Source organism: Brevibacillus nitrificans (genome assembly GCF_003710965.1).
Classification (GTDB): domain Bacteria; phylum Bacillota; class Bacilli; order Brevibacillales; family Brevibacillaceae; genus Brevibacillus; species Brevibacillus centrosporus.
Window position 1 is genome coordinate 1 of record NZ_RHHU01000018.1, and the last position, 230,686, is coordinate 230,686.

The following is a 230,686-nucleotide window of genomic DNA, read 5'->3' on the forward strand; positions in this document are numbered from 1 at the left end:
GCTGACCTGATAATACGAAAAAGCCCCTTGTTCATAAGGGGCTTTGCTGTGAGTAAGTCTCGTCTATTCGCCTTCGACCAGCAGCTTTTCCAATGCAACGATCGCTTCCTTCTCGTCCATGCCATCTGCGATCAACGTAATTTCTTCGCCTTTTCCAATAGCCGCCGCCATGATACCCATGATGCTTTTGCCATTGACGGTCTTCTCTTTTTTTACGAGCTTAATCTCGCTTGAAAAGGATGTCGCGGCTTTCACAAAAGTAGCAGCGGGTCTAGCATGCAAGCCTTGGGATAGCTGCACAACAACATTCTTCTGTTCCATCTGGTTGCACCTCCTTAGTTGTCCAATTGATGAAAAGTACGTCGGACAAACTCCTCCACCTGCTGGGACGAGCTCATCGAAAGAATGGTAGTAGTATGTTTTGCCGCTTCTTCCTTACTCATGCGGCCAAGCTGCCCACGTGCAGGCAAAATACTGACGGCACTCATGCTGAATTCGTCTAATCCCATTCCCAGCAAGATCGGAATCGCGATTGGATCCCCGGCCATTTCCCCGCACATGCCTACCCATTTTCCTTTTTCATGAGCAGCCTTGATCACTAGGTGAATCAATCGCAGAACCGCTGGATGATACGGCTGGTACAGATAAGCCACTCGCTCATTCATACGGTCTGCTGCCATCGTATACTGAATCAGATCATTGGTTCCAATACTAAAGAAGTCCACTTCGTTCGCGAACTGATCCGCCATCATGGCTGCTGCAGGGATTTCGATCATGATTCCCACTTCGATCTGTTCGGAGACAGCGATGCCCTTCTCCAGCAGTCCGCGCTTTTCTTCCTCCAGAATGCTCTTCGCCTCACGGAACTCCTCGAGGGTCGCAATCATCGGAAACATGATTTTCAAATTGCCCGATACGCTGGCCCGCAGCAAAGCACGCAGCTGGGTCCTGAACAGCTCCTGATTGTCCAGGCAGAGCCGGATCGCTCGAAACCCTAGGAAAGGATTCAATTCCTCAGGCATATCGAGATAGGAGAGCTGCTTATCTCCACCGATATCAAGCGTACGGATGACCACCGGTTTGCCTTCCATCTGCGCAAGCACCTGCTGGTACGCGAGATACTGCTCCTCTTCTGTAGGGAAATTCTCTCGTCCCATATAGAGGAACTCGGTGCGGAACAGCCCCACTCCTTCTGCCCCATTCGCGAGCACACCTGCCAGATCCTGCGGGCTGCCGATGTTCGCGGCAAGCTCCACATGCTGTTGGTCGGTCGTGACTGTTTTTTGGTGGACCAGCTTGAGCAGTTCCGTCTTTTCCTCGTCGTATTCCTTTTGCTTACGCTGATAAAAGGCAATCTCCTCGTCCGTTGGATCGAGAATGACAATACCCTCGTGACCATCTACAATGGCTGTGGAAGAAGCAGCGGTGAGTCGGGTGATCTCTCTCGTACCAACGACTGCGGGAATTTCCAGAGAACGCGCCATAATCGCCGAATGAGACGTACGTCCACCGATGTCGGTCACAAATCCCTTCACATAACGGCGGTCTAGCTGCGCTGTATCCGAGGGCGTTAAATCCTCTGCCACCACGATGACCTCTTCTGTCAAATGTGCAGGAGTCGCAAACTCGACACCCAACAGGTAGGAGAGGACGCGTTTGGTCACATCCCGAATATCAGCAGCCCGCTCTCGCATGTATTCGTTGTCCATTTGCTCAAACAACTGGATGAATCCTTGGGAAACTTCATCCAAGGCGCTCTCAGCATTGACGCGATCCGAAACGATTTTCCCCTGGATCGTATCCACCAGCTCCGGGTCCTCCAGCACGAGGAGATGCGCCTTGAAAATGTCTGCCTTGTCCGCCCCCATCTCTTTTTCCACATGCGAGGCGATCCCTTCCAAATCCGCTTTGGCCTTTGCCAGCGCATCGTGAAAACGTTGGACTTCTGCCTGTGGATCTTCGATGGACATCGTTGTAATCGCGAGCTTTGGATTGGCAAGCAAAAACACCTTTCCGATCGCAATCCCTGCGGAAGCCTTGACACCTACGATTTTTTGAGACATCCCTACTCCTCCTTTCCTAGTTTGAGATGATTCGGTCTTGGAGCGTGCGTGCGTGCTTCGTTACGATGGCCCCTAGTGGACTTTCCTCGGAAATGCCTGTATAGCTTTGCATCGCGTGCGCAAAGCCGTTCTGCTTACGATCCGATTGAATCTGCATCGCTTCTGGGTCCTCTAGGTAGTCAAACAACAAAGCTGCCGCAATCGCCAATCCCAGGTACTCTGCGGAAATGCCGCGCTCTACACATTGCGTCGCTGGCCCTACCAGGCGATCATTGGGCGACAGCTTGCGAATGGGTGATCGGGCTACCCGTGTGACATGGTCAGCAAGCATTCGATTGGAATACCTTCCCAAAATCTTTTCTACATACGCTTCGTGTGTTTCCTTCTCGAAGTGATATTTTTTCTGAAGCAGCTCCCCGGTCTCCTGGAGCGCTCCCCGGATTGCCTGCTGGATTTCTTGATCCTGCAAGGCCTCGTCAATGGTTCCATATCCGTACAGATAGCCTAAATACGCGATAACAGCATGCCCGGTATTTACAGTAAACAGCTTGCGTTCGATATACGGAGCCAGATCCGATACATAGGTAACCCCTTCAATAGCAGGCACCTCTCCCTTGATCTGCGACTGATCCACAACCCATTCGAAAAATGGCTCAACCGTCACTCGCAGTTTGTCCGCATGCTTTTGCAAGGGAACAATCCGGTCTACAGCTGCATTTGGAAAGGCGACCCATTCATCTGCCTTGCTTTGATCTTCTGGACTCATAAAGCCGTAGACGTAGCCTTTCAGCTGCTGGCTGCCGCCGATCATGTTTTCGCAGGCGATCACATTTAATGCACGCGCCTCTCCCGCAAGCCTTTTGGAGATGCCTTCTGCGATCGCACCTGCGATATGCGGCAAAATAGATGGACCCACAGCAGTCGTAACCAAATCTGCCTGGGCAATCGTTTGGGCGACGGTCTCGATGTCTTTGCCCAAAATAGCACGCACGCCTGTTACTTGTGAAAGTGGCGCTCCTTCCGTTGCAAGCTGCACCTCATACGACTGACGGAGGTTCAGCTCATCAACCAGCTCTTGATTGACGTCGACAAACACTACTTCATAGCCGGCCTGATTCAACAGTTGGCCAATAAACCCACGCCCGATATTCCCCGCTCCAAAATGTACCGCGATCATCTCTCTTCACTCCCCTTCTGCAAACAGGGCAATGATTTCTTCCGGCGTTTTTGCCTGAACCGCGCGAGTGACATTTTCCTCCTCCGAGCAAATCACCGCAATATTGGAGAGAACCTCCAGATGCTCGTCGCCGATGGCTGCAATCCCGATCAGCAAATAGGCTGTATTGCCTTCCCCAAAATCGACGCCATCTGGAACCTGCACGATGGAAATGCCCGTAGACAGGATCTCTTGCTTCGCTTCATTCGTGCCATGAGGAATGGCTACCCCACTACCGATATAAGTCGTCGCAAGTGCTTCTCTTTCCTGCATTTTATCGATGTAAGCCGCGCTGACATGTCCTCCCTTTACCAACAATTCTCCTGCCAGACGGATGCCTTCTTCTTTGCTCGCTACCTTTGCGTTCATCATGATTTTTTCTGCTGTCAGTACGTTGCTCATTTTACTCTCTCCAATCCTGTCTTTTTCAGGCAATAGCTATAAAGCCTGCCTGCTATCTCTTCCATGATGCGCTGTCCTTCTCCTGATTCCATCAACTTCTGCACTTCTTCCTCAATCAGCATCGAGCTGATCTCACTCAGTACTTCCAGCCCTTCTCGCGGCGTGCCATTGGGGCTTAGCAGCAAGAGCAGGATGCGAGCCGACATGACTTCCTCGTCCATCGACCTCAAGGAGACAGGCTCCTCAAGCAGATGTACGGTGAACGACACCTTTGCGACGGCATCGCTTTTGGCGTGAAACAAAGCCATAGAGGTACCGGGTATCCCCAGACCACCCAGCTTTTCTCGGGCCAGCAAGTGGGCAACGACCGTATGCACCTCGTGAATGCTGCTGCTTTTCTCCAGTTCGCCCACGATCGCGCTCAGCGTCTGTTCCATCGTTTTTGCGCGGTTATTCCAGGTCCGCACCAACATCCCCTCCACCAATTCGTGGGCATACCGGGTATATTGACTCAACACCTTCAATTGCTGACTAGCCTGATCCACCTCAAGCAGCCGCTCTGTCCCTGTCCCTTCCCCGTTTGCTTTTCGCGATTGTCCCGCATTCAGCAAGTAATACTTGATCTTTTGAATGTCCTCTTGCGGCAGCAGCGGACTGACTACCACATATTCCATTGGACTTGCTGGCAGCGGGATGGTGGAAATGATCAGGTCATATTCACTCTCGGGAACACGACCGAGCTCAAACAAGGACAGATTTTGCAGGCTGACGATCTCTGGGATTTCCCGGCGAATCCGCGTCGCCAAAATCTTGGACGACCCGATGCCGCTGGAGCATACGACAAGCGCCCGATATCGCTGCTGCTCCTGCTTTGTCCTCTCCAAGGCAGCTCCCAAATGCATCACCAGATAGCCGACTTCCTCTTCCGGCACGTGCAGGTCAGGGAATATTTTCTCCGCCGCCTCCTTGGCGACCGCGAACAACTCAGGATAATTCTGCTTGATCTGCTCCAGGATAGGGTTTCTGATTTCCATCTTTCGTTTTAACCGATAATGGGCCGGCTCCAGATGGGTCAAAAGCCCATGGAACAAAGAAGTATCCCCCCGAAGAGGGATTCCCAACCGCTCCTCGCAGAGCTGAATCAGCTGCTGGGTGGCCACGAACAGCTCTGCATTTTCCGGCCACAGCGACTCATCCTGGGAATTTCTCAGCTTGGCTCCGCGCAGATGCATCGTGATGTAGCCGACCTCGGCGGCGGGAATCTCCATATCGAACGTCTGCTTCAGCCTTTCCATGATGGTTTGGGCAGCCTCGTATTCGGAGGTTCCCATCAGCTCGTTTAGCGTTAGCTCGTCGAAATGAATGTTTTCACCTTTTTCGACCCTCTCTACAGCCAAAGCCAGATGGGTAACCAGACCAATGTACGCACTATCTGCAAGCGAGTACGGCAGCTCTTCTTCCAAATGACTCAGCGCATTTTCCACTTTGATCAGCTTTTCCCGGTCAATCAGGCCCAAAAGACGTTCTGAAATCGAATCGACATCCCGCAGGTTCTTGTTCTGAATGTTATCCCGAATAATCTCGATGACTTGATGGTCGTCCAGATGATCCGATAGCAGCCGGCTAATGGCACGACGCTTGGAGGATTCGGAACCGTTCAGTTCAACGCCATAGCCCCTTTTTCGCAACAGGCTAAGCTCGTACTGAGACAGCATCAGCTCCAGATCGTCCAAATCGTGACTGATGGTTGCCGTCGTCACCTTCAAGTCCAAGGCCAGCGAAATCAGCTTCACTGGCTCCGTCGCCTCCAGAAGTGCACACAAAATCAGGACTTTTCTTTCCTGCGGCGTGTACTCGGTCGTAGTCTGGTGAAGGATGTTGATGCGCAGCGACTGCTTCTCCTCCTGCGTCCCCACTACCTCTACGCCTGCGCCCGCCTTTCGTACCAGTTTCAATCCATGCTGTTCAAAAAAGGCTGCAAGCACATCCAATTCCCGATGAATGGTGCGTGCGCTGACTCCTATCTGCTCGGCGACAGCCCCTACAGTCAGGCTGTCCTTTTGTACTTGCAGCAAAATCTCGATGATGGCTCGTTGACGTGAAGATACCCGCAAGGTTCCACCTTCCCTTCGCAGAAAAGAGGGAAAACGCTAGCTCGCACTAGCGTTGGTTCCCTTTAGCTCAGACGTTTGACCAAATTGTCGTATTCCGGGCTATTCAAAAAGTTATCAATCGAAATATGTTCCGCTTCAGGTGCCTTTGCAATCGCGCGCTCCGTCAGCGATTTATGGGTAATAACAATGTCTGCATCCGTCGGAATGTCGTTGATCGCGGTATTGATTACCGTAATTTCCTCCAGCCCGGCAGCTTTAAATTTCTTCCGCAGAGCCGCAGCTCCCATCGCGCTCGACCCCATACCGGCATCGCACGAGAAGACTACTTTTTTCACATCGGAAGCAGCGATTTGAGCTGTAGTTGCAGTTGCCGCTACTTCTCCAGTTTCTACTGCTTGCTGTTTTTTACCTTTCAGCTCTTGCATTTTCTCTGTCGCTTTCTCCAATTCCTCGTCCTCATTTTTGCTGCTCATTTTCAGCAAAGCCGAGGCGATCACGAAAGATACGACGGTCGCCACAATCACACCTGCCCAAACAGGGAGCAATCCTCCACGTGGGGCCATCGCAGAGAGAGCGAAGATACTACCAGGAGATGGTGGCGCTACCAATCCTGCACCCAGCAGAGTAAAGGTGAACACACCAGCCATACCGCCGCCAATTACCGCCAAAATCAAGCGTGGGTTCATCAAAATGTACGGGAAGTAAATCTCATGAATCCCACCAAAGAAGTGAATGATCACAGCGCCCGGAGCAGATTGCTTCGCATTGCCCCGACCCACCAGCCAGTACGCGAGCAGGATACCCAGTCCTGGACCAGGGTTGGTTTCCAGCAAGAAGAAGATGGACTTACCGACTTTTGACGCTTCATCCAGCCCGATTGGACTTAAGATACCGTGGTTAATGGCGTTATTTAAGAACAATATTTTCGCAGGTTCAATGAAAATGCTTGCAAGCGGTAACAATCCTGCATTGACGATGACTTGTACGCCAGCAGCGAGCGCTTTGCTCAGACCTTCTACGACAGGACCAATCGCGAGGAAAGCCAGCAGCGTCAGCAGCGCCCCAAGAATCCCTGCAGAGAAGTTGTTGACCAGCATTTCAAATCCGGACTTAATCTTTCCTTCCAGCGACTGGTCCACTTTTTTCATGACCCAACCGCCGATCGGACCCATAATCATGGCTCCCATAAACATCGGGATGTCTGTACCGACGATGACACCCATTGTTGCAATGGCCCCGACGACACCGCCTCGGACATCGTGGATCATTTTACCACCTGTATACCCGATCAACAGCGGCAGGAGATACTTGATCGTCGGATCGACCAATTTTGCCAGACTTTCATTTGGTAACCAGCCCGTCGGAATAAAGAGCGCAGTAATCAGACCCCACGCGATGAAAGCTCCAATGTTCGGCATGACCATCGCACTCAAAAAGCGGCCAAATTTTTGTACCGAGACTCGCAATCCACCCGAACCTTGATTGTTTGTGGCTACTTTCCCCATACAGGACCCTCCTTTGCCTGAATCTATTTGTTCATGACAGAATTAAAAAGTATGTTTGCTTGCTTCAAATATAAAGCGTTTACATCTGCGCCACAACAAAATCAAAAGGCTATGTTGTCTCGATTAATGTTGACAAAAGTTAATTGAAAAAATCAAAGGATGTATCATTCAAGTGAAGAAACGAATAAGAAAAACGCGGGAAGTTGAAGTGCGCCCGCGTCCTTAGGTTAAGTGGTCGGTGAAGTTGTGGTGGAGAAGGAGGAAAAGGGGGGGATGGCTCACGTCGTTTATCCTTTCTGATTCAATAAAAAAGACCCCCGCTTTAGCGGAGGCCTTGCCTGTCATCATCTTTTCAATTAGCGCTGTCTGTCACCACGAGGACGGGAATCTCCTGTACGTGGACGGGATTCACCGGAACGAGGGCGGAACTCACCGCTGCGTGGGCGGGATTCTCCCGTACGTGGACGTTGTGGTCTCTTCGCACCATAGCCACCGGAAGTACCTTTTCCTTTTGGAGGGAACTTCTTCTTGCTGACACGAAGCGGTGCTTCTTCTGTGAGGCGAACTGGCGTCAGATCCGGTTCCTTCGTCAAGAGCTTCAGAGCTGCGGACACGAGTGTTACGGAATCAACGTCCTCCAGCAGCTGTTCAGCCAATGTTTTGTAGGCTTGCAGATTTTCTCTGCCTGCTGCCTCCAGCATTTTCTCCACAGCCATACGTTGTTGACCTTCCATTGCCTCAGACATCGATGGCACAGAACGGCGCTCCATGCGACGGTTTGTTGCACGCTCGATCAGACGCAGATGGTCGATTTCACGAGGAGATACGAAGGTGATCGCAAGACCTGTTTTCCCTGCACGACCCGTTCTGCCGATACGGTGAACGTAGCTTTCGGAGTCTTGCGGAATATCGAAGTTGAATACGTGGGTAACCCCGCTGATATCCAAACCGCGAGCAGCAACGTCTGTTGCTACCAGCACTTCGATGGTGCCTTCTTTAAATTTGCGCAGCACGCTGTCGCGCTTTGCCTGGTTCAAGTCGCCGTGAATTCCTTCTGCTCCGTAGCCACGCTTGGTCAAAGCCTCGGAGAGCTCATCCACTCTGCGCTTGGTGCGACCAAAGATGATCGCCAGCTCAGGGGAATGGATATCGAGCAGACGGCAGAGCACATCAAACTTTTGCTTCTCCGCTACTTCCATATATTGCTGCTCAATGTTTGGAACAGTTACTTCTTTCGGCTTTACGGAAATGAGAGTAGGATCCGTCATGAATTGCTGCGCGATTTCTTGAATCGCACGTGGCATTGTCGCCGAGAACAACAGCGTTTGACGGTTTTCTGGCACTTCCTTCAGAATTTCCTTGATGTCATCGATGAAGCCCATGTTCAGCATTTCATCTGCTTCGTCCAATACAACGATTTCGATCGCATCCAGGCGGATCGTTCTTCTTCTCATGTGATCCATGAAACGGCCAGGTGTAGCTACGATGATTTGCGGACGCTTTTTCAACGCCTTGATCTGACGAGTGATGTCTTGACCACCGTAGATCGGCAAAGCTGTGATTTTCTTGAATTGAGCGATCTTGTTAATTTCCTCCGCTACTTGCACAGCCAGCTCACGAGTTGGTGTCAGAACCACACCTTGGATATTGCCGTTTTCTTCATCCAATCTTTCGACCAACGGAATACCAAACGCTGCTGTTTTCCCCGTACCAGTCTGGGCTTGCCCGATCAAATCCCGTCCTTGCAGTGCAACCGGAACGGTTTGATCCTGAATGGCTGTAGCTTCTTCAAATCCCATATTGCTCAACGCTCTAACGATAGAGTGATGTAAACCAAAATCAAAAAAAGTACTCAATGCTTTTCAGTCTCCTTTTTCAAAAACCTTCTTCTATAAATATCTCACTAAAAAAGGGCACTATTCCTTACGATCCGGAACATGCCCTCTTATCCCCGATTGTACAAAAGCACCCCACAAAGAACATAGCTGTAATCGTAACACGGATCTTATGAAATTGCAAATAGCAGACTGTCTTATAAGGGCCAGCCAAATTCACCCATCTCCATCACTTCAGCACATAATCAGCTAGGACACTTTGCACCTCAAATATGTTTAGGTTTTTGTTAAACTGGCGTTGAAGCGGCATTTGGCTACCCGAGATGTATATCGTAAGTTCAGCATCGAGGTCAAAGCTGCCCGCTGTCTCCACACTGAAATGCGTAATGCTTTTGTAGGGAACGGAATGATACTCCACCTTTTTCCCTGTAAGTCCCTGTTTGTCGATCAGGATCAATCGTTTGTCCGTAAACAGAAAAAGATCCCTGATCAGCTTGTAGGCTTTTTCGATTCGTTCATTTCTCCCAAGCAGATGCCCAAACTCGTTCTGTGCCTCTGCGACGCTGACCTCCGACGCATTTCCCATCAAACCATCAAACAAGCCCATTATCCTCGCCCCCCGTCCCTGACACATTCGCCATATGTATATGGATTAAATTACCACTGTTTGCATGAAAAAGAAAAGAGACTAGCCGCCTAGATTTCAGACGGCTGCGCAAAAACTTACCAATATTGCTGGGGGTATCCCTGGGCAGAAGGATACATTCCCTGCGGTTGTCCGTAGGGAGGCTGCATCATCTGATGCTGCGGTTGCTGATAAGGTAGCTGGTAGCCGTATACTTGCGGCTGTTGCTGCATCTGACCTTGGATGTGCCCCTGATGGCAATTCACGGGTGGCCCAATGAAAGTCGATGCCTGGATCGGCGCCACCGTCTCCCTCCATTGCCCTTCGTTCAGACAGTACGTATGAGCCATGACGTCGCTTGGCGTTAAACGCAAAATATCCGAGCCTAGGATAACCTCAGGGATCGGAGCATTAAAGATGGCGATGAGATGCGTATTGTCTACTGTCGCGATCTCCCAGTGCCACCAGCCTTGCGGGATGTTCGTCACTTGACCAGGCATGATGTGGTACGTAGATACTTCATTCGTAAACGGATTGATGAACGAGACATTCGCCGCGCCTGACACACAATACACGAGCTCCGCGGCATTCTGATGGTAGTGCGGCTCTACCACGTTTCCCTGACTCAGAAAGATATCTAGAAGGGAGACATTGTCCAAGGAATTGAGCGTTTGTGTAGATAACACATTAATGTAGTTTTGCCCATCCTTCGTAAAGAGCCTGTTGCGATTGATATCATCGAAGTATTGGATAGAAGGCGATTTATAATCAAGATAAAGCGTCATTCTTGCTTCAGCCCCACTTTACTGCAAATTTCCCTACTCCCTATCCGTATGATATGGGCTGGCAGGACGTTCGCCCATTTGCCCAGTTGGCTCTCACCCGCTTCCCTCCCCAGTCAAAAAAGCTGGAGGCCATGATGCGCCCCCAGCTTCTCTACCATCTTCATTTTACTTAGCTCAGTCCTACTATGTTGCCATCCTCGTCGACGTAGAGCGATTCCGCTGCAGGCTTTTTCGGCAAACCAGGCATCGTAACCAGACTTCCCGTGAGTGCCACAATGAAACCAGCCCCTGCTGAAATGCGGATTTCACTGACGGAGATGGTGAAATCCGTTGGAGCACCCAATACATCCGCCCGATCCGTAAAAGAGTACGGTGTCTTTGCCATGCAGACAGGGAAATGCGTGAGACCCATTTCCTCGATTTTTTGCAAGGTTTTCAGTGCTGACGGCGAAAAAACAACGTCCGAGCCTCGATAGATTTCTTTTACGACCGTTTCCATCTTTTGCTTGGTCGTTTGGTTTTCCTCATAAAGAAAACGGAAGGTCGATGGCTGTTCAGCTGCACGAGCCACTTTTTCAGCCAGCTCGATTCCACCTTTGCTGCCCTCTGCCCATACATCTGAGAGTGCCGCTTCCACGCCCAGCTGTTGGCAGAAGGCCACCACTGCATCTATTTCTTCTTGCGTGTCTGTCGTGAAATGATTGATAGCCACCACGGTAGGCACCCCGAATTTTTTCAGGTTCTCGATATGACGGCGAACGTTGGCAAACCCACGCTCCAGCGCTTCCAAATTGGCTACAGACAGGTCAGACACTTTCACTCCGCCGTTGTATTTCAAGGCCCTCACGGTGATCACGACGACCGCCGCTGCAGGAGTCAGTCCGGCCTTTCTGCACTTGATATCAAAAAACTTCTCTGCTCCCAGGTCTGCACCGAAGCCCGCCTCTGTCACCACGTAATCCGCCAGCTTGAGTGCCGTTTTCGTAGCGATGACACTGCTGCAGCCATGCGCAATATTGGCAAAAGGCCCCCCATGAACCAAAACGGGTGTTCCTTCGATGGTTTGCACGAGATTGGGTTTGATAGCTTCTTTCAAAAGCACACACATTGCTTCTACGGCATGAATTTCTTCGGCACGCACCGGCTCATCATCAAAGTCGTAGCCAATGATGATCTGGTTCAGACGCTCACGCAAATCTGCCAGATTTTCGCTCAAGCACAAAATGGCCATGATTTCGGAGGCTGTGGTGATCATAAATCCATCTTCCCGTACCATACCGTTTCCATCGCCAACACCGACCACGATATTTCGCAATGCGCGGTCGTTCATGTCCATCGCCCGTTTCCACACGATTTTCTTTGGATTTAGGCGACGCGGATTTCCATGGAATATATGATTATCGATCATGGCAGCCAACAGATTGTGGGCGGAAGTGATCGCGTGGATATCCCCCGTAAAGTGAAGATTGATTTCGTCGGCTGGGAGAATCTGCGCCTGACCGCCTCCGGTGGCTCCCCCCTTGATTCCCATACACGGACCGAGAGAAGGCTCACGCAGTGCCGCGATGGTTTTCTTCCCCAAAGCGTTTAGCGATTGGGACAACCCGATCGTCGTGAGCGTTTTTCCTGCTCCCGCCGGGTTGGGATTCATAGCTGTCACGAGAATCAGTTTACCGTCTGGACGATCCTTTACCTTTTCCCAAAGTTCATCCGATAATTTGGCCTTAAATTTTCCGTACAGTTCCAGATCCTGCTCTTCGATACCTGCTGCTTTGGCAATCTCGACAATCGGCTTCATTCCGTGCCTCCCTGCAATCGGTAAATTCGTTGTTTCATGACCAACTTCTACATTCCACATTCTAGTCGCTTCTCCTGTCCCCCGAACTGCTTTTGTCGTGGAAAAAAGGAAAAACCCGCACTCTGTAGGTTACACAGAATACAGGCTTAGTAGATCAACGAAATTACGCTCCGAAGATTTTCCCAGGATTGAGGATTCCCTTTGGATCAAGCGCTTGCTTCAGCGACTGCATGACATCGAGTGCTTCGCCATGCTCAATGCGCTGGTACTTCGCTTTTCCGACCCCGACGCCATGCTCACCCGTGCACGTTCCCCCTCGACTCAGGGCGTATTCTACGAGATGGGCGTTCAAGGCTTCGGCTCGGGCAATTTCGTCTGGGTTGTCCAAATCGATCATCAGGATGACATGGTAGTTGCCGTCCCCTACATGGCCTAAGATGGCACCGTCCAAACCCGAACGGTCTATCGCCTCTCTGGCATCGACGACCGCTCCCGCCAGCTCGGAAAAGGGCAGGCAAACATCTGTCACCATCATTTTCTTGCCAGGCGACTTGTGAATAAACGCATACGCCATGTTGTGCCGCACATCCCACAGCTGGGCACGGGCCTTGGAGTCCGTCTCAAACAAAAACTCCGTGCAGCCATGCTCACCAGCAATGCTTTGAGCGAAATCGATATCATGTGCAAGCCCTTGCTCACTGCCGTGAAATTCGATGAACAGCGTAGGGTATTCTGGATAGCTTGTCTCTTTGTATGCATTGACCTGACGGATCGAGCGTTCATCAACCAGCTCAATCCTCGCCACCGGCACACCCGCGGAAAGAATATCAACCACAGTATCTACTGCATCCTGGACGGTAGGGAAGCAAGCTCGTGACGCCATCGTCGCCTCCGGAATCCCGTACACGCGCAAGGTCAATTCCGTGAAGGCACCGAGCGTTCCCTCCGAGCCGACAAACAGCCCGGTCAGATGGTAGCCCGATGAGGACTTTGCGGTCATGCTGCCTGTGTGGATGATTCGCCCATCTGCCAGCACGACTTCCAGATCGCGCACTTGATCGCGCATGACGCCATAGCGAACCGAAGTCGTACCACTCGCATTGGTGGCAGCCATCCCCCCTACAGTCGCATCAGCTCCAGGATCGACAGAGAAGAACAGCCCGTGCTTCTTCAATTCCTTGTTGAGCTGTGTCCTCGTCACTCCCGGCTGTACGCGAACCAGGAAATCCTGCGGCCGCACCTCCAGAATTTGATTCATCAACGAGAAATCCAGGCTGATTCCCCCCTGATACGGGATAGCGTGACCCTCCAGACTGCTCCCCAACCCAAATGGTGTGACTGCGATATGCTGTTCGTTTGCCAGCTTCATGATCTCACTTACCTCTTGGGCGCTTTGCGGAAACACCACGACATCCGGCAGGTGAGGGGTATGGTACGATTCATCATGACTGTGGTGCTCGAGTACCGTCGGGTTCGTCGTGACTCGCTCGCTGCCCAGCCACTCTTTTAATTGTTGGATGTAATCCACAGTAATGCCGCCTCCCTTTACTTACTCAAGTTCACCAGCCACAAGCTGATTTCTGGAATATAGGTGATGAGCATCAGATCGACGCACAAGAGAACCAGGAACGGGATAGCTGCCCGCTCAATCGCCGAGTTGGACAGCTTCGCGATATTTCCGGCTACCAAAAGGTTCAGTCCCACCGGTGGCGTCAGCATCCCGATCGCGGAGTTGACGACCATGATGACCCCGAACAAAACCGGATCAATCCCCAAAGCATTCGTAATCGGCAACAGAATCGGCGTCATCAGGATGATGGTCACCGCTGTTTCCATAAACGTACCCAAAATGAGCAACAAAACGTTGATGATCAACAGCGTAATAAAGGCGCTATCAGTAATCCCCAGCATGAATTGGGCAATTTCCTGAGGAATATTTTCCCTGGTCATGATAAATCCGAATGCATTGGCCGTCGCGATAATCAGCATGATGACCGCTGTCATAGTAGCGGAACTCGAAAAAATTTCACCCAAGTCTTTCCATTTGATTTCCCGGTAGACGAACAAGCCTACCACCAGACCGTATACAACGGCTACGACTGCCGCTTCTGTGGAGGTGAAAATTCCACCGTAAATACCGCCCAAAATAATGACCGGCATCAGAATAGCCAAAATTGCTTCTTTAAAGGCCTTCCAAACATCGGAGAGCGTATGCTTTTCCCCACCGCCCCAGCCGTTTTTCTTACTGATCCAAAATGAATACGCGATCAAAGAAAGCGCTACGAGAATCCCCGGTCCAATACCGGCAATAAACAAATCGTTAATGGAAGTGCTTGCTGCAACTCCGTACAATACCATCGGAACGCTAGGCGGAATCATAACACCGATCGTACCGCCCGCTGCGTGCAGGGCAGCCGAGAAACGGACATCATACCCTTTTTTGACCATGTGCGGGATGAGAATGCCCCCTACTGCAGCCGTAGTCGCTGCCGAGGAACCGGATATCGCTGCAAAAAAGGTACAACCCATAACCGCTACAATCGCTAATCCACCCGGCAAAGTACCGACGAGCGTGTTCGCAAACTTGATCAGGCGCGCAGAAATCCCGCCTGTCTCCATCAGCTTACCTGCCAGCAGGAAGAACGGAACAGCCATCAACGGGAAAGAGTCGGTCCCGTTGAACATTTTTTGAATGACGACCAGCAAAGGGATATTTCCCTCAACCATAAAGGCAACAACTACCGAGAGCCCTAACGCGACGGCAATCGGCACATTAATGATCAGGAGAACCAATAGTGTTAAAAAGAGAACAGTCCCCACAATCGATTCACTCCTTCCCCGTGATGTCTTTCCAAGTGACATGGAGTACGTTCATGATGAGCAGTACACCGCTGATCGGAATCACCATGTAGACGTAGCCCATGGGAACGAGCAGAGTGGGAGATGTCTGTGTCATGCTTCGCGCGGCCAGAGCATACCCCTGTTGAACCATGACCACAAAAAAGAAAATGCTGAGCAGCGCCGCGATACTCAAAACGATCTTATTCATCAACGGCGACAAAAACTTCTGAATATACTCGGTACCGATATGGGCTTTAAGGGCCATTGCATAGGCAGAGCCGAGGAAAGTAATCCAGATCAGCAAATAGCGCGCCAGCTCCTCTGTCCACGCGAGCGGCTGATCAAGGAAGAACCGAAAGAGTACCTGGAGAAAAACAGCCACGATCAGAACAGACAGCATGAAAATAACGACGAGGCGAGTCAATTGATTGATTTTGGTAATAACAGTGCCCACAACGGTTTCTCCTTTCGCAGGGAAAACGGAGGAGAAGAGCAGCCTCAGCTGCCCATCTCCCTTCTGCCTTTACTTCGTATTCATGATCTCATCAACCAGCTCTTTGCCGAACTGACCGGAAAACTTGTCATAGACTGGCTTCATCGCATCGCGGAACGCTTGCTTGTCTACATCCTCCGTGATGGTCACGCCTTTCGATTTGATATCCTTGATCGCTTCCTCTTCCATCTTGATCATCAGCTCGCGCTCGTATTGACCCGCTTTTGTTGCCTCTTCGGAAATCAGCTGCTGCACATCTGCAGGGAGCTTATCCCATACTGGCTTACTGAAAAGGATTAAAGCAGCGGAGTACACATGACCAGTCAAAGACATATGCGTTTGCTTGGAATCGTACAACTTGTACGTTTGTGCGACGATCGCCGGGTTTTCCTGGGCATCTACGACACCTTGCTGCAGAGCAGTCAGTGCTTCCGTCCATGCCATTGGCGTCGGTTTCGCTCCCAAAGCTTCAAAGGCTGCCAGGTGAATCGGGTTTTCCTGCGTGCGAATCTTCATCCCTTGGATATCGGCAGGAGTCTTGATGTCTTTTGTTCCATTTGTGATATGGCGGAAACCGTTTTCAGCCCATGCCAGACCAACCAGGTTTGCACTGCTCAAGTCCTTCAGGATGTCCTGCCCCACTTTTCCGTCCAGAACCTTGTAAGCTTGGTCCCGGCTTTCAAACAGGAAAGGCAGGTCAAGCACGCCCAGCTTCGAATAGAAGTTGGTTACTGGTGCCGTAGAAGTAATCGACATGTCAGCAGTACCCAGCGTAAGCGCTTCCGTCAATTCGCGTTCCGCACCCAGCTGGCTCAGCGGGTACACTTCGATTTTCACTTTTCCGTTGGAGCGCTTCTCCACATCTTCCGCCATCTTTTTCAGAGCCAGGTTATACGGATGATCTTCTGTCAAAGAGTGACCTGCTTTAAAGACAAACGTTTGTCCATCACTTTTCGGCGCTTCCGTCGTTGCTGCTTGACCGCCATTGTTTTGTCCGGAAGGCTGGGCAGCTTGTCCGCCTCCACCCCCACCGCATGCTGTCAGCAGCATCGAAGCTGAAAGCAGCCCCGATAATAAAAAACCCCATTTTTTTCGCAACATCTCTCTAATTCCCCCTGATTGTCTATTCTATTTTTATTACATTGAATTCATTTAATAATATGAAAATTTTATCGATTTGGCTAGATGCCTCTTCCACCGTCTACATTCATTACTTCCCCTGTCACGATCTTGGACAGATCAGAAGCCAGATACAGAGCGGCTTGCGCAATATCCTCCGGTTGAATCAACGTACCGAGCGGCACACTGCTGATAAAAATATCCTTTTTGCCCGCTTCGACTTCGGCTTCGTCCCCGTTGATGAATTTGCCAAGCATCGGCGTCTCTGCCGGACCTGGGTTGATGACATTTACTCGAATCTTGAACGGAGCCAGCTCGATAGCCAGCGCTTTGCTCAGCATGATCGCCGCACCTTTGGAAGCGCAGTACGCATTCAGCCCCGGACGCGCGCGGATGCCTGCAATCGAGGCGATGTTGATGATACTTCCTTTGTTGCCCGCTTTCATATGGGGAACAGCGTGTCTAGCAGTCAGGAAGATGGATTTTGTGTTCACGTTCAAGGTCCGATCCCACTGCTCCAGACTCAGCTCCTCGATCGGGGTAAACGCTTGTGGTACTCCCGCGCAGTTGACCAGTACATCCACAGAGCCAAATGTCGAAACGGTCTGCTGAATCATCGCTGCCACACTCTGATCATCGGATACATCTGTTTGAACAGGCAGAGCCTTTCCTTCTGGCAGCTCCTGTGCGACCTTCTCTGCTGCTTCTTTGTTCAAATCCGCCAGTACGACGCTCGCTCCCTGTTCGGCAAACAGCTTAGCAATCGCCTTTCCCATGCCTGATGCTGCACCTGTTACCACTGCGGTTTTTCCTGCCAATAGTTGTCCGTTCATAGATTGATCACCACCATCCTCTCTTCTGTCATTTCCTCGACTGCGTAGCGAGGACCCTCCTTGCCCAAACCGCTGTTTTTCACACCGCCATACGGCATGACATCGTTGCGATAGGTAGAAACGTCATTGATCACGACTCCGCCATACTCCAGGACGCGGGCAGCTTTCATCGCAATGTTCAGGTCGCGGGTGAAAATGCCTGCCTGCAGGCCGTATTCGGAGTTGTTGGCTTGGGCAAATGCGTCATCGAGATCATTGTACGGAATGATCGTTACAACAGGAGCAAACACTTCTCGGCAGACGACTTTCATTTCCGGCTTGGTGTCCACCAAAACCGCTGGATAGAACAAGGCGCCTTCCCGCTTCACTGGCAAGAGCGCTGTCGCCCCCTCGCTGATGGCTTCGTTTACCCATTCCTCTGTGCGGATTGCCTCTTTTTCACTGATCATTGGACCTACATCCGTGTCCGGGTCTTCCGGATTTCCGACTTTCAGCTGCTTTACCTCAGCGATGTACAGCTCGGAAAACTCCTGGAAGACAGACTCGTGCACGTAAATGCGCTGAACGGCGATGCAAGCCTGCCCTGCATTGTGGAAGCTTCTCGCCGCTGTTTGACGGGCAGCAAGCCCCAGATCGGCATCCAGATGAACGATATTCGGAGAGTTGTTCCCCAGCTCCAGCGCTACTGGACGCATACCGCTGCGCTCTTTAATATGGCGGCCAACCTCGCCTGATCCGGTAAAGGTGTACATCGCGATCCGCTCTTCGTCAAGCAGCCACTCTCCTACCTGACTGCCCGCTCCGGTCACGATGTTGATGTAGCCTTTAGGCAATCCCGCCTCTTCCAAGACCTCGAGCAGCAGGAATGTGGCAATCGGCGTCACGGTAGCCGGTTTGACGACCAAAGTGTTTCCTGCAGCGATAGCAGGAGCGATCTTGTGCGTGCTAAGCAAGAGCGGGTAGTTGAACGGGGTAATCGCACCGATTACGCCCTTTGGTACGCGGATCGTAAAGCCCAGACGGTTTTCTGAGCCTTCTGTCGCCTGCAAAGGAATCATTTCGCCGTGAATCTTTTTCGCTTCCTCCGCAGACAAGCGCAAGGTATTGATGGTGCGGTCCAGCTCGTTCATGGCGTCCTTGCGCGTTTTGCCGACCTCCCGGATCAGGGAGAGCTCCATCTCGTCGCGGCGAGCTTCCATCAGCTCAGAGGCCTTCAGCAAAATCTTGTAGCGCTGGAAGGGAGTCAGGCTGTCCTGCTTGAAGGTTTTCGATGCCTTCTCGACAGCGTCCGACACGTGATGCTGTTCTGCTTTCGCGATCTGCGCGATGCACTCGCCTGTATATTTGTGATAGACAGGAATGTAGCTGTCTGTTTTTACCCATTCGCCACCAATGTAGAGATCATATGATTTCGTTTCCATTCTCCCGTTGCCTCCCTCTATTTCTATTTGGTTGCCTGGTAGATTTGACGAACGATTTCGTCGCCCAGCTCTCTGGTTGTCGCATTGCCGCCCAGATCGGGAGTCAGCACTTTTCCATCCACGAGAACTTGCTCGATCGCGTTCATGATGACCGAGCTGATCTCTGGCAGATCGAGATGATCCATCATCATGCTGAGGCTCCAGATTTGCGCGATCGGATTGGCTATCCCTTTTCCTGCAATATCAGGTGCAGAGCCATGAATCGGTTCAAACATGGACGGGAATTTGCGCTCCGGATTGATATTGGCAGATGGGGCAAGTCCCAGACCACCGACGATGGCAGCTCCGAGGTCAGTCAGGATATCTCCAAACAAATTGCTCGCCACGACGACATCGAACTCTTCCGGACGTGTGATAAAGTAAGCGGCCAGCGCGTCGATATGGTAGAGATTCGTAGTAATGCCAGGGTGCTCCTGATTCACTTCTTTGACGATCTCATCCCAGAACGGCATGGAGTGGTTGATACCATTCGACTTAGTCGCGGCAGTCAGTCTCTTCTTCGGACGCTTTTCTGCCAGCGAATAGGCGTATTTCAAAATTCGCTCTGTGCCGTAGCGGGTAAACACATTGTTTTGCACAGCCAGCTCATAAGGTGTGCCCTGATGCATCCGCCCTCCCATGTTGGAGTACTCGCCCTCGGTATTTTCCCGGACCACCACGAAATCCAGGTCGGCATGGTTCTTGTAGCGAAGCGGGCTCTCCAGACCTTTCAGCAGCTTTACGGGACGCAGATTGACATATTGCTGAAAGGCGCGGCGGATTGGCAGGATCAGTTCCCACACGGAAATATGGTCAGGAACCCCAGGTGCTCCAACTGCACCAAGCAAAATCAGATCATAGTCTTTTAATGTATCCAGTCCATTGTCAGGCATCATCTTGCCATGCTTAAGGTAATAGTTGCAGTTCCAATCCATCACATCATTGGCAAAACGAACGCCACCATGGCTTTCTTCAATAGCCTTCAAAACCTTTAATCCTTCGTCCATCACTTCGGGACCGATCCCGTCTCCCGGTATCACCGCGATTGAATAATGAAGCAATCGACTCCCCCCTTGAAAAAGATCTAATTTTTTGACGATACAGACAATGACTATTGCATGTTTAATGCCAACTGCTTTTACAGCGATCTCTTTTCGTAAAACGCTTTCATGACAGGGATAGAAAATTGTCGAAGAATAGGGGATCGGTATAAAGCAACAAAGTGCTGCAACATAACGTTGCAACACTTTGCTCATTGGATATTGTACTGCTTCATCTTTCGCCATAGTGTCGTTCGGTCCATCCCCAATACTTTAGCCGCCAGCGTTTTATTGTGTCTCGACTGCTGCAAGACGGCGATGATCTTGGCCGCCTCCGGGTCGATGTGACCGCTTCGCGATGTTCCTGAGCTGCTTGCAGGTCTTGCCACTTTTCTCGCGTACAAAAACCCGACACTCTCCGCAGTGATTCGTCCGTCCTTGGCCATGAGCACGCTTCTCTCTACCACGTTGCGCAGCTCACGCACATTCCCCGGCCATGTGTGGCCTTGGAGGATTCGATAGACCTCGTCATCAATTCGCTCTATTTTTTGCTCATGCTGTTCATTGACCTCTTGCACCATGCTTTTTACCAGCTCCGGTATATCCGTCAAGCGGTCGCGCAAAGGCGGGACATCGAGCTTGAGCATATTGATGCGGTAGTACAGGTCTGCGCGGAAATGCTCCCTCTCAATCTCTTCTGCCAGGTCGCGGTTCGTCGCAGCTACAATACGCACATCGACGGGAATAATCCTTTCCCCACCTACGCGTCTCACGCGACGCTCCTGCAACACTCTGAGCAGCAGCACTTGGATGCGCAACGGCATCTCTCCGATTTCATCCAAAAAAAGCGTCCCGCCGTGGGCCAGCTCAAAGAGACCCGGCTTTCCTCCCTTTTTCGCTCCTGTAAAAGCACCCTCCTCATAACCAAACAGCTCGCTCTCCAGCAGGCTCTCCGGCAGTGCCGCACAGTTAACCGCTAAAAACGGTCCCATCGCCCGTGTGCTTTCCAGATGAATTCCTTGGGCGAACAGCTCCTTGCCCGTTCCTGATTCCCCTGTGATCAGCACGGTAGCATTTGTCCGGGCAAACATCGCCGCCTGTTCTTTTGTATAGAGAATCTCTGGCGAGGAGCCGATGATGCTCTCCAGACGATAGCGGGCTTCCAGTCCATTCTCATGCAGCTTTTTGCGCAGCGACATCTCCATTTTCTGTATGTCGATGATTTCCTTGAAATTGGAGACCGCTCCGACGATCTGGTCCTTTACGATGACGGGAATCCGATTGATGACAATGGAGCGGTCGAGAACCGTTGCTACATCGCCCAGCTCCTGTCGTCCTGTCTTTAGGACACGCAGCATGTCAGAGTGCGGAATGTAATCCGTGATCGGCTTGCCCACGACGTCGCCACTTAAGCCCAGCAGCAGCTTGGCATGCTCGTTCACCAGCGTGATGTGACTGTGCCGATCAACGGCGATGACGGCATCATGTGCAGAATTGACGACAGCCTCCATCAGATGCTTTTCTCGCAGTCGAACTCGTGCATAGGTGATTAACGATTCCGCCTGCTGCACGGCACGGCGCAATGTGGCAATCGATGGCTCTACCAGATGCCATTCCCCGGTTGGCGGCTTCTGTGGCAGCATATTTTTGTTCCACTTGGGGCTAAGGTAAAGCGTCGGCTCCTCGTCCTCCTGCCATTCCTCTTGCAGCTGAAATGAAAGCTTTGCCTCCCCTGATAGCTTCTGCTCAAGGTCGTACTCTTTCTCCAGCCAGAACTTCTCTTTCCGGGAGCCGCAAACGACAACGGCTGGCAGTCGCGCTTCCCTTTCGCACAGCCGCTCCCATACGTTTCTGATGTCATTCAAATCGATCGAGAGGCAGACGACCGGCAACGAGTAGGATTCCAGCTCTTCTCGATACGGCTCGGTTGTGATGACGACGAAAGGATTCATCATTTGGTCGATGATCGACTTGATCGAATAAAAGTACCCAATCGGATGATTACTGTTGTCTAGCAAGGCAGCTATTTTTCTCTCCAGCTCTTTGTCCAGCCTGTACAAGGCAATCATAGTTCCTCCTGATTCATCTGCGCCAAGATACGGTAATCCGCCATTTTGCGATACAGGGTATTTCTCCCGATCTGGAGCAGTTTCGCTGCCTGGCTGACATTTCCTCCGCACTTTTTCAACGCTGTTTTGATCGCCTCGCACTCCATATCTCGCAGTGACAGCGCAGTCCCTTGGGCGGCAGGAACACTCTCTTCCTCCACTCCCTCTAGTTGGATATGCTCGCAGTCGATTTCGTCGTCCTCTGTCAGGAATACCGCTTGAATCAGTACGCCTTGCAGCTCGCGCACATTCCCAGGCCAGGAATAGGACTTGAGCATGGCCTGCGCCTGCTTTGTTAGCGTGATCTGACGGTCTGGAGCGATTTGACTGATCTGATGCGCAGCCAGCTGCAGGATGTCGCTGCGTTTTCTCAGTGGCGGCAAAGAGACGACTACCCCTTTGAGTCGGTAATACAAGTCGGCACGAAAGCGGCCAGCCTTGACTTCATCCGGCAGATGCCTGTGCGTCGCTGCAACCACCCTCGCATGAACGGGCCGAGCCTGGTTGCTTCCAACCGGAGTCACTACCTTTTCCTGCAAAACACGGAGCAAGGCAGCCTGTGCCCGCAGCGACATGTCGCCGATCTCATCCAGAAAAATCGTTCCTTTTCTGGCGGCTTCAAACTTGCCGATCCGCCCCTCCCGTTGAGCTCCCGTAAAAGAGCCGCCTTCATAACCAAATAATTCACTCTCGATTAAATTTTCCGATATTGCACTGCAGTTCACCGCTACGAAAGGTTCCTGCGCACGTGGTCCTGTTTGATGGATCATCTGGGCAAACAGTTCTTTTCCTGTCCCGCTCTCCCCTAAAATCATCACAGGGAAGTCGACCTGCGCAGCTTTTTGTGCGAGAGCCTTTGCTTGAAGAAAAAGCGGGCAGGAGCCAACCAGCCGCGGAAAAGGCTTAAGCTGGGGAGTCGGAGCCGCCGAAGGCCAGGTGCGGCGCCGTTTGTCTTGAACGGTCCGTGCGCCTCGCTCCAGGTCGGGGTCCAGTTGTTTACCGAGCATATCTGATCCGAGCAGCTGCTTTGCCCTCCTGTTTATACCCACGACGCGCTCATCGCGATCAAGCCCGATAAGCGGCAGCCATGGCTCCCAATTGTTGTGCTCAGGTGTATCCGGCAGCGACATGACTCGCTCCGCCTCCGCAAACAAAAGGCGGTTTTGCAAGGCTTCGGCAATCATGCAGACAATGGTTAAAGCAAAGGTATGCGTGTATTCCTTTCTTGTGCTGATATCGATTACACCCAACAGCTCGCCCGAAGGTGAAAAAATCGGGGACGAGGAGCACGTCAGGAAGTGGTTCTCACGAAAATAATGCTGTTCTCCAAAAATCTGTATCGGCTGCTGGGCAATCAGGGCTGTGCCAATCGCATTGGTCCCTTTGTTGCTCTCCTGCCAGTTCGCGCCGATCTGCAGCTGCACCTTTTGCGCATGATCGGCAAAGACAGGGTCTCCCACCGTATGAATAATGTTTCCGTTGCGATCGGACAGAAGCGCAATGTGCTCCGTCGAATGCAGGAAGGGAGACAATTTGTTAAAAAGAGGCAGGCTCTCTCGAATCAGAGGGTGATTTTCCTGAATGATTTCTTTGATTCGATTGGTGGAAATGATTTGATCATTCGCCTTCTGCGTGGATACGAGGTTCGATTCCTGACAGCGCTTCCATGACTGCTGGACAATCGTTGACAACACTCTTCCCTCCCTCAAAATCATTCCCCCTCATTATACCATGACTTGGCAATCTGTTAGCTGTTCCGTTATGGAACACTCCCTGTTCCAATCCGGTCCACTTGCTGCTCGAAAAAACACTGAAAACGCTGTCAAATCAAGGCCCCAGCAGTTGGTACGGGTATTGCTATTAAGTAAGCGTGTAAAGACCTTACAAGAGATATGAGGAGGCGTTCGCATGATCTATGCTCAGCCCGGCCAAGCCGGTTCAAAGGTGACGTTCAAAAAACGCTACGAGAACTACATTGGAGGCAATTGGGTACCGCCAGTGAAAGGAGAGTACTTTGAAAACGTAACGCCTGTCACTGGCAAAGCGTTTTGCGAGGTAGCTCGTTCCACGGCTGAAGATATCGAACTGGCACTGGATGCCGCACATGAGGCGAAAGCAGCATGGGGACGCACTTCTGTTGCACAACGCTCGAACATTCTGTTGAAGATCGCAGATCGGATGGAAGCAAACCTGGAGCTTCTGGCGACAGCCGAGACATGGGAAAACGGAAAGCCTGTGCGTGAAACACTCGCTGCCGACATCCCGCTCGCAATCGACCACTTCCGCTACTTTGCCGGTGCCATTCGCGCTCAGGAAAGCACCCTTGGCGAAATCGACAACGATACGGTCGCTTACCACTTCCATGAGCCACTGGGCGTCGTCGGACAGATCATTCCGTGGAACTTCCCGCTGCTGATGGCTACGTGGAAGCTCGCTCCAGCTCTGGCAGCAGGAAACTGCGTCGTGTTGAAGCCAGCCGAACAAACACCTGCATCGATCATGGTACTGATGGAGCTGATCGGTGACCTGCTGCCTCCTGGTGTGGTCAACGTCGTGAACGGCTTTGGTCTCGAGGCCGGCAAACCATTAGCTTCCAGCAACCGCATTGCAAAAATCGCGTTTACAGGTGAGACGACAACGGGTCGTTTGATCATGCAATACGCTTCTCAAAATATTATTCCAGTTACACTCGAGCTGGGCGGAAAATCGCCAAACATCTTCTTCCCGGATGTATTTGCGAAAGACGATGCGTTCTTTAACAAAGCAATCGAAGGCTTTGTGCTGTTTGCGCTCAACCAAGGCGAAGTGTGCACATGCCCATCTCGCGCTTTGATTCACGAGAGCATTTACGAGCCGTTCATGGAGCGAGCCTTGCAGCGTGTAGCGAGCATCAAGCAAGGCAACCCGCTCGATACCGATACCATGATCGGCGCTCAGGCTTCTCTGGAGCAGGTAGAGAAGATCCTCTCCTATCTGGACATCGGTAAACAGGAAGGCGCAGATTGCCTCATTGGCGGCAGCCGCGCTCAGCTGGAAGGCGACCTGGCAGACGGCTATTACATTCAGCCGACTGTCTTTAAAGGACACAACAAAATGCGCATCTTCCAGGAAGAGATCTTTGGCCCAGTCGTTTCCGTGACGACCTTCAAAGATACCGAGGAAGCCCTCGCGATTGCCAACGACACCCTGTACGGCTTGGGCTCTGGCGTTTGGACCCGCGACGTAAACACGGCTTACCGCATGGGTCGTGAAATTCAGGCAGGCCGCGTATGGACCAACTGCTACCACGCCTACCCGGCTCACGCTGCATTTGGCGGCTACAAAATGTCCGGTATCGGCCGCGAGAATCACAAAATGATGCTCAGCCATTACCAACAAACCAAAAACCTGCTCGTCAGCTACAGCGATCAGGCTCTCGGCTTCTTTTAATCCATGAGCCAACCGGAAAAAGTACTCGCTACCGACGCGGCCCTAGAGCTAATCGAACGGCTTCGCGCCAAACACGGCGATCTGATGTTTCACCAGTCAGGGGGCTGCTGCGATGGCAGCTCACCCATGTGCTACCCACTGGGCGAGTTCCTCATCGGTGAGCAGGATGTGTTGCTGGGTGAGATCGGCGGCTGCCCGTTCTATATGGGAAAAGCTCAGTACGAGTATTGGAAGCATACGCAACTCATCATCGACGTGGTGAGCGGACGTGGAGGCATGTTCTCCCTCGAAGGACCGGAGGGTGTGCGATTCTTGACACGTTCTCGCGTATTTCCCGACTCGGAATCATAAGAAAACCTCTATCGATGCCTTTTCAAGGAGGAGCGGACGCTGAGGCACTTCGTCATGCGCTCCAGAATTCTTAAGCATTACGCTTATAAATTCTTACTGTATAAAAAACAAGACCGTACCCGCCTGAAAAAAGGCTGGCACGGTCTTTTTCTGTTACCGCTGTCTTGTAGGCTTTTTAGCACCTGCTGGCTTGCGGCCAAGTGCTTTTGGACCTGCAGCTGGTCTCGCTCGCTTGCTGTCAGATCGGCGTCCTGCTTGGTTGGAGCTGCTTTTCGAATGCGCGCGGTCTGGGCGGGCGCCAGGACTTCTGTGGTCTTGGCGGACGCCAGGACTTCTATGGTCTTGGCGAACGCCAGGACTTTTGTGGTCTTGGCGAACGCCAGGACTTTTGTGGTCTTGGCGAACGCCAGGACCCCTTTGGTCTTGGCGAGCCCCTGAACGACCCGGTTTGCCACCAGCCCCAATTCGATCCACTCTCTCGCCGCTCTTTGGTTTTCTATCGAAGCGGTCATCCTGGCGTTCGTTGCGCTGCTGCTTCTGATCGAAACTGCCCTGCCTGCGTTCACCGCTTTTCGGCTTGTGATCGAAGCTTCCTCGCTTCTGTTCTCCACTCTTTGGCTTGCGTTCAAAGCGCTCCTGGTTTCGTTCGCGACCACTTTCCCGTGTCGCTCGAGCAGACGAGCTTTTCTGACTGGCAGAACCCTGTCCTCGTGCCTGTCCTTGTTTGGGCCCGCGCTTTTGTCCTTCACTACGCTGTTCAAAAGCCTCCGATTTTTCTCGGCCTTGCCTCTCCAGCTTCAAGCCAATCCCTTTTTCAATCATCTCCAAATACGGGCGATCCTTCGGTGTCACCAAAGTAAAGGCGATTCCCCGTTCCCCCGCTCGACCCGTACGGCCAATCCGATGGATATAGCTGTCCACGTCTTCCGGGATATCGTAGTTAAATACATGGGTCACGCCTTCCACGTCCAGACCGCGGGCAGCCACATCTGTCGCGACGAGAAACTGTATACGAGACTCCCGAAACCGCTTCATGACCGCTTCCCGCTTCGCTTGTGACAAATCTCCATGCAATTCGTCTGACATATAGTCAAAACCTTGCAAGGCCGCATTCAACGTGCTGGCTCGACGCTTTGTCCGGCAGAAGATCACGGCGAGAAATGGCCGGTGTTCATCAATCAAGCTGCGCAGCGTGGATTGCTTAGCACGATCTGTCGTTTCCACTACGATTTGCTTGATATCATCCAGCGTGATACGTTTTCCTTGTACGCGAATATCCTCTGGCTGACGCATAAAACGATTGGCCAGTGAGCGCACTTGGTCAGGCATCGTAGCAGAGAACAGCATGGTTTGACGATCCCATGGTGTCTTTCCGATGATCTCTTCTACTTCCGGCAAGAAGCCCATGTGCAGCATCTGATCCGCTTCATCGAGGACGAGTGTCGACACCGTCGATAAATCAATCGTTCCTCTGCGCATATGATCCAGCAGACGCCCAGGTGTCGCTATGACGATCTGCTTTTTACCCGCAAGCTTTCTCATCTGGCGTTCGACGTCTTGTCCTCCGTAAACAGCTAGCACATGGATGTCATCGAGCTTCGCCGTCAGCTTCTGCACTTCTGCTGTAATCTGCAGAGCCAGCTCCCGCGTAGGCGTGAGGATCAACGACTGTACGTGCGTTGCCTCCGGATCAGCCTGCTCCAGTATCGGCAGGACAAATGCCAGCGTTTTCCCAGTCCCAGTCTGTGCCTGCGAGATCACATCTCTGCCAGTCAGGGCGACAGGAATGGTTTTTTCCTGTATCGGGGTCGGTTCGGTAATGCCATTTTCCTTTAATGCCTCAAGGAGTTCCTTGCGTATTCCTACTGCCGTAAAATCAGCCAGTGTAGCCATCTCCATTCTTGATTCCGATCGACTGTCTGCCTTATTTCGTGCACACAGCCATTCCGATAAAATAACGAACACCTTCTCGAGGCTTCTCAAACGTCACGCCTCGCTGGTAGTAAATCTCGACGTGGGAAAAACGGACAAACAGCTCTTCAAACTCCTCGGGGGTCAGCTGATGAACGTGAAACGGCTCGCTCGTCTTTTGGCCTCTTCCCCTGCCAAAAGGACTGGATAGCACCAGTATTCCGCCAGGCTTTAGCATGCGATACAAGTTGTCCATAAACAATAGGTCGTCCGCGACATGCTCGATCGTTTCAAAGCTGAGTATCGTATCAAATTGTCCCAATTGCTCAGGTAGGCTAGGATCTAGGGCATCGCCCTTCTGGTACGTGATCTTTTGGTGGTTGTACTCGCGATTGGCGTAGAGAAGCGTCTCTTCATCGTTGTCTACCGCGACCAGCTCCACCAGCTCGCGTTTCCTGTCCTTGGCGACCATATGCGCTCCATACCCTGTACCGCACGCGATATCCAGCACGCGACCTTTGATATACGGCGTGGCAAAGTAGTACCGGGCGATGTGCTCCAGCAGCATACCGTTCGTAGGCTTCATCAATTTGGGGATGATGCGCTCCCCTGTCCATTCTAGCAAAGCGATCACCGTTTTCCTGGTATTCTTCCCCCCCATCTTACCTTATTTCAAGGGAGAGAGGAAACTTGCGTGAAAATACACCCCGAAAATCCACTTCCTACATGCTTAAGAAAAATGTAAGAGTTTTCTATGCTGTTTTGTTCGAACTGCCCGGTAAGATAGAACTAGAAAGAGATACGAGGTGGGACTTATCATGACGAATTACAATGTCCTTGTCGTTGATGACGAACGGGAAATCAGGGACGCGATCGAGATTTACCTCCAGAGCGAATCCATCACGGTCTACAAGGCGAATGACGGTTTGGAAGCTCTGGATGTCCTGACAGAACAGGATATTCACCTCATCATTCTGGACATCATGATGCCCAGGATGGACGGCATTACCGCCACCTTTAAAATCCGACAAGAGAAAAACATTCCCATCATCATGCTTTCCGCAAAGTCAGAGGATACCGACAAAATACTGGGATTGAACGTCGGAGCGGATGATTACGTCACGAAGCCGTTTCATCCTCTTGAGCTGGTGGCGCGTGTGAAATCGCAGCTTCGTCGCTACACCAATCTGGGCAACTACAAATCGACAGAAGATGAGATTCAAGTGCGGGGGCTGACCCTGAACAAAACCACGAAAACCGTCACGGTAGACGACAATGACGTTCGGCTGACCGCAACGGAGTACAAAATTCTTGAGCTGCTGATGGAAAACAAAGGACGGGTGTTCTCCATCGAGGAAATCTACGAGCGCGTCTGGAGGGAACCGTATCTGAACGCCGAAAACACGGTAGCCGTCCACGTCCGACGTATTCGGGAGAAAATCGAAATCAACCCGAAGGAACCGAAATATTTAAAGGTGGTATGGGGAATTGGATACAAAATCGAAAAATAAGAGTTATTCGCTGCTGGCCACTCTCGCCTTGTTGGTGACAACGACGCTGTCCTTTCTGACGGTCGCCGATCTCTATGACAAACGCGAGTACCTGCAAGAGGGTTACTATTTTGACAGCTACAACTTCTTCGATCAGCTGAACACCGAGGTGGACCTGATTCGGAGCGTTCATGTCGAGTACGCCGGTTATGAGCAGAAAAAGCCGATGGAGAAAATCGATGCGGATACACTAGAGCAATTCACTCATGAGCGTGACCAGTCCTTACAAGATGAAAAACAAGCCATTGTCGATCAATACCATGATGTCATTCAGGAGGCACAGCAAGCAGGCAAACCAGAGGAGGTCGCCAAGCTTACGACTGAAAGAGACAGTAAAATCTCTGAAAAAAACAGAGAGGTTCAAAAAGATTGGGATAAAAGAGTCAGCCAGTTCATAAAAGACAAGGATCAAGAATACGAAGAGCGCAAAAATAGCCTCGCCTTTCGCGACAGCTCTTTTAAATATTACGTAGTGGATGGAAAAAGAAGCAAGGTCTACACCAATCTTGGATACGAGCCTTCTGATGCTGCCCTGCAGAGAGACGCTCTCTACTCCTTCCAGTTCCCGAAAAACTCGCACTCGAGAACAAACATGTTCGCTGATCTCAATCGCTCATTTCAGTTGAATCAGTGGAAAGGCGTCATCTACGTTCCCAAATCACCTGAAGGGTACAGCCAAATTCACGCAGATGCTACCTATTACAATTCAGTCCGAGAGCGTCTCATGCTCGAATACGCCCTTCTGACGGCTACTCTCCTGATCAGTGGAGTATTGCTCTGGTACACCTACACCCGAAAAGCCACGCAGCTGCCGGTTATCCAAAAGAGCTTGGCTTTCATGCGCCGGATCCCACTGGACATCCGAATCGTCCTGTTGTTTCCACTCATCCTGATTTACTTGGCTGTGGCATTTGGTTCTACTTTCTTTTCGTTTCCGATCGGCTTCGACCAATTCTTTACCCTGACCGTTATGCTCCCTCTCACAGCCATCTTCCTGCTGTATATTGTGGAAGCCTGGTTCATGTACAATGACGGCGAGCAATTGCGTCAGCAATGGAGCAGAAGCTTGCTTTCCCGCCAGCGCTCCCTGCTGAAAGAAAGCTATTCGAACCGCAGTGTGTTCTTCAAGGTAGCATTGATCTTCACGCTGACAGTCGGTCTGGGAATGAGCATAGCTCTAGGCCTGTTCGCCATCGCAGACCGAGCGGAAGAACTGCTGATTCTCGTATTCCTGTACGACATGTTCTATGTACTTTGCGTCCTGCCTTACATTTTCCGCCGCATCGGGCTTATGAACAGACTCCTGCTCGGCGCTTCGCAAATGGCTGCCGGTGATCTGCAGGCAACGATCGTAGAAAAGCCGCGTGGAAAACTGGCAGACCTGGCCCATTCCCTTAACAACATCAGGCAGGGTCTACAGCACTCGGTAGAAAGCCAGATGAAAAGCGAAAGACTCAAATCAGAGCTGATCACCAATGTTTCTCATGATTTGAAAACACCACTCACGTCGATCATCAACTATGTCGATTTGCTCAAGCGGGATAACCTGACCCAGGAAGACATCAAAAGCTATGTGGATGTCCTCGAGCGTAAAACCAACCGCTTGAAGGTGCTGATCGATGACCTGTTCGAAGCAGCAAAAACAGCGAGCGGTTCTGTAGAGCTGAACATCGAGCAAGTCAACGTCTCCGCTCTGCTCAATCAAGCCATCGCCGAGTTCAGCGACAAGATCGACGAGTCTACACTCACTTTCCGCGTCAATATCGAGCAGCCCAAAATCATGGCACCCCTCGATGGCAAAAAGACTTGGCGGGTCTTTGAGAACCTGATCGGAAATGCCTTGAAATACTCCATGCCGAATACACGTGTGCATGTCCACTTGACGGAGACACAGAATGAAGTCGTTCTGACGATCAAAAACGTCTCCGCCTACGAAATTGATTTTGCCGCTGACGAATTGTTCGAACGCTTCAAACGGGCAGACCAATCACGCAATACGGAAGGCTCTGGTCTCGGTCTGGCTATCGCCAAAAGCATCGTCGAGCTGCAAGGGGGCAAGCTCGCCATTGATATTGACGGCGATTATTTCAAAGTGATCGTTCTCTTTCGTCGCTAAATGATCAAACTGCAAAAGGCCAATCACCCATCCTCAGTGATTGGCCTTTTTTTCGTTTCCCAGCTTTACAGCTAGACGGCAAAATCCCTTTCAAACAACTGCTGAATTTTCGCGGCAACTTCCTGTTCGTCGGCACCGTCCACTTCAAACGTAATCTCATCTCCCGTCTTCACAGCAAGCGCCATGACGCTGAGGATGCTCTTCCCGTTTGCCTCTTTTCCGTTATACAGGATTTTGACCGTCGCTTGGTGCTGATTGAGCAGATGGACCAGAACGGATGCTGGGCGTGCATGGAGCCCTCCACTCACGGTTACTTCTACGGTAATCCGAATCATTGGCTCCCTCCCTTCGCCTTTCGACCTCAAAACATTTGCGAACGACGCTCACGACTCCATCCTTATCGTTTTACTGGCAGCAAAGCCTCATGCCACTGCTTTATGACACCGGCTTGAAAAACTGAGGCAGGTAATCCTTGTGTGCCTCCAGCATTTCATCTAAAATCTGCTTGGCGATTGCATCAGAAGGTACCAACGGGTTGATGGTCATCGCGAGCAGAGCCTGGTGGTAGTCTCCTGTTACGGCCGCTTCAGCCGCGACTCTTTCGAACGATTTGATCTGCTGCACCAAACCGCGTACCGGCACAGGCAAATCCCCAACTGCCAGTGGAATCGGTCCTTCTTTTGTGATCACGCAGTTGACTTCCACCGCAGAATCGTCCGGAATACTCGCGATGGCACCGTTGTTTCGCACATTGACCGGCTGAATATCTCGCTTGTCGTTGTAAATCGAGTGAATCAGATTGCATGCGGCCTCGCTGTAATAGGCTCCTCCCCGCTTTTCCAGCTGGGGCGGCTTGATGGACAAGTCCGGGTCTTTGTACAGCTCAAACAGCTCTTCCTCTACCTTTTTCACGACTTCCGCTCGCGTTCCTGACTTTTGCGACTCCTCCAGCTCATGCTCGAGCATCGTGCGGGTCTGGTAGTAATAGCGATGGTAGGGGCAAGGCAAGATCCCTAGTGCCTTGATAAAATCTTTGTCCCAGCCCAGATCCAGTATATTTTTCATCGTGATGCCCGATTGATCGCCGGAAAGCTTTTCGATGAGCTTTGCCGTCACATTTTCACCGTCCAGGAATACGCCCAGACCAAAGACCATGTGATTGAGCCCCGCAAAATCAATGTGCACGCGTGACTGATCGACGTCCAGGACAGAAGCCACGCCCATTTTCATCCCAATGGGAACATTGCACAGCCCGATGACCTTTTTCCGATGGGTATAGCGCAGCACCGCTTCGGTCACCATGCCCGCCGGATTGGTAAAGTTGATCAGCCAGGCATCGGGGCATAGCTCCTCCATATCCCGGCAAATGTCCATGATGACGGGAATCGTGCGCAGACCTTTGAACAATCCGCCCGGACCATTGGTTTCTTGTCCGATAACACCGTATTTCAGCGGAATTTTTTCGTCCTTTACCCGTGCATCCAGCAAACCGACGCGAATCTGCGTGGTGACGAAATCAGCGCCCTCCAAGGCTTTTCTCCGATCCAATGTCAGATGGATCTGGATCGGCACGCCTGCCTTTTCCACCATGCGCTTCGCCAAGGCACCCACGATTTGCAGCTTCTTTTCCCCGGCTGGAACGTCTACCAGCCACAATTCCCTCACAGGCAGCTCCTCGTATCGTTTAATAAAGCCCTCCACCAGTTCCGGGGTATAGCTCGATCCCCCGCCGATGGTTACGATCTTGATTCCACTCACACTCCCGCCCCCTTGCTCTCGTGAATATGGCCGTACATCTCTACGAATTCACTGGCCAGATCCTTGATCGTCATGGCATTCATCACATGGTCCTGCGCGTGAATCAACAGCATGCTAAGCTCTGTCTTTTCACCCGAGACTTCTTTCTGGATAAAGGCGGTTTGGTTTTGGTGGGCTTTGCTGAGCTCCTCTCCTGCCTCGGCCAGGGCATTTTTTGCCCCAGCCATATCCTTGTTCTTTGCAAGCGCGATTGCTTCCATGGCGAGACTCCTCGCGTTGCCACCATGCAAAATCAATTGGAATATCATTTCTGTATGATCCACAGTCCATCTCCACCTATCCGATTTCGTTAAAGGTCACGAGCTGTACCCTCTTTTGCTTGATGGATTCCTTTACCTCTGGCGCGGTCAGGATCTGCAGTTCCCGGGTGCGCTGCCTTGCGTAGGAGCTGCCCGTAAACAGCTCCTCATCCACATAGGCGGGGTGACTCATGATTTCTGCACTCGAGCTGCCTGATAAATCATCTATAATGCCAATCAACGACTCGACGCTCACATCATCTCCGTAAAAACGCGCCGAGAAGCTTTCTGTCGTACGTACCTTTGGAGTGTGCTCTCCTCTCTCTGTCTCAAAAGCCCACGGGTATCGCACGGGAAGGCTGTGGCGCTCAGCCAGACGCAGAACGATTGGCAAAATAGCTTCGCGAGCATGAACATGGTGATGACTGTCAATGTGAGTAGGTCTTCGTCCCATGCGGAAAAACCGCTCCAGCTGCGCCGTAAACTCTCGCTCTACCTCTTCGGGCGACACATCTTCCAAATGAGCCTGGCCCCTGCGGAACTTGCCGCTGCTATCCGTAAGTGTCGGTACATGGGACTCCAGAGGCGCCCCGCACGTGAGCACCAGGTGAATACCCATGCCGAGCTTCGGATTTTCTGCTGCCAGTCGAAAGGCATGCTCTACACCAGGCATGTTCATCATCGTCGTGGCAGAAGTAACGATTCCTTCGACATGTGCCTCTACAATGCCCAGATTGACGCCTTTGGAATACCCGAAATCGTCTGCATTCACAATCAGCTTCATAGCAGATCCTTTCTCCTTGCAAATTTACAGAGCAACTGTTTTATTTTCGGATTGCGACGCTTGCTCTTCTGCCAGCTTTTGTTTATCCCACAGCCGGAAGAACGGATAGTAGATTAATAAAGATACGACGAAGTTAACAAGCTGTAGTACTGCGCCGGATATTTTTCCGCCCGTCGCCAAGTAACCACTGATGATCGGCGGTGTTGTCCACGGAACAGCGACCCCACTCGGCCTGGCCACCCACCCAAGCTCCATCGCTAAATAAGTGACGATAACCAGAGCAATCGGTGCCAAAATAAACGGGATAATCAGCAGCGGGTTCATGACGATCGGCATTCCGAAGGTCACAGGCTCGTTAATGTTGAAAAGTCCCGGACCGATGGACAGTCTGCCGATGTTCTTCATCTGCTCGCTTCGGGCTCGAAGGATCATGAGAACGACCAAAGCAAGGGTCGCTCCTGAGCCTCCTGCGTAAATCCAGAGATCAAAAAATTGCTTCGTGATGACGTTTGGCAATTCGCCAGTCGGGTCTGCCTGGAACACAGCGCGGTTTTGGTCCATCAGCGAGAGCCAGATCGGGTCCATGACACCACCGACGATAGCCGCTCCGTGCAAGCCAAGCGACCATAGCACCTGCACCAGCAATACAGCAATGATTGCACCGAACATGCTGCTTCCCAGTGCGTTCAGCGGACCGACCAAAAGATCCGAAACGATGTTGTGGATGCTTTGGAACGATGTATTTTCAATGAGGATGCGCAGCAGCCATACGACCAGAATGACGATAGAGGCGGGAATCAGCGCGACGAACGAGCGGGCTACTGCTGGCGGCACACCGTCCGGCATCGTGATGACGATTTTCTTTTGGATGATCTTGCGGTAAATTTCAGTGGACAGCAGAGCGAGAATCATGGCGACGAACAAGCCTTTACTTCCCATCAGTGCCACAGGAATGACACCGCCTACTTCTACTGCGGTACTCGCTCCTTCTGGGGTAAACATCGTGTTGTACGGCGTGGCAAGCAAGAAGGCCGCCACTGAGATCGCCCCTGCTGACAACGGGTCGACCTTATACTTTTCAGCCAGCCGGTAGGCGACGCCAAAGCCGACAATCAACGCCATGATGTCAAAGGTAGCGTTCACGGGGTACAGCAGCTTGGTCAGCCATTTTTCACCGAAAATACCTGCCATAAAATCGCCGTAGCCTGGGATCGGAATGAAGCCGATGATGAGGAAAAGAGACCCGATAATGAGCAAAGGCATAGTTAAAATGATGCCGTCACGAATCGCCTGCAAATGCTTTTGTTCCGCAATCCGACCAGCTACCGGCATGACGCGGTTCTCCAAAAACGAAATAAATCCCGCCATACGCACCCTCCTCTATTTTTTAAGACGAAGCGCAAACTCCAGCACATTCTTCCCATTCAACGTGCCATAGTCAACCGTGCTGATGACATCCACAGGAATCCCTCTAGCCTCTCCCTCTTTTTTCATTTCCGTAAGCTTGTAGCGAACCTGAGGTCCCAAAAGGAGTACGTCGGCCTGATCAATGTGTCTACTGACTTCGTCTGCAGATACCGCCCAGATTTTGGCTTCGAGCCCTTTGTCATTGGCAGCCTGCTCCATCTTCTTCACCAACAAACTGGTAGACATCCCTGCGTTGCAACACAGCAAAATATTCAAATCCCATTCCTCCCTTCACCTTGATGCCCCTATATAAAAGCAAGCATCGTGCCAAAACACCAAATATTGTATGCGCTTTCATTTCAAGCCTTGTCGTTAGCTGAATCTTACGCCGGGCTACTGGATCGCTGCAAAAAGTGTTTTCGTGAGAACCCCTTTGTGTTTCGATTTTTCCTGCGTTACAAACAAAAAATAAAACACTAATCACACTAGTGTTTTATTGTGTAAAAAGAAATTCATGATAAAACACACGTCGTCTTCACGGATGTTGATTTCATATTGATCCTCTATCAGCTGCAGCTCGTGACGAACGATGCTGTACAATCTCCTGTTTTCTGCGAGAAAGCTCTCTTTTTCAGCGTAGTCCACAGTGGGAAGCCCTGCCTTCAGTCGATCGATCAGGCAGCAGACATGCAAATAGGCGCCAATCCGGGTATCAAATACGAGTACGTTGTGCAATCGCTCCTCCATCCGCCCCATGCACGCCCTCACATCTCCAAGTACACGCCGACTCTCTACCATCGTTAAATGCTCGCCAAGTGTCTCCACCATTTTCATAAACGCTTCCTCGAGGTCGATCATCTGCTGGATATCCTGCAAAGCCTCCCCGTTCAGCACATCGTCCATTCCGTAGCAGCGCAGGTCTTTGTCCAACATGTAGTTACTCACGATGCAGATTACCTTTCGCTCCTTCTTGATCTGCTTTAGCTGGTTGCGTGCCTGCGCTTTGTCGATCAGCTGAAGTGGAATGATTTCCACCAGCTGGCTGTCGTAGCGCAAACGGTTCTCCAGCATCCTTTTCAAAAACAGCGCACTTCCTTCACCAGACAGGCATGCCGCTACAATCGCTAGAGCCGGAGCAAGCTCTCGGACAGGTCCCTGTTTGGGCTGCTCCTCGTTCTGCAATACCGTGAGGCTGCTCAAACTGCTGACATCGCGGTATACGTCCTCCAGCGTGTGCCCCAGCATCGCTTTGCGCGTGGCTTCGATAACGTGGGGTGTGCTGACCATGGGAATGACCTTTACCGGGATGCCGACTTCTTTTTCAATGATTTCTCCAAAGCCGAGCAGAGAGCCCATATCCACCAGCAGCAAAAGGCCAGCTGCACTCCCGACCTCCCTGGCGAGCTTGATCGCTTGCTCCAGCACTTTCATGTACTCTTCTTCTAGCGGCAGGTCAATCGCCTTGGCGTAATCCGTGACCAGCAGTCGATTGGTGACATCGACCATCGCAGTCGCACCACCGCTGCCGTGAGTGATCACCAGCACACCGACCGTTTCCCGCTCCTGCTGCAGGCTCTCGTCATCCAGCACAAAGAACATCGTGAGGTAGCCCGCCTCGTCAATTGGCAGGTCCATCAGGATCGCTTCCTCAATCATGCGTACACATTCCAGCGCCACAGCAAACTCCTTTTTGTATTTGATCCGGACGCTGTTGATATGCGGGTTGGTGATTTGCTTGCCGTGAGCGAGACGTTCCTTGGAGGTCTGAATATGGAGTGCCAGACCGAAAATGACCTTTTGGCTCAAAATCTTGCCAAGCCTGGCTTCTGCATAGCGGACGATCTCCTCCACGAGATTCACGATGATCGGATCAATAATGCGCGACATGTCCTCTTTATTGATGCGTTTGTTGACCCCTTTGATAAACCGGGTGAAGTAGTTCTCAATGTCAAATTCCAGTTCTTCCTCGCTGACTCCCTGATTGCGAAGCTCCTGAATTTTTTGCTCGATCTTTTCATAGACGCTGTTTGCCGTATCCTCCGTCTCCCGCTCGATCGAAATGCTGTCTTGTGTCGGCTGCACAACGAAGCTCTTGTGATCCTTTCCTACCAGCTCCTCCAGCGCGGCTTTTCGCTCTTTTGCGAGCAGCAGGCCTTGCTTTACATGATGCGGCAGATCCTGGACTGACACCTCGAGCTGCTTTTTCTTCAACGAAATAAAGTCGGCATAAGCGCTCGCACACGTAAGCTGAACATCCGTTTTCAGCTGTCCGATGTTGTTCGGACAGTGATACGACAAAAAGGCGTGAATGGCGCTGGCTGATATTTGGATTTCGCGCCCGAGTCGAAAGGCTTCTTCTCGAAAAATGTTGATCAAAATACCAAACCGCTCCTCCATTCCCCGCTCGACGAGGGAAGGCAGCTTGATTACCATCGGGATGCGTCGAATAAACGTTTTGAGCAGGCTCGACTCCGGATTTTCCGTCGTGGCCGAAATGATCTGCACCTGTGCGGTTCGCTCAACCTCCGTCTCTCCTACCCGGCGAAAGGTTCCTTTGTCCATAAAGGTGAAAAAGATCTCTTGTCCTTCAGCGGGCAGCCGATGAACCTCATCGAGAAACAGGATGCCGCCATCGGCTTTCTCCACCAGTCCTCTCCGGTCGTTTTCCGCGCCGGTATACGCCCCCTTCTTCACCCCAAACAGCTGGCTGTACAAGAGCTGCGGGTTGTTTGCGTAATCGGCACAGTTGAAAACAACGAATGGCGCGTCTTTGTCCAATCGTCCAATGTCGATGGAAAACTCGTGGATCAGACCGGCAAATCCTGACTTGCCGACCCCGGTCTCGCCCAGAATCAGGCAATGCATTCCTCGCGGCGGATACAACACTGCTGCCTTTGCCTGCTCGATAGGTGTCAGCAGGCTTTTATTTCCCTTTGCCAGCCTGTCCAGCGCGGTTTCTGTATTGTACAGAGTTTCACTCGTTTGCTTGGCAAAAAACAGCGTAGGCCTGCCGTCTGCTTTTTCGATCTTGCCTGCCTTCCACAGCTTGTTCAAATCGCTGCTCACGTTGGCACGACTAAGCCCGAGCATCTCAGCCAATTCACTAGCACTGATTTTCTTACCTGGGTCAAAATCCAAAAATTTCTGATAAATCAAATCCAAACGCTTCATGCTATCACCTGCCGTTGCGTAGATGGCACGATCGCCTCATTTCGAATTCATTTCAACACGAAAGAAAGAAAACCTCCCTTACCTGACAATATGAAGATGGAGCATAGGCAATTCCAGTGAAAAAACCAGCTGGCCTCACAAGCAGGCAGCTGGTTTGAAGAGAATCCTTATACATTTACTTGTTGAATAGCTTGTCTCATTCCCAAGGTATTTGCCGTCAGTACCGCTGTAGCTTCGTGCACATGCTGCATCATGCCCAGCTGTTTGTTTGACAGAGACTGAATTTGCTGCGTCTGACCGGACACTTCGCTCGCGATATGGGCGATACTGCTAAATTGGGCGACGACTTCCTCAGAGCCTGCCGATAGCTGCTCTGTCGTAGCCGAGACCTCCATGATCTGCTCGCTAACCAGGCCAAATGCTTTTACGGCATGCAAAATCGACTGTTCTGCATCCTGTGACAGCTGGACTCCTGCCGCAACTTCCTGTGCGACCACTTCCATCTCTTCGCTGATCGAGGCCGATTGTATCCCAATATGACTGAGCAGATCCGTAATTTGCAGGACCGTCTTTGCGGAGGCATCGGCCAGCTTGCTGACTTCTTTGGCTACTACCGAAAAGCCTTGTCCATGCTCCCCAGCACGAGCCGCTTCGATCGTCGCATTGAGCGCAAGAATCTTCGTTTGATCCGTAAAGCTCCGAATCGATTGCAGCGCCTTCTCGATCTCATCTGTATTGCCCTTCATTTCCCTGGCCAGCTGCAATGTTTGCTCGGCCGAGGTAGCGATCCCACGGATTTGGTGGTTCATGCGTTTCATAGCACCGTCACCCGAACGCGCCATTTCGAGTGCTTCGACGGAAGCCGAGGATACCGTCGCAGAGGATTCAGCGATCCGCGTAATGCCCAAGGCGATTTCCTCCATTGCCATGACGCTGTCCTCGGCACTCTTTTTCTGGGTGTTTGCCCCTTCGTAAATCGTCCTCACCGTTTCACTCATGCTTTTGCCCATTTCCAGCATCCGGTTGGCACTGGTAGCAAACTCTCCAGAGGATGTCACTAGTTGATCGGACGTTTGTTCCATATTCATGACCAATCCACGTACCCGCGCATGCACATTTTCAGACATGATCAGCATGGCCTTGTAAACGCTTCCGATCTCGTCCACCGAACGAACCGGATTCTCACGCAAAATATCATGCGCTGCTGCCAAATCGCCTGCTGCCATTTTTTCTGCGCTCAGCTTCACGATGTGGAGGGGTCGCAGTGCCTTTTGGATAAACCAGACAATGACTCCGATCGCTGCCACCATAATCGCCAGGATGAGGGCATAAAAGGGCAAGCTCTTCTTCATGACATTGGCCGCCAGCTGCTCAAACACAGCCGCATCTGTATCGATGCCCAGAGCGCCGATCACCGTTCCGTTCGCATCCTTTACGGGTACATACGCGGATAAATAGGAGCCGTACTCCGGATTATCGATCACCGGAGAGCTCGCCTGTCTGCCCGCCATGACTTCCTTGACTGCATCTGGAGGCATATCCGTTATTTCGTCGATGGGAGACGCATCCGGATCGTTTGGCGGTCTTCCATCGATCATAATATGCGGAACCTGATTCTCAGCAAAGCGTACAAAATAGACATAGCGCGCGCCAATCTGTGTACGGAAAACGTCAAGCTCGTGGCGCAGCGACCAATACAGATCCGTTTCTTGTGGCTGCTTCAGAAACTCGGCATATTGCTCCGGCTTCATCCCGGTCGCGTAGCTTTCTGCGATGCGAATGTTGTAGTTATTGATCCCCTCTTCGACCGCAGATTTGGTCTGCACCATCTGGATCGCCAAATTGCCCGCCGCAATAAGAAGAAGAACCAGTATAATTACGAACAAAATGCGGACAATCAGATGCTTTTTCATGAACATGGCCATGGATGAGCTTCTCCTCCGTGAAATATTGTTGCAACGACTCGATTTTACACGATTTCTGTCGACAGCGATATTCCGAATATTACTTACACCTGTGACAATTCTGAAAATAAAGCTTGATTGAGCTTTATTCGGAAACAAATGCAGGTAGGGCTTCCCCCTCAATGGTACGGTATAATAGATCTATCCAAATGACAGGAGAACAACCTACATGATGGTTTTCATCTTGTTTACCCTATGGGCTCTCGGCCTTCTCGTCCTGTTTACAGACCCACGGCGCACTTCGATCCGCTGGGCAAGCGCTACGGCATTTGTCGGGGCAGGGGGATTTTTCTCGGCAGTCATCGATGAGATGATTCTGCCTCATTGGGTAGACGTTTTCGCTCTCCACCCCCAGTGGCAGAGTGCCCTGGTATGGCTGAGCAGAAGCTCTTCCTTTCTCACACAGACCGGACTTCCTTTTACTTTTTTGCTGTTTGCCATCCATTCTTTTGAGGCATTCTCTGTCAAAATCAAACGAATCCTTCAATACGCGGCTCTGCTTCCGCCTCTGATCATGCTGGCGATTACACCGATTTATCCAGTGCTGACGTTCAACTACTGGATCATGGTGGCATGGGTGATTCCGTACTATTTGCTTGCCTGTATCTTGCTCGTGCTGCAATACCGTCAGGAAAAAGACCCGTCGGTAAAGAAAAACAGCTTTTTCACCAACATTCTGATCATCATCCCGCTCTTTTTCGTCTTTCTTTTCATTTACGTCATGCGGATTCAGAATGATTATGAGGCGTGGCGCTACAACACGCTCGTGGTCATCGTTCAGTTCGTTCTGATTGTTGCCATCAGTTTGAAATACGGCTTCCTCGGTGTCCGTCTTCGCGTAGAAAAAAGACGTCTGGACAGCACCCTGCGAGCACTGACCTCCGGAGCGCAGATCATCAACCATACGATCAAAAACGAGGTAGGCAAGATTTCGCTGTACGCCGACCGCATCGAATCGTACGCAGATGACACCAACCAGCCTGGCTTGAAGGAAGATGCGGCTGTCCTGATTCAGTCATCCCAGCACATCCTGGATATGATGAACCGCATTCAAGGTCAGCTCTCCGACATCGTCCTGCAAGAGAAAACCGTACAGCCGAGCCAAATCATCCTGCAGGTGGTCCAAACACTCGAACCCTATGTAATCAAACAGCAGGTAGAAGTCGTGACCGAGCTGGATGAGACTCTGCGAGTGAGCTGCGATCCGGTGCAGCTGCGAGAAATCGTGACCAATCTGTGCATGAATGCCTTCGAGGCGATGAAATCAGGGGGCACTTTGCACTTGCAGCTGTTCCTGTCCAAAAAACACCTCGTCGCTGCCATTACGGATACAGGCACAGGCATTTCCAAAGAAAATCTACCGCATGTGCTGGATCCTTTCTTCTCTACGAAAAAAACCAGCCAAAACTTTGGTCTGGGTCTGTCCTATTGCTACAACGTCATGCAAAAGCACCAAGGAACGCTGGAAATAACCAGTGAACCTGGGAAGGGAACAACCGTGTTTCTCTTATTTCCGAAAAAACGTGTAGAAGGGGGGAACTGGTAACTCATGGAGACGATTCGCGTATTTCTCGTAGAAGACGATCCGATCTGGCGCAAAGGACTAGTCGACTTTTTGAACAGAAATCAGGAGCTGCAGGTCATCGGCGAAGCTGGCACCAAAGAAGAAGCGCTCCAGCAGTTTTCGGCTGTAGACACTGACGTCGTCCTGATGGATATCAATCTCACAGAAAACAACCTGGACGGCATCGAGACGGCCCTCGCTCTGCTCCAGCTCGCACCTGACTGTAAAATCATCATGCTGACTTCGCTAACCGCCGAGGATGTGATCGTCGAGTCCTTTTCCGCAGGAGCCGTCAACTACATCAGCAAGTCCAGCTTCAAGGAAATTCCGGACGCGATCCGCGCTGCTCATCTGCGGCAATCGGCTATTCATCCAACGGCGGCGGCAGCTTTGCGCAACGAATTTTTACGGATGAAAAATGAGGAGAACCAAAAGCTGCTCTCCCCCGCTGAAAAGGAGATTCTGCAGCTCATCCATCAGGGACATACCCAAACCCAAATCGAGCAAGCGCTGCACATCACCAAACGGACCATCAAGAACCACATCAACCGCATCCTCAAAAAAATGGGCGTGAAAACCAGCAAGGAAGCCGCCGCCAAAGCCAACCAGAAAAAGCTGTTCTAGCAAGCTTTGGCGCGATCTCCCCTCTCTTTGGCCGCCCGTCCCACTAGGCACTAAGACCAGGTACCAATGAAAGTTGGTACTTTTTTTACACCCCCCGCTCTTTACAATGAAAGCTAACAGATACGCAATTATTTATTGTAAAGGTGTGGTCTACATGTTTCTCATTCATGCCTTCCTGAAAGCTGTTCTGCTGCTTTGGTTCCGACCTCGCGTCCAGGGCATGCACAAAATCGATCTTTCCCAGCCATCGATCATCATACCCAATCATGTCTCTCTCATGGATGCTGTGCTCCTGTCGTTCTGTCTGCCTAAAGGAGCGACCTTCGTCGTCAATACGGATATCGCTAAAAAGTTTGCCTTCTTCTTGCGTTTTCGCAAGCACATCGCGGTCGATCCGCTCAATCCGTATTCGATTCGCCACATGCTGCGCGTCATTCGCAGCGGCGAAACGCTGGTCATTTTCCCGGAAGGCCGCATCACCACCACGGGCGGTTTGATGAAAATTTACAGCGGCGTCGGCTATCTCGCTCTGCGGACTGGCGCTACCGTCTATCCTGTCGCCATCAACGGCCTGGAGCGCTCCATTTTCTCCTACTTGAAAGGAAAGCTGCGCCTCCTCTGGTTCCCGGATGTCTCGATCACTGTCGGCACACCGTTCACCATCGAGCGCAAGGAAACACTCTCCATGCGGGAGCAAAAAGCTTCTGCGAGTGATCTCATTTTACGCACCCTGCAAAACGAGCTGTTCCAAAGCCGCATGAAGCAAAACGTCAATCTGTTTGATGAAGTGCTGGAGGCAGCCCGCGTCAATGGCTCCAAGCTGGAAATCGCCAAGGACTTGGGAGCTGCGATCAACTACCGCACCCTTTTGATCGGCAGTTATCTGCTGGGTGACAAACTGAAGACGAAGTTATTTGGGAAACCAGTCGTAGGCGTATTTCTACCGAACTCTGTTGGTCATCTGATTACTTTGCTGTCGCTGTTTCGCATCGGCAAAACACCCGCGATCCTGAACTTTTCTCTGGGTGCCCGCTCCTTGCTGGAATGCTGCGAGACTGCACATATCGATACCATCCTGACATCGCGTGTCTTCATCGAAAAAGGAAAGCTGGAGCACGTGATTGCCGGGCTGGAAGAAAAGATGACCATCGTCTATCTGGAAGACCTGAAAGCCTCGGCTACTGCTTTTGACAAAATGTCTGCCCTGATTCGCTTTGTGACCAAGCAAAAAGCACAGGCGCTCGAAAACGAACTGATTCTCTTTACCTCAGGCAGTGAAAGCAAGCCAAAAGGCGTGGTCCTGACCCATACCAACCTGTACGCCAACATCCAGCAGGTAACCAGCGTCATCGACATCACGTCACGCGACAAGTTTTTCAATGCCCTGCCGATGTTTCACAGCTTTGGGCTGACAGCTGGCACGCTCTTGCCCGTCGTGAAAGGCATCCCGGTCTTTTTGTATCCCAGTCCGCTGCACTACAAAGCGATTTCGGAGCTGGTGTACGATCAGAATGCGACGATCCTGTTTGGGACCTCGACCTTCATGGCTGGCTACGGAAGGATGGCTCACCCGTACAACTTCTACTCGCTGCGCTACGTATTTGCAGGCGCTGAAAAGCTGAAGGACGACGTGCGGAAGCTGTGGATGGAAAAGTTTGGGGTACGCATCTTTGAGGGCTACGGCGCGACTGAGACGGCGCCCATCCTGTCTCTGAACACACCGCTTGCAAACAAACCGGGAAGTGTTGGGCGTCTGATGCCGGGAATGTCGTATCGCCTGGACCCGGTCGAAGGGATCGAGGCAGGCGGACAGCTTTTGGTCAAAGGACCGAACGTCATGAAAGGCTACATGATCCACGGAAAAGGCTTTCTGCCCGCTGAGGAATGGTATCAAACGGGAGATTTGGTCGAAGCCGATCGGGATGGCTATTTGACCATCAAATCTCGCCTGAAGCGCTTTGCCAAAATCGGAGGCGAAATGGTGTCGCTCAATCTCGTTGAAGAGCTGGCGATGGAATGCTTCGGTCACTCCGGGTTTGCTGCTATCACGATCAATGACCAGCGCAAAGGGGAGCGCATCCTGCTGTACACCACGGATGAAACGGTACAGCTAAACCAATTGCGCACCTATCTGACCGAAAAGCAATACTCGCCGCTGCTCATACCCGGCGCCGTCAAAGGGATTTCTGCACTCCCGCTCTTGGGCAGTGGAAAAACAGATTACGTCAGTCTGAAACAGCTGGCGGAAAGCGAGAGGGAAAAAGGATGAAGCTGCGATTACAACCTTTGCAAGCCTTGTATTTTACTCAATTCCTATCTGCCTTTGCTGACAACATGATTTTGTTTGTGATCGCCAACCTGCTGCGGGAGAACGGCTTTTCTCCCGCCATGCTCGCACTCGTATCCATTTCCTTTTTTCTTCCCTACATCCTTCTCGCTCCACTCGTTGGTCCTTTCGCCGACAAGCATCCCAAAGCGTTCGTGCTCGTCATCGGCAACCTGATCAAAGCGCTCGGTGTCATTCTGCTCTTTGTCATCGATCACTCGAGCATTCTGCTGCTGATGCTGAGCTATTTCACCGTAGGGGTCGGCGCTGTCGTGTACTCTCCTGCCAAATACGGGATTTTGCCGGAGCTGACGAGCAACGAGCAAGAGCTGTTCCGGGCCAATGCCCGCATCGAAGGCTACACGATCATCGCCATTTTGCTTGGGATCGGAGGAGGTGGAGCTATCGCTTCCATGACCGCTCCCCTCATTTCTTCGGCCATTTGCCTGTTGCTCTATCTGCTTTCGCTCGCTATGACCTTCTTTATCCCGCATATGGCGGGTAACGCATCGATTCGCTACGGTACCGAAGCGCGACGCTTCTTTGCAGATTTTGCCGTGCTGATGAAGCGCCCTGATACGCGGTTTTCCCTAGCAGGAACCGGCTCGTTCTGGATGAGCTCCGCCGTGCTGCGAGTCGCGCTGATTGCCTGGATTCCTGTCGCACTGGGGATCGACCCGCAAAGCTTTTCCGTATCGCTGATTCTCGCAACCACGTCGATTGGGATTATCGTCGGAGCGTTTTTGGCTCCTAAGCTGATCCCGTTGAAGAAATTCACGCGATCACTGAACTACGGCTTCGGGATGCTCCTGATCATCGTCCTGTTCCCTTGGATTCATATCACCGCTGTCGCCATCTGCTTCCTGCTGCTCGTCGGCTTCATGGGGGGTGCCTTCATCATCCCGATGAACACTATCCTGCAGGAGGAAGGAAAGTCTCTGGTCGGCTCCGGCAAGACGATCGCGATTCAAAATCTGGTGGAAAATATGCTGATGGCGATGGGCTCCGGCATTTACTACCTGATCGTCTATCTGGGTGTTTCCATCTCAGGTGCCATTGTTGGGCAGGGCTTGCTGCTGCTGGCGTTTCTCCTCTATCTCGCAAACCAGCGAAAGAAAATTCTCGGTTAGACCGATGTCTTCCACAGAAAAAAACCGCGTCCTTCCAGTGAGGGCGCGGTTTTCCTGTTTTCCGTTTATTTTTGAGGTGCTGCAGCAGGTGCCGGTGCAGCTGCTTTCACGGCCTCGTTCAGCAGGTGATAGAACTCGCCTTTCGTTTTTACGTTGGCAAATTTGCTTGCATCTACCTTTGCCTTCGCTGAAAGCTCGGCGATTTCTTCCTTGGTCACCGCATCTTTGATGTTGATCGATGCGATGTTGGTGTACTTGCCATCTTCGGTTTTCGGTACGCTCAGGATGCCTGCGTTGATCAGCGCTACAACATCGGCACGCTCAGGTGCGGTCGTATCGACTCCGATGATCTTCCAATTGTTTTGGACGGTCGGCTCGTACACGCCTTTTTTCACTTCTTTCAGGTAGGCGATGGCACGGTTGCGGATGGTACCTTGTGTTTCTCCAAAGGCACTTTCTGCCTTGGAAGTCCAGAGCTGCTCAAACTTGCGGCCTTCCAGCGCTCCGCCTTTTGCCTGCAGAGCTTCCATGCGGTACGCATTCATACCCAGCTTCAGAACATCCTCTGGCTTGATCGGTGTCTCGTCCATTTTGCGCAGGTTGGTGATTCGGCTGCCGTACGGCTTGGACAGATCGATTTCGTATTTTACGTTGCCGAAGAAGTCGTTTGTGCTGTATTTGGAGGCGCGACGTTTGCTGTCAAAGCTTACGGTCACATCGCCTGGACGAGTCGTATTGAAGTAGCCGACTGCCCACTCCATATAGTCCTTCAGGTCTTTACCTGTTATTTTGTATACCGTGATCTCACCGCCAGCGTACTGGTAGTTGTAGGCGATGTCCTTTTTCTTGATCGGACCGATGTCGAGCTTGGCTTTGTCGTTGTCGATCTGGTGCGCAACCACGTCCGCCTTGCTGTAGTAGAGCATGACTTCGTGGAAGAAATCGGACAGCGGCGTCTCTTGGATCTGAACGGTTGGGATGCCTTCGATCTCGTTTTTCTCTATCATGTTCATGCCTTTGAGCTCTGCTACGACGATGTTTGCATCGGCACGTGCAAATTCGTGGAACGGCTGCAGTTTGGCTTCGAGTCCCGGATCAGAAACGGCAGGAGTTCCGTCTGCCCCTTTTACAGGTACTGCAGTCGCTTCCTTGCTTTTCAGCACGACCTTGCCGTCTTTCTTTTCAAAGGTCAAGTCGATGCGGGAGAGATGGGTGCCGTATTTGTCTGGTTCGGTGATGAGCACGCCGTTGATCTCTTCTTTTTTCACCAGCTTGTGCATGTGACCCGCGAAGATGGCGGTCAGCTCCGGTACTGCGTTGGCGATATCTGCTACACCGGTTCCCGGAATGCCGTTTTCATTTTCGATCCCCATGTGCATGAGACCGATCATGACGTCGACTTTGCCTTCCAGCTCTTTGACTGCCTTCTTGGTTTCCTCGACCGGATTTTTCACGACGAGTCCGTCCAGGTGATCGGTTCCCTTTTCAAAGTCGGAAATCATCGGCGTATCCATGCCGATCACACCGATTTTGATTCCGTCACGCTCGACGATGGTGTACGCTGGCAGGAAGCGCTCGCCGTTTTCCTTGTAGATGTTTCCTGCCAGCACAGGACCCTTGTATTGGCTGCTGATCTTGTCCAAAATGTCGAGTCCGAAGTTGAACTCGTGGTTTCCGAACGCCCATGCGTCGTAGCCCATTTCGTTCATTGCTACCATCATCGGAGACTCTGGCTGGTCGTTGAACAGCTCAGCGGAGTTGTCCTGGATGGAGTCACCCGCGTCCAGCAGTACCGTGTGTGGATTCTCTTTGCGAATCTCTTTGATCATCGTAAAGAGCTGTGTCAGACTGCCGTTTGGATTTGGACCATCCAGCGCATAATCCCACGGCATGAATCGGCCATGGATGTCAGATGTGCCGAGCAGCGTGATTTTGGTTTCCGCTGCTGCTGGTGCTGGCGCTGGCGTTGTTTCAGCCTGTGCTGGTACTGACGCGCCTACGAACGCGCTGCCCATCAGCACAGTCGACATCGCCAAACCCAGCAACGTCTTCCCTACTTTGGTTCCCCTTTTGTACATGTCGTCCCCTCAGTTTCTTTTTTATATTTATTTGGTTTATTTTAACTATAGCAGTCTATTTACCCAGACACGAACCATTTATTTCCTAATCCCATGAAAAACAACAAAAAAACCATGACTTTTGAAGGTCACGGTTTTTCAGCTGCGTACGTTTGCAAGCAATCGAGAAAGAGATGCCCATACTTATCGAATTTCGACTCCCCTACTCCTTTTACTTTCAGCATGGCAGCCTTGTCCGTTGGGCAAAGACTGCTCATTTCCTTGAGCGTGCTGTCGTGGAAAATGACGTATGGCGGCACGCCCTCACGCTGGGAAATTTCTTTGCGTATTTGGCGCAGACGCTCGAACAAGTCGTCATCCTCTTCCTGCTGCACAGGTCGAATCGCGATCTTTTGCCAGACTCGTTCTTCGCCTTTTAGCACGGGCAGCGCTTTCTCGCCCAGCTTGACGATCGGGTACTGGCTTTCTGTGACCTGCAAATATCCTTCCGCGATCAGGATTTGAATCAAATCCATAATCTCTTTTTCCTTGTATTCTTTCATCAGGCCATAGGTCGGCAGCTGGTCAAAGCCTAGCTGTGTGACCTTCTTGTTTTTCGAAGCCTTGAGCACTTGCGCTACCAAGGCAGCACCGAAGCGTTCCCGCATTCTTTTCACGCAGGAAAAGATCTTCTGCGCCTCCAGCGTGATGTCGGCAAGCTCTGTATCATCCGTGCAGTTCGCGCATTGACCGCAGGCTGGCGCTTCATTTTCGCCAAAGTATTGAACGATGTACTGCTGCAGGCATCGCGGTGTCCGGCAATAGTCGATCATGGCGTACAGCTTTTTATATTCATGCTCTTTGCGCTCGTCTGTCAGCTGATTCTGTTCGATGAAAAAGGTCTGGGTCTGAATGTCCTGCGGCTGGAACAATAGGATACACTCACTCTTCTCCCCGTCGCGTCCAGCGCGGCCAGCCTCCTGGTAGTACGCCTCGAGATTTTTCGGCATGTTGTAGTGAATCACATACCGCACGTTGGATTTGTCGATCCCCATCCCAAACGCATTCGTGGCGACCATCGTCCGCACATCGTCAAAGAGGAACGCCTCCTGGTTTTGTGCCCGCTCTTCCTCTGACAGTCCCGCATGGTATTTCGTAACCGCGAAGCCGCGCTTGCTCAAATCGGCATGGAGCGCGTCTACGTCTTTTCTAGTTGCCGCATAGATGATGCCCGCTTGCTGACTGTTTGCCCGCAGGTATTCGGTAATGAAGGTGCGGCGGTTCTCCCCCTTGCGCACGGACATGATCAGATTGTCTCTGCCAAAGCCCGTGATAAAGGTGCGCTCGTCCACCAAAGTAAGCTGGCGGCGAATGTCCTCCGTGACTTCAGGTGTGGCCGTAGCCGTCAGGGCAGCGACGACAGGGCGCTCGGGAAGCGTGCGCAGGAACCGGGCGATCTCCAGATAGCTCGGGCGGAAATCATGACCCCACTGGGATACACAGTGAGCCTCGTCTACCGCTACAAAGGAGATCGGCACATCGCGGATCAGCGCCTGGAACGATTCGGACTCCAGACGCTCCGGGGCGATATAGAGCAGCTTGTACCCCCCGCGTGCTGCCAGTCGCAGCCTTTCCCGCACTTCACTCGCTTCTAGTGAGCTATTGATCTGCGTAGCAGGGATGCCCATGCTGACCAGTACATCCACCTGATCCTTCATCAAAGAAATCAACGGGGAAACGACGATCGTCACCCCGTCAAACAGCATCGCCGGAACCTGGTAGCAGATCGATTTCCCGCCGCCGGTCGGCATGATTCCCAAGGTGTCGTGGCCACTCAACAAACTCTCAATCATTTTCTTTTGCCCTTCCCGAAACGAGGGATAGCCAAAGTATTTTTGCAAGACTTCTAGCGCTTTATCCAACAAAGAGAATTCACCTTCTCTTCCGAAGTGTTTATCCAAAGGATTCTTTTAGTGTACTTGCAGCCTTTGAGACAAAACAAGGGGAAGAGTTGGATTTGATGAAAAACGGAGTCAGCGAATCTTTATAATGACTCCTCTTGTGTGACTCTTTTCGGGTAATGGTGTTGAAAAACAGACCGAAATCCTTGGAAGATCCCGTAGCCGATCATGCCTCCTGCTGTATTCAGCAAAAGATCATCGACATCAAAGGTCCCGATGCTGGCGAGCAATTGTGTCCCCTCCATGCATAGGCTGAAGAGAAAGGATAGGATCGTTACGGTCACGAGAGAGCGATTCTTCTCCTTTTGCAGAAAAGGAAGCAGGAACCCAAAAGGAAGAAATGCGATAACGTTGCCGATGAAATTTACGTTGCTGTGCATATCGCCCCCTGCCAGCAAATTATCCATATACTTCATGATTTCATGAAAAGGGATGAGGTTCCCTCTGTTCTCCAGCCTCTCCCAGATGAGCTGCGGCTGCGAGACGCTATGAACAATCGAGGGGAATACCTTTCCCGCATTCATCCAGCTAAATTTAAAAAGGAGTACTTTTATCACCAGTAATAAATACAGGGCAAAGGCGACAGAAAAGGCAGCTCGCAGCAAGAGATTGATCCCTTTTTTCATCTGTAGGAAAACCCCTTTTCCAGCAGCTTCTTTGTTTCCGTAAACCGTCCTACCTCCGTGTCCGTTCCCATCACAACCGAGATCAATCTGCGGCCTTCCCGTTTAGCCGTACCTGTAAAGCAGTAACCCGCTTCGTCTGTAAAGCCTGTTTTCAGTCCATCCATCCCTGGCACCCGCAAGGACTCGTTCTGGGAGAGCAGCATCAGGTTGGTGTTCGTTACCTTTTCTCCGGTAGAGATTAGCTGCACCTGCGGATCCGAGGTCAATTCCACGATTTCGGGGAAATCATTGACCAGTCGATACGCCAGGAGCCCGACGTCTTTTGCTGACATCTGGTTTTGTCCGTAGCTGTAAACCAGTCCTGTCGCATTCACGAACTGGGACGATTTCAATCCGAGCTCCTGCGCTTTCTGGTTCATGAGCGCGGCAAAGTTCGTTGTGCTGCCTGCCAGGTACTCACCGATGGCGACCGCCGCATTATTGGCAGAGCCTACAGCCATCGCCTCGTATAAATCTCGCAGCGGGTATACTTCTCCTGCCCGTAGACTCACTCTGGCTCCTTCTGCTGTTGCCGCATTTTCCGATACCTCCACGCTGTCTTCCCATGTGACCCGTTTATCCCGGATGGCCTCCAGCAGGATGTATTCTGTCATCATTTTCGACATGCTCGCTACCGGATAAGGCGTTTCCCCATCCTGCTCGTACAGGACATCTCCGGTCTCGGCATCTACCAAGACGGCAGCCCTCGCATCGAGTTTGAAGAAAGCTCGATCCAAGCCGCTTAGAAAGCTCTCCTTTTCTTCTCCAGCTTGTATCCACGTCCACATGCCTGCAATACCTGCTATCAGCATGAGCAGCAGCAACCGTCTGCCCTTTTTCCGTTTCATGCAAAAAAGCCTCCCTTTCCAGTGTACGAGCAACGTTTCTTCTACACCGCAAGGATAGGCTTTTCGATTTAAAAAACTCAAAATCGTTTCTAAAGAAAGGGTAAAGAGATTATGAAGCTTGCATACTGGAGAGCGGAAGACACACCGTAAACGTCGTCCATTCTGCCGTACTCGTCACTGAAATCTGACCGTGATGCAGATCGATAATGCTCTTGGCAATCGCCAGTCCCAGACCAGAGCCGCCAGTTTCTTTGGAACGCGAGGCTTCGACCCGATAGAATCGCTCAAATAGATTGGGCAGGGCTTCAGCAGGAATCGGCGTGCCGTTGTTTCCAACCGAAAAGGATATGCCATCCGGTACACGAAACAGGCGAACGACGATCATCGTACCGTCTCGACCGTATTTGATGGCGTTGGAAATCAGGTTCTCCAGCACACGCACCAGCTTGTCCGTATCTCCCCACATTTCTACCTTTTCATCCGGCGTTTCCACTTGCAGCTGCAGGCCCGCTTCATGCGCTGCGATTCGAAAGCCTACGGCAACCTGTTCGACTAGCTCTACCAGGTCAAACTGCGTCCGGTTCAAATAGGCGCCGCGGTTGCGCACTTTCGTATACTCAAATAAATCGTTCACCAGTACGTTCATCTGCTTGGCTTTTTCATAGGCGATATGGGTGTACTGTCTGATCTGATTTTCATCCTGGTACTTTCCTTGCTCAATCAAACCTAGATAGCCCATGATCGAGGTCAGAGGCGTACGCAGATCATGAGAGACGTTCGTGACGAGCTCGTCCTTTGACTGCTCGAGCCTGCGTTCCTCCTCCATCGCATCGGTCGTGCTTTTGACGAGGGCGTGAATACTGTCCACGACATTCCCCAGGCTCCCCGCTGGCCTGATCGAGATCTGATGATCGTAATTGCCCTTTGCAATGTAGTGAAGCTCCTCGATGATCTGGTTCATTTGCTTTTGTTCCTTGTATTTCCGGATGCGAACCAGCGTCCATGCCGCAAACAGTCCTGTCGACAACAGGAGAATCGGGATTTTAAACGTGTCAAAGCCATAGGTATTGCGGAACTTCCACACAAAGTTTTTGATCTCCGGTATCCGATACAGATAGTTGTTGGCGAAAAAGGACAGCGCCTGAAATACCGCAAACAGGATGAGCAAGCCAAGCATGATTTCGAGCAAAATCCGCAGGAAGTCTCGGACGTTAAGCTTCAATTTTATAGCCTACCCCCCATACGGTCTGGATCACCTTTTCTCCGTTTGTCGCCTTCTCCAGTTTTTCTCGCAGGTTGCTGATATGGACCATCACGGTCTTGTAGGACACGTAGTTATCCATTTTCCAGCAGCGGTCGAAGATTTCTTCAGAGCTGAATACACGGTTGGGGTGACTCGCCAGCAAAAAGAGGATGGAGAATTCCAGCGCTGTCAGCTTGATGGGTACGCCATCCTTGGTCTGCGCCACATGGCTCTGCTTGTCGATGATCAACGGGCCTGCCTCGATCACGTTGTCTTGCTTTTGATTGGCATGGCTGTAGTTGGCGCGGCGCAGCAGCGATTTGACCCTGGCGATTACCTCCAGCGGATTGAACGGCTTGGCTACGTAATCGTCCGCGCCCGTCATGAGGCCCATGATTTTGTCCATGTCGTTCGTCTTCGCACTGGCCATCAGGATGGGGATCTGCGAGTTTTTCCGCACGCGTTTGGTGACTTCCAAGCCATCGAGCTGCGGCATCATGACGTCCAGAATGACCAGGTGAAACTCCTTTTGGGCGAGCTTGTCCAGTGCCTCCATCCCGTCAAACGCCTTTTCGATCTCATAGCCCTCGTTGCCTAGATATATAGCAAGCAGGTCCACGATTTCTTTGTCATCATCCACGATCAAGATTCTCATAGCCTACCCTCCTGTTTTTCCGATAAATGTAAGTTCACTATAGCAGAGAAAGGTAAAGAAATCCTAAAGAGGGGGGAGAAAGCATGTGATTTTGGGGCTGCGGTGGAGAAACGGCGGAAAAAGGAGAAACCGCTCCGTTAGTAGGGCCACTTCTTATGGGGTCATCCCTGGACGGCTCCATTGCAAAAGCGGAACCCCGCGTCCAAAGTGGTACTTCTGGGATGCTGATTCAGAGGTGGACGCTAAAGACAGGTTCCGCCTTTTCCATTACGCCTTGGCTGTGTCCCTAATGCCTTCGCTTATTCCTCCTTTTTCCTGGAGCTTCCTGCAAAATCAAATGATTTCTTTTTGAGAGATCATCCCAAAATACATTTTTTCAATTTGCGACCCACACCACAGAAATTCATCATTACAGCATCTATAATGAAAGACAAAGACGTGAGAGGATGAAGTAAAATGAGTAAGAAGAAAAAAGCAATATCTGTCGGCGGCATCTTTTTGATGGGAGTGCTTGCCGGATCCGCTCTTATGTATAACAATTCTGTCTATCATTCGGTTAGTGCTGCCTTCGGACAGGGAGCAGCCAAAAATAGTGTCGCTCAAGCTAGCGGAGACTTAAGTGGATCAGATTTAGAAGCGGCATTGCAGGCTGTGCAAAATTCGCGCGCCCATGCACTAGAAGATCAATTGAGAGAACAATTGAAAGCAGTCCAAGACAGAAATGCGAAGATCGCTGAATTAAATAAGCTGCTAACGAAGCTTCATAACGCTTTGAATAATGCGGAAAAGAACGGTGCTTCTCCCGATCAGCCTATTGAAATAAGCGACGAAGTTCTGGACTCGTTAAAAGGAAATGAGATAGAAGTACGTGGTGATTTGACCGTAAGTGAGCTGCAAAGGCTGATCGAGAGTGTCAAGGCTTCCATTGATGAACAATCCAATGAGCAACAGATGGATATGATTAAGCTGCAAGAGCTGACCAATAAGCGCAATGAAGCTTTTGATACCATGACTGATTTGATTAAGAAAATGCAAGATTCGAGAGGCACTATTATTGGCAATATGAGATAAAGGACGAAACGTAAATGCCAGTGACGGATGTATTTGATTTCCTTCGCGCACACCCCTTGCTGCGAGGAGTACCCGATTCCGAATTGCAAATTGTGGCTCGGCTCATTGAACCCGTCAGCATCAGTGATGGAGAGCCGCTTCTTGTAGAAGGAGATGCGAGCACAGATTGCTACTTTATCCATACAGGCAGTGTGCAGGTATCCTCACGAAATCTGGTAGGCAATACACTTCTGCTGGCAGAGCTTGGACCGGGTAGCTTAGTTGGGGAGATGGGATTGCTTCAGAATGAACGCAGATCCGCCTCCGTAACCGCCATCCATGATGTGATTGCCCTGCGCTTGGAGCGGCAATCTTTTGCGCTTCTTGCAAAAGTAAGCCCCCTGTTCCATGAAAGCTTGCTGTACACCGTTCGTATCCGGATGCTTCATAGAAAGCTTCGTAAAGCTACAATATGGTCGGTAATCCCTGATGCGGAGCTGCGTGGTCTTGCCGAGGTAATCACGACGCGCAAGGTTGCAAAGGGTGAGACTATTCTCGAAATGGGAACGCGCGCGGATCAATTCTTTATGGTGAGTAGTGGACGATTCGAAGCGCGCAGAAAGGGCCGAAAGAAAAGCCTTCTTCTCGAAGGGGATTTTTTTGGAGAAGAGCTGCTGCTGGCAGAGGTTCCCTCGGAGTACACCCTAACGGCTTTAGAAGATAGTGAGCTAATGGTGCTGGGCAAAGAAGAATTTCTCTCTATTCTTGGGTGCTATGCCCCCATTCAGAAGCAGTTTTTCGAAATCATTCGTATCCGTCACCCCCACGCTCTTCCAAAGCTAGCCAACGAGCTTCGCACAGAGCAGCAACTGGCTGTAGATACTGCTGCCTCTTTCGTGCCGAAAGCTAGAGAGCGCTGGATGGATAGTCTTCTCTGGCTGGGCGGGGGCTTTCTTTTGCTGTCCCTATTGGCATTATTTTTAAATAATCATGTTCTGCACGTCGTAACACTGTTGGCAGGAGGACTTGTTGGTCCTGTTACCTTTGTTGCGTATATGAGGGATCATCAGCTTTTGGGAATTAAACAGACGCAAGTAAGCCTATTATTTGCAGCCTCTGGCATATTCGCTGTTCCAGTAGCTTTTTTATTGGAGCGCGTATGGTTCATGAATAACGCTGTAAGCACGATAGATTATTCGCAGCTTGGTGCTCCTTTGGCTATCTCTCTTATTGAGGAAGGGGCCAAGCTCGTCATTTGCTTTCTGTTTGCTCGACCGAAGCGCATGCCATTTTTAATGGACGCGCTTGTATTTGGAGCAGCAGCAGGCATGGGGTTTGCAGCGATCGAAAGCATGCTGTACGGCTGGTCACACTTGGAGCAAGCCTCTTCACTGGGGATGCTCTCCATGCTTTGGATTCGGGCGCTGCTATCCCCCTTTGGTCACGGGGCATGGACCGCTATAGCAGCAGCTGGGGTATGGCTGATCGTATCTGCCTTGCGTCCGAGGGCGCAAAGAAGTGACAAGCCAGCCTGGAAGGTCTTTGGGGCGGCCTTGCTCGTTTTAATTGTCATCACCCTCCATGCACTTTGGGACTTTCAATTTGGGAGCAGCATAGTCACTGTCGGGGTGATGGCCGCCATTGGCTGTATGGATGTCGTTTTGTTATTTATCCTCATTCGCGCTGGTCGCAAGGAAGAGCTACATAGCTTTACGACCATGAATCCATATGTGCAGGAGCAATTGCGGCATCATGTCCCGGAGGATACCGCAGCAGGTGAGCTTTACTGTGGAAGCTGCGGTAGTGCCTCTCCTCGAAGCGCGAGATACTGTGCGCGTTGCGGGCATGCTTTGAGAGTCTGATACCGTTCTGCGTGGAGTATGCAAAAGCCGCCAGCATTTTCGCTGACGGCTTTCTTTTTCTATGCATTAGTCTGTTTTTCCGCGTCTACTCTTTTGGATGAATCATTTGCTCGGGACGCACGACTTGATCGAACTGTTCTTCCGTCAGCAGCTTGCTCTGGATGGCCGCCTCTTTTAGGGTGAGGCCTTCTTTATGGGCGAGCTTTGCGACAGCCGCGGCATTTTCGTAGCCGATATGCGGATTAAGAGCTGTGACGAGCATCAGGGAGTTGCTCAGGTTTTTCTCGATGACGGGCTGATTCGGCTCGATCCCGACAGCGCAATGGTCGTTAAAGGAATGCAGAGCATCTGCTAAAAGCTTGGCAGATTGCAGGAAGTTGTAGATGATGACCGGCTTGAAGACGTTTAGCTCAAAATTGCCTTGGCTTGCTGCAAAGCCAATCGCTGCATCATTGCCCATAACCTGGCAGACGACCATCGTCATTGCCTCACTTTGGGTCGGGTTCACTTTCCCAGGCATGATCGAGCTTCCCGGTTCGTTGGCAGGAATCGTGATCTCTCCGATACCGCACCTGGGTCCACTCGCCAGCCATCTGACGTCGTTTGCGATCTTCATCAGGTCGGCAGCCAGCGCCTTCAACGCCCCATGCGCATGCACGATCTCATCGTGGCTGGTCAAAGCGTGAAACTTGTTTTCGGCGGTGACAAACCGCTTGTTTGTCACGCGGCTGATTTCCTCGGCGACCATCTCCCCAAAGCGCGGGTGCGCGTTGATCCCCGTTCCGACTGCAGTTCCTCCAATCGCCAGCTCTCGCATGTATTCGTTGCTCTCTTTGATCATTTTTTCGCTTTTCGCCAGCATCCGCACCCATCCGCTGATCTCTTGCCCCAGAGTCAGTGGAGTCGCATCCTGCAGGTGAGTCCGACCAATTTTGATGATGTCCATGTACGCTTCGCTCTTTTTTTGGAGCGTTTCCTTAAGCACCGCTATCGCTGGCAAAACGAGATCCTCGATTGCGGCTACGCCCGCCATATGCATCGCGGTAGGGAAGGTGTCGTTGGAGCTTTGGGACTTGTTGACATCGTCATTAGCGTGGATGCGTGCTGCGCTTCCCTTTTGCTCCAACAGCTGGTTGGCCCGATGCGCAATCACTTCGTTCACGTTCATATTCGACTGTGTTCCGCTGCCGGTTTGCCAAACCACGAGGGGAAAATGCTCGTCCCAGCTTCCTCCGATGACTTCATCTGCTGCCTTGATGATGGCTTCTGCCTTTTCCGGTTCCAGCTTGCCCAGCTTCTGGTTTACTGCAGCCGCACTCTTCTTCAAAATGGCAAACATTCGGATGAGCTCGATCGGCATTTTTTCTCCACCGATCTTGAAGTTCTGAAAACTGCGCTGTGTCTGCGCACCCCACAATTTATCTGCTGGAACCTGTATTTCGCCGATGGTGTCCTTCTCGATTCTGTATTCCATCTCTCATCCTCCTTTTATCATCCATTACCCAGCTTTATGATGCCCAGCTTTTGGCTATGCAATAGTGACAGACGAATGCGAAATTACCTGACGCTTCCTGAAGAACGAAAGCTATTTCTGAAAAACTCCCAAAAAAGAAGCCACTCATCGCGGCTCTGTGCTCGTCCGCTCTGACATGGCTTCTTGGCTGTTCTTTTCTCTGGTCCCCTAATTGCCTACCGACTTTCTACTTCTACAGAAATCACATGATCTACCGTTTTCAACGAACTATAAATATCGGTCGTGTAGGTGTCCTCGGATGAGATAATCATCATCTCCAGCTTTTGCTGGCCATTGTCCACATCCTTCACTTTGACCCGTTTGACCTGTAAATTCAGATGCTTGATCTGCTTGAATACATCATCTAGGTTCCCAATGCCATCAACGACGATCTTGATCGACAAATCTCGTTGGCGCAGGGAGCGTGGCCCCACCCATCTAAGCAGCAGCGGAAACAAATTAATGGCCAAAATGATCAGGATCGCGGCAGTCGTCGCTTCGAAATAAAATCCGGCTCCCACCGCAATGCCGAGTCCAGATGCAGCCCAAACCATGGAAGCCGTGGTCAAGCCAGAAATGACGTCATTGCTTCTACGCAAGATCACGCCGGCACCGAGAAAACCGACCCCACTGACAATTTGCGCAGCCAAGCGCAGCGGATCCATGTTGGTGTGACCAGGCAAGGAAAATCGATGCACCGATTCAATGGAAACAATCGTGATCAGACAACTGGCTACGGAGATAACCATGCTCGTTTTTACACCAAGCGGTTTGTGCTTCAGCTGCCTGTCCATCCCGATAATCAGTCCTAGTAAAAGCGCAATCCCCAGCTTCATTAAAAAATCGTATGTCATCCATTTCTCCCCCGTTCCGTTCACGTCATGTCAGCTTTCCTACCATAGACGAATATAGAAAGTATATACGCTCCCCCTAGAAAATAGGAGTAAAATTTTTTTGATGTTCACACCTATTGTAAACGCGAGCTTTCTTCTCCATGCAAAAAGCGGAAAATCCTTGGAGCAAGGACCTTCCGCTATCTTTTAGCCTGTATGAGCCTGCTGCGAATCATGCTGTCTGATCAGTCGTCTTTGCAAGCCCAGCAAACGGCCAAACAGGAAAACGGCACCTGCCGCCAGACCCGTAATCAGCCCGATCCAGTATCCAAAAGCTTGGAGCGATGTGTACTGTGCAAGAGCAAAGCCCAGCGGCAATCCAATCACCCAATACGATACGAGCGCTACGATAAAGGTGATCGTCACGTCCTTGTAGCCACGCAGAATTCCTTGAATCGGAGCCGCGATCGCATCCGAAATCAAAAACAAAATCGAGTACATCAGGAAATGCTGGGTCAAGCGGAGCACTTCCTCGTCCGTAGTGTAAAAGCCTGCTACTTGTTCATTAAACGCTAACAGCCCTACTCCAAACAGCAGTGCCAGCACAACGGCGACACTAATTCCCAAATAGCTGTACTGCCGCGCATCGCGATAGCGGCGTGCCCCCACTTCGAAGCCGACCAGAATCGTCATCGCCATCGAAATGCTCATGGGTACCATGTAAATGAAGGATGCAAAGTTCAATGCTGCCTGGTGAGCTGCAATCGTAATAGTGCTGTACTCACTCATGAACAGGGTCACTGCAGCGAAAATGCTCACTTCAAAGAAGATCGAGAAGCCAATCGGCAGGCCCAGCTTCAACAGCTCTTTCCAGGCTTGCAGGGAAACCGCGTAAAATTTCCCAAGCAGTCCGTATTCCACAAATGGATGGACACGTTTTACAACAAACAGGCTAATCAGCAAAATGCACCAGTACGTGATAGCCGAAGCATAGCCTGCCCCGACTCCGCCCAGCCGAGGAAAACCCAAATTCCCGAAGATGAGAACATAGTTCAGAAAGATGTTGATCGGCAAGGAGAACAGCGTGATAAACATCGTGACCCGCGTTTCCCCAAGTGCGTCAATGAAGCAGCGAATGACTGTATAGAGAAACAACGGGATGATCCCGATCGCAATGGCATGCAGAAAATCGATTGCGATCCCGCGTACACTCGGCTCCAGATCCATCAGATCCAGTATCGGATTGAGCACCAAGGCACCTACGATAATAACCGCGATACCAATCGCGATCGCCACGTAAAACGCTTGAACCACAGTAAAAGGAACACGGTCCCTGCGATTTGCCCCGACCATTTGAGCCACCATCGGAGTGACAGCGAGCAGAATCCCTGTCAATCCGGACTGCACAGGAGCCCATAAGCTAGCCCCGATCGCCACACCCGCCAAATCGATTGGACTGGCGTGCCCGGACATAATTGTATCGAAAAACGTCATAGAAAAAAGAGCTAGCTGCGAAATTAAGATCGGCAGCAGCACGACAAGAAATTGTCGCCATTTTTCTTTGATCGAGAAGGTTTCGTTCATTTTCAATTGTTCCTCGCTCTGTATGTTTTGTAAATACATAAAATAATATTATAGCAAAAGGGGCGAGAGAAAGTAATGAAAAAAAGAGGTGCCCAGCTGGTGAAAAAATCCACCCTTTGGACACCTCTTATTCGCTACATCAAAAGCAGTGGCACGACTTTACCCGCATTTACATCAATCAAGCCGATATCCGTGATCTTCAATGCTGGACTGACTGGCAAAGAATGCGTGCTGATCGACATAATCGGGTTGTAGTGCTGATAGCCGAGCGACTCCATAGCACGGCGAAGCTGCTCGACTTCCTTCGCCGTTTTTTCCAGCGGCTCCTCGGTCAGGATTCCCCCTACTGGCAAGTGAAGACTGGCTATGACCTCCCCATTCTCGACCACGTAAAAACCGCCCTGGTTGCGAATGACTTCGTTCGCCGCCACCATCATGTCATGGGGATTGTGACCGACTACCAACAGGTTGTGGTTATCGTGGGAATAACTCGTCGCTACCGCTCCCCGTTTGATCGTATCGCCGCTGATCAAGCCGTAGCCGCGGTTGCCGTTTTTCCCATACCGTTCAAATACTGCAATCAGCCCATAAGGACTCTCCTGCCAGCATAGCTCGCCGTCTTTGACTTCGACAATCCCGCGATGGTCTTCGGTAAAGGTAGAACCGTTTTGCACGAGCATCACGCGGCAAGGATAACGGTTGTCTGGCGCATCCGCCTGCACTGTAAAATCGGCTTCCGTCAATGGCGCCAGCTGAATGCTCTCGTAAAAATGAGCGGGGAACTGACGGGGCTGTTCCGCTTGTACGTACGCTTCCTTTGCGTCATACGCCTTCTTCCCGTTTTTGTAGACCTGATCAATCACAAACTCACGCAGGTCGGACACCAGCAGGAAATCCGCAATCTTTCCTGGTGCGATCGCACCGCGGTCATGCATGTTCATTCTTTTGGCAGGAGTATAGGTGCTCGCATAAATCGCGCGCTCTGGCTCCATGCCCATTGCCATTGCCTTTTTCACGATGTGGTTGAGATGGCCGCGCTTGTACAAGGAATCGGTCATGACATCATCCGTCACAAAGCAAAAATGCTCGGAAACATCCTGCTTGATCAAATACTCCATGACTTCCTCGGTCATTGATTTCTCCTGAATCTCGAGGAACATTCCGGCTGCGATCCGCGCCTCCATTCCTTCCGGCGTTTGATGCGTATGGTCGGAATCGACTCCCGCGAAGAGAATCTGGTGCAAATCCAGATCGAGCAGCTTGGGAACATGACCCTCGATCACGAGATGCGGATACTCTTTGCGAATGTGCCGCAGAATTTGGTTCGTCTTGCAATCCGGGTCAGAAATGACATCGACGTAGTTCATAATCTCGCCCAGGCAAATGATCTCCTCGGAGCGAAGCAATTCATCGATATCTGCGATCTCAACAGAGCCGCCAGTCGTCTCCATCGAGGTAGCTGGAACCGAGCTTGGGATCGCGTACTTCATGTCCACGACACAGTCACGGCTCACGCGAATCATTTCCTTGATCCCTTCGATGCCAAATACGTTTGCCATCTCATGCGGCTCGGGTACAATCGTCGTCACGCCGTTTTGAATCAAAGCGAAGGAGAACGTCTCAGGCGTCACCATCGTGCTCTCGATATGCAGATGAATATCGACCAGGCCCGGAATCAGATAACGCCCATCACCGGCGAGCACTTCGCCCGGTTCAAACGTCTCTGTACCTTGTTTTCCGATATACAAAAACCTTCCGTCCAGAACGGCTACGTTTCCTTCGATAAATGTTTTGAAATAGCTATTGTAGACGCGAACGTCCTGAATCAGCAAATCAACTTTCATGAAAAACGCCTCCTGTTGTTAATCCACCAGCACCATTTTGTCTTTGGGGAACAGCAGATTGACCTTTTGGCCGCTCCTGTACGGGGTCTCCATTTCTTGATTCACCGTGAAATCGCCCAGATCCGTCTCCACGACATATTGGTAGCTGCGTCCCAGGAACGTACTGACTTTGACGCTTCCCCTCAAACGGTTCATCGCTTGATCCTGCGTCTCTTCCGTCGTCACCATCAGGTCATCAGGGCGAAGTGCGCATTTTTTGCCCGACGGATTTGCGGTGCCCGGATGGTTGGCCGCAAGAAACGAGTGATCGCCTACACGCAGGCTGATTTCTCCGTTTTGAGTCGTGCGTTCGGCAAACGTAATGAAGTTGGTGAAGCCGATAAAGCGTGCAATAAATTCGGTTTTGGGGTATTTAAAAATCGTTGCCGGATCGTCCAGCTGCTCGATGATTCCTTTGTTCATGATCGCCACCTGATCGGAAATGGAGAAGCACTCCTCCTGATCGTGGGATACGTAAACCGTCGTGATGCCCAGCTCCTGCTGGATACGGCGGATTTCGACCCGCATGTTGATGCGCAGGTTTGCATCCAGGTTGGAGAGCGGCTCGTCAAACAGCAGCAGGTCCGGCTGGATAACCAGCGCACGGGCAATCGCTACCCGCTGTCTTTGCCCACCGGAAAGCTCTTTCGGATGACGCTTTTCAAAGCCGTTCAGGCTGACGACATCCAGAATGTCCATGACGCGCTTTTTCACTTCGGTTTCGTTTACTTTTCGCAGGCGCAGACCGAAAGCTACGTTGTCAAAAACAGACAGGTGCGGGAACAGCGCATAGCTTTGAAATACGAACCCGAAATTGCGCTTGTTGACCGGAACGCGCGTGTAGTCTTTTCCATCAAACAGAAACTTGCCGTCCTTGGCTTCGAGGAATCCCGCGATCAGACGCAGCGTCGTTGTCTTCCCACAGCCGCTCGGTCCCAGCAAGGAAATGAGCTGTCCCTTTTCGATATTCAGATTGAAATTTTGCAAAATGTACTGATTGTCGTAGGCAACCGATACGTTTTCCAGCGTGAGCAATGCCATGATTTGATGCCTCCGTTATCGTTTAGTAAAGGCAGAAAGCCCCATGAGACGTTCGATGATGAACATGAGAATGGCCGTCACGATCATGAGCAGCACGGAAATAGCGGCAATCGTCGGGTCAAAGTTGTTTTCCACGTACGTCAGCATCTGAATCGGCAGCGTGCTTACCCCAGGACCTGTCATAAAGACGGAAATATCTACGTTATTGAACGACTCCAGAAAAGCGATCAGGATCGCAGCAATAATCCCGGAGCGAATGTTCGGCAGCACAACTTTAAAGAACGTTCCCAGGCGTCCTGCTCCCAGACTCAGCGCCGCTTCCTCGACGGCAAAATCAAAGTTGGACAAGCTCGAAGCCACGACTCGGATAATAAACGGCAGCATGACGACGGTGTGTCCCACCAAGAGCCCTGCGTAAATCGGCAGATCGTACACGACGATGACGTATTTGAGCATGGCAAAGCCCATGACAATGCCCGGAATGAGTACGGGCGAAATGAAGACCGCATTGAGCGCTGCTTTGCCCTTGAACTGAAAGCGACTCAGCGCATAGGCTGCGGGAATCCCCAAGATCAGTGCCAGCAGATTGCCGATCAACGAGACAAACATGGACGTCTTGAACGTCGTCATGAACATCTCTACCTTGAAAATGTTTTCGTACCAGCGCCAGGAAAAGCCCTCTGGCGGAAATTTCAAAACCGTCCCCGGTTCAAATGACGTAAAGGAAATGATGATGAGCGGCCCCAGCAAAAACAGAAACACCAGAAGCGTAAACAGGGCCAACCCGCGATTTTTCTCCTGCATAGCTTCTACCCCTTCGGATTTAATTTCGTCGCCAGTTTGTTCATCACGAAGATCACCACAAAGGTAATGACAATCATGATCGTGGCAATAACGGATGCCATGTACCAGTCATTTAAGGTAATGGCATTTTGATAGAGGAACGTGGAGATGACCCGCTGCTTCCCGCCCAGCAAAGCCGGTGTCGTATAAGCGGTCAAGCTGCCGACGAATACGAGAATGCTCCCGATGATGAGTCCCGGTACGCTAAGCGGCACGATGACCTTGCGAAACGCCGTAAACTTGGACGCTCCCAGGCTTTCGGCAGCCTTGATCAGGTCCGGATCGATGTTTTCCATGACACCGACCAGCGTGATAATGATCAAAGGCAGGAACAGATGGATCAAGCCGATCATCATCGCAGTAGGCGTGTACAATATTTCCAACGGCTTTTCGATCAGCCCGATCGAAATCAGGGAGCTGTTCAAAAGCCCTTTTTTTCCGAGAATAATCATCCAGCTAAACGAGCGTACAACCGAGCTCGTCAGCAAAGGAAAAATAGCTAAGGCCAAGAGAATGCCTTTCTTGCGAGCACCCAGCTTGGAGATGTAATAGGCAGCCGGGAAGCCTAACAGTATGCACACAATCGTGGTTACGAGACTTACCTGCAAGGTAGTCAGCAGGATCTTGATGAAATACGGATCGGTCAGAAACTTGAGATAGCCTTCAATGGTAAAGCTTCCTTCATGAAAGAAGGTGGACGCAATCGTCATCACGATCGGAATGATCATGAACAGCGTCAAAAACAGAACGCCTGGCAGCAATAACAGATAAAGACCCTTTTTCTTCATGCATTAACTCCTGTTCCCGGAATCGTCAGGCTTTCAGGGCGCGGATAAAGCGTTCAAAAAACGCTTCGGCATCCACGGCCAGGCAGACGTTCACGTTGGGTTCTTTCCCCCAGCGATTCTGGAAATCGCACACGGTTTGTCCATCACACAGCTCACTTCTCGTTTCCACATCTACGTAAAGCTTCTGGGTCGTCACGAGATTGCGGTATAGTGCCACTCCTACAGCAAGCGGATCATGCATGGCGCAGGCTCTCACGCCATTGCGCTCAAAATAGCGTTCCAGGTAATCGGATGTGCTCTGTTTTACGTAACGGGCAATCGATGTATCTCCCAGCTCGCGAATATGGTCTTCGTTCAGCAAAACTTTTCTCGTCACATCGAGACCGACCATCGTCAGCTCTGGGAAGCCTGCGTGCAGAACGACCTTTGCTGCTTCCGGATCGACGTACATGTTGTACTCCGCTGTTGGTGTGACATTCCCGTGTTCGCGAACGACACCGCCCATAAAAATGACTTCTTTCACATGGTGCACGAGCTCCGGACATTTTCGTACGGCCAGTGCGAGGTTGGTCAAAGGACCTGTCATGACCAAGGTCACATCTCCCGAATGCGCAAGTACATTTTCGATGATAAAATCAGGCGCAAAGCCCTTCGTCGGCTGCGTCACGATTGTTGCCTCGCGCAAAGCTCCTCCAAGACCGTCTTCCCCGTGTACCCGATGCTCGAAAAACACCGTCCGTAATAATGGCTGGGAAGCTCCTGGCACGAGGGGAATCTGCTCTCCCACTTGAAGCAGATCGAGAATCTTGCACGTATTTTCCGTTGCCTTTCCAAGCGACACGTTACCGTTCACTGTTGTGATTCCGATCAGATCCACTTCCCCGCTTTTGACAGCGAGAATAATCCCCAATGCATCATCAATGCCGGTATCCACATCCAGAATGATCTTGTGCTTCATGAGCGAGCCTCCTGCTTCTTCTCGAAAGAAAGATCAAGGGTATAAACGAGCTTGCTTCGCCTATACCCTTGTCATTCCTCAAACATTTACTGGGTGATTTCGCGGTTCCAACGATCAATCCATGCTTTGGTATGCTCGTTTACGAATTTCATGTCCAGCTTGTGCAGTTTGTTGATGGTTTCTTCCCCGTACGTTACGCCTTTTGCTTCCTCGTCAGTCAGCTTCACGCCTGTGTTTACAGGAGAATCCACTTTTGCTTTTGCTGTTTTTTCTTGAACGTCCTTGCTCAGCTGCCAGTTGATGAAGTCTTCAGCGAGCTCTTTGTTTTTGCTGCCTTTGACGATGTTCACCGTATTCATGACTGCGTAGCCGCCTTCTTCCGGGGTCACGAATTTCGCTTCAGGAACAGCAGCCTGGATGTCTTTGAAGTACATTTCCATGATTGGACCTGCTGCGATCTCCTCTTGGCTGAACATGTTTACATACTCAGAGGTCTTGTCGTAGTATTTCACGACGCCCTTGTTTGCTTCTTTCATTTTCGCGAAAGCTTGGTCTTCATTGAACTCTTTGCTGCCTGCCACTTGGGAAGCAGCATCCAGAATCATTGGGCCCGTAGTGGAAGTGATGTTTGGCAGCGTCAGCTTGCCTGCTACCTCAGGACTCCACAGGTCTTTCCAGCTTTTGATTTCCGTTTTGATTACGTTTGGATTGTAAGCAATCCCAAATTGTCCAATGGTGTAAGCCGGGCCGTAGTCTTCACCCAGCGGCGCTTTGGCGATGTCGTAGATCTCATTTAAGTTTGGAATACGGCTGCGGTCGATCTTTTCAAACGCACCGCTTTCGATTCCTTGCTGCGCATAGTAGTCAGAGAGATAGATCAGATCCACATCAGAGCTGCCTTGGCGAATTTTGTTCAGACGCTCGGCGTTGTTCCCGATTTCCAGCACGATTTTGACGTTGTGTTCTTTTTCAAATGGCTCATACACTTCTTTGCGGAAAAAGTCTTCAGAAAAGCCCCAGGTAGAAATGACCAGCTTTTGCGGTTCTCCTTTTGCCGCTCCGCCAGCTGCATTGTCTTTTGGCTGCTCGCTGCTGCCGCAGCCTGCCAGCGCCATGGAAATCATCGAAAAGGAAAGAACCCCCGTTAACCACTTTTTCATCGTTATATTCCTCCATATTTTCGTCTTCTATTGAATTGATTGTTTCCATCGGCCTTATTGGTCTATGCGTCATCACACCTTTAAAAGGAATTATCTGGTAGAAAAAGAAAAGAAAAGTGCCCTTGATTAGAACGTAGCATTCTAAACAAGAGCACTTTTCTTCGTAAACAAAGAGTAGCGACACCCGTTTTCCGTTGTCATCGGTCTTCCCTTCAGATAGATCCAAAGGGAAAATCCGAACGACTTCGTTAGGTATTCGATTGTGGTTCTGCCAAAATCACATTGGTGATCGCGATCTGCGTAGCCGCGTCGTAATCCCTCAAAACTGCTTCCATGTCGAGATTCATTTCTTCTTCCAAACGCTCTCGCAGCTTCTTTTTATAAAGCAGCGACATTCGGAAATCGACCTCGAGCTTCAGAGCAGGCGCCTCCCCTTCCAATGCAGCGGAACGCGGTGAGCGCCGATGCTTCGCATAGAAGGTGACGATATTATTTTCGATAGTTACTCTCAGTAAAGTTGTCCCAAATCCGAACAACTCCTTGGCTATCTCGTTGTAGATGGCAGACAGCCTTTTTCTGCTTTCGTTTGTGTCCTGTAAAGTCATGACATCACCTACGAGAGTAAGTATCAGGGTTATTGATTTTTTCTCATTATACATATGATAAACGTCATTATCAAGTAATCATTCGTATTTTGATCGATTTACCAAAATTCAGAATGGTAGAAAGTTGTCGAATAACATTTGACATGTATAAAAATGCGAGATATAATCCTACTATCCAAATAAGGATTACACCTTATTGAACTTCATATTTCAATCTCTTATAAAGAGAGGCGGAGGGACTGGCCCTATGAAGCCTCGGCAACCTATCTCTTACAGATATGGTGCCAAATCCAGCGGGAGAATTTCCGGAAGATAAGAGAGGCATGAGTAACTGACGAACTCTGACAGTTTACGACAACCTCTTCTTTCGGGAAGAGGTTTTTCTTTTACCCTCATGGTTTTCATTTTTCAAAACATACACACTCATTAGACAAAAGGGGAGAAATTCATCATGAAAAAGACGGGAATTTTGCTTAGCACACTACTGCTCGCAGCATCCTTGCTGACTGCTTGCGGCGCAAAACAAGAAGCTGCACCTGCAACAAATGGCGCGGCTGCCGAACAGACAAAAGTGAAAGTCGGAGTAACTGCCGGACCTCACGAAGAAATCTTGAACAAAGTAAAAGAGGTCGCAAAAGCTCAAGGCCTGGAAGTTGAAGTCGTCGTATTCAATGACTACGTACAGCCAAACCAAGCTCTCGATAAAGGTAATCTGGATGCAAACAGCTTCCAAACCATTCCGTTCCTGGACAAATTCAACGAGGACCACAAAACAAAAATTGTCGAAATTGGCAAAACAGTAACTTTCCCAATGGGTCTCTACTCCACCAAGCACAAGAAAGTGGAAGAAGTCGCTGAAGGCGGTGTAGTGGGCATCCAAAACGATCCAACAAACCGTGCTCGTGCACTGTTGCTGTACCAAGCAGCCGGTCTGATCAAACTAAAAGATGGCGTAGGCAATAACGCAACTCCATTGGATATCATCGAGAACCCGAAAAAATTGGAATTTAAAGAACTTGAAGCTGCTTTCCTGGCACGCTCCCTCAACAACGTAGAATTGGCGAGCATCAACACCAACTTTGCTATGGAAGCTGGCTACAGTCCAAAAAAGGATTCCATCTTCTCTGAAACTTCCGATTCTCCATACGTAAACATCTTGGCTGCAAACGAAGCAAACAAAGACAACCCTGCACTGAAAAAACTGGTTGAGATTTATCGTTCGGAAGAAGTGAAAAAGTTCATCGACGAACATTTTGAAGGAGCTGTGCTCCCATCCTGGTAAGCACTAAATATCGAACAACAAGGAGACTGGAGAGATGATACAGCTAACCGACATCCATAAGTCGTATACAGTGGGAAACAAGCAGGTTCAAGCCTTGAAGGGCGTCACCTTGAACGTGGAAAAAGGACAGATTTTCGGCGTGATCGGCTTCAGCGGAGCAGGGAAAAGCACCCTGCTTCGTACGATCAACCTGCTCGAGAAGCCGACCAGCGGCTCCGTCGTCGTCAACGGTCAAGATATGCTCTCGCTGAAAGAAAAGGATTTGCGCAATGCCCGCAAAAAAATCGGGATCATCTTTCAGCACTTTAACCTCTTGTCCTCTTATAACGTCTATGACAACGTAGCCGAGATTTTGCGAATGAACCGGGTACCGAAAGATGTGATCAAGAAGAAGGTAGAAGATCTGTTGCGATTGGTTGGGCTTGAAGACAAAGCAAACTCCTATCCTTCCCAGCTGTCGGGTGGTCAAAAGCAGCGTGTTGGGATTGCTCGTGCCCTGGCGACGGATCCGGAGATTCTTTTGTGCGACGAAGCTACCTCAGCCCTCGACCCGCAGACGACCGAATCGATTCTCGAGCTTCTTCTGGACATTAACCGGAAATTCAATCTGACCATCGTGCTGATCACGCACGAAATGCAGGTCATCAAAAAAATCTGCGACAACGTAGCGATCATGGAAAACGGTGTGGTCATCGAACAAGGCTCTGTTCTCGATATTTTCAGCAATCCACAGCAGCAAACCACCAAGAATTTCATCAAGACCATTTTCGATGACAATGTACCGAGCGAGATTGTAGACAACATCAAGCAGAGTGGACCTGCAGCCAAAATCCTTCGCGTCGCTTTCCGCGGCGATGCTGCACTCGATCCCGTCCTCGGTACTTTGTCGGCTCGTTTTCCGGTCAGCACCAACCTGCTGTACGGATCGATCACGTCGATAAAAGGAACGGCACTGGGCATCCTGCTCCTGCACATTTCCGGTGAGGAAAAAGACGTAGAAGCAGGCATCCAGTTTCTACGCGATTCCGTCTATAACGTAGATATCGTGTCTCGAGAGGGGGGAAGCAACTAATGGAACGTTTGGCAGAAATGATCCCGGTTTTTGGACAGTCTTTGCAGGAGACGATCATCATGGTCGGCTTCTCTCTGGTCATCGCGACATTGGTGGGGATTCCTTTGGGGATTCTGCTCGTGATCACGCAAGGCAATCATTTGTTTCCGAACAAATGGATTTACCACACCTTAAATACCATTATTAACGTCGTACGCTCCCTCCCCTTCATCATCCTGATGGTCGCGATCATTCCGTTCACGGAGCTGATCGTCGGCACTTCCATCGGAATCGAGGGGGCCATCGTTCCCCTGATCGTGTACACAGCGCCGTATATCTCCCGTTTGATGGAGACAGCCCTGCACGATGTAGATCGCGGCGTAATCGAAGCTTACCAGGCGATGGGCGCATCTCGCACGCAGATTATTTTCCGCATCATGCTTCGTGAAGCACGTCCGGGTATCGTCCTTTGCTTGACGATCGCCACGATTGGTTTGATCGGAGCAACTGCGATGGCAGGTGCTGTCGGTGCAGGCGGCTTGGGTGACCTGGCTCTTCGCTACGGCTACCAATCCTGGGACATCGAAGTGATGGTCATTACCGTGGTCATCCTCGTCGTTCTGGTTCAGCTGATTCAATCCCTGGGCAACTGGGCGGCAAGAAAACTGAAAAAGAGTTCCTAATCCATTTGAACCTCTAACTGTCATACGGTTAGAGGTTCTTGTATGATCGTAATAGAGATGAACATTGAAACGGAGGCATTCAAAAATGAGCGGCATCCCCCATACGCTTTTAGAGGATCTGAAGAAAATCACGGCAGACGACCGTGCTACGACTAATGAAACCATGCTGCAGCAGCATAGCAAGGACGAGTCTCATCATACACCGGTACTCCCTGACGTCGTTGTTTTTCCGACTACGAAAGAAGAGGTATCGGCCATTTTGACATACGCCAATGAACACCGTATCCCCGTTGTTCCTTTTGGGGTGGGCTCCAGTCTGGAAGGACATTGCATCCCGCTTAAAGGCGGTATCTCCATCGATTTTCAGCAGATGAACCAAATCATTGAGGTACGTCCCGATGACTTTCTCGTGCGCGTACAGCCAGGTGTGACACGCACACAGCTCAATGCCGCTTTAAAAAAGCACGGGCTCTTTTTCCCCGTAGATCCAGGTGCAGATGCGACTATCGGCGGCATGACTGCTACGAATGCAAGCGGCACGACCAGCGTACGATACGGCATCATGCGCAGCCAAGTCCGTGACCTCGAAGTCGTAATGGCTGACGGCTCCATCATTCATACAGGCGGTCTTTCCGCCAAATCCTCCTCCGGCTACCATCTCACCGGTTTGTTTGTCGGTTCGGAGGGTACGCTGGGCGCATTCACGGAAATCACCCTCAAGGTATACGGCATTCCCGAAACGGTCATCGCTGGCCGTGCGACGTTCCCTACGATGAAACAGGCAGTTGACGGGGCGATGTCCTTGCTGGCAGCCGGAATTGCCATAGCCCGTGTCGAGCTGGTGGACAGCACCTCGATCCGCCAAGTGAATCTGCATAGTGAAACGGATTATTTGGAGCAGCCTACCCTGTTCCTCGAGTTTCACGGCAATGAAGCTGGACTGACGCACGACGTCTCCTTTGCCCAAGAGCTGCTCGAAGAAAATGGCTCCGTTGACTTTTTAGTTGAAACAGATTCCAAAAAAAGGGCAAAACTATGGGAAGCGCGCCATAATCTCGCCTACGCCTTCAAGCACGGCTTCCCCGGTAAAGAAATGATGCTCACGGATGTATGCACCCCCCTATCCGAACTGACAGGAGCGGTGGTCTATGCTCGCGAGGTCATCGATCAAAGCGGACTGGCTGGCGGTGTTTTAGGTCACGTGGGCGATGGAAACTTCCACACCACGCTGATGTTCAACAAGCAGGATCCAGCAGAAGTACAGCTGGCCGAGGAGGTCAATGCCAAAATCGTCGAATACGCCCTGCAAAAAGGCGGTACCTGCACAGGCGAGCATGGCATTGGCATCGGGAAGAAAAAGTACCTGCAAAAAGAGCATGCGGACACGCTCCCCTGGATGAAGCTGATCAAGCAGCAGTTCGATCCCCACAACATCTTAAATCCGGGCAAAATCCTGGATTAACTGCGTCTGGCGCGTCCGTTTACCAGATTGTTCACGGAATGTTTGGTGGTAATCCGGGACATATTCGTGTACACTTATGTCTATAGGGTCATATCTAAGAGAGGGGCTACTACAAACACATGAAAAAACTGCTCATGCTTTTGGTTGCCGCAACACTCGTTTTCGCATCTGGCGGATTCATTGATCATGCCGACGCAAAAGGCTACAAATCCGGGAAAAAATCCTTTAATTCCAATACGGCTCCAACGAACACGCAAACACCTACAAAAGGTGATTCCAACTTAAACAGCACGACGACGAATAAAGGCACGACAACTCCTGCAAGCACGCCTTCTACTGCAGCTCCTAGCAAAAGCGGCGGCTTCATGAAAGGTCTTCTGGTTGGTGGACTGGCCGGTATGCTGTTCGGAGGACTGTTTGGCAATATGGGTGCACTGGGTGCCATCTTCGGCTTCCTGATCAACATGCTGGCGATCGTTGCCTTGATCGTCCTGATCCGCAAAGTATTCGTTTACTTTAAGACGCAACGCCAGAAGAAGCAGGAAATGAACGCATGGAAAAGATAAAGTTTGACGAGCAAGTCCTGATCAACGCCATCTGCCTGCATGTGGCGAGCAAGAAGCAGATTCAGCCGCAAGAGGTCGAGGTTGAACTGATGTGGGACGAGGAGTACGGCTTTTCCGCCGAGGTCTATACCATGGGTAGGAAGCAGGTTTTCATCGAGATCAACCTGATCGAAGCTATCCGCTACTATCTGGAGACACAGCTTCAGCGCAATCCGTTTTCTGCCGGGATCGAGCTGGTGCTGGACGACGAAGAAGGCATTCTCGCCTACGTAACCTATCAGGGCTAAGAGGCTCCTACAAGTTACAAGCAAAGCCAATCCGTTAACGGGTTGGCTTTTTCTCATGTCCAAGACCAAGAAGAAAGGCCACATTGGGTTTTGCCGTCACAGTGGATGACCTCTTCCCGCAGCAGGTGTATGTACACCACGTACAGGCAGTGCAGTGTGAGTTTTAAAATAAAGAAGACCACCCTCAAGCTGTGACTGAGAGTGGTCTTGGATCTTCGGTTCTGCTGATTATTTCAGATCGGCCAAAATTTCATCCGCCATGTTCGCGGTAGACACCAATCCGCCGCCGGAGAGGTACCAGTAGTTCGCATCAAGGTAAATGATTTGACCGTTTTTGAATGCTTTTGTGTTTTTGATCAAGTCATTTTCAATCGTTTTTTGTGCTGGAGTCGCTGCATCTTTGTTTGTAGCAACTGCCGTAGTGCGGTCAACAACAAACAAATAGTCCGGGTCTTTCTCTACAACGTATTCGAATGAAACACTTTGTCCATGAGTGGATACTTCGATGTTTTTATCGACAGCTGCAAAGCCAAACACGTCATGCAAAATACCGAAACGGGAGCCTGGGCCGTATGCGCTGAGTTTTCCTTCGTTTGCAAGTACGATCAGTGCATTTTTGCCGCTGGCAGTTGCTTTTTCATTCAGTTTTTTGATGGACTCGTTGATTTTCGCCAATTCTTCATCTACTTGTGCTTCTTTTCCAAAGATCGTACCCAATGTTTTCATGTTCTCCGTAAAGGAATCCATGTATTTGGATGTATCTACACCCAGGAAGATCGTTGGTGCGATTTTGTTCAATTCTTCGTAAGCTTCTTGCTGACGTCCGGAGATGAAGATCACATCGGGTTTCATGGCGTTGATTTTTTCGAAGTCTGGCTCTTTCAGGCTACCTACGTTGGTATACTTCGCGTCTTTGAACTTTTCCAGGTACGGAGGAATGTTAGCTTGTGCAACCCCTGCTACTTCAATGCCCAATTTATCCAATGAGTCCAGTACACCATAGTCAAATGCAACAACGGTTTTCGGATTTTTCTTCAGCTTTGCTTCGCCCAGTTTATGCTTGATTGTCACTTCTTCATTCGCTGCCTCAGGCGCTTTTTCATTCTGAGCTGGTGCTGGTGCTGGTGCTGCGCTATTTGATCCGCATGCTGCTGTAAATACTGCCAGCAGAACTGCCATAAACATCATGATCCATTTCTTGTTCACTTCTATCACCTCTACGTAAGATTGGGTTTATATAAAATTACTGATGGACAAACCATCATAATAATTTTAACGAAAGAAAAAGATTCTCATTCTCAAGTACAGGAAGAACAAAATCAGGCATAGTACACGCAGATTTTGTTTTCGTCGATGTCTTGGATCTGGATATCCATGTCATAGACATCTTTCAAGGTCTGGGAGCTGATGATTTCCTCTGTCGTCCCTTCCTTTACGACCTTGCCGTCTTTTAGTGCAACGATGTAGTCGGAATAGCATGAAGCGAAATTGATATCGTGGATGACAATAACGACGGTTTTCCCCATCTCGTTTACGAGACGTCGCAGCACTTTCATGATCTGCACGGAATGCTTCATATCCAGATTGTTCAAAGGCTCATCGAGGAGAATGTACTCTGTATTCTGCGCGACGACCATCGCGATGTACGCACGCTGTCTTTGTCCACCACTCAGCTGATCCAAATACTTGTGCTGAATGTCCTCGAGCTCCATATAGCGGATCGCTTCATCTACATACTGCCAATCTTCCTTGGTCAGGTTGCCCTGCGAATACGGAAAGCGGCCAAAGCTGACCAGCTCGCGAATCGTCAAGCGGATGGTTATGTGATTGGTCTGCTTCAGGATCGAAATCTTCTTGGCCAGATCGTTGCTCTTGCATTGACTGATTTCGGTTCCCTCCAAAAGTATCTCTCCCTGATCTTTCGACAGCAGACGACTGATCATGGACAGCAGGGTGCTTTTCCCCGCGCCATTTGGCCCGATGAATGACGTGATTTTCCCTTTGGCGATCTTCAGCGAAACGTTTTCCACGACATTTTTGCTTCCATACTGTTTCGAGACATTCCGGACTTCTACCATGATTTATTCTCCTTTAACAGAAGATAGATGAAGTAAACCCCACCGATGAAGTTGATGATGACGCTCAAGGTTGTGGAGAACGTAAACACGCGCTCTACAATTAACAAGCCGCCTACCAGCGCAATGATGCTGATCAGCACCGAGCCAGCTATCAAGTACTTGTGCTGGTACGTTTTCATTACCTGATGCCCCAGATTGGCTACCAATAGCCCTAAAAAGGTGATAGGACCCACGAGCGCAGTCGCGATCGATACCAGAATCGCAATGATGATCAAAAACCGCTTAATCACAAAATCGTAGGGGACACCCAGATTGATGGCCTGGTCTCTTCCCAGCGACAGTACGTCCAAATACTTTATGTACTTCTTGAAGTACAGCGTCACGCCAATCAAGAGAACTACGCTTATGATCAGCAAATCACTGTTCACATTATTAAAGCTGGCGAACATTTTATCCTGAACCACTTGGAATTCATTCGGGTCAATCAGCACCTGCATAAACGTGGACAGGCTGTTGAACAACGTCCCGAAGATGAGCCCAATCAGCAGCAGAAAGTAAATGTTTTGCCCTTCTCTTTTAAAGAGCCATTTGTATAGCAGCCCTGCAAAGAGTACCATCAGCCCCGCTGAAAGCAAAAAGTTGATATTTTTGTTCATCAACGTCATATGGGTCGATCCAAAGACAAAGATGACAAAGGTCTGGATGAACAAATACAGCGAATCCAATCCGATAATGCTCGGGGTAAGGATACGGTTGTTCGTGATGGTCTGGAATACCATCGTGGAAAAGGCAATGATGCCGCCCGTCAATACGATGGCCAAAATCTTTTTAAACCTGCGTGGAAGAACGTAATCCCAGTTTCCTCCTGCATCGATGCACATAAAAATGGCTATTAGCGCGATGGCGATGATCGCCAAAACCCATATCTTCGCTTTCATCGGTCATACGCCTTTCTTCTCATAAGTAGGAAAATGAAGATCCCGCTACCGATTACTCCCACCATCAATCCGATGGATATTTCGTAAGGGAAGATGATCAGGCGTCCCAATATGTCGCAGACCAGTACGAATACGGCACCTAAGAGAGCAGTGTGAGCCAAGCTTTTTTTCAGGTTATCCCCCAGGTACAGCGTCACAATGTTAGGGATAATCAAGCCTAAAAACGGAATCGTCCCGACCGTCAGAATCACGACGGAGGTCACCATAGCTACGATACAAAGCCCGATATTGACCACCTGCTTGTAGTTCAGTCCCAAGTTGATGGCGAATTCCTCACCCATCCCGGCAATCGTGAACTTGTTGGCAAACAGGTACGCAATGATGACGAGCGGAATGCTGACGTACAGCAGTTCGTAGCTGCCTTTCAAAACAGAGGAGAAATCCCCATGCAGCCACGCAGACATATTTTGAATAAGGTCGTACTTGTAGGCAAAGAACGTCGTGATGGAACCGATGATATTCCCAAACATCAAACCAACGAGTGGAATGAAAATTGAATCCTTGTACTTGACCTTATCGAGAATCTTCATAAAAACAAACGTACCCAGCAAAGCAAACACGAAAGCTACCAGCATCTTCAGCAGTGGGCTCGCATTGGTGAACAGCATCATCGAGACCAAAATACCAAAACGGACAGAATCCTCTGTACCGGCCGTGGTAGGCGATACGAACTTGTTCCTCGTCAGCTGCTGCATGATCAAACCTACGATACTCATGCTGACACCCGCGATGATGATACTGATCAAACGTGGGACTCTACTGATCCACATTACCTGCGTCTTTTCTTCCGTGAGATCGAACAGCTCCAGTGGAGAAATGTCCTTCACACCAATAAACAAGGAAGCTATCGACAGCAGGATGAGGGCTATAACTAAATATCTCTTTTTCATCGCGTTCCCTACTTTTCCCCAGTAAAGATATTCATTCTCAGTAATAAAGAGATTCATTCTCAATTACATCTCATTTGCTATATTAGCACTTCTTTATTGCTGATTAAAGAACTTTTTTGTTAGTCGGCTAATATATTTTTCGAATTGTCGCTGAAAAGTCACGATTGACAGAATACGATATATCGTTTATTTTTTAAGCGATATATCGTATTGAAAGGATGAGGTTTATTGCGTAACTATTTTGACTCGGATTTTGGTACCTATCCTGTCTGGGGCAGGCACGATCACAGCTGCTTCCGCTATCGTGGCGACGGTGACCGCGGCCACAGGGGGCATGGCGGTCCCGGAAAACGTTTTTTCGGACGCGGTGATGTGAAGTACGCTTTACTCGAGCTGCTGACCGTCCAGCCGATGCACGGCTATCAGATGATGAAAGGTCTGGAGGAAATGTCCGGCGGCTTGTACAGACCAAGTCCAGGCTCTATCTACCCTACGCTGCAGATGCTCGAAGACCGCGATCTGGTCCGGGTGAGTGAAGTGGACGGCAAAAAGGTGTATGCCATCACGGAAACAGGGACTGCTTTTCTGCAGGATCGACCCGTTGAAAGACCTTTGGAATCGTCCGTGCACGGTGCCTCCCGCGAGAGATTTGTCCAACCAGAAGAAGTGGAAAAGGAAATGAACGATCTCATCGAGCTGCTGAAACAGATTCAGCAGGAAGCATTGCACGATCCTGCACGACGGACGAAGCTGCACTTTTTCCTGAGAAAAGTGCGTGGGAAACTGGCAGGACACCTGGATCTGAGGGGCGACAAATGAAGATGGCCCCCTCTCCTCCCGTTCCATGACACGCTATGCGGCAGATGTACAGCCAGCTCGGCGCTCCATCTGGAATATGTACAAAAGGCTATGGACACATGCAGGCAGCCAATGGAAAACCATGCTGGCTGCTGCAGCTGCCATGATCGCTATCTCCTTGCTGGAATTCGCGATTCCGCAGCTGACAGCCTATACGATCGACCATGCCATTCCAGATAAACGGTACGATCAGCTTCTCTGGATTGCAGCAGGTATTCTGGGCGCTGCCCTTCTCCTGGGGTTGTTTTCCTATGTGAGCAGCCACTTACTGTCGCTTGTCGGACTACGCACCGTAAACAGCCTGCGCAATGAGCTATACCGGCATATCCAGTCACAGGACATGGCCTTTTTTGACAAGACGCGCACGGGTGACCTGATGTCCCGGATTACAGGCGATGTCAGCATTTTGCAGCAGCTGGTATCCTCAGGTATGCTGCAAATCGTAACGGAAATGGTGACCTTTCTCGCCATTGCACTCTACATGCTCTACATCGATCCGCTCTTGACGCTGCTCATGCTGGCTACCTTTCCGCTTTTGTTCTTGTTCACCCGAAAGGTGGGGCGAAGGATGCGCACCTCTTTCCGAGCAGTCCAAGAAACTTCAGCAGAGGTAAACAGTCATTTGCAGGAGAACCTCTCTGGCATTCGCTTGATGAAGGCTTACGCCAGCGAGCCGTATGAGGCAGAACGCTTCACGGCACGCACGTCTCGCAACATGCAGGCCAGCATCAAGGCGAACCGCTTCAGCTCCATGTTCAGCCCTACGATCGATCTGCTGAACTACCTCGGCATGACGGTCGTGCTCTTGTTTGGCGCCTGGCAAGCGATGTCTGGCCGACTGTCCATTGGTGCGATTGTGGCCTTTCTTGCCTATTTGCGCTTGCTGCAAAACCCTGTTCGCCAGCTCAGTCGGCTGATGAACACGATCCAGCAATCCGCTGCCGCCTATGAGCGTATCGAGGAAGTTTTAGATACGAAGCCAACCATTATCGAAAAAGAAAATGCCCGCGCTCTTCCCGAGATACAAGGTCTGGTGGAATACCGGCACGTTGATTTTGCCTACCAGACAGATGTACCCGTCTTGCGTGATTTTCATTTGACGATCGCTCCTGGCACAATGACCGCCCTGGTCGGTTCTTCCGGCGCAGGCAAATCTACTGTTGCGCATCTGCTTTCTCGTTTCTACGATCCCACACAAGGCTCCGTGCTGATTGATGGGATCGACGTGAAAGAGGTACAGGTCGCTTCTTTACGCAAACAGCTCGGGATCGTCTCCCAGGATATTGTGCTGCTAAATGGCACGATCCGCGAAAACATCGCTTACGGCAAGCCAGATGCGACTGATCAGGAGGTAGAGGAAGCCGCCAAAGCTGCCCATGCCCATGCGTTCATTCAGTCCTTTCCCGATGGCTACCAATCAGCAGTCGGCGAGCGCGGGGTCAAGCTCTCCGGCGGTCAAAAGCAGCGCCTCTCCATCGCCCGCGCGATTTTAAAGAATCCTCGCCTCATTATTTTGGATGAAGCCACAGCCGCCCTAGATACAGAGTCGGAGCAATTGATTCAGCAGGCCCTCTCCACCCTTTTGGCTGGACGGACTTGCCTCGTCATCGCCCATCGCCTGTCCACGATTCAACAAGCGGACCAGATCGTTGTCCTGGAGCAAGGCGAAATTATCGAAAGCGGCACCCATGATGAACTGCTCATCCGGCATGGTCGCTATCGCCAGCTTTACGATCTCCAATTCCCCAAAGGGCCTAACCATTCTCCCGCACACAACAAAGAGCCGCTACCTTCAACGAGGTAACGGCACTTGTTCCTTCTCTATCAGACTTTTTTGCTCCCATATCCGACTGCGCCAGCGGAAAAACATCACGACTCCTCGTATCCATTCGTCCACCGCTACAGCCAGCCACACACCTGCCAAACCGAGATTGGCCTGAAACGCCAGGACATACCCGAGCGGCAGACTCACGCCCACCATCGAGATTAATCCCATATAGACAGGAAATTTGGCATCTCCAGCTGCACGCAAGGAGCTGATCAAAATAATGTTGAATACCCGTCCGCTCTCCAGGAAAATGCTCAGCAAAATCACCTGTGTACTGATTCTGATCACGTCCGGGTCTTTTGTGAACAGTCCCATGATCGGCTCCCGAAACAGGATGACGAGCAGATTGATGATCAGCGTACAGATTAATCCCCATCGCAGGCTTTTCCAGACCCGCCCGTACGCCTCATCATTCCTGCCTGCGCCCACTAATCTACCCGTGATGATCGCTGTCCCCATCCCAATCGCGACACTAAACAAGTAAATCAGCATCGAAATGTTCGATACGTACTGTCTGGATGCAAGAGCCGCAGCCCCGAGAAAAGTCACATAGTACAAAAAGATGGACTGACAGCCGTTGTACGTAATTTGTTCAAATGCCGCGGGAATTCCGACTCGGCAAATTTTACGGACGTAGGATTTGTTGATCTGGATGTAATCCTGAAAAGTGACTTTGTAATCGACCAGCCGGTAGTACGCCCAGAAAAAGACGAGCAGCCCTACACCTCGGCTCAAGACGGTAGAAATCGCCGCCCCCTCTACCCCAAGCTCTGGAAAACCCAGGTTTCCAAAAATCAGGAGATAGTTCCCTGCGACGTGCACGATGTTGATTCCCAAAGATATCAGCATGCTTTCTCGCGTAAACCCGTACGTGCGAATCAAACTCGCCAGCGTATTGATCAAGGCCTGTAGAAACAAACCTCCCCCAACGATCGCTATGTACGACTTTGCCAATGACAGGATCTCACCTTGCAGATTCATCGCCACGAGCAGCGTGCTTCCGAACAGCAAAAAACAAACGCTGATCAGAATCCCTATCGCCAAATTCAAGGTGACGGCGATCGCGCCAATTTTTGCTGCCTCCTGAAGCTTCCGTGACCCAATGTACTGCGAAACGACTATGGAAGCGCCATGTCCAATGACCTCTAATACGAGAATGGCAATGAAGACGAACTGGTTGGCTGCACCTACGGCGGATACAGCCTCATCGGAAACGCCACTAAGCATGAAGGTATCCGTAATCCCGATCAAGGTAAACAGTAGCAGCTCCAAAAAAATAGGCCAGGTTAAAGAGAAGAGTCGCAGGCCCTTTGCTTCACTGGCCTTCAACGAAACGGGTTCAGTCTGGGTCTCCATGGTGTCACCTTTCTTTGGCTTTGGTAGCGCCATTTTACACCGATTGCTGTGCCGATTGTCGCGTTTTGCCCTTTCTTTACATGAAATTTATCTATCCTTGACGTACATTCCCTATATTCTGGGTAGATTATCCTATAATTGTCTTGCGACGTTTTTCCTACCAATGGTATTGTTAAGGGGATATCCCCCCACTACTTGGCTGGACGCACTTCAGGAGGATTTATGGCACGGATACTTATTGCTGATGACTCCATCGTTGTTCGAGAATACCTGAAAGTTACGCTGGAACGAGCGGGTCATCAGATCGTCGCAGAAGCAACCAGAGGAACCGAAGCGTTTCAAAAGTACATTGCCTACAAGCCAGACCTAGTGACCATGGACATCAACATGCCAGAAATGAATGGAATCGAAACCGTCAAAATGATCATCAATCGATTCCCCGATGCAAAAATTATCATGGTGAGCTCCCACGGCCTAAAGCCGCTTGTTTTTGAAGCAGTCTCAGCCGGCGCCACACACTACATTATCAAGCCCATCAACGAGGAGAAGCTGCTGGTCACCATCGAAAATGCCTTAATCTAAACGATCAACGTAAAACGTTCCACCCTCCAAGAACGCGATGCTTTGGAGGGCTTTTTTACGTGGGCTGCAGTGTGCTTTCTGCCTCTGTGAGCGGAATGCGGAAGTGAAAGCGCGTCCCATTCCCTTTTCGGGTATTCACTTCCACGGTACCTCCAAGCCGCTCGACCTCCCGCTTTACGATCGATAGACCAACGCCTCTCCCGGACCATTCCGTGACATGATCTTTGCTCGTGCTAACATCCTCGATAAACAGCGTATTCAGCCAGTCCTGATCGCTCCGTAAATCCACCCACCCTTTTTCCTGGCCCAATAATTTGAGTCGGTCCATGTCGACACCTTTGCCATCATCCGAAATGATCATGTGCATGAAGTCATTCTCGCGCTTGACCTGGCAGCGGATCGTTCCCCACCGCTCCTTGTCTTGCTTCAAACGTTCTTCCTCTTGTTCGATGCCATGATCCAGGGCATTGCTGAATACATGGATCAAGCTGCTGATAAAGCGCCCAAATCGTTTCGGATCCACCCAAATATCATCAGCCTCGATCTGCAACGGGTAAACTCGCTTCTCCAGCCTCTCGGATGCCTTCGCTACGTATTCACCATATCGGGACATCAGCTCTGTAATCGGACGATTGTGGAGCTGGGCAAACTCCTGACGCAAGTGGCCATGCCCCTCCTCCTGCAAAAGCGACGACAGCTGGTCAGAGAATGCGCTCCATCTCTCCGCAGAAAAGGAGACCGTTTGCTCATTTGCCTGCAAAATGTCCTTCCCCAGCTGCTGCTTCATAAGATCCATATCTTGCCCGATCGCTGCACAAATGGAGTCGATCCCGCTTTGAATCTCGCTTTCCATGACTTTATCTTCTTCTGCCTGCTTGGACATTTCGGACAATCTGGATTCCATGTCATGTATCTTTCTCGGTGTATGAATCAAATAAAATTGGCTAAAATCACCTTTGAACTGATGGAGGCGGCTGATGATCTGGTACATTTTTTCCGCAGGCGCTCCCGCTTCCCCCCAAATTGCTTTCCACTCCGCCGCAACGAAGGAGGTGAAGCCTTTCAAAACGGATTGAAAGAGTTCAAGACTAGTTGCAACGGTGACAGACATCTTCATCCGCTGCCACTCTTGCTCCATTTTATTCTCCAACGCCCGCTGTTCGCTTCGATCCGTCAATATGAGCATCAAGCCACCGGAAAACTCCCCCCGGCCCTCGTCAATCTGCTTGCATTCCAGCTTCAAGGGCAGCTGATTGACAGTGATCTCTGTTGGAAACAGGCTGAGATACAGCTCCCTTTGTCCCTGATTTTCCAGCTGAAAATACTTGCTCAGTAAGGATTGGATAAAGCCCTGGTCCTCCTTGCTTTGCGGGTACAACAGCTCGGCTACGGAAAACCCTGCCAGCTCCTTGCCAAAAATCCGCACGCACTCCCGGCTGTACTCGGAGTGAACCCGCAGGTCTTTGCCGAATGAAAGGAAACCCTGTCCCGCATTGTTTAGCAGGTTTTTGTTGGCACGCAGCAACGCCTCGATCTCATCTGTTCGCTCGGCCACCATTTTCTCCAGCGAATGATTCCACTGCTCCAGCTGATGGTACAGGCGGGCGTTTTCAATGAAGGTTGCAATTTGCGAGAACAGCAAACGCAAAAGCTCGGTGCGTCCCTCGTTGAATACATGGGTCGACTCGTTGTTTTCGAGATAGACCACCCCAACCATTTTTCCCTGCTGCCATAAAGGCGCACAGAGAATGGACTTGGGCATGTTTTTGGAGATGTACGGATCCTTGAAAAAGATCGCCTCGACATACGCCTCATGCAAGACGAGCATTTCCTCCGTTCGCATCACGTAGTTGACGGTCGCGACGGACAGCAGGGTGCCCTGCTCATAGGGAATCGACTGCAAAATCTCCATGTCCTCGTCGATACTGCCTGCCGCCTCGATGAACCACTCACTGTCCTTTTTCAGGATAATGAACCCTCGCTGGGCACCAGCATTGCTCATCACCGTTCGCAGCATCGTGGTCAGCAGCCTGTCCAGCTTGATTTCACTCGCGATGGTCTGCGACGCCTTGATGACGGTCATGAAATCCACCATATCCGGCGTATTGCCTGCCACAGCCATATTCGTCATCGCCTGATGACTGCCCGAGCTCTCCAGATAATATGGGTACTTCACTTCCAGATCTCTGGCTTTGGCTACAGCTCCCCATTGCATATAGGCAAAATGCGCTTCCGTCATGTAAATCCTCGCAACCGTGTTCATGCCCATTTGTAAAAAGTGCTTCGCAGCCAGCTCGTAGGCCAGTGCTTCGTTTTGCAGGAATCCACTCTTCTTCGCTGCCTGAATGGACTGCTCGTAGAAAGGCGTAGCTGCCTCGGGCTTGCCATTTACACGGACCCACTCCGCATACATCAACAAGTATTTGTGCTGGAAGTTATCTGCACAGTTGGCGGCCCACTTCTTCATTTTTTTCAAATTGGCTTTGATCTTTTTGCCATATTTCCGCTTGTCCGACCAGCTAGCCTGCGGATAAAGGCCAGTCAGTGCCAAAGCCTGCATAAAGACGTGCTCGCTGACCAGCAGCTGACCGCTGACCGTCTCGATCCACTGCTCAGCCTCGGTAGACATCCGCGCAGCTTCCTGGTAGTTGCCGTAGAGCAGATGCACCATCGATTTGTAGTAGTGGTACATGTAGCGCTTGTAGTTGGTACCATCCGTCCGCAGGGCTTGGACGTACACCTCTTCATCAAAGTCTCCTGCGCAAAAAGTCGTCTGGTCAACGTCCTCCCAGTGGGTCAAGCTGTGGAGCGCCTGCTTGAGCAGCAAGAGTCGGTCATCGTGATCGACTACCTTGAGCTGACGGATCAAATCTTCATATTGATCGATCTGTTGATGCAATTCTTCGATCGGCGAACCGCAGAAAAGCATCGCCTCCAGCAAACCGTGCGCACTGTAGGCGACGTAGATATTCCCGCCGCTTTCCAGCCCATGCTGGATCGCCTTTTTCAAGAGAGGGATGTTCGTCTTGGCATGATCCCGCCAATGGTTGATCATGATGGCGAACGCCCCGTACGCTTTGGACATGGCGATCGGGTCATGGAAGCTGTCGGCTACACTGCACGCGAGCAGCCCGTAGTCATATCCTTCCTGGTACTTCCCGAACTGAGTGGCTTGCACGATCCCATATCCGGTATACCCGTTGGCCGAGGCTACGTCATTTCCGTGTACGAGGGAAAGATGCAGCACCCGCAAAATAGTCAGGGCAAACCAGTTCAAGTCGACAAAGTAAGAAGAGGGACCCGCATAGCTGATCATGGTCATTGCCATCCGATAGTTTTCGTCCGGTACGTCAGGCATGTAGAGCAGCTCATCTGCTTTGCGGCCTTTGAGATTTTTCTTGATATGCCACATCTCTTTTAAAATGTCCAGCTTGCCTGGCTTTGCCGGAATGTGGACTCCCAACAGCTTCAGCGCCTGACTGGCAAGCTCGACAACCAGGGGGAACTTCGCCAGGGCAGTATACATGTGCACCTGGATTTGCAGGATCCGCACCTGCTCAGCATTGGTCTTCGCATACTCTTTCACCAGCGCAAACAAAGACTCTGCTGTCTCAAAGTTGTTGCACAAATACTCGGCTTCCGCCCGCATGGTGTACAGCTCGACCATGAGCTGGCGATTGGCTTCCCAGCCCTCCTCGCGAAGCACTTCTGTTCCATGTCGAAAAAAACGCAGCGCAGCATCAAAGGCAGTGGATAGCTTGGCTCGCTGACCCGCCAGCAGATGACAGCGCGCGACTTGCACGCGCTCGGCCTGTTCGTCGATGAGTTCTGCTCCCTCGTACATATGATTGCAGATCTCAAACAAAAGGGACGATTCGTAGGAGTTGCTCAGCTCTCTCATCATTCTTCCCAGCTTGAGATGGACCATCTTACGCTCTACCTCGGACAAAAGCGAGTACGCTGCTTGCTGAATGCGGTCATGCAAAAAGGTAAAATGAATCTTGTTGTGAGCAGCCGCATCCTCTTCTTCTAGCGCTGTATAAGCTAAATAGCCGTCTCCCTCCAGCGGGTACAGCAGCCCTTCCTCGACAGCTGGCCATATATGGCGAATCGTTTCAGACTCCTTTAGATTTCGTGCCTTGGCTACCATGTGCAGATAAAAGTGATTGCCGAGGCAGGCCGCGTGCGCGAGAAGCTTTTGGGTCAGCATCGGCAGCAATCTCATCCGCTCGACCAGGAAATCAGCGACGTTTTCTGCCGTTTCCAGCTTTTCGATCTCCTCTAGATTCCACGCCCATTTGCCCGTATCCGGGACGTATGTCATTAAGCCCTTGTCATACAACGATTTGATGAACTGACGGGTAAAAAACGGATTCCCTGCTGTCTTCTTGTGAACGATTTGCGCCAGCTCTTGTGTTGCCTGCGGCTCCACTTGAATGGAATCGGCCAGCAGATGCGATACTTCTCCGACCTCGAGTGGATGCAAGGAGAATTCGCGCAGGATACGACTTTGACTTCCCATCTCGATCAGCGCACTCAGCAGCGGATTTAGCTGACCCTGTTCGTGTTCGCGATAGGAGCATAGCAATAAAAAGTGACTGACCTGCAGATCACTGATCATTTCCTGAATCAAAAACAGCGAGGAAGGATCCGCCCATTGCAGATCGTCCAAAAACAAGACCAGCGGATGCTCAGGCTTTGCCCAGATTCGTACAAAGCGCTGCATCACCATTTGAAAACGATTCTTTGCCTCTGCAGCGGGAAGCTCCGGCACGGCCAGCTGCTTGCCAATGATCATCTCCAGCTGCGGGATGACATCGACGATTACCTGCCCCATCCCCTGCAATGCCTCCGCAATCGTCTCCCTCCACATGTGCAGTTCTCGTTCGTTGCCTGCCAGGATCTGGCGTATCAGGTCTTGAAAGGCGAGCAAAATCCCCGAATACGGAGCGCTTTGCTTGAATTGATCGAATTTCCCTGAGATAAAGCGGCCTTTTCCTTGGAGAAAGGTTTTCTGCGCCTCACGCACCAGCGCGGACTTTCCTACCCCTGCACTGCCATTTAACATGACCAGACGTGTAGCCCCGTTGCTGATCTGTTCAAAGGACTCGGTCAACAGGGCAAGTTCCGGCTCCCGACCGTAGAGCTTCTCCGAAATATGCAGTTTGTCTGCCCGATCCTGCATACCCAGCGGAAAATCAGAAATATACCCAGCCGTCTGCAGCTGTGATAAACATTGCTGCAAATCGGCGATGAGTCCCGCGCTGCTCAAATAGCGATCTTCTACATTTTTGGAAAGGCATTTCAATACGAGATCAGATAAAACCGGGGAAATCGATGGATGTGTCTGGTTAGGGGGAACGGGCTTTCGAGCCATATGCGCATGCACCAGCTCCAGTGCATCCGTCGCAAGAAACGGCGGCTTGCCCGTCAGCATCTCATAGAGTGTGATCCCAAACGAATAGTAATCCGAACGATAATCGACCGTCCGATTCATTCGCCCCGTCTGTTCTGGAGATACGTATCGCAAATTTCCCTGCCATTCTTTTGGGTTCATGGCACTTTGATACTCTTGATAGAGCCTTGTAGACAAGCCGAAATTGATCAGCTTCACTTCCAGCGTATCCGGGTAAACCAATATGTTCATCGGGTTGATATCTTTATGAAGGACCCGTTTCTCATGAATGGTCTTCATGCATTGGGCAATCCCCAAAGCGATGGTCAGAATCTCCATCGTCGAAAATTGTCGTGTTTTCAGCAAGCTCGAGAGCGGCAAGCCACCGTGATCCTCCGTAATCAGCAAGGTCTCTCTATCATTGTGTACGAGCTCTACGAGGGTTTCGACCGCATCGGATTGAATGGACTCTAGCACTCGATATTCATGCTTTAGCTTCCATATCGAATCATTGCGAGGGATCCCCTTTTGTTGCGTCTTTATGATCACTGGCAAATTGTCCACGATCCTGAATGCGCGGTAGATACCCATATTTACATGATTTGAGATGAATTCTTTAATCCTGTATCCAGGAATCGATAACTTGCCGCTCATTCTTTTTTCACTCCATTTTGATAGGCCTTTTGTCTTACCGTATTGTTCGTTGCTTTGGAATCATCTATATTTAAACTATATTCTGACACAAAACACCATCTATCGAAATAATATTCGGGAGGATTGTCATGTCAAATTTAAGTCGTACGGTAGGAAATCCCCATAATGGGGAAAGCGTTACTTTTTTAAAGACTACGGAAGAAACAAATGGAGAGTATCTTTTATTCCGCACAGACCTTCCACCCAATGTTGGAATCTTCTTACACTATCATACCGAACTTGTAGAAACCTTTGAAGGTGTTACGGGGAAATTAGACCTAACAGTCGACGGAAAAACGATCACTTTGCAAAAAGGAGAGAAAGCTGTCGCTCCCCTGCACAAGAATCACTGCTTTAATAATAACACGAATGAATTGGTCAGCTTTAACGTAGAAATTCGCCCTGCTGGCAACTTTGAGGCTTTTGTACGCTGCGGATACGGTCTGGATACAGACGGAAAAAGCTTCTACATGCCATTTTTGAAGCAATACCTCCCCAAGAACATCCTGCTATTGGGCACTCTCTTTGAAATGGGCGCATTCTATGTCCCCTACCTGCCTCTCTTTCTGCAAAAAGGAATCTTTGGTTTGTTATCTAAGCTCTCTACGTGGACGGGTGCGGCAAAAACGTTGGAAAAGTACTATATTCCGACAAAGGAACAGCAGCGTATCTCGTAATACCCGGACTTTTCTTCTCATGAAAAGGGCACCCTGCCCATTTATTCGCAGCAGGATGCCACACGAAAGCTCCTATTTTCCTTCCCTTTACATCAGCGCAACTTCACCATTATAGGTTAACGGTCTTTTTCTTTCCTATCATGCATCTGAAGCCATAGTCATCCCGACCTGCCTCGTATTTTGCAAGCGCAGGTCGGTAAGCTGACTACTCTGCGGCTGCTCCATCCTCGCCCGCCGGCTTTTCATCCGAAGCAGTAGTCTCGGATTGATTCTGCTGCCATTCCAGCATGAGCTTGAAAGCAGGAACGAATTCTACCTGCTGGACCGGCTCAGGACGAGGCTGTTTGGCAACCTCTCCATCGCCCTGCGTTTCCGGAGCAGCAGGCATCCACAGAAAGAAGCCGCTCGCGGCCCCTGCTGCGATGACAATGGCCACGCTCAAGAGCGCCGTCGATTTGCGTTGAAACAGCTTCATGAAGGGACTGGATGTTTCCCTTCGCACCTCCTCGACGAGCTTGCGGAAATCTGCATGCCGTACCGTTTGCCAACGCTTCTTCCATTCCTTGTCCCGCAATCTCCTGCCCTTGTTTTCGAGCAGTAGACCTTTGAGAGCATGTCGATAGCCAGGTGAAATGTATTTGCCTGTGAAAAACATTCGCTGCGTCATGCTCCATTGCACAAAGGAATACAGGAGCTCTTCCTCTCCGTTTTCTCCGACAAACCGCAGCATATCAGCAAAGGCGAAAGCATCCTGTCCATGGGAATCCGCCTGATAAAAAACCAGTGCTACCAATGGGAAGCTATCTTGCTTTATCGGACGCTCCAGCAAATGGACGATCAACTGCTGCAAAACAGCGATTTCCCTTTCATCCCACTGCCGAAAGAAATCCTCTGGCGCAGGAATATCCCGATTTCCCGCTAAGGACGCCATATGCTGAATGTGTGCGAGCTTTTGCCTGCTTTCCAGATCCAGTTCCCCTATAAACGTCTGCGGCTTTTCCTCCAGCAAAGTGATGATCTTGCCAAAATCGCCCCACGCCAATTCCCCTAGCAAAAGTTGTTTGAGCAGAGCTTTATCCAGCTCGTCCAACAGCTCATCCGCATAGCCGCTCATTGCGTCCTGACGCTCAAAGTAATCGTGAATCGCCAGCGCTGCTTGCAGCTTCTCACTTTCACGGGCAAACAGTTCAAGCACTTTTTCTCGGGTAGCCGTCATAAAAAACGGATTTCGCAGGGCCAGTGGCGCCACTTGCGCCCACAGGTTGATTTCCTGCAAAACCTGGGCAAGCGTAGAGAAGGAAGCTAGCCGCTCCTTCAGATAGTCTTCAAACAATGGCTTTACGACCTGCTTGTAGCCAAGAACCGATCGCATCAGAAAGCCAAAGAGCTCGGGATAGCCTGACAGCTCCTGATAAACCTTTGCTACAAAAGCGTTTTGTCGTGTCGCCTTTCCCTTTAGCAGCACGTTCATCAAATACGTGACAAGCTCTGCGGAAATGCGCTCGTTTGGAATGGTGCAAAAAGCCTTGAGCATCTGGCGGATGGTCTCGGTAGCAGGAAGCCCCTGGTCCTTTCGCGCAGCGTTTTCCAGCCGGAAAAGCACCTCGCGCAGCTCGCCTAAACGAGCTCTGTTCTCCAAGGCAGGCTGACCCAAGTACTGCTGAAGTACCTGCCAAACGCCCGCCGGATTTTGCTCGTAGCGCTCCAGACGCCCTTTTTCCACTTCATACAAAGCGCAAAGCTCATAGTAGGTAGCCAGTCTCAGCAGGAATGACGTATCTGCCCCCTCCAGCACTTCCTCGCAAAAGGTATGAAAGTCGGCAAGTACACGTGGTTCGTCCAGATGCTCCCAAGCAAAGTCTAGGTAGGCGTGCGCTCCCTCCTGCCAATCCAGCTGCAAAATTCGCTGCTGAGCCAGATCAAAGATGTAGTCCTTTTCCGTGATGCCGGTCCCTGCCCGGATGCTCCCTTTTTCCACGAACATGACGTGAATATGCTTCTTGCTCTGCGGTTCATGGCTGTACGTGAGAAAACCAAAATGCCTGCGCATCTCATAAGGCAGGCAGCTATAAAAAATACCCAGCAGCTGACGAGCGTCTGCAGCTGCTGCCCCGATTTCTCCATCTAGGCTGATATAGACCTTTCTTTTGGTGGAGAGCGACGTCATCACCGCATACAGGAGCTGCTTGAAAATCCGTTCATCGATGCCTATGCGGCTGAGCCATTGCTTGCGATCGCGGGTTGTCTCTGCCTGAAAGGGAAGCTCGCTGATCACCGGCAGTTCTTTGCCTGTGGAGTGTTCATGCTCCTGGACAAAGGCTCGCAGGCCGAACAGCCTTGCTGGTTCTTTGATAAATTCGTCCCGGCGATCTGCAGGGATGACGTAATTGTGGCTGAAGAAGGTGTTTCGTTGACCGGTAAAATCCGCGCCCACGAAGACGCTTCTTCCAATTACCAGCTCGCCTGACTCCGCTCGAAAGGAGACGAGCGCCTCCGGATAGAGCGTCAAATCGCTTTCTCCACGCTCTTGCAAGGCACGAGGCGCATCGTAGGCGCAAAACGGATGAAGCGTTTTTTTAATGAATGCGTTGTCTAGCGCAGTCGATTTGGCAATGGTATCGTAGCCTTCGTTTGAACGGAATATCCCCTGTCGCCCGCGGGTGTAGTATTGCTGCAAAATGGGCTGACGGCTCACTACCGCTCCCTCCCTTCGATGTAATCCAGCTGATGCATGAGCCAGATAAACGGCTCATCGACCCGGATCGGAGTCACGACTCCGCTCACCTTTTGATGAACCGGGTTGCTTCCCAGCGCAGATACAGCGAAATAGGCCGTATTGGTAAAGTAGACTTCCAGTGCATCCTTGAACGGTCGATCCACCTTTTCGATAAAGCGGCTGATCTCCCCGTTGATGTTTTCGAATTCCGTCAAGTTCAAGTACTCTTCATGGACAAAATTGCGGAATACGTTGCTGTTGGACTTGATGTACTCGCCATCGTCCTCCTTGATCAGGTGCAGCATATCGCTCTTGGTCAGGACGACCGCTGTCGGGATATTCGTTTGGCTCTGCTCCTGATAGCCGATGAAGTTCTCAAACAGCGTAATGACGACCTCGCGCGGCTCATCATAGCGGGCTGTAAATTCTCCTGGCTCATCTCCAGCACGCAGCATGACTCTGTCGCGAATCGTCCTGATCTGCAGCGGATCGACGAGGAACAGAATACCGGAGGAGTTTTTGACGTGAGCGGCGTACAGCTCCAAATACTCGCGATCGACCATGCCCTCGCCTGCGACATCGAAAAAGACGAGGATGAGCGGCGCCTTTTCCTTGTCCTTAAAAATGAATTGGAAGATAAACGGCTCCTGCCGCTTCTCCTTTTGGGTCGAATCGAGAAGCTGTCCTCTTTCAAACAGAGGCGCTTCGTAATTTTCCCGGAACTTGCGGCTGATTTGCGCGTTCAGTGGCATGCAAGCCGCCTCGAAGTGATTCGCTGTCGTATTTTGCAGCGTGTGGATCAGCGAGGTCATGTACACTGACTTGCCGACCTGCGACGCTCCCACGATCGAAATGATGTTGCTCGGTGCCTTCCCCGCCGTAATCGGCAGCTCGTTGTGGCATTTCGGGCACAGCCTGCGCTTGGAAACGACCCCATAGCGATCGGTTACGCCGACAAGGATGTTATCGACATACAGGTGTCCCTCTTCCGGAATGGTATCCGGATCGATGATCGCCTCCAGCTCGTCGATGGCATCCAGTCCGAATTTGTCCCGATAGCGGTTTAATAGCTCGTCCTCCTGCAGCGCGTAATCCTCGTCGTCTAGGCGGTGATGGGCTGCGCGAAACACGACCTGATCAGGCGCGTATTTGGCAAAGCAGTATGGGCAAACGATATCGTAAAAAGGCAAGCGCTCCGGTGCCGGCTGTTTCTTTTCAAACATGCTTTTCAAAAAGGTCAGCATGACGGTCCCCTCCTATTCGGGAATCAGCTCGTACAATTCCCCGTATTTTTTTCCGTCCGTAAAAAAGAGGCGGATGACATCCTTTTTTCTGACTTCAATTTCAGGCAGCAAATTCTCACCGGGCTGTATATCCCGGATAAAGGCATACTGCGTACCATCATCCTTGTTCGTAGGAGCCGAGCCTTCCTTTTTGACGTAGCAAAGCACGTCCTTTGAGACAGGAATCTCTGAAAAAATGCGGATCTGCAAGGACTGATAGGCGCTAAACCAGCTTCGCCCCCGCTTGAACGAGTACCATATCTTTGCCTTTCCCGTACGAACGTGGACGATGTGCGCCTCTCCTGGTGGGATGAGCATGACGGGCTTGCCCTGCTCCAAGCGGCACGGGAAAATGCGGTACGTATACCGCCCGATTCCCTCGCTTTTTCCCCGAAGGCCTTTATGGGCCTTGTACTCCTCTCGCGTGTACAGCTTAAGCTCGGTATCGCTGATCTGGCTTACGTCAAACGGTTCCCCATAGGCAGAACGATGAACGTAAACACAGGGAACCTCTTCCGCCCAATGCCAGTTGATCACATATTCATTGCCTTGCAGCTGACAGACGACATCTTTGATGGAGAGCTCTGTAGTCTCTTCCCATTTGATCATCACTCATCATGCTCCTACTCTACAGATCAAAGCGCTTGCTGGTACGATTTCCCGACTCCAGCAGCCTTGCCGACGAACGTTTTCCCTGACCGATGCGACTTTTGAACGATGTCTGCCCTCCGCTCGCCGAAGCCGGAATAAAAGCGGTGAACAACGTCATCACGACAGCCAGCAAAGCGCAGGCGAGCATACGCACGGTTGTATCCAGCCACTGTGTCGATGTAAGTGTCGACTCCAGCAGCAAACCTGCGAGAATTCCCGCTACCACTCCGCCAATCGCGAAGCTTTTTGCGAGATGACGGTTGTCAAAAATCAGGCCCAGCGCCAATCCGAGCAGGCCCCCGATGATCAGCATGCCAATAACGCGAATGATTGCAAAAAACGTGCTGTCCGCTGTTGCGCCTGTGCGTTCCGAGACCAGATTCCGGTCCTGGCGGCTCATGTCGTAGATTTGTCCAAAAATACCTGTTAGCTCTTCCGCATGGTCCACGTTAAAATACGTACCGCCCGTCTCCTCGGAAATACGTTTCAGCAGGTAGGTTCCATCAGCATCCACCTGACTCATGCCCACTGTGTGAATATGCATGCCGGCTTGCTTGTAAGGCTCCATCACCTTTTGCAGATCGACGTTGCTGTAGCCGTCCGACATAAGCACGACTGTGCTGTTCGGATTCAGCTGCCCCGCCGACTGGAGCTGATCCAGAGCGGCTTGCAGGGCCTCATCGATTTGTGTCCCTCCGCTAGGTCCGGGATAATTTTGCAGCTTGGCGATTACGGTGTCCTTGATGCTCTGATCCTTTAGCTGAACGAGAGGCTGCAGTACTTCTGCCCGGCTATTAAACGTGATCACACCGACTTGCATGTCGCTGTCCATTTTCCCGACAACATCAGCCGCTGCTTGAAACAGCTGATTGTTCGGATCGGTCTGCTTCATGCTATCGGACGTATCCAGCAGCATAACGATATTGTCCGTGCTGCTCGAGCGCTGATAGGAAAAGCCGTAAAGCAGCTGCAAAAGCATGGCAGCAACCCCTACCATGATCAAGGTGCTTGGCACCAGCATCTTCCATGAAGCGCCTACATAACGCTGCTTCCAGCCATGTCCGTTCAGACGAGGGGAGATCATTTCCGCCACCAGGCACATCAGCCCTACGAACAAAGCGAACTGTCCAAAATACAAACCCATCAAAAGCCATGGCGGAAGCTCTGCGGACAGCTGAGACAGGATCACTTCTCCCACGACAAAGCCAATCGCACCCCCGATCAGGCTGCACACGATCATCAGCAGGCTCAGCTTTCTTTGACTCATGACAATTCCTCCTTTCCTTGGCGGTGAAAGACGTATCCGTTATCCATGTAGGAAGAATGGTATTTCTTGTTGTTTCGGTAATACATCAAGTCTTCCAGGCCAAATCCACCCATCAGATTCATTTTTTCTATACCGCTCTTCCCGGCTTCGTGAATACAGCCTTGCTTGTAGGTTCTCGTGCCTTCCGTCTCCCGCAGCACGTACTGTACGAAATCGTTTTGAAGATCGGCAAACCAGTATTTCTCTTCGTACCGATGCTTTTGCAGGAAATGAAAGACCTCTACATGCACGGCTGCCCGCTCTTCGAGGACGAGAGATAAGTCTTGGAACAAGTCCTCTCTCGTCAGGACTGTCCGGTTGTCGTAGGCTGCCGCTACATTCGCTCTCGCCAGCAGCTCGGCCTCAAAAGACAGAGAAAACGGCGAGCGAGTCAAAATCTCCGTTCGGCAAAATGCGCAAAGGCGTTCAAGCAATCCCGATATTCCGTGCGTAAAGAGCAGCGCGCCGCTGCCGATATAGCGGTTGTCCAGATAAAACCCTTGGCCGCGCTGGGATTCCTGCGATCGGATCGTCTCTGTGACGACGGACTCGTAGTACTCGTCCATGTTCTTGCCCAAGTAGTCTGCTGCTTCCTTGACGCTTTTTTGGGCAATCGCTCTCAGCTGCTTTTGCAGCTCCTCCAGCTGCGCTACCTGCTCGCCGATTCGTTTATGGAGCTGCTTGGCTTGCTGCTCGTAGCCCAACAGGACCTGCAGCACAAGCTCCCGCTCCAGGATCTCCGCCTTTTTGTTATACACCTTGGCGAACAGATGGCGGACAAAGGTGCGTACGCGCTCTTTGTCCCTCGTGAAGAATCCCCCTACACGCAGCTCCTGCTGATCCACCCGCTCTTGGCAGATGTCGTCCAGCTCGGCTTTTGTCTGCTCCAGCTGTCTTTGCGTTTCCTTGATTCCTGTTCGCAGCTCATCGAGCAGATTGGCCCCACTCGCTGTTTCCAAAGTGAGCTGATACGCGGCATACAGTCCGTACCGCTCATCCTCGATGATTTCCTGCGATATCAGCTGTGCGAGTGACGACTTTTCCAGCAAGCTGTCCAGGTTTCGGCGAGCCAGCTGTGCGTAATGATGCTCAAAAAAGGACGGACTATTGCCATCAAATAAGGCCAGCTCTGCCTCCCGCAGGTTCATGCCAGACAGCTCACTGTAGCTGACTCCCGAGGTCATGAGTCCGTTCATTTCCGCCAAAATGTCATGGTCAGGAAAGGCTGCGCTTACGATCCGCTGCACATCATGCGCGGTCAACCCCAGCTTTTCACGGGCTTTTGTCTTCGGTAGACTGTCACCCTGCTGCAGACGCTCCCAGTAGCGGTCGAATACAGCAGCCAGTACAGTCAGCGCGATCGCGTGGGTAGGGCGCTTTACTTTGGAGAGTCCTGCTGACGCAAAGGTGGCTTGTCCGCTATCGACGGTAATACTGCGAATAAACTGCAGCTTGTTGTACCCTTCGCTGTTCTCATCTACGGCCGTCTCTGCCTCTTTGTTGTTCAGCAGTACCAGATTGCTGATCAGCTCATCGTTCTCAGAAAGCCCACCGTCCAAAAACAGACCATGCTCAGTCTTGTCACTGAGCAGGTAGGTGAGGGAAAAAAGCGGTGCTTGTGCATGCAGGGCAGGCAGCTTGATTCCATCCTCGGTGACCATCAGATTGGCCCCGTAGCGATAGTCGCTTCGCTGGAATCGATCGACCTCTTCCAAAAACTGAACGCCAAGTGCGGAGGAAAAGCCAAAGCCGTCGCCGCCGCTCTTTTCCTGCAGCAGCACGTACAGATCCGCCGAAACGTTTTTGAACATTTCCTGCAAATAGCTTTTGAGCAGCATCGTCAATTCCGGCAGCAGGATGTTGGCCGGATCATCCGAGCGAGTCACGACCGCAATGTTCACCTGTTGAAACGAAGCAAACAGCTTGCCCATCTCTGCGACGCGGATGCTGACCTGCTTCATGAACTTGTTGACGTCCATGATGAGCGACTCATCCTTCATGAACCGCTCAAACATGGAGGCACGCATCGTCTGTCTGTTTGCATCCAGCTTTGGCAGCTGGCAGCCGAAAACCTGTGGATGCTCCCACGTCTCCTCGCTGTACGCGTGGACGTAGAGAACTCCTTGGCTGTTTTGCCACTTTTGCTCATTGATTTCACAGACAGACTGCAGAGCCTGCCTGCTTTTGTCCCCGATGAAGAGGAACAGCACGGGATTTTGAATGCTTCGCTGTCCGTGTCCGCGATCCAGTTGTCCTTCCAAATCCGTAACGTATTCGGTTGCGAATTGCTCCATCAAATCCTTCATGCTTATCCCCCGCCAATCCGTCATTCTTCTTTATTGCAGCGTTTTGCGCATATCGTTTACTTTTGCCCACACTTTTTTGTAAAAGCGGTACAGCTCTTCGCCGTTTACGAACTCATCGCGATCGTACTCCAGATCGTTTTTGGTACCCTGGAAGGCGGCTGCGATCTCGTCGAGGCTGCTAATCAGAGCTGCTGTATCCTCAGAGGCTGTCATCGCATCGCTGCGTCTCGTCGCTTTCCGATTGAGCAAGGCCATCTTTTTCGCATCGAGGGCACGGAATTGCTCGTAGAGAGCGTACTCCACATGCTTGTTCACCTTCATGAGATTGAGGAACGGGTCCCATGCCTCTTCTTCCTCATCCTTGTCGTAGACGTAGAGCGCACCTTTTTTGCAGATCGTACCCGTGTACAGCGCCTCGATGAAGCGTGTCACCAGCTCTTCTTCTCCTTGGATCGCGCCCATCAATTGGTCCAGCTCCGCGATCTTCTGCTCGATCTCTTCGTATTTGCGCACTTCCTCTTGCATCAGACGGATCAGCTCTGGATAGCGAATCAGATTTTCCTTTGCCATATCCTCGTTGATGCTGCCGAAAATATCGCGCGTGAGTTCGCGCTCCAGACCTTCCTTCATGAAGCCTTTCAGCTCGAGGAGAAGGCGCTTCATTTCACCTGGATTGAGCTTTGCGCTGTCTTTTGGCAGCTGCTGTGCCTCCAGATAAGACGCGATGCTGAAAGGTTTGGTGATGATGCACTCGTAGCGGCTGCTCGTTTTGCTGTCGCTGCCTTTTTCCCGGATGCTGCCGAAGCCTTGCGCCCGATCGAACAGACGGCGGACACCTGCATTGTACGCTTTGATCCGATTGTTTTCGTACGTATCTCCCCACGATTTCTCAGGAATGGGGGACGGCAGGTACGCCCAGTTGTTCTTCTCGGTCTGCACGAGGTGACGACCAATCCCTTCGCGTTCCAGAATGGTGCGCTCGTAGCTTTCTTCGTACACCTTCAGCGGCGTATAGACAAACAGGGGAATCCCGTTCTTGGTGTTGAGCCAGAAGATGCGGTTTTTGACTTCGCTCTCTTTCACCGTAAAGCGGGAGCCGCTGATCGCTGTATCCTGATAGTTTTTGATCCCTTTGAGAATCGCCGGTGCTTTCAACGGCACCGAGACGAAGCCCCAGGAAGGGAAGTGCATGTTGCCGAGGTTGTTGCTCAGGTGAAAGACAGGAATCGCCTCGTCATCCAGCTTGCTCGCAATCTTGCGCTCTACGATACGGTCCAGCGTCTCGTCCTGACCGTACTTGATCACCAGGAAATCCTCCATGGACTTGGTGATCAGCTCTCCGAATTTCTCCGAAAGGAAGTCTGAGATCGAGCTGACGATATCCAGCTCCTGCTCCTTGACCCATTGGTCGGAGCGCTCCAGCAGCTCGCTCGTGAAATCGCGGATCAGGTCGTCGGCGTCCTTTTGCTCCAGGATGTTTCCGATGACCTTGGCGATGTCCGGCACGTTTACGATGTTCCAGTAATACGTTTTGTTGCCGGTGCGATCGCTCTCTTCTCCGCCATTGATCAGAATGTCACCGTTCTTTTCAAAGATTTGATTGAGCGTATTCAGCACTTCCGTAAACACGCTGTAGATCCGGTTATTTTCCGCATTGAGCAATCGGTGCAGCTCTTCGTAGAACTCGATCATCTGCTCCAGCTTCTCCTGATCAGCCAGGAGCTGGTATTCGCCTATTTTCGCATCGATGTAGATGTTTTTCTTTTTCTCTTTGGAGATGAAGGCGCTGCGGGCATCCCCCAGCTTTTCCTGGGCTGTCTCGCGCGCTCCCTCGATCTCACGCGGGAAGCTTTCCAGATTCGCTTTCAGGCTCTCTACGTAAGACAAAATCATCTTCATCAGGCAGAAGCCTTTGTCCGATTGAATCAGACGAGATGCGTAGAAAGGGCCTTGCTCGGGATGCAGGAACACCCGCTTGATCATATCGCCGAATACCGCGATCAGCTCACCCGGCAGCTGCTTTTTGGACTTGATGTACTGCTCTCTCGCTTTTGCCAGATAGCCTTGCTCCAGCTCGTGGTCGACGCTCACGACCTGCTGGCTGATGACGTTGCTGTAGCTCATGCGCTCGCTGTTTTCATAGCCTGGCAACGGCTCTGGCACGCGCTCCTCAAACTTGCGGGAGATCGAGTCGATATCGATGCCGAGCTTGCGGGCGAATTTCTCCGCGTCCTCCTGCGTAGGCGCCACGGTGAACATCTTCTCCATCTTTTTAAACAGGCGATAAGCCAGATAGGTCGTCATTTCCTCGATCGGCAGCACCGCAGAGGAGGCCCCGATCACGTTGTACTGGTAGTTGGCCGCGTACGCCTTTGGCATCTGGTTGATGTTCGTACGGATGTTGCTGATATAGTCATGGATCGCAAATTCTTCGCCGGAGCGCTTTTCCTCACTCGCCATGAAGTTCGTGATATTCTCTGCCGTCACGTTCATGCAGTAATCGTAGGCGTTTTCCAGCGCTTTGCCTTCCAGATTGGTGGCGGAGATCAGATGGCACAGGTTGAACGGCGGCATCGGCGATTGCACATTCAGCACGCTGCCGTACTGCTGACGGAAGCGCTCATTACGCTCGTCTGCGTTCATCCAGTAATCCAGTTCTTTCAGCGCCGCATAGCCGTTTTTCATGATGTAGTCGCGCGTATGGGAGCTGAGGCTCTTGTTGGACAGATTCACGTCTGGCGTGAACAGATAGCCCAGTGTATTCACCTTGTCAACACCTGCGCTGCCAAAGTCGCGTTCCAAAATCCCGCGAACAATGTAGGCGATGTCGAGGAAGCAGCCGCTGCCCGTCCCACCGGATAGTCCGCTCAACAGAAAGACGGTCAGCTTCTTGTTGGTGCCTTCGCACAGCATTTTGATCTTTTTCTCAATGGTTTGAACGACCTGGGTGATCTTCGTAAACAGGAGCAAACGGCCTGCCTGTCTCACACCGGATGCCCCGCTGATCCCATCCGTGATCGTCAGCTCTGGAGAAAGCCACTCCGTGATGTACGGCTCGAGAATACTCCGGTTTTGCAGCACGCCCCCGATCTCGGGATTGGAAAGCAGGACAAACTCGGTTACCGGGTCGAGCCCGATGCCCTTGTACTTTTTGTTGCGGTCGTGCTCGTTGGTCTCAAACGCGATGAACTCGATGTTGTCCGGCTTTTCCTTGCGCTTTTTGGAAAGATGGTCCACTGGGAGTTTGAAGCGTCGGTTTACTTGATATTTCAGGCGCAACAGCGCGTCGATGCCTGTCCCACCCAAGCCGATCACGAGCATCGGATTGTCGATAGTGTCTACCCGAATCTTGTCGCTGACGATTCCTCCGCCAAGCGATACGTCCAACTGCTGAATATGCTCTCTTACTACTGCTTTCATATTGGATCCACTCCTAGACGATGTAGTCTACAAAAACGGACTTATTGACACTGGTCAGTGAAATCTTGATGCGATCATTTTTCTTCAGTTCTTTACCTTGGCTCATATCGAGGACGCGTCCAGCCTTCTCAATTCGGCAGCTCGAACGGTTCTCGATGATCAGCGTATCGTTTTTGCCTGGCAAAAGGATGACTTTGTCCGTCTCCTGAAACTCTGGTGCCAGCTGCAGCAACTGATGGAGACGGACCTTGCCTTTGAAGCTGCTGAGCTTTTTGTACTGCGGGTTGGATTTGTCACCCGTGTCCTCATCCACGATCTCGATCGCTACTTGCCCCGCAAAGCCTTTGTTCGCTTTGCGATAGAGGGAGAGGGCGTACAGGGCTCCTGCTGCCACGATCAGGAGAAGGACTGCTCCACCTGCAACCATCAGCCACGGGAACGGCTTTTCAGCGGCATCTGCTCCCGTCGTCGGCTGCCCGGAAGTAGTACCTGCTCCTGCCGCCGAAGAGGCATCGACGAGAAGAGGCGGTGTCTCCCGATAAAAACTAGCGTCCTCCGCTTTGATTTTCAATTCGTACGCATGATCGGCAGGAATCTTGAAGCTTCCTTCAAAGCCGCTGCCCGTATTGGTCAAAGGCGCTTCGCTTGTTTTCTGATCGGTTTTGTCCGTGATGATCAAAGTCCCTTTCATCTGCTTGTACAAATCGGGACTGTTTACTTTTTGTCCATTGCTTACCAAAGCTGCTTTTACAGGTACCACGTCGCCCGCTTGGAAAGACTGGTTCTTGAGCGGCTCCATCTCCAGCTGCAGGTCGTAGTTGTAGATCATGTTGATGTCGATCTTTTCTTTGGGCACTCCTTTTACCTGGAGCGACCAATCGCCCTGTTGGGGTTTTATCAGCTTGAGCATCGTATACGCGCTCGAACGGGAGAGGCGAACATCGTTAGACGGGATCGCCACCTCTTTGCCCGCCGGATCGAACAATTTCAACTCAACTGATTTTTGCGACATGATGGAGATGTTTGCCTCCAGCACGTTCGCATTCGGGATGTTGATCGGCACCTCCTGGATTTGACCGTTGGACGTGAAGCTTTTGATCGGCACGACCTTTAGCTTGAGATGGTTGGCAAAAATCTCGCTTAAGATCGCAGGCAGCTTGTCCGCTGTACTCGTTTCGAAAAACTTTCCTTTCGTCTGTGTCGCGATCTGCTGCAGGGTCGTCCGGTTCAGCTGCCCATCCGCGTTCAGACCAATCGTATAGATCGGATAGCCTTTGCTCTGTGCGGCTTTTACTGCATCCTGCAGCCGCTTGTCTGATTGGGCCTGTGAACCTCCTGCCGCTTCATTCAAATAGTTGTTGCCGTCTGCGAGAAGCACGATGATCGGCGCGTTTGCCGGATCATGACCCGCATCGAGAATTTTCACGGCTTCGGTGACACCGACAGAAATATCCGTGTAGGCTCCCTTTTGCAGGCTGTCGATGAATGATTTGATGTCGTTCTTGTCTTGCTCGGAATTCACCTCGATCAGTGCCTTTTCACGCTCGATTTTGTCGGTATAGGAGATGATTCCAATTTTGTTCTTCCGGGTCGACGTCATGTCCACGAACATTTTCATCGCTTCGTTGCTTACCTTGTTTTTATCGCTTTGGGTCATGGAGTTGCTGACGTCCACGACTAGCACGGCATCCATGTTGCTTGCGCTGGTTTGTGCAAAGCTCATTTGTGTCCCCGTCAGGACGAAGACCAGCAGCAGTGCTGTACAAACGACGTATCGACACAACACGCTGAAACGTATCATTCTTTAGAACCTCCGCTGTACACAGTATTTGCGAACTATTGCAAAGAAAGGTAGACTATGACACTATTACCACTATTTTCAGAGGTAGCAGTAGCCAAAAAGACATGTATGATTGCCTCTATCACGTAATACGATACAACCCGTTTCTTTGTTACAGATTTCGACACTATCCATTTTTAGGAGAGAAATTATGGTATCCTACTTCCTTCTCGCTGCAGCTTTTGTCCTACTCGCGGTTCGTTTTGCCAAGCTGCTTCGGTTGAAGCGGCGTAATCTCTCAGCAAGGGAAATCGATCAGCATTTGCACGCCTTGCTGAATGAAAAGAGGGAACGCCCATGAGGAAAAAAATCGGGGTCCTGTTCCGGAAAACCCAGAAAACAGCCTACACCTTTGAACTCCTGAAAGCGTGCAAGCACTGCCATACGTATCACGTTTTGTGGGACACGCACTGTGAGGAATGCGGGCGTGAATACCAGCCCATTCGCAAGCTGTCTGCCTCAGTTACTCGCCGCTATGTGCAGACGCGCTTTTTACTCTTGGTCCTGTTCGTCTGTCTGGCGATCCTCTGTGCCAAAACCCTCTCGCAGATTTTGATTGCTGGCGGTGTAGGGATCTTGCTGTTTGCCCTTTTTTACTGGATGCAAAAAAAATACGGCTCCTATGAAAGAGACGCTCAGTTTCTTCCTTTCCTTTCGCAAGAGCAGGACGCGATCAAGAAATCGCTCGTGCATCATCTCGAGGAGATCGGTGCGGATGTGAAAGCCGAGCGCTATAAGGAAGCGTACGAAAAGATACGTGAGATCGGGCATTTCATCCACTCGGATACGATCAAAATCCGCAAGATCATGTTTCTCAACCACTTTATCCTGCGCAAGGACATGGAGCTGGAGTTGGAGACGGTCACCCCCTCCACCTATGACAAAGATTTCGTCGAGTATTTGCGCGAAGTGATCAAGGTCCAGCCGTCGCTCGTCAAAAAGTCGGTGCTCGACTACGCCAGACGATACAAGGCTTACATCCTTTTGCAGGAAAACGGCGAGCAGCTGATGGGACAAATCGCAGGGGCAGCTCTTCGCATGAGGCCGTACATCGATCAGTATCAGGACCTGATCATCGAGTTCATCGACTTCATCCCTCGCGATCGTTTTCTGCGTCTCGCCAAATTGGTGCACACCCATCGCCACGAAGGCTGGGAGCTGCTGTATGCGGCAACGAAAAAGCGCGTAGATGCACAGTACGCTTTTGACCCCGACTTTGCCGGTATCTCGTAAAGGAGCGCGAAGCCATATGATTTCCTCCTATCAAAAATCGCTTTGGTCTCGCAATCTGATGCTGGTGCTCGTCGTGGCTGCCGTCATCGGCGTCGCGCTGAAAATCGGGTGGAGCCTGCAAAAAATCAAGCTGTATGATCAGGCATTCGCTTACTACGAAGCCAAGGACCTGGTTAAAGCAGAAGAAACCTTCGCAAAAGCAAATGATCATGCTGGCATCGAGTACGGGGATGAGGCGTGGACTACACAGATGTCGGGTCTGACGGACATTCGAGAAGAGCTGGAATCCCTCTCCAGGCAGGCTCAGACCGCGATCAAGGACAACCGGGAAGAAGAGGTTCTCCAAGCCTATCGCAGCTATCAATCCTTCAAACGGGAGGTAGAAGGGCGACAGGAAGCGCAGACCGCCACCTTTTTTCAGACGATCTCTACTCGGCTTGGCCTGGAAAAGGGCTGGAGTGCGTACTACCAGCAAGCAATCCAGCATGCGAAAGCTCAAATGCAGTCCTTGCAGGTCAGCGATCAGCAAGCCTTGATCCATACGCTCGTCCTCGTTCCTGATGAATTTTTCGGAGGCACGGAAAAGAAGGCGCAAGAGCTCGAAGCACTCTTCCGCCGCTATGAAACAGCCAAGCTTCAAGAACGGGCGGATTCGCTCTCGTTTCTGGATGTCATCACGCAAACCGCCAAGAGCATCGAGCTGTACAGACAGGAGGGAATATCCTCCGATTGGCTCCAAAAGCAGCTCGAACGCTATGCCAAAGGGGAAATTGGGCGAGTCATCAGGCAAAACGACCTGCCAGGCTTTGTCGCCATGGCAAAGGCGTACCGGCAAATCCAAAATGTACTGCCGGATAAATCGGAGGTTTTGGCGACGATCGAGACTCATTTGCAGAGCCTGATCGAGCAAGCGGAGAAATACGCCAAGCAGCATAAATTCACGAAAGCCACAGACCTGTACCAGGAGCTCAGCGGTTTATTGGACACCTCTTCACTGCTGGCTGGAGTGGACGAGCTTTGGACGCAGTTTGACCCCTCTCGTCTCCTGCAGCAAAAATACCCGGATCAAGCGTTCGATCCGGTTCTCACAGGCAGCGACCACTGGGGCGCGAAGACCTATGCGATCGGCGTCGATCAGAAGGAGCACCGCATCTATTTTGCAGCAAAGCTCTCGGAGAACGAGGCTCCCGTATCCTTCGATCTGGCCTTGGACATCGATACAGACTTTACCCTTACGCTCTCCAAGCTGGAGGATGATCGGGAAAGCCCCGTCCTCCTCGTTCAATCAGTAGGGAAGGAGCGCGCTTACGTATATACAGGTCTCGTTCCGCAGCTATCCAAAAACAGTTTCGATACGCGATTCGTCATCGAAGCGGATGACTTGACCGTAGAAGATGCCGCGCAGGTCATTGTGAAGAATGCTGTAGGAGCGGGCGAGAACGAGTTGGCTTCGTTTGAATTAGGCAGAAAAGGCTTGGAGTATGTGGAAAAGCTGGAGGATCTTCAGCCGGAATCCGAAGAGGCAGCAGATCCCGCCTTGCCCTCTGCGTCTGAGGAAGAAGGGGACTCTCAAAACGGGCGAGGCAACTCCATTATAGAGGTGCCTGGCAACTCCACTATAGAGGAGCCTGACAACACATCTGTAGACGTTCATGCGGGTCCTGGAAAGGAATATGCCGTCATTGGTCAAGTCTCTTTGGACGGTTCCATTCAGGTAATCACCGATTTGGATGGCTGGTATCAAATTCAGTTTGACGGCAAGGAAGGATGGATACAGACTCCAAAGCCGGATCCCTCATAGTTAAAAAGCTTCCGCTGCCTTTGCAAGCTTGCGGAAGCTTTTTTGTTTTTCATTATTGTTGAAGTTGTTCAATAAAAGGGCTATACTCGTTTCTTTGTTAAACAAGAGCAGAAGAGGGTGAAATCATGTTTGCCTGACCAATCCCAAGGTAGCGTTATTCTTCCTTGCCTTCCTTCCACAGTTTGTGAGCACTACCCATAGTGGACCTTTGCCCTTTATTATCTTGGGACTGACCTTTACATTAACGGGTGGAGTTTGGTGTATGCTCTTGGCTATCAGTTCGTCCTTGGCAACAGACAAGCTGCGCAAAAACCCTAAGGTCTCTTCCCTGCTGAATAAACTAACCGGAATTATTTTCATTGGAATGGGGCTCAATTTGATTCGTGCGAAAGCAACCCCTTAAAAAAACCAAAAGCTTCAGTAGAAAGAAGGGCCCCCCTTTCATCCTACTGAAGCTTGTATTTTATAATGGCCTCACTCTTCGTCAGGATATCGAGATGGTTGGCCTCTACCACGTATTTCTCCCCGTGCAGGGCAAAGACGCTATCCATCATCACGTTCCCGTCTCCCATATCGCTGTGGATCGCCCCCACGACACGTCCGTCGACCCATTTTACCGGGGAGAGGGACGGCACCGTTTTGAGGTAATGAACGGTATTTTGGCCAATTCCGGCAACGAGCGTGACAGGAATGCCTCTGGCGGGAATGATGTGCATCTGTTCATTTAATTCATCCAGCACTCTGTTTTTGACGAGCAAGGAGTCGTACGGGACGAACATTTCGATTCCGTCCCTTCTCTCCAGCAAATAGTCCCCGTACGCGCGGGCAGGCACGAGATCGAGCAGACTGGGGAAATTGCGATGGATCGCCTCGATCTTGTTGCGGGGCAGACCACGCTCCAAATACGCCAGATACACCGTCATGTACAGCTCCACCACGTTCTTTGTCGGGGCAACGGATTGGGGCAGCTTTCCACCAGCCCAGTAGCAATAGCTGACCGGAGACCCCGCATTCGGCGTAGCTAAAATAATCATCTGCGCGACATCGTTTTGATACGCATCGCTTTGCACGTAGGCACGCCCCACAAGTCCGCCCATGCTATGACAAATCAAATGGACCATGCCAAATCCCGTTTCCTGCTTTGCCCAAGCGATCGTCTGCATGAGGTACTCGGCCGTATAGGCGATAGGCTGTCTCCAGTCGTAAAAAGCGATGAACAGTTCTTTCCCCATACGATAGCCCATGCTCTCCAAGAGCTGCATCATCGGCTCGTAGGCTGTTTTCGCCAAACCAAAATTCCAATCCCCTGTTCCGGGCACAATCTGATCACTCATGGAACCAAACAAGCCAGGAACAAAAACAATCGGCATCTTTTGCGTGTGGAGGTAGACCACGTTTCCCTTCCTCTCTTTGCCTGCGTGGAAAAATCGCTATGTCTTTGCCTATTCCGGTTTGGCTTGGATGGTTCCGAGCTGTTGTCAGCCCTAGCAGAAATCTATGAAAATGATCCAAATGTCCCCTCACTCTATCGAAACAAAGCGCTATAATTAACGTCTAACGTTACAGAATCTCGAAACGGTTTGAAACGTTTCCTTTTGGATAAGCAAACCTCTATCGAGGCCTGTTCAAGGAGGAGCGACCGCGTTTTAGCGGAAAGTTTCCATGCGCTCCGGAATTCATAATCGTAAACGCTTATAAATTCCTACACGTTGAAAAACATTACTTGTCGGAGGATTGGCAAAATGAAGTTGCGCAAGTGGTTTACGCTTTTGCTCATGTTCGTCCTGTGCATACCCGCGATGGGCCTATCCGTGCAGGCACAATCAACACCCGAGATCAGCATTTACTTAGACGGACAGCAGGTCAAAAGTGACGTCGCTCCCTACATACTTCCCAACGTAAACGTCACGATGGTGCCCCTGCGGGTAATCAGCGAAAGTCTGGGCGCCGAAGTCTACTGGGATCAAAACAAGCAAACCGCGACGATCTTAAAAGCTGACACCGTTCTGTCCATGACGGTCAACCAAGCATACGCACTCGTCAACGATGGAAGCGTACCGCTGGATGCTTCCGCACAAAACAAACAAGGCCGCGTCATGGTCCCCCTCCGCTTTGTTTCCGAGCAGCTTGGTCTCAAAGTCAGCTGGGAGCAGTCGACGCGAACCATTACCTTGCGCACGGACACAATCGACATCGATGCACCTGCCAACGAGGAGATCGACATCCCCATAACTGATCAAGAACCTGAACCTGAACCTGTTCCGGTTCCTGTTCCGACTACACCTGTCGATACGGGAGGCTCCATGCGCGGTGTTTGGATCTCTACGGTTTTCAATCTCGACTGGCCGTCCACCGGCTCTTACAACAATCAGACCAAACAGCAGCAGGAGTACGTTCAGCTGCTCGATGAACTGCAAGGCATGGGCATGAACACCGTATTTGTGCAGGTACGCCCTTCGGCAGATGCGCTGTATCCGTCCTCCCTCGTTCCTTGGTCAAAAGTTTTGACGGGTACACAAGGCAAAAATCCGGGATACGATCCGCTCGCGTTCATGATTGAAGAAACACATAGACGCGGCATGGAGTTCCACGCCTGGTTCAACCCGTTCCGCGCCAATACAGACGCCAAGACGGATCAGCTCGCCGCCAATCATGTCGTGAAGCAGCATCCAGACTGGATCGTCAATTCCAGCAGCAAGCTGTACATCAATCCAGGGATTCCGCAGGCGCGCCAGCAGATCATCAAGGAAATCATGGAAGTGGTCTCACGCTACGACATCGATGGTGTCCACCTGGATGACTACTTCTATCCATCCAGCGGCACCTTTAACGACGATGCTACCTATAAAACCTACAACAGTAAAAAAATCGCGAACAAAGCCGACTGGCGCCGCGACAACATCAACCAGTTTGTCCAGCAGCTGAACGCATCGATCAAAAGCGCGAAGCCAGGTGTACAGTTCGGTATCAGTCCGTTTGGTGTGTGGCGGAACATAGCCGTCGATCCAACCGGTTCCGATACAAAAGCGGGTGTCACCGCGTACGACAACATGTATGCAGACGTGCGGACTTGGATCAAACAAGGCTGGCTGGACTACGTGACTCCGCAAATTTACTGGAGTATGTCCTTTGCACCAGCTCAATACGACAAGCTCGTCACCTGGTGGTCCGACGAGGTACGCGGTACGAACGTGAAGCTCTACATCGGCCACTCTCCTTACAAGCTGGGAACCGCTGAGGCTGGCTGGCAAAATGCACAGGAGATCATCAACCAGCTCGATTACAACGCTCTTCATCCAGAAGTGCAGGGCAGCATCTTCTTCAGTGCCAAAGACTTGCGGAAAAACCCGCTCGGTCTGATACAGGCGCTCAGCAGCTACTACAGCCGCTAGGTTAGATCACAGCAAAAACCCCCGAGCAGGAGCAGCGTACAATCGCTGTCAGGCCCGGGGGTTTCCTGTTGTTTAGTTTTGCGTCAGTTTTTCTACAATAAAGTCGAGCTGCGCCTCTAGCGAGATCGGGTCGTTAAAGTAAGAGCCGTCGCGGTCGAGCTGGTATACTTGATTGTTTTTCACAGCGGAAAGCGACTTCCAAATATTGGAGCCATATACGCTTTCCGGATCGGCTTCATCTCCGGACCAGGCGCTCGTGAAAATGTAATCGCCAGCGAAGTCCGGCAATGTTTCCAGCGATACTTCCGCCCACCCCGTACCGCTGTCAATGGCAGCCTTTTGCGTTGAGGCAGGAGCCTTCAACTGGAACTCGCCGTAAATAATTTCCCCGCCTCTGCCGTAGTTGTGTCCGAAGGCATAGATTCCTTTGGCGTAAGGCTGCAGGATGGCGACCGTTTTCTCTCCTACCGCTGCCTGTACTTTCGGCTTCAGAGCAGCAATCTTTTTGTCCCATTCAGCAATCCACTCTTTGGCTTTATCTTCTCTGCCCGTCATTTTGCCAAACTCAAGCAGTTGATCGCGGAACGATTTGGTGCCGTAAGGAATAGCAACTGTCGGCGCGATTTTGGAGAACTCCGAAAGATTTTTGTCAGCTTCAAACACGACGATCAAGTCTGGATTCATGCTGAGAACTTTCTCTACAGAGGAGCCGTCGCCAACGCTTTCGATGCCGTCCAGCTTCCCTTTCATGTACGGGTTTTTCATGACATGGTCCGTAATCCCAATCGGCTTGATGCCCAAAGCGAGAAAATCTCCGACGTAGCTGTCTGCGAGCACGACCACCCGTTTCAGGTCTTTCGGGATTTTCACCTCTCCGTTTTGCGCCTGGTAGGTGATAAACTCGCTGCTGCCCTCGGTTTGGGCTGGAGCAGCCTGTTGCTCTTGCGCCGGTTGGGTAGCCTGATTGGCCGGGGCTTGTCCGCAGCCCGACAAAATCCCTGCAAGAACCAGCATCAATGCCAGTAAGATGACTTGGTACGATCTTAATTTGTGCAAAATATATCTCCTCCAAATTAAACAATAATGATAATCATTATCAATAAATGTTATCACAAATTGCCGTTTATGCCAACCATTCTGCACCCTGCTTCGCCCAAAAAATGAGCTTCCCTGTCCAAAAAAAGATGCCGCGAACCATCGTCCGCGGCATCTTCCATGCTGTATTCAGCTATATTTGGGGCAAATCCGGCTTTGCCTGGTAGTGGAAATTCGGCGACTCCATCCGGTTATCGTAGGAGCTGTGAAAAATATGCGTAGCTGCAGGTGATATCGGTGGAATCAGCCACGTCCAATCCCCTGTAACAGCACGATCCTTTTTCTTTTCCCGCTCTTCAAACCGCTGAAATTGCTGGCTCGCCGTGTGATGATCGACGATGGACACACCTTGCTCCTTAAAAGAATGCAGCACCGCTACGTTCAGCTCGATCAGCGCTTTGTCCTTCCAGAGCGTCGATTCGCGGCTAGTGTCCAGATTCAGGAGATCGGCTACTTTCGGCAGCAGGTTGTAGCGTTGCTCGTCCGCGAAGTTTCTCGCTCCGATTTCCGTTCCCATGTACCAGCCATTGAACGGCGCCGACAGATAATCAATGCCTCCGATTTCCATGCGCATGTCCGCGACAATCGGTACCCCGTACCACTTCAACTGCAAATCAGCAATCGATGCGTGCTCGGGATGCACGATCGGGACCTCGATCACGAGCTCTCGCGGAATTTCAAAAAACTGTGGACGGTTGTTCCCGAGTTGAAGGACGAGCGGCAGGATGTCGAAGTGAGTGCCTTCTCCCTGCCAGCCCAGACTCTCGCATAATCGGGTCAGTGCAAGCGACGCCGAATCGCCCAGCACGCCGTATTCCGTCTCATAGCCAGCATAGCGGATCAACTGGTGATTCCAGATTCGCAGCTGCGGCTGACCCTCCCGATGAGGCGCAAATACGGTAATGGTCGGACGTATCTTCCCGCCATTTGTCGCGTACTCGATATGATGAAACAAGGCTTTGGCCATCTGCTCCTCGGTTTTGACCTCGCGTGCATCAAATACATGCAGCGTTTCCCAAAAAAATCGTCCGATGCAGCGATTGCTGTTTCGCCATGCCATTTTTGCTCCATGGCGCAGCTCCTCGGCTGTATGCTCATACGTACCATGTGCCGCGATCGATTCGCGCACTTCCTGCAGGCGTTTTTCCAGCTCTTGCGGTGTTTTCTCCAGCTCGCCGTAGCACGTGTGGATGAAGCGCTCAGCGGCCTCTAACAGTTCTCGATGTTCCATAGTGCCCTCTTTTCACGCTCGTGTTGTCCCCATTATAGTTTTTTACCGAGCTCATTACCAATCTCCTAGCACATACGTCACAGATCTGTTAGAAACCCGTTACGGAGCATTATTTGAGTCCTTCCGTCCGCCGCAGCTCTCGCACCGATGGGACAAAATACATCCAGATCGCCACCAGCACGATCAAAGAACCCGAGATAACAAACCACATCGCTACTCCCAATACCTCTGCCAACGGACCGGCTACAAACAAGCCTACTGGGGTCGCAATCAACATCATGCTGTTGATAAGTGCCATGACCCTGCCCAGAGCAGCCGGATCGATCATTGTCTGGATCATGACGCCGAACGGCCCTCCAAAAATGGGTCCAGATACGCCCATCAGGCAAGCGATCCCGACGAAAGCGATATAGCCAAAGGTCGGCAAAAGTCCTGAAAAGACCAGTCCCAGGCCGAGCACCCCAATGCCTCCTGCCATCAAGTGCACACGGTTCTGCTTCGCACCCCAGCTACCCAGCAGGATAGACCCTAGCATCATGCCGATCCCAAAGGAAAACTCCACGACTCCCGCATGCCAGGCACCGCCCCCAAAGTGACTCAGCACCATGAGATTGAACAGCGCTCCAACAGGAACATACACAAAGGTCGTAAGTCCAATCGCCACTGTAATCATGACCAAGGCTTTCGACTTGCCCAGCTCCTGCAAGCCGTACTTCATTTCGCGCCACATGTTTGGCTTCGCCACTTCATCGGCTTTTCGCTCAGGCTGCGGGATGCGCACCAGCAGCAGGGAGATGCTCGCCAAAACAGCACCGACGATATCGATCAGCAGCACATGCTCCATCGAAAACATAGCCAGCATAAAGGCACCCAGCATCGGGCCGATCACAATCGTCGCGGAGGACAGCAGCTGGGTCCAGCCTTGCACGCGCATCAATTGATCCTCAGGGGCTATCAGCGGAATCGACGCCTGCATGGAAGGCATGTGAAACGCTGTGCCAATCGAGCGCAAGCCCAACACCAAATAAATCACCCAGAGCGGCGGCTCCCCCATCAGAAAGATGATGGCAAGCCCCAGACTAGTCGCTGCTACAAACAGGTCGGACAGGATCATGATCTGCTTGCGATTCAGGCGATCCACCATTGCCCCGGCAAAAGGCCCGATCAACGCCTGCGGCAAAAAGCCCGCCATAGATGCCATCGTCAACACGACAGCCGACCCTGTCGTCTGTGTCAGCCACCACACGATGCTAAACTGTACAACAGAGCTTCCAATCAAGGAAAAAGCCTGACCTGCAAATATCGTAAAAAATGTTCGTTTCCAATCAAGACGCAACGGATTCATATAGATATGCTCCTCTTCGTGGACATTCGTGGCTTTGATTTGCTTTCGAAAGCACAAAAAAAGCACGGATAACGTCCCTTCCGAGGGTTGGTCATCCATGCTTAGCCGTTGCACGATAGAAGCACGCCAAAATGAAGCCTAGTTCTTTCTAGGCTGCAGCATAAAGAAGCAGTGCTCTTTTCACGTTTTCAAAACGCAAGCGCAATTTGCAAGCATGGCAAATAACCCATCGAAATCATGGGAAATGTATCCGTGCCTCCTTAGCGCATGCGTACGATAAACATGAAAAGACCTCCTTGGCTGTGCAAAATGTATTTTCATCCTACCGCGTATAAGGAAGGGGTGTCAATTGGAAGCTATGTCCTTTTTTGGACATAGTAATGACATATTTCCTGGTTATCCTACGTATTGAGGTGTTTTCTATGAAGCTGTTAATTATTGAAGATGACCATCATCTGTCGGATACGATCAAGGAAACGGCACAATCCCTGTTTGAAACGACGCAAGCTTTTGACGGCGAGGAAGGCTTGTTTTTAGCTGCACAAAATATATTTGATGTCATCATTCTGGACATCATGCTGCCCCATTTGAACGGCTATGAGGTGCTCGAACAGCTCCGCGCGCAGCACGTAACGACTCCTGTCATCATGCTTACCGCCAAGGACGGGATTGATGACAAAATCCACGGCTTCAAAAAAGGAGCCGACGATTATTTGGTGAAGCCGTTTCACCGGGAGGAGCTCCTCCTGCGTCTCGAAGCTCTCGTACGTCGCAGTGTTGGGGATTTCAACGACCAGACGCTGCGCTTTTTGAACCTGCAAATCAATACCAAAAACAATCAGGTCAGCATCGGCGATGAGGTTCTGAAATTGAGCGGGAAGCAATACGACCTGCTGGAATACCTGCTCAACAACCGCAATACCATCCTGACCAAGGAGCAGATTTTTGATCGTATCTGGGGCTTTGACTCTGAGACATCCACGACGGTCGTCGAGGTATACGCCAGCAATCTCCGCAAAAATTTGAAGAAGTACGGCTACGACAAGTACATCAAGACATTCCGTGGACTCGGGTACATGCTGACGGAATCCGGTGATGGCGATGAGTGAGAATAAAATCATCACCCGGCAAAAAATGACCTTCGTGATCTACAATTTCATCGCTTTCACCCTGATCTTTTCCATATTCGGTCTGATCATTTTCAGCCAGATGAAGCTGACGCTGTACTCCAAGACGGATGTGGATCTGTTTTCGTTTAAAAGAAACATCGAACAGAACGGCTTACCTCCACTGCAAAAACGTACCTACGGGCTGCCCGACGAAAGACAGCGCGTTCCCCTGCCGTTCATGCCCAATCCGCGCATCACGATTCTCACCTGGAATCAACACGGTGAATTAATCAACACGGAAGGCAACATCGGCTATTACGGAGATATTTTCTCAGATCTGGCTTTGGTGCCGAGTGATCCCCCAACGACCATTGTCATCGATGGACAATACCACTTTCGATCACTGACGCTGCCTGATCCCAATCCACAGGACGAGATTGCCACCGTTCAGCTTTTAGTCAACGTCGACGGGGAGCAAAACGTCATTCACAATTTTCAAACCATCCTGATCATCTGTTCCGTACTTTTCATTCTGTTGTCATTGGCAGCGAGCTTTATTTTGTCCCGTCAGACGATGAAACCCATCATACGCTCGTGGAACAAGCAGGTCGAATTTGTGGAGAACGCTTCGCACGAGCTGCGTACACCCCTGACTATTATCCAGAACAAGGTCGAGCTATTGCTCACGACGCCTTTTGAAAAGATCATGGACAAATTCGAGTCGATCGCACTCATCCTCTCCGAGACGCGCCGCTTATCCAAGCTCACGACTGATCTTCTTACATTGGCGAGAGCCGACTCCAGTGAAACTCAGCTGGTCATGCAATCCGTTGAGCTTGATCCTTTTGTGCGCGAGGTATGCGAGCCGTACATAGAACTCGCACAGTCACAGTCCAAGCATTTGTGGGTCGAGGCACAGTCAGGCACGACCATTCAAGCAGATAAAAGCAGACTGCATCAGCTGCTGGTGATACTTTTGGACAATGCGATCAAATATACAGGTAAGAACGACAGCATCCTGGTCAAAGTCAGTTCGGACGACCACTTTGTGTGCTGTGAAATCAGCGATACGGGGATTGGCATCAGCGAGGAAGGACTGCAGCAAATTTTTGACCGGTTTTATCGCGAGGACAAAGCGCGCTCTCGGGAAAAAGGAGGCGCCGGACTCGGGCTCTCCATCGCTCAGTGGATCGTGAACAGTCATCACGGGACGATCAAGGCGCTTCACAACCAGCCAAAAGGAACGATCATTCGAATCAAGCTGCCAAAATAGCGCTATACAAAACGACCGGTCTAAACCGTCATGACGAGACGGAAGGCGGGTCGTTTTTTTCTTGCTCGAGAGCTTTAAGCTTTCTTTAAGTTTTTGTAAATATACTGTGAATCAAGCAAGAGACAGCCAGACATAAAGGAGTGTGAACATCGATGCAAAAGACGGAACAGCCTGCCTTCAAAGGTCGCGTAGAGCTCAAGCACGAGATAAGCAAGATGGATTGCTTCCTTCTTCGACATAATCTTCAGCACATCATGAAGCCTGATCCTCATGCGAATAAAAATGGAAAGTATGTAATCCGCAGTGTTTACTTTGACAATCTCGATGACAAGATCGTGACGCAAAAGAAAGAGGGCTTCTACCGCCGCGATAAATATCGGGTGCGCCTGTATGACTACAACACCGAGCTGTTGCATCTGGAGAAAAAATCCAAGGTCGACAATCTGTGCCAGAAAACGAAATGCAGAATCACCGCCGAGGAATACGAGCGCATGCGTCACGGGGATATCGAATGGATGCACGCCGACCCCCGCGACCTGATTCGCGAGCTGTACGTGCAGATGACACTGTATCAGCTGAAGCCGATCACTATCGTCGATTACGAACGCGAGGTCTTCATCTATGAGCACGGAAATGTGCGCGTGACCTTTGACAGCTCAATCAAAACGAGCTTCCGCAACAATGATCTGCTGAATCCAGATGTGATCATGATCGATACGCTCGAGCCTAACATGGTCGTGCTGGAAGTGAAATACGACGAATACCTGCCCGATATTATCCGGAAAATGCTGCAGGTGACGGACCGCCGTAAAAGCGCTTTTTCCAAATACCAGATCAGCAGAATGTTTGGATAAAAACCATTTAGGAGGAAAAGAAAGATGAACACCAATACCATCAACTTTAGCGACATTTTCAAGTCGAGCTTTCTTGAGAATACGACCAGCTTTTCCGTCGTCGACTCCCTGATTTCGCTCGCAGCGGCTTTTGCCGTCGGACTCTTTATCTACGTTGTGTACAAAAAGACATTTGCGGGTGTGATGTATTCGCATACGTTCAGCATCTCCCTCATCGTCATGACGATGGCTACCGCCCTGATTATTATGGGTGTCTCGTCCAACGTCCTGTTATCTCTCGGGATGGTCGGTGCACTGTCGATTGTTCGTTTCCGTACGCCGATTAAAGACCCGATGGACATTGTCTACATTTTCTGGGCCGTTGCTTCCGGTATCCTGTGCGGCGCTGGCTTCATTCCGCTGGTCATCATCGGTGCCATTCTGATCGGCTTGGTTCTCCTGTTCTTCATCAACCGTCTGACCGTTGAAAATCCGTTTCTGTTGATCGTCCGCTACAACGATCCTGCTATCGAGACTTCGCTAGCGCACATCGTATCTGCCCAAGCCATCAAGCATTCTGTCAAATCGAAATCCGTAACGCCTGGCAACGACCTGGAGATGATTTACGAGATTCGCGTAAAGAAAAACGACACGGGGTTTGTGAATAAAATCTCGAGCATGGAAGGTGTGCAGTCTGCCATGATGCTCAGCTACGACGGCAACTTTACCGCGTAAATAAATCTTCCCCCGATGCGAGCATAGATGTTCCTCTATGCTCGCTTTTTTCTAGGGAAACAGCTTAATGAAAGGAGCCCGCCGATTATGAAAAACAAATATATTGTGGCATCTATCGCGATTATGCTGGCCATTTTCATCGTCGTCCTCTACGTGCTTCCCCAATGGGGCGTCACGAACCGAGCGCAGGGCCAGTCCTATGTGACCGACGTATTTGACCAGAGCCGAGTGACTACCGTTGACATTACCATCGATGAAAACGACTTTGCCAAGATGCTGGCAAATCCGCTCGACGAAGAAAAAATGTACTCTGCTGATATCGTCGTGAATGGAGAAAAGGTGGAGAATGTAGGGATCCGTACAAAAGGAAACATGACGCTTAGTTCCGTAGCGCAGATGGAAGATTCCGAGCGCTACAGCTGGAAGATCGATTTCGATAATTATGTAGATGAACAAAATTTGCATGGATTGAAAAAGCTCAATCTGAACAACAACTATACCGACCCATCGCTAATGAGGGAGTATTTGTCCTACACGTTGATGCAGAAGATGGGGATACCGACTCCCGCTTTCTCTTACATGTACGTCACGATCAACGGGAAGGAATGGGGACTGTATCTCGGGGTGGAAGCCATCGAGGAAACATTCCTGGATCGCAGCTTTGACAATAGCCGCGGAGATTTGTACAAACCGGATGGCGTCGGCAGCGATCTGAAGTGGATCAGCGATAATATCAAAGATTATACTGGCATCAACCTGAAAACAAACAAGGATACCAAAGATCAGTCTGAGTTGATCGAAATGCTTGATGCCATCAATCACGGCGGCGACATTGGGAAGTACCTGGATGTAGACGAGATGCTCCGCTACTTCGCTGTCAATACCGCCGTGGTCAATCTGGACCATTATCAGGGCAGTCTGAAGCATAACTACTACCTGTATGAAGAAAACGGCGTCTTCTCCATCCTGCCGTGGGATTACAACATGTCGTTCGGCGGGTTCGGGGTCGGCGGTATGGGTGGCGGTGGCGGCAAACCCGGTGAAGCTGGGCAGCAAAACGACGCAGGCAAGCAGGCAGCAAATAAAGCAAATCCTCAGCAAGCTGCCGGTGGTGCAGCGCAAGGAGAGCAAGCTGCCAAGCCAAATGCCAACCAAGCCGCCGCTACCAAAGCGGGGAACGCGCAAAACAACATGCAGAGAGGAAAATTTCCCGGCGGTGGCGGCGGAATGGCAGATATGGCTGCCAATTTTATGAGTGAGGATAACATCAATTTCAGCATCACGACGCCTGTATCCGGTACCACTCTGGAAGACCGTCCACTGCTGAATGCCCTCTTGTCTAACGATGAATATCGGGCGAAATACAACGAGTATTTGCAAGAGATCGCTACCAACTACTTTACGGAAGAATACATGGGGACGATGACCGCAGACATCGCCAACCTGATTACACCGTACGTTGAAAAGGATCCGACCAAATTTTATACGACCGAGCAATTGAAAGAGAGTGTGTCGGGTGAAAAAAGCCTGGTACAATTCGCGGTGAAGCGTTCAGCCTCCATTTTGGCACAGCTGTCCGGAGAGCTGGTAGTAGAAGCCAATACCACGGGCGGTATGGGCGGCCCCGGAGAGATGCCTCAAATGGGCGATGGGCAGAACCAGGGAAATTGGCAGCCACCTCAAATGGGCGATGGGCAGAACCAAGGCAACATGCAGCCGCCACAGATGGGGAACGGACAAAACCGTGGCGAACGCCCACCAATGGGTGCTGGCGGGCCGGGTAGCAGAACTGCTGCGGCCAACCAAGGTTATTCGATGACTACCATCATGGAAATATCCACCTTCATCGTCATCCTCATCGTAGGGATCGTCTACGCATTCTTTTACAAACGCAGGAGATCGTAGACATCGAAAAGCCCGAGCGCATCCGCCTCGGGCTCTTTCTTTATACCTGCTCCTCTATGCTTCCTTTTACAGCTATTTCCTCTTTCTGCCAAAAAACAAGGCCCCGACAATCCCCACCAGCAAGACTACCAAAATGACAGGCACGAACGGAAAGCCTGCGCCCTCCTCCTGTCCTGCAGGATCTGCCTGCCCGTGATTCGCGTGATTGGCAGGATCGTTACCCGCTGGCTGACTCGCTGCTTGCTGTGCCTGCTCCGCCGATTTTGTGAATTGAATGAGCTGAAGCTGCTTTTCCTGACTGCCGTCGCTGCTCACCATCCACGATTCCTCTATGGTTCTCCCTTCCCATTCGGTGGGGTCCACAGGAGCCTGTACGATTTTCGGGTGAGCCGTGATCTTGTATGGCTGATCGGCGATTTTCACGATATACGACTTCGTGCTATTCCCAGCCGCATCCTTTTCCTCCAGTGACGTTACCTTGTCCACTTTTCCCGCTGGTCCCTGGGAGAAGCCTGCCTGCTCGTAGAGTGTTTTTCCTCGATGCTCATAGACAAACTGGGCAAATGCCTCTCGAGTCAGTTCGTCCTTTGCCTTCTCTACTTGGACCTTCCCTTGGAAATAGGCTTGGTTTACGTCCTCGTAGGTCGCATTCCCCTCCAGAGAGGGAACGAGTCCTTTTGCAACAGCTGCCTGCGCGATTTCCTCGTGCTTTGCTTCTTTACCTGCCAATTTGAAAAAGGAGCCTGCCCAATAAGCGAGATCGGCGCGCGTCAGTTTTTCCTTTGGCGAGAACAAGGCTGTCCCGTGATCAGCCGCGATGACTCCCAGGCCGCTCAGGTAGACGATCTGTGCTTTCGCCTCCGAATATTGCAGGTCCTCGTATAGATTTTGCTCGTTGGTGATATGCGCCAGCGCGTTCGTAGGCATGATCAGCGCGAGCAGCATGCACAGTAACAGCAGACTTCTTTTCATGCGTTCTTTTGTCCCCTTCCTGCTAAAGTTCGTTACGGTTTTTGTAAAAGCAGTGCTCCGCTGGACTGCTGCACATGGATGTCTTTCTGGACTCCCGGCAAAAGCTGCAGCTGTTCGGTCGGGATCCGGAATCCTTTTAGCTCCTCAATGAGCGTACTCGGCATGAGAAAGCCGTTGAAAAACCCCGCTTCGTACGTCAACGTGGCGACTCCGTCCTGCGCTTTCAACACCTGACCTATCAAAATGACGTGCAGGTCGGGCTTTTGAAAGACGGTGTACACATGATCGGATCGGAAAAAGTATTTCAGCTGGCTTCGTTCATTCAGCCATGTTTCCGGCAGCTTGTGGCCATAGCCCTCCTGTGCAGACATCGCCCATTCCCTCATATGCTGCTCGGTCAACGAGCGGTCCTCCTCCAGGAAAGCCAAAAGCTTGGGCTCAACCTCTGACATCCAGTCGATATCCAGATAGTTGGCGAGCTGATCGAGCGGCAGCTCTGGGTTGTCAGCCAAAAATGCTCCTCTCGCCGCCAAATTCTCCTCGATGACAGCGAGCAGCCTTTCGTGGCCAGCAAGCGTTTCTTTCGTGGTCACGAGCTGCTTGTACTCCAGGTAAAGCTGATCCAAATCACGCATGTACGCGTCGAGGTTGCGTTCGATCAGCCACTGACTTCCCATGACATCGGCTGGCGAGCTCTCCTGCAGCAGCAGCGAAAGCCATGTATCGAGCCCCATTTCGCTGTAGAATTGCAGCTTGTCCACTGCGACCTGCCGATTGCCTTCGTACTGCGATTTCATCTTCTCGATCCGAGGAGTCAGCTCGCTGATTTGCTGTTTGGTATTGGCTACTTCCTGCTTGAGCTTTGCCGTGGTGCTCTCATCGTTCACCGTAACCAAAAAATCAGCGAAGGCTCCTGTCAAATGCGCGTAAACCGTCGATGCCACTGACAAGGCCAACACAGCGGATAGGACGAGAGTGGCTTTTTTACGCATGATCGATCAGCTTCCTCGTCGAAACGTAGCTGGCAGCCAGACCGACCAGCGAACCTGCCACCACGACGGCCAGCATGGTGAAATAGACCCCATTCATCGAGAACTGAAGGGCAAACGGGAACTGCTGCTGCAAAGGAGCCAGCAAGCCCGTGAAAAACAAATAGACGACAATCGCAGCCAAAAGACTCCCGATCAGTCCAATCAGCCAGCCCTCAAACAAGAATTGTCCTCTCACCTGTGCCGGCTTCGCGCCAATCAAAAGCCGGACGCGTATTTCCTGCCTCCGCTGGTAGAGAGCGAGACTCATGGCGATGAAGACCATGCCAAACGCCAAAAGGACGAACAACACGAGCAGCAGTAGCCCATATTGATTGATTTGCTCCGACCATTTCAGGATCGTCTCTGCAAATTGCTGCGGGTAAACGACCTTGATGATCTCCTTCATGCCGCCCAGCTGCTCTGCAAACAGCCCCATCTGCGACTTGTCCGCAAGCTCCAGCCGAATAGCATCCGGTATGTCGCTTTCCTGAAAGGAAAGCAGCAAATGTTCTCGGCCCGTAAAGAAAAAGGAGAGGCGTTCGAGCATCTGCTCCTTGGTCTCGACCTCTGCCGTTTTCACATAGCTGTTGTTCTGCAGGATCTTCGCGACTGCCTCCGTATCCACGGACGGATCGAGGTAGACCTTCATCGTTACCTGCGATTCCAGATAGTGCATGAGGTCGCCGACACCCAAACGCACGAGCAGCAAGATGCCGCAAAATGCCATCGCCACAAAAATCAAGAGCGCCGCTGACGTGGCCGCCCCCAGATTTCGCATAATCCCTTCCCTTGCATCCCTGAGCATGTACATGGCTCTTTGATTACTCATGTTCCCGTACCTGTCCATTTTCCATCACCCATGTCTTCGCGGGAAATTGTTCAATGAGCGTGTCCGAATGCGTCACGATCAGCATCGCCGTCTGTTCCTCTTCATGCAGTTCTTTCAGCAGTCTCATAACATCCAGCGCTGTCTCGTTATCCAGATTTCCTGTAGGCTCATCTGCCAAAAGCAGGCTGGGCCGATTCAGCAGAGCACGGACGATCGCGACCCGCTGTTGTTCTCCACCTGAAAGCTGCTTGGGGAAGCAATCCTTTAGTCCCTTCAAGCCCACTCTCTCCAGGAGACGACTTGCCTCAGGCTCGATCTGCTCCCACGTCTTGCCCATGACTTCGCCTGCCAAAGCCACGTTTTCCATAACGGTCTTACGCTCCAACAGCTCGAAGGATTGAAAAATGATGCCCATCTGCCTGCGCAGCTCGTATTTGGGGATTTGTCTGATCGGAGCCCCGTTGATCTCGATCTGACCGGAGAAATCCTCGATATCCCGATAGAGCAGCTTTAGCAGCGTACTTTTCCCTGACCCCGATCTTCCCTGTAAAAATGCAAATTCTCCAGCCCCCAGATGAAACTGGAGGTTCTGGAGAATGGCTCGTTGCCCGTAGAGCTTGGAGACGCCCTGCAAACGAATCATCAGACTTTGCCTTCCGCAAGCCATGGCAGAAATCCGTCCAAAAAGCGCTCTGTCGCAGGCATGAAGTAAGAGCCGAAATGAAAATCAGGGTCAAGCGTTGTCACGATCCACGTACCTTTGGAGCTCACTTTGTCTACGTAGAGCACAGCGCCGTCATCTTCCGTAGAAACGAGAATGTCTGCACCTTCTGGCGGCCAGTATACCCCGTGCTGATGCCAGGTTGCGTCCTCCAGCGTGATGTAGTTTTTGAACAGATCGTATTCAGGGTTTTTCAGCACAAGGCCGCTGTGCGCGTCCTTCTCCAGCCACCACCAAAAATTCGTGGGACGCAGCTCCCAGTTTTGTCCCGGGATCCACTCTTTTGGCTGCGGGCCGAAAGCCACGACGATTCCGCCATTGTCAGCGAATGCCTGAATCTTCTCTTTGTTTTTCATGATCAAGCCCATATGCAGCTGGGAAGGAACCAACAGTGCGTCAAATTCGTCCAGCGGCGTCTTCTCCAAATCTGGCAGGTAGATCACTTTGTCAAAGTAACGATGGTATTTCGGCTCGTGCAAGCTCCGGTAATGCTGGGAGCTTCCTCCGTATAAGACCGCTATTTTCCTCATACCTGCACACCTCTTTCTTGAAGCTGGCTGTACTCGTCACGTACCCACTGAGTCAGCTGGAAAGCGATACGTCCTGTAGATTTGACAGGAGAATTGTAGCCAAACAAATCCCCGCCTGCGTGCACCAGGATCGTTCCATTTGTGCTGTGACGGTCAATATAAGTGATCGGCTCACCGCCCGGCAGGTTCAGCAATACCTCGGCACCTTCTGGAAGCGGGTGATGGCCTCTGGCAAAAAATCCGGCAACCCCTTTGTTGTAGGTCATATCTTCCGTTTTGACCCCTTCAAAAATAGGATGTGGCTTAGTAATGGAAACATCGTAATCGTTGTGGTTGCGAATCGTTTTGGGCACGAAGCTGGAGCCGCCCGGCAGCCAATCCAGGAACAGATTGCCCCCGAAGACCAGCACCTTTCTCATGTCGAGAAACTCGCGAATCTTTTCCTTGTGGCGATACAGGAACTCCTGGTCGATGAGTCCGGTAATCACCAGGCATTTGTAAGGGGACAGGTCATGATCCGGCAAATCGTAAATATCAATAAAGTCCATCAAGTCTTGAAAATTCGGGTCGCTCAGGCGCGCTTCTCCAAAACAGCAGCCGGAATCGAGCATCAGAAAGTCATTCGTCTTCTGCTTCACAATAGGGCCTCCTCTGTCATCTCTTTTCTATGGTTTCTCTTATCGTAGCCACTCGGGCTTTCTCTTCTAAATCAAAAGGAATCCAGCTCTAGCAGTGCCGAGATAAAGCCTTGCGTGAATGGATGCTGCGGCTGTTCGGTAATTTCTTCGGGAGTTCCCGTCTCGACGACTTTTCCCTGATCCAAGACGAGCAGCCGATCGCAAAATCCACGGGTCAAGGCGAGATCGTGGGTAACAAACAAATAGGCGATGCCGTGACGCTCGCTCAGTTCCTTCATGAGCTGCAACAGATCAAGGCGCAGCGATGTATCGAGCATGGAGGTTGGCTCGTCAGCTACAATCAGCTTGGGCCTTGTAATGAAGGCTCTTGCCAGTCCGACCCTTTGGCGCTCGCCGCCTGACAGCTCATGCGGATAGCGCTGCAGGTAACGATCCGGCGAGAGGGATACCTCTGCCAAAGCTTCCCGGACGGCATGCCGTCTTTGCTCGGGCTCTTTCGCATACAGCTTTTGAATCACGAGCGGTTCGGCCACCAGCTGTTCGATGGTCATGCGCGGCGACAGCGATTCGTATGGATCCTGAAAGATCATTTGGATCGAAGAAGTCGCCTCCTTGCGCTCCTTTGCGCTCATACGCTGCAAATCTTTGCCCTGATAGATCAGCTGACCGCTGTCCGACGACTCCAGACCTGCGATGATTCGCCCGATCGTGCTTTTGCCTGCTCCGCTCGCGCCTACCAGCCCTACGGTTTCGTTCGGCTTGATCGAGAGGCTGACGCCGTCCAGGACCGTCATTTTGTATTTGTTCGATCCTTTGATTGCATAGGTTTTTCGCAAGCCTTGCACCTGCAGCAGGTCTTCCTGCCACAGATGCTCCGCTGCTTTCGCGTTTGCGCTCATCTGTCCATGCCCTCCGTCCGGTTATCGTTGTTCTTGCAGGGGACGAGCTGTCCGCAGCCTTGGAATCGAATCGATCAGGCGTCTCGTATACGGGTGCGTCGAATGATGTGCCACCGTAAGCGTCTGTCCCTGATCGACAATCTTGCCCTGATTCATAATCACGACTCGATCTGCCAGGCTGAGAACAACAGGAAGGTCATGTGAAATGAAGATCATGGACAAATTCAGGCGCTGCTGCAGATCTTTCAGCAGCTTAATGATTTCCACCTGCACTTTTACATCCAAGCCGGTCGTCGGCTCATCCGCGATGACCAGATCCGGTTCGTTGATCAAGGCCATGGCGATGACGACGCGTTGGCGCATCCCTCCGCTCAATTCATGGGGAAAAGCAGCGCCCCAGCGCGGAGTCAGACCGACCTGCATCAGCACTTGATCGATTTTCTCCTGGATCTCTTGCTTGCCAGCCTTGTGATGGGAAAGGATGGCTTCAGCCAGCTGCTCGCGGACTCTCATGACCGGATTGAGCGCATTCATCGCCGCTTGGGGAATGAGCGCAATTCGATTCCCGCGAATTTGCCTCATCTCGACCGGAGACAGACGGGACAGATCGCGACCTGCGAAATGTATCCCCCTCTGCTCTACCATGGCAGGAGGCTTCAATAGCTGCATAACTGCCGCAGCGACGGTCGATTTTCCACTTCCCGACTCCCCGACCAGCCCCAGCACCTCTCCTTTTTTGATCACAAAGCTGACGTCATCGACAGCAGTCATGGTGCTGTTCTCTTTCGGATAACGGACGAACAGGCTCTCTACCGCAAGCAATACGTCTGAATCTGCAGTAGACGTGCCCGGTACGGCAGCTTTCACGGCAGATTTGGCACCCTTCAGGGAAGCCGCCTGGTAGGCACGCAAGCGAGGATTTACCCGCTCTTCCAAGTAATAGCCGATGAAGGAGAAGGCCAGTACCGTAATCACGATGCACAGCCCCGGCGGAATGACCCACCACATCCAGGCTTCCGTCAAAAATGCACTGCGTGAGTTGGCGTAGAACAGCATGCTCCCCCAGCTCTTGGACAAGGGATCCCCCATACCGAGAAAGCTGAGTGACGATTCCATCATGATGGAGACGTTCACAGCCTGCACGAATTGCGGAATGACGAGAGGCAGCATGCTCGGGAATATGTGCTTCCACAAAATGTAGAAGTGTCCGGCACCCATCGACTGTGCAGCCAGGACAGCGCCCCTACTGCGCAAGGACAGCGTCTGCGCCCGAATCTTACGCGCCTTTCCTGCCCACATGACGAGGGTAATGACCATTACCTGGGTAACCAGGCTTGGTCCCATGTAAACCCCGATCACAATCATCAAAGGTAAAAACGGCAGCGTGAGGCAAATATCTACGATCCGCATCAGGAGAGAATCGACCCAGCCGCCTGAGTAGCCGGAAACAAGGCCAATCGCCGTTCCGACCAGAGTCGCGAGCAACGCGGCGGCTATCCCGATCGTAAGCGATGTACGCGCCCCGACGACCAGCTCTGCCATGATGTCCTGCCCCATGTCGTTCGTTCCCAGCCAATGCTCTGCTCCAGGCGGTTGGAAAGGCATCCCTGTCTGTTTATCTGCGTCGTGCGTCACTACATGCGGTCCGATCAAAGCGAGCAGGAAAACGATGACCAGCATGAGGACACCTGTCCAGCCAATCCATTTGGCACCCTTGCTTATCATGCTGTCTCCTCCTCTATTTGATTGCGGGAGCTTTCCTCCCGCGACCACGCGCGTGAACGAGAGCGTGGGTCAAACAACGGGTACGTCACATCTGCGAGCAAATTGGCCGCAATCACACCTAACGTTATGATGAGAAAGACGCCCTGCATCATCGGATAGTCCCGCGCGATCACACTCTCGTACAGCAGCCGACCGATCCCGGGGTACGAGAAAACCGACTCTACTACCACAGCACCACTCACGAGAATGCCGAGGCTCATCGTGATATGGGTGTAAACCGGAAGCAAAGCATTGCGCAGAGCGTGGTTAAAAATCAAACTGCGCTTGCTGGCACCCTTGGACTCCGCCATGTATACGTAATCCTGGCCCAATGTTTCCAGCATGGATGAGCGCGTGAGCAAAAAGTTCCCGCCCACTGTCGCAAGCGTAATCGTAATCACCGGAAGGATCATATGGGTGATGATCTCGCCCACATATTCCGCAGTACCGCCGGTAAAAGCGAGGGGCACCGCACCAAAGGACGGCAGCCACCCCAGATTGACCGAGAAGATCGCGATGAGCAGCATGCCAATCCAAAAGCCCGGAATCGATTCTACTGTCAGCATCGCAGATAAAAAGAACAAGTCACGTCGCTTCCCGCGATTCCAGGCAGCGTAGGCGCCGATCACGATGCCGATCACTGCACTGATCATCAGCGAGGGGGCGACCAACAGAACGGTCCACGGCAATCGATCCGCCAACACCTCTGTCACTGGTTTTCCGTATTTGATCGAGCTACCCAGATCGAAGTGGAAAACTCCTGTCATGAAATCTGCATATTGCTCCCACACGGATCGGTCGAGACCCAGCTCATGAAGGGCCCGCTGACGCTGCTCCGGGGTCAATTCGTTAATCGTGGTCTCCCCGAAAAAGAATTCTAGTGGGTCCCCCGGCGCCAGTCTAGGGAGCGCAAAATTGATCGACAGGGCAACTGCCAAAACGAGCACGTATTGAATCAGCTTTTTCCCGAAGGTGGAGGAGAACCATGAACCGTTCATTTTCAGACTCCCCTTTGTTTTACTGTTCGGCTTTCGCCTTTTTCGCACCATCCGGCAGCAGCGAGTATTTATTGATAATGCCGTAGCCTTTCGATTCTACCCACTGATCGAAGCGGTCGGAGCGGTACGCGAATTTTTCTTCTGGATAGAACAGCGCGACGCTGGTCGGCTGCTTATTGAACAATTCCTGCATGGCAAAGCCGATTTCCTTGCGTTTGTCCAAGCTCGTTTCAGCCATCCATTGCTTTTGCAGCGCATCCATTTCAGGATACGGAATGGTTTTGTTCCACAGATACGAAGAACGGTGCGACATCACGAACTGATCCGGGTCGGCTACGCCGTGGGCGCCGATGTTGCTGATTACGAGATCAAAGTCACGCGTTTGACCTACGGTTGCCATCGTACCGGAATCCAGCACTTCTACTGTTACTTTGACACCAACTTTGGCATATTGGTCTTTCAGCATTTCTGCTGCGCGAATCCAGGAAGGCTCAGTAGAAGGAACCTTCAGCGAGAAGGCAAGCGGTTTGCCATCTGGCATTTCTCTCACACCGTCATTATTGGTGTCTACGAATTTCAGGCCGTCCATGACGGATTTTGCTTTTTCTGCATCATAGGGCGTGCTCAGGTTTGGATTGGTCCATGGCGAGTCAGGATGCGGATATCCTTTCAAACCGGCTCTGCCTTTTCCGAGCATGACCGTGTCCACGATCGCTTGACGGTCTACGGCAAGCGACATAGCGTTGCGGAACTCCGCTGTGTTGAATGGTGCCTTGTCATAATTTTGCTTCAGCTCGATGATGGAAAGTGGAGAAGTTTCTGCTACTTTCATGTTTGGTGCGTTGGTAAAAGAAGCTTCCAGCTCTGGCGGCAGCGGTCTGGCAGAAATATCGATCTCGCCGGAGCGCAGCGCGTTAAAGATCGCGGTAGGGTCCTTGATCACAGGCATGACCAGGGTGTCTACCAGAGGAGCACCTTTAAAATAGTCTTTGTTCGCTTCAAACTTGTAGTATTGATCTGCTTTGTACTCCACGAGCTTGTATGGTCCAGTACCTACTGGCAGGTCCGTAAATTTGCGTGGGTTTTCTACCTTTTCCCAAATGTGCTTCGGCAGGATTGGCAGGTCAGCAAACGTGATTCTTTCCAAAGACGGGCAAGCGTACGCGCATGTAAAACGAACGGTAGATGGGTCATCCAGCTCGATTTTCTCAATGTGCGGCACTTCGCTTACGTGGTGGGTGTGGCGGTTAGCCGGACCATCGCGGTAGTATTCGTACGTGAACTTCACATCTTCCGCAGTGAAAGGGGTACCATCATGCCATTTGACTCCATCGCGGATTTTAACCACCCAGGTCACATCATCCAGCTGCTTGGCGGATTCAGCGAGCCATGGCTCTGGTTTATCGACATAAGGAGATGGCGAGAACAATTTATCGAAAACGAGTTCAGTCAAATAATCGATGTTGCCTGTGTAGATGTTGATTGGGCCTGCATCACTTGGCAGACCGATTTTCAATTCGGAAACGGTTTTGGCGGCAGGCTCTGCTGCTGTGCCTTGAGCGCCTTGTGCCTGATCCTGGCTTGGCGCCGGTTGGCTCTGGTTGGATTGGCAGCCCAGCACAAACATCGATAGCAGTAAAAGATAAGTAAGCATAAGTCCGAAAGACTTGCGAGTAAACAAACCGATAACCTCCCTAATGATTTGTAATGTTCTTTCTAGGAACCTAAGAAATGCGCTTTACAATCAACAGCTCATCTACAGATAACGCCATAGCTCGTTCAGACAGCTCCAGCTTCAGTCGATCAAAATCTTCTTCGTCCTGCTCTGTCATCGCGTTTTCTCTGCCCTTTTTCAAATATTCGTAGAAAGCGGGCGGCAGGAAATCTTGGCGCAAAGCAACTTCTACGGCTTTGCCATCCGCTGTGGAGATGACATACGCATAGGATTGCGGACGATAGGGATCGTGCTGGGCAACCGGATACTCAACGTTCACGGTATAAACGCCGCGGGTCAATGCACGAGTCACAAACTCGAAGACGTCACGAAACCCTGGGCCAGCATGACCAGACATGATCGAGATGTCCTTGCGATTCGGTACTTCCTCCCCATACAGCTCAGCAAAGGCTGCCTGCAGCGTGCGATACCCGACAGCAACCGCCATCAGCGCTACGCTCCCGTGATATTTTTTTACATCGGAATAGCTGATTTCCAGTACTTCCTTCCGATCCCTCATGCAGATGACAGACATAAATGGAACCCCCTTAGAAGTTGACACGCAACGGTGCTTTCAAAAACTAGATTCATCTTAATTTAATTGATAATGAATATCAATCCCACACAAAATAAGCGAAAGCTAATAAACCCTTTTTACACGGGCGTTTGCATGCTCGAATAATATTTTTGAATCTATCTATTCAATTTTTAAATAGCATAAATACTTCCAGAACCTTCGTGTATCAAGGGTTTTGGCCACCTAATATCTTACAAAAAGCAAAAGACCCTCCAGATCGAAGAGTCTTGAATGGGGCGTTAGACGTCCTATACAGAGCGCAAATAATGTTCTACATTTTGGCAAAAAACACGATCCTCCTGTGTGAGCTTGGCATTTTTGCGGAACACGAAGCCGTTCTGTCTCTTGATTTGAATAGAAGAGATCGGTTTGTATACCAGCTCTCCCCGCCTGATTTCCTCTTTGACCGCTCCATGCGGAAGAAAAGCGATCCCATGGTGTGATTTCACTGCCTGCTTGATCATTTCAAAGTTGCTCATCTGCAGGAAACGCGCCTTTACCTGCCTGCTTTCCAGATGCTCCATCACGTACTGCTGCAAATACTCGCTCTTTGGCAGGAGCACCGTTTCGTTTTGCAGATCCCGGGCGTACAGCAGTCTGCGGTTTGCGCAGGAATGATCAGCGGGAAGCACGAGCAGCAGCTCTTCTTCAAAGAGGACGGAGGTCTCAAAATTTTTGCGGATGTAGTCATCCTCCGGGTAGATCGGCATCAGCGCATACTGCGTCCGGCCCTCTTGAAAGCAACGAATCAAATCACTGTAGCAATACGAGTTAATCTCCAGCGGTCTTTGCGGTGAAATGGTATGAAATTGATTGAGAATATCGGAGAAGTAATACCCTGCAATGTAGTTGCTCACATAGACAGACAAAACCTGCTCCTGCTGCGAGACCCTCTTCAGCTGAATAGAAGCTTCATCGACCAGATGGGTAATTTGCTTGGCGTACTGCAGCAAGACCTCTCCCTGCTTCGTCAGCTCGACCTGCTTTCCCGAACGGAAAAAAAGCTGCGAAGAAAACTGCTGCTCCAGCTGCTGGATATGGTGACTGATAGTCGGTTGTGAGCAGTACAATCGCTTTGCTGCCTCCGTAAAGGAGCTGCACTCCGCAAGAACGATGAAGGTCTCCATTTTTTCCAATGTGTTCATCCCAAAATTCCACCTCACTAAAGGACCGCAAGAAGTAAATATTTTACTGAAAATGATAATTGTTATCAACTATAATTTTACTTGATAAAGACTTCGGTGTCCATGCTCAAATGTTCTACCCTTTCGCATACAAAAAGTGGCCCCTGCTTTCGGGACCACTCTTTTCTACTTGCTTTTCTTCTATTTCCACGGGATCAGCTTGCGCTCCAGCCATTGCAGAACACGATTAAACGTTAGGCCGAGCAAGGATAAAATCAATACCCCTACCATCAGCTTGGTCGTAATCATGAGGTTACCATAGTGCAAAACCATCGCACCGATCCCTTCCTGCGCCGCTACCATCTCGGCAGACACCAGGAGCAGCAGGGACGTACCCGCAGACAGCTTCAGACCGGCAAAAATCATCGGCAGAGAGGCTGGCAGGATGACCTTGCGAATGACATTCAGATGATTGGAGCCAAACGTCACAGCTGCCTTGATCAGCATCGGATCTACGTTCTTTACGCCGGAAAAGGTGTTGATGACTACTGGGAAAAAGACCCCCAGCGCGATAATCGCGACCTTTGGCATTTCACCGATCCCCATCCACAGGATGATCAACGGCAGCAAAGCGATTTTTGGAATCGGGTAGATCGAATAAACGATCGGCGACACAATCGCATCGGTCCAGCGGGAGAACCCGAGAATGAGCCCCACGAGGACACCCAGAGCCGCACCGATCGCATAGCCAACCCCGATCCGGTAAAGACTCGCGATCAAGTCTTTGTACAGCTCACCACTTGCGATCATATCCCAGCCTGCCAGCAAAATGGCAGTAGGTGCCGGCAAAAACAGGGGGGGTACGATTTCCAGTCGACAAATAATCTCCCAGACTACGAGCAGGCAGACAATCCCCAGGACGGCTGCGTAGCTTGGGATTTTTGTCTCCAAAAAGGCGACACGGTTGGTTATGACTTGTCGTTGTTCAGACATCTTTCTACCCCTCCCTCGATGCTTCTTGAGCATCGTGGCGAATGAGCTGCCAGATCTGATCGGCATACTGCTCGAATTGCGCACGGTATTGCTCTTGATCCCGCCCGATCTTCGGCATGTCAATCTGAATGATGCTCTTGATCTGACCCGGATGTCTCGACAGGACAATGACCCGATCCGCCAAATAAACGGCTTCCTGAATGTTGTGCGTCACGTAGAGCGTGCTCAGCTTGGTGCGATTCCAGATGGTCAGGAGCTCTTCCTGCATGATCGTACGTGTTTGGGCATCCAGCGCGGAAAAGGGCTCGTCCATCAGCAAGAGGTCAGGCTCAATCGCCAACGCACGGGCAATCCCGGCACGCTGTCTCATCCCACCGGACAGCTGCTTCGGATAGGCATTTTCAAAACCGCTGAGGCCGACCATCTCGATGTATTGCTTCCCTTTTTCCTGCTGCTCCTGCTTGCTGGCCCCCGCTTCCTCCAGCCCGAAGATTACATTTTCATAAACGCTTCGCCAAGGAAACAACGCGATTTCCTGAAATACGATCCCCAGGCTCGGCTTTTTGCCATTGGTACCTTCGAAGTATACCGTTCCGCTCGTCGGCGACATCAGGCCGCCTACGATGTTCAGCAGCGTGGACTTCCCACAGCCGCTCGGTCCGACCAGAACAACGAACTCTTCTTTTTCAATAGAAAAATTGATATTCGTAAGGGCAGTGACTTCTCTTTTTTTCGAGTCTACAAACGTTTTATCGACGTTTTCAACAACGATCCTCATTGCATTCACTTCCCTAGCTTCTGCACAGCTTCTTCAAGCAATTGGGTGTTCACGATCTCGGTCGTGTCGATTGCTTTGTCGATCAGCTTTTCTTTTGCATACCAATCTACCTGTGTCTTGATGTCGGATTCCAGCAGTTTTCCATCACGGTCGATGTACGGCAGACCTTTTTTGATCATGTCCGGCTCTTGATCGGTGTACTTCGCGATAATGCTGACTACCTCATCGTAGTTCGCCCCTGGTACGATTTTGCCGTCCTTTTGAGTCAAAACAGCGTCGTAGTAGTAACGAGTTGCTTTTGCGTAGGCTTTCAGGAAGCGCTCAGCTGCATCCTTGTTTTCAGCCAGCTTCGGGGAGAAGAAAATACCGGAAGTCTGGTAGTCCATCTCGTCGCCTACTTGTGCGATGACTTTTCCGTAGCCTTCTTCTACTACCGTAGAGATATTTGGTTCGTTCAGCAAAATCGCGTCGACTTGTTTGCTTTTCAGCGCTTCCATCAGACCCTTGATGCTGTTCAATGGTACGAGCTGTACATCGTTCAAGGTCAAGCCGTGATTTTCCAGCAGTCTTCCTGCCATGTAGTGGTAGGTAGAGCCTGTTTGCGTGATCCCGATCTTTTTGCCCTTTAGCTCTTCAATGCTTTTAAGAGGTGAATCGCTAGGGAACAACAAAGCCGAGGACGAGTAGCCCTTCTGTTCTCTTCCTTTATCTGCAACGATGAGCAGCTTCTGTCCGCCTGCAACCATGTTGTAAAGGCTGGCTGTAATTCCTGTTGCCCCTACATCCACGCTGCCTGCAGCCGTAGCCACTGCGATCGGCTGAGCGGCCTCAAACCATTTCGCTTGCGCATCGATGTTCTCTTCTTTAAAGAAGCCTTTTTCAATCCCGATAAAAAGCGGCGCCGAGCTGGTCAGCTTCAACATCCCAATATCAACCTTTACAGCTTCTGCTGCTTGCCCTGCTTGCCCTGCCTGCTGCCCAGTTCCCTGATCCCCTTCCGACTTCCCACAGCCCACGAGTGTCAAGGACAGTGCCAATGCTGCACCTAGCAATATTCTTGCTGACTTTTTCACAGTACATTACCCTCCATTTTGTTTGTAGTTGTTCCTATCTAATTTCAATTATATTTCGACAAAGTAACATAAAAAAGTGTATAGATCAATGTTTCCATCGCAATAAATGCTCGTCTCCTTCCTGTAATATCCTCGTCATATATACAATCTGACCTGTGTGATAGGAATAGTGGGAAGTTGTATGGTAAAGAAGTTCCATAATTGTCTTCTGATAGGAGGCGATCCCTGCCCCTGGCGGATAAGCAATCGTGACTTCTCTATGGAAGTCCTCCTCCGTTAATTTCTCGATCACCTGGCGCGACTGTGCACGTACGTCAAAAAGGCGCTCGCGCAGCTGTGCCGATGTATAGCTCCCCATAGCCAAAAATTCCGCAGAGCGCTCACGAACAAAGGGCTTGCTCCCGATGGCGCTCACTACGTTCTGATATTCGTTTCCCGCCAAATGCAGACACAAATTTCCGATGCTGTTGGTGCTCTCCCTTCCCTTTTTCCAGATCTGCTCATGAGAAAGCCGATCCAGTGCTATATGGATCCGATCCAGCTCCGTATCGAGCAGCTGCAAGGTTTGCTTGTAAAACAGATGCATGTTCGTTCCCCTTCTCTCTATTTTATTCATGTGAAATTTCTATTCATCTTACCATTACTTTCTAGCAATCACGAATGCTTCAGAAAACCCTCTCAGCGTTGACATTGATAATGATTATCAATAATATGGTTTTAAGAATAAGGAACCCGGTAAGAAAGGAAATCCATTATGGCACAACAGCAACAGATTCATCCATTCTTGCAGAACACGATCGTGGAAATCAAAGAATCGGGCAACCGCACGTACTCACCCGAAGGCCCACGCTGCGATAACATCGCCCAGAGCCATACTCTCCTGTACTGTACAAAAGGAAAGGGAGAGGTGGTCATCGACGGCTCCTCCTCCAAATTTGCCCGCAAAACGTTGCTGTTGCTTCCTCCACAGATCAGCTTTGAAATCACGCATTCCTCTTCTCACGGGATCGAAATGCACGCTCTTTCCTTTGACCTCTATCGGCTCTCTGTTTCCGAGGATCATCGCAGAGTTTACGAGCGAGAGCTTTCCTTTCCTCTACATGGAGTGATTGAAAAGACCGGTCCCCGGGTACAGTACCTGCTCCGTCAATTTTCCGGCCAATCGGCTCCCCCGAAAAGAAGCCAGTCGTTGTATCAGCTGGATGAATTGTACGAGCTGCTGGAATTGATTTTGCTAGAGAATCCGGATGAGGACCTGCCAGCTACGCCGCTGTCCGATGCGCCAGAGCAATGGCTGCCACTCACCGTACAATACATGCAGGAGCATTTCGACCGCGACATCACCGTAGAAAAGCTGGGAGAGCTGGCAGGGATGCATCCTGCTTATTATTCGCATTTGTTCAAGCAAAAAATGAACAAGACTCCCTATGAATTCCTCACGAATCTACGAATGAACAAAGCAAAGGAAATGCTGCTCGTCTCAGATAAGAAGATCAAGGAGGTCGCCCGAGAAGTCGGCTATATCGATGAATTCTACTTCAGTCGCCGTTTTAAAACCTCCAGTGGCTATGCGCCCACTACCTACTCCAAGCAGCCTCATGCCAAAATGATTTCGCTTTCGTTCCCCTACACGGAGCATCTGCTGACCCTGGGAGTCGTTCCCTGTGCCGCTCAAACGCACAAATACTTTCCCGCCGCCGTCAAAAGCTTGATGCTTCCCTTTCATGCGTCAGACCCTTGGGAGATCAGCAGGCAAGCGTTTTTAAAGCTGGACCCGGATCTGATTTTGTGCAAGGATAACGTCTCTGTGAAAGCGCGCGAAAATCTGGGTGACATCGCTCCCATTGTCACCATACCGTGGACCACCATGGATTTTTTTGGTCACTTGCAGATGATCGCCGGCATCGTGAACAAGCAGGAGGCTGCTCAGGAATGGATCGATCAGTACGAGAAAAAGGCCGAGAAAGCGCATCAGATCGTGGCAGACCACATCGGCGACAAGCGTACCGTAGCCATTTGCGTCCTGCGGGAAACGGGCTGGCGAATGTACGGGGCACGCAATATCGGGCACGTGTTTTACCGTTCCCTGCAAATGCTGCCCCCTGCACGGATGCAGGCAGAGATGCAGAAGCATAACAACGGAAAGATGCTCACATGGGTTGCCATCTCGATCGATGAGCTGGATCAGTACGAATCGGACTATTTGTTCATGGTCGTACCATCGCGTGAGGAAGCGGGAAAGCAGTGGAAGCTTTTGCAATCGAATGCAGCCTGGCAGCGTCACCCTGCTGTCATCGCCAATCGCTATTGCTTTCTCGAATGGGATCAATGGAAGGTGTATGCTCCCTACTCACTGGAGCGCCAATTGGACATGGCCGTCGATCTCCTCACGTCCCCGACTAACCATGTCAGTCTATAAGCAGGTCATCCTGTCAAAACGTTTAGAAAAGTCCAAGGAGAAAAATCTTCATTTATGACATGTACGACCGCCGTCTTGGTTTTTACAATAGTTCCAAGAGATAATGATTCTCATTCTAATTCACAAGGACCACGCCTATGAAAGGAACCGTCTTTTCCACCGTATTCCTACTCGCCGTCGCTGCTCTGCTGATGTCCATGTTCCTGGCCATCTCTTACGGCGCGAAAGAGATTACGCTCTCAACCGTATGGACCACGCTGATCAACTACGATCCGTCTGACACCAGCCACCAAATCATTCACGAGCTGCGTCTGCCTCGTGTGCTTGGTGCTGCCCTGATCGGTGCCGCTTTCGCAGTGGCTGGAGCTCTGATGCAAGGTGTGACCCGAAATCCTCTCGCAGACGCAGGCATTTTGGGCGTCAATGCAGGAGCGACTTTTGTCGTGGCACTCAGCTTTGCCTTTTTTCCCAATTTGCCCTACTCCTGGCTGATGGTTGTCTCGTTTCTTGGCGCGGTGATGAGCACGGTGTTTATCTTTTTGCTCGGGTCGTCTACACCGGGCGGACTGACCCCCTTGCGCCTGACCGTCGCTGGTTCCGTCGTAGCCGCCCTGCTCCACTCGCTCAGCTCGGGGATCGCGATCTATTTTGAGCTGAGTCAGGATCTGGCCTTCTGGTATGCAGGTGGTCTGGCAGGGATCAAGTGGATGCATCTGCAGTGGTTAACTCCCGTGATCCTCTTGACGTTTCTGTGGACTCCGCTTCTTGGGCGCTCGATTTCTGCCATGGCCCTGGGAAACGATGTTGCGAGCAATCTGGGCATCAAGACCAAGCGGGTACAAGTCATCGCCATCCTCGTGTCAGTGATTCTGGCCGGTGTCTCCGTATCCGCAGTCGGCTCCATCGGCTTTGTCGGACTCGTCATTCCTCATATGGCACGCAAGCTGGTGGGTGTGGATTACCGTTTGATCGTTCCACTCTCCGCAGTCATGGGGGCCGTCCTGCTCGTACTCGCTGATCTGGGTGCACGGATGGTCAATCCACCGAAGGAGCTTGCCATCAGTGTCATGGTAGCGATGGTCGGTGTTCCCTTTTTCCTCTATCTCGCGCGTCGGGAAAGGGGGAGCTACTAAATGAACCAGCAAGAAATCGCTAGGAAAAAACGAGTCCTGCACGTAGGGATCTGGCTGATTCTGATCTGCGTTTGCGTCATTTTGTACAGCCTGCATACAGGTTCGATCCGTCTCTCCCCTTATGAGGTGCTTCGGACGCTGGCAGGTTTAGGCAGTGAGGACGATTCCCTGGTATTGTTCGAGTATCGTCTGCCGCGAATCGTGATCACGATTTTGGCTGGGATGGGACTCGGTATTTCAGGTGCCATCCTCCAGGGGCTCTATCGGAATTCGCTTGCCGATCCCGGCGTGCTGGGACTTCATGCGGGTGCCGCTTTTGGATTGGTCGTGTTCGTCAGCTTCTTCCGTTCCCTGGAAGGGATGATTTCGCTCGTCCTGCCCTTGTTCACGTTCGCGGGTGCCGTCTTGGTCGCTGTGCTGATCGTGCTGCTCGCGTACGACCGCCATAAAGGGGTGCTTCCCATCCGTCTGATTCTCGTCGGGATTGCGCTCGCTGCCGGTTTCAGCGCCATTACTTTGTTCCTCTCCCTGCGGCTGGACGAAGGAACGTACGCTTTTGCCGCCAGATGGCTTGCCGGTAATGTCTGGGGAAGAGAGTGGGCAAACGTCCTCGCCCTGTTGCCGTGGATTGTCCTTCTCGTCCCTTATGCATGGCTCCAATCCAAGGTTTTGGACGCTTTGCTGCTCGGCGATGAAGTGGCAACCAGCATCGGGGCACCTGTACAGCGTAAACGTTTTTTGTTGATGGGTACTGCCGTAGCGCTCGCGAGCGTAAGCGTCTCGATGGCAGGCGGCGTTGGCTTTATCGGACTTGCCGCCCCTCATCTCGCGCGTAGACTGGTTGGCCCCCTGCACCAGTACATGCTCCCGATTGCCGGACTAATCGGTGTGGTTATTCTCGTGGCGGCGGACACGATCGGACGCTCGATCTTCCAGCCCAATGCGATTCCTGCCGGCGTCGTCGTCGCAGCTGTCGGCGCCCCGTATTTTCTATATTTGTTGGCAAAAACAAAATAATTTTGGATAGGTAGAGGATAAACGATGAAAAAATTAATGATTACCGCCATGAGCATTCTTTCTCTGCTCACCGTAGCCGCTTGCGGCCAATCTGCTCCCCAGCAAAGCGCACCTGCACAAAATGCTCCCGCTGCCAGTGCACCTGCTGCAACGGAAGCCCCAAAATCAGGAGCTGACCAAAAAATCGCTTCTATGTCCATTCACTTGACCAACAACCTGCTGGCATTGGGCATTACGCCTGTTGGTTCTGTCATCGGCGGAGACGTCAAAGCCTTTTTGCCTCACGTAGCAGACCGCCTCAAGGATACAAAGCCGCTGGGAGTCGTGACCGATCCTGACATGGAAGCCGTGCTCGCCCTAAAACCTGACGTCATTTACCTGGACGAGGCTTACTCGGGAAAAGACGTAGCCAAATTTGAAAAGATCGCTCCTACCCATGTTTTCAACCTGGATGAGGGGACATGGAGAGATACGCTGAAGAAGACCGGGGCGCTCGTAAAACGCGAAGCAGAGGCGGAGACGTTCATTGCCGACTACGAAGAGCAGACCAAGCACGTAAAAGAACTCATTCACGACAAGCTCGGCGATGGAGCAAAGGTCATGGCCATCCGTGTAACCGCCAAGGAGCTGCGCGTTTTTGGCATGAAGCGCCCGATGGGGCCGATCCTGTTTGAAGATCTCGGCTTGCAGCCAGCCAATGGCGTAGAAAAAATTGACAAAGCCTACGAGGTCATTTCTCAGGAAGTCTTGCCTGACTTTGATGCAGATGCGATTTTCGTGGTAGTCAACGCGGGTGACGAAGCCAAAAAGGTGTACGATCAGCTGCAGGCCAATCCACTCTGGCAAGGCCTGAAAGCCGTGAAAAAGAATCAGATCTACACCATTGGCGCACAGCCTTGGCTGGATTACTCAGCGATCGGAAACAAGATGGCGATGGATGAAGCGGAAGCTTTCTTTAAAAAATAATCCTCTATAGGAAAAGCCTTGCCTCTCGCGTGCTTTGTGAGGGCAAGGCTTTTTTCGATTCGAGACTAGCACCAGCTTTTAAAATGCAACACCGTGTCTATCCCTTACACCGTATCCTTCGAGTAAGACCCGGAAAATCATCTCGCTCCATTCGGCATTCTCAATGGTCTTGTTCTTCGGAATCTGGATCGACTGAAAAAGCAGGCTTGCCACCAGACTGCTCGGAATATCTTGGCGGATCGATCCCGCTTCTTTGCAAGCGTCGATCACCTCTGTCAGCACACGGGTCAACGTATGGTGCTGCTGACGCAAGGTGACAAGGTCTTTTTTGACGCTCGGGGAAGACTCGCCGTTCACGAATGGTGCAAACAGCAAGATCTGATGAAGATGTGCGTATTTCATAAACGAGTCGAAGATCCTTCTCAGCTTTTCCAGAGGCTCAGAAATGCGGTCAAGTCCCTCGTATTCCGCCATGATCGTATCCATAAGATGAACCATCAAGGAAGCGATCAGCTCGTCCTTGTTGGAAAAATATTCGTAAATGGTGCTTCGACTCACATTGAGTTGATCGGATACCAGTTTAAAATGAAAGCCTGCATAGCCCTTTTCGACCAGAATTTTCCCTGTCACCGCATACAGCTCATTGATGTTCATTTTTTGTTTGGCCATCATCAACGCCCTCTTTACCCACTTTTCCGATGCACGGTTCTGACATTCGAATATGACCAGTGTACACTAGAAAACTTGGCTTAGCCAAGCTTTTGGGCTGAGCCTTAGTTGCACTTGTACTGGTTAAGAACCTCTCGTTCTTACTGTACTAGAAAACTTGGCTTAGCCAAGCTTTTGGGCTGAGCCTTAGTTGCACTTGTACTGGCTAAGATCCCTTGGTTCTTACTGTACTAGAAAACTTGGCTTAGCCATGCCTATCCCTCCTCCCCATTATCTGACTATTCATTCTCCAACATGTATGATAAGCTGATAAGTATAAAAATACCAATCGAGAAGGTGGATCCGTGAAAGTCTCCCTCTTTATCACCTGTTTGAGCGATGCCCTCTATCCACGCGTAGGGGAAGCCATGGTTCGCATTTTAGCTCGCTACGGCGTACAGGTCCATTTTCCGGAAGCGCAAACCTGTTGTGGTCAGCCTGCTTTCAACAGCGGCTATTGGGAAGAAGCGAGGACATCTGCCCTGACCTTGATCCACGCATTTGCCGACAGTGATTACGTCATTTCTCCCTCCGGCTCCTGTACAGGCATGATTCACCATTACTACCCCAAGCTGTTTGAAAATGACCCCCAGCTGCTCGCGAAAGCCAATGCGCTTCGGGAAAAGACGTACGAATTTACCCAATTTCTCGTCAACGTCCTGGGGGTTACCGATCTTGGCGCTGTCTTCCCGCACAAGGTCACTTACCATCCTTCCTGCCATGGAAGCCGACTGCTCGGAATCAAGCAAGAGCCTTTGCAACTGATGGAACAGGTACAGGGTCTGGATCTGGTTCCGCTGCCTTTCGCTGAGGATTGCTGCGGCTTCGGCGGTACCTTCGCAGTGAAAATGAGTGACATCAGCGGGGCGATGGTCACGGAAAAAGCGGACCATGTACTCGAGACGGAAGCAGAAGTATTGGTCGGACTGGATCTCGGCTGTCTGATGAACATCTCCGGCAATCTGCGCTTCCGCGGAAAGCCTGTGCGGGTGATGCATCTGGCAGAGCTGCTGTACGAAGGGATGATGGCAAATGAGCACCAGTAAAGGGGTATCTGTCACGGAACGGGCCAAAGTGGCGCTAAACGATGAATTTTTGCGAAATGCCGTCAAGTACACCACTGAGAAGCTGCGAGATGGCAAAAGACAAGCATCGAGCGAGCAGGGAAACTGGGAGGAATGGCGTGAGCGTGGGCGGCAAATCCGGCTGCACACCATCGCCCATCTGGACTACTACCTGAACCAGTTCATCGAGAACGCGAAAGCCAATGGCGTGCAGGTCCATTTCGCTGCAACCGCCGCCGAGGCCGCCAGCATCACGCTCGGGATCGCACAAAAACGGCAGGCACGTACCGTCGTCAAATCCAAATCCATGGTTTCCGAGGAAGTTCATATCAACGAAACGCTGGAAAAAGAGGGCATGGAATCGATTGAAACCGATTTGGGTGAATACATCATCCAGCTGGCACACGAAATGCCTTCTCATATCATCATTCCCGCCATCCATAAAAACCGGGAGCAAATCGCAGAGCTTTTGTCCAAGGAGGCAGGGGAGACTCTACCGCCCGACACCACCATCCTCGCCGGATTTGTCCGCAAAAAGCTGCGCGAGAAGTTCCTCGAGGCAGACATCGGTATGACCGGCTGCAACTTTGCGATCGCAGAGAGCGGCTCCATCGTCCTGTTTGAAAACGAAGGAAATGCGCGCATGGTCAGTACGGTCCCGAAGACTCAAATCACTTTGATGGGGATGGAGCGCATTATCCCGACGTGGGACGATCTCGAGGTCATGGCGACTTTGCTCCCTCGCTCGGCAACCGGCCAGAAGCTGACGGTCTATATGTCCGGCATCAGCGGACCCAGGCGGGAAGCAGATAGCGACGGCCCCGAAGAAATGCACATCATCATCGTCGACAACGGACGCTCCTTGCAGCTGGGCGACCCCGATTTTCAGGAGCTGCTGAACTGCATCCGCTGCGGTGCCTGCCTCAACGCTTGCCCGGTATACCGGCAGATCGGCGGACACTCCTACGGCGGGCCATACAGCGGGCCGATCGGAGCGGTACTCAAGCCGGCGCTGCAAAAAAACGTCGCGGAGTGGGATGACATCGCAAATGCCTCCAGCCTGTGCGGCGCCTGCTATGAGGCGTGTCCTGTGAAAATTCCCCTCCACGATATGCTCGTGTACCTGCGCAATCGCAAAGTAAAAGAGGGACATAAAGCAGCCGAGGAAAGCATCGGCATGAAGGGCTATGCTTATATCATGGCCAATCCGAAGCGTCTGCGCCGTGTACTTAGGCTCGGCCGAGTAGGGCAAAAGCTGCTGCTGACAGACAATGTGATCAAAGCAAAAATCGGTCCGTTGAAGGGCTGGAATCAATACCGTCATACACCCGGACTGCCTGCCCAGTCGTTCCGCGAGCAATGGCGTACGCTCGATCTGGAGCTGCAACAGACTCGCAGGGAAATGGACGAGACGATCAAGGCACGGCTGGAAAAGGAACGAACCCAACGTGGAAAAGGGGGCTCACACTCATGAGTGAACAACAGCAGGCTTTCATCCAAATGATCTCCAACCGCTTGGGACGTCCGATGCCCACAGAAAAGCCGCCGCATCCTTTCAAAGGTGCACCTGCCTTCTGGAAAACGTACGAGCTGGATCTCGAGCAGCGCATCGAGCTATTCCGTGACAACTGGGCAAAGGCAGGGGGGCACTCCCACCGCTTCAGCACGATGGCAGAAGTCAAGCCGTTCATCGTCGATCATGCACAGTCACTGAAAGCCCGTCAAATCCTGCAGCAAAACCAGCCGGAGCTTTTGGCCCTGCGCCTCAAGGAGCAGCTTCCCACCTGCCAAGTGACGACGTGGAGTCCGGGCAATCGGGACGAGCTGATCTCGCAGGCAGCCAGTGCCGATATCGGAATCGCGCTGGTGGATCAAGCAGTCGCACATACGGGCAGCATCGTCGTCACGTCCTCTGGCAACACGGGTCGATCCGTTAGCCTCCTCCCTACTGTTTTTATCGCGATCATCCCCCTGGAGCGATTGAAGACACGACTGGGTGAGGCCTTAGCCTCCTTTGACGGACGGCCACGCAAGCAATTTCCCGCAGGCATTCACTTCATCTCCGGTCCCAGCCGTTCTGCGGATATCGAGAACGATCTGACTATCGGCGTTCACGGACCTGGTATCGTCTTTGCCCTGCTGGTCGGATAAAGGCCACTTTGCCCCCACCTCCCTGCCTGGCTTTGTATGCTACAATGTTGCTATTCAAAAGGAATGTACAGGAGTGTCGAGATGGACCTTTCAAAGCTGGCCAAGAAAAATCATTATGAGCATATCATCGAGCAAATCAAAGAGCTCATTCTCAGCGGAGGGCTTGCACCCGGGGATAAGCTTCCCTCCACCAAGGAGCTCTCGGAACAGTTCGGTGTAGGACGTTCTACAACGCGCGAAGCCTTGAGTGCCTTGAAAGCCATGGGGCTCATCGATATTCGCCAGGGTGGCAACTGCACGGTCAAAAGCACTTCCCTCCCGTCCCCGACACTGCTTCCTGACCTTCAGCCCTTGCTCGCCAACAGACAAACCATTCTGGAGCTTCTGGAAGTGCGAAAATCTCTGGAGGTTTCCCATGTAGCCATCGCCGCCGTCAAACGCGATGAACAGGACTTGCTCCTGCTCGAGCAGATTTTGACAGAAATGTCCCAGCATATGGGCAACGAAGAGGTTGGCGAAAGCACGGATCTGCGCTTTCACTCTACGCTCGCACGCTCTACCCACAACTCGATTATGGTTCAGCTGTTTGAAACGATCGCATCGCAGCTGGAGCTGGTGATCCGCGAGACACGCAGGGTAGAAATTTATGCGAACCAGGCTGTCTCCCAGCAGTTTTACGAGGAGCACCGGGCTATTTTTCAAGCTCTGAAAGATCAGGATGCCCATTTGGCGCAGGCTCGCATGAAGGATCATCTGCAGCATGTCGAAGGAATATTACTTCGCTATCTCCAAGCGTAATCACAGCGTTATACCGGGCTGTCCGCTCCTGCGGATGGCCTTTTTGCATTTCTACGTGCTTGTTTTTCGTTCAACAACACTTTATCCTTTTCAACAATAAGAATCGTGAACGGCGGTGCATGAGATGCTTCACCTAAAAAAAGCAGGGATCGGCGTACTGGCAGGACTTTTGCTGCTGCTCCTCATGGGCATGACGGTCCCCAGCGAAGTCCAGCAGGATAAAGTCATCCGTATCGCAGGTGACAACAACTTCCCCCCTTTTGAATACTTCGGCTCGTCCGGCGTCTTCAGCGGATTTAACGTCGACATCATGAACGCCATCTCCATCGAGACCGGCATGCGGATTGAATTTGTTCCTCTGCCCTGGAACGAAGCTCTCGAAGCGCTGCGCGACGGACAGGTCGATGCCATACAAGGCATGAAATACAGTCCGGCTCGTGACAAAGTATACGATTTCTCCACCCCTTACTTTTTAAGCTCGCAGGGAATCTTTGTCCGCAAAGAAAACATGCACATCTTTGAGCTCGGCGATCTGAACGGTCGAAAGGTGTCCATCCAAAAAGGGGACATCGCCATCGACCAGCTGCGGGATCATCGCCTCATCCAGTTTATCGAGACAGACAGCCAGGAAGAAGCCGTACAGCTGCTCCTGGACGGACAGGTAGATGCATTCGTAGGAAATCGCATCACGGGTCAGTACTTTCTGCAGAAAAACAACCAGCAAGGCCAAATCAAAATCGTAGGCGATCCGATTAATCCCACCGACTATGGTGTGGCTGTCCTCCCGAAGAACGCGCCGCTTTTGACTGAGATCAACAAGGCGATATCCAAAATCAAGCAAAATGGCACCTACGACAAAATCGAGCGCAAATGGTTTGGCGAATACATCATGCCCAGCACGCTGAATATGGAGCGTCTGCGCCTTTATCTCGAGTGGGGCTCTGGCATCGGCCTTTTAATCGTCATGGGAATCCTATGGTGGAACCGCATGCTCAAAAGGGAAGTCAAAAGGCGTACGGCTCAAATTCATACCATCAACCGCCAATTGGAAGAAAAGATGACGCTTCTCGAGGAAAACGTACAGTTTCAGCAGCAGCTGCTCAATAGCACGTACAGCTTTTACGTGACGTTGAACCAGTCGGGCAAAATCTTTTTGATGAACAGCAAAGCAGTGCATTTCCTGCAAGTGAAGCACCCTCTTATCGGCATGCCGATGAACGGAACGATTCTTGCAGAGTTTATTCCTGAGAGCCAGGTCGACGATGTGCTGCGGGAGGGCAGCACGTATCTGGAGCAGGAGATCATCTGGGAGCAGCACGTGGACGGGCAGGCCAAACAGCTGGTGATCCGGTATAATATTTTCCCTATTTTCAACAAAGCAAAGGAAATCACAGGCGTCATCATCAACTTCCAGGATGTGACCAAGCAAAAGGATATGGATAAAAAGCTGGAGAGCGAGCACAGACTTCGTTCATTGGGACAGCTCATTTTGGGCATCGCCCACGAGATTCGCAATCCGCTGACGTCCATTCTCACGTATACGCAGCTTTTGCCAACCAAGTTTGACAACCCGAAATTCCGTGATTTCTTCGCCCAGCAAGTGCCCAACGAGATTTTGCGGCTCAACGATCTGGTGAACGACCTGCTGGAGTATGCACGTCCCAAGCCGCCAAACCCGTCTCGCTTCCGTGCGGATGAACTGATGGAGGCAGTGCTTGCTTTGTGCAGCCAAAAAATCAAAGAAAAAAACATTCGCGTAACCACGAGCTTACCGTCTAAGCTGTGCATCGTAGCTGACGTCAATCAGACCAAGCAGATCTGGATCAACATTGTGCTCAACGCCATTGAATCCATGGACGAGCAAGGAAAGCTGGACATTCGCGGTTATTTTGAAGGGCAAATGGGTGTCATCGAAGTAGCCGATAACGGCCATGGCATGTCTCCTGAGGACAAATACCGCATTTTCGAGCCGTTTTTCAGTACCAAAGCCAACGGGGTAGGACTCGGGCTGTCGATCACCTACCAATTGCTCAAAGAGAACGGCGGCACCATCGACCTGACCAGTCAGCTTGGTCACGGGACTACCATGATCATTCGCTTGCCTATGCCACAGGATGAAAGAGAAGGGGGTGGCTCCTTTGCACCATCTATTCGTTATTGATGATGAACCAGCGATCTGTCAGTCACTTGAGTTTGCCCTGGAGGAAAAGTATCACGTCAACACGTTTACCGATCCAGAAGCAGCTCTCGCGCATCTGCAGCAAGTCGAAGTAGCGCTCGTCCTGTTAGACTTAAAAATCGGCGCGCATGACGGGACCGAAGTGCTCAAGGAAATCAAGCGCCTCTCCCCAGACACTGTCGTGATTATGATGACCGCCTTTGGAAGCATCTCTTCCTCCGTAGAAGCCATGCGGCACGGTGCGTTTTACTATTTGACCAAGCCCTTGATGATGGACGAGCTGGACATTCTGCTCTCCAAAGCGGAAGAGTTCTACCAGCTGCAAACGCGCGTCAAATGGCTGAGTGAAGAGCTCGACAAGCTATCCGACAACTCCGGTCTGATCGGAAGCAGCAAAGCCATGCAGCAGACGCTGGATTTGATCGACAAGGTCAAAGATATCGATTCCAGCGTCTTGATCAACGGCGAAAGCGGCACGGGCAAAGAAATTGTCGCCCGCGCGATTCACTACCAGGGGCGACGCAGAAACAAGCGGTTTCAGGCGGTCAACTGCGCTGCCATCCCCGATAATTTGCTGGAATCAGAGCTGTTCGGCTATGAAAAGGGAGCCTTTACGGGAGCTATGCAAAGCAAACCGGGACAATTCGTGCTGGCAGACGGCGGAACGATCTTTCTCGATGAGATTGGCGAAATGGACATGTCCCTGCAAAGCAAGCTGCTGCGTGTCATCCAGGAGCGAACCGTAACACCTCTGGGGGGACTGGAAGAGAAAGCCATCCATGTGCGGATCATCGCCGCGACCAATCGGGACCTGTGGAAGGAAGTAAAGGCGAACCGGTTTCGCGAGGATTTGTACTACCGGCTCAACGTCATCCCGATCCAGCTCGCACCGCTGCGTGATCGAGAAGGGGACGTCCCGTTGCTCGTGCACTATTTCATCAAGAAAATCAGCGAGCGCATGGGCAAACCGATCGACGGCATCTCGCAGGAGGCGCTCCAGGTGCTGGAGAGCTACGATTTTCCCGGCAACATCCGAGAGCTGCAAAACATCGTGGAACGGGCGATTGCCCTCACCAGCTCGCCATTGATCGAAAAGCGGGATTTGCCAAAGGATCTGCACAGCACGCAGCCCAAGCAAGTCACGGGCAAGCAAAAGCTGATCCCCATCTACGTAGGAGAAACCCTTGAGCAGATCGAGAAAAAAGCGATCCGGCACACCTTGGCCCACCTGGAGGGAAATCGCCGGAAAACCGCACAAATGCTGGACATGGGCGAGCGGACGCTGCGGGATAAACTCAAAAAATATCAAGAAGAGCAAGACGACGAATAGGCAAAGCGGCAGAAATCGCCGGCGGCAAAATCCGCAGGGCGGCAATTTCTGCCGCTTTTTTTGTGTTTTCTGAATTTGGCAGGTTCGACTCATTTGGTTCAGCAAATGGCTTCACACAGCCTTCTTTCTTCGTTCGTTGTACCTTTTTGTCGAGTTTTGTATCTTTGGCATGATTTTTGAATATAGGTAGTATTCGAAATTACTAAAAAGAATTCATAGGGGGTACACATCGATGAAAGGATTTCGTAAAGGATTGTTTTCTCTCTGTGCGCTATTGATTTCCGGTGCGCTCATCGCTGGCTGCGGTTCCAAACCTGCCGAACAACCAGCAGCATCAGGTAATGGCGGTACAGCCGCAGCAGCGCCTACGGATGAAGTGCTGCAAAAAATCAAGGACACCAAAACCTTGTTGGTGGGAACCGACGCTACTTTCCAGCCATTTGAATACAAAAATGCGCAAAACGAATACGAGGGCTTCGACATCGAGCTGGTGAAGGCTGTTGCCGCTGAGCTCGGAGCTGAGAAAGTAGAATTCGTAGACACCGACTTCAAAGGTCTGATCCCAGGACTGCAAGGCAAGAAGTTCGACATGATCGTATCCGCCATGTACATCACGGATGAGCGCAAGCAGACGATCGACTTCTCCCAGCCTTATTACCCAGGCGGTTTGACGATCATGGTGAAAAACGACAATGACACCATCAAAGGTGCGGAGGACTTGAAAGGCAAAAAAGTAGCCGTCCAGATCGGTACCAAGTCTGCCAAGTTCCTGAAAGAGAAATACCCAGAAGCGAAGCTCGTCGAAGTAGAGAAAAACGTAGAGATGTTCCTCGAGCTGGAAAGCAACCGCGTAGACGCAGTCGTAACGGGAATGCCTGCAGCCAAGGTTTACGCGAAGCAAAGCCAAAAGGTCAAAGTCCTCGATGTAGAGCTGACGCAAGAATACTACGGCTACGGCGTTCGCAAGGAAAACAAGGAGTTTGTCGTTGCTCTCGATAAAGCTCTGAAAACGTTGAAAGAAAACGGCAAGCAAGACGAAATCGTAAAAAAATGGTTTGGTGAATAACGACAACATCAGGAGGTGCACCAATGGCGCTTGATTTCATGGTGATTTTTGAAGACAACAACTTAATTGCGCTTCTGGAAGGGCTATGGGTTACGGTTTCGATGACTTTCATGGCACTGATTCTAAGTGCGGTTCTGGGACTGATCATTGGTCTTGGAAGGATGTCCAAGCAAAAATGGATATCTGTACTCTGCTCCTGGTATCTGGCATGGTTTCGCGGAACACCGCTGTTGGTGCAGCTCATGATTCTCTACTACGGCTTGGCGATTGGCATGCAAGTGGATTTGAGTGCATCGGTAGCAGGGGTACTCGGATTGGGGATGTACAGCGCAGCCTACGTATCGGAAATCGTGCGCGGAGCGATTCAATCCATCGACAAAGGACAGATGGAGGCAGGGCGTTCCCTCGGGATGAGCCATGGCAAGACGATGCTGAAGGTTATTTTGCCGCAAGCCGTGCGCCGCATGCTGCCACCGCTGTGTAACGAGTTTATCGCGTTGACCAAGAACTCTTCCCTTTTGTCCGTCATTACGGTATCTGAATTGATGCGCGCAGGCAATCTGATCGTATCGAACAATTTCCGTTACTTTGAGATTTACATCGGCATTGCCGTTCTGTATTTCCTCGTCAACTACTCCATCTCCGTCATCATCGGTCGACTGGAGCGCAAATTGAGTGTAGAGGGGGCGCGTGCCTAATGATCTCGGTGAAACGAATCCATAAATCTTACGGTAAGCTGCATGTTCTAAAGGATGTCAGCCTCAACGTGGAGCAGGGCGAGGTCGTCGTAATGATTGGACCTAGCGGCTCCGGCAAAAGCACCTTGCTCCGCTGCATGAACTATCTGGAACAAATTCAAGAGGGCTCCATCGAAATTGAAGGAAAGCCGATCGGATTGATTCAAAAGAACGGAAAGCTCGTAGAAATGCCGCAGAAGGAGCTGGACAAAGTCCGCTCCGAAGTGGGGATGGTGTTTCAAAACTTTAATCTGTTCCCCCACGTGAGCGTATTGGAAAACGTCATGATGGCGCCGATGACCGTGAAAAAAACCAAGCGCGAGGAAGCAGAAAAGCTGGCTCGCGAGCTGCTGCGCAAGGTTGGACTAGCCGAAAAGGCAGACATGTATCCCGACCAACTCTCTGGCGGACAAAAGCAGCGTGTAGCCATCGCCCGCGCTTTGGCGATGGAGCCAAAGGTCATGCTGTTTGACGAGCCTACCTCTGCGCTCGACCCCGAATTGGTGGGAGAAGTGCTGACCGTCATGAAGCAGCTGGCTGCCGAAGGAATGACGATGGTGGTCGTTACGCACGAGATGGGCTTTGCCCGTGAAGTGGCAGACCGCGTCGTCGTCATGGATGGCGGGACACTGATTGAGGACGGGACACCGGAAAAAATCTTCACAGCGCCCGATCAGCCTCGCACCCAAGCGTTCCTGAGCAAAGTGTTATCTCATTAATAAAAGGAGGACATCCCATGTTTTCATATCTGACGCAGCCTCCCTTTCGATTTACCCAAGGAAAAGGCGATCCGTACGTAACTCGTCTGTCCGAGTGGGTCGAGCCGTCCTATCAGCCCGGCGAAGCCTATGATTTTGCCATTATCGGCGTGCCGCTCTCGAAAAGCTCGATCAGCTTTTCCGGCGCGCATGCCCATCCGCTGCAATTTCGTCAGCTGTTAAGCTCCTTTACGACCTATAATTTCGACGAGGATGTAGACCTTGCTACCTTGCGTGCCGTCGATTTGGGCGATGTGGCCATGCATGTGACGGATATCGCCTGCTGCCAGCAAAACATCGAGTCAGCCTTGCAGGAAGTTACGTCCAATGTCTCCGCGCTCCCAATCATCGTAGGCGGTGACCACTCGATTACCTATCGGGCAATCACAGGAATCAAACGAGCCAAGCCGCAGCGAATCGGCCTCATCCAGTTTGACGCTCATCTGGATGTGCGGGACACCCACTACGGCGGCACCTCCAATGGAACTCCGATGCGCAGCTTGATGGAGTCTGAGGTGATCCGCGGAGAAGATATCGTCACGATCGGTCTGCGCAGCTTCGCGAACTCCCGTGAGTACCGCCAGTATGCGGAAGACAAAGGGATGACACTGATTACAGCCAATCAAGTCAGACAGCGCGGCATCGAAGCCGTCGTCACAGAAGCCCTTCGCTACCTGGAGGCAAAATGTGATGCCATCTATATTACCTTCGATGTCGACGTCATGGATCAGTCGACAGTACCTGGTGTTCCTGCCATCGGACCAGCTGGCCTGTCCTCTGTCGATTTGCTTTATGCCGCCCATACAGTCGGCAAATCGTCCAAGGTCATTGCCATGGACATGGTGTGCGTCGATCCTACCAAGGATGTCCGGGACATGACTTCCCGAGTAGCACTGCACCTATTCTTGCATTTTGCAACCGGGTATCACCAACGAAAATAGTTTGCTAGCTCTGCCTTTGGCCATCGTTTATGCGATGGCTTTTCTATTGGACTCTTCTTGGTTTTTCCAGCCAGCAAGACCCATATCAAATTTTTCACAAAAACTATTGCAAACTTCGAAAGAAAGGAGTAAGTTTTTTGTAATTGATAATGATTTTTATTCTCGGTATATAAGCAATCATTTATATGCTACGTTAAGGGGATGTTTTTCAGATGAGTAGTAAGAAATGGGTTTATCCTTTGAGTGCAGTTGTGTTGGGCTCTTCTTTGATGCTGTCCGCGTGCGGAAACGCCGAAACAGCAAAAACAGAGATAAAACCGGAAGCCGCTCAACCAGCACAGCCAGCTGCTAGCAATGCGACGGCTCCAGCTGCTACGAATGCACCCGATTTGAAAGCTTCTATCGACCAGTATCAAAAATGGGTGATCGATCAAACCGATCTGCTGGTGAAATCGACAGAGGAATTCACCAACGCCGTGAAAGCAGGCGATATGGAAAAGGCAAAACAACTGTATGCTCCAGCGCGTGCTTACTATGAAAAAATCGAACCGATCGCAGAATCGCTCGGCGACTTTGACCCTTGGATCGATGCTCGCGAAGGCGATGTACCCGATAACGAATGGCGCGGTTATCACAAGCTGGAAAAAGCACTGTGGGAAACCAAATCCGTTGCCGATCAAGGCCCAGTCGCGGATCAGCTGCTTCAGGACGTCAAACAGCTGCGCGTGAAAGTAGAGAGCGTAGAGATCGACGTGAAAATGCTCGTGACCGGTGCTGTTGAGCTGCTCAACGAAGTATCGACCAGCAAAGTAACCGGAGAAGAAGAACGTTACTCCCGTACGGATATGTACGATTTCGCCGCAAACGTAGAGGGCGCAAACGAAATCTTCAAAGTGCTGAAATCCTCCGTAGAAGCGAAGGACGCTGCTCTGGCAACCGAAATCGAGACTCGCTTTAAAGCGCTTGACGATGAAATTGCTCCTCATCGCAAAGGCGACGGCTTCGTCCTCTATAACGAAATCAAAGAAGAACAGGTGAAAAAACTCAGTCAAGCATTGGATGCCCTGGCAGAACCTCTTTCCAAAATGGGAACTATCGTAGGAGGCTAACCGGATGGATACCAAACGTCTCGAAGACATTGCGAACAAGAAGATGACACGACGGGACGCTCTGAAGCTTGCAGGAGTTGGAGGAATGGGACTCTTGGTAGGTGCTGGCGGCGTGGGGGCTATCATGCAGCCAAAATCCCCCGCTACGAATACAGCTACTTCCACTGGTACGGGTGCTGTAAACGGGATCGTTCCCTTTTACGGAAAGCATCAATCCGGAATCATTACACCTATGCAGGACTTTATCTGCATGGGTGCTTTTGATTTAACGGCTACCGATATAGCTGACGTACGCAAGCTGTTCCAGAGCTGGACCGCAGCATCCGCACGCATGACGGAAGGGAAAGGCGTAGATGACGAAAGCGACAATCCTCACCTTCCCCCTGTAGATACGGGTGAAAGCATCGGACTTGACCCGATGCGCATGACCATTACCTTTGGACTCGGTGCTTCTTTCTTTGATGACCGATTTGGCTTGTCGAGCAAACGACCGGCTCCTTTGGTCGATATGCCCCATTTTAACAGCGATGATATTCGCAAAGAATGGGAAGGCGGAGACATCGTCGTCCAGGTCTGTGCCAATGATCCGCAGGTCGCCTTTCACGCCATCCGTAATCTGGCGCGGATCGCCCGTGGAAAAGCAGTGCTTCGCTGGGTGCAGGATGGCTTCCAGCGGACGAGCGCATCAGACCCGGCAGGCTCTACTCCTCGCAATCTGATGGGCTTCAAGGACGGCTCGAACAACCCGAAGGTAAGCGACCCCGCAGCCGCAGACGAAATCGTATGGGCACAGTCCTCTGACGATCCGTCCTGGATGGCTGGCGGCTCCTACATGGTGATGAGAAGAATCCGCATGCGCATTGAGATCTGGGACCGCTCCTCCCTCGACGATCAGGAGAGCACCTTTGGCCGCCACCGCCAATCTGGCGCACCGCTGGGCAAAACCGGGGAATTCGACGATTTGGAGCTGCACCGCAAAGACAGCAACGGAAATCTCATCGTCCCTTCTACCTCTCATGTCGCGCTGGCCAACATGGAAGGCAAAGTGAAAATTTTGCGTCGCGGCTATTCGTACTCGAGCGGAATGGATCCAAAGACGGGCCAGCTCGATGCTGGACTGTTGTTCGTATGCTTCAACCGCGATCCTCGCAAGCAATTCATTCCGATGCAGCAGAAGCTGGCAGCCGCAGACCAGCTCAATGAATACATCACACACGTCGGCAGCGGACTGTTTGCCTGTCTTCCCGGTGCGAGCGAAGGCGGATACATCGGAGACACGTTATTTTAATTTCCCATCAAGGATGGAGTGAACACCTTGAAACGCTACCTGTTGATTATCTGTATGTCCTTGCTGCTCTTCGCGTCGGGTCTCTCCGGCGTTCAGGCAGCACCGCTGCAGGCTGACCAGTTGAAGCAGATGATTGCCTTCTCCAGCGATGCCCTGATCAGCAGCGGGGACCAGAACTGGGACGAAGCCAAAAAGGCCGTTGCCAGCATGAAGACTCTCTGGGCTGCCAATGACGAAAGCTCCGCTGAAGCCGAGTCGCTCACGGCTGCCTTGACCGAAGCCGATCAGGCTCTTACGAAGGTCGAGGCTGACCCGCAAGCAGCAAAAGCCGCGATCTCCCAGCTCGCGAAGGCGGCAGACCGCTACGTCACATCCAAGGAAGATTCGGGTAAGCCCAAGGAAAAGGCCCACAAGCAGATCGGCGCCCTTCTCCCGCTTTTGCAGGACAGTATGAAGGCTGTAGCTGCTGGTGACGGTGCCGCTGCCAAGAAAGCCTACAACAGCTTCGTTAATGGCTGGTACAAAGCGGAAAACCTGGTACGGGCGGAAAACCCTCAGGTGTACGGCGACATGGAAGTCAAAATCAGCGGTGCACGGATTGCGCTGAATACCGAGCCACCTGATCCAGTCAAAAGCAAGGTAAAGCTGCAGGAGCTGGTCACAGCCGTCGAGAACTACCTCGCCGGGAAAACAGTTGTAAGTGCCGCACCGGCTTCTGGAGATCAGCCGTCCATCTCCTCCCTATTGGAGCTCTTGGACTCCGTTTCTGCCGATATCCAGAATCAGCAGGCCGATAACGCAGCCGCCAAGATGGATACCTTTATCTCGACTTGGCCGTCTGTGGAAGGCGTCGTCATGACGAAATCACCTGCAACCTATAGCAGTATCGAGACGAAGATGGTATCCGTTCCGACGCTGATTCTGTCCAGCCCTCCCAACTGGGAAAAGGCCGCTGCGTACATCGCGGAGATGAAGACCGAGCTGCAGCCATTTGCTGTCTCCTCTTCCTACACCGCTTGGGATGCAGGACTGATTTTGTTCCGCGAAGGTCTGGAAGCCATTTTGATCATCGTGTCTCTGCTGACATTCCTGAACCGCTCCGGCAATGAAGACAAGCGCAAATGGATCTGGTCCGGAGCCGCAGTAGGGGTCATTGGATCGGCTCTCCTCGCCATTGTGCTCAGCATCGTCTTTTCCAACCTGTCTACCGGCAGCTCTCGGGAGACAATCGAAGGCATTACCGGCATCATCGCTGTGCTGTTCATGCTGACCATCGGTGCTTGGCTGCATAAGAAGTCCAATCTGCAAGCGTGGAGCCGTTTTGTGGAAAAAACGATTGGCGAGTCGCTCGCAAAAGGCACGCTGTGGTCGCTCAGCTTTACGGCTTTTCTCGCGGTCATTCGCGAAGGGGCAGAGACCATTATCTTTTACATGGGGATGGCGGCTACGATCCGCATGACCGACCTTTTTATCGGAATTGGCGGAGCTCTGGTCGTGCTTGCGATTATCGGTTTTGCCATTATCAAGCTGAGCGCTCGCATTCCGATTCGTCCGTTTTTCCTGATCGCGAGCCTTTTGCTCTACTACATGGCATTCAAATTTATCGGTGCGAGCATTCATGCCCTGCAGGTGACAGGCAGTCTGGCTGCTCACAGCTCCGACCACCTGCTCGACGCTCCATCGCTCGGCATCTATGCAAACTGGGAAACGACGATCCCGCAGCTGATCGTTTTGGTTGTCGTCCTGATCAACTTCCTGCGCCACACACGAAAACGGACAGTCAAGCCACTGCCGCAAATCAACTGATCGAAAAGATCGTACTCGTACAAAAAAACCGCAGCCTGGGAGGATATGATACGCTTCCCCATGCTGCGGTTTTTCCTTTGTCGTTATGAAGTCCTTCGTGGGAATGAAGCTTCTTGATCCGTCTATTTATGAGGAAACAGCGGAAGCTCTTGCAGGAACAGAATATCCGTACGCGCCGCCGCATCGCCTTCAGCCAGGATAGCTGCTCGCGCCACGACCTCGCCGCCTGCTTGTACCACCAAGTCTTCGATGGCTTTCAGCGATTTGCCCGTGCTGATCACATCATCGATGATGGCGACTCGCTTTCCTTTGATCTCGCGGGCATCCGCCCCATCCAGACACAGAACCTGTTTTTTCTGCGTGGTAATGGAGAACACTTCGTTGACCAACGGCTGATCCATGTACGGCTTGATGCTTTTCCGTGCAACATAGTACTTCTTCAGGTTGAGCAAGCGCGCTATTTCATAGACGAGCGGAATCCCTTTTGCCTCTGCCGTAATCAGTACATCAACCTCGGGGAGCTTTTCAACTAACAGAGGAGCCGCCGCCGCTACGATCTGGGCATCTCCGAGAATGACAAAGCTCGCGATGCTCAAATCTTCCGCTACCGGCAGAATCGGCAGCTCACGGGTGACTCCCGCTACTTCCAGCTTATAGGTTTTCTCCATGTTACACCCTCCTACATTCCAAATAGACTAATCAACGCTCTCATCAGCAGGCCAGCCAGCATGCCGAAGAACGGGTCTGAAATCGCGGTAACGACCATCGTCATCCCGCCTACCAGACCGGAGGAAGCGTCTGCGCCAGTCAAAGCAGCAGTCGCGTTCCCTGGAACCGTGACGATCGCACCCAGAACGAACAAGAAGCCGGAAATCGATTCACTTGGGATATAACGGCCGATTTTGGGCAGCAAGCCTGCAAACAGAATCGCAGCCATCAGTACCATCATCAAAACACCGGAAGCAACTGGATGCGGCGCACCTGAGGTAGCGGAAATAATCGCCTCTACCGGGGCACCGCCAAACAACGCAGATACCATGTCCGCCACGCTGCTGATGACGCTGAGCGTATCGATGTTTACATCCGTCTTGGCAATTTCTCCATTAATTTGTCCAAAGGCAATATTCGCCCCGATGTTGAGACAGACCATCGCCATCGCTCCACGCAGGATGGCAGGAGAGAACGTCAACTTCTGCAGCTTCAGACGATCATTGGCTACCGGTTGGATCGCACTGCCTTGTTTCAGAATCAAAGAGACCACGCTGGACAAAATGACGGAAACCGTAACGGTGTAAACCAGATCCTTCGTCAAAAAATACGTCAAAAGTCCGGTTGCCATCGACGTGGCACCGACTGCCATATTATTCCGAGCCATGTCCCAGGATACTCGAGCCAGCATGATTCCTACACCTGCCATCATGCCGTTCGTAATGACCGGACCGATAAAGTCGACAATTCTCTCTAAAAAGCCGAACAGACCAATAATCGTCATGATGATACCGCCCACAAAAATCATGGAGAGCCGTTCCTTCATACTCTTACCGATTGTTCCCGCAAGCGTAATCGTTTCAGCCTGATAGGAAACGACAGCTACTGATCCTGTGACAGCGTTCCCTGCGGCACCGACCAAGAAAGCCAATGCAGTAGGAACGGATGCAAAGCCGAGGGACAGAGCCAGCAGCCCTTGCGGCAAACCGTTCAGTACCACGCTAAGCGCCGCGATAATATCCTTCCATTCCATTTTCTTTTCCCCTTTTCCAATCGAGCGATTATACAAAAAAATTCTCACGGGTTAAGTTATCATAATATCCGATCTATTTCAATTGAAATTTCTATTATTTTTCGTGTTTTGACTATATCGCAGCATGGTAAGTTGGCTAACTTTCGTTTATAAATGCCAATTGCGAACATTTCCCCTTCATGGGCAAAGCATTATACGTGCCAATATACTCGTTCTTTATAAAAAATTCTCACGCACGATCGTAAGAATCCTTTCCATTCCAACTTGTTCACGCAAAAAAGCATGTGCAGGATCATACGATCTCACACATGCTTTCGCTTTGGTTACGCTTCTTTTGGCAGTACAATTCCGCGGTAGAGCTGAACAGTAATCCCATAATAGACAGCGTAGATGAGTGCGAAAATCAGCGTCGGTATCCATAACTGGACGTAAGGCTCAAGCAGAATAACCGAGAACATTTTCATACCTACCCATACATGCAAAAGTCCCATCAAGGCCGGGAAAATAAATACGAGGAACAGCTCCTTGTAAATCGAGCCGACCAGCCAGGACTTGCGTACTCCGATCTTGCGCAGCATCTGATACCGCCCGCGATCCCGAGTCGCTCCGGAAAGAATTTTGAACATCAGGCAGCTCGCCATCATGGCGAGGAACGCAATTCCCAGGAAGAAGCCCATGAACATCGTTCCGCTCGTAAATGCGTACAGACTCTCGTACATCCCGTATTTGGTCATGAGCGTGCCCTCTTCCTCGGAGGACATCTGCCCGATCTGACGCTGCTGCATGGCTTTTAACTGTGGCTTGTACTTTAGAAAATCATCGACCTTTGCGAGCAGCAGTGTGTGCTCATCGCCTTTCATCGCAGCGAAGGTCGCCTGATCTACGATTTGTATCTGTTTATCTCCAAGCATCGAGTAACTGGAGATGAACTCATTTCGGATGGCCTGCTCCCACTGTTCTGGAAGCGGCTCGCTATCCTTTCCGCTGGTAGAGGAAAGGGAGGCAGGCAGCTGTGCAGAGACGCGGATCGGTTGGCTATCCCGACGGTACTCCTTCATACTGTTGCTTGAGATGAGCGGCGGATGTGCGAGCAAATCCTCTTTGACATAGGAAATGGCGTTGTCGTCTATTTTATAGCGGTACGTGAGCTGCTCCTCGACCGCCATCGATTTCAGAGCCTCCGCATCTTCTAGAGAGGGATCCTGCAGCGTGACATCGTAGACGCGAGCGACGTTTGCGATCAGGGCGACATTGTTTTGGAATGCCAGTCCACCTGCCATGGCGCCTACCCCGAGGGCGATCAGCATGGCGACAGTTGCCAGCACCTTTGTCAGGTTGTTGACGCGAAAATGCAGCTGAGCGAGCGTAAACGCATTGAGCTTTTGATCGTTCAGCTTTTGATTTTGCTTGAGCAGCTTCATGAAAGCAGGCAACAAGGCAATGAACAACAGGTACGTCCCTACTGTAGTCGCTACAGCACCGACAAGCAGTCCGAGTGCCAGCAGCTCCTTCATGTGAATCAGCGCGTAATAGCCCACTGCCACGAGAGCGAGCCCAAACACGGCTGCCAGTACCGTACCGACTCCGATCGCTTTCACACGGTCGTGCTGCTGCTCGGAACGAATGAGGTCCAGCTCGGTAGCTCGCGCCAGGCGAACCGCATTTACTGTAGAGGTGATCAAAAACAGCACTGTGAAAAATCCGCCTGTCATCAGCAAAGCTGGTGTGTAGAATGGCTGGTAGCCCGCAGCTGAGATATCCAGCTGATCCATCAGCAGCGATCCGATCCCACCGGCAAGCCCGATACCTGCCAAGCTTCCCACGATCAGCGAAAGGATCCCCACAGCCAGCGTTTCCAAAAACAGAATTTGGCTGATCTTCCCCCGTTTCGCTCCCAAAACCCGATACATCCCCAGCTCTTTTCGTCTGAGCGAAAGCAAAAAGGAATTGGCGTAAAAAATGTAAAAGATCGTGATGAACGCCAGTAAAAATGCACCCACATTAAAAACCAGCTGAATCGAGCTGATTACGGAGTTTTCCTTAGTAAACTCGCTGTTGAGCGCAAGGGTCTGAAACATGTAAAAAACCGAGATGGAGATGACCAGCCCGATAAGCAGAACCAGGTAGTCCTTCAACATTTTGCGCATACTCGATAGCGATAGCTTCAGTAACATCGTTCGTACCTCCTAGTCCGTTTCCTGAGATGCACCAAGCTCGGCGAGTACATCCAGAATTTGTTTGAAAAAGGAGGAGCGGTCTTCTGTGCGATGGATTTCTTTGTACAGGCTTCCATCCTGAATAAATAAAATGCGCTGGCAATAGCTCGCACTAAAGGCATCGTGTGTCACCATCAGGATCGAGACGTGGTGGTTTTCGTTCAAATCGCTCATCGTCTCCAGCAAGCTTTTCGCGTTTTTGGAATCGAGTGCCCCTGTCGGCTCATCTGCCAGCAAAATCGCCGGTTCATGCACGAGTGCGCGAGCTGCCGCTGCTCTTTGCTTTTGTCCTCCAGATACCTGCACAGGATACTTCGTCAGAAGCTCCTCTATCCCCAGCGTTTTCGCGACCTTTTTCACCTGCTCCCGAATTTGCGTGGAAGGAATACCCTGCAGGGAAAGTGGCAGCGCAATATTTTCGTACATCGTCAAATTCTCCAGCAAATTAAAATCCTGAAAGATAAAGCCAAGTCGCTGCGACCGGAAATCTGCCAGCTGATTCTGGTTCATTTTCGTGATGTCGGTTCCGGCGATCTCAATGACGCCTTGGCTCGGGCGATCCAGTGTCGAAATGACATTCAGCAGCGTAGTCTTTCCGGATCCAGATGGACCCATGATGCCAACGAACTCGCCCTCCCGAATGTTCAGCGTGACTCCCTTAAGTGCATGGGATTGGCTTTCTCCCTTTGCTCCGTATATTTTTTGGACCTGTTTGACTTCTAGGACAGATGTGTTCATCAATCATGCTCCCCTCTTCTCTGTTTCGTACCTACCGTTCTGGTGTGTGGCAACGGTTCTAACTGTACCGATTTTCCAGAGAGGGAGCCATTGATCTATCTAACAGTTACCTTACTCTTTTGTAAGAAACCTACAGAAAAAAAAGGCACGGAATGGAACATTCCCCGCCTGAAGACCATGCTATTCAGATAATTGATCAGGATATTGCTTGATCACTCCGTCCGAGATAACGTCCGCCACCCGCCAAATGTGGTCGATTCCTTTATCAAACGCGGTAAAATCTGCATCCCAATCTTTATTGAGTCTGGCATCCAGGACATCCGTAACCAGCTGCAGGTGCGTATGTAGCATGTCTCGCAAAACATTCAGAGACCAATTCGCATTGAGGCCGCTGAGAAGATTGGCGATGTCATCGGCATTTTGGTACCACTCCGTATTGTGCGATTTCAGCTCCACCTGATTATTGCTTTTGGCTGCATCCAGAATCTTTCCGATGAGAAGGACATGTTCACTCAACAGCTGCGCGAGCTTATTCCCGGAGTCCTCGCCATAAAAGGGCTTGATTGCATTGCCAATATCCACCTGATTTTGCATTAGCCTTTCCAGCAGCTTGTTTTGATCTGGGAGTCCATCGATGGAGCTGGTGATGTAGTTCCTTGTCCAAGTCACCTGATCCGTCCATAGCTTCCGCATCTCATCATGCAGCACTGCACTGTCTGCTTTTTGGAAATCCTCCTGCTGGCTGTGACCACTATTCTCCTCGGCTTCCACAACAACCGGAGAACTGAGCAATCCCTGACAGAGAAGCAGGAGTATCGCCTTTTGGAAATTTCTTTTCAACAGTCATCCTCCTCTTTTCATGAATGAAGGTACTTCAACTATTCTTAACCGAAACTCGCCTTCCATTCTTAGCCGGAAAAATCCCTTCCAGAAACCGCTTTTGATTTTCCATCTCATTTCGGCATCGATTTAGCTCCAAATTTGAATTGTTACGATAAATTTTCGATTATACAATACTTCAAAGCAAACCTTCGCACGAGCAGTAAGTATATAAAGAGAGAGAATAAAAACAAGAGGAAGAAGATGAGAGGAATGGCAGCTCTGCAAGAAGAAATTCACTTGGATTCCATGAAGGTCGCACAGGAATACGTCAATGAAGTCTACGAGACCATTCAGACGCGTAATCCAGGCGAGCAAGAGTTTCACCAAGCTGTGAAAGAAATTTTCGATTCTCTGGTACCTGTATTCGCCAAGCATCCCAAGTACATGAACAATGGCATTCTGGAGAGAATCAGCGAGCCTGAGCGTATTATCACCTTCCGTGTTCCCTGGGTAGATGACTTTGGCAAAGTGCGGGTAAATCGCGGGTTCCGTGTACAGTTCAGCAGTGCGATTGGTCCGTACAAAGGGGGCATTCGCTTCCACCCCTCCGTCAATGCCAGTATCATCAAATTTCTAGGCTTTGAGCAAATCTTTAAAAACGCCTTGACTGGCCAGCCCATCGGTGGCGGAAAGGGCGGGTCGGACTTCGATCCAAAAGGGAAGTCGGACGGGGAAGTCATGCGCTTTACTCAAAGCTTCATGACAGAGCTGTGTAAATATATCGGTCCAGATACCGATGTACCTGCAGGAGATATTGGCGTAGGCGCACGCGAAATTGGCTACATGTTCGGACAGTACAAACGCATTCGCGGCGGCTTTGAAGCAGGCGTCCTGACGGGAAAAGGTCTGGGCTATGGGGGAAGTCTGGCCCGTACCGAAGCAACCGGTTACGGTGTCGTGTACTTTGTTGAGGAAATGCTGAAAGATCAGGGAGAGAGCATGAAAGGCCGCACGGTTGTCGTATCTGGGTCTGGCAACGTCTCGATCTACGCGATGGAGAAAGCCATGCAGCTGGGCGCAAGTGTGGTGGCATGCAGCGACTCCAATGGTTACATCTACGACAAAAACGGAGTGAATCTGGAGACGGTGAAACGTCTAAAAGAAGTAGAGCGAAAACGAATCTCCGACTATGTCAAGGAGCACCCGCAAGCAGAGTATCGAGAAGGCTGCTCCGGCATTTGGGAGATTCCTTGCGATGTCGCACTGCCGTGTGCTACCCAAAACGAGATCGACGCGAATTCTGCTCGCATTCTCGTGAAAAATGGGGTGCGTGCAATTGGCGAGGGGGCCAACATGCCTTCCACCCTCGAAGCCATCGAAGTGTTCCTGCAAAGCGGTGTTCTTTTTGGCCCTGCGAAAGCAGCCAATGCCGGCGGGGTTTCCGTATCAGCACTGGAAATGGCTCAAAACAGCATGCGACTGGCGTGGACATTTGAAGAAGTGGATGCCAAGCTGCACGAAATCATGATCAATATTTATCGAACCAGCATGAAAGCAGCCGCGGAGTACGGTCACCCTGGCAATCTCGTCGTCGGTGCCAATATCGCCGGCTTCATCAAAGTGGCGGACGCCATGATGGTCCAGGGCCTGGTGTAACCCCATACGATCGGCATTAGAAAATTTGGCTCCGCTAATCTTTGTGGCGGATCCAAGTTGCCCTTATACTGGCTAAGAATCTTTTACATTCTTTTTGTATAAAGCAAGCAAGGACAGCTCGAAGCGGCTGTCCTTGCTCTTTTTTCAGGCAATAATTTTCGTCTTCTTTGCGTTCTCCGTAGATTTTTTGATCAGACCACTGAGCGGACGCTTCAGCACGAGAGCGACAAACAGGCTGAGTCCGATGAAGCCGAGCAGAAAGAGAATATCCCGTATCGCCGTCTGCCAGAGGATTCCCCCCACACCTTCACGCAGCAGGCTGATCGCATACGTAAACGGCATAAACGGATTCAAAGCCTGGAAGAAAGCCGGTGTCATGCTGATGGGAAACGTCCCGCCTGAACTGGAGAACTGGAACACCATGAAAATGATGGCGAGACCCTTCCCCACGTTGCCAAAGACGGACAAAAGCGTGTACGTAATGGTGACAAATACCGCACTGACCAGCATGGCGAACAAAACGAACGGCAGCTTATCCGCGACATAGGCTTCTAGCAAGTAGATATCCCCTAGCGTAATGAATAGCGCCTGAAACATCCCGATCGTCAAAAATGTCGCCAGCCTCCCCAAATACAGCTGATACGCCTTGTATCGCTCACCCGGATTGTCTGCCTCCGCCTTCAGCAAGGAAATCAGCAAGGTCGCCCCCACCCATAAGGATAGGACTCCGTAAAAGGGAGACATGGCAGAGCCGTAGTTGGGAATCGGGTATTTGCGATTCTCCTGGATTTGCACAGGGCTTGCCAAAAAGTCGCTTTCCGCCTGGATATCCCCGCGCAACAGCTTGGCGAGAGCAGCAAACTGATTGTTCCCTTCAAACTCCCGAAGCTTATCGGCAGCCTCGGAAACCGCTCGCTCTAGCGCAGGAAGATCTTCGCGCACCAGAGCGGCGACTCGATGTACGCCTGATTCGAGCTGCGGCAGCTGGTTTCGTACAAAATCAGACAGTCTTCTAAGCTCATTTTCTGCGTTAGGCAGGTCATTTTGGATGAAACTGGCTGCTGCATCCAGCCTCTTCCCGATTTCCGGCAGACTGTTTTTCAGCAGGGGTCCAACGGTCGTTACCATTCTGTCCAGTTCATCCACTTTGGCTGCGAGACCCTGCGACAGCTCGTGGACCTTTGCTCGAATCTGCGGCATTTGCTCCTGTATCCGTTTCAGCTCTGCCTGACCAAATTCCAGACCAGCGCGTGCATCCTTTAAAATCGCGGCAAGATCCGGCAATCGCTCCTTTGCTGCCTGCAAACGGTTAGCTGCCGTACCTGTTACTTCTCTCAGCTTTTCTATAGCGGCAGATATTTGGGGGACAATCTGTGAATCGTACTTGGCGAGTATGGAGCCCAAGACATCGCTTGTCTCGAGTGCATGCTGTCGCAGCTGCTCGATTGTCTCCCGAAGCGGTTTCTTTCCTTCTTCCAATGCTTTCGCAACAATACCGATCAGTTCTACCTGTCTGTTCAGCTTTCCAAGAGCATCCTGCAGACGGTCTATCTGTACCTGCAGCGGCTGACCAGGCAAGTAAGCGTTGAGTCGCTCCAGCAAAGAGGCGGTATGCGTGAGCACCCGTGCGACGGTGGTCAACCTCGCCTGCACCGCTTTCACCTCGTCTGCGGTGGGCCAGCGATCTGGATTTGTCTCGAGCAAACGATCTGTCAGCAGAGCGGCCGCATCCGCAGCTTGCTGCGCAAACTCGAGGTTCTGCGCTGCGACAGGTGCGATAGACTCCCACGCTCCCTCATGCGCTGTCAGAAACTCGTTCATCTGATCGGCAAAAGCCGCACCCTTATCCGCTATGTCTCCGATACGTGGCAGCGCATCCTGTGCCGCAGTCACGACCTCCAGCGCCTTGTTCGTCTTTTCGAGAGCCAGATTGACCGTCTCTTCTACCTGATGAAATCGCTGATCCAGCTCCTGCACGCGATTTGCCGCCTGATGAATCTGCGGAAGCTTGTCCTGCACGGCGAGAATCTGCGAGATCGCCTCATTGATTTTCGGCCAGTTCTGCTGGATTTTGAGCAAGTACGAAGCAGCTTGATTGATCTCGGGAATTTTTTCTTCCAGTGCAGGTATGACTTGCGCCTTTTCATGAATCTCAGGCAGCTTCTTTTCCAGCTCCAGCACTTTTTGACCCGCAGCCTCGATCTGCGGAAGATTCTTCTCGAGAGCAAAGATACCCTGTTCGATCTTACGGATTGTCGGCAGCTGCGCCTCGACCTCGATACCGATTTCCTTTAGTTTTTTCAGTAACGCCCCACTGACAGCCTCCGTGAAATTTTCGTTGATTTCCTTCGCGATCGCAGAGACCCCTGATGAGGTAATCTTGGGAGCGACTGCGTTCACTTTTTCGTTTACGGTGTAGATAACGGTAGGCCTATCAAGCTTTCCCTCCGCAATACCGGTTATCTTGGCGGAAAAGTCTTTTGGTATGAGGATGCTGGCATAGTACACCCCCGTATCTACTCCTTTTTCTGCCTCTGCTTCATCGACGAAGGTCCATCCCAGCTTTTGATTGTGCTGCAAGTTTTTGAGCAGCTCTTCTCCGATATTGATGGATTGTCCCGCTACGGTTGCACCCTCATCCTGGCTGGTGACTGCGACCTTGACGCCTTGTGTATTCGCATAGGGATCCCACACCGAGCGGATATTGACCCAATCGTAGAGGCATGGGAGCAGCGCAATGGCAACGATGAGAAAAACGCCCGTCGGCACCTTGAAAATGTTCAGCCAATCGGTCTTGTAAATCTGCCAAATCGAACGCATAACGTACCACCTAGTAAAAGAGATAAGGAACCCTGATTCTTCCAAGAAGATTACCATAAAAGCAAAGGAACGAGAATCCTAGTTGTAGTATGTGTTTTTTACGAAAAATAAGCGGCCAGGATTCCCCCAGCCGCTTTTGTCTTACTCATCCGGCGTGTATCGCCTGCGGATGAAACCAGATTTTATCGAAGTCGAGCCACCCGGAAGCATTGATAGAGACTCCTCGGACTGCTTCGTGGTAAGATGCGCTGCTCTTTTTGTAGACGAGATAGAGGACCGAATGGGTCTGCCTCATCAGGGATTCCAGATCGTCGAGCAGCTCCTGACGCTTTGCGGCCACGGATTCACGGAACAAGGCTTCTGAAAGCTGTTGGACACGCTCGGCCGTATCGGGCTCATAGGCGGCAAGAAAGTAGTTTTTTTGCAGGTACATTTCCAGCTCGCAGACCTCGTCACCCGTAAATACGTTCCCGAACAGCCGACAGTCATACTGCCCCCAATCTTCGTAATCCATCAATTCTTCCAACGGCTTCACATCCAGCTGGCTTTGGATTCCAAACGACTGCAGCCGCGCATGAATCCATTTCGCATCCTCCTGATGATAGCTGTTGGACGCCATGCGGAAGACTTCTCCCTGATAGCCGCTCTCTTGCAGCCACACCTGGATTTGTTCCAGACTCGCTGCCTCTTCGCGCTCCGTTTGCCTCACCGCTTGTTGCGGGCGAAACCCTTTGGCCGGGAAAACGAGATCTCCGCCCAAATCAGCGATCATTTGTTTCCGGTCAATGATATGCTGCAAGGCCCGCCGAAAAGACGGGTGATTGTGAGGGCCCTGTTTCCATTGGTTAAAAACCAGCATCGTACAGCAAGCAAACAGCATTTCCGCATCCTGCCACCCACAGTCCTCGCTGAGCTGTGCTGCCAGCTCCCCTTGGTTGGGATCGCTATAGGAAGTGAATACGGAGGTCCAATCCGGCTCTTTCAATCGGCCAGGCTCCACGGTAGGCAGAATCAGTACTTCGACCCGATCCAGCTGCGGCCTGCCGCGAAAATGGGCGGGAAATGCCTCCAGCACACAAATCCCCTCCTGCATCCTCGCCACCTGAAAAGGTCCTGTTCCCACCGGATGTCTCGCAAATTCTTCTTCGCTTTTGAGTACGACTTCCTGAGGAACAATGCTGGCAGGAACGGTAGACAAAAAGCGCAAAAACAACGAGTTTGCCTGCTTCAGCAAAATGTGCACGGTCTTGTGGTCGAGCGCACGCACCTGCACGATGTCGCGAAACATCCAGCACGATTCAAACCGCTCCGGACGCAATCGAACGCGATCCAAAGAAAAGACGACGTCCTGTGCAGACAGCTCTCTCCCATGGTGAAACAGAATGCTTTTTTTCAAATGGAACGTCCAGCTTTGTCCATCAGCACTCGCCTCCCAGCAGTGGGCGATGCTCGGCTTGATCATCCGTGTTTCCTGATCGTATTCCACTAGCGTATTAAAAATCTGCCCACCCATATGGGCATCGAATGTGTAAAAGGATAAAGCAGGATCCAGCGTGACGATCTTACGGTATACAGGGAAACGCAGTGTATCCTCCAGGCGATCGGAGACTATTTGCGTCGAGAAGCCCATTCCTTCCGACAGCCAATCCATCAGACGATTCTTCACGGAGTTCTGCCCAAATCGGTTCATCAGCTCCATCGCCTCGCTCACATCGCCTTGCTCCATCCTGGTCTTCACTTCCTGCAGCAAAAGCTCTTCTGCATCGGCCAGAAGCGTCACGACCGAGGTATTTCCCCGCCCACGCCCTGCGCGCCACTCGATCCATCCCAGCTCACTCAGCTTGCGGATGATGATTTTCGTGTAGCGTGGCGTACAGTGCCAAATGCCAGAGAGCTTTTCAATAGTGACAGGGAAAGGCACATGAGCTTCTCTGTCCGGAAAAGAGGAACGAAGCTCTAAAAAATGCAGAACTGGCAACATACGAACCCTCATTTCATGGAAAAAAGGTGAACGATCTCCTTCAAATCATACCCTTTTTCTCTTGTTCAAGATAGATATACTCAAAGGTACAAAGACCATACCTGAGGGGGAGACACAAATGAATGGCATTTGGCAAAAGCTCCGGACGATGGCTCACTTTCATCCCGTCGCATGGGGCGTAATTATCGGAACCTTCCTGTCACGTACAGGCTTTTTTATGACCATACCATTCCTGGGCATCTACTTGGGAAAGGGGAAAGGAATCGATCCAGCCACCGTAGGGGCGATTCTGGCAGCGAGCTTTTTGGTCGGGACGCTTTGCAGCTTCGTCGGTGGAGCTCTATCAGATCGACTGGGACGTTACCCCGTGATGATCGCCTCTATGGCAGCCTGGAGCCTCACCTTGCTAGGCTTTGCCTATGCGGATGAGACGTGGCAGTTCTTTCTGATGAGCTCGCTAAATGGACTATGCCGGAGTATCTTCGAACCGACAGCGCGGGCTCTTCTGGCAGATGTTACCCCTCCCAAAAGACGCACAGACGCTTTTCAGGCGCGGTATTTCGCCATTAACATCGGCGGTGCCATCGGTCCTCTTCTCGGCCTGAAGCTGGGTGCAGGCAGTACGTCCTCACTCGTACCGTTTTACATCAGTGCTGCTATCTTTGCCTTTTATGCGATCGCGCTGGTCGTCTTGATGCTATTGTTCCGTCAGGGGCTGCAGGAAAAGTCCTCGGCCACACCTATGCAGGAGATGGTCCGGGTCGTTTTCACCGATAAAGTGTTTCTCTACTTTCTTTTGGGAAACGTCTTTCTCGCCGGCGCGTATTCCCATCTCGATACGACGCTTTCCCAATACATCGGCCATGATCGGATTGAAGCCTACTCGTTTTTATTTATCATCAACACGCTCTCTGTCGTGATTCTGCAATATCCGCTGGCCAAGCTGATGAAACGCTATTCTTCCCTGACGTCCCTGAAGGCAGGATGTCTGCTGTTCGGACTGGGTCTGTTCGGATTCGGAGTGTTTGAGAACCTGGTGCTGCTCGCTTTCTCGATGGTCGTATTTACTGCCGGAGAGATTCTGAGCTTTGTGATTGGCGATGTGCTGATCGGAGAGATCGCTCCCAGCCATTTGCGCGGAACCTATTATGGCGCCAGCGGGTTTGCCTTTATCGGACAGAGCGCCAGTGCCTGGTTCGGAGGAATTTTGCTCCACTCATTGGGCTTCGGGCAAGGCCCACTTATCTTTGCGATTCTCATGCTGCTGACCTTTATCGCCTATCCGTTTTTCCATCGCGGACAACAGCTGTGGGAGCTGCGCCTCGGTCAGTCCCGTACGAATCAGGCAAGCAGCAGTATAGAGCTGACGAAAAGCTAAAACGATCCCATTCATCCAAAGGGAGTGTTACTCATGACAGTCATTCAACAATTTCAAGCTCTGCTCGGGAAGCTTTTCTCTTTTGGCGGCTTGCAGGCTGCTTGGTTACTGCGCTACCTGCCTAAAATAGCGATAAACCCGCTCCAGCTTCTCCTCATGCCGCCCCTTGGGGCTCTCCATACTGCCAAACTCAAAAAATTTCACTTTTTTCATACCTACAAATTGAAACAGGGCTCTCTTCATCAACACTTTATGTGCATTATTGAGCCAAAGGAGCGGGTAATGCGTAGGGCCCTTCATCGTGGATATGCAGACAACCGACTTTCCCGTAAGCAACCCCTCTGGAAACAGTCCCTTTTTATCGCGGTAAGCAAACTCCGATGCAAACATCTGGTCGATGTACCCGAGTAGCATGGCAGGCGGGCGTCCCCACCAAATCGGATACACCAGTACGATCTTATCAGCCCACGTAATCTGATTGCGATACCGCTCCAGCCGGGGATCCCTATGCATATCCCGCCTGCGCTTCTGTTCATGGAAGACGAGAACGGGATCAAAGCCTTCCTCGTAGAGATCGAGTACCTGCACTTCCTCGATCAGGGGGTTTTCCTCGCTCCCCTGCACGACCTTTTGCAAAAAAGCAAAGCTAAGACTCTGATGGTTCGGATGTGTATAGATCACGAGCAGTTTCATCTCAACACCTCGTTAGTTATCATTTGATAACAAAAAGGTAGCACGCACAAATATAGTTGTCAAATGATAATTGTTAAATGACAACTAATTTGCTATCGTAACGATAAGAGGTGATCTCTTTATGGACAAAACGGCTTTCTTTCAAAAATTCGTAGCCTTCACTACAGCGGTCCACCAAGTAAAGCACGAGATGACCAAGGATTTGAAACCCGCCGACATTACCCCTGTCCAATACAGCATCTTGGAGTATATAGCTGTCCAACAGCCCGTCACTCTCAGTGAGATCAGCGACTGCCAGCATATGTCCATGCCCAATACGAGCCGCGAAATCCGCAAGCTGACGGAAAAAGGCCTGTGCGAAAAATCGGCGGTCGCCCAGGATCAGCGCAAGCAATCCATACGCCTGACCCCAGAGGGCAATGCCTTGATGGCCGAAGCCTTTGCACGAATTGAGGCACGTTTTTTCCATCGGCTTCAGGGAGCTTCCGATGAAGAGCTGAAAACGATAGAGCAAGCTTTGGACGTACTGCAAGCCAAAGTTTTTCATACTGAGTAGCGATGGCATCACTCAAGAAGAAGCGTTCGCTGTTTATGCTCAGTCTCTCCGCACTCCTTTTGCTGCTTTTCTTTTTTCCTGCTTGGACTCCTGAAATCAGAGACGAAAACGGAAGGGCTGGCAGCTAATCGCTCCAATCGCAAAAAGGGAACTGCTCTCATGCAGCTCCCTTTCTTCGTTTCTCTTATATAAATCCGCCGTTTACACGCAGAGTCTGTCCAGTCACCCACTGCGACTCGGGGCTTGCCAGAAACAGAACCACGCGGGAGATGTCTTCGGGCTCACCGATTCTGCCCATCGCATTCATGCTCCCAATCCGCTGCGCTTCCTCTTCTGTTTTCTCAGCGGTAAACAGCTCTGTGTTCACAGGTCCTGGGGAAACCGCATTGATCGTAATGCCTTTTGGGCCAAATTCTTTAGCTAGCTGGCGTGTAATCTGTTCGACGGCTCCTTTGGTCGCAGCGTAGGCACTGTACCCAGGAAACATCTGCCCTGCGACAGAAGTAGAGAAGTTGATGATTCGCCCCTGCTCGTTCATATGGAGGGCCGCCTGCTGGCAAGCGAAGTAGGTCCCTTTGACATTGATGGCGAACTGCTGGTCAAAATCAGCCTCTGTCATGCTTGTGATTGGCTTCGTCATCATGATGCCTGCATTATTGACGAGAATATCTACCTGGCCGTACGTCTCCAGCGTCTTCTGGAACAAGCTCTCCACCTGCGCTACCTGGCTGATGTCCGCCTGAATCGCAGTCGCCTCTCCACCCTGCGCCGTGATTTCGGCTACGACTTCCTCCGCTTTTCCTGAACTGGCGGCGTAGTTCACAACTACCTTGGCCCCTTGTCCAGCAAGCTCTACCGCTACTTTCTTCCCGATCCCTCGCGATGCTCCCGTTACCAAAGCAACTTTACCGGCCAGCTTTTTCTCCATGACGTATCCCACCTGTTTTCTAAAATGGTGAATAGCACCTGTATTATAGTTGCCCAACTTAACAAATGTCAAATAACAAATTTCGTTTTTTGTCATTTGATTCGTTTTGCGTACAAAAAAACCTCTCTGCGCCGTGATCAGAAAGGTTTTTGCCTATATGCTATACGAGCCCTCTCAAGAGCAGCTCCCAGACCAATTGAAAATCATCTTCTTCCTCGTCCGCCAGCCAATGCTGGGCATGAGCGGGATGATGAAACCTCGACGTTGCGAGGAAAATGGCTCTTGCTATGGATTCCGGATTACCCGGTTTCCATTCCTTCGCTTGGATCCCCTGCTCGACGATCCTGGCAATCTGCTGGACCAAATGCTCGGCGTGCGCTTTGACCATCTCTACCGATCCCTCGGTTTCAGAAGCGTACATGGCAAACATTTCAGCGTCTGTGGTGAAGTACTCTTTTTTCGAGTTTCGCAGAGTGGTTAGCCACCGATGCAATCGTTCTGTCGCGCTCCCTTGCGTCTCGCTTGCAATTTCCTCTAACGGGGCGCTGATACAGCCTTGGAGCCATCTTTGTGTGACAGCCTCACGCAAAGCAGCCTTGCTCGGAAAGTGTCGATATAACGTACCGTGACTGACCTGCAGTACTTTGGCTATGTCGACAACCGAGGTCTTGTCCGGTCCAAAACGCCTGAGCACTTGTTCTGCCGCGTCCAATATCATTTCCTTTGTTAATGGCAAATCATGACTCATCGGAACGTCCATCCCCCTTTATCTCTCTTTCATCATACCTTACTTTCGACAAAAGTAGAAAATCAAATGCTTGTCTTTCCCTCACTCCCTCCGCTATATTTTGAATATACAGCTTCTTCCAAAAACATTTATCTGATAGGAGATTCCGATGAGTATCACTTCGACCATCCCTTCTCTTGCCACCCCGCTGCAAACACAGACACGCATCACCAAGCCATCACCCAATCTGGACCCGCACGACGAATGGTACCAGATCGAGCTTTCGTCCACAGATGCGATCGAAATCCACATCAACAATCTGACTCATCCCGCCTCCTGCATCACGGTCTACGACAATTTCGGCACCCAGTGCGGGCAAGCCATGTGGACGCCCGGTTCGCCGCTCATTCTACCGTTCTTCCCCGAAGACGACGGGCTCTATTTTATTCGTCTAACGGAGGGTCCCGATACAGATCCCGATCACGTCTACCAGCTGTTCGTCGACAAGTACACCCGTTTATCCGGAACGATGATCAACGCATCACCGCTGTCCGCTCAAAACGGGCCCTATCTCCTCGGACCCGACGATGTGGTCATCCCGCCCGGCCAAAGCCTGACAGTGGAAGCGGGAGCGACCATCAACGTCCGCGGTTCGAGCAGAATCGTCGTACAGGACTCCGGGGCGCTCTATCTTTGCGGCGAAGCGACCAACCCGATCACGATCATTGGAGCCATCGGTGACCCTGCCAAACACACGTGGAATCAGCTCGCAGCCTCGCCGCAGGCAGTGACCGTCCTCTCGCATCTCATCGTCCAGTACGACAACGATGAAAATGGGGCAGAATTTCTGACTACGCCCACTCCCTTTTTAGCCCTAGCTTCCTCCCTGCGAGAATTCACCGCCACGACGGAAGAGGCCACTCTCTGCAAAAGGGCAAGCATCGTCCCTCCTGCGGCTCGTCTGGCCTACATCAAATCCTGGTTTAAGCAGGCGAGCCCTTATCACTTTAGCTTCTTCGGAGAGCTCTTGCCGATTGAGCTCTATTTTGGAAATGACGTCACGACCTTTGCAGACTGGGAAATAGAAAGTCTCCGTGTCAGCCATGAACGCTTTGAACAAGGTCACACCAACTATTGGGACTTCGTCAACGGCAACTTTACCACTGATCTCGTTGAGGCAGCCCACCTGTTTGCCAACAAAGAGAGCAGCCCTGAGCCCCGCATCCAGCGCATGATCGACTTCCTCACCATCTGCCAGAACTGGCGCCAGACGCACGGCTGCTTCAAATGGTACGATCTCATCAATCCTTTTCACAAAGCAGGGGACGAATTTGAAAAAACGTTTGAGGAACTAGCTCCCGTCTTTTGGCGGGCACACAACACATCCATCGTGTATTGGGACAAGCTTGCTCGAGAACTAGGGATTTGGAAGAGGGAAAACTTGCTGGAGCAGCAGTTCATCAATTCCGTCATTATCCGGGTTCATTTCGCTGGGGATTTGCCTTTTGCCATTCCTGGCTACGGAAACAACATTCCCCCGATCGGGTTTGTGGGCATCTCCATCAACCACGGCCCACTGAGTTATCCCAAGGTCTACCCGATCCCCGCCCCCGAGCACGATGTGAACTACGGCACGCTCTCGGTCGCGAATTACCTGAAGTTTTTCTTCGATACCCTGCTCAACAAAAAGACCAACTCCATTTACACCTGGTGGATTCCCTCCCAAGCGGATCAGGAGTTATACGCCTTGCTTCAGGAAAAAGGAATCTCGGTCGATTCGCCGCCAGAGGATTGGGATCGCGAGTTCATCCAGCCTTCCCAAAAAACGCTGGAAGAAATTCAGCACTACTACCTGTCAGTGCGGCCATGACTGCAAAAAGACCCGAACGCCTGCGACAGCTCCCAGCGGCATTCGGGTCTTGCTCTTACTGATCCAACTTGAATTTGGACAAAGCATCTTTCAAAGCCGAGTTGATCCCCTCTGACTCCTCCTGATCTTGCCCTTTCAAAAACTTGGCGACCTCTTTTTTCGAGACTTTGCCGCCCTTTTCCTTATCCCGGCGCTCCTGGAAGGTAGTGAGCTTCTCCCGGTGTCCGCACACACACACGAAGGTCTGTTTATCGCCTTGGCCGTGCAGCTCCAGCCTTTTGTGGCATTTTGGACATCTGGCATTCGTTTGCTTGGAAAGACCTTTCCGATAGCCGCACTCCCGATCCTGACAAACGAGCATTTTGCCCCGCTTGCCGTTTACCTCCAGCAAAAACTTGTTGCACTCCGGGCAGCGGGTTCGCGTCAGGTTGTCGTGTCGGAACGTCTGCTCGCTGTTCTTGATCTCTTGGACCACTGATTTCGCGTAGGTTTTCATTTCTCCGATGAAAGCCTGCTTGCTCAGTCCTCCTTTTGCGATCGCCCCCAGCTTTTGCTCCCACTGAGCCGTAAGCGTAGGCGACTGCATTTCATCCGGAACAAGCTCGAGCAGCTGTTTTCCTTTTGCCGTCACGAAAATGTGCTTGCCGCGCTTCTCGAACAGGAAGCTGTTAAACAGCTTTTCGATCACGTCTGCACGCGTCGCAACCGTACCAAGCCCACCTGTTTCCCCAATCGTCTTGATCAGGTCCTTGCTTTCGCCCGCCATGTATTTCGCGGGATTTTCCATCGCAGAGAGCAGGGTCGCTTCCGTAAAAGGCTCAGGCGGCTTCGTCTCTCCCTTGGTTTGGGTGATGCTGCTGATTTTTAGACGGTCGCCTTTTGCGATCGATGGCAAAAGCTGCTCTTTGACGCCATCCCGGCTGTCCTCGTCTTCTACATCGTGGTCGTACACTTCTCGCCAGCCTTTCGCGAGCACCGTCTTTCCTCTTGCCAGGAAGAGCTCTGTGCCCAGCTTCGCCTGGATAGTCGTTTGCTCGTATTCAAAGGCCGGGTACAGAACAGCCAGGAAACGCTTGACGACGAGGTCAAAAATCTTCCGTTCCTTGTCGCTCAGATCACTTAAGAGAACAGATTGCTCCGTCGGAATAATCGCATGGTGATCCGAGACCTTGCTGTCATCGACAAAAGCTTTGTTTCCTTTGATGGGGGCTCTCAGCAGCTTCGCGGCAAACGGAGCGTACGGCTTCATCTGTACCGCCTTGACCCGATCCGGCAGCGTCTCTACGATATCGGCAGAGAGATAGCGCGAGTCCGTCCGCGGGTAGGTGACGACTTTATGATGCTCGTACAGCCCTTGCATGATCGAGAGCGTCTCCTTGGCCGAGTAGCCGAAGATCTTGTTGGCATCCCGTTGCAGCTCCGTGAGATCGTATAGCTGCGGCGCAAAGGTCTTTTTGTGTGCCTTGGTGATCTCGGTGACTTCCGCGAATGCCTCTTTTTTCAACGCCGCCAGCAGTTGATCCGCTTTTTCCTTGGAAAACGTTTTGACGTCCTTCGTCTGCTGATCCTGCCACTGGAGCTGAATCGGTCCCTGTGCCAATGCACTCAAGCCGTAAAAGGGCTTCGGTGTGAACTGACGAATCTCTTCCTCCCGTCTGGCCACAATCGCCAGGGTCGGCGTCTGCACACGCCCGCAGGAGAGCTGCGCATTGTGCTTGCAGGTCAAGGCACGGGTCGCATTGATCCCAACCAGCCAGTCTGCCTCGGCACGTGCTGCCGCAGAAGCAAACAGATTGTCGTACGCCTTGCCGTCCTTTAGATTGCGAAATCCATCCCGAATCGCCTTATCCGTCACGGATGAGATCCAGAGACGCTTGATCGGTTTGTTCACGTGAGCCAGCTCGATGATCCAGCGAGCGACCAGCTCTCCCTCGCGCCCTGCATCTGTCGCGATGACGATCTCTTTTACGTCGTTGCGCTTCATTTGCTGTTTTACGCTGTGGAACTGCTTGTTGCTTTCCTTGATCACTACCAGCTTCAGTGGAGAAGGCATGATCGGCAAATCTTCTATTTTCCAGGAGCTGTATTGCTGTCCATACACCTCTGGATCAGCCAGAGTGACGAGATGCCCCAAAGCCCACGTCACGATATATTTATCGCCTTCCAAATAACCGTTTCCTTTTTTCTGACACTGCAGCACGCGCGCAATGTCTCGTCCTACAGAAGGCTTTTCAGCCAGCACCAGTGTTTTGCTCATGTCCAACACCCTTTCCCACCAACTCATTACCAATAGTACCAAAAATACATAGGAAAGGTTAAAAACAACGAAAAAACGCAGTCTCTGGTGAGAGACTACGTTTTCGGCTTCCGTTTTCGATTGGCCATGCTGATTGTCTTGCGCGCCGTAGAGAACAGGATCGGCGTTTGGTTGATTCTATTCCGAAGCACATCTCGAAAGACAAACGCGGCTACCTGATTGAAATTATACCTGTATCCGTAAGCTTCCGATCTGTTTGGTCGCTATGATCAGCGTTGCGAGCGCCCGTGCTTTTTGCATGCCTTGAACACGTATCGTGATAAGAAAGCCTCCGCTTGGCAGTTGACGCAGTGGCTCCACTTGAACCAACGGGTCATTGCCGATCGAGAATTTGATTTCGTTCAAGTACGTGAATTCAGGCGGCGATAAACGGATTTGAGCTCTTCTGCGATGATTCGCCACGTGTTACCTACCTCTTTCTCAGACAACTTCTGGTGTTGCACTATCCTATTGAGAGAAAGACAGGTTTGTAACTGTACATGCCTACCGAAGATGCCCTTTTTTCTGACAAGCACACGGATGGCCCCATGCAAATCACTCGAGATTCAGCTGAAGCTTACGCGTATTTTGCATCCCTTCCAGTCCAGTCGCATCCTTTTCTGTCTTATAGCGAACGAATGCCTCAGCCGCCTCCGAGGTTCGGATCCGCAGCGGCTTCACATCCATATGCAGCAACTCCCACACAACCTCCGCCACTGACTCAGCCGTTTGCGGAACTGTATTTCGCGACTGGAAGCCCTCGATATACTTCGTCATGATTGGCTTGTACTCGTCCTCCAAAATCCCCCCTGTCCGACCCACGTGCCCCATGACGGTGTCTACAAAATGAGTGGCAATCGCACCTGGCTCCAGCAGCGTGACATCGATGTTAAACGCAGGCTTGTAATACGTTGCCAGGCTTTCCAGCAGTCCTTCGACCGCAAATTTGCTCGCACAATAGATTTCGTTTAAAGGCTGACCGACCAGGCCGCCTACGCTGGAGGTTGCGATGAGATGTCCTGACTCTGCTTTTTGCAGCAAGGGCAAGCCCGCTCTGATCGTATGCATGACGCCGTACACATTCGTATCAAAGACATCCTGAATCTCGGTAAAGTCCGCCTGTCCCAAAGCCCGCAGATAGCCGTACCCCGCATTGCAGAACAAAACGTCCAGCTTTCCTTGCTCCTCGCCGATTCGGTCAAATGCACGCTGCAGTGATGCTGGATCCGTTACTTCCATCTCCACAACGTGCAGATTGGCTACTCCCGTGTACTGTGCCTGATCGCGCTCGACGTTTCGCGTACCTGCGTAAACCGTCCACTCATTTTCAGCAAGCTTCATCGCCGTAGCCAAGCCAATTCCGGATGAAGCACCCGTGATCGCTATCGTTTTTCCCATCGCAATCCCTCCCTGATTCGGATGCTTGTAGGCATTCGCAGCCGCACCGATCATTTCCTTTCTCTCTTTAGCCTGCCCAAGGAAAAAACCACTCCTCTCCTTGAAAAAGTGACTCTATTTGCTACAAGAAGGCACACGTTCTGCACGTCTATTTCCCACCAACGACGATTACTGCAATTTTACCGAAGCGAGGCTCCCCATCGTCCAGAACGTCAAAGTACGATTTCCCTCCATTTCATCCGCAAGGTCCCGAAAAGCTGATAGATCACAATGTGAAAGGAATCTACCCGGATTTAATGAAATAACAACGATAGGAGCTCCCTCTGCACATTCTGAAATTATGGCCAGTGGAAAGGTGGCTTTTCTCTTGTATGCTATACTAAAAGCAATATGTACTGACGAGGGAAGTGACTCCGTTGCCTTTTATCGACATGCTGATGCAAAAAGACCTCGACAACCTGCTGGATCTCTTTTATGACGGCGTGATTATTACGGATCGAAACGGAACGATTGTCAAAGTCAATCAAGCCTATCAGCGCCTGACCGCGACATCAGCGGATGATTTGATCGGCAAGGACATTCGCGATACCGTCGGGGTAAGGCTGCATAGCAACGAGTCGAGCACCATGCGCGTTCTGGAGGAAAAGCGCCCGGTGACCATTATTCAAAGATCGAACTTCGAGGACGGATTCAAAGAATTCATGACGACAGGAATGCCCATGTTCAATGAGCAGCATGAGATCGAGTTTGTGGTAAACTGTGTGCGCGATATGACCGAATTGAGCCAGCTGAAATGGCATCTGAACCAAATTGAGAAAATGAATCAGAATTATCTGAGGGAAATCAAAAACCTGAGGCAGATGCAGGTCCATGAGAATGGATTTGTCGTCCACAGCGAGGCCATGCTCAATGTCAGAAAAGCGGCTCTGAAAGTGGCTGCAGTCGATTCTCCTGTCATGCTGCGTGGAGAATCCGGGGTAGGGAAAGAAGTCATCGCCAAATTCATTCACCAAAATAGCAAGCGTGCAAAAGGTTCTTTTATCAAAGTCAATTGCGGGGCGATTCCCGCATCCCTGATGGAAAGCGAATTTTTTGGCTATGAAGCAGGAGCGTTTACCGGAGCCAGTAAAGACGGGAAAGCCGGCTTTTTTGAGCTTGCCGATAAAGGCACCCTTTTTCTGGACGAGATTGGGGACATGCCGCTAGATTTGCAGGTGAAATTACTGCGTGTCCTGGAAGAGCAGGAATTTCGCAGGGTAGGCGGCGTGAAGATGATCCGTTCCGATGTGCGCATCATTGCCGCAACGAATCAGGAACTCGAGACGATGGTGGAGCAAAAGACTTTTCGCAAAGATTTGTACTATCGTCTGCAGGTCTACCCAATCGTGATCCCACCGCTGCGCGAACGAAAAGAAGAGATTCCCTTCTTCATCGAGCACTTTTTGAAAAACTACCAGGATAAGAATGCGATCCAAATTCAAATCACCCCGGAAGCAGTCCAGCTCCTCTATCAGCACAACTGGCCTGGCAACATCAGAGAGCTGATCAATGTACTGGAACGCATGGCAATTACATGCGCCAACCATACGATCCTACCCGAGCATTTGCCTCGCGAGCTGTTTGGCAACTTGGGGGCCATCGTTCCAAAAACCTTTCAGGAAGAGGTAGAGCTGTTCGAGTATCAGGGACTAAAACGTGCGCTGACCCTGCATAAATCTACGCGAAAAGCTGCCGCCGCCCTAGAGATGAGCCAACCTACCTTCGTCCGAAGAATGAAGCATTTTGATCAAAAATTCAGGAACGATCTATAGTTGAATCACTTGATGACTTTTCGATTCATTATTGGATCGTTTTTTCTTGCTGCCAGTGATCATGTCGCCTTTTCTACGGCGTTTTGATCATTGGCATTTTTATTGCTAGTAGCGTTTTACGAGAAAGGAGAACCATCTTTACAAAATGAAACGAGGAGGGCACATCATTGAAACTCATTCATGTCTTGGGACTCATCCCTTTTATCGGCATGCTCGGCGGGCTTCCTTTTGCTAACAAGGTACAAACCTTTGTCTTTGGCCTGCCATTTTTACTCTTCTGGATCGTGCTTTGGGTCGTTCTTACCTCTGTGGTCATGGCACTCGTCAATTATCTGGATCCAGCCAATCGAGAGGGGGAAGCTTGATGGCTAGTTTATGGATTACCTTTGCCTTTTTGGCGGTAGCGATCTTCCTCGCGATACGCTCGACGAGGGGAAAGAAAATGAACTTGGAGCAGTGGGCCGTTGGCGGACGTGGTTTTGGAACCGTTTTCGTCTTTCTCCTGCTCGCGGGTGAGTTCTTTACGACATTCACCTTCCTGGGCGGCAGCGGGATGATCTATCAGGTAGGCTCTCCTGCTTATTACGTACTTGCGTATATGACGTTGGCCTACGTCTTCTCGTACTATCTGCTCCCTCCCATTTGGCGCTATGCCAAAGAACACGGAATCGTCTCGATCTCAGATTTTTTCCGGTTCAAATACAATAGCTCCTCGCTCGGCTTGCTGGTGTCGATCGTGGGAATCATCGCGTCTGTTCCTGTCGTTGTCCTTCAGCTAAAAGGTCTGGGTATCATCGTGTCGGAAACCTCCTATGGGATGATCTCTCCTACGCTCGCGGTGTGGTTCGGTACGATTGCAGTTACTGTATACGTCATGATTTCCGGAATCCACGGTGCAGCCTGGACGGCAATCATTAAAGACATCACCATCATTGCCGTAGTTGTATTTTTGGGACTGTATTTGCCCTACCACTACTACGGAGGCATCGAGCCGATGTTTCATGCTGTACAAGCAGCGAAACCAGCCCATCTGTCCTTTCCTGACAGCGGACAGAGCCTGAGCTGGGTGATTTCTACCGTTTTGATGACAGCAGTTGGCTTTTACATGCAGCCTGGACTTTTCGCGGCAGCACTCTCCGCAAAAAGCGAAAAAGTATTTCGGCGCAACACGATTGTCATGCCGTTGTACACCTTGCTTTTGATGTTCGTCTTTTTCGTAGGCTACACGGCACTCCTTCAGGTGCCCGGTCTAAAAGGCGCGGAAGGAGACTTGTCTTTACTGCGACTCTCCATTCAGACCTTTGACCCGTGGTTTATTGGGGTGATTGGCGGAGTTGGTTTGCTGACAGCCTTGGTACCTACCTCTGTCATTCTGCTGACGATCGGTACCCTTTTTGCCAAAAATGTCTATCAACCATTGCTTAAACCAAGCAACGAGTCCCAGGTAGCCAAAGTGGCGAAGTGGACTGTCCCTGTCGTCTCGCTCATTTCCGTTTACTTTGTTATCAATGGCGGAAATGCCCTCTATGCCCTGCTCTTAATGTCATTCAGCCTGATTACCCAGCTCTTTCCTTCACTGGTGTTCAGCCTGCTACCTACCAATCGAATCAACAAACACGGAGCCATCTGGGGAATCCTCGTAGGCGTCGCCACCGTCGCTTACCTTACCATTTCTGGCACAACAATCAGCTCGTTGCTCCCAGGCTTCCCGCAAGCAGCGAAAGACTTGAACAGCGGTTTAATCGCCCTGTTCGCGAACGTAGTTGTCATGCTGCTCATTAGTGCCCTGACGGCAAACCGTGCAGCCGAAAACAAACCTTTGTCCACAGAATCCTACTAGAATAACGAAATTTGCTGGAGGTTATCATGAAAGCGTTTCAACATATACGTGTAAGTGGTCCCGCTTTTGAGCGCGGGAAACAGCTTGGCCAGCTGGCCAAACAACAGATCATTCACAATATCGAGACATACAAGGCTCTGTTTTGGGAGATGGCGCATGTAAAGTGGGACGCTGCTCGGAATTACGCTGTCCAGTATATCGATGTCATCGAAAGCTACGACCCTGAAATTTTGCTGGAGATCAAAGGGATCAGTGAAGGCTCCGGCCAAGACCTGCTCGATCTGATCACGCTCAATGCCAGAAGTGAAGTGATCACGAATCTGGCAGGTGGAGATATCCCGTCCGACGGCTGCACCAGCATGGCCGCTGTTCCGGAAGTCACTAAGCACCAGGAAATGCTGCTCGGTCAAAACTGGGACTGGAACAATAAGGTCAAGCCAGGAATGATTGTACTTGAGATCGATCAGGCGCCACGCCCGAAAATCCTCATGGTCACCGAAGCAGGGATCGTAGGGAAAATCGGTATGAACAGAGCTGGGGTTGGTGTCTGTCTGAATTTCCTTGGTACGTCCGAGCGCATCGTAGGTGTGCCGATCCACATTATCCTGCGCGGAATCCTGAACAGCTCGACACTTCCCCAGGCAGTTGGTCAGGTAGCACGGATGAATCGCGGGACCTCCGCCAACTACCTGATCGCCCACAAAGAAGGCGAAGTATTGAATGTCGAAGCCTCTCCGACCAACTACGACGTGCTTTACCCGGAAAAGGGCTGGCAAGTCCACGCCAATCATTTTATCGGACCGCGCTCGATCAACCTGATTGATACGGCACGCATCATGTCTCCTGATTCGCATTTGCGTCAGGGCAGGGCAAGCAAGCTGCTCGACAAGTTTGAAAGCAACATTGATTCCGAGGCTTTTCAGGCAATTTTCCGCGATCACGCAGGAAGTCCTGACGGAATTTGCAGGCATGGAGAGACACAGCCGCTTGATCTTGGCCGCTCGATGATCTCCAGCACCGTGTTTTCTATCATCATGAATCTTTCCCAAGGAACCTTTGTGCTATCAGAAGGTCAGCCTTGTGAGAATCCATACGACGCATACGGGTTTACTTCTGCCGACTAAAACAAAAGGCTCACTCCCCCACATCCACCCGGGGGGAATGAGCCTCTCTTTATGCATACAGAATCGCACTTATTGCCAAAAAACTTTCTTCCCATAAAATGTAACTTTGCTCATTGACAGATTGGAGCTTCCCACTTACTATTTGTTGTACATACAAAATAGAAATTCATCAAGCCTACCCCACGTGGAGGAAAGAAGATGACCCAACCTATGAATCAAAAGCCTGAAAAAGACGAGGCTTTTCTGCAAGACTGCCTGTACTTTACCACCAACCGTCTGAGTCGGGCGATTACGCGTATGGCCGACGAGGCGTTTGCCACCACCGGATTAGCACCAGCTTACGGGTATCTCATTCGTCTCGTGATTGGTTCCCCGGGCATTACCCAAAAGGAGCTTTCTGAAAAGCTGTCGATTACGCCTTCCACGCTGACTCGTTTCGTCGATAAGCTTGAGACCAAGCAGCTCGTGGAGCGTAAAGTTCACGGAAAGACCGTCATGGTATATCCGACCGAAAAGGGCATCGAGCTGGGACCGACGCTTCGCCAGGCCTCCAAAAGGCTGAAGCAGAACTACGAGGAGATCCTGGGAAAAGAACTCAGCGATCAGCTAACGGAGTACTTGACGTCGTCCAGCAAGCAGCTGGAAAAATAACCAGCTGTTATGCCTTCAACAAATTTGTATGTACAAACAAAATAATAAAGCGTGGGGTGTATATATGGATTCTCTCAATACGCAAAACGGCTTCAAGCCAAAATCCCGCATGTTCTACGGCTGGATCATTGTCCTCTTGACCTTCGTCACTCTTCTGGTCTCTGCCGGGATTCGCTCGCTGCCGAGTATTTTGCTCGTCCCCTTTCAGGATGAGTTTGGCTGGAGCAGAGGCAGCATCTCCAGCGTTCTCTCCATGGGGATTTTTCTGTACGGCCTGGTAGGGCCTTTCTCTGCTGCTTTGCTTTTGCGCTTCGGCGTTCGCAAGGTCGTCGTCTTATCCCTTGCCGTGCTTGCCATCAGCTTGGCCGCTACTCCTTTCATGACTGCTCTGTGGCAATTCCAGCTGTTATGGGGCCTCGTCTCCGGTCTTGCAACGGGAATGATGGCAAACGTACTGGGGGTAACGGTCAGCAATCTATGGTTCGTCAAAAGCAAAGGGCTGGTCGTAGGCCTTCTAACTGCTAGTGCCGCTACCGGTCAGCTGATCTTTTTGCCGCTGATGGCAAAGCTGACGACCGACCTGGGCTGGAGATATGCCATCTTTACGGCTGTTGCCGTCCTGATTCTCGTTTTGGTAATCGTCGCGATCTGGATGAGAAACCATCCATCCGATGTAGACGCTGCTCCTTATGGAACCGATGAAGTTGTGCCGCCTACACCTTTTACCGGGAATATCTTTCTGGCCCCGCTGCAAAATTTGCGCTATGCGATGAAGAATTCGACCTTTTGGCTGCTCTCGGGAACCTTCTTCTTCTGCGGTTTTTCCACCAATGGCCTTATCGGTACTCATCTTATTGCCGCCTGTGGAGATTTTGGTCTACCGGAAGTAACCGCTGCTGGCTTGCTCGCGATGATGGGATTATTCGACCTCGTCGGTACAACGATCTCCGGCTGGCTGTCCGATCGTTTTGACAACCGCTGGCTGCTGTTCTGGTACTACGGACTGCGCGGCTTGTCCTTGCTGTTCCTGCCGTATGCGCTCGATTCCACACCTACGATGCTCATCATCTTCTCTGTTTTCTACGGCTTGGACTGGATCGCGACAGTACCGCCGACTGCCAAGCTGTCCAGCCAGGTGTTTGGCAAAGAGAAATCTGGAATGATCTTTGGCTGGATCGTCGTTGCCCATCAGGTAGGGGCTTCTGCTGCCGCCTATGGAGCGGGTGTCATGCGCGACTGGCTCGGTACGTACTCCCAAGCCTTTATGATCGCGGGCTTTGTCTGCTTCTTCGCTTCGCTCATGGCGGTCAAGATCAAGAAGCATGTAGCTGCCAAAACGGCTGCTGCTATTCAATCGTAAGCTTTACACACCAAAAACGGTGCCCTTGCGAAATCGCTCGCGTTGGCACCGTTTTTATAAGAAGAAGGACGTTGATTTGGTTTGACCTCTTTCATGCCCTCTTTCGATCAGCTATCCTGTTTCTGCTCCGCTTCCCATTTGGCGACTTCCTCACGTACACGCGGCGCCACCTCTGTTCCCAGCAGGTGAATGGCATTCATGACATCCTCATGTGGCATCGTGCCTACAGGTACGTGCAGCATAAAACGGGTAATACCGACCTTTTTTCGCAGATGAATGATTTTTTGCGCGACCGTCTCCGGATCACCTACGTACAACGCACCTTCAAAGCTGCGTGCCGCATCAAAGGTGGCTCGATCGTAATGTCCCCAGCCACGCTCTTTGCCCAGGACATTCATCGCTTGCTGGGTGGATGGGAAGAACTTGTCCGCTGCCGTCTCGTTATCCTTTGCAATAAACCCATGGGAGTGGGAAGCGACAGTGAGCTTGGACGGATCGTGACCGGCCTGCGCTGCCGCCCGCTTGTACAGATCCACGATTGGCGCGAATTGGACCGGACGTCCCCCGATAATCGCGAGAACAAACGGCAATCCCAACAGCCCCGCGCGAATGGCTGACTGGGCATTTCCTCCGCTGCCGATCCAGACCGGCAAAGGATTTTGGACGGGTCGCGGATAGACACCGAGATTGTGAATTGCAGGCCGATGACCGCCTCTCCAGGTCACCTTCTCGGACTGGCGAATTTTCAACAGCAGCTCCAGTTTTTCATCGAACAGCTCGTCGTAATCGTTCAGATCATACCCAAACAGGGGAAAGGACTCAATAAAAGACCCCCGACCTGCCATGATCTCCGCGCGCCCATTTGAAAGTGCGTCCAGCGTTGCAAAATCTTGAAACACACGAACGGGATCAGCAGATGACAGCACTGTCACTGCACTCGTCAGTCGGATCCGCTTGGTCTGAGAGGCAGCTGCTGCCAGCACAACCGCCGGAGAAGACGCCGCATAATCCTTCCGATGATGCTCCCCTACCCCAAAGACATCCAGTCCGACCTGATCCGCAAGAACGATTTCCTCCACGACATCGCGCAAACGCTGCGCATGGCTTATCACGACACCGGTCTGAGGGTCCGGTGTTGTTTCTACAAAAGTACTTAGCCCGATTTCCACTCGCGATTCCTCCTTTTCCATAGCTTGCTCTGGTTGATTTCAGAGCAATCGCATCTGTACCCTCGCAATATCTCTATTTTGAGACATTATCATCTTAATTTCAAGATGTTTTATCCCGATGCCCTTATATGCCAATAATCCAATAAAGGATTTCCGGTTATTTCGTCAAAATTCTTACCTATGATACGTGTAAAAGAAAGCACCGCCCTCAAGTATTTCCTGATCGTCCTGTTGTTTGTCAGCGTGCTCCAGCTTTTACGCTGGTCGTGGTCTGAACTTTTTTATACAGCTGCTTCTCCCCAACCGATCGATGGCGTTCTCGATCTGCGCGGGGTGGATTTGGACAAATCGACTCCTTTCTTTTTGGATGGAGAATGGCACTTCTACCCCAATCAATTTCTTTCACAGGAGGATATCGCAAGTAAGCAGAAGGAAGCTCGCCTGATTCCAGTGCCGGGAGATTGGGGAAGCTTGCTCCATGAAAATACCGGATCCTCATACGGCTACGGAACGTACCATCTGCGCGTACTCATCGAGCCGCTCAAGCAGCCGGTCTCCTTTTGGTTTCAAGGAATCCAGGCTGCCTCGGAGATTGAAATAAACGGCATTCTCTCATCCAGACTTGGAAAAATTGCCGGCAACGCCCAAGACTACGTGCCTGAAAACGTATCCTACACCGCTACTTACTCAACCGAAGGAGCCACAGAGATTGATTTGCTGATTCGCGCGGCGAATTATGACGAACCGTTCAATGGCGGGTTGACGCGCTCCATCCGTTTCGGCTCCTTGGCGTCGATCGACTACGTGCGCTGGTACTCTATCGGATTTCAGCTCGTCACCTTGATCGTTTTGCTTTTGCATGGGTTGTACACAGTCATTTTGTACCTGTTTAATCCGAAAGAAAAATCCTTGTTTATCACCGGCCTGCTCATGCTGCTCGTCGGGGTCGCGATTGTGATTGGGCACGATAATCTGCTTTTGCTATGGCTCCCGATCAGCTATGCATGGGCGATCAAACTCAGACTCATCGTTCTTTTGTGGCAAAACTACTTGATCCTGCTGATCTATCGAAGGTTCGCGATGGCTCCAGCGAAAAACGCCTGGCAGCGCGTATACTTCGCTGCGATGCTTGCCTTCTGCGTTTACCTGCTGGCGGTACCTGCTTCCTGGGTCAATGCGGCGGTTGATGTACAGCTGTTTACCTTCTTCTACTTGCTGCCTTTCGCCTGGTTTGTCTATATCGTAGGAACGCTGATCTTTCGCAAGCAAGCGGATCCGGATATCGTCTTCTTGCTGCTTACGGCGGCAGCCATCCTCTCAAACCTGTCATGGAGCTTTGTTGAGGCGGTAAAGGACGTCACCACTGTCTACTATCCGATAGACATTCTCGCGGCTATTACCGGCTTCTCCACCTACTGGTTCAAGCGGTATTTCCGCAACTCCCGAGAAGTCGTCAAGCTAAACGAACAGCTGCAGCAAGCCAACAAGCAGAAGGACCAGTTTCTCGCCAATACGTCTCACGAGCTGCGGACACCTCTACACGGCATCATGAATATTGCCCAGAACGTTGTTGCGAAAGAGAAGGAGACGCTGAATCACGCGAGCCGCAAAGACATGGAGCTGCTCATCACCATCAGTCGCCGCATGTCGCATATGCTTGGCGATCTTCTCGATGTTGCCAGACTGCAGGAGCACCGTATTGCTCTGCAGCGAGAGCCTCTGCAGATCCAAGCTGTCGTACCTGGGGTCATCGGCATGCTTTCCTATATGACGGAAGGCAAACCGATCCAACTGAAGATGGACATCGCAGAAACACTCCCACCTGTTTTGGCAGATGAAAAAAGGCTCGTGCAGATCCTGTACAACCTGCTGCACAACGCACTGAAATACACGGAGCAGGGCACTATCTCCGTTTCTGTCGAGACATCCGACAAGCATGCCATCATTCGCGTCGCAGACACCGGAGTCGGTATGGATGAGGAAACCATGGCACGCATCTTCCTCCCTTATGAGCAAGGCACTCACGGCATTAGTGACGGTAGAGGAATCGGGCTCGGGCTCAGTATCTGCAAACAGCTGGTAGAGCTTCACGGCGGATCACTGACGGTTGCATCCAAACCACAGGAAGGCTCGGTATTCAGCTTCCAGCTTCCACTCGCCGACCCTTCCATTGACTCGTCTTCGCCGCAGCGGCGTCCGTTGTATAAAAAGACAGTACAAGACGAAGCTGCGGCAGATGCCTTTTATTTTTCGGATGAAACCATGAGCCAAGTCGCGGCAGCCGCTTTGCTGGCTCCACCTCTGCAGTCTGACGTAAGCATTCGAATTTTGGCGGTCGATGATGATCCTGTCAATCTCAATGTGCTAGTCGGGATACTCTCTGCAGAGCCCTATGCAATTACAACAGTCAGCTCCGCAAAGGAAGCTTTGGAGCTGCTCGGTACCCAGCCATGGGATTTGCTGATTGCGGATGTCATGATGCCCCACATGTCCGGCTACGAGCTGACGCAGCGCGTGCGAGAGCAGTATTCCGTTTCCGAGCTGCCGATCCTGCTGTTGACGGCACGCAGTCAGCCGGCAGATATATACACCGGCTTCTTGTCAGGAGCCAACGATTACGTAACCAAACCGGTTGACGCCCTCGAGCTGCGGTACCGGATCCGAGCCTTGACGACCTTAAAGCAGTCGATTCAAGAGCGCTTGCGCATGGAAGCGGCTTATTTGCAGGCACAAATTCATCCTCATTTTCTCTTTAACACGCTCAATTCGATTATGGCGCTCAGTGAAATCGATACGGAGAAAATGCGCAGGCTAGGCGATGCCTTTGCCTCTTATTTACGGATCAGCTTCCACTTTCTGAATACCGGTGAACTCGTAGACCTTTCCCACGAGCTGGAGCTAGTCCAAGCCTACCTGTTCATCGAAAAGGAGCGATTCGAAGAGCGATTGTCGATTGTCTGGGAGGTGGACCCGGACATCTCTGTTCTCCTTCCTCCCCTTTCGATTCAGCCGCTGGTCGAGAATGCTGTGAAGCACGGTCTTCTCTCTCGGAACCGAGGCGGTACACTTACCATTCGAATTACGCAGCAAAACAGCTTTACGCTGGTTGAAGTCAAGGACGATGGCAAAGGAATGGATCAAGACACGGTGCTTCAACTGCTGGATACCACCGTGAAAGGAAAAAGCGGGATTGGGGTAGCAAATACGCACCGACGTTTGACCCAGCTGTACGGACAGGGCCTTTCCATTGCAAGCAAACCGAATGAAGGAACGATTGTGTCTTTTTTGATTCCAAATCGCGATGAGCAAAATAAAAGTCCCTAACGGTTTCCTGTTAGGGACTTTTGCTTTACCTGCTTTACCTGCTTTACCTGCTTTCCAATCACCCGAATTGCCAAACACTATGGCTCAAGTTGCCATAGCGATAACTGCGATGGAGCAATTTCGCCTCACGCTCCTGATCTGCCGCACCCATTGCGTAAAAAATCGGGACAAAATGTTCGCTGCCATAAGGAGGCACAGCATACTGAGACGCTGGTGCCAAAACCCGGTAGTCAAACAGGGAATCTACATCCCAAGCCTTCAAACGACCTTCCAGCCACTCATCAAACGCCAGTGCCCAGTCGTCCGCCAGCCCGTTATCCTCTGCCCACTTCAACGCCCGCAGGTTATGGACCGTCCCCCCGCTGCCAATAATGAGAATGTCCTGCTCTCTGAGCGCTGCCAGAGCTTTCCCGATCTGGTACTGCTCTTTGGGAGCCAACTGCGAATTGACCGACATCGATATCACAGGTACATCCGCATTTGGGTATAGCAATCGCAAGACGACCCATGCCCCATGGTCCAATCCGCGGCTAGAATCCACCGAAAAGGAGATTCCCTGCGCTTCAAATAGGCCAATAATTTCCTGGGTGATGTCCTTCTGTCCCTTTGCCGGGTATTGAACGCGGTACAATTCTTCGGAAAAGCCCCCAAAATCGTAAATCGTGCTGAATTCGTCTACATCGCTTACTTGCTGCGTTTGCGACTCCCAGTGAGCGGAGAATAGAACGATGGCTTTTGGTCTTGGCAGGGATTTCCCCAGCTCATTAATAAATTGGGTATAATCGTTGTTTTCCAGAGCGATCATGGGCGCCCCATGCGCGATAAAAAAGGACGGAAACATGGAAATCCTCTCCTTTGTCATTGGTTCTCACTTGGTCAGTGATGCGAGCAGCCACTGCTGAAAATCGTGCAGATTTTGGATCGAAATGGTATGCCCATCCTGGTACGATTTGAACGTAACATTTGCACCAAGTCCTTGATAATACTCATGATTCGCGACTCCCCACTCGTAAGGCAGCACCTGGTCCATCTCGCCGTGGGAGATAAACAGGCTCATGTGGTCGACCGATTTCTTCCCATACTCTTCCTTTACAAATCCCGGGATGTACCCGCTGAGTGCGACAATCCCTTTGATGCGATCGCCCAATGTCAGACCCAGTGTCATGGACAAAATCGCACCTTGACTGAAGCCGAGCAGGTACAGCTGGCTTTGCTCCAACGGATACTGCTCCGTCGCATATTCGATAAAGCTGGTCAGCTTGCCGATGGCTTGATCAAAAACCTCGCGATGCGGCTTCCCATAGCCCTGAATCGTAAAAAACGCATAACCCGGCGGCTGTGGCAAATGCCCTCGAATGCTGAAAATGAAGAACTGCTCCTCCAGCCCACGAACCAACGACAGCATGTTTTGCTCATTGCTTCCGATGCCATGCATCACGAAAAGGGCTGGATATTTTTTGTTCGGATCGATTGTCTTCGGACGCTGCAGCTCATAAATCATGGGCGTTTTCATCTAGCCGTCTCCCTTCCCCAAATACGATGTATATAACAACAATTGTTTTTTAATAAGGATATTACATTCATATTAGGAAACACCCGGGCAAAAAAATAAGAAAAAGATGCCTTTTAATGTTTCTGAATAAGAATATTATTCATCTATAAGATAACAACGATAGCTGTAGATTGTCAAATTTATTTTTGCTAAGATAAAATTAAGTTTTTTATCAGGAAACATTTGAGGTGGACCATTTGGATATAGGATCAAAAATCCGTGCCATACGTAATCGAAAGAAAATCACCATCGCACAAATGTGCGAAGGAACAGGACTTTCCAAAGGATTTATCAGCAACGTCGAAAACAATAATACGTCGCCTTCCATACAGACGCTGCAAACCATCTCCAGCTTTCTCCGCGTCCCGCTTCCTTATTTACTGCTGGAAAAAGAACAGCATATGCGCGTCGTTCGCAGGGCGGAGCGTTCCTTTTCTACCCACAACAACCTGAAAATCGAGCACGTCACCTCCAAAGGCGGACTGCGCATGATGCTGGTAGAGTTCCCTCCTGGCGCTTCGATGGGCGAGGCCAATGCCCATGAGGGTGAGGAATGCCATTTGGTGCTGGAAGGAAAGGTGCTTGCCGAACAAGGGGAAGACTCGATGATTTTGGAAGAAGGCGACTCCTTCAGCTGGAACGCCAGCGTGCCGCACTTCGTGAAAAATATCGGGGATAAGAAGGCTGTTGTTTTGATCTCGGTTTATTCGGATACGGGATTGCATGACGTATTCTAGTATTCGATCCGTGCGCAAAAAAGGAGTGACCACAAATGTAAAATGTACCCTATAGAGTAGACACGTTAAAAAAGTCTACCTATAGGGTACTTTTCTGTATAATTAAGAAAAAAATCGGGGCTGGGGAAAGTATGAGCAAGAAGATATTTACGGAAAAAGAGATGAACCAACTAAAGCGAAATTCTCACATCAAATCAGTAAGTGCGAAGTCAATTACTTATACCGATGAATTTAAGCGTATTTTTATTGTTGAATACGAAAAAGGAAAATTTCCAAGACAGATCTTTGAGGAATATGGGTTTGATGTGGATGTAATTGGACTACAAAGAGTGAAGTCATCTGCAGAAAGATGGCTTAACGCATACCGCGAAAACGGGTTGCTTGGGTTGCATGACAGTAGAACCGAAAACACTGGACGCCCTCGTGAAAAGGAACTGACTCTAGAGGAAAAGTACGCTCGTTTAGAGGCTCAAAACAACTTATTAAAAGCCGAAAATGAACTGTTAAAAAAGATTCGTATAGCAGAAAGGGGGCTGAAGGAAAGCCCGTAGTCCTGCCTCCTGGCCAGAAATATATGCTTATCCGTTCCGTCATTGAAAAGTACCAACTTAAACATATGGTGCGTTATCTTTGTGAAGTAGCAAGTGTGTCTCGTAGCGGTTATTATAATAATTATTTCTCGGCTAAGTCGCAGGAACAGAGAAAGAAAAAAGACCAGAAGGATGAAATCGCAAAAGAGATCATCTTAAAAGCCTTCCATTTTAAAGGGCGTAAGAAAGGGGCTCGTCAAATTAAAATGACCTTGGCGGGTCAATTTCAAGTTGTCTTCAATTTGAAGCGTATTCGGAGGATTATGAAGAAATTTGCCATCATTTGTCCCATTCGAAAGGCAAATCCATATAGACGAATGATGAAAGCCACACAGGAGCACCGAGTTGTACCCAACCTTTTAAACCGAAAATTCAAACAAAATATTCCTGGGAAAGTGCTTTTAACGGATATCACCTATCTCTATTACGGCAAAGGTCAAAAAGCCTATCTATCCACGATAAAAGATGGTTCGACCAATGAGATCTTGGCCTACCATGTGTCAGACCGTATCACCATGGACTTAGCTACGGATACCCTTCTCAAATTAAAAAAGAATCGAAACTTTAAGAGGGCAAAAGATGCCATGATCCACTCCGACCAGGGAACGCATTATACTCACCCTGATTTTCAGAAATTGGTGAAGAAACTTACATTGTGCCAATCGATGTCAAGACGAGGGAACTGTTGGGATAACGCCCCTCAGGAGTCCTTTTTTGGTCATTTTAAAGACGAAGCCTCGATTAAGAAATGTACGAGTCTTGAAGAATTAAAACGTGAAATTAAGCATTACATGACGTACTACAATCACTATAGATACCAATGGAATTTAAAAAAGATGACCCCCGTTCAATACAGGGATCATCTACTGAGAGCTGCCTAGACTTTTTAAAAGTGTCCTTTACAAAGGGTACATTTTAAATGGGGCCACTCCTTTTTATCATCAGGCCTGCTTTAAGGTCCGCTTCAAGAACTCTCTCGTGCGCTCTTGCTTCGGCTGATTGAAAATTTGCTCCGGACTTCCTTCTTCGGCGATGACGCCTTTGTCCATAAACACCACACGATCAGATACTTCCCGGGCGAATTCCATTTCGTGCGTGACGACCAGCATCGTCAAACCCGAACCCGCCAGCTCCTTCATGACTTTCAGGACTTCTCCGACCATTTCCGGATCGAGGGCCGATGTCGGTTCATCAAAGAGCATCACATCCGGCTCCATGGAAAGCGCTCGGGCGATAGCCACGCGCTGTTTTTGACCGCCTGACAGCTGCTTCGGCATGGCATTCACGTACTTGTCCATCCCCACGACCTTCAAATATTTCATGGCTACTTTTTCAGCCTCTTCTTTGGAGCGCTTCAGCACCTTGATCTGCCCGACCACACAATTGCCGAGAACATTGTGGTTATTGAACAAATTAAACTGCTGGAAGACCATCCCTAGCTTTTGACGATAAGCAAAAATATCGTGCTTGTCATCCAGGATGTTTTCCCCGTGGTAAATGATCTTGCCGCCGCTTGGCTTCTCCAGCAGGTTGATGCAGCGCAGAAGCGTCGATTTGCCGGACCCCGACGAACCAATGATGGTGACCACTTCACCTTTTTTAACGGAGAAATGGATGTCCTTTAAGACCTCGTGATTCCCGTAGGATTTTTTTAGTTGCTGGATATCAATGATCGTTTCCATGTCTGTGCCCTCCTTCCTCGGTTATTTCTTGCCTGCTGTCTCCAAGCCCACCATCGTATAGCTGTCAGGCCCGTCCAATTTTCTTTCGATGTAGCGCAAAATTTGGGTTACGATCAGCGTCATGATAAAGTAAATGACGCATGCGACAAAGAACGATTCAAAATAGCGGAAGTTGTTTCCGGCGATCGACTTGGTTGTAAAATACAATTCTGAAACAGAAATCACGTTCAATACGGAAGTGTCCTTGATATTGATGACAAACTGATTCCCTGTTGCCGGCAGGATATTGCGAATCACCTGCGGCAAGACGACATTCCACATCGTTTGCACATGATTCATCCCGATGGCTTGTGCCGCTTCAAACTGACCTTTATCAACGGAAATGATACCGCCGCGAACGATCTCGGCCATATACGCCCCTGTATTAATCGAAACGACAAAGATCGCCGCAAAAATCCGGTCCATATCGAATCCGAATGCCAAGGCAGAGCCGTAATAAATGACCATCGCCTGAACGATCATCGGCGTTCCACGGAAAAATTCAATATAAATAGAGAGAATGGCATTAACCAGTTTGAGAACCACACGTTTAGGGCCGCGTTCTGGTACAGGGATCGTACGGATGACCCCAACCAAGAGACCAATGATGGCCCCTACAATCGTACCGAGCAAGGCGACGAGAAGGGTCATCCCCGCTCCGCGCAGGAACATCGGCCAGTTATCGGAGACGATTTTTACAATCCACTCAAAGCTCATCTTACTCCTCCATTCCTTAATTAGAAAACTCGGCTACACTCCGCCCTTACATGTTGGACCTATCCCGTGATAAAACCGACTGCGGATCGTGCAGCCGGTTTTTGGGGAGTCGGGTTATTTTGCTGCTGGTTGATTCTTGATCGCCGCATCCATGATGCTTGTGCGCTCTTCCTCGGAGATGCCTTTCAAAATCTCGTTGATTTTGCCGGTCAGCTCGCTGCCTTTTTGTACCCCTACGGCAATCGCTGTATCGTCTTCGGATGTTTTAAATCCATCTTTAAACTCAACCATGGCAAAGTTAGGGTTTGCCGAGGAAGCACTCACTGCCTCTGGACGCTCGGAAACGTAACCGTCAATCATACCGGATTCCAGTGCCACGCGCATTGCCGGGAAGTTGTCCATCGCAGGCTCCTGAGCGACGCCCTCAATTTGATTGATTACAGAGTAGTGGAAGGTGTTCAATTGAGCCGTTACCTTCGCCCCTTTGAAATCCTGGATCGAGGTAGCTCCCTCGTATTTTCCGCCTTTTTTCACAACCATAACCAGATTGGATTTATAGTAGTTGTCCGAGAAGTCGATAGTTTGTTTACGCTCGGCCGTTGGAGACATACCCGCGATGATCGCATCGATCTTGCCGGAGGTCAAAGCTGGTACCAGACCATCCCATTCGGTTTTCACGATCACTAAATCTTTGCCCAAGCCTTTTGCAATCTTTTTCGCGATTTCTACATCGTAGCCGCCTGCGAATTCGGCGTTGCCGTCAATTTTCACGCCACCATTGGAATCGTCCATTTGCGTCCAGTTAAAAGGAGCGTAACCTGCTTCCAAACCAACTTTGAATGTATTGTCGGACGCTGCTGGTGCGGCTGCCGGACTGCTCGTCGTGCTCGAACCACATCCTGCTAAAGCTACCATTGCTGATAGAAACACTGCCAAAAATGTAGACTGTTTTTTCATGATGATTACCCCTCTTTAAAAATTTTAGTATTTTTACAAAGCAAAAAGCGACCTGAGATTGTCTCAGGCCGCGTGAAATGCGCAGTTACCCAAAAACCTCTCTTTACCCAAATGAGATAGCACAACTCAATAAATCGGGACAATTTATTGAGACAGTCCTGCAGCTCTTAACTGCAGACCCAGCAAGTAATACCGAGCATATTACAAGCTTCGGCGACATTTCCTTCTCCCTAGCATCACAGCGTCTCAAGCTCCGCAAAGGACTGTTAAACATCGCGCCTCTACCTCACTGATTTAAGTGAGGTCTTATTTAATTATGTTGAAAGTGTACAATGATGCGTTACTTGTGTCAACCTGACTTCTGATGAAAGTAAATGGAAATGGTCCTTTCTCTCCCTAAGGATTACTTGCTCATACAAAGTATTACTTCGCATGGCACGGCCCTGAAAAGCTTCATGTCCACGACTCGATGTCTTCATCATCAATGTCATCATCGGGGATTCGTTTTTCCGGTTTCTTCCATAATGCGGCTTCCTTTACGGGAACGGTTTCCTCTGATCGCTTGCCATTTGGAAGATTCGCAATCAAAAGCTCATTTTGTCTTTCTGCTGGAATATGGTTTTGTAAATTTCGAATCCCATTCGCGACCACTTCATTTTCAATGAGATAGCGAATGGAATCCATCAAATTCGTTTGGGAATTGATCCACTCTACAATAAGAGGAGATTCGTTCTTTTTTGTTTTAATACTAATGTTATCCCCTGGCTTTTTAGGCTTTTTCATGGCGCACTCCTAAACGGCTTGTCTGGCTCTTTCCTTTAGTGCTTCGTAAATCTTCCCCCGCACAAAGGCATCCAATCCTTTCGCATTCATCGTCACCGCGTACTGAGGCGGAATATACAACAGCTTGATTTCCCTCTCCTCGCATAGCTCCCTAAGCATTGGATGCAGAATGGAACGCATGAGAATACTGCCCCCGCCATACACACAAATCACGTCGATTTCGTTTCTCGCTTTTGTCAGCTGCTTTCTGATATGCGTAATGATTTGTTTAGCCTGTCCCTCGAGCGGTCTTCGCAAGGTCTTAATCGCCTTGGAATGGTATTTATGGTTCGGATTTTTTATGACGTCACTAAAGAATTGTCGAGGACTATCTGGCAAATGAATCAGTCGATTGAATTCATCTAAAGCTTCTTCAATGGCATAGCCCGCTCCGTGATTGCTTCCATGCACGAATTGCCGCAGAAGCTTATTCCCTTCCGTGATCGGATATTCCGTAGAACCGTCTCCGATATCTGTATGCAAAATCCGTTTGTCTTTAAAATAGCTGCCGTTAAAGTTTTCGGGCAACGCATAGGCTTGGGCGAACTCGTTGAAAATATCGCCCTCTCTCCAATTCCCTTCCTCGTCTTTCTGAAGGGCAAAGGTTACAGGCGTCGCTTCAGGGACTACTTTTGTAAAGTCGAATATAACTTTGACGGTCACCCGTAATTTCCCCAAGTGAACGGTAACATTGTGAGGCCCCGCCATAAATCTTCTTTCAAACCTGGCTGATGCTTCGTCTGTATGCTGAGTAATCGGAAGCGCTGTCGCCATATCCACCAATACGTCGATATTTTCAGGGATTCCCTTGTCTTCTTCAAATACTTTCTGTACAGCTACTGACGCGATCTGTCCCAATGTATTTACGATGGGCAAGTCCACATCATATTTGTAATCAATCCCAACCTGCATGGTATCCAGTAACTCACCGCTATCTAACGCGAACTTTCCAATGTAATACATTCCTGGTCGTGCAGAAGGTGAATCAATGGTGACAATCAGTTGATCCTGGAGGTTTTTCATAATGCTTTCCGGAGACTGTTCTTCACTCCAGGGAAGTCCATCTACTGCACAATTCACATTCGGTTGCTGAATCAGCCTTCCGTCAACGAAAATGTCATGCTCGCTATTCCCATTGTCGTTCCCTACATAAAAGTGAAATTGCATACGTAATTCCTCCTCTTGAGTCGTTTCCATTGGCGTTACGTTGAATTCCTTTTCGCATTACCAGGCAATACCGAGTGGCATATAGCAACACATTCTATTACGGAACCTTGGATACCACTGTTGGTTGATCATTCTAGTGGAATCTTTCGTTATCCTGCCGTCCCCCCCAGAATAGAAACTATCGACCTATCGCCGATAAAATCTGCATTTTTCCAGTAAAAAAGGCATGGACCATTCTCCATGCCCAATGACGGAGAATAAGCTTTCCCGTCTCTCGTCTTATCGTGATTCAGATCATTCATTTCGTTGAATAGGTCAGTAGCTTTTCGTAAATAGTATTTCTGTTATATAGAATAGCTACTTCGAGCGGGATGGGTTGCCTATGAAAAAAGACCAAATCGCAAGTATATTCCTTCTTCAAATGATCAAGACTAGCTAGTAATTACTTCTTAATTAAAATTATTATTATTTTCATTGACAAACAGAAGAATATGAGTGATAATGGTTATCAAGTTAGAATTATTACATTTAATAATAATTCTCTACAACAAATATTTAGGAGGAATTTCAGAATGTCTCTCATCGGAAAACAAGTACTGCCTTTCAAAGCACAAGCTTACAAAAACGGTGAATTCGTAGAAGTTACTGATGCAAACTTCAAAGGTCAATGGAGCGTTGTTTGCTTCTACCCAGCAGACTTCACTTTCGTTTGCCCAACTGAACTGGAAGATCTCCAAAACCAATACGAAACATTGAAATCTATGGGAGCTGAAGTATACTCCGTTTCCACAGATACTCACTTCACTCATAAAGCATGGCATGACACTTCCGAGACTATCGGCAAAATCACTTACACCATGATCGGTGACCCAACTCACACCATCTCCCGCAACTTCGATGTATTGATCGAAGAAGATGGACTGGCTGATCGCGGTACTTTCATCATCGACCCAGACGGTGTTGTACAAGCTCTGGAAATCAACGCTGGCGGTATCGGTCGCGATGCAAGCGCAGTTGTTAGCAAACTGAAAGCAGCTCAATATGTTCGCAGCAATCCAGGTGAAGTTTGCCCAGCTAAATGGCAAGAAGGTGCTGCTACCCTGAAACCTAGCCTGGATCTCGTTGGTAAGATCTAAGGAGTGGTATAAATGATACTGGACGCAGAAATTAAAGCACAATTGGAGCAGTACCTTCAGCTGTTAGAAGGCGACGTACTGCTGAAATATAGTGCGAGCTCCGATAGCGTATCGCGTGACATGCTGGCTCTCCTCGATGAGCTGGCCACCATGTCCACGCGAATCAAGCTTGAAGAAACAACCATGCAGCGTACACCAAGCTTCAGTGTAAATCGCATCGGCGAAGACACCGGGGTAACTTTTGCAGGCGTACCTTTGGGACATGAATTCACTTCTTTGGTATTGGCTCTGCTGCAAGTCAGCGGAAGACCGCCAAAGGTTGATCAGAAGCTGATTGATCAAGTGAAGGGCATCCAGGGCGAGTACCATTTTGAAACGTACGTAAGCCTGAGCTGCCACAATTGTCCTGATGTTGTACAAGCCCTGAACGTGATGAGCGTTCTCAATCCTGGCATTACCCATACCATGATTGACGGTGCTGCGTTCAAAGAAGAAGTAGAAAGCAAAGACATCATGGCTGTTCCGACTGTTCTCCTGAATGGAGAAGCCTTTGGCAGCGGCCGTATGACGCTGGAAGAAATCCTGTCCAAGCTGGGCAATGCTCCTGATGCTTCCGCTTTTGCGGACAAAGAGCCTTTCGATGTGCTCGTTGTCGGCGGCGGCCCAGCTGGGGCAAGTGCTGCGATCTACGCGGCACGCAAAGGTATTCGTACCGGCATTGTGGCTGAGCGCTTCGGCGGTCAGATCATGGACACCATGGGTATTGAAAACTTTATCAGTGTGACATACACCGAGGGTCCTAAACTCGCAGCAAGCTTGGAAGAGCATGTCAAAGAGTACAATGTCGATGTCATGAACCTCCAGCGTGCAAAACGTTTGGAAAAGAAAGACTTGATCGAAATCGAACTGGAAAACGGTGCTGTTCTCAAGGGCAAAACAGTGATCCTTTCGACTGGTGCTCGCTGGCGCAATGTAGGTGTTCCTGGTGAGGCCGAGTTCAAGAACAAAGGCGTAGCTTATTGCCCACACTGCGACGGTCCCCTCTTCGCTGGAAAACGCGTTGCCGTAATCGGCGGCGGAAACTCCGGTATCGAAGCAGCCATTGACCTCGCTGGTATCGTGAAGCATGTTACCGTTCTCGAATTCGCAGCTGAGCTGAAGGCCGACTCTGTTCTGCAGGAGCGTCTTTACAGCCTGCCAAACGTAACGGTGATCAAGAACGCGCAAACCAAGGAAATTACCGGTACCGACAAGGTAAATGGTATTTCCTACATGGATCGCGAGACAGAAACCGTTCACCACGTTGAGCTCGAAGGCGTGTTTGTCCAGATCGGTCTTGTACCAAATACGGATTGGCTGGGCGATGAGATTGAGCGCACTCGCATGGGCGAGATCGTCGTCGACAAGCATGGTGCTACCACCATCCCTGGCGTATTTGCTGCAGGTGACTGCACGAATAGCCCGTACAAACAGATCATTATTTCGATGGGATCGGGTGCGACCGCAGCATTGGGTGCATTTGATTACCTGATTCGAAATTAATGAGAAAACGAAAGCTTCGCCATTAGAACAGCGAAAGCCGCTTTGTCCTCCGTCATGGAGCAAAGCGGCTTTCTGTTTGCTACGATTCGACTGCTTCCTGAGCGGACACATTTTGCAGATGAGCAAACTGGCTGTGATACATTTCGAAATAAAAGCCCTTTTTCTGCAAAAGCTCCTCATGGGTACCCGACTCGATGATTTCCCCCAGGTGAATGACCAAGATCAGATCCGCATTTTCTATGGTTTTCAAACGGTGAGCGATAACAAAGCTTGTTCTCCCCTCCGTTAAGCGGTTGAGTCCCTTTTGAATCTCGATCTCTGTGCTGGTATCGATGCTCGAGGTGGCCTCATCCAAAATCAGGATGTCGGAATCGGCCAAGATAGCTCTCGCGATGGCGAGTAATTGACGCTGTCCCTGACTTAAGTTGGCTCCACCCGATGTGATGCGCGTCTGGTAGCCATCAGGCAGATGCTTGATGTATTGGTGTGCCGAGGCCATTTTGGCTGCTGCGATGACTTCCTCATCCGTTGCCTCTAAACGTCCGTAACGAATGTTCTCCATGATCGTACCGGAAAACAGGAACGTATCCTGTAGCACAACGCCGATTTTTTTCCGCAGTCCGCTAAGCTGATAATCGCGAATATCGCGGCCATCCACTTTTAGCTCGCCAGCTGTTACATCATAGAACCTCATCAAGAGATTAATGATGGTCGTCTTACCGGAACCAGTGGGACCTACAAGAGCGACCTTCTGTCCTGGCTTCACCGCGAAATGGATGTCCTTTAAGATCGGTTTTCCCTTCTCATAGCCAAAGTGAACGTGAGAGAATTCCACATCGCCCCGAAAAGACTCCACAACGACGGCATCCTTTTTATCAACCATATCCGGTGTCTCGTCCATGACCTCAAATACGCGCTCCGCTCCAGCAATGGCCGATTGAAACATATTAAACAGGTTGGAGAGCTGGTTGATGGGCCGAAAGAATTGCCTCGAGTAGGTCACAAAGGCCGCAATAATTCCCACGGTGGCCATCCCCTTCACCGTCAGGACCGCGCCGACCAGGATCACTAGACCAAGTCCAAGATTGTTGATGAAATTGTTCACAGGGCCAAGAAATCCTGAGACCGTATCTGCCGCCATCGCTGAATGGCGCAATCGTTCATTGACGCCTGAAAATTCCCGGTCAAACTTCCCCTCTTTGCCGAAAAGTGTGATCACTTCGTTACCCGAAATCGACTCCTCGATAAATCCGTTCAGCTCTCCCAGATCCTTTTGTCTCTTCTTAAAGTGCTTGCTGCTGTACGCGATCAGCTTTTTCGAGGCAAGCATCATGATGGGGATCACGAGCAGGGTCACGATGGCTAGAAGCCAATTGAGCGAAAACATCGCAATCGCCACTCCCACCACCATCAATACCGATGAAAATATTTGAACAACGCTCTGACTAAGGGCATTATTCAAGCTATCAATGTCATTCGTTACCCTGCTCATCAGATCGCCGTGCGCGCGGCTGTCAAAGAAGCGCAGGGATAAGGTCTGAAATTTATCAAATAAATCCTGGCGCAAATTTCGAATCGTTTGCAGCGATACGCGAACCATCATAAACGTTTGCAGCCAAGTAAATACCACGGTTGCGATGTAGACAAGCGCAAGGAAAGCTAGAAGTCTGATCGTTCCTGCGATGTCCCTCGGTATGATGTATTCGTCCATGATTATTCCGATCAGATAGGGACCGAGGATCCCCAGCAGCGTAGAGATGATGACAAAAAGAATCGATGCCACCAATTGTGCTTTTTGCTTCTCCATGTACAGCCAAATCCGTTTGATAGTTCCCGTCCGATCCTTTGCTTTTACCACCGGACCGCTAAAGCCCATCGGTCCCCTCGCCCGGTTCATGATATTGGGATTAGACGCTGACGAAGGCTTGCTCATGAGTACGTAACCTCCCTTCCGCTTTGCGAAGTGTAAATATCACGGTATACCTTGCTCGTCGCAAGCAATGTCTCGTGTGTCCCGCTCGCTTCCAGCCTTCCATCCTCCATGACCAGGATCTGATCCGCATCGATAATGGAGGATATTTTGGAGGAAATGATAAACACGGTCGAATCGGTGTAAGCCTCTCGCAGCGCCTGTTGGACAGCCGCTTCGGACAAGGCGTCGATCGCCGAGGTCGAATCGTCCAGAATCAAGATTTTCGGCTCCCGGATAAAAGCACGTGCCATGGACAGCCTTTGCTTTTGCCCACCGGATACATTCGTTGCGCCTTGCAAAAGCTGATGCCCAAACCTTCCGTCAAATCTATCAATGAATTCTGATGCCGCGGCTGCCTGTGCGGCTTGCTCCATGTCATCCGTCGTGGCTTCTTCTTTCCCGAAACGCAAATTGTCCTCAATCGATCCTGAAAACAGAGTCGCCTTCTGCGGGACAAATCCGATCGCGGTACGGAGCTTCTCCAACGGCATATCCTTGACGTCGATCCCATCGATGAGGACGTTCCCTGCATCCGGGTCATACAGGCGGGGAATCAGCTTGACGAGCGTTGATTTCCCACAACCGGTAGACCCAATAATCCCGATTTTCTGTCCGGCCTTAGCCTGAAAGGAGATGTCCTTCAGTACGTATTCTCCATTTTTGCTATAGCTGAAATCCACTTTTCGAAATTCCACTTCTCCGCGTATTTCTGGTCCGGCGATTGGCTGTTCCCGCTCGGTTATGTCAATTTCCATATCAAACACCTGCACAATCCGTTCTGCGGACGAGAACGAGCGTGCAATCTGCATGAGGACATTGCTGCTGCTCACAAGTCCGTTCAACATAATGTTTAAGTAGTTGATAAAGGCTAAAATAACCCCGATCTGAAGCGTCCCTTCACTGACTTTGATCACGCCCATCCATAGACCTGCCACGATTCCGATATTGACGATGAACATCATGAGAGGCATCAGGGTGACAATCAGCTTTTCGGCTGTCATGTTCCGTTTCATCAACCAATCATTGGCGGTTTGAAAATGGCTCTGCTCATGATCATGACGGTCAAAAGCCTTGATCACCCGAATCCCTGCAAGCATTTCCTGAAGCTTGGTATTCACCTGGTCCATCGCCTTCTGCACGTGGGAGAACAGCTGTCCTGACCTCACCGTAAAAAAATAGATCAGCGCAATCAGAATAGGGATCGCTGCCAGCAACACCGGAAACAGCTCACGTGCCGTAAGCCAAACGATCACGACCGACCCGATAAACAGCAGCGGTCCCCGTACAAAGACACGCAGGGTCATGATGACAGCCTGCTGCAGGGTCGCAATATCATTGGTTAGGATGGTAATTAATTTGCCAGTCCCAAAGGTATCTGTATTTTGATTGGAAAATTGCTCTGTCTTCTTGAACACATCGCGCCGAATATCGGTAGCAAAATTGACAGCTGCCTTTGCGGCATAAATCGAACTCCCTGCCCCTCCGATCAATCCGATAATCGCACTGATCAGCATAAACACCCCGAGCTTGATCACATACCCGTTATCTTGATTGGCAATCCCGATATCGATCATCTCCTGCATGATCGTCGGCTGCAGCAAATCCATCGCTACCTCAATACACATCAAAAACGGCCCTACTATGGCAAATAACGCGTATGGCTTAAGATATCGCAACAGCTTTCTCATCGCATTCATGATACTTCCCCTTATTGATCCCTGTGGTTTTTTAAGCGATTGGTCATTTCATCGATTAACGCAATCAGTTCCTTGACACGTTCCGGGTTGCCGCGTATTTGTCTCATCGTTCGTCTAAGCTCTGTTTCCCATCCCTCCAGCGCCGCTCTCAGCCGTATCGATTCCTCGGAATTCCTCCAGACCATGCGTTCCTTCCACTCGACCCAGAAGTCCCCCTCTCCCTGGTTCACGAATTCCATCAGCCGCTCATTGCCTTTTTCGCTGAGGAAATACACTTTTTTATCTGAACCTGATTCCAGTTCAATCATGTGTTGGTCCAGCATTTCCTGAAGAGCAGGATAAATCGTCCCGGCACTTGCCGAATACGCCCCATGAGACCGTTCCTCCAGCTCCTTCATGATCTGGTAGCCATGCATGGATTCTTCTTTCAGCAAATGCAGGATGGCCAACTGGACAAACCCTCTCCGACGTCTCATTGTAATCCTCCTCCGTTATATCGAAAATGATAATCGATATATCGGTAATTTTCAAACGTAATACGCTTAGCATCTGCCATACAAATAAAAAAGACTTGCCCCTAAAGGCAAATCTGGTGGATGTACAAAAGATAAACGGCCTTCGTCCCGACTGATGGGGGCGAAAGCCGTTTATCTCATCTTCAATATGTTCGATCTACTTGACGAGGGCAAGCTCTTTGGTAAGACCAAGCGTGCGTCCTGTTGAAGTATGAATTTCTTCGATCAGCTCTGGGTGCTCCATAAGAGACACGCCATAGGTAGGAATCATTTCTTTGATTTTTGGTTCCCACGATTTGATTTGCTGCGGGAAGCATTTGGTGATTACTTCGAGCATAACATGTACAGCCGTAGAAGCACCTGGAGATGCACCCAGCAATGCTGCAATCGAGCCATCAGCCGCTGTAATGACCTCTGTACCGAATTGAAGCGTTCCTTTTCCGCCTGCTTCTGTATCCTTGATAACCTGTACGCGCTGACCAGCTACGACCAAATCCCAATCCTCGCTTTTCGCATCAGGGATAAACTCGCGCAGCTCTTCCATACGTTGTTCTTTGGAGAGCATCACTTGCTGAATCAGGTACTTGGTCAAAGACATTTCTTTTGCACCTGCTGCCAACATCGTCAACACGTTATCCGGTTTTACGGAAGTGACCAAATCGAGCATGGAACCCGTTTTGAGGAACTTCGGCGAGAAGCCGGCAAACGGTCCAAACAGCAGCGATTTTCTGTTGTCGATATAACGGGTATCCAGATGCGGAACGGACATTGGCGGCGCGCCAACTTTTGCTTTCCCGTATACCTTTGCGTGGTGCTGTTCAACGATTTCCTGGTTCTTACAGACCATAAATAGACCGCTTACAGGGAATCCACCAATATGTCTACCTTCAGGAATACCGGACTTTTGCAGGAGATGCAGGCTTCCACCTCCGCCACCGATAAAGACGAATTTTGCTGTATGGCGCTCTACGCTGCCAGTATTCACATTTTTCACTTTCAATTCCCACGAACCGTCGCTCGTGCGTTTAATATCATCGACGCTGTGTCCGTAGTTGATTTTCACGTTCTTCGTTTGCAGATGTTCAAACAGCATGCGTGTTAAAGCGCCAAAGTTGACATCTGTACCCGAGTCAATTTTTGTTGCTGCAATCGGCTCATTCGAGGTACGACCTTGCATGACGAGAGGGAGCCACTCTTTCAGCTTTTCAGGGTCATCGGAAAATTCCATACCTTGGAACAACGGGTTTTTAGACATGGCTTCAAAACGCTTCTTTAAAAACTCTACATTCTTTTGACCTTGAACCAGGCTCATATGCGGAAGTGGCATGATGAAGTCTTCTGGATTCTTGATCAATTTGCTATTTACAAGATAAGACCAAAACTGTTTAGAGAGTTGGAACTGTTCATTAATATTGATTGCTTTCTTAATATCTATCGATCCGTCTGGCTTTTCGCTTGTGTAGTTCAGCTCGCACAGTGCAGCATGCCCCGTTCCCGCATTATTCCATTCGTTAGAACTTTCCTCTCCTGCCTTTGCAAGCTTCTCAAACACTGTAATTTCCCAATCTGGTACTAATTCTTTCAGCAGTGACCCTAAAGTCGCACTCATGATTCCGGCACCAATTAAGATTACGTCTGTTTTACTCATTTTAACCGTCCTAACTAGTATAATTTGAAGAAATGTTGCAGGCGCTCCTGCTTTATGCTCCACAGCAAGCCAGGGTGAGACACCGTCACACCCCTTGTTATAGATCAATTATAACCTTATTCATATTGTATCACTATTAGTTATAGAATAAAATGTTTGTCATTATATACTATTTAAATACAAGAAAATCATATAATATGTCTTGATTCTCTTGTATTTATAAGGAAAAAGCTGTATTTGCGTGATAATTTAACAGAATCTTCACAAAGCCTAGATTTCATATTGTTGATGATTTAAGCTTATTGTAGAAATTTTGTTTTATTTTTCCACCTATTTTAGAGATGAAAGCGAGGTGTCTTTCCTTGAATACTCTCACTATCATTGTCATACTCGTCATCTTCTCAAGTATGACGGCGGCAGTGATAATCGCATTTGTTGTCAAAACCATAGGGGCTAACAAAAAACGCTATACGCAGCGCAAGACGATTCTCGAGCAAGGGACGTCCGCACAAGCGGTGATTAACTCGATCCAGCAAACCCATGCACAATTGGATGATCAGCCAGAAGTCTTGCTCGATCTAACCGTCACGATGCCGGATGGCAAGGTTATTTCTACTGTGGTAAAGACCTTCATTCCCATCATAAATGTCCCTGCGTTTCAAAAAGGCAACGTCATTGAAGTGAAGGTGATGACCATAGACAATGAGCAAAAATTCGAAGTAGTGGGTTCTTATCTCCCTTGATCAGAGAAGAGTAGCACCCGCTAGAAGCCACAGCAATAGGCAGCACCTGAACATCACTCGGGGATATCGCCCTGGTATCCCCGCTCCCTTGCCGCGTCCATCATACGTATAATCTCATGGCTAGGACGACAGAAACTCAGCCACGCTGACTTTCCGCACCTCATATTTTGCACCGATGCTTTTTAGCTGTTCCCCGGTTTTCGCGGCACCGGGCTCAAGTCCCTTATACACGAGTAAAGGCGTCGCCTCTAAATAGGCCTTCGCTTGTGAAAAATCGCACGAGAACATTTTCTTGATGAACAGCAGCGTTTTTTTCTTATCGCTGCCCTCACCTGTCAGAAACACTTTGTAGTACTCGTACGGTTCATCTCCGCTCGTATCCCATTCCTCAAAGCCCCGCGGTACTAATACACTATGAAGAAACTCCTCAAGATTGCCATAGGCAACGGAAAAATCCCAAGTGCCCATCCCGTGCGCTGCCGTATAAATGACCGTATCTCCTCTGGAGAGATCGATGCAGTAAGGGTCGCCTTCGTCCGAAGCAATCACCACATAACTACTCGGCCAGTCCTCAATATCCTCATGGGTTACTGGATTGTAGTTGTATCCCCATTGCCCCTTCAGAAGGTCCTTTGCCCCGTAAATCTCCAAATTCGTATATTCGTCCGTACTCCAGGTCACCGACTCCGGGACATAATGCTTCAGGAAGTACACGTAGTCATCAGGCAGGCTCCATTGGTCCGTAACTTCACGTATTGCTTGATCGTCCGCTAAGGTCCCGAGATTGATTGGATACTTCGCGTAAAATTCGGGATCTTGTTCGCGCTTAGCCGCTACAACCTCTTGCATTTTCTTTATGACCGCATCCATGTCCGTATATTTATCCGCCAAAGCTCCACCCCTGTCATTAGCAGATTCATAAGCTTATTCTTTGAGTTTATCATTCAAAGCAGGGAAAATGACATCTTTTCTTTACCTAAATAAAGTGTGCTTGCGCGTAACCACTCGCCTTCATTGTAGATCTCTTCAGTTACAAATCTGGTTCGATTCTAAGAGGGGGCAGTGTGGCCTAAGGAAAAACCACTCTGTGCGTAGAGTGGTTTTGAATTTAGGTATGGGTGATATCTTTTTGCCAGCCATGCTCTTTGATTTCGTTTACGGTTGGAAAAACGGATAGATCACGATCGCTGGCGTCAAGACGACTATCCCTTGCCCCTTGTTCCCTATTATTGCAGCTTGTTCATTTGCGAAATCAGATCGTCGACCGCTTTATCCACCAGGTACGGGCCGAAATTCCAGTTTTCGCGGGTGACGTTGATGACATGGTTGTTCTTAATCGCCGGGATGGATTGATACAGGGGCTCCTTAAAGCGCTCCAGCATACCCGGCAATTCCGCCTCGGTCATCTGTGTGAAAAAATATTCGGCAGGCTCGGCTACAAAGGCTTCGATCGAAAGCGCGGTGCCGCCGTCTTTAAACTTCTTCAGGTTCTCGGGCATCTCGAAGCCGTAATCCTCATAGATAAGCTTGCCAAGCGTACCGCCCTTCCCCCCAATCAAAAACTCTCCTTCATAGAAAAAAAAGTTCGTCGCCGTTGTGCCAGGTTTGATCTTCACGTCGATTTGGTCGCGAATGCGCTACAGTTTCTCCTCAATGCTCGTAATCCAGCTTTCTTTATGGCTATCTCAGTATGTTTGTCTTCTCCTATGATAAGATTCACCGAGTTTTGGAAATCTATTGTGTTAAAAAAAGAAGAGGTTTCTTAGACCTCTTCCTTTCTCGTTTTATACATAAAAAAATACTGAAATGGTTACAACAATGATTGCTTTTGCTGTAATATCAGTTCCCAAAATAGCTATCATTTTAACTATTCGGCTTTATATGCTTTGCTTCATTCTAATTACCTCCAGATTTTAAGTTATTGGATTTGGGAATATTAGGATTGAACTAATGCCCTTCTTCGATAGGGTATGGAAGGCTTTACTTTTATAATTGTTTGGTCATAATCGCCTAGCCAGCCATATATTCTATTGCAGCATTTTTGATCATTTCGATTCTAACATCTTGAATATATTTCATTCTTATTTCATCCAATTCAGCATCGTAAACCTCACCTATATTGGAAAACTTTAATTTTAATCGTTCGATTATTTTATGAGATAGCTTTAAATTGTCTATACTATGACTTCTAAGGATTTTATAAAGTGATTCACTTTCTGATATCTGAATCTTATTCCCACATCTCGGGCAGAAAGCAAAAGTTTCATCCGCTGTTTTATAATCACATTTCGAGTTTGAACACTGATACTCATTATCATCCCCTAAATTCTCCATTACTACTTTCAAATCTTGTGAAGTGGGGTAATAAGCTTGATTTGCATCTATATTAGTTGAGATATTATCCATCTCCGAAATATCCCTGATGATTAAGTCAGTAAAGAGTAAGCTTGGGTTTAAAGACATATAATATCCATACTGATTTCGTCCAAGACTTTTCTTACTGTAATCAATTAATATTATATTTGAATACGCAAGTATGTCGAACACTTGCGGAATTTGGTCGTACACAATTGTTGAAACATAAAATCCTGCAGATAACTTTTTCCTGCTTTTTCTCTGTTTATTATTCCATTCCCTTAGATTGGGTATTATTACTTCCTTCATTAAATTTTCTGCAGCTTCAATATGATTCTTATACTTAACAAGACGTTGTTTTAAAGTACTAAATTCTTTCCATTTACTGTCGAATACAGTCCTTAATGCTGCTATTACCCTCGGCATGCTAATAGTCTTGTTAAATGCCCTACTGTTCTCCAACTCATCAATAATATGGAACGCAAATCTTGGATTTCCGTTACTACAAGAACAAATCGTATTGATTACAGCTCTATTTATAGTAAGCTTATTCCAATAACTCTCGTCAAACTTTTGAATTCTAACTTTAAGAATGTTGTTTATATAATTCAGATCTTCCAAATTGGTTGCAGACCAGTCTAGTCTTAACTCTTTAGCGTCCTGCCCTTTTTCGAAATACTTTCCATAATTTGTGATGCCCGGATAAACAGCTGCTTTACATGCTATTTTAGGATGCCTAAGAGCTTTAAAAAGCGTAAAGAATTTTTCTTGCTGACTGTGGGAAAAAACATGGGCCGCTTCATCAAACAATAGCACTATCCTATCAAGATGAAAATCCTTTATTAAATCAACCAAAAAATTCTTGAAGCTTGTCGGATTCTCTAATATTGTAGCTAATTCAGTAGATGGAATCTTATCGCCTAATAAATTGTTATCTTCAATATCACCTTTCTCTAATATATGAATATATTCTGACAACACCTTTGAGTAATAAGAATAATCCCCTCTGTTCCCACTTCCAAATATCTTAAATAACCGATCTTCTAGACTTTCAAGACTAGAGGGTTTTAATTTCATTATCTGTTCGAGCACTTCATAGAGAATCTTTCCCATGGTCCATTGTAAAAATGGATCTAGCAAAGAATTGACTATTTTAATTCGTTCAATTCTAATTGACTCTTCAAAACTTACCCAGACAGCGAGTATACTGTTTTGTCCAAATGTATTTTTGGCAAGCAATTCTACCGATTTCATTAACATTGTTTTGCCACTGCCTCGACTACCCTCTAGTAAATACTGTTCAGTATCTAGTAGCCGTTTAACCTTATCATCACTTCTATCAATAAAATATTCCTGAATTAATGTTTCATCTAGGCTCTCAGTTCTATCAACAATATAATCTCCGAGAGATTTAAATGTTATTGTCATAATTTTACAACCCCTGAAATGTTTGCTAGTGCTATAAGTTCTTTTTCCTTGTTATTGAATCTTAATACGTACATTACTGCAATAATGCTTAACGTTTTTAAAAATTTATCCTCAAAAAATTTAAACATTTGCCTATTGTAAGTAATTTCTAGACCTGTTGTCTTAGTTAAGGTCTTGTAACGACCGTGTACAACGTCACTTAATTCAGAATAAATTTTTTTCAAGAAATTACTGATAGAGTTTTCACTAGTTTGTGCAGACATTATTGCTGGATAGAAGGTATGTATATACTTGGAAGTGAAGAACATATATTCATTAACTAAAGTAGATACATATCTATCAGCTTTCAAATCGTGTTGCTGAAAAAGCTTGTACTCAATTTCATGGTCAATATAGTAAATTGCATTACAAGCCAGTTCAAGTAAACTTCTTAGCGATACTATTGATAATCTATAAAAGCCAGATGATGCGGAATGTAATGATGATATAGAATCAGATATTATTTCATTCCATAACTCATTGGTCTTATTGTTTTCCTTAATCTCTTCATGGATCATCAATAATGCATTCAAATGGGATAAAATATTTGTAAGATCGTTATCCTCTATAGTTTGTTTTTGTATTGACGTTACAGGTTCAATAAAACCATTTATAAAAGTGGCTTTTGTATATGACATAATATTCACTTCCTTTTTTTCGTGAATATTATACCATGTTGAGTAATCTATTCAACCTTTTTCCATATTGAAAATATACTCCCATTTATTATATTTTCTCTCTCTGTTAGTAGTACTCAGTTTAAAAGGCATCTACTTAGGTACTGCTTAAATATTAATGAAATTATACGTCGGCAAATTCAAATAAAATGCAGGTCCCCAATTTTCCCAAGAGCTCCTGCCGAGCGGAAGGCACCTCCGAACTCTTTCAATGGTCCGATAAATGCTTGTCCTCTCCACGTCGAGACATCCTGACTTCCCATTTTCAAATTAATCGGGTCAAAGACTGATTTTATTTCTCCGATAAAGCTATGATAATTAGTCTTTATCTCCTCATGAGACAACTATACCACCACGCATCTCTTTATACTTATATCAACTAAATATAGTATTTTAGACACAATTCATCTTGGTAGAAATACTCAATGATACTCAAGAAATAACTAATCACTAGTGATGTTTTGCTATAAAATTACCCCTCACTTATGATACGGCTCCCCCCGACTAATCCGAAACGCCCGATAAACCTGCTCCAGCAGCACCAATCGCACCAGCTGATGCGGAAACGTCATCTTGGAGAACGACAGATGCGCATCGGCCCGCTTCAGTACGGCATCCGCCAGCCCCAAAGAACCGCCAATCACAAACGCCACCTGACTGCGCCCGTGCAGCGCTAGCTTGTCCAGCTCCGCCGACAGCTTTTCGGACGACCACATTTGGCCTTCGATCGCCAGCGCGATGACGTACTGGTCCTGTTTGATTTGCGCGAGGATGCGCTCGCCTTCCTTGCGTTTGACCTGCTCCATCTCCGCTGCGCTCATTTCTTCCGGTGCTTTTTCGTCGCTGACTTCGACGACCTGCAGCTTGCAGTAAGCGGAGAGGCGCTTGCTGTACTCGTCGATGCCCTCTCGCAAATATTTTTCCTTCAGCTTCCCTACGGTAATGATCGAAATCTGCACGTGTCTACAATCCTTTCTCTTTCAAAAGCGCGATCTGTGCGGGTGCTCCGCATACCCGGCAGCGCTTGTCCATCGTTTCGTCCTCGATCAGCTCTGCCCGATGTGTATCTGGCGCGGCCTCGAAATCGTTGACGTAGTCATCCAGCTCCTCGTCAAAATGCTCCATGCAGGCAAACCGCACAGGGAAATCAGCAAGCAGCGCGACCTCTTTTCCCTCTATCTTTACGCTTTCCAGCTTTCTCTCCATCTTCTTTCCCCTTTTCCGTCCAGTAAATGATATCGTCCTATATTCTACCCCAGTTCGGGGAGAAAACAAATTGCCACTCTCACTCGATCAAACAAATGGGCAGAAGCCACCGGTATTAACGCGGTCGGCCAACCGCAAAAAAAAGAGCGCCGACTCTCATCGGCGCTTTCAATGAAGGGATCTATTGTAAAAATAGATAGAGGGGAACTAGGAACTACCTATATGCAAACGGGACAAACTGCATCCCGGAATTGCCTGTTAGAAGGTTCATTTGCTGCCTAGCAAAGATGGACCGAGTCGCCCTTTTTACTCAGGCGTTTTTGCAAGCTTCACGGTTGCGGTTTTCTTGAAGCCGTCGCGGTAGTATGTGATCTCGACAGAGTCACCCGGCTTTTTGTTCAAGGTCAGGAATTTGCGCAGCTGGGCACCGGTATTGATGTCCTTGCCATCCATTTTTACGATGACGTCGTACTGCTTCAGACCAACCTCACCCGCTGGCGAGAATTTGCCAACCTCGTTTTGAATCACGACACCGGCTTGCACGTCATCCGGCAGGTTCAAGGTTTCTTTCCAGCTGTAGCGCGGTACATTGGTCAGGTCGTACGGCTGTACGCCCAGATAAGCACGCTCCAGCTTGCCTTTCGCCATCAGCTCGCTGACGATCGATTTGACATCGTTGATCGGCAGGGCGAAGCCAAGACCTTCGACACCTTCTTTGGAGATTTTCAGTGTGTTGATCCCGATGACCTGTCCTTGGATATTCACCAGAGCCCCACCACTGTTACCAGGGTTGATCGCGGCATCTGTCTGCAGAACATCCAGCTCCCAGTCGTCTTGACCATTTTCGTCAAAGTCCATTGGCATCGAGCGCTCCAACGAACTAATGATCCCTTGTGTCACGGTACGGGAGAATTTCATACCCAGTGGGTTCCCGATCGCGATCGCCGGCTCACCGACTTGCAGGGTAGACGAGTCACCCAGTTCGGCAACAGCCGTTACCTTGGAGCCGTCAATCTCGAGAACGGCCAGGTCCGCATACATATCGGCACCGAGGATCTTCGCTTCTACTTTCTCTCCTGTCGGCAGCGCGATCTCCAGCTTTTGCGCTTGGTCGATTACGTGGTAGTTGGTAATGATATGGGCTTTTCCACCCTTTTTCTCAAAGATGACGCCAGAACCTTCGCCCTGTTCGACATCCTGCGTGCTGCTATTCATCCAGTTGGTTCTGGTTCGACCGATGTTGATGACACCGACGACTGCGTTTTCCACTTTCTTCACGGCGTCTACGGTTCCGGTTTCTACCTTTACCGAAACAGGGGTCGCAAACAGATTGGCTGTCGGGTTGCTCATTACATTCGATGCACTTGGCTTTACCATGTTGATGTAACCTGCATTGGAGAGAGTCGGCAACGCGAGCAGAACGACCATTCCCCCAATCACCGCAGAGGTTACCGACGTCATGATCAGACGTCCCACACCCGGCCCACGTCGATTTTTCCGCTCCACGTGAGTCAAATCATCATAAAATCCCATGATTCACACTCTCCTTCACTCTATTGTTACTAGGGTGGCAGATTTTTTGCACTCCTATACTTGGTTGGACAATTTGGAATGTTTACTGTCATTCATTCTTGCTTGGTTTCCTTTTGACATCCTCAGTATACGTTTCGTTTTCGGCAAAATCGCGTGAGAAATAAGGAAAGGTTGTGGAAACTGCAAAGGCCTTCGGAATATTTCACCGAAGGCCCGGATATGATAGATTAAAAGCTTTTGAAAGGGTTGATAGAACGTGAAAGAAGTGAATCTCATCGCGAAATTGGCTGATTTGCAAGAAGTAGACTACCACAATACGCTTGTCCTGCACGCCGTCATCGAGGTATTAGTCGCCAAAGGTCTGCTGACCAAAGACGAAATCGCCCATAAAATGAGCGAGCTGGACACGCAGCTCACCTTTCACGTCGATACGTACGCCAAGCTGACAGATACCGTAAATAGTCGCCAGATGCAAATCAAACCGCTCCTATAGGACCTCGAGCTTCGTCGGGCGATCCGGATAGGTGTCGCGCAGCTGGACATCGTCTCCTACCACCAAGCCCTTTTCTTCTAATATGTTCTTCACAGTCAGTCTTGCCAGATCGATCATGTTGTTCTCTTTGCTCAAATGCGCCAGGTACACGCGTTCTGCATTCCCGCCCAGACAATCAAGCAGGGCATCTCCAGCAGACTCGTTGGACAAGTGTCCCACGTCGCTCAAAATACGCCGCTTGATGCTCCACGGGTACTGCGACATCCGCAGCAGCTCCACGTCGTGATTCGATTCAAACACATACGCGTCTGCCCCACGAATCGTCTCCTTGATCTTGTCGCTGACATAGCCCAAATCGGTAGCGACACTGAGCTTTTTCGCCCCATGGTAAAAGCAAAAGCCCATCGGCTCTGCTGCGTCATGCGAAATGCCAAAGGATTCAATCCCTAAATCTTCCAATTCCTGTTTGTCTCCAACAGCAAACAAACGCCGCTGCTCTTCCTTGATGGTTCCGATCTGTCCGTCCAGCTCGCCCCAAGTCTTGGCGTTGGCGTAGATCGGCAGGCCATAGCGCCGTGCCATGACGCCGACCCCTTTAATATGGTCGACGTGTTCATGAGTCACGAGTATCGCACTGAGATCAGCCGGATTGACCCCGATGGTCTGCAGCGCCGCTTCGGCTTGTTTTCCTGTAATCCCTACATCGATTAGCACGGAGACACGGTCAGTCGCCACATAGATGGCGTTGCCCGTGCTTCCGCTTGCCAGTACACTGAATCTCACCCAACATCCCTCTTCCCGTAGCTTCCCTCGCTGTCTGTCTCTCGCTTTCCATTCCGTTCATTCTACCGTTGTGTCACCATCGGTCTTTCCAAAGCTCCTGTAAACGCATTGACGAAATGCTGCTTGCCATCGTGAATGACCCGCCAAACAGGTGCCAACGCCTGAATATCCGCGTCATAGGATCCGTAATAGCCCAAACTCACGCTCTCGATTCGCTCTCCTGGCAAAATGATCTGCTTGTCCACCAGCGAACGCAATGCCGTGTAGCCTGAGATGACTTGTCGGCCGCCGCCTTCCTGTTTCCGTATGTGGAAAAACGTCTGTCTATAGCCCAGGATCGAGCCATTCTCCAAATACACTTCCAAAGGCGCAACGAAAACCGGCATCTTCTGATAGACCTGCCAGTAAAGCAGTCGTCCCTGATTGGACTGATACATATCAGCCGTATATTGCTCGCTGTACATCAAACGGGGACCAATTTGCCGCAGCAGCTCGGTTGGCGTGATTTGTCCGCGTATTTGCAGCGGTGGGTTCAGCTTGGCAGCGAGCGACATTTTCTCCATCGTCGCTGTCAGACCAGGCATGTCTTGCAGAGAAAGCGGATTGATCCCGATGTACTCCGCATTCAAATAGGACATCTCTGGCGTATCCTGAGGCACTTCTGTCATGAGAGCGATGTTCTGCTGCTTCAGGTACAGCTCCATATCCCATTTGTCCCCTTGCGCTACATCCTGGTTATTCCAAAAACTGATTCTCGTCACATACACCTGATAGCCAAGAAACAAGTCGAGGAGAAGAAAGGCCCAGATCAGAATGGTCTTGGTTCTACTCCAATCCATGCACCTTTCCTCCTCCCTGGTTGGCTTCTGCGGAAATGTACAGGTTTGCCTGGTTCGCCATCTCCACGACCCAAACTGGCATCAGGTCTACATACCCTTCTCCAAATATGGTCTGGTAGGCCAGATACGCATTCGTAATCTGGTCGGTATCCGCGAGCTTCCTGTCACGAATCATTTGGTAGAGCTCTGGGCCCGACATCACTTTCCACTCTTTGTTGGAAATGTACTTATCCAGGTTGAGCAGAGAACGGCTGAGTGTCACCACTTGCCCTGCCTCTGAGGTAATCTGGATCGTATCAATCGGTTTTACACTGTTGCTAATCAGCGGATAGGATCCTACGTATTGGCGGAACGTGATCAGATCCTTCTCGTTGTAGCTCTTTTTCATCCGCTCAAAATGGTACTCATCCAGCCACCCAAGATGCTTGTTGATGAAGGTCACGGCACCCTGTACCTTCTCTTCGTCAGACAGCTCCTGGGCTCTCTGCTGATAGGCAGGGTCGGTAAAGGTAAACGCCTGCTGCTCGGAACGCAGCTGTACCGATCGGCTCCCGTCGGTAAAAATGACGGTCTTGTCCCGCTCCATGATCTGTCTCACCAGCGAAGGATCGAGGAAATACGCTTCGATCAATCTTTCGTCGCTGATCGTCTCATAGCTGTAGCGAAATTGCTGCATGCGTACCTGATTTTTCGGGAGATAGTACATGTTCCATACCGGGAGCGCCCCTTCCAGTGAAGAATAGGTTCTCTCCGGCTTTACAATTTTCATGATCTGCTCGGGCATCTGATTGCCTGTCGCCAAATAAGAATCACGCAAATCCTTCGGGCTGATCGAAGTCCGCGCACGCATCATTTTTCCCTCTTCAGAAGACAGGAACAAAGCGTAGACGAGATCCTCGTCCTTCTCGTAGTACAGCCACAGACGATCGACGCCTTTAATCTGGCTATCGTACTCGTCCCGGAAAGTAACCAGGCGCCCAACGATCGATAAAGGAATGGTACTTCTGAACCGCACCTCGATCCCCATCTTTTCCCGGGCAATTTCCCCCCAATTGTCATTGGAGAACATATACGGCGTGAAATCGAGGAATATCCACTTGGACATTTCCCTTACGATCATGCTGTACGGCCCATCCGTGGCGACCGCTTTGGTATGTCTGTCTTCCCCATAGTGAAATACGACGGACTCCGGTGTCACGAGCTGCATCAGCTGCTTTTCCTGTACTGGCTTGGATTCCGTGTATTGGGCAGGCTCGATAAACTGAAATTTCGGCTGGTTGCTCCACAACAACCCGGTCAGACAAAAGCTCAACAGCACCAGCACATTGAGTAATACGGTCTTGGTAGGCTCCAGCCACCGTCTCAGCCACCTTTTCATACCGCCTTACCCCCTTGGGCAAATGGAACCCAGAACGTTACCGTCGTCCCCACATTCCATTCACTGGTGATCTCGATGTCCGCTCCATGCGCTTGCACCAATTCACGAGCAATCGCCAGACCCAGACCCGTGCCGCCCTGTCCGCGTGAGCGCGCTTTATCAACCCGGTAAAACCTTTCGAAAATGCGTTTCAAATCGCGGCTCGGGATCCCGATCCCCGTATCTTCTATGGAGATGAGCACCCGCTTTTGATGGTTGTTTACTTTTGCATGCAAGACCACTTTTCCCCCTTGGGGAGTGTACTTGATCGCATTGGATAGCAAATTGTCCAGTACCTGGTTGATCGCATCGGTATCAATGTATACCGCAGGCAGCTTGTCCGGCACGTCCAGATGAAGCTCTACCTCCTGCTGCTCACCAAACATGGAAAAGCGATCCGCCGCATAGTGAAGCACCCGATTGAGATCGGCTTCCTTGCAATGCAAACGCACCCCTTGGGAATCAAAACGCGACAGCTGCAGCAAATCGTTGACCAGACGGATCATTCGCTCCGTTTCCGACATGGTCACTCGTAAAAAGCGATTGGACAAATCAGGCTCGTCCATCGCGCCATCCAGCAAAGCTTCCACATAGCTTTTGATCGTCGTAAGCGGCGTTCGCAGCTCATGGGATACATTCGCAACGAATTCCCTGCGCTGATGCTCCAATCGTTGCTGCTCCGTCACGTCAGCGACCACGGCAATGATGCCGCCCTTTTTCCCACTGTCATGCTGCAGCGGTGTAAACGTCACACGCAAGATGACCTCATCCCGATTGGGCAGCATCATCTCGATAAACAAAGGCTCCTCCTGCTCATGCAGCGGCATTTCGTCCTCAGGAGGCAGCCCCAGCAAGTCGTACAGGGTCCTTCCTTTGATCAGCACCTCAGTCATGGTCACCTGCAGCATCTCTTCCGCAGCACGGTTGAACAAAATGATTCTGCCCTTCCGATCGGCAGCGATCACTCCGTCTGTCATGTTGCTCAAAATACCGGCGAGCTTTTCCCGTTCTTCCTCCTGCTGCAGGATCGCCTCCTGAAGACGTATGGTCATATGGTTAAAGGCCATCCCCAGCTGACCGATCTCATCGCCACTATATACCCTCACATTGCGGTTGAAGTCTCCGTCCGCGACAGCACGCGCCTGGCGAGTCATTTCCTTCACCGGCTTGGTAATGGTCCGTGCCAGCACGACTCCCAGACCAGCCGTGATGATCAGGGCAAACATCGTACCCGTCGCCAAAATTCCGTTCATTTTACGAATCGTAGTATACGTGCCTTCCATCGAAGCGACCATATAAACCGCCCCATACACGATCTGATCGCCTTTGACAGGGAGAACCAGCACTTTTACGCGCGCACCTGTACGCGGATCGATCCGCATAGACTCACTGCGAGTCCCCAGCAGTGCGACGGTGACTTCCGGCTGTGACGTCCGTTGGCCAATCGTGCTCTTGTCCTCTGTCGTACTGACGACGGTACCCGTTTGGTCGATTACCTGTACGTTGGCACCGTTGATCTTTACCAGATTGTTAATCAGGTTGTCGATGTCCTGTCGATATTGCTCCTGATTCTGTTCCTTTCCTTCTGTTGGCCGCAGATCCGCTTCCAACAGGCTTGCCAGCAGACTTGCCTGGCCGTTTAGCGACTCGGAAAACGTGTTGATGTAGTAGCTCTCGACTTCCCTGGCAAAGTAAGCTCCAATGAATTGCATCGCCAACAAAATGAGCAGCATGTAAATGACGACCATTTTCCATTGAACCGTTTTAAACAGCCGCCTCATCCAGGCGTTCCTCCCATGCCAGGGTTACGCAGTGTATAGCCCAAGCCCCGACGGGTGATGATGTATTTCGGCTGACTCGGATCATCCTCGATTTTTTCCCGTAAACGGCGAATGGTCACATCGACAGTACGCACATCGCCAAAGTAATCAAATCCCCATACAGACTGAAGCAAATGCTCCCGCGTCAGTACCTGCCCCTGATGCTTTGCCAAATAAACCAGAAGCTCGAACTCCCGATGGGTCAAATCCAACGCCTCACCCGTTTTGTCAACGGTGTACGAGTGCAGGTCGATCTCCAGCTCGTGGACACGCAGTAGATGCTGCTGGTCCTTTTCCTCATTCTTGGGCTGATGCCTGCGCAAATGAGCTTTGACCCTTGCGACCAGCTCGCGCGTACTAAATGGCTTCGTGACGTAATCGTCCGCACCCAATTCCAGGCCTAGTACTTTATCCAGCTCCGAATCCTTTGCTGTCAGCATGATGATCGGTACATCATGAGACTGACGCACAGCTCGGCAGACGTCCATCCCATCCTTGCCTGGCAGCATCACATCCAGCAAAATCAGATCGGGCCTTTCATTTTGAACAACTACCAGTGCTTCCTCACCGTCATAGGCGCAAACCACCTGATAGCCTTCCTTTTCAAACGTAAACTTCAAAATATCTGCAATCGGTTTTTCATCGTCTACAACCAGGAGTTTTGCCATCTTGCTCCCTCCTTTTCTTCATAAAAAGATTCCACTCGAGGAGCATCTATTCCTCTACAATACACCATGTCCCGCGCGTAAAGAAGTCCTCTGGAAAGCACTCCCTGCCCGTAGCTGTTTCATGTGCACAAAAAAAGGGTAATCTCGCGTGGAGACCCCCTTTTCCCTATTTCCATAAATTGCTTGTCTATTTCAAGTAACGCATAGGGTTCTGGATTCGTCCATTCTGATGAACCTCAAAATGCAAGTGAACACCCGTAGAATCCCCTGTCGATCCTTTTACTCCGATTTTTTTGCCTTGCGCAACCACGTCGCCTACCTTGACACTGATGGTGCTCATGTGGCCATAGAGAGTTTCCATGCCGTTGCCGTGATCGATGATGACCGCTTTTCCGTAGTCGCCATCCCATCCAGCAAATTTGACACGACCGTTATCGGCAGCCAAAACAGAACCAGATCCGGCGATGTCGATCCCTTTATGCATACGGCCCCAGCGCGTACCAAATCCGCTGCTGATATAACCGCTCGCTGGCCAGCTCAGACGGCCTGTCCCACGAGATGGAATCACCTTGGTTCCCCGCTCCACGATTTTCGCAACAGGCTGTGCGATCACGTCCTGCTTGACGATATTTTTCGCAACCACTTGCCCGTTTTCTTTCACGATCTCATACTGAACCATCTTGCTGCCGTCCCGACCTTCCTGGACGACTTTTGTTTCTCCCTTTGGCAGCTTATCGTTGTTGTTGATTTGCGTGGAGAACGCAATCGTTTCTTTTTGGGAGAGATCCTCTTTCACCTGTACCGTCACAAACGGACGAATAGCGGTCACGTTGATTTGCTGCCCCAGCTGGAGCAACGTATTTTCCGTGATGCCAGGGTTGTTTGCATAGATATCATTTGACGTAATGCCGTACTTTTTAGCGATACAACCGATGCAATCTCCTTCAACGACTGTATGCGTCATTTGCTTGAAGGTACCTTTAACGAGCAGCTCCTCCAGCTTGTCCGCCGGCAAAACCTGCGCGGCTGTGACTGAGTCGCTCTCTGTCTCTACCTGCTCCTTAAACGTAACTTCCTTGATGGGACTGCTCTTTGCAGGTGCGCTTAACGATGCAGCCGCTACGGCCACTTTCTTGTCTGCCTGTGCTGGGATTCCCGAAAACTTCTCTTTCACATGAGCAAGCACTTGATCAGCTGTATTCTGATCCGCCGCATAACCGACAACTTTCCCGTCTACAATCAGCTTAACCGCCTCAACCTTGATGTCGGCGATGTCGGATAGTGCACGTACAGTCGACTCGTTATCAAACGGCGCCTTGTACTTGCGCTCTTCCTGGAACGTGATGTAGTCAGCAAGCGTCAAAGACAAGCCGTTCTTCGCCTGTTCCTCTTGCAGCTTGGATGCCGTCCAGTTCTTTACCACTGCGGGGTTGTCCACCACGCCAATCTCTTGACCATTTACGAGAACGTGATACACCGAATTGATGTTGCTGGTGTAGTAGTACTGTGCAGAAGCTCCCGCTGCCACGGTCAGTACCAGCCCTGCCGCGACAGAAATGGTTTGTTTCTTATGTGTTTGAATGTATGAGCTTGTTTGATCTATCGTACGCTTCGCCAATTGTCTGCAATTCTGAACGATTTGCTCTGACCGTTCCTGCAGCTTGGCCTTCCATTCCGACCATTGCATAACTTGTCCCTCCTGAAAACATTAGCAGCTCGCCTTGCTTTCGGTATTCCCTGAATTGTTTAAATATACCGACTAGGACATATAGCCCAAAATTTTGTTTCCAGTAATCTGCCAAATTGCCTAAAGAAACCAACTATGTCGACTTTACCACATATTTAACGACAACATCAAGTGTAAATTGCTGTCGAATTAAAAACTTGACGAAGAGTCATGATATGTACATGAAACTGGAATATTTTAGACAATCAGGAGGGTGATTTATGTGAAAGAACGAAACATTCTGGCAGGCTTTCATACGGAGGAGGATGCAGGAAAAGCGGCCGATGCTCTTCGACAAGCTGGTTTTTCCACCATACAAATCGACAGAGTTGGACAATTCCCTGGTGATGGGAACGAATCGATCATGAATCCGATCTCTGGCGAAATACCTAGCCTGGGCAACATGACACTGGCTGGTGATTTTCCGAGCGGCCGGGACGCCAGCGTACTTGCCGCAGTAGATCCAGATGCTAGCGGGATGGCTGACCGGGGTGATGACGATCTAAATCGAAGTGTCCTCCTGACCGCAGTCGTTCCAGAGGAAAGAGGCGACGAAGCTACCCAAATCATTACTTCCTGCGGCGGCAGGATATGACTTTGTAACCAGCCTAGGTCAATAGAAAGCCACCTGCTCCGCTAAGGGTAGGTGGCTCAGTGCTTTTTGCTCATTCGATTATCACACCTCGAGCATGGAAGTTACTTCTTTGATTGCCAGCCTGCGAATCGTCGTTTTTTCGGTATCCTGCTGCTTGTATGTGGTGATGAAGCACAGGTATCCGTTATCGAAATGAGTCATGGTTCCCTTGATGACGACGCCATTGAACATCTTCACCTGTACGTTCTTTCCCAGCAGCTTCATGGCTTTTTGATCAAAACCCATCATCACGATCACCTCTCCATTTCCTTGCTATGCTCTACTTTATGCCCAGATGGTGTCGTTTCGTGTCTGTCCTTTCAAAATAAATTTTCTCGTAACATAAAAACCCGTATCGGGACCTTTGTCCAACTCGAAAACTGCCCCCGGCAAGTCTTTGCACCTAAAGGCCACGAGACATTCCTCAACTGCCCACATACGGGATAACATTCTTATCCAATCTTGTTTGTACAAAAAAAAGCTGTCGAATAATCGACAGCTTTCGCTATGTCTATGGGACTATGGCTTATCCGTAAATGCCGCGAACGACTACGGTTTGCTCACGATCTGGTCCTACAGAGAAGATCGACATCGGAATGCCAGTCAGCTGCGTGATACGCTCAATGTAGTGACGTGCGTTTTCTGGCAAATCGTTGAGGTTGCGAACACCTGTGATGTCCTCTGTCCAGCCTGGCAGCTCCTCGTATACCGGTTCGCATTTTGCGAGCAGGTTCAGGTTCGCCGGGAACGATTCGATAATCTCACCATTGTATTTGTACGCTGTGCAAATACGCAGGGTCTCGATGCCAGTCAAAGTATCCAGCTTCGTGATAGCCAGACCGGTGATGCCGCTGACACGACGAGCGTGACGAACAACTACACTGTCAAACCAGCCTACACGGCGTGCACGACCAGTTGTCGTACCGTACTCGGCACCTACTTCACGGATTTGATCGCCAATCGCATCAGTCAGCTCAGTCAGGAACGGACCGTCCCCTACACGCGTCGTGTACGCTTTCGCTACCCCGATGACTTGATTGATTTTGGTTGGTCCCACACCGGAACCGATCGTCACGCCACCCGCGATTGGGTTGGAGGACGTTACGTACGGATAAGTACCTTGGTCAATATCGAGCAGCACGCCTTGTGCACCTTCAAACAGCACACGGTTGCCGCGGTCGATTGCATCGTTTAGAACAACAGATGTATCGGTTACATAAGGACGGATAACTTCAGCTACAGCCAGGTATTCGTCCAGAATCTCATTCAATTCAAAGCCTGTGGTGTTGTACACTTTCTCCAACAGGTTGTTCTTCTCAGCCAGGTTGCGCTCCAGCTTGCGTTTGAACTCTTCTGGATCGAGCAGGTCTGCGATACGGATACCGATACGCGCCGCTTTATCCATGTAAGCAGGACCGATCCCTTTACGAGTCGTACCAATTTTGTTTGCACCACGGCTATCTTCTTCTACCCCATCCAGTTTGATGTGGTAAGGCAAGATTACGTGTGCACGATCACTGATCTTCAAGTTGTTTGTAGAAAAACCAAAGCTGTGGATGTACTCCAGCTCTTTAATCAGCGCTCTTGGGTCTACTACCATACCATTACCGATCACGCAGGTCTTATCTGTATAAAAAATTCCAGATGGAATCAAGTGCAGTTTGTATTTGTTACCATCAAAAATAATGGTATGGCCTGCATTGTTACCGCCTTGGTAACGAGCCACTACCTCTGCGCTTTCTGCCAAATAGTCAGTAATTTTACCTTTACCTTCATCGCCCCACTGGGTTCCGACGACAACGACAGTTGACATCGAAAAACACCTCCTGATATAATCATGTCCTTTTGGGCCTGAAACAATCTAAGTGTACTAAACCATTTCCCGCATGTCAACGAAAATACGAACATTTGAATAGTAAGAACATTATACGTTCGGTAATTATGATACGCTTTGCAAACCCTTGTTGTCCTTCTCTTTTTTGAAATCGGGCAGTACGGAAGACCCAAAGAAAAAAGCCGGATTTCCCTCCGGCTTTTCTGTTTCTATTCTTATCCTGCCTGATTTCGGAACCGATTATCCAGACTGACGAATTTGTTGTATTCCTTTAAAAACGCCAGCTCTACTGTTCCGGTAGGGCCGTTACGTTGCTTTGCGATGATGACCTCGATCACGTTCTTGTTCTCGGTCTCTTTGTCGTAGTAGTCGTCGCGGTACAGGAACGCTACGATATCGGCGTCCTGCTCGATCGAACCGGACTCACGAATATCCGACATCATCGGACGCTTGTCCTGACGCTGCTCCACGCCACGGCTCAGCTGCGACAGAGCAATTACAGGTACGTTCAGCTCACGGGCAATTCCTTTTAAGGTACGGGAAATCTCGGATACTTCCTGTTGACGGTTATCCCCTTTTCCGCGCCCATGAATCAATTGCAAATAGTCGATCAGAATCAATCCGAGACCTTTCTCCGCCTGCAGCCTACGACATTTGGCACGGATATCCATGACGGTCACCCCAGGACTATCGTCAATGTAAATGGGCGCCTTCGCCAGGGTCCCGATCGCCATCGTCAGCTTCTGCCAATCGTCTTCCTCCAATGCCCCCGAACGCATCCGGGAAGCATCCAAATTCCCCTCAGCACAAATCATACGTTGAACGAGCTGGGTCGCACCCATCTCCAGAGAAAAAATGGCGACGGTCTCACCAGCTCGTGCGGCTACATTCTGTGCCAGATTCAAAGCAAACGCCGTTTTCCCTACGGAAGGACGGGCAGCGAGAATGATCAAGTCGCTTCGCTGCAAGCCAGCCGTCATCTTGTCCAGGTCAGTGTATCCCGTCGATATCCCGGTGATATCTCCCTTGCGCTGGCTCAAGAACTCGATCCGTTCATACGTCTCCATCAAGGCATCACGGATCGGCGTAAAACCACCGCTATTGCGATTCTGCCCGATCTCCATGATGTACTTCTCCGCATCGGCAATGATTGCCGTGACCTCATCCTCGCGTGAGTATCCATCATTGGCGATCTTTGTTGCTGTATGAATCAATCGCCGTAGAAGCGACTTTTCTTCCACAATCTTTGCGTAATACTCGATGTTTGCTGCTGTCGGAACCGAGCTTGCGATTTCCGTCAGATAGGTAACGCCACCTATCTCATCCAGCAGCTTGTGGTCCTGCAGGTCTGCTGTCACTGTGACCAGATCGACAGGTTCGCCTTTTTCGTACAGGTCCACCATCGTTTGAAAGATGCGCTGATGCGCTGTCTTGTAGAAATCCTCCGGGCGGAGAATCTCAATGGCCGTGATAAGAGCTTCCTTGGACAAGAACACGGCACCTAGTACCGACTGTTCTGCTTCCTTGTTCTGCGGCGGCACACGATCCAAAAACAGGTCGCTCACGTCACACCCTCCACATGTCTGTCATTATTCTTCGACCACGTGTACTTTGAGAGTTGTGGTCACTTCGTTGTGCAGTTTTACTTTAATTTGCGTTACACCCAGTGCGCGGATCGCATCCATTTCGAGTTTGCGCTTGTCCACTTTGATCTTGAACTGTTCTTCCAGCGCTTGTGCTACCTGCTTGCTGGAAATCGCGCCAAACAGACGACCACCTTCGCCTGCCTTGCCTTTTACCTTTACAGTCAGCTCGCCGAGTTTTTCGCCCAATTCGATGGCTTCCTGTTTCTCTTGCTCTTTGCGCTTCTCTTCGCTGCGCTTTTGAGCGTCGAGCGTTTTCACGTTGCTATCTGTCGCTTCCTTTGCCAGCCCGCGCGGCAGCAGGAAGTTGCGTACATAACCTTCGGAGAGATCTTTTACTTCGCCTTTTTTGCCTTGGCCTTTAACATCTTGAAGAAAAATGACTTTCATCATCGTTTCCCCCTTCTCATATTGGCCTAGATGACCGAATCGATCGCTTCTTTCAAGCGTTTCACTGCTTCTTTTATGGTAATGCCTTCGATTTGGGTCGCTGCTCCTGTCAAGTGACCGCCGCCGCCCAAAAGCTCCATGACGGACTGTACATTGATGTCACCGAGAGAACGCCCACTGATCAGAATCGCACCGTCAGCACGCTGCGCCACGACAAACGATGCCTGAATGCCAGATAAGGTCAGCAGCTGTTCCGCTGCCTGAGCCACCTGGACTTGCGTATATTCTTCTGCAGGATCCCCTGTAGCGATCGCCATATTGTCTCGGTACGTTTCGGTGTTCATGATGATTCGAGCACGCTTGACGTACTGATTGACATCTTCCTTCAGCAAACGCTGGACAGCTGCTGTATCTGCACCGTTACGCCGTAGGAACGACGCAGCCTCGAAGGTACGCGAGCCTGTACGGAAGGCAAAGCTCTTGGTGTCGACGACGATCCCCGCAAGCAGCGCAGTTGCAATCAGACTGTCGATGTTCAAGCGCTCGCTTTGGTACTGCAAAAGCTCTGTGACCAGCTCTGATGTAGAGGAAGCATACGGCTCCAAGTACAACAGAACAGGCTCAATAAATTCCTCTGAGCGGCGATGATGGTCGATCACGACAACCCGGCTGGTTTCACCCAGCAGCTTAGGCTCAATAACCAGCGAAGGACGGTGCGTATCGACAACCACGAGCAGCGTCCGACCCGTCACCAGTCGAATGGCTTGTTCTGGTGTTACGAACGTCTCCGCCAGCTCTTCGTTTGCGTAAATCTCCCGCATCAGGCGCTCGACAGAATTGTTTCCTTCGTCCATGACGATGTAAGCAGCCTTTTTGTGCACCTGTACAGCTTTTAAAACACCAAGCGACGCGCCGATGGAGTCCATGTCCGGCTGCTTGTGTCCCATGACGATGACGTGCTCTGCCTCATGGATCAGGTCGCGCAAAGCATGGGCGATGACACGTGCCCGTACGCGTGTCCGCTTCTCAACGGCATTGGATTTCCCGCCGTAGAAAGTAAGCTTGTTCCCGACCTTGACGGCACTCTGGTCACCACCGCGGCCCAAAGCGATATCCAGGCTGGACTGCGCCATTTGCCCTAATTCGATGTACGTACTCGCAGCTGCCCCAACCCCGATACTCAGTGTGATCGGAATTTTGTTGTCAGCCGTCATTTCCCGTACGACATCCAAAATGTCAAAACGCGTTTCTTCTAATTTATCAAGTGCTTCCCGTTCCATCAGCGCCAAAAATTTGTCAGCCGTGATTCGGCGAAGATATATGCCATGTTTGGTAGCCCACTCCGTGATGACACCAGCGACACTGGTCGAAAGCAGCGTCCGGCTCTGGTCATCCATCACTTGTCCAATCTCATCCAAATTGTCGAGATGGATAATCGCGAGTGCAGCCTTTTCACGGTGATAGCGAGCTGTCAGTTCCTTGAAATCCGTAATGTCTGTAAAATACAGCAGACGTTCTTCGGATCGGACCAGCACCTCGTAGACCCGTTCGTTGTAGGTAAATTCCAGCCGCTTTTGCTCCAGCTTTCCATTCAGACCAGGAAAAACCTCCTGCAGGTTTTTGCCAATTAGAAGCTCATCCCCGGACATATGTGTCATGAACGGGTTTACCCACTCAATTGCCTTTTCCTCGTTGTATAAAAGGATCCCGATCGGCATCTCTTGGATGACACCTTCTCCTGCCTTCTTCACACGATGTGTGACCGTAGCCAGATAAAGGCGCAAATCGCGCTGGAACCCTTTCTCAGCCTGGAGGGCATAAAGAACCAGGCCAATCAGGCAGACCATGCCGATCGCCCCGTACATCCAATGGTGCAGGGTCAAAATTCCCAACAACAACAAGCTAAAGCTGAGTGCCAGGACCATATGCATCCCGTACCAACGCTTTAACAGGAACTTGGGCATTTCCTCAGCCCCTCTTCACTCTTGTTTCCAGTTTTTCACGCAACCGAATTCCCAAATCAAAGATCCCTACTAGACTCAGTATAGTGGTTAGAAAGGGAAAAATAAATAGACAGACAATAAGCACGGGAGTCAAACGCTTCCAGCCATACAAATAGGCTGCGAATACACAAAAGCTTAGCCCCTGCAAAGTGAAAATGGTGTCGAGCATGACTTTTACGTTCAGGATCGCACTTTCCCAGAACGTCCCCTGAATGCTTGATCCAAACACCAGCATGGCAATCATAGCGATGAAGTAGTAGTAAAGCAAAGACCTCGGAAAGGTCCATTCCCGGATAGGCTTTAAGGCCGGTACCGGTCTGCGCAGACGTTTCCCAACCAAACGAGCCAGCCAGTGCACAATCGCGCTGGAACCAAAGCTGAACATGACCAGACTCACAGGAAGAAGCATCTTCGCCAGCTCCATGTACTGATCGTACTGCTCCTTTGGTACGAATGCCGGTCGAAGGAGTGCAGCCTGCTGCATCATCGAATCAAAGCTCGTATTCATGCCAAACACCATGAATGCCAGCATGAACACAAAACCGAAGAAAACTGCGACTGCTCCCGCTGTAATTCCGGAGAGTGCCGTCCCTCTTCTCTTGTAAAAAATCCCCATCACCGCTCCCCAAGCTGCAAACTCAAGAGCCGCAAAGGCAGTGATTGGTCCCGTCATGATCCACCCTAGAAAGGTAAACGCGAGGGAAATCCATACCATGTTCGGCACGGTTCTGCTCATACCCAGGAGTAGAAAAGGCAGTGGGATTAAAATACCGACTAATGCACCTAGCACTGTGTATGTACTGAGGAATAACAGCACCAGTGCGATACCCAGCATCAGGGCATTTTCGGCCAATTGCTTGGTTTTTGAAGGCATGTCAGCACCTCATTTGGGAGTACAAGAAGATATGGAAAAAAGAGGGCCACGCAATTGTGTCCCCCTTTTTATAACTTGTGAAAATTATTCAGCCGTGTAAGGCAGAAGTGCTACTTGACGTGCGCGTTTGATTGCGATCGTCAGTGCACGTTGGTACTTAGCGGAAGTACCAGTTACACGACGAGGCAGGATTTTACCGCGCTCGCTGATGAACTTTTTGAGCAAATCAACATCTTTATAGTCGATGTGCTTGATTTTGTTCACTTTGAAGAAGCAAACTTTACGACGCTTATTAGGACGTCCTTTGCGTGCCATGTGAGTTCCTCCTTTTTAAGGAAATGTGAAAGTTATACGATTCTTTAGAACGGCAAGTCATCATCCGAAATGTTGATAGGCTTGCCAGCACTCGCGAAGGGATCACCAAACGGATCAAAGTCGTTTCTCTGGCCTCCGCCGGATGGTTTGTTGCCACCGCCGAAGCCTGGACCCGGATCGTAGCCTGAATTATCTCCGTTTTCGTTGCCCCGACCGCCCAAAAATTGAACGTTCTCTGCAACTACCTCTGTTACGTATACGCGTTTTCCTTCTTTATTGTCGTAGGAGCGCGTTTGAAGACGTCCTTCGATGGCGGCTTGTCTGCCCTTGCGCAAATAGCTTGCACACAGGTCAGCCAGCTTCTGCCAAGCAACAATATTAATGAAATCGGCTTCTCTCTCGCCCGCTTGATTGGTGCGGGGACGATTGATCGCCACAGTAAACGTAGCAACGGCAACGCCATTTGGCGTGTAGCGAAGTTCAGGATCTTTTGTCAGGTTGCCGATGAGAATGACTTTATTCATCTTGGTTCCCCCTCTGACCGCGACAGTGATTACTTCTCATCACGAACGAACATGAAGCGAATTACGTCGTCGTTGATTTTCATCAGACGCTCTGCTTCCGCAACCGCATCAGCATTCGATTTGAAGTTCATCAAAACGTAGTAACCTTCACGGAACTTATTGATTTCATAAGCAAGACGACGCTTGCCCATTTCTTGAAGTTTGGAAATTTCACCGCCGTAGTTAGTTACGATCTCGCTGTAACGAGCTACATTGGATTTCACTTTCTCTTCTTCAAGGTCTGGACGCAATACATACATAACTTCGTATTGACGCATACCTTTTCACCTCCTTATGGACTTTAGCGGCCCTGATCGGGCAAGGAGCGAGTGCTGAAACGAAACGCATAAGACATGCACTCCATAAATACTCGCATTATGGTATTATAGCAAAGCAAATCTCCCGAAGCAAGATTCAGTTCTAAACGTTGAAACGGAAATGCATAACATCTCCATCTGCAACCACGTACTCTTTCCCTTCAAGACGGTACTTTCCGCGCTCCCGGGCAGCAGCCACAGAACCAGCATCTACCAGATCGTTGTACGCGATTACCTCTGCGCGGATAAAGCCGCGTTCGAAGTCCGTATGAATCACACCCGCTGCTCCTGGCGCTTTGGTGCCGCGGCGAATGGTCCATGCGCGAACTTCCTGCACACCTGCAGTAAAATAAGTCACCAGACCCAGCAGTTCATAGGCAGCGCGAATCAGACGGTCCAGACCGGACTCGGACAGACCCAGCTCCTCGAGGAACATATCTTTGTCTTCGCCTTCCAGCTCCGCGATTTCCGCTTCCACTTTTGCACTGATGACTACCACCTGCGCACCCTCGTCGGCAGCATGCTTACGCACCGTTTGCACATGCGGGTTGTTGTCTGCATCCAGAATGCCATCCTCAGCCACGTTGCACACGTACAGCATCGGTTTGATGGTGAGCAAATGCAGGTCACGAATCCATTTGCGCTCCTCGTCATCCAGCTCTACGCTGCGTGCAGAGTTGCCTTCTTCAAAAGCAGCCTTCAGTTTTTCCAGTACATCCAGCTCTTGCTTCGCTTCCTTATCGCCCGCTTTTACCTTGCGGCCGATGCGGTCAATGCGTCGCTCTACGGAGTCGAGGTCCGCAAAGATCAGCTCCAGATTGATCGTCTCAATATCGGAGAGTGGATCAACTCGGCCAGATACGTGCGTAATGTTTTCATCCTCAAAGCAACGAACCACGTGTGCGATCGCGTCCACTTCACGAATGTGCCCCAGGAACTGGTTCCCCAAGCCCTCACCTTTGCTCGCCCCTTTTACCAGACCAGCAATGTCAACGAATTCAAAAGCAGTTGGAACCACTTTGTTTGGAACAACGATCTCTGTCAATTTAGCCAAGCGTGGATCTGGAACCTCCACGATGCCCACGTTGGGATCAATCGTACAGAACGGGTAGTTAGCCGATTCTGCACCTGCTTGGGTAATGGCGTTGAACAGGGTGGACTTCCCTACGTTAGGAAGACCTACAATCCCGCAAGATGCACCCATCTATATACACTCCTTATCATCATCCTGACATCCTTTTAAGTATATAGATTTGCCTATGAGAATACAATTGCATCCTTGTGGAACTTCCTGCCCCTATCCTACTGCAAACTGGTGGGACAAAAAAAGAAATGCTAGACTGGAAGGCAGAAACGAATGTACTGTGTTCGCCAGAAAAGAGGTGCGTAGTTTTGAATCTAGTGCTATTCGGTGCTACTGGCCGCGTGGGAGGTCACATTCTCGCCAATGCGTTGCAGGACGGTCATCATGTCACGGCTTTGGTGCGCACTGTGGAAAAGCTTGTTCACCATCAAAATCAATGGGACAATCTGCAGGTTCTTCCCGGCAATGTCCTGGACTTTGCGGATGTGCAGCGCGCCGTCAAAGGCGCAGATGCTGTCATCAGCACGCTTGGTACGGATGGAGGCACTACCTTGTCCGATGGAATTCCTCACCTGGTTCGTGCTATGGAGCAAGAAGGCGTGAAACGAATCATCACAGTCGGAACAGCCGGTATTTTGCAAAGCCGAACATCCCCGGAACTGCTGCGCTACCAGTCCAGTGAGTCCAAACGCAAGCTGACTCGCGCTGCCGAGGAGCATCACAAAGCTTATACGCTACTCGCGCAGTCCGAGCTAGACTGGACCATCGTATGTCCTACCTATTTGCCTGATGGCACGCTGCTTGGCTCCTACCGAGTAGAGCGCGACTTTTTGCCTGTGGATGGAGCCGCGATTTCCGTTCCGGACACTGCTGCGTTTACGTACAGCTTGCTCTCTTCGGGTGAATACATCCGCTCGCGTGTCGGCATCGCTTATTGATGGTTCGATTCTCATGCACGGAAAAGGCTCCCTCTCAGGTGAAAGGGAGCC

Annotated in this window: 193 protein-coding genes, 1 pseudogene and 2 riboswitches; of the genes and pseudogenes, 66 read left to right on the top strand and 128 right to left on the bottom strand. The window is 50.6% G+C overall.

From position 1 onward, the window contains the following. Nucleotides 1-63: 63 nt before the first annotated feature. The 19 genes from EDM59_RS25630 to EDM59_RS25720 all read right to left on the bottom strand — a co-directional run bounded on the left by EDM59_RS25630 (nt 64) and on the right by EDM59_RS25720 (nt 23,928). Nucleotides 64-321, bottom strand: a complete 258-nt coding sequence (locus EDM59_RS25630) for an HPr family phosphocarrier protein (RefSeq protein WP_122926265.1) — start codon at nt 319-321, stop codon at nt 64-66. Between the two features lie 14 nt (nt 322-335). Next, a complete protein-coding gene (gene ptsP, locus EDM59_RS25635; RefSeq protein WP_122926266.1) occupies nt 336-2,063 on the bottom strand; it encodes a phosphoenolpyruvate--protein phosphotransferase in 1,728 nt (575 codons plus the stop codon). 16 nt (nt 2,064-2,079) lie between these two features. Next, entirely contained in the window at nt 2,080-3,240 is a 1,161-nt protein-coding gene (locus tag EDM59_RS25640; protein WP_122926267.1) for a mannitol-1-phosphate 5-dehydrogenase, read from the bottom strand. A gap of 6 nt (nt 3,241-3,246) precedes the next feature. Further along, on the bottom strand, nt 3,247-3,681 hold the full coding sequence (locus tag EDM59_RS25645) for a PTS mannitol transporter subunit IIA (RefSeq protein ID WP_092268415.1): 435 nt from the start codon (nt 3,679-3,681) through the stop codon (nt 3,247-3,249). Beyond that, nucleotides 3,678-5,795, bottom strand: coding sequence for a BglG family transcription antiterminator (locus EDM59_RS25650; RefSeq protein WP_122926268.1), 2,118 nt, complete (start codon nt 5,793-5,795; stop codon nt 3,678-3,680). The genes EDM59_RS25645 and EDM59_RS25650 overlap by 4 nt, the downstream gene beginning before the upstream one ends. 62 nt (nt 5,796-5,857) lie before the next feature. Further along, complete coding sequence (locus tag EDM59_RS25655) at nt 5,858-7,300, bottom strand: PTS mannitol transporter subunit IIBC (RefSeq protein WP_122926269.1); 1,443 nt, start codon at nt 7,298-7,300, stop codon at nt 5,858-5,860. A gap of 356 nt (nt 7,301-7,656) precedes the next feature. Continuing rightward, the gene (gene cshA, locus EDM59_RS25660) at nt 7,657-9,156 is read right to left on the bottom strand and encodes a degradosome RNA helicase CshA (RefSeq protein ID WP_122926270.1); all 1,500 of its coding nucleotides are present in this window, start codon (nt 9,154-9,156) and stop codon (nt 7,657-7,659) included. A 208-nt stretch (nt 9,157-9,364) separates the two neighbouring features. Next, a complete protein-coding gene (locus tag EDM59_RS25665) occupies nt 9,365-9,742 on the bottom strand; it encodes a PH domain-containing protein (protein ID WP_122926271.1) in 378 nt (125 codons plus the stop codon). 116 nt (nt 9,743-9,858) lie between these two features. Continuing rightward, the gene (locus EDM59_RS25670; RefSeq protein WP_122926272.1) at nt 9,859-10,545 is read right to left on the bottom strand and encodes a cupin domain-containing protein; all 687 of its coding nucleotides are present in this window, start codon (nt 10,543-10,545) and stop codon (nt 9,859-9,861) included. A gap of 169 nt (nt 10,546-10,714) precedes the next feature. Further along, a complete protein-coding gene (locus EDM59_RS25675) occupies nt 10,715-12,343 on the bottom strand; it encodes a formate--tetrahydrofolate ligase (RefSeq protein WP_246011244.1) in 1,629 nt (542 codons plus the stop codon). A gap of 163 nt (nt 12,344-12,506) precedes the next feature. Next, entirely contained in the window at nt 12,507-13,871 is a 1,365-nt protein-coding gene (locus EDM59_RS25680; protein WP_122926274.1) for an FAD-binding oxidoreductase, read from the bottom strand. A gap of 17 nt (nt 13,872-13,888) precedes the next feature. Further along, complete coding sequence (locus EDM59_RS25685) at nt 13,889-15,163, bottom strand: TRAP transporter large permease (RefSeq protein ID WP_122926275.1); 1,275 nt, start codon at nt 15,161-15,163, stop codon at nt 13,889-13,891. Nucleotides 15,164-15,170: 7 nt separating this feature from the next. Beyond that, entirely contained in the window at nt 15,171-15,638 is a 468-nt protein-coding gene (locus tag EDM59_RS25690) for a TRAP transporter small permease (RefSeq protein WP_122926276.1), read from the bottom strand. A gap of 69 nt (nt 15,639-15,707) precedes the next feature. After that, nucleotides 15,708-16,778: a TRAP transporter substrate-binding protein gene (locus tag EDM59_RS25695; RefSeq protein ID WP_122926277.1), complete on the bottom strand. Its 1,071-nt coding sequence runs from the start codon at nt 16,776-16,778 to the stop codon at nt 15,708-15,710. A gap of 80 nt (nt 16,779-16,858) precedes the next feature. Continuing rightward, a complete protein-coding gene (locus tag EDM59_RS25700) occupies nt 16,859-17,629 on the bottom strand; it encodes an SDR family oxidoreductase (RefSeq protein WP_122926278.1) in 771 nt (256 codons plus the stop codon). After that, nucleotides 17,626-19,050 (bottom strand): aldehyde dehydrogenase family protein, encoded by a 1,425-nt coding sequence (locus tag EDM59_RS25705; RefSeq protein WP_122926279.1) that lies wholly within the window; start codon nt 19,048-19,050, stop codon nt 17,626-17,628. Before EDM59_RS25705 ends, EDM59_RS25700 begins: the two co-directional genes overlap by 4 nt. A gap of 23 nt (nt 19,051-19,073) precedes the next feature. Then, nucleotides 19,074-20,150, bottom strand: a complete 1,077-nt coding sequence (locus EDM59_RS25710) for a tartrate dehydrogenase (protein ID WP_122926280.1) — start codon at nt 20,148-20,150, stop codon at nt 19,074-19,076. Nucleotides 20,151-20,341: 191 nt separating this feature from the next. Continuing rightward, nucleotides 20,342-22,198 carry a sigma-54 interaction domain-containing protein gene (locus EDM59_RS25715; protein ID WP_122926281.1) on the bottom strand — a complete coding sequence of 619 codons (1,857 nt, stop codon included), beginning with the start codon at nt 22,196-22,198 and terminating at the stop codon, nt 20,342-20,344. After that, nucleotides 22,195-23,928, bottom strand: a complete 1,734-nt coding sequence (locus EDM59_RS25720; protein ID WP_122926282.1) for a sigma-54-dependent Fis family transcriptional regulator — start codon at nt 23,926-23,928, stop codon at nt 22,195-22,197. The genes EDM59_RS25715 and EDM59_RS25720 overlap by 4 nt, the downstream gene beginning before the upstream one ends. 217 nt (nt 23,929-24,145) lie before the next feature. Between EDM59_RS25720 and adh the strand changes: the two genes are divergently transcribed. Then, nucleotides 24,146-25,666 carry an aldehyde dehydrogenase gene (adh, locus tag EDM59_RS25725; protein ID WP_122926283.1) on the top strand — a complete coding sequence of 507 codons (1,521 nt, stop codon included), beginning with the start codon at nt 24,146-24,148 and terminating at the stop codon, nt 25,664-25,666. A 3-nt stretch (nt 25,667-25,669) separates the two neighbouring features. Then, on the top strand, nt 25,670-26,017 hold the full coding sequence (locus tag EDM59_RS25730) for a DUF779 domain-containing protein (RefSeq protein ID WP_122926284.1): 348 nt from the start codon (nt 25,670-25,672) through the stop codon (nt 26,015-26,017). A 153-nt stretch (nt 26,018-26,170) separates the two neighbouring features. Here EDM59_RS25730 and EDM59_RS25735 read toward each other — a convergent pair whose 3' ends face one another. After that, the gene (locus EDM59_RS25735; RefSeq protein WP_122926285.1) at nt 26,171-27,916 is read right to left on the bottom strand and encodes a DEAD/DEAH box helicase; all 1,746 of its coding nucleotides are present in this window, start codon (nt 27,914-27,916) and stop codon (nt 26,171-26,173) included. A 25-nt stretch (nt 27,917-27,941) separates the two neighbouring features. Further along, complete coding sequence (locus tag EDM59_RS25740) at nt 27,942-28,514, bottom strand: class I SAM-dependent methyltransferase (protein ID WP_246011264.1); 573 nt, start codon at nt 28,512-28,514, stop codon at nt 27,942-27,944. 232 nt (nt 28,515-28,746) lie between these two features. On the opposite strand from EDM59_RS25740, the gene EDM59_RS25745 reads away from it, so the two are divergent. Beyond that, nucleotides 28,747-29,439, top strand: a complete 693-nt coding sequence (locus EDM59_RS25745) for a response regulator transcription factor (RefSeq protein ID WP_122926287.1) — start codon at nt 28,747-28,749, stop codon at nt 29,437-29,439. Next, nucleotides 29,417-31,594: a sensor histidine kinase gene (locus tag EDM59_RS25750; RefSeq protein WP_122926288.1), complete on the top strand. Its 2,178-nt coding sequence runs from the start codon at nt 29,417-29,419 to the stop codon at nt 31,592-31,594. Before EDM59_RS25745 ends, EDM59_RS25750 begins: the two co-directional genes overlap by 23 nt. A 71-nt stretch (nt 31,595-31,665) precedes the next feature. Here EDM59_RS25750 and EDM59_RS25755 read toward each other — a convergent pair whose 3' ends face one another. From EDM59_RS25755 to EDM59_RS25790, 8 genes are all read right to left on the bottom strand, one after another. Beyond that, complete coding sequence (locus EDM59_RS25755) at nt 31,666-31,929, bottom strand: HPr family phosphocarrier protein (protein ID WP_122926289.1); 264 nt, start codon at nt 31,927-31,929, stop codon at nt 31,666-31,668. A gap of 100 nt (nt 31,930-32,029) precedes the next feature. Next, a complete protein-coding gene (locus EDM59_RS25760; protein WP_122926290.1) occupies nt 32,030-33,352 on the bottom strand; it encodes a 6-phospho-beta-glucosidase in 1,323 nt (440 codons plus the stop codon). After that, the gene (locus EDM59_RS25765) at nt 33,349-33,660 is read right to left on the bottom strand and encodes a PTS sugar transporter subunit IIA (protein ID WP_218033687.1); all 312 of its coding nucleotides are present in this window, start codon (nt 33,658-33,660) and stop codon (nt 33,349-33,351) included. The genes EDM59_RS25760 and EDM59_RS25765 overlap by 4 nt, the downstream gene beginning before the upstream one ends. Before the next feature lie 28 nt (nt 33,661-33,688). After that, the gene (gene chbG, locus EDM59_RS25770) at nt 33,689-34,435 is read right to left on the bottom strand and encodes a chitin disaccharide deacetylase (RefSeq protein ID WP_122926291.1); all 747 of its coding nucleotides are present in this window, start codon (nt 34,433-34,435) and stop codon (nt 33,689-33,691) included. A 24-nt stretch (nt 34,436-34,459) separates the two neighbouring features. Continuing rightward, nucleotides 34,460-35,803, bottom strand: a complete 1,344-nt coding sequence (gene celB, locus EDM59_RS25775) for a PTS cellobiose transporter subunit IIC (RefSeq protein ID WP_122926292.1) — start codon at nt 35,801-35,803, stop codon at nt 34,460-34,462. A 12-nt stretch (nt 35,804-35,815) separates the two neighbouring features. Then, nucleotides 35,816-36,118, bottom strand: coding sequence for a PTS sugar transporter subunit IIB (locus EDM59_RS25780; RefSeq protein ID WP_122926293.1), 303 nt, complete (start codon nt 36,116-36,118; stop codon nt 35,816-35,818). Nucleotides 36,119-36,322: 204 nt separating this feature from the next. Continuing rightward, nucleotides 36,323-39,013: a sigma-54-dependent transcriptional regulator gene (locus EDM59_RS25785; protein ID WP_122926294.1), complete on the bottom strand. Its 2,691-nt coding sequence runs from the start codon at nt 39,011-39,013 to the stop codon at nt 36,323-36,325. 167 nt (nt 39,014-39,180) lie between these two features. After that, nucleotides 39,181-40,938, bottom strand: coding sequence for a methyl-accepting chemotaxis protein (locus EDM59_RS25790; protein WP_122926295.1), 1,758 nt, complete (start codon nt 40,936-40,938; stop codon nt 39,181-39,183). Nucleotides 40,939-41,146: 208 nt separating this feature from the next. Between EDM59_RS25790 and EDM59_RS25795 the strand changes: the two genes are divergently transcribed. The 4 genes from EDM59_RS25795 (at nt 41,147) to lplT (ending at nt 46,621) form a co-directional block, all read left to right on the top strand. Beyond that, nucleotides 41,147-42,523: a sensor histidine kinase gene (locus EDM59_RS25795; RefSeq protein WP_122926296.1), complete on the top strand. Its 1,377-nt coding sequence runs from the start codon at nt 41,147-41,149 to the stop codon at nt 42,521-42,523. 3 nt (nt 42,524-42,526) lie between these two features. Then, the gene (locus tag EDM59_RS25800) at nt 42,527-43,165 is read left to right on the top strand and encodes a response regulator (RefSeq protein WP_122926297.1); all 639 of its coding nucleotides are present in this window, start codon (nt 42,527-42,529) and stop codon (nt 43,163-43,165) included. 154 nt (nt 43,166-43,319) lie between these two features. Beyond that, a complete protein-coding gene (locus EDM59_RS25805; RefSeq protein ID WP_122926298.1) occupies nt 43,320-45,434 on the top strand; it encodes an AMP-binding protein in 2,115 nt (704 codons plus the stop codon). Next, nucleotides 45,431-46,621 (top strand): lysophospholipid transporter LplT, encoded by a 1,191-nt coding sequence (lplT, locus tag EDM59_RS25810; protein ID WP_122926299.1) that lies wholly within the window; start codon nt 45,431-45,433, stop codon nt 46,619-46,621. Before EDM59_RS25805 ends, lplT begins: the two co-directional genes overlap by 4 nt. A 65-nt stretch (nt 46,622-46,686) precedes the next feature. Here lplT and EDM59_RS25815 read toward each other — a convergent pair whose 3' ends face one another. The 6 genes from EDM59_RS25815 to EDM59_RS25840 all read right to left on the bottom strand — a co-directional run bounded on the left by EDM59_RS25815 (nt 46,687) and on the right by EDM59_RS25840 (nt 54,050). After that, a complete protein-coding gene (locus EDM59_RS25815; protein WP_183193054.1) occupies nt 46,687-48,651 on the bottom strand; it encodes a 5'-nucleotidase C-terminal domain-containing protein in 1,965 nt (654 codons plus the stop codon). 176 nt (nt 48,652-48,827) lie between these two features. Continuing rightward, entirely contained in the window at nt 48,828-50,603 is a 1,776-nt protein-coding gene (recQ, locus tag EDM59_RS25820; protein WP_122926301.1) for a DNA helicase RecQ, read from the bottom strand. 119 nt (nt 50,604-50,722) lie between these two features. Continuing rightward, nucleotides 50,723-51,265, bottom strand: coding sequence for a VanZ family protein (locus EDM59_RS25825; RefSeq protein ID WP_122926302.1), 543 nt, complete (start codon nt 51,263-51,265; stop codon nt 50,723-50,725). Continuing rightward, nucleotides 51,262-52,152, bottom strand: coding sequence for a D-alanyl-D-alanine carboxypeptidase family protein (locus EDM59_RS25830; RefSeq protein WP_122926303.1), 891 nt, complete (start codon nt 52,150-52,152; stop codon nt 51,262-51,264). The genes EDM59_RS25825 and EDM59_RS25830 overlap by 4 nt, the downstream gene beginning before the upstream one ends. Before the next feature lie 109 nt (nt 52,153-52,261). Beyond that, the gene (locus EDM59_RS25835; RefSeq protein ID WP_122926304.1) at nt 52,262-53,374 is read right to left on the bottom strand and encodes a sensor histidine kinase; all 1,113 of its coding nucleotides are present in this window, start codon (nt 53,372-53,374) and stop codon (nt 52,262-52,264) included. Further along, entirely contained in the window at nt 53,364-54,050 is a 687-nt protein-coding gene (locus EDM59_RS25840) for a response regulator transcription factor (protein ID WP_122926305.1), read from the bottom strand. Before EDM59_RS25840 ends, EDM59_RS25835 begins: the two co-directional genes overlap by 11 nt. Before the next feature lie 456 nt (nt 54,051-54,506). Here EDM59_RS25840 and EDM59_RS25845 point away from each other — a divergent pair, with 456 nt between their 5' ends. Both EDM59_RS25845 and EDM59_RS25850 read left to right on the top strand, forming a co-directional pair. Continuing rightward, complete coding sequence (locus EDM59_RS25845) at nt 54,507-55,121, top strand: hypothetical protein (protein WP_183193058.1); 615 nt, start codon at nt 54,507-54,509, stop codon at nt 55,119-55,121. A 14-nt stretch (nt 55,122-55,135) separates the two neighbouring features. Then, complete coding sequence (locus tag EDM59_RS25850) at nt 55,136-56,962, top strand: cyclic nucleotide-binding domain-containing protein (protein WP_122926306.1); 1,827 nt, start codon at nt 55,136-55,138, stop codon at nt 56,960-56,962. A gap of 85 nt (nt 56,963-57,047) precedes the next feature. Here the strand turns inward: EDM59_RS25850 and fumC are convergent, their stop codons facing one another. The 10 genes from fumC to EDM59_RS25900 form a co-directional block, all read right to left on the bottom strand. After that, nucleotides 57,048-58,436, bottom strand: coding sequence for a class II fumarate hydratase (gene fumC, locus EDM59_RS25855; protein WP_122926307.1), 1,389 nt, complete (start codon nt 58,434-58,436; stop codon nt 57,048-57,050). Between the two features lie 215 nt (nt 58,437-58,651). Then, entirely contained in the window at nt 58,652-59,329 is a 678-nt protein-coding gene (locus EDM59_RS25860; RefSeq protein ID WP_092271935.1) for an MgtC/SapB family protein, read from the bottom strand. Between the two features lie 186 nt (nt 59,330-59,515). Then, nucleotides 59,516-60,892: an MATE family efflux transporter gene (locus EDM59_RS25865; RefSeq protein WP_122926308.1), complete on the bottom strand. Its 1,377-nt coding sequence runs from the start codon at nt 60,890-60,892 to the stop codon at nt 59,516-59,518. Nucleotides 60,893-61,026: 134 nt separating this feature from the next. Then, nucleotides 61,027-62,736, bottom strand: a complete 1,710-nt coding sequence (locus tag EDM59_RS25870) for an adenine deaminase (protein ID WP_122926309.1) — start codon at nt 62,734-62,736, stop codon at nt 61,027-61,029. Between the two features lie 18 nt (nt 62,737-62,754). Then, nucleotides 62,755-63,816, bottom strand: coding sequence for an ABC transporter ATP-binding protein (locus EDM59_RS25875; protein ID WP_122926310.1), 1,062 nt, complete (start codon nt 63,814-63,816; stop codon nt 62,755-62,757). A gap of 15 nt (nt 63,817-63,831) precedes the next feature. Next, complete coding sequence (locus tag EDM59_RS25880; protein WP_092271923.1) at nt 63,832-64,620, bottom strand: ABC transporter permease; 789 nt, start codon at nt 64,618-64,620, stop codon at nt 63,832-63,834. A 5-nt stretch (nt 64,621-64,625) separates the two neighbouring features. Continuing rightward, nucleotides 64,626-65,447 (bottom strand): ABC transporter permease, encoded by an 822-nt coding sequence (locus tag EDM59_RS25885; RefSeq protein WP_122926311.1) that lies wholly within the window; start codon nt 65,445-65,447, stop codon nt 64,626-64,628. Between the two features lie 25 nt (nt 65,448-65,472). Continuing rightward, on the bottom strand, nt 65,473-66,405 hold the full coding sequence (locus EDM59_RS25890) for a nucleoside hydrolase (RefSeq protein WP_122926312.1): 933 nt from the start codon (nt 66,403-66,405) through the stop codon (nt 65,473-65,475). Nucleotides 66,406-66,491: 86 nt separating this feature from the next. Beyond that, a complete protein-coding gene (locus EDM59_RS25895; protein WP_122926313.1) occupies nt 66,492-67,565 on the bottom strand; it encodes an ABC transporter substrate-binding protein in 1,074 nt (357 codons plus the stop codon). 248 nt (nt 67,566-67,813) lie between these two features. Then, nucleotides 67,814-68,170 (bottom strand): DUF2294 domain-containing protein, encoded by a 357-nt coding sequence (locus EDM59_RS25900; RefSeq protein ID WP_092271911.1) that lies wholly within the window; start codon nt 68,168-68,170, stop codon nt 67,814-67,816. A gap of 215 nt (nt 68,171-68,385) precedes the next feature. Continuing rightward, nucleotides 68,386-68,489: riboswitch (SAM riboswitch) on the top strand. 132 nt (nt 68,490-68,621) lie between these two features. Between EDM59_RS25900 and EDM59_RS25905 the strand changes: the two genes are divergently transcribed. The 6 genes from EDM59_RS25905 (at nt 68,622) to EDM59_RS25930 (ending at nt 73,501) form a co-directional block, all read left to right on the top strand. Beyond that, on the top strand, nt 68,622-69,452 hold the full coding sequence (locus EDM59_RS25905; protein WP_122926314.1) for a MetQ/NlpA family ABC transporter substrate-binding protein: 831 nt from the start codon (nt 68,622-68,624) through the stop codon (nt 69,450-69,452). Nucleotides 69,453-69,486: 34 nt separating this feature from the next. Then, a complete protein-coding gene (locus tag EDM59_RS25910) occupies nt 69,487-70,524 on the top strand; it encodes a methionine ABC transporter ATP-binding protein (protein ID WP_122926315.1) in 1,038 nt (345 codons plus the stop codon). After that, a complete protein-coding gene (locus tag EDM59_RS25915; protein WP_092271902.1) occupies nt 70,524-71,186 on the top strand; it encodes a methionine ABC transporter permease in 663 nt (220 codons plus the stop codon). Before EDM59_RS25910 ends, EDM59_RS25915 begins: the two co-directional genes overlap by 1 nt. Nucleotides 71,187-71,271: 85 nt before the next feature. After that, entirely contained in the window at nt 71,272-72,648 is a 1,377-nt protein-coding gene (locus EDM59_RS25920; RefSeq protein WP_122926316.1) for an FAD-binding oxidoreductase, read from the top strand. Between the two features lie 119 nt (nt 72,649-72,767). Then, nucleotides 72,768-73,214 carry a hypothetical protein gene (locus EDM59_RS25925; RefSeq protein WP_122926317.1) on the top strand — a complete coding sequence of 149 codons (447 nt, stop codon included), beginning with the start codon at nt 72,768-72,770 and terminating at the stop codon, nt 73,212-73,214. Further along, a complete protein-coding gene (locus EDM59_RS25930) occupies nt 73,202-73,501 on the top strand; it encodes a YxcD family protein (protein ID WP_122926318.1) in 300 nt (99 codons plus the stop codon). Before EDM59_RS25925 ends, EDM59_RS25930 begins: the two co-directional genes overlap by 13 nt. A gap of 228 nt (nt 73,502-73,729) precedes the next feature. Here the strand turns inward: EDM59_RS25930 and EDM59_RS25935 are convergent, their stop codons facing one another. The 4 genes from EDM59_RS25935 to EDM59_RS25950 all read right to left on the bottom strand — a co-directional run bounded on the left by EDM59_RS25935 (nt 73,730) and on the right by EDM59_RS25950 (nt 77,467). Next, a complete protein-coding gene (locus tag EDM59_RS25935; RefSeq protein ID WP_122926319.1) occupies nt 73,730-74,707 on the bottom strand; it encodes a siderophore ABC transporter substrate-binding protein in 978 nt (325 codons plus the stop codon). A gap of 113 nt (nt 74,708-74,820) precedes the next feature. Continuing rightward, nucleotides 74,821-75,579, bottom strand: a complete 759-nt coding sequence (locus tag EDM59_RS25940) for an iron ABC transporter ATP-binding protein (RefSeq protein WP_122926320.1) — start codon at nt 75,577-75,579, stop codon at nt 74,821-74,823. Further along, the gene (locus EDM59_RS25945) at nt 75,573-76,517 is read right to left on the bottom strand and encodes an iron chelate uptake ABC transporter family permease subunit (RefSeq protein WP_122926321.1); all 945 of its coding nucleotides are present in this window, start codon (nt 76,515-76,517) and stop codon (nt 75,573-75,575) included. Before EDM59_RS25945 ends, EDM59_RS25940 begins: the two co-directional genes overlap by 7 nt. Next, nucleotides 76,514-77,467, bottom strand: coding sequence for an ABC transporter permease (locus EDM59_RS25950; protein WP_122926440.1), 954 nt, complete (start codon nt 77,465-77,467; stop codon nt 76,514-76,516). Before EDM59_RS25950 ends, EDM59_RS25945 begins: the two co-directional genes overlap by 4 nt. 228 nt (nt 77,468-77,695) lie before the next feature. Here EDM59_RS25950 and EDM59_RS25955 point away from each other — a divergent pair, with 228 nt between their 5' ends. Beyond that, nucleotides 77,696-78,286 (top strand): PadR family transcriptional regulator, encoded by a 591-nt coding sequence (locus EDM59_RS25955; protein WP_246011246.1) that lies wholly within the window; start codon nt 77,696-77,698, stop codon nt 78,284-78,286. Nucleotides 78,287-78,362: 76 nt separating this feature from the next. Continuing rightward, nucleotides 78,363-80,129: an ABC transporter ATP-binding protein gene (locus EDM59_RS25960; protein ID WP_246011248.1), complete on the top strand. Its 1,767-nt coding sequence runs from the start codon at nt 78,363-78,365 to the stop codon at nt 80,127-80,129. Here EDM59_RS25960 and EDM59_RS25965 read toward each other — a convergent pair. Beyond that, nucleotides 80,118-81,509: an MATE family efflux transporter gene (locus EDM59_RS25965; protein WP_246011249.1), complete on the bottom strand. Its 1,392-nt coding sequence runs from the start codon at nt 81,507-81,509 to the stop codon at nt 80,118-80,120. The two genes, EDM59_RS25960 and EDM59_RS25965, sit on opposite strands and share 12 nt — an antisense overlap. Before the next feature lie 222 nt (nt 81,510-81,731). Between EDM59_RS25965 and EDM59_RS25970 the strand changes: the two genes are divergently transcribed. Further along, nucleotides 81,732-82,091 carry a response regulator gene (locus tag EDM59_RS25970; protein ID WP_122926324.1) on the top strand — a complete coding sequence of 120 codons (360 nt, stop codon included), beginning with the start codon at nt 81,732-81,734 and terminating at the stop codon, nt 82,089-82,091. Nucleotides 82,092-82,146: 55 nt separating this feature from the next. Here EDM59_RS25970 and EDM59_RS25975 read toward each other — a convergent pair whose 3' ends face one another. Next, nucleotides 82,147-88,140, bottom strand: coding sequence for an AAA family ATPase (locus EDM59_RS25975; RefSeq protein WP_122926325.1), 5,994 nt, complete (start codon nt 88,138-88,140; stop codon nt 82,147-82,149). A 128-nt stretch (nt 88,141-88,268) separates the two neighbouring features. Between EDM59_RS25975 and EDM59_RS25980 the strand changes: the two genes are divergently transcribed. Next, nucleotides 88,269-88,856 (top strand): cupin domain-containing protein, encoded by a 588-nt coding sequence (locus EDM59_RS25980; RefSeq protein WP_122926326.1) that lies wholly within the window; start codon nt 88,269-88,271, stop codon nt 88,854-88,856. 205 nt (nt 88,857-89,061) lie between these two features. Here EDM59_RS25980 and EDM59_RS25985 read toward each other — a convergent pair whose 3' ends face one another. Genes EDM59_RS25985 through EDM59_RS26015 form a run of 7 tightly spaced genes read right to left on the bottom strand, consistent with a single transcriptional unit; the run spans nt 89,062 to nt 102,339 of the window. Continuing rightward, nucleotides 89,062-91,551, bottom strand: a complete 2,490-nt coding sequence (locus EDM59_RS25985; RefSeq protein WP_122926327.1) for a GAP1-N2 domain-containing protein — start codon at nt 91,549-91,551, stop codon at nt 89,062-89,064. Next, on the bottom strand, nt 91,551-92,816 hold the full coding sequence (locus EDM59_RS25990; RefSeq protein ID WP_122926328.1) for a TRAFAC clade GTPase domain-containing protein: 1,266 nt from the start codon (nt 92,814-92,816) through the stop codon (nt 91,551-91,553). The genes EDM59_RS25985 and EDM59_RS25990 overlap by 1 nt, the downstream gene beginning before the upstream one ends. A gap of 12 nt (nt 92,817-92,828) precedes the next feature. Further along, on the bottom strand, nt 92,829-93,464 hold the full coding sequence (locus EDM59_RS25995) for a beta-mannanase (RefSeq protein ID WP_122926329.1): 636 nt from the start codon (nt 93,462-93,464) through the stop codon (nt 92,829-92,831). 19 nt (nt 93,465-93,483) lie between these two features. Then, nucleotides 93,484-94,773 (bottom strand): vWA domain-containing protein, encoded by a 1,290-nt coding sequence (locus tag EDM59_RS26000; RefSeq protein ID WP_122926330.1) that lies wholly within the window; start codon nt 94,771-94,773, stop codon nt 93,484-93,486. Continuing rightward, nucleotides 94,770-97,118 (bottom strand): hypothetical protein, encoded by a 2,349-nt coding sequence (locus EDM59_RS26005; RefSeq protein ID WP_122926331.1) that lies wholly within the window; start codon nt 97,116-97,118, stop codon nt 94,770-94,772. Before EDM59_RS26005 ends, EDM59_RS26000 begins: the two co-directional genes overlap by 4 nt. 30 nt (nt 97,119-97,148) lie before the next feature. After that, nucleotides 97,149-100,538, bottom strand: coding sequence for a tubulin-like doman-containing protein (locus EDM59_RS26010; protein WP_122926332.1), 3,390 nt, complete (start codon nt 100,536-100,538; stop codon nt 97,149-97,151). Nucleotides 100,539-100,551: 13 nt separating this feature from the next. Next, the gene (locus EDM59_RS26015; protein WP_122926333.1) at nt 100,552-102,339 is read right to left on the bottom strand and encodes a vWA domain-containing protein; all 1,788 of its coding nucleotides are present in this window, start codon (nt 102,337-102,339) and stop codon (nt 100,552-100,554) included. A gap of 190 nt (nt 102,340-102,529) precedes the next feature. Here EDM59_RS26015 and EDM59_RS31230 point away from each other — a divergent pair, with 190 nt between their 5' ends. The 4 genes and pseudogenes from EDM59_RS31230 to EDM59_RS26030 all read left to right on the top strand — a co-directional run. Further along, nucleotides 102,530-102,679 (top strand): hypothetical protein, encoded by a 150-nt coding sequence (locus EDM59_RS31230; protein ID WP_183193050.1) that lies wholly within the window; start codon nt 102,530-102,532, stop codon nt 102,677-102,679. After that, a complete protein-coding gene (locus EDM59_RS26020; protein ID WP_122926334.1) occupies nt 102,676-103,611 on the top strand; it encodes a hypothetical protein in 936 nt (311 codons plus the stop codon). Before EDM59_RS31230 ends, EDM59_RS26020 begins: the two co-directional genes overlap by 4 nt. Before the next feature lie 16 nt (nt 103,612-103,627). Beyond that, nucleotides 103,628-105,412 carry an SH3 domain-containing protein gene (locus EDM59_RS26025; protein WP_183193051.1) on the top strand — a complete coding sequence of 595 codons (1,785 nt, stop codon included), beginning with the start codon at nt 103,628-103,630 and terminating at the stop codon, nt 105,410-105,412. A 133-nt stretch (nt 105,413-105,545) separates the two neighbouring features. Beyond that, nucleotides 105,546-105,815, top strand: a pseudogene (locus tag EDM59_RS26030) (LysE family translocator); the annotation flags it as partial. A gap of 43 nt (nt 105,816-105,858) precedes the next feature. Here the strand turns inward: EDM59_RS26030 and EDM59_RS26035 are convergent. Next, nucleotides 105,859-106,782 carry an esterase/lipase family protein gene (locus tag EDM59_RS26035; RefSeq protein ID WP_122926442.1) on the bottom strand — a complete coding sequence of 308 codons (924 nt, stop codon included), beginning with the start codon at nt 106,780-106,782 and terminating at the stop codon, nt 105,859-105,861. A gap of 372 nt (nt 106,783-107,154) precedes the next feature. Here EDM59_RS26035 and EDM59_RS26040 point away from each other — a divergent pair, with 372 nt between their 5' ends. Continuing rightward, nucleotides 107,155-108,804: a family 10 glycosylhydrolase gene (locus EDM59_RS26040; RefSeq protein ID WP_122926337.1), complete on the top strand. Its 1,650-nt coding sequence runs from the start codon at nt 107,155-107,157 to the stop codon at nt 108,802-108,804. 72 nt (nt 108,805-108,876) lie between these two features. On the opposite strand, the gene EDM59_RS26045 is transcribed toward EDM59_RS26040, so the two are convergent. The 3 genes from EDM59_RS26045 to EDM59_RS26055 all read right to left on the bottom strand — a co-directional run bounded on the left by EDM59_RS26045 (nt 108,877) and on the right by EDM59_RS26055 (nt 112,475). Then, a complete protein-coding gene (locus tag EDM59_RS26045; protein WP_122926443.1) occupies nt 108,877-109,818 on the bottom strand; it encodes an iron-hydroxamate ABC transporter substrate-binding protein in 942 nt (313 codons plus the stop codon). Nucleotides 109,819-110,032: 214 nt separating this feature from the next. Beyond that, nucleotides 110,033-111,130: a nitric oxide synthase oxygenase gene (locus EDM59_RS26050; protein ID WP_122926338.1), complete on the bottom strand. Its 1,098-nt coding sequence runs from the start codon at nt 111,128-111,130 to the stop codon at nt 110,033-110,035. Between the two features lie 109 nt (nt 111,131-111,239). Beyond that, nucleotides 111,240-112,475, bottom strand: coding sequence for an MFS transporter (locus EDM59_RS26055; protein ID WP_122926444.1), 1,236 nt, complete (start codon nt 112,473-112,475; stop codon nt 111,240-111,242). A gap of 422 nt (nt 112,476-112,897) precedes the next feature. On the opposite strand from EDM59_RS26055, the gene EDM59_RS26060 reads away from it, so the two are divergent. The 5 genes from EDM59_RS26060 (at nt 112,898) to EDM59_RS26080 (ending at nt 118,330) form a co-directional block, all read left to right on the top strand. Continuing rightward, the gene (locus tag EDM59_RS26060; RefSeq protein ID WP_122926339.1) at nt 112,898-113,584 is read left to right on the top strand and encodes a response regulator transcription factor; all 687 of its coding nucleotides are present in this window, start codon (nt 112,898-112,900) and stop codon (nt 113,582-113,584) included. After that, entirely contained in the window at nt 113,577-114,857 is a 1,281-nt protein-coding gene (locus EDM59_RS26065; RefSeq protein ID WP_122926445.1) for a sensor histidine kinase, read from the top strand. The genes EDM59_RS26060 and EDM59_RS26065 overlap by 8 nt, the downstream gene beginning before the upstream one ends. Nucleotides 114,858-115,009: 152 nt before the next feature. Continuing rightward, nucleotides 115,010-115,711: a polyphosphate polymerase domain-containing protein gene (locus tag EDM59_RS26070; protein ID WP_122926340.1), complete on the top strand. Its 702-nt coding sequence runs from the start codon at nt 115,010-115,012 to the stop codon at nt 115,709-115,711. 24 nt (nt 115,712-115,735) lie between these two features. Next, on the top strand, nt 115,736-116,425 hold the full coding sequence (locus tag EDM59_RS26075; RefSeq protein WP_122926341.1) for a DUF4956 domain-containing protein: 690 nt from the start codon (nt 115,736-115,738) through the stop codon (nt 116,423-116,425). Nucleotides 116,426-116,512: 87 nt separating this feature from the next. Continuing rightward, nucleotides 116,513-118,330, top strand: coding sequence for a CotH kinase family protein (locus EDM59_RS26080; RefSeq protein ID WP_246011250.1), 1,818 nt, complete (start codon nt 116,513-116,515; stop codon nt 118,328-118,330). A gap of 72 nt (nt 118,331-118,402) precedes the next feature. On the opposite strand, the gene EDM59_RS26085 is transcribed toward EDM59_RS26080, so the two are convergent. From EDM59_RS26085 to EDM59_RS26160, 16 genes are all read right to left on the bottom strand, one after another. Further along, a complete protein-coding gene (locus tag EDM59_RS26085; RefSeq protein ID WP_122926342.1) occupies nt 118,403-119,302 on the bottom strand; it encodes a hypothetical protein in 900 nt (299 codons plus the stop codon). 32 nt (nt 119,303-119,334) lie between these two features. Further along, on the bottom strand, nt 119,335-120,294 hold the full coding sequence (locus EDM59_RS26090) for a zinc-binding metallopeptidase family protein (protein WP_122926343.1): 960 nt from the start codon (nt 120,292-120,294) through the stop codon (nt 119,335-119,337). Continuing rightward, nucleotides 120,287-121,162, bottom strand: coding sequence for a cell division protein FtsX (locus tag EDM59_RS26095; protein ID WP_122926447.1), 876 nt, complete (start codon nt 121,160-121,162; stop codon nt 120,287-120,289). Before EDM59_RS26095 ends, EDM59_RS26090 begins: the two co-directional genes overlap by 8 nt. After that, entirely contained in the window at nt 121,155-121,805 is a 651-nt protein-coding gene (locus EDM59_RS26100) for a cell division ATP-binding protein FtsE (protein ID WP_122926344.1), read from the bottom strand. The genes EDM59_RS26095 and EDM59_RS26100 overlap by 8 nt, the downstream gene beginning before the upstream one ends. Further along, the gene (locus tag EDM59_RS26105) at nt 121,805-122,413 is read right to left on the bottom strand and encodes a hypothetical protein (RefSeq protein WP_122926345.1); all 609 of its coding nucleotides are present in this window, start codon (nt 122,411-122,413) and stop codon (nt 121,805-121,807) included. Before EDM59_RS26105 ends, EDM59_RS26100 begins: the two co-directional genes overlap by 1 nt. Next, complete coding sequence (locus EDM59_RS26110; protein ID WP_246011251.1) at nt 122,410-123,051, bottom strand: phosphate starvation-inducible protein PhoH; 642 nt, start codon at nt 123,049-123,051, stop codon at nt 122,410-122,412. Before EDM59_RS26110 ends, EDM59_RS26105 begins: the two co-directional genes overlap by 4 nt. A gap of 71 nt (nt 123,052-123,122) precedes the next feature. Next, nucleotides 123,123-123,950, bottom strand: a complete 828-nt coding sequence (locus tag EDM59_RS26115; RefSeq protein ID WP_122926346.1) for an ABC transporter ATP-binding protein — start codon at nt 123,948-123,950, stop codon at nt 123,123-123,125. Nucleotides 123,951-123,971: 21 nt separating this feature from the next. Then, nucleotides 123,972-125,675 (bottom strand): dipeptide/oligopeptide/nickel ABC transporter permease/ATP-binding protein, encoded by a 1,704-nt coding sequence (locus EDM59_RS26120; protein WP_122926347.1) that lies wholly within the window; start codon nt 125,673-125,675, stop codon nt 123,972-123,974. Continuing rightward, on the bottom strand, nt 125,672-126,712 hold the full coding sequence (locus EDM59_RS26125) for an ABC transporter permease (RefSeq protein ID WP_122926348.1): 1,041 nt from the start codon (nt 126,710-126,712) through the stop codon (nt 125,672-125,674). The genes EDM59_RS26120 and EDM59_RS26125 overlap by 4 nt, the downstream gene beginning before the upstream one ends. Nucleotides 126,713-126,731: 19 nt before the next feature. Further along, nucleotides 126,732-128,393 carry an ABC transporter substrate-binding protein gene (locus tag EDM59_RS26130; RefSeq protein WP_122926349.1) on the bottom strand — a complete coding sequence of 554 codons (1,662 nt, stop codon included), beginning with the start codon at nt 128,391-128,393 and terminating at the stop codon, nt 126,732-126,734. Nucleotides 128,394-128,436: 43 nt separating this feature from the next. Further along, nucleotides 128,437-128,961 carry a hypothetical protein gene (locus tag EDM59_RS26135; RefSeq protein WP_122926350.1) on the bottom strand — a complete coding sequence of 175 codons (525 nt, stop codon included), beginning with the start codon at nt 128,959-128,961 and terminating at the stop codon, nt 128,437-128,439. 290 nt (nt 128,962-129,251) lie between these two features. Next, nucleotides 129,252-130,148 carry a LysR family transcriptional regulator gene (locus tag EDM59_RS26140; protein ID WP_122926351.1) on the bottom strand — a complete coding sequence of 299 codons (897 nt, stop codon included), beginning with the start codon at nt 130,146-130,148 and terminating at the stop codon, nt 129,252-129,254. A 180-nt stretch (nt 130,149-130,328) separates the two neighbouring features. Continuing rightward, nucleotides 130,329-131,120 (bottom strand): ABC transporter permease, encoded by a 792-nt coding sequence (locus EDM59_RS26145; protein ID WP_122926352.1) that lies wholly within the window; start codon nt 131,118-131,120, stop codon nt 130,329-130,331. A gap of 4 nt (nt 131,121-131,124) precedes the next feature. Further along, nucleotides 131,125-131,898: an ABC transporter ATP-binding protein gene (locus EDM59_RS26150; protein ID WP_092271838.1), complete on the bottom strand. Its 774-nt coding sequence runs from the start codon at nt 131,896-131,898 to the stop codon at nt 131,125-131,127. A 5-nt stretch (nt 131,899-131,903) separates the two neighbouring features. Then, nucleotides 131,904-132,971, bottom strand: a complete 1,068-nt coding sequence (locus EDM59_RS26155) for an ABC transporter substrate-binding protein (protein ID WP_122926353.1) — start codon at nt 132,969-132,971, stop codon at nt 131,904-131,906. An 85-nt stretch (nt 132,972-133,056) separates the two neighbouring features. After that, nucleotides 133,057-133,557: a DinB family protein gene (locus EDM59_RS26160; protein WP_122960966.1), complete on the bottom strand. Its 501-nt coding sequence runs from the start codon at nt 133,555-133,557 to the stop codon at nt 133,057-133,059. A gap of 168 nt (nt 133,558-133,725) precedes the next feature. Between EDM59_RS26160 and EDM59_RS26165 the strand changes: the two genes are divergently transcribed. The 4 genes from EDM59_RS26165 to EDM59_RS26180 all read left to right on the top strand — a co-directional run bounded on the left by EDM59_RS26165 (nt 133,726) and on the right by EDM59_RS26180 (nt 138,506). Beyond that, nucleotides 133,726-135,390 carry an AraC family transcriptional regulator gene (locus EDM59_RS26165; RefSeq protein WP_122926354.1) on the top strand — a complete coding sequence of 555 codons (1,665 nt, stop codon included), beginning with the start codon at nt 133,726-133,728 and terminating at the stop codon, nt 135,388-135,390. Nucleotides 135,391-135,527: 137 nt separating this feature from the next. Next, entirely contained in the window at nt 135,528-136,523 is a 996-nt protein-coding gene (locus EDM59_RS26170) for a FecCD family ABC transporter permease (RefSeq protein WP_122926355.1), read from the top strand. After that, the gene (locus tag EDM59_RS26175; RefSeq protein ID WP_122926356.1) at nt 136,524-137,540 is read left to right on the top strand and encodes a FecCD family ABC transporter permease; all 1,017 of its coding nucleotides are present in this window, start codon (nt 136,524-136,526) and stop codon (nt 137,538-137,540) included. Between the two features lie 24 nt (nt 137,541-137,564). After that, on the top strand, nt 137,565-138,506 hold the full coding sequence (locus tag EDM59_RS26180) for an iron-hydroxamate ABC transporter substrate-binding protein (RefSeq protein WP_122926357.1): 942 nt from the start codon (nt 137,565-137,567) through the stop codon (nt 138,504-138,506). A 78-nt stretch (nt 138,507-138,584) separates the two neighbouring features. Here the strand turns inward: EDM59_RS26180 and EDM59_RS26185 are convergent, their stop codons facing one another. Beyond that, entirely contained in the window at nt 138,585-139,178 is a 594-nt protein-coding gene (locus EDM59_RS26185) for a TetR/AcrR family transcriptional regulator (RefSeq protein WP_246011252.1), read from the bottom strand. A 341-nt stretch (nt 139,179-139,519) separates the two neighbouring features. On the opposite strand from EDM59_RS26185, the gene EDM59_RS26190 reads away from it, so the two are divergent. The 6 genes from EDM59_RS26190 to EDM59_RS26215 all read left to right on the top strand — a co-directional run bounded on the left by EDM59_RS26190 (nt 139,520) and on the right by EDM59_RS26215 (nt 146,736). Beyond that, nucleotides 139,520-140,260: a (Fe-S)-binding protein gene (locus tag EDM59_RS26190; RefSeq protein ID WP_122926358.1), complete on the top strand. Its 741-nt coding sequence runs from the start codon at nt 139,520-139,522 to the stop codon at nt 140,258-140,260. Beyond that, on the top strand, nt 140,247-141,752 hold the full coding sequence (locus tag EDM59_RS26195) for a LutB/LldF family L-lactate oxidation iron-sulfur protein (RefSeq protein ID WP_122926359.1): 1,506 nt from the start codon (nt 140,247-140,249) through the stop codon (nt 141,750-141,752). The genes EDM59_RS26190 and EDM59_RS26195 overlap by 14 nt, the downstream gene beginning before the upstream one ends. Continuing rightward, entirely contained in the window at nt 141,749-142,429 is a 681-nt protein-coding gene (locus EDM59_RS26200; RefSeq protein ID WP_122926360.1) for a LutC/YkgG family protein, read from the top strand. The genes EDM59_RS26195 and EDM59_RS26200 overlap by 4 nt, the downstream gene beginning before the upstream one ends. Nucleotides 142,430-142,510: 81 nt before the next feature. After that, entirely contained in the window at nt 142,511-143,227 is a 717-nt protein-coding gene (locus EDM59_RS26205) for a FadR/GntR family transcriptional regulator (protein WP_122926361.1), read from the top strand. Nucleotides 143,228-143,351: 124 nt separating this feature from the next. Further along, the gene (locus EDM59_RS26210) at nt 143,352-145,388 is read left to right on the top strand and encodes a transporter substrate-binding domain-containing protein (protein ID WP_122926362.1); all 2,037 of its coding nucleotides are present in this window, start codon (nt 143,352-143,354) and stop codon (nt 145,386-145,388) included. Next, nucleotides 145,366-146,736 (top strand): sigma-54-dependent transcriptional regulator, encoded by a 1,371-nt coding sequence (locus EDM59_RS26215; RefSeq protein WP_122926363.1) that lies wholly within the window; start codon nt 145,366-145,368, stop codon nt 146,734-146,736. Before EDM59_RS26210 ends, EDM59_RS26215 begins: the two co-directional genes overlap by 23 nt. Here EDM59_RS26215 and EDM59_RS31235 read toward each other — a convergent pair. Beyond that, nucleotides 146,702-146,851, bottom strand: coding sequence for a hypothetical protein (locus tag EDM59_RS31235; RefSeq protein ID WP_183193052.1), 150 nt, complete (start codon nt 146,849-146,851; stop codon nt 146,702-146,704). The two genes, EDM59_RS26215 and EDM59_RS31235, sit on opposite strands and share 35 nt — an antisense overlap. A gap of 117 nt (nt 146,852-146,968) precedes the next feature. Here EDM59_RS31235 and EDM59_RS26220 point away from each other — a divergent pair, with 117 nt between their 5' ends. From EDM59_RS26220 to EDM59_RS26250, 7 genes are all read left to right on the top strand, one after another. Then, the gene (locus EDM59_RS26220) at nt 146,969-147,802 is read left to right on the top strand and encodes a transporter substrate-binding domain-containing protein (RefSeq protein WP_122926364.1); all 834 of its coding nucleotides are present in this window, start codon (nt 146,969-146,971) and stop codon (nt 147,800-147,802) included. A gap of 23 nt (nt 147,803-147,825) precedes the next feature. Then, complete coding sequence (locus tag EDM59_RS26225) at nt 147,826-148,500, top strand: amino acid ABC transporter permease (RefSeq protein ID WP_092271797.1); 675 nt, start codon at nt 147,826-147,828, stop codon at nt 148,498-148,500. Next, nucleotides 148,500-149,258: an amino acid ABC transporter ATP-binding protein gene (locus EDM59_RS26230; protein WP_122926365.1), complete on the top strand. Its 759-nt coding sequence runs from the start codon at nt 148,500-148,502 to the stop codon at nt 149,256-149,258. The genes EDM59_RS26225 and EDM59_RS26230 overlap by 1 nt, the downstream gene beginning before the upstream one ends. Nucleotides 149,259-149,275: 17 nt before the next feature. After that, complete coding sequence (locus tag EDM59_RS26235; protein WP_122926366.1) at nt 149,276-150,238, top strand: agmatinase family protein; 963 nt, start codon at nt 149,276-149,278, stop codon at nt 150,236-150,238. A gap of 212 nt (nt 150,239-150,450) precedes the next feature. After that, nucleotides 150,451-151,347, top strand: coding sequence for an iron uptake system protein EfeO (efeO, locus tag EDM59_RS26240; RefSeq protein WP_122926367.1), 897 nt, complete (start codon nt 150,451-150,453; stop codon nt 151,345-151,347). 4 nt (nt 151,348-151,351) lie between these two features. Further along, entirely contained in the window at nt 151,352-152,635 is a 1,284-nt protein-coding gene (gene efeB, locus EDM59_RS26245; RefSeq protein WP_122926368.1) for an iron uptake transporter deferrochelatase/peroxidase subunit, read from the top strand. A gap of 18 nt (nt 152,636-152,653) precedes the next feature. Next, the gene (locus tag EDM59_RS26250; protein ID WP_342769248.1) at nt 152,654-154,441 is read left to right on the top strand and encodes an FTR1 family protein; all 1,788 of its coding nucleotides are present in this window, start codon (nt 152,654-152,656) and stop codon (nt 154,439-154,441) included. A gap of 122 nt (nt 154,442-154,563) precedes the next feature. Here EDM59_RS26250 and EDM59_RS26255 read toward each other — a convergent pair whose 3' ends face one another. The 5 genes from EDM59_RS26255 to EDM59_RS26275 all read right to left on the bottom strand — a co-directional run bounded on the left by EDM59_RS26255 (nt 154,564) and on the right by EDM59_RS26275 (nt 159,976). Next, nucleotides 154,564-155,109 (bottom strand): phosphoribosyltransferase family protein, encoded by a 546-nt coding sequence (locus tag EDM59_RS26255; protein WP_092271780.1) that lies wholly within the window; start codon nt 155,107-155,109, stop codon nt 154,564-154,566. Nucleotides 155,110-155,120: 11 nt separating this feature from the next. Next, nucleotides 155,121-156,182 (bottom strand): solute carrier family 23 protein, encoded by a 1,062-nt coding sequence (locus EDM59_RS26260; protein ID WP_122926370.1) that lies wholly within the window; start codon nt 156,180-156,182, stop codon nt 155,121-155,123. Between the two features lie 323 nt (nt 156,183-156,505). Then, nucleotides 156,506-158,356, bottom strand: coding sequence for an FtsX-like permease family protein (locus EDM59_RS26265; protein WP_122926371.1), 1,851 nt, complete (start codon nt 158,354-158,356; stop codon nt 156,506-156,508). Between the two features lie 12 nt (nt 158,357-158,368). Further along, nucleotides 158,369-159,136, bottom strand: coding sequence for an ABC transporter ATP-binding protein (locus EDM59_RS26270; protein WP_122926372.1), 768 nt, complete (start codon nt 159,134-159,136; stop codon nt 158,369-158,371). 180 nt (nt 159,137-159,316) lie between these two features. Then, complete coding sequence (locus EDM59_RS26275) at nt 159,317-159,976, bottom strand: glycosyltransferase (RefSeq protein ID WP_122926373.1); 660 nt, start codon at nt 159,974-159,976, stop codon at nt 159,317-159,319. A gap of 252 nt (nt 159,977-160,228) precedes the next feature. Here EDM59_RS26275 and gdhA point away from each other — a divergent pair, with 252 nt between their 5' ends. Beyond that, the gene (gene gdhA, locus EDM59_RS26280) at nt 160,229-161,614 is read left to right on the top strand and encodes an NADP-specific glutamate dehydrogenase (protein ID WP_122926450.1); all 1,386 of its coding nucleotides are present in this window, start codon (nt 160,229-160,231) and stop codon (nt 161,612-161,614) included. Between the two features lie 144 nt (nt 161,615-161,758). On the opposite strand, the gene EDM59_RS26285 is transcribed toward gdhA, so the two are convergent. Beyond that, nucleotides 161,759-164,434, bottom strand: a complete 2,676-nt coding sequence (locus tag EDM59_RS26285; protein WP_122926374.1) for a YhgE/Pip domain-containing protein — start codon at nt 164,432-164,434, stop codon at nt 161,759-161,761. A gap of 145 nt (nt 164,435-164,579) precedes the next feature. Further along, complete coding sequence (locus tag EDM59_RS26290; protein WP_122926375.1) at nt 164,580-166,415, bottom strand: SgrR family transcriptional regulator; 1,836 nt, start codon at nt 166,413-166,415, stop codon at nt 164,580-164,582. 118 nt (nt 166,416-166,533) lie between these two features. On the opposite strand from EDM59_RS26290, the gene EDM59_RS26295 reads away from it, so the two are divergent. Continuing rightward, nucleotides 166,534-167,793 (top strand): MDR family MFS transporter, encoded by a 1,260-nt coding sequence (locus EDM59_RS26295; RefSeq protein WP_122926376.1) that lies wholly within the window; start codon nt 166,534-166,536, stop codon nt 167,791-167,793. Nucleotides 167,794-167,898: 105 nt separating this feature from the next. On the opposite strand, the gene EDM59_RS26300 is transcribed toward EDM59_RS26295, so the two are convergent. Then, nucleotides 167,899-168,486 carry an NAD(P)H-dependent oxidoreductase gene (locus EDM59_RS26300; RefSeq protein ID WP_122926377.1) on the bottom strand — a complete coding sequence of 196 codons (588 nt, stop codon included), beginning with the start codon at nt 168,484-168,486 and terminating at the stop codon, nt 167,899-167,901. A gap of 121 nt (nt 168,487-168,607) precedes the next feature. Here EDM59_RS26300 and EDM59_RS26305 point away from each other — a divergent pair, with 121 nt between their 5' ends. Then, a complete protein-coding gene (locus tag EDM59_RS26305; RefSeq protein ID WP_122926378.1) occupies nt 168,608-169,042 on the top strand; it encodes a MarR family winged helix-turn-helix transcriptional regulator in 435 nt (144 codons plus the stop codon). A 184-nt stretch (nt 169,043-169,226) separates the two neighbouring features. Here the strand turns inward: EDM59_RS26305 and EDM59_RS26310 are convergent, their stop codons facing one another. Both EDM59_RS26310 and EDM59_RS26315 read right to left on the bottom strand, forming a co-directional pair. Then, nucleotides 169,227-169,970 (bottom strand): SDR family oxidoreductase, encoded by a 744-nt coding sequence (locus EDM59_RS26310; protein ID WP_122926379.1) that lies wholly within the window; start codon nt 169,968-169,970, stop codon nt 169,227-169,229. Between the two features lie 160 nt (nt 169,971-170,130). Beyond that, nucleotides 170,131-170,718: a TetR/AcrR family transcriptional regulator gene (locus EDM59_RS26315; protein WP_246011253.1), complete on the bottom strand. Its 588-nt coding sequence runs from the start codon at nt 170,716-170,718 to the stop codon at nt 170,131-170,133. A gap of 148 nt (nt 170,719-170,866) precedes the next feature. Here EDM59_RS26315 and EDM59_RS26320 point away from each other — a divergent pair, with 148 nt between their 5' ends. Continuing rightward, entirely contained in the window at nt 170,867-172,567 is a 1,701-nt protein-coding gene (locus EDM59_RS26320; protein WP_122926381.1) for a hypothetical protein, read from the top strand. A 55-nt stretch (nt 172,568-172,622) separates the two neighbouring features. Here EDM59_RS26320 and EDM59_RS26325 read toward each other — a convergent pair whose 3' ends face one another. From EDM59_RS26325 to EDM59_RS26335, 3 genes are all read right to left on the bottom strand, one after another. Beyond that, on the bottom strand, nt 172,623-174,824 hold the full coding sequence (locus EDM59_RS26325; protein WP_122926451.1) for a DNA topoisomerase III: 2,202 nt from the start codon (nt 174,822-174,824) through the stop codon (nt 172,623-172,625). 225 nt (nt 174,825-175,049) lie between these two features. After that, nucleotides 175,050-175,286, bottom strand: a complete 237-nt coding sequence (locus EDM59_RS26330) for a hypothetical protein (protein WP_122926382.1) — start codon at nt 175,284-175,286, stop codon at nt 175,050-175,052. A 132-nt stretch (nt 175,287-175,418) separates the two neighbouring features. Next, nucleotides 175,419-176,315: an SDR family oxidoreductase gene (locus EDM59_RS26335; RefSeq protein ID WP_246011254.1), complete on the bottom strand. Its 897-nt coding sequence runs from the start codon at nt 176,313-176,315 to the stop codon at nt 175,419-175,421. A 362-nt stretch (nt 176,316-176,677) separates the two neighbouring features. Here EDM59_RS26335 and EDM59_RS26340 point away from each other — a divergent pair, with 362 nt between their 5' ends. From EDM59_RS26340 to EDM59_RS26365, 6 genes are all read left to right on the top strand, one after another. Beyond that, nucleotides 176,678-178,072, top strand: a complete 1,395-nt coding sequence (locus EDM59_RS26340) for a sigma-54 interaction domain-containing protein (RefSeq protein ID WP_122926383.1) — start codon at nt 176,678-176,680, stop codon at nt 178,070-178,072. A gap of 167 nt (nt 178,073-178,239) precedes the next feature. Next, nucleotides 178,240-178,437 (top strand): DUF3311 domain-containing protein, encoded by a 198-nt coding sequence (locus tag EDM59_RS26345; protein WP_122926384.1) that lies wholly within the window; start codon nt 178,240-178,242, stop codon nt 178,435-178,437. Beyond that, nucleotides 178,437-179,912 (top strand): sodium:solute symporter family protein, encoded by a 1,476-nt coding sequence (locus tag EDM59_RS26350; RefSeq protein ID WP_122926385.1) that lies wholly within the window; start codon nt 178,437-178,439, stop codon nt 179,910-179,912. Before EDM59_RS26345 ends, EDM59_RS26350 begins: the two co-directional genes overlap by 1 nt. 26 nt (nt 179,913-179,938) lie before the next feature. After that, entirely contained in the window at nt 179,939-181,036 is a 1,098-nt protein-coding gene (locus EDM59_RS26355) for a C45 family autoproteolytic acyltransferase/hydrolase (RefSeq protein ID WP_122926386.1), read from the top strand. 198 nt (nt 181,037-181,234) lie between these two features. Continuing rightward, nucleotides 181,235-181,687: a MarR family winged helix-turn-helix transcriptional regulator gene (locus EDM59_RS26360; protein ID WP_122926387.1), complete on the top strand. Its 453-nt coding sequence runs from the start codon at nt 181,235-181,237 to the stop codon at nt 181,685-181,687. Between the two features lie 64 nt (nt 181,688-181,751). Continuing rightward, complete coding sequence (locus tag EDM59_RS26365; protein ID WP_122926388.1) at nt 181,752-183,047, top strand: MFS transporter; 1,296 nt, start codon at nt 181,752-181,754, stop codon at nt 183,045-183,047. 107 nt (nt 183,048-183,154) lie between these two features. On the opposite strand, the gene EDM59_RS26370 is transcribed toward EDM59_RS26365, so the two are convergent. Next, on the bottom strand, nt 183,155-184,216 hold the full coding sequence (locus EDM59_RS26370; RefSeq protein WP_122926389.1) for an LLM class flavin-dependent oxidoreductase: 1,062 nt from the start codon (nt 184,214-184,216) through the stop codon (nt 183,155-183,157). A gap of 180 nt (nt 184,217-184,396) precedes the next feature. Here EDM59_RS26370 and EDM59_RS26375 point away from each other — a divergent pair, with 180 nt between their 5' ends. Next, nucleotides 184,397-187,540 (top strand): hybrid sensor histidine kinase/response regulator, encoded by a 3,144-nt coding sequence (locus EDM59_RS26375; protein WP_122926390.1) that lies wholly within the window; start codon nt 184,397-184,399, stop codon nt 187,538-187,540. 58 nt (nt 187,541-187,598) lie between these two features. Here the strand turns inward: EDM59_RS26375 and EDM59_RS26380 are convergent, their stop codons facing one another. Both EDM59_RS26380 and EDM59_RS26385 read right to left on the bottom strand, forming a co-directional pair. Then, nucleotides 187,599-188,381: a DODA-type extradiol aromatic ring-opening family dioxygenase gene (locus tag EDM59_RS26380; protein WP_122926391.1), complete on the bottom strand. Its 783-nt coding sequence runs from the start codon at nt 188,379-188,381 to the stop codon at nt 187,599-187,601. Nucleotides 188,382-188,408: 27 nt separating this feature from the next. Then, nucleotides 188,409-189,053: an alpha/beta hydrolase gene (locus EDM59_RS26385; RefSeq protein ID WP_122926392.1), complete on the bottom strand. Its 645-nt coding sequence runs from the start codon at nt 189,051-189,053 to the stop codon at nt 188,409-188,411. Between the two features lie 236 nt (nt 189,054-189,289). On the opposite strand from EDM59_RS26385, the gene EDM59_RS26390 reads away from it, so the two are divergent. Together EDM59_RS26390 and EDM59_RS26395 are read left to right on the top strand one after the other, a co-directional pair. Continuing rightward, complete coding sequence (locus EDM59_RS26390) at nt 189,290-189,829, top strand: cupin domain-containing protein (RefSeq protein WP_122926453.1); 540 nt, start codon at nt 189,290-189,292, stop codon at nt 189,827-189,829. 131 nt (nt 189,830-189,960) lie between these two features. Continuing rightward, nucleotides 189,961-191,300 (top strand): IS3 family transposase gene (locus tag EDM59_RS26395; RefSeq protein ID WP_122926393.1). Its coding sequence is split into 2 segments (ribosomal slippage): nt 189,961-190,354 and nt 190,354-191,300, totalling 1,341 coding nucleotides; the frame shifts between segments, so codons are not numbered across the junction. Between the two features lie 60 nt (nt 191,301-191,360). Here EDM59_RS26395 and EDM59_RS26400 read toward each other — a convergent pair. The 5 genes from EDM59_RS26400 to EDM59_RS26420 all read right to left on the bottom strand — a co-directional run bounded on the left by EDM59_RS26400 (nt 191,361) and on the right by EDM59_RS26420 (nt 195,803). Continuing rightward, entirely contained in the window at nt 191,361-192,101 is a 741-nt protein-coding gene (locus EDM59_RS26400) for an amino acid ABC transporter ATP-binding protein (RefSeq protein WP_122926394.1), read from the bottom strand. Between the two features lie 21 nt (nt 192,102-192,122). After that, complete coding sequence (locus tag EDM59_RS26405) at nt 192,123-192,857, bottom strand: amino acid ABC transporter permease (protein ID WP_122926395.1); 735 nt, start codon at nt 192,855-192,857, stop codon at nt 192,123-192,125. A gap of 114 nt (nt 192,858-192,971) precedes the next feature. Then, on the bottom strand, nt 192,972-193,814 hold the full coding sequence (locus tag EDM59_RS26410) for a transporter substrate-binding domain-containing protein (RefSeq protein ID WP_122926396.1): 843 nt from the start codon (nt 193,812-193,814) through the stop codon (nt 192,972-192,974). A gap of 109 nt (nt 193,815-193,923) precedes the next feature. Further along, a riboswitch (Lysine riboswitch) is annotated at nt 193,924-194,106 on the bottom strand. Between the two features lie 161 nt (nt 194,107-194,267). After that, on the bottom strand, nt 194,268-194,597 hold the full coding sequence (locus EDM59_RS26415; RefSeq protein WP_122926397.1) for a hypothetical protein: 330 nt from the start codon (nt 194,595-194,597) through the stop codon (nt 194,268-194,270). A 9-nt stretch (nt 194,598-194,606) separates the two neighbouring features. Continuing rightward, nucleotides 194,607-195,803 carry a ParM/StbA family protein gene (locus EDM59_RS26420; protein ID WP_122926398.1) on the bottom strand — a complete coding sequence of 399 codons (1,197 nt, stop codon included), beginning with the start codon at nt 195,801-195,803 and terminating at the stop codon, nt 194,607-194,609. A gap of 572 nt (nt 195,804-196,375) precedes the next feature. Between EDM59_RS26420 and ahpC the strand changes: the two genes are divergently transcribed. Together ahpC and ahpF are read left to right on the top strand one after the other, a co-directional pair. Then, the gene (ahpC, locus tag EDM59_RS26425) at nt 196,376-196,939 is read left to right on the top strand and encodes an alkyl hydroperoxide reductase subunit C (RefSeq protein WP_092271654.1); all 564 of its coding nucleotides are present in this window, start codon (nt 196,376-196,378) and stop codon (nt 196,937-196,939) included. Nucleotides 196,940-196,951: 12 nt separating this feature from the next. After that, nucleotides 196,952-198,481 carry an alkyl hydroperoxide reductase subunit F gene (ahpF, locus tag EDM59_RS26430; RefSeq protein ID WP_122926399.1) on the top strand — a complete coding sequence of 510 codons (1,530 nt, stop codon included), beginning with the start codon at nt 196,952-196,954 and terminating at the stop codon, nt 198,479-198,481. A 79-nt stretch (nt 198,482-198,560) separates the two neighbouring features. Here the strand turns inward: ahpF and EDM59_RS26435 are convergent, their stop codons facing one another. From EDM59_RS26435 to EDM59_RS26450, 4 genes are all read right to left on the bottom strand, one after another. Then, entirely contained in the window at nt 198,561-200,378 is a 1,818-nt protein-coding gene (locus EDM59_RS26435; RefSeq protein WP_122926454.1) for an ABC transporter ATP-binding protein, read from the bottom strand. A 32-nt stretch (nt 200,379-200,410) separates the two neighbouring features. Continuing rightward, entirely contained in the window at nt 200,411-202,150 is a 1,740-nt protein-coding gene (locus EDM59_RS26440; RefSeq protein ID WP_122926400.1) for an ABC transporter ATP-binding protein, read from the bottom strand. 11 nt (nt 202,151-202,161) lie between these two features. Then, entirely contained in the window at nt 202,162-202,626 is a 465-nt protein-coding gene (locus EDM59_RS26445; RefSeq protein WP_122926401.1) for a PadR family transcriptional regulator, read from the bottom strand. Between the two features lie 196 nt (nt 202,627-202,822). Beyond that, a complete protein-coding gene (locus EDM59_RS26450; protein WP_122926402.1) occupies nt 202,823-204,313 on the bottom strand; it encodes a malate:quinone oxidoreductase in 1,491 nt (496 codons plus the stop codon). 362 nt (nt 204,314-204,675) lie between these two features. Here EDM59_RS26450 and EDM59_RS26455 point away from each other — a divergent pair, with 362 nt between their 5' ends. After that, a complete protein-coding gene (locus EDM59_RS26455; RefSeq protein ID WP_246011256.1) occupies nt 204,676-205,056 on the top strand; it encodes a hypothetical protein in 381 nt (126 codons plus the stop codon). Nucleotides 205,057-205,176: 120 nt separating this feature from the next. Here the strand turns inward: EDM59_RS26455 and EDM59_RS26460 are convergent, their stop codons facing one another. The 7 genes from EDM59_RS26460 to EDM59_RS26495 form a co-directional block, all read right to left on the bottom strand. Continuing rightward, nucleotides 205,177-205,947 (bottom strand): SMI1/KNR4 family protein, encoded by a 771-nt coding sequence (locus EDM59_RS26460; protein ID WP_246011258.1) that lies wholly within the window; start codon nt 205,945-205,947, stop codon nt 205,177-205,179. 335 nt (nt 205,948-206,282) lie between these two features. Beyond that, nucleotides 206,283-206,615, bottom strand: coding sequence for a TroA family protein (locus tag EDM59_RS26465; protein ID WP_246011259.1), 333 nt, complete (start codon nt 206,613-206,615; stop codon nt 206,283-206,285). A 451-nt stretch (nt 206,616-207,066) separates the two neighbouring features. Then, nucleotides 207,067-208,839 (bottom strand): hypothetical protein, encoded by a 1,773-nt coding sequence (locus tag EDM59_RS26470; RefSeq protein WP_246011261.1) that lies wholly within the window; start codon nt 208,837-208,839, stop codon nt 207,067-207,069. Beyond that, a complete protein-coding gene (locus tag EDM59_RS26475) occupies nt 208,836-209,516 on the bottom strand; it encodes a hypothetical protein (protein ID WP_122926405.1) in 681 nt (226 codons plus the stop codon). The genes EDM59_RS26470 and EDM59_RS26475 overlap by 4 nt, the downstream gene beginning before the upstream one ends. A 518-nt stretch (nt 209,517-210,034) precedes the next feature. Then, nucleotides 210,035-210,514, bottom strand: coding sequence for a 23S rRNA (pseudouridine(1915)-N(3))-methyltransferase RlmH (rlmH, locus tag EDM59_RS26485; RefSeq protein ID WP_122926407.1), 480 nt, complete (start codon nt 210,512-210,514; stop codon nt 210,035-210,037). Nucleotides 210,515-210,518: 4 nt separating this feature from the next. Beyond that, on the bottom strand, nt 210,519-210,761 hold the full coding sequence (locus EDM59_RS26490) for a CxxH/CxxC protein (protein WP_122926408.1): 243 nt from the start codon (nt 210,759-210,761) through the stop codon (nt 210,519-210,521). Nucleotides 210,762-211,067: 306 nt separating this feature from the next. Then, nucleotides 211,068-212,294, bottom strand: coding sequence for a S1C family serine protease (locus EDM59_RS26495; RefSeq protein ID WP_122926409.1), 1,227 nt, complete (start codon nt 212,292-212,294; stop codon nt 211,068-211,070). A 256-nt stretch (nt 212,295-212,550) separates the two neighbouring features. Here EDM59_RS26495 and EDM59_RS26500 point away from each other — a divergent pair, with 256 nt between their 5' ends. Beyond that, a complete protein-coding gene (locus EDM59_RS26500; RefSeq protein ID WP_122926410.1) occupies nt 212,551-212,787 on the top strand; it encodes a hypothetical protein in 237 nt (78 codons plus the stop codon). On the opposite strand, the gene EDM59_RS26505 is transcribed toward EDM59_RS26500, so the two are convergent. The 6 genes from EDM59_RS26505 to EDM59_RS26530 form a co-directional block, all read right to left on the bottom strand. Next, complete coding sequence (locus EDM59_RS26505; protein ID WP_122926411.1) at nt 212,782-213,570, bottom strand: MBL fold metallo-hydrolase; 789 nt, start codon at nt 213,568-213,570, stop codon at nt 212,782-212,784. The two genes, EDM59_RS26500 and EDM59_RS26505, sit on opposite strands and share 6 nt — an antisense overlap. Nucleotides 213,571-213,632: 62 nt before the next feature. Continuing rightward, the gene (locus EDM59_RS26510) at nt 213,633-214,409 is read right to left on the bottom strand and encodes a two-component system regulatory protein YycI (RefSeq protein ID WP_092271204.1); all 777 of its coding nucleotides are present in this window, start codon (nt 214,407-214,409) and stop codon (nt 213,633-213,635) included. Continuing rightward, complete coding sequence (locus EDM59_RS26515; RefSeq protein ID WP_122926457.1) at nt 214,396-215,775, bottom strand: YycH family regulatory protein; 1,380 nt, start codon at nt 215,773-215,775, stop codon at nt 214,396-214,398. Before EDM59_RS26515 ends, EDM59_RS26510 begins: the two co-directional genes overlap by 14 nt. Before the next feature lie 8 nt (nt 215,776-215,783). Continuing rightward, nucleotides 215,784-217,607: a cell wall metabolism sensor histidine kinase WalK gene (gene walK, locus EDM59_RS26520; protein ID WP_122926412.1), complete on the bottom strand. Its 1,824-nt coding sequence runs from the start codon at nt 217,605-217,607 to the stop codon at nt 215,784-215,786. Further along, complete coding sequence (gene yycF, locus EDM59_RS26525; protein ID WP_122926413.1) at nt 217,604-218,314, bottom strand: response regulator YycF; 711 nt, start codon at nt 218,312-218,314, stop codon at nt 217,604-217,606. Before yycF ends, walK begins: the two co-directional genes overlap by 4 nt. A 187-nt stretch (nt 218,315-218,501) precedes the next feature. Next, complete coding sequence (locus EDM59_RS26530) at nt 218,502-220,001, bottom strand: LysM peptidoglycan-binding domain-containing M23 family metallopeptidase (protein ID WP_122926414.1); 1,500 nt, start codon at nt 219,999-220,001, stop codon at nt 218,502-218,504. Between the two features lie 262 nt (nt 220,002-220,263). Between EDM59_RS26530 and EDM59_RS26535 the strand changes: the two genes are divergently transcribed. Then, on the top strand, nt 220,264-220,635 hold the full coding sequence (locus tag EDM59_RS26535) for a hypothetical protein (RefSeq protein WP_122926415.1): 372 nt from the start codon (nt 220,264-220,266) through the stop codon (nt 220,633-220,635). An 81-nt stretch (nt 220,636-220,716) separates the two neighbouring features. On the opposite strand, the gene EDM59_RS26540 is transcribed toward EDM59_RS26535, so the two are convergent. From EDM59_RS26540 to ychF, 10 genes are all read right to left on the bottom strand, one after another. Beyond that, on the bottom strand, nt 220,717-220,920 hold the full coding sequence (locus EDM59_RS26540; protein WP_174769322.1) for a hypothetical protein: 204 nt from the start codon (nt 220,918-220,920) through the stop codon (nt 220,717-220,719). A 280-nt stretch (nt 220,921-221,200) separates the two neighbouring features. Continuing rightward, nucleotides 221,201-222,487 (bottom strand): adenylosuccinate synthase, encoded by a 1,287-nt coding sequence (locus EDM59_RS26545; protein WP_122926416.1) that lies wholly within the window; start codon nt 222,485-222,487, stop codon nt 221,201-221,203. Nucleotides 222,488-222,723: 236 nt separating this feature from the next. Further along, nucleotides 222,724-224,073: a replicative DNA helicase gene (gene dnaB / locus EDM59_RS26550; protein ID WP_092271186.1), complete on the bottom strand. Its 1,350-nt coding sequence runs from the start codon at nt 224,071-224,073 to the stop codon at nt 222,724-222,726. A 24-nt stretch (nt 224,074-224,097) separates the two neighbouring features. Further along, nucleotides 224,098-224,541, bottom strand: coding sequence for a 50S ribosomal protein L9 (gene rplI / locus EDM59_RS26555; RefSeq protein WP_122926417.1), 444 nt, complete (start codon nt 224,539-224,541; stop codon nt 224,098-224,100). A 26-nt stretch (nt 224,542-224,567) separates the two neighbouring features. Then, nucleotides 224,568-226,505 (bottom strand): DHH family phosphoesterase, encoded by a 1,938-nt coding sequence (locus EDM59_RS26560; RefSeq protein WP_122926418.1) that lies wholly within the window; start codon nt 226,503-226,505, stop codon nt 224,568-224,570. Between the two features lie 4 nt (nt 226,506-226,509). Further along, nucleotides 226,510-227,418, bottom strand: a complete 909-nt coding sequence (locus EDM59_RS26565) for a DUF2232 domain-containing protein (protein WP_122926419.1) — start codon at nt 227,416-227,418, stop codon at nt 226,510-226,512. An 84-nt stretch (nt 227,419-227,502) separates the two neighbouring features. After that, a complete protein-coding gene (gene rpsR, locus EDM59_RS26570) occupies nt 227,503-227,733 on the bottom strand; it encodes a 30S ribosomal protein S18 (RefSeq protein ID WP_005831740.1) in 231 nt (76 codons plus the stop codon). Nucleotides 227,734-227,777: 44 nt separating this feature from the next. Further along, nucleotides 227,778-228,257: a single-stranded DNA-binding protein gene (locus EDM59_RS26575; RefSeq protein ID WP_092271174.1), complete on the bottom strand. Its 480-nt coding sequence runs from the start codon at nt 228,255-228,257 to the stop codon at nt 227,778-227,780. A gap of 29 nt (nt 228,258-228,286) precedes the next feature. Beyond that, a complete protein-coding gene (gene rpsF / locus EDM59_RS26580) occupies nt 228,287-228,574 on the bottom strand; it encodes a 30S ribosomal protein S6 (protein ID WP_092271171.1) in 288 nt (95 codons plus the stop codon). A 142-nt stretch (nt 228,575-228,716) separates the two neighbouring features. Next, entirely contained in the window at nt 228,717-229,817 is a 1,101-nt protein-coding gene (gene ychF, locus EDM59_RS26585) for a redox-regulated ATPase YchF (RefSeq protein WP_092271168.1), read from the bottom strand. A gap of 188 nt (nt 229,818-230,005) precedes the next feature. Here ychF and EDM59_RS26590 point away from each other — a divergent pair, with 188 nt between their 5' ends. Further along, complete coding sequence (locus EDM59_RS26590) at nt 230,006-230,635, top strand: NAD(P)-dependent oxidoreductase (RefSeq protein ID WP_122926420.1); 630 nt, start codon at nt 230,006-230,008, stop codon at nt 230,633-230,635. Nucleotides 230,636-230,686: the final 51 nt, after the last annotated feature.

Coding starts and splice junctions, on each gene's coding strand:
- EDM59_RS25630 (WP_122926265.1), bottom strand. CDS start 321: ATGGAACAGAAGAATGTTGTTGTGCAGCTATCCCAAGGCTTGCATGCT.
- ptsP (WP_122926266.1), bottom strand. CDS start 2,063: ATGTCTCAAAAAATCGTAGGTGTCAAGGCTTCCGCAGGGATTGCGATC.
- EDM59_RS25640 (WP_122926267.1), bottom strand. CDS start 3,240: ATGATCGCGGTACATTTTGGAGCGGGGAATATCGGGCGTGGGTTTATT.
- EDM59_RS25645 (WP_092268415.1), bottom strand. CDS start 3,681: ATGAGCAACGTACTGACAGCAGAAAAAATCATGATGAACGCAAAGGTA.
- EDM59_RS25655 (WP_122926269.1), bottom strand. CDS start 7,300: ATGGGGAAAGTAGCCACAAACAATCAAGGTTCGGGTGGATTGCGAGTC.
- EDM59_RS25665 (WP_122926271.1), bottom strand. CDS start 9,742: ATGGGCTTGTTTGATGGTTTGATGGGAAATGCGTCGGAGGTCAGCGTC.
- EDM59_RS25670 (WP_122926272.1), bottom strand. CDS start 10,545: ATGACGCTTTATCTTGATTATAAATCGCCTTCTATCCAATACTTCGAT.
- EDM59_RS25675 (WP_246011244.1), bottom strand. CDS start 12,343: ATGAAGCCGATTGTCGAGATTGCCAAAGCAGCAGGTATCGAAGAGCAG.
- EDM59_RS25695 (WP_122926277.1), bottom strand. CDS start 16,778: ATGTTGCGAAAAAAATGGGGTTTTTTATTATCGGGGCTGCTTTCAGCT.
- EDM59_RS25700 (WP_122926278.1), bottom strand. CDS start 17,629: ATGAACGGACAACTATTGGCAGGAAAAACCGCAGTGGTAACAGGTGCA.
- EDM59_RS25705 (WP_122926279.1), bottom strand. CDS start 19,050: ATGGAAACGAAATCATATGATCTCTACATTGGTGGCGAATGGGTAAAA.
- EDM59_RS25715 (WP_122926281.1), bottom strand. CDS start 22,198: ATGATTGCCTTGTACAGGCTGGACAAAGAGCTGGAGAGAAAAATAGCT.
- adh (WP_122926283.1), top strand. CDS start 24,146: ATGATCTATGCTCAGCCCGGCCAAGCCGGTTCAAAGGTGACGTTCAAA.
- EDM59_RS25730 (WP_122926284.1), top strand. CDS start 25,670: ATGAGCCAACCGGAAAAAGTACTCGCTACCGACGCGGCCCTAGAGCTA.
- EDM59_RS25735 (WP_122926285.1), bottom strand. CDS start 27,916: ATGGAGATGGCTACACTGGCTGATTTTACGGCAGTAGGAATACGCAAG.
- EDM59_RS25740 (WP_246011264.1), bottom strand. CDS start 28,514: ATGAAGCCTACGAACGGTATGCTGCTGGAGCACATCGCCCGGTACTAC.
- EDM59_RS25745 (WP_122926287.1), top strand. CDS start 28,747: ATGACGAATTACAATGTCCTTGTCGTTGATGACGAACGGGAAATCAGG.
- EDM59_RS25755 (WP_122926289.1), bottom strand. CDS start 31,929: ATGATTCGGATTACCGTAGAAGTAACCGTGAGTGGAGGGCTCCATGCA.
- EDM59_RS25765 (WP_218033687.1), bottom strand. CDS start 33,660: ATGATATTCCAATTGATTTTGCATGGTGGCAACGCGAGGAGTCTCGCC.
- chbG (WP_122926291.1), bottom strand. CDS start 34,435: ATGAAGCTGATTGTGAATGCAGACGATTTCGGGTATTCCAAAGGCGTC.
- celB (WP_122926292.1), bottom strand. CDS start 35,803: ATGGCGGGATTTATTTCGTTTTTGGAGAACCGCGTCATGCCGGTAGCT.
- EDM59_RS25785 (WP_122926294.1), bottom strand. CDS start 39,013: ATGAAGCGTTTGGATTTGATTTATCAGAAATTTTTGGATTTTGACCCA.
- EDM59_RS25790 (WP_122926295.1), bottom strand. CDS start 40,938: ATGGCCATGTTCATGAAAAAGCATCTGATTGTCCGCATTTTGTTCGTA.
- EDM59_RS25795 (WP_122926296.1), top strand. CDS start 41,147: ATGATGGTTTTCATCTTGTTTACCCTATGGGCTCTCGGCCTTCTCGTC.
- EDM59_RS25800 (WP_122926297.1), top strand. CDS start 42,527: ATGGAGACGATTCGCGTATTTCTCGTAGAAGACGATCCGATCTGGCGC.
- EDM59_RS25805 (WP_122926298.1), top strand. CDS start 43,320: ATGTTTCTCATTCATGCCTTCCTGAAAGCTGTTCTGCTGCTTTGGTTC.
- lplT (WP_122926299.1), top strand. CDS start 45,431: ATGAAGCTGCGATTACAACCTTTGCAAGCCTTGTATTTTACTCAATTC.
- EDM59_RS25815 (WP_183193054.1), bottom strand. CDS start 48,651: ATGTCGACTGTGCTGATGGGCAGCGCGTTCGTAGGCGCGTCAGTACCA.
- EDM59_RS25825 (WP_122926302.1), bottom strand. CDS start 51,265: ATGAAAAAAGGGATCAATCTCTTGCTGCGAGCTGCCTTTTCTGTCGCC.
- EDM59_RS25830 (WP_122926303.1), bottom strand. CDS start 52,152: ATGAAACGGAAAAAGGGCAGACGGTTGCTGCTGCTCATGCTGATAGCA.
- EDM59_RS25840 (WP_122926305.1), bottom strand. CDS start 54,050: ATGAGAATCTTGATCGTGGATGATGACAAAGAAATCGTGGACCTGCTT.
- EDM59_RS25845 (WP_183193058.1), top strand. CDS start 54,507: ATGAGTAAGAAGAAAAAAGCAATATCTGTCGGCGGCATCTTTTTGATG.
- EDM59_RS25850 (WP_122926306.1), top strand. CDS start 55,136: ATGCCAGTGACGGATGTATTTGATTTCCTTCGCGCACACCCCTTGCTG.
- fumC (WP_122926307.1), bottom strand. CDS start 58,436: ATGGAATACAGAATCGAGAAGGACACCATCGGCGAAATACAGGTTCCA.
- EDM59_RS25860 (WP_092271935.1), bottom strand. CDS start 59,329: ATGACATACGATTTTTTAATGAAGCTGGGGATTGCGCTTTTACTAGGA.
- EDM59_RS25865 (WP_122926308.1), bottom strand. CDS start 60,892: ATGAACGAAACCTTCTCGATCAAAGAAAAATGGCGACAATTTCTTGTC.
- EDM59_RS25870 (WP_122926309.1), bottom strand. CDS start 62,736: ATGAAAGTTGATTTGCTGATTCAGGACGTTCGCGTCTACAATAGCTAT.
- EDM59_RS25875 (WP_122926310.1), bottom strand. CDS start 63,816: ATGGCATTGCTCACGCTGGAAAACGTATCGGTTGCCTACGACAATCAG.
- EDM59_RS25880 (WP_092271923.1), bottom strand. CDS start 64,620: ATGCAGGAGAAAAATCGCGGGTTGGCCCTGTTTACGCTTCTGGTGTTT.
- EDM59_RS25885 (WP_122926311.1), bottom strand. CDS start 65,447: ATGAAGAAAAAGGGTCTTTATCTGTTATTGCTGCCAGGCGTTCTGTTT.
- EDM59_RS25890 (WP_122926312.1), bottom strand. CDS start 66,405: ATGAAGCACAAGATCATTCTGGATGTGGATACCGGCATTGATGATGCA.
- EDM59_RS25895 (WP_122926313.1), bottom strand. CDS start 67,565: ATGAAAAAGTGGTTAACGGGGGTTCTTTCCTTTTCGATGATTTCCATG.
- EDM59_RS25900 (WP_092271911.1), bottom strand. CDS start 68,170: ATGACTTTACAGGACACAAACGAAAGCAGAAAAAGGCTGTCTGCCATC.
- EDM59_RS25905 (WP_122926314.1), top strand. CDS start 68,622: ATGAAAAAGACGGGAATTTTGCTTAGCACACTACTGCTCGCAGCATCC.
- EDM59_RS25910 (WP_122926315.1), top strand. CDS start 69,487: ATGATACAGCTAACCGACATCCATAAGTCGTATACAGTGGGAAACAAG.
- EDM59_RS25915 (WP_092271902.1), top strand. CDS start 70,524: ATGGAACGTTTGGCAGAAATGATCCCGGTTTTTGGACAGTCTTTGCAG.
- EDM59_RS25920 (WP_122926316.1), top strand. CDS start 71,272: ATGAGCGGCATCCCCCATACGCTTTTAGAGGATCTGAAGAAAATCACG.
- EDM59_RS25925 (WP_122926317.1), top strand. CDS start 72,768: ATGAAAAAACTGCTCATGCTTTTGGTTGCCGCAACACTCGTTTTCGCA.
- EDM59_RS25930 (WP_122926318.1), top strand. CDS start 73,202: ATGGAAAAGATAAAGTTTGACGAGCAAGTCCTGATCAACGCCATCTGC.
- EDM59_RS25940 (WP_122926320.1), bottom strand. CDS start 75,579: ATGGTAGAAGTCCGGAATGTCTCGAAACAGTATGGAAGCAAAAATGTC.
- EDM59_RS25945 (WP_122926321.1), bottom strand. CDS start 76,517: ATGAAAGCGAAGATATGGGTTTTGGCGATCATCGCCATCGCGCTAATA.
- EDM59_RS25950 (WP_122926440.1), bottom strand. CDS start 77,467: ATGAAAAAGAGATATTTAGTTATAGCCCTCATCCTGCTGTCGATAGCT.
- EDM59_RS25960 (WP_246011248.1), top strand. CDS start 78,363: ATGTACAAAAGGCTATGGACACATGCAGGCAGCCAATGGAAAACCATG.
- EDM59_RS25965 (WP_246011249.1), bottom strand. CDS start 81,509: ATGGAGACCCAGACTGAACCCGTTTCGTTGAAGGCCAGTGAAGCAAAG.
- EDM59_RS25970 (WP_122926324.1), top strand. CDS start 81,732: ATGGCACGGATACTTATTGCTGATGACTCCATCGTTGTTCGAGAATAC.
- EDM59_RS25975 (WP_122926325.1), bottom strand. CDS start 88,140: ATGAGCGGCAAGTTATCGATTCCTGGATACAGGATTAAAGAATTCATC.
- EDM59_RS25980 (WP_122926326.1), top strand. CDS start 88,269: ATGTCAAATTTAAGTCGTACGGTAGGAAATCCCCATAATGGGGAAAGC.
- EDM59_RS25990 (WP_122926328.1), bottom strand. CDS start 92,816: ATGCTGACCTTTTTGAAAAGCATGTTTGAAAAGAAACAGCCGGCACCG.
- EDM59_RS25995 (WP_122926329.1), bottom strand. CDS start 93,464: ATGATCAAATGGGAAGAGACTACAGAGCTCTCCATCAAAGATGTCGTC.
- EDM59_RS26000 (WP_122926330.1), bottom strand. CDS start 94,773: ATGAGTCAAAGAAAGCTGAGCCTGCTGATGATCGTGTGCAGCCTGATC.
- EDM59_RS26005 (WP_122926331.1), bottom strand. CDS start 97,118: ATGAAGGATTTGATGGAGCAATTCGCAACCGAATACGTTACGGATTTG.
- EDM59_RS26010 (WP_122926332.1), bottom strand. CDS start 100,538: ATGAAAGCAGTAGTAAGAGAGCATATTCAGCAGTTGGACGTATCGCTT.
- EDM59_RS26015 (WP_122926333.1), bottom strand. CDS start 102,339: ATGATACGTTTCAGCGTGTTGTGTCGATACGTCGTTTGTACAGCACTG.
- EDM59_RS31230 (WP_183193050.1), top strand. CDS start 102,530: ATGGTATCCTACTTCCTTCTCGCTGCAGCTTTTGTCCTACTCGCGGTT.
- EDM59_RS26020 (WP_122926334.1), top strand. CDS start 102,676: ATGAGGAAAAAAATCGGGGTCCTGTTCCGGAAAACCCAGAAAACAGCC.
- EDM59_RS26025 (WP_183193051.1), top strand. CDS start 103,628: ATGATTTCCTCCTATCAAAAATCGCTTTGGTCTCGCAATCTGATGCTG.
- EDM59_RS26035 (WP_122926442.1), bottom strand. CDS start 106,782: ATGCCGATTGTTTTTGTTCCTGGCTTGTTTGGTTCCATGAGTGATCAG.
- EDM59_RS26040 (WP_122926337.1), top strand. CDS start 107,155: ATGAAGTTGCGCAAGTGGTTTACGCTTTTGCTCATGTTCGTCCTGTGC.
- EDM59_RS26045 (WP_122926443.1), bottom strand. CDS start 109,818: ATGCTGGTTCTTGCAGGGATTTTGTCGGGCTGCGGACAAGCCCCGGCC.
- EDM59_RS26050 (WP_122926338.1), bottom strand. CDS start 111,130: ATGGAACATCGAGAACTGTTAGAGGCCGCTGAGCGCTTCATCCACACG.
- EDM59_RS26055 (WP_122926444.1), bottom strand. CDS start 112,475: ATGAATCCGTTGCGTCTTGATTGGAAACGAACATTTTTTACGATATTT.
- EDM59_RS26060 (WP_122926339.1), top strand. CDS start 112,898: ATGAAGCTGTTAATTATTGAAGATGACCATCATCTGTCGGATACGATC.
- EDM59_RS26065 (WP_122926445.1), top strand. CDS start 113,577: ATGAGTGAGAATAAAATCATCACCCGGCAAAAAATGACCTTCGTGATC.
- EDM59_RS26070 (WP_122926340.1), top strand. CDS start 115,010: ATGCAAAAGACGGAACAGCCTGCCTTCAAAGGTCGCGTAGAGCTCAAG.
- EDM59_RS26075 (WP_122926341.1), top strand. CDS start 115,736: ATGAACACCAATACCATCAACTTTAGCGACATTTTCAAGTCGAGCTTT.
- EDM59_RS26080 (WP_246011250.1), top strand. CDS start 116,513: ATGAAAAACAAATATATTGTGGCATCTATCGCGATTATGCTGGCCATT.
- EDM59_RS26085 (WP_122926342.1), bottom strand. CDS start 119,302: ATGAAAAGAAGTCTGCTGTTACTGTGCATGCTGCTCGCGCTGATCATG.
- EDM59_RS26090 (WP_122926343.1), bottom strand. CDS start 120,294: ATGCGTAAAAAAGCCACTCTCGTCCTATCCGCTGTGTTGGCCTTGTCA.
- EDM59_RS26095 (WP_122926447.1), bottom strand. CDS start 121,162: ATGAGTAATCAAAGAGCCATGTACATGCTCAGGGATGCAAGGGAAGGG.
- EDM59_RS26100 (WP_122926344.1), bottom strand. CDS start 121,805: ATGATTCGTTTGCAGGGCGTCTCCAAGCTCTACGGGCAACGAGCCATT.
- EDM59_RS26105 (WP_122926345.1), bottom strand. CDS start 122,413: ATGAGGAAAATAGCGGTCTTATACGGAGGAAGCTCCCAGCATTACCGG.
- EDM59_RS26115 (WP_122926346.1), bottom strand. CDS start 123,950: ATGAGCGCAAACGCGAAAGCAGCGGAGCATCTGTGGCAGGAAGACCTG.
- EDM59_RS26120 (WP_122926347.1), bottom strand. CDS start 125,675: ATGATAAGCAAGGGTGCCAAATGGATTGGCTGGACAGGTGTCCTCATG.
- EDM59_RS26125 (WP_122926348.1), bottom strand. CDS start 126,712: ATGAACGGTTCATGGTTCTCCTCCACCTTCGGGAAAAAGCTGATTCAA.
- EDM59_RS26135 (WP_122926350.1), bottom strand. CDS start 128,961: ATGTCTGTCATCTGCATGAGGGATCGGAAGGAAGTACTGGAAATCAGC.
- EDM59_RS26140 (WP_122926351.1), bottom strand. CDS start 130,148: ATGAACACATTGGAAAAAATGGAGACCTTCATCGTTCTTGCGGAGTGC.
- EDM59_RS26145 (WP_122926352.1), bottom strand. CDS start 131,120: ATGTCTGAACAACGACAAGTCATAACCAACCGTGTCGCCTTTTTGGAG.
- EDM59_RS26150 (WP_092271838.1), bottom strand. CDS start 131,898: ATGAGGATCGTTGTTGAAAACGTCGATAAAACGTTTGTAGACTCGAAA.
- EDM59_RS26160 (WP_122960966.1), bottom strand. CDS start 133,557: ATGCATCTGTTTTACAAGCAAACCTTGCAGCTGCTCGATACGGAGCTG.
- EDM59_RS26165 (WP_122926354.1), top strand. CDS start 133,726: ATGGCACAACAGCAACAGATTCATCCATTCTTGCAGAACACGATCGTG.
- EDM59_RS26170 (WP_122926355.1), top strand. CDS start 135,528: ATGAAAGGAACCGTCTTTTCCACCGTATTCCTACTCGCCGTCGCTGCT.
- EDM59_RS26175 (WP_122926356.1), top strand. CDS start 136,524: ATGAACCAGCAAGAAATCGCTAGGAAAAAACGAGTCCTGCACGTAGGG.
- EDM59_RS26180 (WP_122926357.1), top strand. CDS start 137,565: ATGAAAAAATTAATGATTACCGCCATGAGCATTCTTTCTCTGCTCACC.
- EDM59_RS26185 (WP_246011252.1), bottom strand. CDS start 139,178: ATGATGGCCAAACAAAAAATGAACATCAATGAGCTGTATGCGGTGACA.
- EDM59_RS26195 (WP_122926359.1), top strand. CDS start 140,247: ATGAGCACCAGTAAAGGGGTATCTGTCACGGAACGGGCCAAAGTGGCG.
- EDM59_RS26200 (WP_122926360.1), top strand. CDS start 141,749: ATGAGTGAACAACAGCAGGCTTTCATCCAAATGATCTCCAACCGCTTG.
- EDM59_RS26205 (WP_122926361.1), top strand. CDS start 142,511: ATGGACCTTTCAAAGCTGGCCAAGAAAAATCATTATGAGCATATCATC.
- EDM59_RS26210 (WP_122926362.1), top strand. CDS start 143,352: ATGCTTCACCTAAAAAAAGCAGGGATCGGCGTACTGGCAGGACTTTTG.
- EDM59_RS26220 (WP_122926364.1), top strand. CDS start 146,969: ATGAAAGGATTTCGTAAAGGATTGTTTTCTCTCTGTGCGCTATTGATT.
- EDM59_RS26225 (WP_092271797.1), top strand. CDS start 147,826: ATGGCGCTTGATTTCATGGTGATTTTTGAAGACAACAACTTAATTGCG.
- EDM59_RS26230 (WP_122926365.1), top strand. CDS start 148,500: ATGATCTCGGTGAAACGAATCCATAAATCTTACGGTAAGCTGCATGTT.
- EDM59_RS26235 (WP_122926366.1), top strand. CDS start 149,276: ATGTTTTCATATCTGACGCAGCCTCCCTTTCGATTTACCCAAGGAAAA.
- efeO (WP_122926367.1), top strand. CDS start 150,451: ATGAGTAGTAAGAAATGGGTTTATCCTTTGAGTGCAGTTGTGTTGGGC.
- efeB (WP_122926368.1), top strand. CDS start 151,352: ATGGATACCAAACGTCTCGAAGACATTGCGAACAAGAAGATGACACGA.
- EDM59_RS26255 (WP_092271780.1), bottom strand. CDS start 155,109: ATGGAGAAAACCTATAAGCTGGAAGTAGCGGGAGTCACCCGTGAGCTG.
- EDM59_RS26260 (WP_122926370.1), bottom strand. CDS start 156,182: ATGGAATGGAAGGATATTATCGCGGCGCTTAGCGTGGTACTGAACGGT.
- EDM59_RS26265 (WP_122926371.1), bottom strand. CDS start 158,356: ATGTTACTGAAGCTATCGCTATCGAGTATGCGCAAAATGTTGAAGGAC.
- EDM59_RS26270 (WP_122926372.1), bottom strand. CDS start 159,136: ATGAACACATCTGTCCTAGAAGTCAAACAGGTCCAAAAAATATACGGA.
- gdhA (WP_122926450.1), top strand. CDS start 160,229: ATGGCAGCTCTGCAAGAAGAAATTCACTTGGATTCCATGAAGGTCGCA.
- EDM59_RS26285 (WP_122926374.1), bottom strand. CDS start 164,434: ATGCGTTCGATTTGGCAGATTTACAAGACCGATTGGCTGAACATTTTC.
- EDM59_RS26290 (WP_122926375.1), bottom strand. CDS start 166,415: ATGTTGCCAGTTCTGCATTTTTTAGAGCTTCGTTCCTCTTTTCCGGAC.
- EDM59_RS26295 (WP_122926376.1), top strand. CDS start 166,534: ATGAATGGCATTTGGCAAAAGCTCCGGACGATGGCTCACTTTCATCCC.
- EDM59_RS26300 (WP_122926377.1), bottom strand. CDS start 168,486: ATGAAACTGCTCGTGATCTATACACATCCGAACCATCAGAGTCTTAGC.
- EDM59_RS26305 (WP_122926378.1), top strand. CDS start 168,608: ATGGACAAAACGGCTTTCTTTCAAAAATTCGTAGCCTTCACTACAGCG.
- EDM59_RS26310 (WP_122926379.1), bottom strand. CDS start 169,970: ATGGAGAAAAAGCTGGCCGGTAAAGTTGCTTTGGTAACGGGAGCATCG.
- EDM59_RS26315 (WP_246011253.1), bottom strand. CDS start 170,718: ATGAGTCATGATTTGCCATTAACAAAGGAAATGATATTGGACGCGGCA.
- EDM59_RS26320 (WP_122926381.1), top strand. CDS start 170,867: ATGAGTATCACTTCGACCATCCCTTCTCTTGCCACCCCGCTGCAAACA.
- EDM59_RS26325 (WP_122926451.1), bottom strand. CDS start 174,824: ATGAGCAAAACACTGGTGCTGGCTGAAAAGCCTTCTGTAGGACGAGAC.
- EDM59_RS26335 (WP_246011254.1), bottom strand. CDS start 176,315: ATGATCGGTGCGGCTGCGAATGCCTACAAGCATCCGAATCAGGGAGGG.
- EDM59_RS26350 (WP_122926385.1), top strand. CDS start 178,437: ATGGCTAGTTTATGGATTACCTTTGCCTTTTTGGCGGTAGCGATCTTC.
- EDM59_RS26355 (WP_122926386.1), top strand. CDS start 179,939: ATGAAAGCGTTTCAACATATACGTGTAAGTGGTCCCGCTTTTGAGCGC.
- EDM59_RS26360 (WP_122926387.1), top strand. CDS start 181,235: ATGACCCAACCTATGAATCAAAAGCCTGAAAAAGACGAGGCTTTTCTG.
- EDM59_RS26365 (WP_122926388.1), top strand. CDS start 181,752: ATGGATTCTCTCAATACGCAAAACGGCTTCAAGCCAAAATCCCGCATG.
- EDM59_RS26375 (WP_122926390.1), top strand. CDS start 184,397: ATGATACGTGTAAAAGAAAGCACCGCCCTCAAGTATTTCCTGATCGTC.
- EDM59_RS26380 (WP_122926391.1), bottom strand. CDS start 188,381: ATGTTTCCGTCCTTTTTTATCGCGCATGGGGCGCCCATGATCGCTCTG.
- EDM59_RS26385 (WP_122926392.1), bottom strand. CDS start 189,053: ATGAAAACGCCCATGATTTATGAGCTGCAGCGTCCGAAGACAATCGAT.
- EDM59_RS26400 (WP_122926394.1), bottom strand. CDS start 192,101: ATGGAAACGATCATTGATATCCAGCAACTAAAAAAATCCTACGGGAAT.
- EDM59_RS26405 (WP_122926395.1), bottom strand. CDS start 192,857: ATGAGCTTTGAGTGGATTGTAAAAATCGTCTCCGATAACTGGCCGATG.
- EDM59_RS26410 (WP_122926396.1), bottom strand. CDS start 193,814: ATGAAAAAACAGTCTACATTTTTGGCAGTGTTTCTATCAGCAATGGTA.
- EDM59_RS26415 (WP_122926397.1), bottom strand. CDS start 194,597: ATGAAAAAGCCTAAAAAGCCAGGGGATAACATTAGTATTAAAACAAAA.
- EDM59_RS26420 (WP_122926398.1), bottom strand. CDS start 195,803: ATGCAATTTCACTTTTATGTAGGGAACGACAATGGGAATAGCGAGCAT.
- ahpC (WP_092271654.1), top strand. CDS start 196,376: ATGTCTCTCATCGGAAAACAAGTACTGCCTTTCAAAGCACAAGCTTAC.
- ahpF (WP_122926399.1), top strand. CDS start 196,952: ATGATACTGGACGCAGAAATTAAAGCACAATTGGAGCAGTACCTTCAG.
- EDM59_RS26435 (WP_122926454.1), bottom strand. CDS start 200,378: ATGAACCGGGCGAGGGGACCGATGGGCTTTAGCGGTCCGGTGGTAAAA.
- EDM59_RS26440 (WP_122926400.1), bottom strand. CDS start 202,150: ATGAATGCGATGAGAAAGCTGTTGCGATATCTTAAGCCATACGCGTTA.
- EDM59_RS26445 (WP_122926401.1), bottom strand. CDS start 202,626: ATGAGACGTCGGAGAGGGTTTGTCCAGTTGGCCATCCTGCATTTGCTG.
- EDM59_RS26450 (WP_122926402.1), bottom strand. CDS start 204,313: ATGAGTAAAACAGACGTAATCTTAATTGGTGCCGGAATCATGAGTGCG.
- EDM59_RS26470 (WP_246011261.1), bottom strand. CDS start 208,839: ATGACAATAACATTTAAATCTCTCGGAGATTATATTGTTGATAGAACT.
- EDM59_RS26475 (WP_122926405.1), bottom strand. CDS start 209,516: ATGTCATATACAAAAGCCACTTTTATAAATGGTTTTATTGAACCTGTA.
- EDM59_RS26490 (WP_122926408.1), bottom strand. CDS start 210,761: ATGGAGAGAAAGCTGGAAAGCGTAAAGATAGAGGGAAAAGAGGTCGCG.
- EDM59_RS26495 (WP_122926409.1), bottom strand. CDS start 212,294: ATGGGATTTTATGATGATTTGACTCACGTGGAGCGGAAAAATCGACGT.
- EDM59_RS26510 (WP_092271204.1), bottom strand. CDS start 214,409: ATGGATTGGAGTAGAACCAAGACCATTCTGATCTGGGCCTTTCTTCTC.
- walK (WP_122926412.1), bottom strand. CDS start 217,607: ATGAGGCGGCTGTTTAAAACGGTTCAATGGAAAATGGTCGTCATTTAC.
- yycF (WP_122926413.1), bottom strand. CDS start 218,314: ATGGCAAAACTCCTGGTTGTAGACGATGAAAAACCGATTGCAGATATT.
- EDM59_RS26530 (WP_122926414.1), bottom strand. CDS start 220,001: ATGCAATGGTCGGAATGGAAGGCCAAGCTGCAGGAACGGTCAGAGCAA.
- EDM59_RS26540 (WP_174769322.1), bottom strand. CDS start 220,920: ATGGGTTTTGATCAAAAAGCCATGAAGCTGCTGGGAAAGAACGTACAG.
- EDM59_RS26545 (WP_122926416.1), bottom strand. CDS start 222,487: ATGTCAACTGTCGTTGTCGTCGGAACCCAGTGGGGCGATGAAGGTAAA.
- rplI (WP_122926417.1), bottom strand. CDS start 224,541: ATGAAAGTCATTTTTCTTCAAGATGTTAAAGGCCAAGGCAAAAAAGGC.
- EDM59_RS26560 (WP_122926418.1), bottom strand. CDS start 226,505: ATGCCCAAGTTCCTGTTAAAGCGTTGGTACGGGATGCATATGGTCCTG.
- EDM59_RS26565 (WP_122926419.1), bottom strand. CDS start 227,418: ATGCCTTCAAAAACCAAGCAATTGGCCGAAAATGCCCTGATGCTGGGT.
- rpsR (WP_005831740.1), bottom strand. CDS start 227,733: ATGGCACGCAAAGGACGTCCTAATAAGCGTCGTAAAGTTTGCTTCTTC.
- EDM59_RS26575 (WP_092271174.1), bottom strand. CDS start 228,257: ATGAATAAAGTCATTCTCATCGGCAACCTGACAAAAGATCCTGAACTT.
- rpsF (WP_092271171.1), bottom strand. CDS start 228,574: ATGCGTCAATACGAAGTTATGTATGTATTGCGTCCAGACCTTGAAGAA.
- ychF (WP_092271168.1), bottom strand. CDS start 229,817: ATGGGTGCATCTTGCGGGATTGTAGGTCTTCCTAACGTAGGGAAGTCC.